Raw genomic sequence first — 230,686 nt, forward strand, 5'->3', positions numbered from 1 at the left:
TGTACTAACCCCCTAATAGACTGGACTAAATTTTAAAAAGAGTTTAGAACCAATTAAATTAGGGAAAATGAAAAGAGAAAGAAGAGTATTCAGTCCAGAAGACCGTCTAGCTATTATTCAAGAAGGTCAAAGAGAGGGAAGTACGGTTACTTGCCGGAAGTATAATTTAGCACCTAGTCTGTATGCTAAGTGGAAGAATAAATACCTTTCCAAAGGAGTAGAAGGGCTAAAGCCTGCTTACAAGCGAGTAGATCCTGAGCTGAGAGCTTTAGAAGAAGAAAATGAACGCTTAAAAAGAATCATCGCCAGACAAGCTTTGGAAATTGAATTTAAATCAGAGCTTCTAAAAAAAAGCCCTGTGCTAATCAAGACAAGAAGATGATTGTTTTACAATACAATCAGCAGGCTCCCACACGGATGCTTTTATCTTGGTCGAATCTTCCTTCCAGCGTCTACTATTACAAGTCTACAGGCGGAAAACCGGGCGTTAAAGCGAGTTCTCACACTTGGAAACAAGATGGAGATTTGGTCGAAAACCAAGTCGTTATCGAGCAAATAAAAGACATTCTCTCCCAAGAGTTTTGTTGCTATGGTTATGAAAACATAACAGGGGAATTACGCAAACTTGACTATTACATTAACAAGAAGAAAGTTTACCGTTTAATGGATGAACACAACCTTCTTTTAGGGAAAGTGATACGAACGAGCGGCAGACGTAAATTTGTCCAACATCGTAAAATTAAGGCTTACTACCCGATGGAATACTTATGCTTGGACATCAAGTATGTCTATGTACACGGTGAAAAAAGGAATTTTTACCTCTTGACCATCATCGATGTTTTTTCTCGCAAAATCGTAGATCAGATTTTTCAAAAAAGCATCAAACAAATGGATGTAATCAATGCCTTTAGACGAATAAACAACGAATACGGAATCAAAGGAGTAACCATTAGAAATGATAATGGGTCACAATTTATAGCAAATAACGTCAAGCAATTTCTCCGTACAGCTGAAGCCAATCAAGAGTTTACACACATTGCAACGCCTGAAGAAAATTCCTACATCGAAGCCTTTCACTCCATCATTCAACGAGAAGTAATCGACCGTTACGAGTTCACGGGATACTATGATGCCAAACAAACTATATTCGCTCACACGATCTGGTACAACACCCGCAGGTTCCATAAAGCAATCAAAATGACCCCGAGCGAAAAATGGGATCAGCATATCCACATCACAAACCAAAAACGTGTCGAACAAAATTTGTACAAAAACCAACACGAAACTAGTGATGTTTTAAACCAAGATTATCAATACCTTAAACAAAATTTGAACGAAAAAACAAGCAATTATTACACAACTGTTTCTACAAATGTGTCCAAGTAATAAGGGGTTTGTACAAACGGAATCAATACTATTTATATATCTCCATCAGGGTTATCTCATCAAATTAATTTTGCCGCATTGCCTATTGAGGGTAATTTACTGTTAGGTGAAAAATACAAAGTACATATTATAAGTTCTCCTGCAGAAATTGTTGATTTTAAACCAGCAAAATTGGAACAAAACACTAAGCTAGAACTACTATTATATGGGGGTATTAATTATGATAAAACAAATATAACCTCCCTGACAGACACATCGAAAACTCAGCAAATGAATGAATTAATAGACATTCAAACGAGAAGTGGAATTAATTCATTTGGCTATTTAATAGGTTCGCAAAAGGAAGTGACCGCTATCCAATCAAAGGGTACCAAAAATGGTTTTAAAACAAGCATTTTAGACGATAGAAATGCTACAGAAGAAAGCATCAAAAAATTAGATGGGAGAACTGCCCCTTTTTTATTGCACTTAGCAACACATGGTTTCTTTTTTCCTGATCCAGTGAAAGAAAATGATTTGGATATATTTGGATTAGAAGGGAAGTCAAAAATTTATAAGGCCTCAGATGATCCAATGATGCGTTCAGGGTTATTATTTTCGGGGGCAAATAAATATTGGGGAAAAGTAAATGAAAATATAGCATCAGAAGACGGTATTTTAACTGCCAGTGAAATTTCTAACTTAGATTTAAGCGCATGCCAATTGGTAGTTTTAAGTGCATGTGAAACTGGACTTGGTGAGATTAAAGGAAGTGAAGGCGTTTTTGGTCTTCAACGAGCATTCAAAATGGCGGGAGTAAAAAATATCATTATGAGTTTGTGGAAAGTTCCAGATACTCAAACTGCGGAACTTTTTGAAATATTTTATGAAGAATGCTTTGCCGGTAAAACCATTCATGAGGCTTTCCAATCCGCACAGGCTAAAATGAGACTAAAATACACCCCATATTATTGGGCAGGGTTTGTATTGTTGGAGTAAACAACTCTAAAACTACATCTTATTAAACAGTAAACTATTCCATACAGTAAATTCAAAATTTACGTCCTTTATCTCATTTCCTGATATCTTATAATCATAAACAACGAAATTTCTAATTTCCAATTTATTTTTATCAACAATTTCTGAATTAATATGAAAATTGAATTGTTTAATATTTTCAAAATGTTTAACTGATTTGGGGTTCTTCAATTTAACCACATAAATTATTCTAGGGAATTCATTTGAAAGTATTTGTACATTTATTTCCGTGGGTTGTTCATTATAAATAATGGTAAGATTAAAATTAGATTTCATAAAAGTCAATTTAATTGTTCGAAGCCAAATATATGGTTTTCATAAGCACTTACAAATACTAATTTAGCCCTCAAGGATCTTTTTTAACATAATATAGCATTAAGTTTTTCTTAGCATCGATCACCCTCTATTGCTATTGGAACCAGCTTCCGCTAATCCCCCAATTTTCTATTTCGATAGGAGTTTAAATCAAATCCACCTTCAGAATAAGCCTTTTTCTAAAAAAATAACCCACTCAAGGGTTACCTTTTCCATGTTTCGCTATTAACTATTAAACAACGATTAATAGTTCCGTTAATTACTGATTTTGTTTGATTGTGTATGTACTAAATAGCTCTTAAACTCTGTTTAAGAGCTATTTCCTAAAATTTAAACAATAAAATTATGGCTTATATAACAAATGCAAACTCAAAAAAAATGATCGGTTTAATCAACCTGAAAGAAGTTGGAGAAATTGAAGGAGAGGTTTATAAAAAACCGATTTACTTTTTAAATAAAAATGAAATAACCTACTTGAAATCCATGCAAACCTTGTTGAAAGATCCTGAAAAATTTGCCTTTGAAATCTATAAACCCATTGTTAAAAAGGATACTTTTCAATACGTATATGAAAGTTTACAACCTCCATGTTATCATGATAAGGACAATTGTCCACGCTTGCAATCCAGTTATAAAAATTTTGAAATACCTTCAGAAATCAAAGAGAGAGTAAGACAAAAAGCCGAGGAAGAAGGTAAAAGTGAAGCTGAAATTCTTATTCTCATAGAAAAACAAGTTGCTATTTTCAGAAAGTGGTTCAAGGAACATTATAATTTGTTCCTATTGGACACAAAGGAGTTTTTAAGACAACTTGACATTAGGTGGAACATTCAAAGAAATCTAAAGGAAGTAGAAAAAGAAAATACTGGAATTGATTCTGTGAAAAACTTAGATCTAGCAAAATTAGAAAATGAAATAGACAAAATTATAAGTGCGGCTGGCCAATATTTTAATCAACATAAAGATCGTCAACATATCATCAGGAGATTCCAAAAACTAACCTTCCTCGCCTATAAAAAAAGCAGTTTAGAAATAATGAATGACACTGAATTATCAGATGATGAATTAAGAGCATTTCTGATTGAATATGAACTTAAATTCAAAAAACCAATCAAAGAATTGCTCATTCACTATTATCGTGTAAAATACAATTCAGAGCTTTCTTTTGATGGCAAGCTTTTAGAGCGATTAAACTTTAAACCTTGTTCTGTTTGCTATGAAGACTATTTAGAGGTTGGAATATAAAAAATAAAAACTAGGGTTACCTTTTCAAGATTTAAGTATTAACCAGTATAGAAAGAAAATTTATTCAACCTCACAACTAAAAAATAGAATATCAAAACACCGCTGCAGACGAAAGATTCTTAGCTAGATTAGAAAAAGAAGAAAAGGAAATGCTTTTGAAATTTTATGATCTAAAAAAATCAGACGCCAATTGCCCAAGAAATCCATATTTACTTCAACCAGCTAATTTACATTTAACTTCATACGAAATATTACCAAACAACATCGTAAAACTGAGCATTGGATATTCCAAAACATGGAGTGGTTATGTTACCAATACATTTCGGATAAATTATAATCAATATGTATTTGGCACCCTTTTTTATAAAGACGTTGAATATGTAAAAGAAGTAGAATTTAACAAAAAAGGATCTATTGCAATTCCATTCTTCTCAAGTGCTAAAATAGTAAATCTGCCTATCCTGAATCAAAAAAATGTACAACTAAAATGCAAAAAGATTTATGTAGAAGATGTAGATATCTACGTAAAAGATTCCGAGGGCAATTTTATTCTAAATGAAACTTACCTAGAAACTGTTAGAAAAAACCTTGAAAATATGTAATACAATAATATGAAAAAGCTATTAATTATACTGTTATTCCTTTCATTTAACAGTTATTCTCAAACAAAGTTCGTAAGTAATAAATATAATTATTCCTTCGTAATCCCTGATGGGTGGTACATAAAAGAAAAAATTTATACTCCTGAAGTGGACGCTAAGATTGTAGACGATCAGGGGAACTCCTTTATAGTTTCGATCAAAACTTTCCATACTGCCACTAAATTGACCGCGAAACAACAAATGGAGGACTTTTCTAATTATGAATTTGAAGAACAATTAAATGCAATATATGGCACGACTAAAATTCTAAAAAGGGGGTCTTTTCCCTTAGATTCAAAAGAGTTTTATTTCATCCACTTACTTACTCCATTTCAAAATGGATTGCAATTGTATCATAAACAATTTATCTATAGCTATGGTAATAAGGTTTTAACTATTGATGCATGTTCTATTGAAACCTATCTAGACGAGACTAGTCCAGCATATGCAATTATGTTAAATACTTTCAAATTATTGAATTTAAAAAATAAGTAAGACCCCATGGTTACTTTTGAGGTTCTTCTATATTAACTATTATACTATCATTTAAATTTTAAAAACATGAAAACATTCATTGGATTTGGATTAATTATCCTTGGACTTGTATCACTAAGCCGCTATCCCAATTTGGGAAGAGATTTTGCAGAAACAATGGGAGCACTATTTGGGGTTAGTTTATTGACTTTTTTACCTGGTTACTTATTAATAAGAAGTGATAGCAAAAATAAAACAAATTCATATGAGAGATAGAACCCGATTAATGATCTTGGCCCTATTCGTGACCTTTACATCCTATTCCCAGAAATTTTATTTAGGAGATCAATTCAATGGAAATTCTAAAGAATTTAAATTATTGGGGATTTCTTCAAAAACGAATGTATCAACTTATAAATATGTTGGCATTATTTCAGATACGTATTATTTCAATCGAAAAATAGGTGACATCGTGATTGGTGTAAAAAACGGAATGATTGTAATGACCATTTATAACTTGATTCCAGAATCTAACGACATTGATGTCCCTAAATCAACTCTTGATTTAGTAAACGCTTCTCTCCCCTTCCCTTTAGCCAAAAGAGATAGGATTTATGGTGCCAATATTGATAATATGACCATAACAATAAGTAGAACTAAAAATGAATTAACATTTTTCAAGGACCGAATCATGATGTTCACATCTGTTAAGAATAGTATTCTAAAAGCCAATTAAATGAAAAATATAATCGGTGCTTTGATTGGTATATTAGTTATTATTCTTTTTATCCCTGTAGCTTATTTTATAATCAAGTTTATTTTAACATTGATTGTCCATGGAATTTTGTATGTGTTTTTCATGTCAATAGCGGCTTTTGTGGTGATTTTCATTTTTAGTCTATTTAGTAAAAAATAATAGTTTTCATTTACAAAATTAAAATCGGCATCTTATTTCATGGAATTTAGAATTCATTCATTAAAACCCCAGGAATTTAAAATTGAATTTACTATTACTCAAATAATTCGAAATGAATGAAAAAGAATTTAATCGATTGGAAGATCCATTTGAACCCCTGCCTGGTTTGGATACAAAAAAGGATTTTATCCCCTCAGAAGAATATACCCAACTGTTGAATCGCTGCAATGATGCTTGTGCTGAAATTCTTACCGGGGATGTTTTAAACTATCGAAAAAATGAGTTGAAATTGATTCTGGAAAAATACGATGAGCTATTCAATGAGGTTGACAAACACATAACCCAATTTGAGGGATATGATGAGTTCATGTACCTATTTGATGCATTGATAACTGCTTATCAGTTTTTAGACAAAAACCACAGAGATGCTTTTTTTGCCTTGGATGACTACAGTAAGTTTGACATGAGTATCGAACGAAATTTAACCAATTGGTTATTTGCCTATCAAGATCTGAATGAGACTATTGCCTATCATCTTAATTTCAATACTGATTGTGATTGCAACAACCCAGATTACTACCGAATTAGCCACTTAGGCATTCATATTCATAATGATGATATGGCTAAAATCTTTGAGTTTTCGAAATTATATGGTGAGCAATATGCCTATCTATTAAAACAATACATGGATATAAGCTGGGATGAATTCCTATCATTTAAAGAAGAAGAATCAATGTACCACCTAAGGGATAATTTGTTTTATTATATTCTAAGATCACGTTACGAGGATTACTTCCCTACTCTAGAATAATTTAAATCCATTTAAAAGCCCTTTATGAAATACACCTTTCTATTTATTTTCCTAGTTGTAGGATTTAACACTTTATCTCAATCCTATAATCTCCAATCAGGAATCAACCATTACCATGAGAATAAGTACGACGAAGCCTTAGAATTCCTCGAAAAGGAAATTATCAAACACCCTAAAGAAGGGAAAGCTTATTATTACTTATCATTAGCACATGTTAAGAAGGAGAACTACATTCAAGCATTATCACAAGTTAATTTGGCAATAAACAATTTATTTACAGAAGATAGTTTATTAGCATTATCATGGAAGCTTAAGGGAGATATTCACTACCATAATAAAGAATTTAGTCAATTCGAATCCTCCTATGCCAATGCACTTTCAATTAAACCTTTTGACATTGATATTTTTTATGAAAGAGCCATTAAATATGAGGAACGAAAACAATATGATTTGGCAATTTCTGATATATTGAAAATCACTGAAATTGATGAGGCAAATTCTCCAGCTCGAATATTATTAGCTAGTATTTACTTCAAACAAAATAAGTTAAACGACGCATTAACCATTTTAAATCATGTGTTGGGAATTGAGTCCACAGCACAAGCTTATTTAGAAAGATCAAAAGTGTACTCCAAGCTTGAAAATTTCGATTTAGCCATCATAGATGCATTTGAGGCATTTAGTTTGGAGGAAGACAATTCTACATTTCAAGAAAATTTCATTCAACTAGGCGGGAAAAATTATCCCCTAGCGATTTCAAAAATTTCAACCTTAATCAAAGAATATCCTCGTAAAGACGATTTAAGGTATGTTCGTTCCAAGCTATTCCAAAACAAAAAAGATTTTAAAAATGCCCTGGGAGATTTGGATGTCATATTTGAAAATACACCTGATAATTACGTCAATTTTTATTTACAAGACCGAGCCATTTTATTTGGTCATATGGGATTGCTGGATAAATCAATTAAGGATTTGACTAAATTGATATCCATGGATTCAAGCTATTCAAATGATTATAGTAACAGAAGTTATGCTTATCAACTCACTGGGCAATATTCCAAAGCTTTGGCAGATTTAAACAGAGCAATAGAAATTAACCCAGAGGAAGCTTCCTACTATGACCAAAGAGGGCTTTTAAAATATAAATTTTTAAACAATCCAACAGAAGCTTTACAGGATTTTAATTCAGGGCTTAAAATTGATAGTAATTGTATATCGTGTTATCTACATCGAGGAAGATATTATTTATCACATCAAAAAGACGCTAAAAAAGCACAATTAGATTTCCAAAAAGTAATTGAACTAGATTCACTAATAGAAACTAATAGTAGTATCAAGCATTATGGATATTTCGAGCTTGGGATGTTTGATAAGGCTGAGGATTGGATGAAGAAAATAATTCAACAATTTCCTGAAGATGAAAATTATTATGATGCAGCGTGTCTTTATTCCTTAATGAACAAACAAAATTTGGCCTTAGCCTTTTTAGATACGGCCTTTCAAAAAGGATTTAGACAATTTGAACTTATTTCAACTGATTCTGATCTTGTTAATATCCGCAGACTTCCATTATTTATTTCTCTCATTAAAAGGTGGAAATCAAAAATTGAAATAGCTAAAATTCAGGAGTCAAAGTATATTGATTTTAAAAAAAGAAGCAAAAAAGTCGTAGGTACGTATCGGATACCATTTAAATCTACTGGTGGAGGACTAATGAAAGTTATCATTAAAATCAATGGAATGACATTAGAGATGATACTTGATACTGGAGCAAGTAATATATCACTATCTCAAACGGAGTTCGATTTCATGATTAAAAACAAATACATTAGTAACCAAGATATTATAGGGAAAGATATATACAGTTTGGCAACAGGCGATAGCCATACTTCTCGCACCATACTATTTAAAAAGGTAGAAATTGGTGGATTAACCTTGGAAAATGTAAAAGGGTCCTTTTCTGAAAATCCGAATGCAAGTTTACTTTTAGGTCAAAATTTCCTAAGTCGATTTGGAAAGGTAATTATTGACAATGAAAAGAAGCAATTGATATTAATTAACAACTAAATAAATGATATAAATTTCATTTAGAATAAAACAAACAGAATAAAAAATATCATCCAACTCGAAGTGGAAGTGTCCCTAATTAACTGACTATTTAGGGTTAAAGAAAAAATCTGACCAAATAATTCCTACTCGTAGTAAGGCAATACATATTGAATAAACCAGCTAGGTAAATGATCCGTCTTTATCTCTAGATCCCCTTTATAAAACTCAGCAATTAGCTCGAATTCTTTCCCAGAATTGTCAAACAAATAGGCTCGATAACATAATGGCAATATTTTGTGAAGTAATTCCAGACTTCTTTGATAGCGTTGAATTACTTTATCTTTCGGAACATCATGTTCACCTAATACAACTCGATTGGATATCCTTGATATATTGACTTCTGGTTTATCTATGCAAACAAAATAAAGGTATGGGTTATATCCATTTCGCTTCATTTCAACAATCTCTGAAATTTTTGAGGGATGGCTCATCACCGTTTCAAAGCTGAATGATTTATTTTGTTTTACCAAAAGATGACGAATGAACGATGCTATGAACGAACCTTCATAACTATGTGAGCCTTTCGAATAATCAACTAAACAATTTTCCTTGATTTGTAAATCGATATTGTGGCCCGAAGCCGTGGCTTTTGCAACCAAAGATTGAGCATCGTGAGAAGAGGTAAATTCTTCTAATGTCTCTTGAGTTGCATTTAACCCTAGTAATTGTAAATCGATAAGTGATGATTGATTTAACCTAGATTCAATTTCGTCCGCATTTATGAAAATGCCTGCCTTTTCCTTAATTTCTTGTTGAATTCCTCGGAATAAGCTACTCTTCCCTGATCCATTAGGACCCGCAAAAATCCGAACTCTCTTTTTACTTGCCATGTAAAACCATCCCCTTTTTCAAGGAAAGTTTAGTAGGATTTCTATCTACCAAACCAATCTTAATTTTTGATCCATTCGGCAGTTCTTCATAAACTACACCCTTTTCAATATAGGTAACTACTAAATCCATTGCCTTGGAACGTCGAACAGCATTTTTTCCACATGTTTTCCCAACCTTAACCAAGAGATTTGTTTGGGCTACATCTTTTCTAAATATTCTATTTTTCATGACGAACAAATTTAACAATTCAACCAAATATAATAATTATTTGTTCAACCAACGGTATTTGACCTAGGTTTCCACTATTTATAATAGTTAACAAAAAATCATTTAAAAATAAACAAAGTCAGTTTCACCATTAAGATACATTAGCAAATAAACTAGCACAACATTCATTTTTAAACAAACGTAGATTGCATCAAAATTCTCAAAATGTTTGTTTAACTAAATCCTTGATAATTTTATTCTATTGACATTCGATCAAAAACCAATGGACTTTAAACTAGGGCCAGAAAATATTTGAAATAGCCAAAAACGAATGCAATGACAATCGTGGGTTATTATCTTTTCAAGGTAGGTCAGGCTTGCTCCATTTTTTCCCTTAAAAACCATAAAACCACCCTTTAGAGGCGGTTTTATGGTTGAAATTATAAAATGTGATTTGTCTTTTATACCTCCGATAGAACTAAGGAAAAATTAGCTTGCGTCTACCCTGGAGCGAAGGCTTATTTAAATATCATTTGCGCAAATTCCGATAAATAAACACGCCAATTAGTCCATGTATGGCCACCGCCGCTTTCACGGTACACGTATTTAAATTGGTGCTTATCCAATGTATTGCGCATCGTAACCACACTCTCTATCAAAAAGTCTTCTTTACCGCAGGCAATCCAGTATAATTTTGGGTTGGCCTTTTTTAAATCCTCAATTTGTTGATCTCTTTTAGACACATCTACCTTCACGCCAAATCTACTCATATCCGCAAATCCCATACTCATTACCCCGATATAATTAAATAAATTAGGGTTCTCGAAAGTGGTATTGATGGTTTGTAAACCTCCCATACTAAGCCCAGTCAATGCTCTACTTTCCTTGTTTTTCTTTACCCGAAAATGATTTTCTATGTAAGGAATTACATCAGCCACTAAACTTTTTTCAAACAACATACTTCCCATTCCTCCTACAGGCAAATCTGAAGTCGGAATCACTGGACTAACTACATTAGCTGCTGCCTGGTTAGGATTACCGTTGGTAATCACCACAATCATTGGCTTGGCTTTTCCGGAATTAATTAAATTATCTAAAATATTGGGAGCTACACCCAAGGTCGGCCAAGCCTCCTCATCTCCCCCACCACCATGCAATAAATACAGTACAGGGTAAGTGTCTTTGGTATCATCATACCCTGGAGGAGTATATACCTGCATTCTACGTGTCAAATTCAAGGACTTAGATTCATACCAAATTTGGCGAACACTTCCCTTAGGACCTGTTTTTGCCCAATACAAATCAGATGCTTTTCCTGGAATGTATAATAAACTTTCTGTACGGAAGGTGCCATCTCTAGCTACCTTTAAATTGGCCGGGTCTAAGGTTGTTACTCCATCCACAATAAACGTATACCCATATAACTCTGGCTCTAAGGCCTGAACCTTTGTGGTCCAAATTCCATTGCTGCCTTTTTCCATTTCAACTAATTTTCTGCTAGCTCCTTGTCCATTGGCATTTGGTACCATGGGCATCCAGTTTCCAGATAATTTAACAGATGTTGCCAAAGGCGCCTTTAAACGGAAAATAACATCGTTCGTGGAAGATATTTCAGGTGAAACCAATCGCTCCACTTGCCCAACCTCTTGAGCAAAAGTTTGAATTGAAATAATTACCAAAAATGCGGTAATCATGGATAATAAGGATTTTTTCATTGACAATGGTTTTAAATTGAACAGATTTTATTGAAATATAATGAGAACATATGGCAATAGAATGAAATTGAGATTGACTACCTCATTTCCATGACAAAGGGGCTTAAAATGATGATTAAATGGTCATCTTTCTCTTAAAATGAAATCCTATTTCCAGCGGCTAAATCTTGAGAATAATGCGGGTCTCCCAATAAAATTTTGGAAATATTTTGTCCATTTTGCCTTCCATATATACCTTTAGGTGGCAATAACTATGCCCTCATTTTACTCCTATATTAGGCCAATTTTTAGATAAAAATCTTACATTTATACATCTTAAAATCCTGTTACTTTGAACTTATAAAATTTGATTTCAAAGTCCAATCTCCTCTAACTAGATAATGCTCCTAAATCATCCGAAATCAAAAAAATACCCAATAATCCTTTTCCCCATTTTTATTCTAATTACCCTGTTATATACTTGTCAAAAGCCAAGCAGTCATCAAATAACCGAACTATTTTCCCCCAATAAACAATTAAAATTCCAGCTCTTTGACGAAAAAAATCAGCATTCTCTTCAATACAATATAAGCTTTCGTGATACCACGCTACTAGATAAATCAAGCTTCTCAATGGATCTGGAAGGGCAATCCTTTGATCAATTAACTATCAAGAATATCAAAGCTTTTAAAGTAGATACGCTCTTTTCACCTGTTATTGCCGCGAAACGTAAAATCTTCAGAGACCATTATAATGGCATTCTTATCAACTTTGAACAAGCATTGGCATTAGAAATTAGGATGTATGACGAAGGATTGGCTTTTAGGTGGATAAGCAAGGCCAATCATGACTTAAAGGTGCTCAACGAAACTTTTGAAGTAAACCCTGTTAGTGATGTAAGCCTTTTTTATGCCGCATATGAACAAGATGCCAGTGATTCTCCAGGATTTATCAATTTTATAAAAAGAAATATTTTACTTGTCAGCAACTATTTCAAAGGGAAAAAAGCACCCTCTGAAAGTGCTTTTGAAACTCAATATCAAAACAAAAAGCTCTCAGAAATCAAAAATAAATCTTTTCTATTTGCCCCTGCCCTTATCCAGACTGCCAACGAAAAATACATCGCCATAGGTGAATCGGATGTGACAGATTATCCGGGTATGATTTTGCAAAATACATCTCAAAATAAAATCTCAACAACCTTTTCAGCCTATCCACTTAAGGAGGAATTTCCAAAAGATTCCACCAATTATATGAAACAAGTTCATGTCAGTGAATTTGCCGATTACATAGCCATCACCCAAGGAAAAAGAACCTTTCCATGGCGTGTACTCCTGGTTACAGATAACCCGGCCAAGATACCTGCCTCAGACCTTATTCAAAAGCTGGCCCGTCCTTCAGCATTAATAGGCGATTTATCCTGGATTAAACCAGGGCAAATCACAGATGAATGGCTAGTGAATATAAATCTTTTTAATGTAGACTTTAAAGCAGGAAAGAACACAGCATCCTACAAATATTACGTTGATTTCGCTAAGACGTTTGGATTGGAATACATCATGATTGATGAAGGCTGGTACCTGTATGGCTCCCTCAAAAATTTAAATAAAGACATCCAAATTGATTCCATTGCAGCCTATGCTAAAGAAAATGGCGTTGGACTTGGTTTATGGTTTAATGCCATGGTGCTCAATGAAAATCTGGAAGAAACACTGAAAAAATATTCCTCAATGGGTGTCAAAATTATACTCATCGACTTTATCAATCGAAATGATCAAAAAGCCATGAACTATTATGTTAAAATTGCTGAGGCCTGTGCTAAATATAAGCTGATGTTGAATATACATTCTGCCCCAGCGCCAGCAGGATTTGAAATCACCTATCCCAATGCCATCACAAGAGAGGGCGTTATGGGTTCTGAATGGAATGGTTGGAGTCCATTGGTCACCCCCAATCATGACCTCACGATACCCTTTACCAGGATGTTTTCTGGTTCATTGGATTATGAACCAGGATTACTTGAAAATTCTGCTGAAAATGGTTTCCAAAGCATTCCCGACAGACCCATGTCGCAGGGAACGCGTGCACACCAAATGGCTATGTACCTGATTTATGATAGTCCACTTCAATACTTCGTTGGTAATCCTTCGCAAGGATTTAAAGAGCCCGAATTAATGAAATTTATTGGCAATATCCCCACCACTTGGGATGAAACAATTGTCCTGGAAGGTAAACCCTCCGAATATATTGTAACAGCAAGATTAAAAGACGGAATTTGGTATATAGGAGCATTAAACAATTGGAAGGAACGAGAATTATCCATTGATTTATCTCAATTAAAACTCAAAAAATACCGATTGTCAAGTATCAGCGATGGGATCAATAGCCATCGATATGCCTCCGATTATGTCCTGACAAAAGGTATTGGCAATGGAGATGATAAATTGAAAATCAGACTAGCCAAAGGGGGAGGTGGATTATGGCGACTTGAACCTGAAAGACCCCAAATGTAGTATTTAAAAAGGAATGATAAATCTGCTCAAATCTCCCATTCATCCTAAGACAAGACATGAAGAATAAACAAAGGGGCAAACAATTCTTCTAAATCATGCTGATATAAACGACAATCACATTGCAAGTCAGATTCTTGAATTAGTCATGGAAGAAAATCTAATTAGAGGAGTTGATTTTCTACCAGAAAATTTTGTTAAGCCTAAGGGCATTGCCGCTTTCACAGCATGGCGGGGTGACTTAGCAAATCAATACACTAAATAATTCTTGTAAATCAATTCTGCCCATTTTCCATAAGCTAAACCAGAAGGATGTAATCCGTCTTTAGCAATCCATGCTGGATCATTTTTGGCAGTCCTGCCTAATTCAGTGATATCTAAATAGACGCATTTATTTTGAAGAGCAATTTGCTTATTGATGGCATTGAACCAATCAAGCTCTCGGCTAATCTTCATGGTATCTAAAAGTCTACCAATCGGTGTAAAACTATAATCAGGTATGGAAAGGACAAAAACCCGACTTTGGTCACCACTGGCTAATTCAATGGAACGCTTTAAAATAATGCTAAAATTTTTCCGATAGGTGCTCGTATCTATTCCCTGGTATTGATCATTTACTCCTACCAAAAGCGAAACAAAATTGTGTCCATCCAAATTTTGTTCAGCCATGGATGAAAGCAAATCGGCGCTTGTCCAACCCGTTTTTGCTAGGTAAGTCAAACGCTTGGTTTGAATAAATTTGAATTTCAATAATTCAAGTGCTTGTTTAGGAAAACGTTCCGAAGGATTGACACCTTGCCCTATGGTATAGGAATCTCCCAAGGCCAACCATGAAATAGCCACCGAATCTTTATTGGCCGTAATGGTCTTCGGCAAAACCATTTCAGATTCTACGATTTTCTGACAAGAAAAGCTGGAAAAGATCAAGAAAAGAATGAACCAAAACTTCATTTGAATAAAACCCATGCCAAGGTTTTTTGTTTAATTCAAATATAAACTGACACAATGCTATTTATAAAAGAGCTTTCTTTTGGCAAAAACACCTTGCGTACTGTTTATGAAACATAAAAATTTTAAGGCTAAAAATTAATTTACACTCAAACTAAGTTTATGTTTACACCATCAAAATAAAAATTACCTACACTAAATCTATCAACTCATGCTTAAATATCTATCCTGCATCTTCTTATTGGGGTCCCTAATTTCTTGTTCCAAATCATCTGAAAACCTTTCTAATTACTTTAGCTATCCAGATAGTTTAGAAGCAGCTGGAGTAAAAATGATTCCCATTTCAACCCCCAAAGGCACATTCAAGGTCTGGACAAAACGATTTGGAAATAATCCTAAGATCAAAATTCTCCTATTACACGGTGGTCCTGCCATGACGCATGAATACATGGAATGTTTTGAGACCTTTTTCCAGAGAGAAGGATTTGAGTTTTATGAATATGACCAATTAGGCTCCTATTACAGTGATCAACCTGCCGATTCTACTCTTTGGAAAACAGAGCGTTTCGTGGAGGAAGTGGAGCAAGTTCGAAAGGCGATTGGGGCAGATGAGTCAAACTTCTATATTTTAGGTAATTCTTGGGGTGGTATTTTAGGGATGGAATATGCATTGAAATACCAAAAGCATTTGAAAGGTCTTCTAATTTCCAATATGGTGGCCAGCGCCCCAGAATATGGAAAATATGCAGAGACCGTTTTGGCCAAACAAATGGACCCCAAGGTTTTAACAGAAATAAGGGCGATAGAGGCAAAGAAGGATTTTAATAATCCACGCTACATGGAATTACTTATACCCAACTTCTACCATGAACATATTTGTCGCCTTGTGGAATGGCCTGATGCATTAAATCGTTCATTAAAACATACCAACAGCTCTATCTATATCCAAATGCAAGGGCCAAGTGAATTTGGAATAAGCGGACTATTGGCTACTTGGGATATCAAAAATCGCTTAAAAGAAATAAATGTTCCGACCTTGATGATTGGTGCAAAATACGACACCATGGACCCCAAGGCGATGGAAGAACAAAGTAAACTCGTCCAAAATGGCTCTTATTTATACTGTCCAAACGGTAGCCACTTAGCCATGTGGGATGACCAAAAAATCTATATGAATGGGGTCATTTCATTCATTAAAAAGGTGAACGGGGAATAACATGCTTCCCATAACAAAGAAAACCACCTCCAAGGGGGTGGTTTTCTTATTTAAGCTCAGGCCAAGATTATAAAAATGAAGCTGGCGATAAATAAATGCATTGTTTTTCAAAAATGCATGGTAAATAATTACCATTTAGGGCTAAGGCAAATATTGACCTAAATGTTAAAGCTTATCTAACCAAATTAAATCACTGGTTTTATAACCAATCTTCTCAGCTATCTGAAGGTATTCTTTTTTGATATGTTCGGGGATTGTTTTCTTCCTGGATAAAATCCATAAATAGGAAAGTTTTTCACCAGCCACCATGGCATATTGGTAATTGGAGTCGAGAGCTACTACATTATATCCCCCGTAAAATGGACCGAAAAAAGAGACTTTCAACATGCCTATATTTTCTTTGCCAACGAACTTAGCTTTCCCAACCGACTCTTTCCATATTTTTTTATAGGGTTCATATCCCCTGTTGACCACCTTGATACTTCCATCTTCGTTCAAGGAATAATTAGCTGTGGTATTGATAAGGTTTTTCTCAAAATAAAAATCCAATCGAGCCACTTCATACCATGTACCCAGGTATTTGGACTTATCAAAATTCTCGATGGCTTTGGCTCCTTCCGGTATAGTAGAAGCAGAACAAGAGCCTAAAAGGACTGCTATGATCAAGCATAAAAGCGGATTGAATTGCTTCATTTTAAAGGGATGTTAGGGTTTAATAGAATAAACTAGTAACCAGTAGATTCTTATAAATGATATCAAATATTAGGAGTATTAGCTATTTGACTTACTGTGTTTAAAATCAGACTTATACGCTAAACTATCATCAAATTTCCTCCTCTAAAAAAGGACTAATTCTTCTTATCTTTTATTTTTTGCAACATGTCTGATAACTCTTTCACCAAGTCAGGATGCTGACTAGCCACATTATTTTTTTCACTCAGGTCGCTTGTCAAGTGGTAAAGTTGGGGCAAAGGATTATTGCCCAATTCAATATTGACTAGTTTATTTAGGGCGGGACCGGCATTGGGTTCAATATATTTCCACTCTCCCCGAACGATGGCTAGGGAATTCATCCCTTGTTTCACGAGTACTTTTCTACCTTGATTACTTTTTCCCAAAAAGGCATTCAGCATATTCTCACTATCAGTAGCTTCGTTCAAAGGCAATTTTTTATTAAAAAATTGTGCAAAAGAAGCTATGAAATCAATCTGACTAAGCATGGCATCTGAAACCTGAGGTTTAATTTTTCCTGGCCAGTGGATCAGCATAGGCACTCTTGTGCCTGCTTCATAGGTACTGTATTTCCCACCACGAAGGACGCCCCAAGGTGTATGTCCATTAAGTTGCGTAACTGCACCATCTTGATATCCATCATCCAAGACGGGTCCATTATCACTGGTAAAAACAATAAGAGTATTTTTGGCAATACCCAGCTGCTGCAATTGATTCATGATTTCACCCACAGTCCAGTCTAGTTGCAAAATAGCATCTCCCCTCAATCCTAGGCCACTTTTCCCTTTAAATATAGTGGAAGGCATACGGGGTACGTGTGGTTCAGTTAGGGCATAAAACAAAAAGAAAGGATTTGACTTATTTGATTCAATAAATTCCTTGGCTTTACTTAAAAAAGTAAGCGGCATTTCTTCATCTGTCCAGCGGGCCAGTTGCCCCCCTTTCATATAACCAATTCGACCAATCCCATTCACAATGGTATTATTATGGCCGTGATTAGGAGAAGATTTCAATTTGAGTAATTCCGGATTTTCTAAACCAGTAGGTTCGTTGCCAATTTTAGTTTGGTAGTTGACCTCAATGAGATCATTGGGATCCTGGGCCACCACGTAATTATTTTCTACAAATACAGTGGGCACACGATCAGCGGTAGCCGGAAAAATAAAGGAATAATTAAAACCGACTTCATTGGGCCCTGGAGTTATTTTTTGGTTCCAGTTTTTTTGAACGGTATTCCCCAGACCAAGATGCCATTTACCGACTAATCCGGTTTTATAGCCCTTTTGTTGAAATAAGGCAGGTAAAGTGATTTTATCCGTTGGAATGATTAATGCCGCATCTCCTGGCAATACACCTGTTCCGGATTTTCGCCAAGGGTACTGCCCGGTCATGAGAGCATATCGGGAGGGAGTGCAGGTAGCGGAGGTAGCATGTGCATTGGTAAAACGAATACCACCTTTGGCTAGCATATCTAGGTGCGGCGTTTTGATTTTTGTAGCTCCATAACTACCTAAATCTCCATAACCTAAATCATCGACATAGATAAAGATGACATTGGGTTGCTCTGCTAATTTTTGAGAAAAGCCCTTGAAGGAAAAAAACACCATCAGGGAAATCAATAAACCGTATCTAACACTCATACTTTCAACAATTTTAAAATTAGACATCAATACACAGTTTGGTAAAAATGAAAAAATAGCGGGTATTTTTCATTATAGGGTATATACATTTAAAAATAAATAGGTAAGAAAAAGCATTACTTCCAAACCCTATTTTACATTGGGAAGATATAAAAATCAAAGGAATAGATTAGCTAGGGATGAGGGAATAATATAAATATATCACCTTGGAGCGAACATTGAAGGAATGATTTTCGCACTTATATTTTGATTTAATTCATGTTCCTTTGAATGGAGTAATGTGAAAACCCATTGAACTAAAAATATCGCTAGGACAAGTAAATCTATATTTTAAAAAAGATGTTATTCTGGTTTTAGGTATTTTCCATTGATTGAGTATTTCATTCGAAAAAAAACTAAAATCTAATTTGAATAAGAAATATTGATAATATTTTGACCTCAACCATTATTTAATAATTACTCTATCCTTAAAAGTTAAAAACGGCATTTCCAGCACGTATAATAAATTTTCCAATGATTTCATGATGGGAATTTCAGATGTTTAAAAACTAAAAATCACCTTAATGCCTTAAATAATTATATTTTTTAAAAATAAAATGTAAAAGTATTTAGGGATTATTGCTTCTTTAGGAACCTTAGGTCAAATATGCTAGCTAGCTAACCCATGAATTTGAATCATTTATCAGATAATGAATTATTAAACCTGTTAAAGCAGGGTGATAATACTGCGTTTGAGACAATTTATAGAAGACATTGGAAATATATATACGGCTTTGTTTATCAAAATTTGGGTTCTAAGGAAGATGCAGAGGAAATCCTTCATGATTTGATGCTTAGTTTATGGAAAAATAGAGAGGAAAGCAATATTGAGAATTTGAAAGTTTACTTGTTTATAGCTTGCCGAAATTTGATCAATAGATCCATTCGTAATCAAATGAATGTGAGGAAATTCAGAGAGTTCCAATTGTTAAATCAATTACATGAGACAAGTTCAACCGATGAGTTCATGTATTCCAAAGAGTTTGAAATAAGACTTCATGAATTGTTATTGAAAATGCCGGAAAAAACTGCCTTAATTTTTAGAATGAGTAAAATAGAGGAAATGCCGATTAAAAAGATTGCAACTCAATTGGATTTATCTGAAAAAGCAGTTGAATATCATCTTACCAAATCATTGAAATTTCTAAGAGAGAATTTTAAGGATTTTTACTCCGCCAATTAAATCATAAAAAATGACTAAGCAAGAATTTGACACCTTATTGAATAAGTTTGAAAAAGGACAATGTTCCCCCGAAGAAGTTCATTTTTTAGAGGAAATTGCTACATCAAATTTTGAAAAAAATTCAGATATAGGTTCCATTTTCAATAAAAAGGAATTACAATCTGAAGAAAATAGAATGTGGAATAAGCTTAATGAAGAGCTATTCTCAATACCTAAAAAAAGAATTTTCATTATTTCAAAAACTGCCATCCAAACACTCGTTGCTGCATGTCTATTTCTGATTACTTGCATTTCCTTTTATTTATACAACCCTCGAATATTCAATCCACAAATTGTTGAAAATAGGGCCTTAGAGACTCGAAATACCACAAATTTAAGTCAAAATATCACATTGCCCGATGGTAGCAGGGTGGTGTTAGAAAAAAACTCGAGCATCATTGTTCAGGAAGATTTTGGTCAAAATAACCGCACTGTCATTTTAAAAGGTAAAGGTTTTTTCCAGGTTGTTCGCAATGAGAAAAAACCATTTTTAGTACGCATGGGTAATTTAGTAACGGAGGTTTTAGGCACAAGCTTTAGAGTTGCTTCTGATAACCAAAATAAATCCATAGAAGTAGCCGTAGTCAGTGGAAAGGTTTCAGTATATGAAAATTCAAAAAAGGGAGTAACAAAAAAAATGAATGGAGTTGTTTTAACTCCAAACCTAAAAGCTATCTACAATACTGAAAACCAAACTATACAAGAATCGATTGTCGAAAATCCAATCTTAATACACTCCAATATCCAAAAATCCGATTTCATGTTTGATGAGATTAGATTTGGAATTTTACGAGATCGCTTCAAATATTTTTATGGGCTTGATATCATTTTTGTCAACCGAGATATTGAAAAATGCCTTTTCACTGGTGATTTAAGTGGTTTGAATTTATACAAACAATTGGACGTTGCTTGTTCCTCCATCAATGCCAAATATGAGATAAGAGGTTCAACCATTTTTATTGATGGAAAATCATGTAACTAAACATCAAATTAATTTATGAATAGCTCCTGAATTGTAAATAAAAAAAGCCGAAGATGTTGGCGCATCTCCGGCCTAAAGGTTCTACCAAAAAAATTGGTAAAACTTAGTTAATGATCGTAAAACCTTAACTACGTAAAAGTATGAACAAATCCCACCTGTTTCCAAAATTGTTTTGGATTACTATGAAAATCACAATACAACAACTAGTACTCTGTCTGGTTTTTTGCACCTTTTCTTATGCTCACTCTGCATATAGTCAATTTGAGCTAAACCAACCTGTTTCCCTACAAATGGAAAAAACAGAGATAAAAAAAGTGCTCTTAACTATTGAAAAGCAAGCAAATGTCAAGTTTGTTTATAGTTCAAGCAATATTAATATGTCTCAAAAGGTCAATATCAATGTGACTAAAAAAAGACTCGACCAAGTATTACAAGAATTATTGCTTCCCATCTCAGTTGAATATTTAGTTAAAGAAAATCGAATAATTCTTAGAAATAGCAATGAAGGTGGTTCTCACCTTTCATCCCAAAATTCTGTACAAGTTGATGAGAGAACCATATCTGGAAAGGTCAAAGATGAAACAGGCCTAGGAATGCCCGGCGTAAACATTAGCCTAAAAGGTACTACTAAAGGTACTCAAACGGATGGAAATGGAAATTTTAGCATTTCGGTTCCTAATGAAAATGCTGTTCTCTTGATTTCATTTGTAGGCTATGCTAGTCAAGAAATAGGCGTTAGGGATAAAAATCAAATTGAGATTTCGCTCAAGCCTGATGTGACAGCCCTAGATGAAGTAGTAGTGGTAGGCTATGGAAGTACCCAAAAGGTTAACTTAACCGGCTCTATTTCAACTATAAAATTTGATGAAAAAATCAATAACAGACCTTTAACCAATTCTTCGCAAGCATTGGGAGGAACTGCTTCGGGGGTTTGGGTAAGTCAAAATTCAGGAAAACCAGGAAGTGATGGTTCTCAAATTAGAGTTCGCGGTTGGGGAACACTAAATAACGCCAATCCTTTAATCATTGTGGATGGCGTGGAAGGCACATTTGAACAATTGAACCCTTCGGATATTGAATCAATTTCTGTATTGAAAGATGCAGCTAGTGCTGCAATTTTTGGTTCAAAAGCTGCTAATGGTGTTGTTTTGATTACTACCAAAATGGGCAAAAATAATGAGAAAATGCAAGTCAATGTCAATTCTTATGTGGGTGTCCAGACTTTAGGTATGCGATATAAGACTATCAATAATAGTGCTGATAACATGGAATTGAGCAATAGAGCATTAGTTAATGACGGAGCAAGCCCATTATATTCAACTGATTTAATCAATGCGTTCAGGACTGGGACAGATAACTTTAAATATCCTAACACCAATTGGTTTTCAGAATTATTCAAACCTGCGAAAATTCAAGAACACAATGTGTCCGTTCGCGGTGGTTCGGCACAAACATCCACTTTTTTATCATTCAACTATTTAAATCAAGAGGGAATGGTTGCCAATACCAACTCTCAGCGATTTAGTTTGAGAGCAAACCTCGATTCTAAAATTAATAATTGGTTGAAAATTAGTGGCCGAGTTAGTTACATAAACCGTCTATCCAAAGAGCCTTATGCGGATATCACCTATGGCTCATTGGGACGTGTTTTTGATATGTTGAGTGGAGCTGCCCCCTTTATTGCTCCCTATACTAGAGATGGACGTTTTGGTTCTGTTCAAGCGACGGATAAGAATGGAGCTTTATTATATGACAATAGAAATCCTTTAATTGATGCAGCAAACGGACAAACATCGACTCAGGAGAATTTATTGTCAATCAATGCTACTGCCGAAGTGAATTTCACAAAACATTTATCTGTGAAAACAACCTTCGCGGCAAATGGCACCTGGAATTTAGTGGATCGCTACAATAAGAGTGTTTTTGGATACACAGATGCTGGAATAGAAACAATCACCAAAAATTTTAATAGAGAGGGATTAGAAATCAATCGAGGAACAATTTCTGGATTCAATACGAATCTTTTTACGACTATAAATTATAGTAATACTTTCAATAAAGTTCATGAAGTTTCAGCTATTGCAGGTACACAAATAGAATCAAATAAAATTCAAACTCTATATGCTAGAAGAAGCAGTCCACCCAAGGAGGGTTTAACCCAAGTAGATGCTGGGACCTCAGGTATTCAAGGATCAGGAAATATGAATGCATTACGAATTTTATCATACTTCGGTAGGGTAAACTATGCATTTAACCAAAAATATTTGTTTGAAGCTAATTTTAGAGCAGATGCTTCTTCTCGTTTCAAAGAAGGAAATCGCTGGGGATATTTTCCAGGTTTTTCAGCAGGTTGGAGGGTTTCTGACGAAGACTTCTTGAAAAATTCAGATGTCATTTCCAATTTAAAACTTAGGGCTTCTTGGGGAAGATTGGGTAACCAAAACATATCAGATTATTGGCCCTATCTAACCATCATCAACCAAAATAACGCTTTGAGTTATAATTATGGGGGCAAGTTGGCACCAGGTGCTGCAATCACCAATTTAATTGATGAAAACATTACTTGGGAAAAAACTGCTACGACAGATTTTGGTATTGAGATGTCATTTTTTAGAAATAAAATTTCGATTGAAGCAGATTATTTCAGAAAGAAAACAGATGACATCTTAGTTCAATTACCCATTCCGTTGGTATTAGGGGGATTGAATTCGCCATTTGAAAATAAAGGTGAAATGACTAATAATGGAGTTGAAGTTATCTTGAATTATAACAATCAAGTTTCTGACCCCAATAAACTAGGTTTTAGCATTGGATTAAATGCGACCTACATAGATAATATGGTTACTAAATTCGGCACCTCTAGGTCTCCCGATCAATTATACCTTATAAGAGAAGGATATTCTTTTAGAGAATTGTACGGATATAAAGTGGTTGGTATTTACCAATCTGATCGAGAAGCAACGGAGCATATGTTTGCTAATGGATTTAAACCTAAAGCGGGTAATTTGAAATTTGAGGATGTGAATAACGATGGCAAATTGGGCTTTGAAGATAAGCAGTCAATTGGAAATACCATTCCTAAGGTGACTTTCGGCATATCCCCTTCCTTTAAGTTTAAAGGATTTGATTTGAATATTTTGATGCAGGGAATTCTAGGCGTCAATATGTTTAATCAAAATAACTTCACCAATCTAACTTATGAAAATAGAGTAATTGGGGAAAGGTGGTTAAACTCATGGACTCCAACCAATACCAATACGAATATTCCTATGGCTAGATTTGATAACTCGTGGAATAGTTCTCAATCATCTTTTTGGGTAAATAAAGTAGATTTTGTCAAGCTGAAAAATATTCAGTTAGGATATAGTGTACCCGAAAAAATTTCAACTAAATATGGTTTGAAAAAAGCATATATATACGTCAATGCCCAAAACATGTATACCCTTGTGAACAATGATTTTGACGGCTATGATCCAGAAAAGAACACCTTTGATTCCAGTACCAATCAATATCCAGTTCCAAGAATTGTGACATTAGGCATTAATTTAAACTTCTAAGATCATGAAAAAAATATATAACTACCTATTCATATTTTTATTAAGCTTTTGTATTAGTTGTTCTGACCAGTATTTGGAGATTTTTCCGGAGGATAAAATTACTACTGCAAATTTTCCACAAAATGAAGCTGACATTAAGCTTGCATTAAATGGGGTATATTCTTTGCTAAGAGAGTCCTCTATTTACAATGAGGGTTTATTTGGCTTTGGGGTATTGGATGGAGCGACTCCCAATGCTTTTAATTGGGGAAATTTCCCCATCACTAAAATGGGTAACGGGCAACTGTCATCCACAGATGCCGACATTATTACTTTCCGATGGACTAGATGCTATGCCATTATTTTTAGAGCTAATTATTTATTGAAAGCTTTGGATCAAGTTAAATTATCGGATGCAGCTAAAAATACATATAAAGGAGAAGCTCATTTTTTAAGGGGCTTAGCTTATTCATTATTAGCTGATGCATATGGTGGAGTACCTATCGCGAACAGTGCTCTGACTACGGATGAGGCACGTGTTATTGCTAGAGCCTCCAAAGAAGCCACTTGGAACCAGGTGATTGCCGATTATGATGTAGCCATTCAAAATTTGGGCATAAAAGCTCCAGAGGTGGGCAGAGCAGATAAGGGTGCTGCTTTGGGGTTGAAGATGAGAGCTTATTTGTATCAAAATATGTATGATAAAGTTCTTGAAGTAGCACAGCAAATTGAAGCACTAAATAAGTACTCTTTATTTCCAAGCTATGAAGGACTTTTTAAGCAGGAAAATGAAAATAACTCGGAGGTAATATTTGATGTACAATATATTTCTGGTGAAAATTCTCAAGGTTCATTTCATGATCAATTTTGCGGAACAGGAACAGGTAGTTTTACCCGTGGTTCTCGATATGTTCCAACAGATAATTTAGTTGATGCTTATGAGACTATTGACGGAAGTCCGGTTAATCCAAATGATAAATTCAAAAATCGTGATCCTCGTTTGGAGTTTACAATCGTAATTCCTGGTTCATATATTTTAGGTTTTCGCTTCCCTAATTACATTTACCCGGGTGGGGCATTTAATCATCCAGGAAATAGATTAAAACACCTTAGCGCGCGTAAATACAGAGAAGGCCAAATGGCCAACCTACCTACTTCAGGTCAATCTGCTATTAATAATATTGTCATGCGATATGCAGATGTCCTGTTAGCCAAGGCTGAGGCAATGATTGAATTAAATAAAAATATTGATGAAGCAATAGCAATCATAAACAGAATCAGAACGGAAAGAAAAGATGTTAAAATCTCACTAATCCCAACAGGATTATCCCAACAAGAAGCCAGAATTAGATTAAGAAAAGAACGTAGAATTGAATTTGCTTTGGAGGGTCTGTATTGGTCCGATATTAGACGCTGGAATATTGGTAAAGATATTTATCCAGTAGTAGTTAAAGATCATTTGGGCGGTGTAATTGAAACTAAATTCCCAACGGGTTATTTAGATTATTACAACTTATTGCCTATACCTGTAAATGAGTTGTCTCTAAATCCGAACTTAGTTCAAAATCCCAAATGGTAAAACATCAATCAGAAAAAATCTTATTATAAGTACAAGTTGATGGTTAAATTTATCGGGAGGAGTCAATCTGACCCTCCCGATTTTTGTTCAAATTTCTATGGTTTGCTTTGAAGTACCATTAGAAACTATTTGATACAATCTGTTTTGTTTATTTAAATTTAAAACAAATGAAAAAGAGCGTTTTTACTGTTTTGGTTTGGTGTTTGAGTGGATGTTTGTTACTGGCACAAAATAAAAAGCCTAATATATTAATTATACTAACTGATGACCTCGGTTATCATGATGTTTCTTATTACGACAATAAAGACGTAAAAACACCCAATATTGACAACTTAAGGAAAGACGGAATGAAGTTTGATTATTTCTATTCAAATTCTCCCGTTTGCGCTCCTACTAGAGCCTCACTTATGTCTGGTCGTTATCCAGATTTTGTTGGAGTGCCTGGCTTAATAAGATATAATAAAGAGAATAATTGGGGCTATTTGAATCCAAGTACGATATTACTACCTAAGGTTTTAAAAAAAGCAGGGTATCAGACCGCACACATTGGTAAATGGAATTTAGGTTTAGAATCACCCAATCTACCCAATGAAAAAGGCTTTGATTATTTCCATGGCTGGTTAGAAGATATGATGGAAGATTATTGGACTCACCTTCGCCACGGTATAAACTTCATGCGTTTAAACAATAAAAAAATTGAACCTGAAGGACATGCAACAGATTTATTTACCCAATGGTCTATAGAATATATTCAAAAACAAAGTCAAAGTAAAAATCCATTTTTCCTCTATCTTGCTTATAATGCTCCTCATTTTCCGGTACAACCACCTCAAGCATGGTTAGATAAAGTTATTGCAAGAAACCCTGGTATAAATGAAAAGAGAGCTAAGTTGGTTGCATTAATTGAACATTTGGATGATGGAATTGGCCAAGTAATTGATGCGCTTAAGAAATCTGGTCAATATGAAAACACCATCATTATTTTCACTTCTGACAATGGAGGACATCTACCAGATTTGGCCAATAACGGAGAATTAAGAGATGGAAAGCAGAGTATGTATGAAGGTGGAATCCGAGTACCGACAGTCATAACTTGGCCTAAAAAAATTGAAAAAGCTTCCAGTTCTGTTCAAGTAAATTTGACGATGGATATTTTTCCAACAATGTTAGAATTAGTAGGCATACCTATGCCCCATAAAGTCGAAGGAAGGAGTTTTGCTTCAGTTCTTTTAAATAAAGATGTAAAACAAACTGAGCGACCTTTATATTTCACGCGCAGAGAAGGTGGTATTCAATACGGTGGAAAAGCCTATCATGCTGTCAGATTGGGTGATTGGAAACTTTTACAAAATTCTCCTTTTCAACCTTATGAACTTTACCATCTAAAAAATGACCCACTGGAGAAAAACAATCTGGTTAATTCGAATCCAGAAATGGTCAAAAAATTAAACAATTTATTAATGACTTTCATTCAAGAAGGTGGAAGAGTCCCTTGGCAAAAACCTTAAAAATAACGTTTTATGAAACTTAAACTATTTTTTATACCCCTTGTTCTTTTGTTCACTTTTTTTCAATTGAACGCGCAGTCGTCAAAGAAAAGAAAACCCAACTTCATCGTTATTTATACGGATGATTTAGGTTATGGAGATTTAGGCACCTACGGAAATCCGGTAATTAAGACCCCAAATTTAGATAAAATGGCTTATGAAGGCCAAAAATGGACCAATTTTTACGTGGCTTCTAATGTTTGTACTCCGTCTAGAGCTGCATTGATGACAGGTAAACTACCTGTACGGATAGGGATGGAAAGTTATAAACGAAGGGTTTTATTTCCGGATTCAAAAGGTGGACTACCAGAGGCAGAATTAACCATTGCCGAAATTCTAAAAATGAATAATTACCAAACTGCATTAGTGGGTAAATGGCACTTGGGGCATCTAAAACAATTTGCTCCCAATAATAATGGATTTGATTACTATTTTGGGATACCTTATTCCAATGATATGGATCGAAAAGCTGGATCTACATTTGAAAAATTATTTACACCAGAAATTGAGGATTTCAATGTTCCTCTTATGCGTAATAATGAAATTATAGAAAGACCTGCAAACCAAAATACCATTACACAAAGATATACCGAGGAGTCTGTTGACTTCATTAAAAGAAATAAGGATAAATCTTTCTTTTTGTATTTAGCGCATTCAATGCCTCATATTCCTCTTTTTGCTGGAAAAAATTTCAAAGACAAAAGCATCAGAGGATTATATGGAGATGTTATTGAAGAATTAGATTGGAGCGTTGGACAAGTAATGAAAACGTTAAAAGAATTACACCTAGATGAAAATACCTATGTCATCTTTACTTCTGACAATGGCCCATGGAAATTATTCAAAGAGCAAGGAGGTTCTTCGGGTTTATTGTTCGGAGCTAAAGGTACCAGCTATGAAGGAGGTATGCGTGTGCCATTTATTGTTTGGGCTCCTAGCAATATTAAACCTAAAGTTGAAATGAAGATGGGAAGTACATTAGATATTTTACCTACTCTATGCAGTTTAGCGAAAATTGAAATACCTAATCAAGTTAAAACAGATGGCTACGACCTAAGTCCCTTAATGGTTCAGAATAAAGATGTCAATCCAAGAAATGAAATGTTTTTTTACCATGCTACTGATTTATTTGCGGCAAGATTGGGAAACTACAAATTATACTATTTAAAGAATAATCCCATCGGATATCCTGAAAAGATAGAAAAACTAGAAAAACCTCAATTATTCAATTTATCGATAGATCCCTCTGAGCAATATGACATTGCAAGTAAAAATGAGAAAAAAGTAGAGGAGATAAATGAATTAGTAAGAAAACATAAAGCAGGCATGATTCCTGTTAAGAGTAATTTAGAAGACTAATTATGAAGCAGTATAGCCAAATTTTGTTTTTGATAGCCTCACTTAATACTTATCATGTTAGGTCGTTCGGGGTTCAGCTTTGTCCAGATACTTCTAAAATAACATCGTGTAAGGTAACTATACCCAATAGACGATCGGGATTCATTCAAAAATCCAAAGAAGTTGAAGTTTCAAAAATAAATAAACACCTAAATATTGTGGCCCAATCTAAAAATTCAATGAAACTTAAATAATTTTCCCATTACAAAAAGTTTAATTAAAGGTTGTTCAGTATTCAAATCTGACCCCTAAACCTATCCCCATAAAAGTATAAGCCTGCAAAATAATTTTTGTAGGCTTATTATTTATTAAAAACATGAAAATTTCCTTAACAAGTCTTTTCCCTTGAGAATTCCATTATATACAGTCTACCTGTGCTAAATAGTTTATTTTCAAATATCCGCATGGTTAAATCAACCCACACAAAGCATTTCTTCAATACCCTCTAGGTATAAACTGCTGGTACAAGCTATCTAAATACGCAGCTAAATCCCAATCCTTTTGCGTTACTACATGACCTGCATCATGGCTATTCAATGAAATCTGAATTTTGTTATAGGTGTTTGTCCAAGTTGGGTGATGATCTATTTGACCAATATACCCAGAAGCTAATTGCATGAAACGCAAGGCCTCCTCAAATGAATCAAACACAAAGGTTTTGATTAAAGCTTGATTTTCTTCTTGCCACGTAGACATACTGGTAGATTTTATAAGTTCAATAGACTTTAGCGCAAAGATCACTTCATCCAAGCAGCTAAATCATATTTTCAGATTGGTTAATGCTTTGCAAATATTCACTTGGCGACTGCCCTGTTACCCGCTTAAAGGATCTATTAAAAGCAGTTTTGGAATTAAATCCAGCCTCAAAGGCCACCGCTAAAAAGGTGTAATTTTGAAACTTCGGATCATCTAATTTCTCCTTAAAAGCCTCTGTCCTATACGTATTAATGAAGTCAAAAAAGTTTTTCTGAAAGGAATCATTCAAGGTTTTTGACATCACATGTGGCGAAACATTCAACTGATTTGCCAAATCATTTAAGGTCAATTTGGGATTCAAATAAGGTTTTGATTGCACCATTATTTCAACAATTCTCTCGGCCAGTTCATCTTTAACAACTTCCTTATTACCCGGCACATAGGTATTTTCTCTTTGAATGGGTGTATTTAGGTCTATTTCACTTTCAGATCCTAAAATATTATGCTTCTGCGAAATTTTGAAAATCTCCGGCTGGTGTATGGCATAATAGCCCAAGAAGAAAGGTAAAGAAGCAAATACCACCCAAATTAGATCCACAATCTGGCTACTTAATAAGGTTAAGTCCTCATCGATGACAAAGCCTAGCAAATATAAAATCAAGGCTAAAAAGCCTAAAATGATGCAGGCTAAATAAATGATTTGGGTGATACTTAAATAACTCAAATTCTCCTCAAAGGATGAACTTATTTTACTTTTTTCGAGGTAAATATCTAAGATCTTTCTGAATTTATTCCACTGAATCAAATTCCAAATAATCCCCGCTGACCCAATTAACAAAAATAGAATTTGGAAAGAGGGCTCATGGTTTAGTTGAGCATATCGGAACGTATTATAATCTAAATTAAAATAGGGTAAATAAATTAAAGCCTGAACTAAACTTGGCAGGTAAATCCACCGCCATTTAATTTTAAAATCGCTCGATTTAAACAATAACTTTTCAATGTATAAATGATATAAAGGAGCAAATGCAAAAACGATAAAATCGGGCAAAAGCAATAACTTGGGAAATTCCTGAGCTATATTTCGATCAGCCGACACAATTTTCAATAAGAGGGTAAGGGAAATGACGCCTATTAATGAAATCAACCAACGGTTAGCTAACCAGTTGGAATTTTGAATGGTTGGAATAGCAATCATCAATAAAATTCCACTAAAACTGGCAAACAATAAAAAAAGACTGTATAAGTCGAAAAAATTGAAGATACCTGTGAGGTCTTCCCAGTTTTCCACCTCGATATTTATTTTATGCTCAATATCCCTAGGATTCCATTTTAACTTTTCTGCCCTTTCTATTTTCCTATTGGGCCGGGCTTTACCATTGCTATAACATTCCACAGAAGCCCAATTTCCCCGGGTAATTTTGTATTGAATTTCAGTCAACTCAGAAAGAACGGTAGTTCTATACGAACCATCCGCATGTTGAATTAATAAGTAGTTTTCATCTTTAGGATTCCAATTATTGAAATTTCCCGTGACATACAATTTGGCATCAAACGGAGTAGCCGCTGGAATTTTATTTACGATAATGCGGTAGGTAGCTTTCTTCTCCCACCCTAATAATTGAATGATGTGAATTTTGGAGGTATCTTGAGACTTGATTTCAAACTTCCTATTGCCACTGACATTTCCGTCTTTGGTTCCTTCTACCAGATGCCAAGTGCCTTGGGTAATTTTATATTCAAAAGTACGTACACTATCAGGTATGCTTACTTCATAGTTTCCATTTGATTTTTTTTTGAATTGAAACCTAGGGTCTCCCGGGTCCCAATTATTAAAATCAGCCGCTAGGTAAAAGTCTCCTTTTGGTAATAATTTTTGTGTAGGTGCTATTAACTCCAACTTATGCTGGGCCAAGGTCATGTGACATAGGACCATCAGTAAAGGAAGCAAGGTTAACCTAAGCAAAGCGTATTTAAATGGAGAGCCTATCATGGCAAATTTATTATCGGGTACCTTTTTATTGTTGTTCCACTTTATAAAATGATTCGTACAATTAATTGTAATTTATTCATTTACAGACAATTGTACTAATTCATTATTTTTTATTAGGAATTAAAGTGGGGCGAATCTAATGCTTTAGTCCTTTAATTTTGAGTTTTTAAAAAAATATTTTTTAACAAATTTTAATCATGTCTATGAAAGCTAAATTTACTAGCTGGATCGAGGGATTTAACCAAGGGAAAGGAAAGAGTATTTTCTTGACTTTATCATTGGTTATTTTTTCCGTTTTTTCGGTCATTGCTCAGCAGACCATTAGTGGTACTGTTAATTCCAAGGAAGGCCCCATACCCGGAGCTTCAGTTGCGGTTAAAGGCACCAGCAAAGGTGTTTCAGCTGATGCAAAGGGTCAGTTCACCCTAGCAAATGTTTCCTCCAACAATGTGTTGATTATCTCCTCCATAGGATACATCACTAAAGAGGTAAGCGTTGGAAACCAAACTTCTTTTAGCATCCAGTTGGAATCTGATTCACAATCCCTGAACGAGGTGGTGGTGATTGGTTATGGATCTCAGAAAAAGAAAGATTTGACGGGTTCTGTGGTTTCAATCTCCTCCGTTGATTTTCAAAAAGGAAATATTGTTTCCCCTGACCAATTAGTAGCTGGTAAAGTAGCCGGAGTTCAAATTACCTCCAATGGCGGTGCACCGGGTGCAGGTTCAACCATCCGAATTCGTGGTGGTTCTTCTTTAAATGCCAATAATGACCCTTTAATTGTTATCGATGGTGTACCTCTTGACAATAACGGTATTTCTGGAGCAGCTAATGCCTTATCATTCATCAACCCGAATGACATTGAGTCTTTCAACGTACTGAAAGATGCTTCTGCCACCGCTATCTATGGATCAAGAGCCTCCAATGGTGTCATTTTAATCACGACCAAAAAAGGTAAAAAAGGAGATGACATTAAGGTTTCAGTAAGCTCAGTAGCCTCATCAGCACAAGTTCGTTCTTACCTAGATGTGTTATCTGCCGCTGATTTCACCTCGATGATTTCGGCAAAAGGAAGCGCTGCTCAAAAGGCTTTGTTAGGCAAGTCATCTACGGATTGGCAAAAAGAAATTTACCGCAATGCCATCTCGATCGATAATAATGTGAGCATTACTGGTTCCATTAAAAATATGCCGGTTCGTGCATCGGTGGGTTATTTGAACCAAAACGGTATCTTAAAAACATCCAACATGGACCGTATTTCTACGGCCATTGGTTTAAGTCCTAGCTTTTTTAATAACTCGTTGAAGGTTGATTTAAATCTAAAATCATCTGTCATCAATAATATTTTTGCTAATCAAGGAGCCATCGGAACGGCTGTAGGATTTGATCCTACCCAATCCATTCAAGGCTCAGAATTTGGTGGATATTTTGAATGGTTAGATCCTGCCACCAAGAAACCTAACTCTTTGGCTCCGAAAAACCCGGTAGCTCTATTAGAACTACAAAATGACAAATCGACCGTTAAGAGAACGATTGCCAATGCCGTTTTTGATTATAAAATGCCTTTTCTACCTGAATTAAGAGCCAATGCCAACCTGGCAATTGATAAGTCTTCTTCAGAAGGAAGCATTTTTGTTCCTGCTGGAATCGCTAATTCCTATGACCGTGGTGGAAAAAATGGCACCTATTCTCAAACCAAGGATAATAAAACCTTTGAGTTTTATTTAAACTATGTGAAAAGTATTGGTATGCATAAAATAGATGTCATGGGTGGTTATTCTTACCAAGATTTCTTACGAGACAATACGGATTTGGATAAGAATATTGCTGGAACGGTTTATAATAATACCTACTATAAAACACAAAATACCCTAGTTTCATTTTATGGTAGAGCTAACTATTCATTAAACGACAAGTATTTATTAACCTTTACCTTGCGTAATGATGGTTCATCAAGATTCTCTCCAGAAAATCGTTGGGGTGTTTTCCCAAGTGCAGCCGCTGCCTGGAAAATCTCAGAAGAATTTAAAAATTCAGAGCTTATTTCCGATTTAAAATTACGTTTGGGTTGGGGGGTAACGGGTCAGCAAGATGTATTTAGTGATTATCCTTATTTGGCTCGCTATACTATTTCTGAACCTAATGCTCAGTACCAATTAGGAAGCACATTTTCAAATACCTTGAGACCCGAGGGATATGATGCCAATATTAAATGGGAACAAACTACCACCAAAAACATTGGCTTGGATTTTGGATTCAAAAAGATTGGAATCACTGGTTCGATCGATGTATATCAGAAAGACACCAAAGATTTATTGTCTGTCATCCCAGTACCTGCTGGCTCTAACTTAACCAACCAAATCTTAACCAATGTGGGTAATTTAGAAAATAAGGGAGTTGAAGTGACCTTAAATTTCAACCCAATTCATACAGCTACGGTAAATTGGGATTTTGGTGTTAATGCCACCTACAATCAGAGTAACATCACCAATTTAACGAAAGTTCCAGATCCTAGCTACCAAGGTATATTAGTTGGTGGAATTTCAGGCGGGGTTGGTAACACCATTCAGATTCACTCCTTGGGATATGCACCTTATACATTTTATGTGTACCAGCAGGTGTATGATCCTAGTGGAAAGCCCCTTGAAGGACTTTATGTAGACCGTAATAATGATGGCAAAATCTCTTCAGATGACCGTTATCGCTTTGAATCCCCTAATTCCAAGTATTTCTTAGGAGCTTCGTCCAATCTACAAATTAAGGACTTTTCATTTGGCTTTGTATTGAGAGCCAATATTGGAAATTACATGTACAACAACATTAATTCCAATAATGGTATTTATCGTGCGGCTACAGGTGGTAATAACTTTTTATCGAACCTAGTACCCAATGTTTATGAAACAAACTTCAATAACACGCAATACTTCTCCGATTATTACATTCAAAATGCTTCATTTTTACGTGTAGATAATATCAACTTTGGTTATAATTTGAACAGACTTTTACAGGCTAAAAAATTCAACGCAAATTTGTCATTGAATATTCAAAATGCGTTTATCCTGACAAAATATAAAGGCCTAGACCCTGAAGTTGGAGGTGGAATCGATAACAACATGTATCCAAGACCACGCACTGTTTCATTGGGCTTACAAGTGAATTTTTAATCGTTAAATCGTACAAAAATGAAATCAACATACATCACATTTGCTAAAGGCTTGGGCTTAAGTATCATCTTAAGTATCATGGCCTCTTGTACGGGAGATCTCAACAGAGTCCCATTCATTGAGGTAACCTCAGCTACAGTATTCAAAGATCCAGCTAATTACAAACCTTTATTGGCCAAATTATATGCAGGATTGGCTGTTTCGGGTCAACAAGGTCCCGCTGGAAAACCAGATATTTCTGGAATTGACGAAGGTTTTTCAACCTATTTACGTCAATATTTTAAGGCTCAAGAATTACCAACTGACGAAGCAGTTATTGGTTGGAATGACGGAAGTTTACCGAGTTACCATACCATGACCTGGACTTCTGGAAATGAGTTTATCACCGCGATGTACAACCGTATTTATTACCAAATTGGAATTTGCAATGAATACATCCGCGAAACTTCAGATGAGAAATTAGCTTCAAGAGGAATTACTTCTCCAGAAATTAAAATGTACCGTGCAGAAGCTCGTTTTTTAAGAGCCTTAAGCTATTATCATGCATTAGACATGTTTGGTTCTGTACCATTTGTAACGGAGAAAGATGCCGTAGGTTCATTTTTACCAAAACAAATTTCAAAAGCTGATTTGTTTGCTTACATCGAATCAGAACTGAAGGCCATCGAAGGCGATTTGGCAGAACCAAGAAAGAATGAATATGCCCGTGCTGATAAAGCAGCTGCTTGGACCTTATTAACCAAGCTATATTTAAATGCCGAAGTATACATCAATTCAGGAAAATATACGGAGGCCATTACTTCAGCGAAAAAGGTAATTAGCGCAGGTTATGCTTTAGAATCAAAATACCAAAATTTGTTTTTAGCAGACAATCATAAATCGGCAGAAATCATTTTCCCGATTGCTTTTGATGGAACAAAGACAAAAACTTGGGGTGGTATGACCTTCATCGTGCATGCTCCCGTAGGTGGTAAAATGAACCCTGCCGAATTTGGTATCAATGGTGGCTGGGGTGGTTTAAGAACGACGCAGCAATTTGTGGATCATTTTGATGACAAAACGGGAAAAACAGATACTAGAGCTATGTTTTTTACCGATGGACAAAACAAGGAGGTAGCGGATATTTCATCATTCAATGATGGATATGCCATCACAAAATACAAAAATGTGACTTCTTCAGGTGTTAAAGGTTCTGATTCAGAAGGAAACTTCCCGGATACCGACTTCCCAATGTTCCGTTTGGCAGATGTCTATTTGATGTATGCTGAAGCCGTTTTACGTGGTGGATCGGGTGGAGATTTGACAAGCGCTTTACAATATGTGAATGCTTTACGAAATCGTGCCTACAATGGTACTGGTGGCAATGTAAGCACCTTAAACTTAGATTTAATCATCAAGGAAAGAGGAAGAGAATTGTATTGGGAATGTCACAGAAGAACGGATTTAATTCGCTTTAAAATGTTTACTGGCTCAAGTTACCTTTGGGCATGGAAAGGTGGATCTAAATCGGGTGCAGGAGTTTCAGATAATTTGAAATTGTTCCCTATTCCATCTTCTGATATCGTGGCGAATCCGAATTTAGTTCAAAATGCAGGCTATTAATTAGGGCTTTACTCATAAAAAAATACGATTATGAAAAAATCATTGTTCAAACTATTTTCACTTCTAGTCTTCAGCTTAGGCTTGTTGTCTTGTGAAAAAGAATTCATTCAACCTATTTTGACCGCTACTGCCGGTCCAAATATCACCTTGTCTAAATCATCCATTGTTTTGATTAAAGAGCAAGTTGCGAATGAGGCAGTAACCATCAGCTGGCCAAAGCCAGACTACGGTTTTAATGCCGCAGCTACTTACACCATTTTAATTGATAAAAAAGGTGGCGATTTTTCTAAATCTGTGGCGATTGCCGTAGGTGGTGATTTGAAAAAAACGTTCAAAGTGGGCGAATTAAACCCCATTTTATTACAGCTAGGACTTAAAGCGGGTGTTGCGTCAGGAGTTGATTTTAAACTTCAATCGGTAATTGGACCAACAACTTCATTTATCTCTCCGGTAGCTAGTATTACCATTACTCCGTTTTTGGATAAGTTAGACCTAACTACCAATTGGGGCGTTGTGGGAAGTGCCACACCAGGCGGCTGGAATGGCCCAGATTTGCCATTTTACAAGACCGACATAGCGAATGTATTTGTGGCTTATGTGGACCTAGCGGTTGGTGAAATTAAATTCAGAACTGATAATAAATGGGACTATAATATTGGAGATGGTGGTTCAGGTACATTGAAAGTTAATGGCGACAATATTAAAGTTAATGCCGCTGGCACTTACAAAGTAACCATAGATTTGACTAAGAACACCTTCACCATGGTTCCATATACTTGGGGTATTGTAGGTTCAGGAACTCCAAATGGCTGGGGTGGTCCAGATGTACCTTTCTGGTATGATCCTGCCACTGACCAATGGAGAGCCATTGCCAAATTAGTGAAGGGTGAAATCAAAATTCGATTTAATAATGACTGGGGGCTAAATTATGGAGATGATGGAGCGAATGGTTCATTAGAATCAGGTGGTGCTAACATAGCCATTGCAGCAGATGGATTTTATTTGGTGACTTTCAACCAAAAAGAGTTGAAGGTAAAAATTGAAACCTTCAAAGTTTGGGGTATTGTTGGAAGTGCCACAGCCAGCGGCTGGGGTGGACCAGACATGAAATTTAGACCTGATTTTGGTACAGAAGGCCTTTGGTATCTAAATAACATCTCATTAAGCGCCGGTGAAGTTAAATTCAGATTGAATGATGACTGGGGTGTGAATTATGGAGATGATGGCGCCAATGGATCATTAGAGTCGGGCGGAGCCAACATAGCTGTAGGTTCAGCGGGTGTGTACAATGTTAAGTTGGACTTCAGAAATCCAGCCGCCCCTACCTATACGTTGATTAAAAACTAAAATGGTTTTCAAAAAATCAAATGTATTTCATAAGTAAAAACCAATAAACATTTGGGCCTGTGGCATTTCACAGGCCTAAATGCTGGTTTTCTCTTCCTTCGTTAAAAAATGCATTTCAAAACTTCAACTCAATTAGCGGCTAATTGACTAGTATTTTATTGAAAAAAAATAGCTGAAATCCTAGGTAATCCTTCTTATTTGAAAACGATTTAACCCATGAAAAATTTCTTATATCTACTATTACTTACACTTCATTTTACTTCGTTTTCCCAAGAGAAATCGATACAAATAGAACCAATGAATTGGTGGGTAGGAATGAAAAATCCTAATCTTCAATTGGTTTTAAGAGGAACTCAAATTAAGGGGGCTCAGGTGAAATCCTTACGACCTGGTTTTAAAGTAGTAAAAACCCATGCGGCAGATAGCGACAATTACCTGTTTGTGGATTTTCTGATAGAAAAATCAGCCAAGCCAGGTGAGTATCCGCTTCAAATCATGAAAGAGGGTAAAGTACTTGCTACTATTCCCTATTCCCTACAATCTCGTGTGGCTGGTAGCCAAAACCGAGAAAGTTTTAGTTCCAAAGATGTTATATACCTGATTACCCCAGACCGCTTTGCCAATGGAGATCAAACTAATGATACCCATCCTACCCTGCTGGAGAAGGAGGTGGACCGTTCCAAATTATTTACTCGACATGGTGGCGATATACAGGGGATTATTGACCGTTTGGACTACATCAAAAAGATGGGATATACCGCTATTTGGAATATGCCCTTACTGGAAAATGATCAACAAGTTCAAAGCTATCATGGGTATTCCATTACCAACCATTATAAAATAGATCCTCGATTTGGAAGTAATGAGAAATTCAAAGAATTATGTACCGAGGCAAATAAGCGTGGAATCAAAATCATATCTGATATCGTATTGAATCATATTGGAAGTGGACATTATTGGATGAAGGATTTACCGTACAAAGATTGGATTAATCATGGTGCTACATTTACCTCAACGAATCATCACCGTGAGGCACAACAAGACCCTCACCGTTCTTTAGCAGATACAAAAGGTTTAGTGGATGGTTGGTTTGTACCCACGATGCCTGACATGAATCAAAATAACCCATTCTTAGCCAAATATATCATTCAGAACACCATTTGGTGGATTGAGTACGCAGGCTTAGGAGGATTACGAATAGACACCTATCCCTATTCAGAAAAGAGCTTTTCGAATGCTTGGACTTTAGCTATTTCCAATGAATACCCTAAGTTTAATATGGTGGGTGAAGAATGGTCCCTAAACCCCATCATCCCATCCTATTGGCAAAAAGGTAAAATCAATCCAGATGGCTACCGTTCTGGCTTACCTAGTTTAATGGATTTCCCGCTACAGAACGCCATTTTCGAGGCATTAACAGAACCTGAATCATGGAATCAAGGCTTATTAAAACTATATTCTGTGTTATCTTATGACCTGATTTATGCCAACCCATATAACCTAGTTATCTTCTTGGATAACCATGATATGAGTCGTTTTTATACGCAAGTCAAAGAAGATGCCGATTTATATAAAATAGGCCTTTCTTTAATTAGTACCTTAAGAGGTATTCCACAGATTTATTACGGGGCAGAAATCAATTTCGCCAATCCAAAGAGTAATGAACATGGTGAAATAAGAGGAGATTTTTTAGGTGGCTGGCCGGGGGACACTCGCGATGCCGTATCGGGAAATCAACTCAATTCCAAGGAAAAGAACACGCAAGAATTTCTGGCTAAATTACTGAATTGGAGAAAAGGCAATGAGGCAGTAACCCAAGGTAAAATGTTGCATTTTGCGCCTAAAAATGGCATTTACACCTATTTTCGATATACCGAAAAATCAAAAGTCATGGTTATTGTCAATAAAAATGCACAGGAGAGTCAGGTTGATCCAGGATTGTATAAAGAAATCTTACCAGCCAATGCTCAGCTTAAGAATGTAATTAATGGACAAATTTCTAAATTAGGGAATTACATCAAGGTAGATCCTAAATCAGCCCTCATTGTGGAGGTCCTATAATGATGCCATTCAAAAAGCAATTCTTCTTTTTATTTCTTTTTTTAGTGCAGCTAAAAGCTCTTGGTCAAGTTTCGACCCAAGAGCTTTTTCCTAGTTCAGAGAGTGAAATCAACATCCTGGTAGACCTAAAAAAAGCCAAAGATGCCAGAGCTAGTGGACTATTAGGAAAAACATCTGATGTGTATTTATGGTCTGGTGCAGGATCTAGCGAAACAGGAAGTGCTTTCCAATTTCAACCCAATGGTCAAAGTAATTTCTCTCTACCCTATGAAAAGGGGAAAATGACCCCACTAGGAAACGATGTGTGGTCGATTAAACTCACTCCTAGAAGCTATTATGCGGTACCTGTGGGTACCCCCATTGTAAAATTAGGACTCCTTTTAAAAAGTGGTGACGGCAAAAGTCAAACCGAAGATTTTGTCTTAAACCTCTATACTGGTTCATTAGCCGTTAAATGGTTAAGTCCAGCTGAAAAATTCACGCTGAGTGAAGCCAACAAAACTGTCCAAATTCGGGCTCAATTTTCTGCGAAATCAAAAGCTGAATTGAAGGTAGGCTCCACGCTTATTTGGAGCCAGAGCGCTGCTGATTCCGTCAATATTAGCTATACCTTGAGTGCAGAACAGGGGAAATCGTATCAATTTGTCCTTAGTCTAGAGGCGGGAAATAGCAGTACCAAGGACTCCATTCAAGTATTAACAAAGCCCCAAGTGACCATTAAGGATCGTCCAGCCGGACTTAAAGATGGTATCACCGTGGTCAACGATCATGTTTTTTTAAGCTTATATGCTCCTTTGAAAAGTTTTGTATATGCCATCGGAGAATTTTCCAATTGGAAGGTAGATCCTAGCTATTTGATGTATCGAACAAGCGATGGAAACCGCTATTGGATGGATTTGGGTAGCATTCCTCCTAACCAAGAAATTGCCTACCAATATTACATTGATGGAAATTTAACGGTAGCCGATCCTTTAGCTGACAAGATTTTAGATCCGAATAACGATGGGTATATTTCGGCAAAGACGTACCCAAACCTAAAAAAATATCCGAGTGGTAGCAGTGGCATCGTATCGGTGTTATCCAGAGAACAAAGCGAGTATCCATGGAAAGTAAAGAACTTTGTTAGACCTGATCAACGAAATTTACATATTTATGAATTGTTAGTTCGCGATTTTATCGCGGACAAACGATATGTGACAGTAGCAGATTCCCTACCCTACCTAAAGAAATTAGGTATTAATGCCTTGGAATTAATGCCCATCATGGAGTTTACAGGAAATGATTCTTGGGGTTATAATCCCATTTTTTACTTAGCTCCTGACAAAGCCTATGGCACCAAAAATGATTTAAAATATTTAATTGACAAATGCCATGAAAATGGGATTGCCGTGATTTTAGATATGGTGTTAAATCAAGCAGACTTAGAAAATCCTTACGTCAAAATGTATTGGGATGGATCTAAACCTTCGGCCAATAGCCCCTTTTTTAATGTAACAGCCACGCATCCATTTAGCGTATTTTTTGATTTTAATCATGAGAGCCCACATACCCAATGGTTGGTCGATACGGTCTGTCAGTATTGGTTGACAGAATTCAAAATGGATGGCTTTCGATTTGATTTATCCAAAGGATTTACCCAAACCAACTCAGGTACGAATGTTGATTTATGGGGCAAATATGACGCCAGCCGAGTTAAAATATGGAAAAGAATATTTAATAAAATTCGGTCTTATGATAGCAATGCCTATGTCATATTAGAACATTTTGCGGAAAATGCAGAAGAGAAAGAATTGAGTGATGATGGAATGATGCTTTGGGCCAATTCGAAATTTGATATGGCTAAAATTTTACAGGCCTACCCTACCAATTACGATTGGATATCGTACAAGAAAAGGGGATTTGCTAAGCCACATTTAGTGAATTATATCGAAAGCCATGATGAAGAGCGTTTGATGGTTGAAATGGCCAGTACTGCCGCTAGGAAGGTATTCACAAACAGTGAAAAACTGGAACGAATGAAAATGGCTGCTGCTTTGTTTTATACCATTCCAGGCCCTAAAATGATCTGGCAATTTGGCGAATTGGCTTATGATGTGTCTATCAATACCAATGGCCGAACAGGAGCAAAACCCCTTCTTTGGAATTATTTACAAGATACTGAGCGGGTGAAATTATTGGGTGTATACCAACAATTTGGGAATTTAAAGTTGACTAAACCCATTTTCCAAACAACAGATTTCACCTTAGATGTAGCCAATGAAGTCAAGCAAATCCAGTTGAGCCAAGGAAACTCTCAAGTCGCCCTGGTAGCAAATTCGGGTCCCGATACCCAAACAGTCTTATTTACTTTTCCCGTGACAGGTAAGTGGTATGATTACTTCAGTGGTAAATCATTTGACGTCACCAATAAAACACTACCCATTAAATTAGCCAGTGGGGAGTTTCACCTATTTGTGAACGAGGCTTGGAATAATAAAAATCTACAACTAGTTCCGTGGGATGTTCCAAGTTTTCAAATTTTAGCCATAGAAAAGGAAAAGACGAAGTCATTACACCTATACCCAAATCCAACTCAAGACAGGGTTCACTTAACATGGGAGGCTGGGGCAGCCTCGGAAGTTGAACTGAAAATCATGGATAATTTAGGCAGATTAATCCTGAGCAAGACCATCCAACAAATACCCAATAGCGAAAACGTGTATGAATTCTCCAAAATGAATGTATTGATTACGGGCATTTACTTGATTCAACTTGGAAATTCTATGGCCAAGTTAATCGTTGAATAAGGAGGATTAGGGATACTGAACTAACAACTGAGCCGGTACCATAGTAAATGTTGGCTACTTATTTTTATATTTCAGGATAAATTATTTAAACTTATCATACCCTGCCCAGGGACAAAGCCATAAGGCAAGAAAACTGAGGCAGCTGTCATGTTGAAATATGAGATTAAAAATAGGGCTATCATTTTTACTTCTTTCGATAATAACCCAAAGCTTTTCCCAAGGTAAAAACCAATTCATCACCACCGATGTCTTGGTGGTAGGTGGTACTGCCAGTGGAATATGCGCCGGCATTCAATCTGCTCGCTTGGGTGTCACAACTTTAGTGGTGGAAAATACGAGCTGGTTAGGCGGTATGTTAACTTCTGCTGGGGTCTCAGCTTTTGACGGGAACCAACATTTACCTTCTGGACTATTTGGGGAATTTAGACAAAAAATCTATGAGCACTATGGAGGGACTAAGGCCGTATCCACTGGTTGGGTAAGTAATGTGCTGTTTGAACCCCATGTAGGAGATGCTATTTTCAAACAAATGGCAAATAAGGAAAGGCATTTAAGCATTCTGTATCACTACGAATTTAAAGAAGTTCTGAAAAAAGGAAACAAGATTATAGGCGCTCTATTCTACCATAAAAAAAATCATGGTTTATTACGTGTACAGGCAAAGCGGGTCATTGATGCCACAGAACTTGGAGATGTACTATACTCAGCCAAGCTACCTTATGATGTGGGAATGGAATCCAATGACAAGACGGGAGAACAAGTCAATTTTTCAGGCCAAAGCGATATCATCCAAGATCTCACCTATGTTGGTATTCTAAAAGATTATGGAAAACCTCAAAAACTTATTCCAAGACCAATCCATTATGACTCAACGGAATTTGATGGTAGTAATACCGATTTTTACCATGATTTAAGTAGAAAAAAGCCCAGTGTCAATGCAAAGAAAATGCTCGATTACGGGAAATTGCCCAATAATAAATACATGTTGAATTGGCCTATTTATGGAAATGACATTTACCTTCAAATCATTGATAAATCTCCAGAAGAACGAGCTAAGATGATAGAACAAGCCAAACAACAAACCTTGCGGTTTATTTATTTCATCCAAAAGGACCTAGGCTTTACTCATCTATCTCTAGCAGATGATGAATTCCCAACAGATGATAAGTTGGCTTTATATCCTTATTACCGCGAATCTAGGAGAGTACATGGGATGGTAAGAATGTTGGTTCAACACATCTCCAAGCCTTTCGATACACCTCAACCTTTATATACGACTGGAATTGCCGTGGGAGATTATCCCGTGGACCATCACCATAAAAAGAATTTAGCGGCTCCACAGCACCTGGAATTTTTCCCTGTCCCTTCATTTAATATTCCTCTGGGGACTTTGATACCCAAAAACAACGACCAAGTCATCATTGCGGAAAAATCCATCAGTGTGTCCAATATAGTCAATGGAACCACTCGCTTACAACCTTGCGTCATGCAAATAGGACAAGCGGCAGGCGTTTTAGCTGCTTTAAGCATACAGCAAGGAATAGCGCCTAAAGACATATCCATACGGAAATTGCAACAAACACTCCTTGATGCCCAAGCCTATATCATGCCTTACAAAGACGTGAGCCTTCAAGAAAAGTATTTTAAATCGGTTCAAAAAATCGGGGCGATAGGATTAATTAGAGGAACTGGCGTATCAGAAGGTTGGAGTAATGCTACCTATTTTAAACCAAATGAACCCGTAGATTTGGCTATCTTTTTACAAAAATGGACAGAAAAATTTGCCAACCCGATATCGGAAAAAAATCCACACATGAAAGTGGAAGATGCCTTGAAATTAGCAAGCCTCCTTAAAAATGTTAGCCATCAAAAAATGATGGACGACTTTCAGAGCAATTGGAAAAGAAAAGGACTGGCTAATTTCGAATTGAATCGACCAATTTTGAGGTATGAATTAGCCGAAATTTTAGACTGCTACGATGTCTTTCAACGATTTGAAGTGGACCTGTATGGCTTTACCAAAAAATGATGGAAGGTTTGACAAAGCGATTATTAATTGCTTTTTATGCCAAAGCACCTTTACTGCCATCACTTTCAAATAAGTTGCCACTTAGCTCATGTTGAAATACCCCGAATGAATTTACTTATAGGTCAACCATGAGGTAGCTACACAATCCTTATTGGCACTAAATCGAATCCACCGAGCTTGAAAATCAGGGGAGAAGGTATAGGTAAAGGTTTCCTTGGGTTTCAGCGCCACTTCTTTAAAAAGTAGCCAAGGTCCATGGCCAATTGGTTCTATTTCAATTTTAAAGTGTACTGTCTCATTGGATTCATGTGAAATCACCAATTCTTTCTTATCATAAAAACCAATCAGGTATGGATCTGAGACAATATTGGCCTTGACAGATGTATTTTTCCATGGTCCTCCTTGACCGCTAGGCTTACCTAATTTCCAAAGATCATCTATCGTTCCAGCCCACACTCTAGCCTTACCATCCTTCGAAGTGATGATATGTTCATTCCCTTCAGTTTGTTTATCAATTCCAGTCATCACTAACAAGCCACGGTAGGACGTATAATCATGTATCGAAAAGGAATGAGAAGCCACAGGTCTGATTTTGGCATATCCATCTGCATTTTCTGCTGGGAGTTCATAAAATGTACCATGGGCATTCATTAAGTCACGCTCCGTAGCTACTTCCCTGCAAATACGCATCGAAGCAGCATGAGTTTTAGCCGTAAAGGCCTCTTGGCCCTTGGGCAAACGCCATCTTCTACCTGCATCATCAATTACTAACACAGAGGCCTCATCGACAGTAATGGCATCCTTTGAAATAACGAATTTAGATCGAATGAAATCAGCTGTTTTAAGGTCTTCTTTTCTGCTTAAATTCATGGCACTATCCAATTCATAATAACCTGATTCACTGAAGTTCCCATTGGAAAAATCACCAGCTAAAAGACCTAATTTTCGGCGTTTATCCCCTAGGGAATACAATAGTCCACCCTGGTAATCCGGTTTACCAACAGGACTCAGTCCTTTGAAAATTGGCTTAGTTCCTGCCACCCAACGAGTAGCATCGGTATAATTGAAATTAACTGTTGCTGTGGTGTTTTTATTGGTTTTTACCCGAATCCATTCACCTTTTTCTGTGGGTAGAAATGAAATATGGCTTGACATACCTGCTTTCACCAGAACTGAACGGAAAGTTTTCCAATTTCCTTTCCCGTTTACATCCAACTCAAAACTAAAGGTTACATCTTCCTGACCTGCATTTTGGATCCATGCCATGCGTTTTTCCCAACCAGCAAATAGGAAAGGCTCCGAGCTGACATTGGCCTCTATTTTTTCAGAAAGCCAAACTGCACCCTGTGCTGTATTGGGACCTAATTGGTCGGGCATTTGCACCGAAGTGAACCATAAATTTGAATTAGATTCGCCGGGACCTTCTATATTTCCCTTGGCTTTTCTTTTGTTTAAAAATTCTTTTTGAGCCGAATCATCGCATCCAAAAACCAGGACATCCTGCCAACGGGTAAAATCACCGATGACCTTTAAATAAGCTGATCGGGGACGAAGTCCTGCCGTATTCAGAGAGCTGAATGTGGATGGGAAATGCCAAAACATCCCATGCATTGTCATCAAATAATCTGGCTTTTCTGGAGTACCCACATCCCGAATTCTAGGCCATTCTGTATTCCAACCATGTGCTCCATCATAACTATGGCTAGCTTTGGGAAGTCTAAAAAATGTCCAAGTTGAATGATCTCTGACACCCAATATGACCGATTTATGGTCCCAGCCTGTTACCCAAATAGGGTCTGTTTCTGGGTGCTTATTACCATGAATTCCGCCAGGGCCTGTAACTTCAACAAATTGATTTCGACGGATAATCTTCCAATCTCGACCGTTCCATTCAGCTAATACGCCAGATTCTATATCAAATTGTTTTAAGGCTTTTTCACCAGACTCTCCGTTATTGGAATAAACCATGACACCTTGACCAGAATAAAGTCCTTTTCCATGGGCGCCAGGCAATAACGAACTACTCGAGTTATTCGCAGTGTTCGATTTTTTGACTTTCAAGTTGCCATCCTCATAGTGCATTTGAGTACTCAGATTTTTAACATCCAATTCATAAAACCCTTCCTCCATAGTACCCAAAAGCAATTTATTTTGAGGGTCTACCAGCGACCGGGCTAAGCCCGTATACCTTCCAGGTGCTTGGGTATAAGGAATGGTTCGTACACCACCTTGGGCATTGATGGCATATGGGCCTATGAATAATTGATTGCTTTCCCGGTGAATCATCCGATTAGCCGGGGTTCCCCCAATACTCTCAGGTCTTATTTTCCGATGAAGTTGGGGACTGATTTCATATAATTTATCCGTTGAACCAAAAGGTAAATGCGGCCCATAAGTTACCACCCAAAGACGACCTGCCCAAGGCACCACTGCACCAGTACCGCATTCGCCTTCACCATTGTAATAAGCCAAATGCGGGTAAATTCCACTGAATTGACGGTAATCTGATTTAATTTGAGCAGTAAGATCACAGCATAAAAAGACCCAACATGTGATCAAAGCTGAATTAACTATTTTCATTGGGGTTGTAATTATTTCTTATGGACAAGCCTCTTGAACCTGGTTTATTGGAATATGCTAGCCTGTTAAGCTCGCTCGGTTCCTGGTTTTCTCATTAAATCATGTAATTGACTTAAATAATGGGTATACACACCCCTTGGGTCAGTCGATTTTTTTATGCAAATGGAGGCTGCCTTTCCAACAATTTCACCCATCATACCACAGGTTTTCATAACACGTACAGGACCAAGGCCAGATTTTGATACACTGATACAGCGACCAGCCATGAATAGATTTTTGATGTTTCTACTGTATAGAGTTCGATACGGAGCCCAGTAAACTTCTCCATATTGGTATTCTACTCCGCGGGTATAATCAGCCACAAATTCATTGTTTTCAAAACCGGATTGAAATTCCTTTTTAGGAGAATGCAAATCCACATGCCAAGAGCAAGGGAAAGCGGGATCTTCAAATTTTCTTTGTTTTTTGAAGTCCTCGGCATCTAAAATTATATCTCCCATCAATCGCCTAGACTCTCTTTTTCCAGCGATAAAAGCCGACCAACCCAGTCGGTGTTTGGGATACATTTTATCCACATTTTTGATCACATCCCAGGCACCGTACATGGCTCTAAAATTATGATCACGTATCAATTCGATTTGATTTACCTGATCTTTATTGAAGCCACTCTCCCAATACCACATATTGGCAAAAGACTGCAATCCTTCCTTACCGAAAGTCTTCACTCCTTTTCTACCTGGAAATGGTTTGTCGGATAAATCAAGTGCCCAAGGGCAACGAGGAAATGGTTGATTATAATCTCCTACATCACATTTTAGCGCTAGAGCACTTTTATCTTTACATTCACAAGCCAGTACTTCCTCCTTGTTGGTGGCATCTAATACATTGAATAAATTAGTGCTTCCCATCAAGTTTTCCACCTTGTACTCATAGTCCGCACCTGCCTTAAAACCGATGGAGGCATCACCCGTACAATCGGCAAATAGCTTACCTGTCAAACGATATTGTCGAGATGTAAGCGTACTTTGAATAAGCAATGATCGAATAGCATCAGCCTCTGTTTCTACTTTAATAACCCGATGATTCAGCAATAAAGTTATGTTAGGCTCTGATTTGACAACCTTCAGTTTACGAGCGTCATCATAATAATTGGCTGCCACCCCATTAAAAACTTGTCCATTCCCTTTGACAATAGGAGGTAAAATTTCATTAACGATATCACCTACATGAGGGAATAAATCTTTGTTGGTATGCCCCTCTGGCCAAACCCGCACTTCTGAACTTCCATTGCCACCCAGGACAGGTCTATCTTGCACCAAAGCCACCTTTACTCCATTTCTAGCCGCTGCAATGGCCGCACAGGTTCCAGCCAATCCTCCTCCAGATACGATTAAATCAAATTGACCCCCATCTTCTGGATTTTCAGGTAAACCCAATAATTGGCGACGAAATTTCGTCAAAGCCTCTACGTCATTACTTGGTTTAAACTGAGAATCTTTACAAAACAAAATGGCCTCACAGCGGCCTTCAAAACCTGTTAAATCATGCAAGGCAAGATTGGCTTTGGTTCCCACATTCACGATTCCTCCATCATGCCAATGCCAAGTGGCACTTTTCGTACCAAAAGTTTCTTTGAGCGCCTTTCCGTTAATCTTTAATTGGAACTTTCCGGGAGCTCCGGGTGCATTCCATGGCGCAACCCAGTCCCTAGTTCTAACCCAAACCCGGTACCTACCCGCACTTGGAAATGTAATATCCGTAGTAGCATCTTGAACTGGAATTCCAAGGCCATGAGCTAATAAATAGGGGGATCCCATTTGCTCCATGGATTGCTGATCTAATTCCCAGCCACCATGATGAGCAAATTGCTCTGCCTCCACAAATACAAATTCTTGAGAAACAGATTTAGATTTATTGGGGGCAGCTAATGACCAATGACTAGCCAATAAGGCAAGGCTTGTATTGCCCATATAGCCCATAAACTCTCTCCTTTTCATATTTTCAAATTCAATAAAACCGATGCTAAATGATTTAAAGTAAAATTATTTCAAAATATACTTGGAAAGATGATATAATAAAAGAGGTCTAGGCACTTATCTTAGTTTTTAGCAGGTGGACAGCAGGGTATTTTCATTTTGCTCCGGCACGTTCAAAACGGTCATTGATGGTCCTACCAAGTCCATGATTGGGCAATCTTTCCACGATGATCAAATCAACCCCTTCTTTTTCCAATTGATGTAAACTATCATACATATTGGCCGCTGCTTCTTTAAATGTTCCTGAAGGAGCAAGTACTTTATTGACACTCACTTTGGGGCTATCAATTTTCACTTGATTAAACCAGAGCATTCCTACCTTTTTATGTTGAACAGCGCTCAGCACAAATAATGGTTCGTAACTGATGATTAAATCACATAAAGGGGAATAATGTTTCTTACTTCTACCGGGTGATATGTGCGTGGAATCAAAGGCCGTACGATCCGAAATCCTTCCTACAACCGCTTCAATCTCCTCAATGGAAATTGCACCATGTCTTAACAAGAGCACATTATCCCCTTCAAAAGATAGTATGGTAGATTCTACTCCAGCAGTACAATGACCTCCTTCCAATATGGCCATTTGTGGAAAATAATTCTCCACATGTGACGAGCGAGTTGGACTTATACGATTATAAGGATTGGCACTTGGGGCAGCTATTGGAAAATCAAGCATATTCAAAAGCTCCAAGGCTTTTTCATGGTTTGGTATCCTTATTGCTACGGTGGGTTGATTTGAACTTACTTTATCAGAAACTAGCTTATTTTTGGGCAAAATAAGTGTCAAAGGTCCTGGCCAAAAACGACTTGCTAAGAGCTCCGCTTTTTTAGGAAAATCCAACACCAGGCTCTTGGCTAGTTCGATGGACTTCACATGAACAATTAATGGATTCGAATTGGGTCTTTTTTTAGTCGAAAAAATTTTATCGATAGCTTGTTCATCAAAAATGTTGGCGGCTATTCCGTACACGGTTTCAGTGGGAATTCCTACGACCTCTCCTTGCTCTAGCTGCTGTTTAATTAATGTTAAATCTGTTGTAATCATTCCTATTTAAATAACAATTGCGCAAAGTTAAACAGATTATTTCTCCAAACCGGCCATGTATGCCCACCAGGATATTCGCTATAGCTATATTTTATTTTTAGTTCGTCAAAATGCCCCATCATTAACTGGCAGTTTTTAAAGGCAATATCTTCCTTTCCGCCCATTGAAATCCAAAATTGTTTTAGATTATTATTGACCAAAAGCGCATTGTTTTTTAAAAACTCATATTGATTATTCGCTAATTCGTTTTGCGTAGGATTAATCCATCCTGAGCTGAAAACGCCCAGATATGAAAACTTATCGGTATGCTTTATGCCCGAATACAAGGTATGAATGCCCCCCATGGATAAACCAGCCAATGCCCGATGAGAGGATGCAGTATTTATTCGATAATTTTTCTCAACAAAGGGAATGATGGCATGCTGTAATTCCAATTCAAATTTTTTCAATCCTGACTCATCCATGGCATTGGCTCCCACATTGGCGTCAGGCATTACCACCAACATAGGTTTTGCTTGTTGGGACGCTATTAAATTATCCAAAATCAAATCTGTTTTACCTTGCATACTCCAGCCTGATTCATCTTCACCGCCTCCATGAAGTAAGTACAATACAGGATATGTCTCCTGCAGGTTGACATCATATCCCGGAGGGGTATAAATGTACATTTGCCTCCAAGAATTAGTCACTTTAGAAAAATATTTTTTTATGCGGATTTCCCCATGTGGGACATCTCTCAGGGCATAATAAGCTCCTCCCGAGAAAGGAATTTCTATGCCACTGGCCATTCGACCCATGCCATAAAAGGTTTTGCTTCCTGGATCGGAAATGGATAAGCCGTCCATGATGAGTGAATAATAATGAAAACCCGGGCCAATCGAATCGGTGGTCGCTGTCCAGAAACCTTCATCGTCTTTCAGCATGTCATATTTCTTTCCCAAATTCACTTGAAGTTTTTTAGCTTCCGGGACTTTAACTTTAAAAATCACTTGATGATTTGGAAGTATTTGAGGGTAATTCGCATTGCGGACATTACTTGTAGCGGTAGCACCTACTACAGGATATTTGGAAAAAGAGGTTTCATCCACTGGTTTAAAAAGTAGTTGGGAAAACATAAATAAGCCATTCTTCCAAACCTTAAAATCATGGACTCCTGGCTCAATGAAGTAAATATGAGGTAGGGATTTTTTATTCAAATAATCATGTAAACGATAAGTAAATGAAATCAATCCATCGTTTGCCCCGCAGGAAAGAAACAAAAGTTTAACCTTATTTTTGAAATCAGCAGGATTCGGAACTAATACCTCCGGGCTTTTGGTATTTGGGGCAGAAGAAAAACCTCCGATCCAGGAAAATCGATCTAAATTTCCCAACCCAAAATTCAAAGATTGCCCCCCGCCCATCGATAAACCAGCAATAGCCCGGTGCTCTCTATCCTTTAAAACGGAATAGGATTTTTCAATAAATGGGATCAAATCATTCAGTAAATCTTGTTCAAAATGAGCAAATGCTTGGACTTTATCTGGCGCCATGATATTCCCCACAGCTCGATCGTCCTTCATGGCTCTTCCATTCGGCATTACCACAATCATGGGCTCAATTTTACCCTCAGCGTATAAATTATCCAAAATATGCTGTGGGCTAGCCCCATTTAACCATTCTTTTTCATCTCCTCCTATGCCATGCAATAAATACAAAACTGGGTATTTCTTATTTTTTACATAACCCGGTGGAGTGTAGATGATGGCCTTCCTAGGATTACCAACTGTTTTAGAAGGATATGAAATAGAATCCAATTTCCCATGGGGGATATTTTCACGAAAAACATCAAATCCGGCATGGGCGGGCTTGATTATCTCCTGTGCATGGGCAGAGAAAGCCAAAAGCAAAAAGCTCAAAAAAGATATGAATGTTTTTTTCATGATCGTACAAGGAAAAAATTAACGATGGGTATTTTTAATATGCCATCTGTAAATATATCCATTTTCTGAAATTCAAAGTGACAAATAAATTGGATTATAATCGATTTGAAATTCGTTTAAAGGAAGGACCCATTCCTAACAAAGTATGAATAAGGTAATGCCAAACTTCGACCAAAAAATATTATATCATAGTTGATTCAAAGAATGATTTTAAGGAAAGAATCAAAAGGTCAGTTAATTCCAAGACTTTCATAGATCCATAATTTCTATTTAAATTTCAGCCTTGAACCTAAAAAACCTATGAAAAAATATTACCTAAATTTCCTCTTAATCTTTGGGTTTCAGTTCCTTCTAATCGCTCAAAAATCGCGCCCTAATGTCATCATTATTTTGGTCGATGACATGGGATACAGTGATATTGGAATCTTTGGGTCGGAAATCAAAACACCCAACATTGATTTACTAGGAAAAAAAGGGGCTGTTTTTACGCATTTTTACAATGCAGGTAGATGCTGCCCGAGTAGAGCTTCCTTACTGACTGGCATGTATCCACATCAAGCTGGTATGGGTGGTATGGTGATTACGGGTGATTATGATCGAAATAAAACAGGGTCATATCAAGGATTTTTGAATGTCAATACACCCACTATAGCCGAAGAATTAAAAAAGAATGGATATGCCACTTACATGGCTGGGAAATGGCATGTTGGGGAGAAAAAACCTGACTGGCCTAATCAACGAGGTTTTGATCATTTTTATGGTTTAATTTCTGGAGCCAATAGTTATTACGAATTATTACCCAAACGCCAGCTTATTGAAGACAATGAGGCTTTTGCTCCACAAGGCAATTACTATTTTACCGATGCTATTTCAGACAAATCAGTATCCTACCTTCAAAAAAACAAGTCTACTGGAAAACCCTTCTTTCTTTACGTTGCCTATACCGCGCCACACTGGCCCATTCATGCCCCTCAAGACTTGATAGATTCGTATAAATCGCTCTATACCCGTGGATGGGAAGCTCTACGTCAACAACGTTTTGAGAAACAAAAAAAACTTGGGCTCAACTTTAGCCAAGGAGAATTACCCGCCTCTGACCCGACTCTGGTATCCTTTGAGAAGGAAGCCGATAAAAATAGTTGGATAGAAAAAATGGCGACCTATGCTGCCATGGTCGATAAAATGGATCAAGGAATTGGTAAAATTATTCAGGAGTTAAAAGCTAGCGGCACTTTTGACAATACCCTTATCTTTTTCTTATCAGATAATGGTGCTTGTCATGAAACATTGGATGATCGCTCATCTAAAGACCTTGGCACAGCAAAATACAATGCCTCATTGACAGCAAAAATTGGTGCACCCGGTAGTTATACCACCTACGGAAAAGAATGGGCTTATGCAAGTAATACTCCTTTTCGCATGTATAAACATTGGATGCACGAAGGTGGAATAGCTACTCCTCTCCTAGTTTCTTACCCCAAGGAAATTAAAAAAAGCCTCCAAACCGACCAAGTAGGCCATATCATGGATATTTTTCCTACCATCATGGATATTACCAAAACCAAAACCTCCCTAAACGTAGAGGGGAAAAGTTTAGCCCCCATTTTTAGACATCAGAAACGAGATGCTCAACCCTACCTAGCATGGGAACATTTTGGAAATAGGGCCATTAGAGAAGGTGATTGGAAGTTAGTTTGGGACAATGAAATTAAAGAATGGGAATTGTATAATATCCGTAAAGATCGAATAGAAACGAAGAATTTGGCTAAGTCAAATCCAGAAAAATACCAACACCTCCTAAGCAAATATGCGGAATGGGCTAGTAAAATGCAGGTGAAATAACCTGTAAATCATAGTTGTTTTGATATTGGATTCTCACATATTGATTCAATTTCTTATAGAATTAACATAATGCCCAAGCATGTTAATAGCCTAAAAATAATGCTAAGTGGCCTCGAAAATTTATGTAAAATTCAAATGGCCAAGTAGGAAAATCTCAAAAAATTCATAAGAAAATCGCGTTGATTGAAATAATACGCCTAAACCATCCTGTTTTCAATCCGAATCTTCAAACTAAAGTATAAAAAATTTGATATACCTACTTATTTATATACTATTGTGAACTTTAAATTAATTGCCTCAACATGAACAACTTACGATGATTTAGCATTTTAAAAACCTTCGCAACATGGGACTCAAACTGAAACTTGAAAAATCACTCTATCAAAAGAGTTACCTCTACTTCATTGTATTTTTTATGTTTATGATCTGGGGCTTTTGGTTCACCTATTTTTCTAAAATGGGTGAGCAGGCGAATTACCGTTTACACTTCCATGGAATAACCTTAATTTTATGGTGTTTGATGCTGATTATTCAACCATGGCTAATACGATTAAAAAAAGTTAACCTTCATAAAAAAATTGGCCTAATTTCTTACATTCTCGTACCTCTACTCCTGTATTCTACTATCGATCTATTAAAATTCCGATTATTAGGAATAAAGCAAGTAAGTCCCTATATAAACTTTGCCATAGCACTTATACTTAATGCCCTTCTTGTTTTTGTTATAATATATGGACTAGCTATTTATCATAAAAATAAAGGAACCATTCATGCCAGGTACATGCTTTGTACGGTTTTCCCAATGATCCCACCCGTAACTGACCGCATTATAGGTAATCATTTACCATCCTTACTAAAATACCTTCCTACCTTGGAGGGATATCCATTAGTACCGATTTATAGCTTTGCAATAGTCGATATTTTACTGCTATTAGTATGTATTTGGGACTACAGATCGCATAAACGTTGGAACGTTTTTCCTTTTGTTCTATTACTTTTAATCGGATATCATCTTTCTGTTTTAAACTTTTACAAATTTACTTTTTGGTCTAAATTTGGAGAATGGTTCTTAGCTCTTTGAGATAAGTCTCATGAAAATTGCAGATTAAATCATACAATATATTCCAAAAACTGGGTAACAAGTAACCGCTTTGAGCATAAAATATCAGGTAAAATTAGCTCTCGTTAAATAGAAAAGCTTATAAATCTGAAGAAACAGATTAGCTACTCTACTGAAAGTTACATCATTTAAAAAGGGATACTTTTTTTGTATTACTATGCCCCAAAAACCCAATTCCTCAGCTAGGTTCCTTTAAAACCAACGATTCTTTTTTCATTTTAATAGGATTCCCCTAGGTATAAAACATGTAGCATCAATTTTGGTTAATTAAGTAAAAGCCAAACTTTGGGTAAAGAGCGCATTAATGTTTTATGGTTTAAAAGGGATTTAAGGTTCACCGACCATGAACCACTATACCGTGCATTAGACCAAAAATATCCTGTCTTACTCGTATATTTTTTTGAACCCTCCCTGATTCAATATCCCGATAGCGATTTACGACATTGGCGATTTATCCATGAATCCTTAGTGGAAATGCAAGGCCGATTGGAGGACAGAAATGGACAATTATATATTTTTCATCAAGAGGTGATCCCTGTTTTTCAAGAATTACTTCAGCATTACTCCATTGAAAACCTTTATTCACATGAGGAGAGCGGAAACGCCTTAAGTTACCAGCGCGACAAAGAAATAAAGGTATTTTGTCAGTCAGCAGGTATAAATTGGCAAGAAACGCCAAACAATGGGGTAATTCGCCGATTAAAATCAAGAAAAAATTGGCAAGCTCGCTGGGAGAAAAGTATGACTCAAAGGCCTTTTTTGGTACGAGAAGATCATTGGAACTTGGTAAAATTACCCTCCGAACTTTATGAAAGTCTCCGAGGAGAGGACCTTCCACAAGAATTTAAAATAAGAAATACCCATTTTCAAGAAGGGGGAGAATATTGGGCTTGGAAATATTTAAAGAGTTTTGTGCAATCTAGACATTATGGGTACAGTCAATCCATCAGTAAACCTGAGGCCAGCAGGCGTGCATGTAGTCGAATATCTCCCTACCTCAGTTACGGCAATTTAAGTATGCGCATGGTTTATACCTTTACTAGGCAACATAGCAAAGACCCAAGTAGCAACAAACGATCCCTACAAAATTTCATTTCTAGATTACACTGGCACTGCCATTTTATTCAAAAATTCGAAGATGAATGTCGCATGGAATTTGAGGCCATCAATTTGGCCTATAATCAAATAGACAAACCCATCCGCTTAGATTATATACAGGCTTGGCAAGAAGGGAAGACGGGAATTCCTTTAATAGATGCTTGCATGCGCTGTGTGGTAGCGACAGGCTATTTAAATTTTCGCATGCGCGCCATGGTAGTTTCCTTTTTCGTATTTAACCTTTGGCAAGACTGGCTTCATTTAGCGCACTTTTTGGCAAGGCAATTTCTAGATTACGAACCTGGCATTCATTATCCCCAAATTCAAATGCAAGCCGGGATTACAGGAATTAATACGGTTAGAATTTACAACCCCATTAAAAACTCATATCAGCATGACCCAGAGGGTATATTTATAAAAAAATGGCTTCCTGAATTAAAAAATATCCCGAACGAATTCATTCATGAACCTTGGAAACTCAGTGAACTGGATCAAGCTTTGTATCAGGTTAAGATTGGGGTTGATTATCCATATCCCATAGTTGATGTAGAAAGTTCAAGGAAATTAGCCGCAGATAAAATTTGGGGAATACGAAAGACAAAACTTTCCAAAGAGGAAGGTAGCAGAATACTCAGAAAACATGTCAATAAGTCCTCAAAAGACAGTTAATTCACACGAATTATCATTATACATTTCATTTATCAGGAAATAAGAGAAAGCAAAGCCCCTATCCAAATCAAATTCATCTTCTTTAACTCGCTAATAGCGAATTGGGCGGCTCTGGCGGTCAAGGCCATGAAGGTCAAGGAAGGATTTTGGCTACCCACACTAGTCATGGATGCACCATCGGTGACAAAAACATTCTTACAAGCGTGCAATTGATTGTGCTTATTCAATAAGGAAGTCTTGGGGTCCAATCCCATTCTAACCCCGCCCATTTCATGAATGTCTAAACCGGGATTTTGATGGGTATCCCAAGTTCTAATATTTTTAGCTCCTGCAAGTTCTAAGATTTCATGGGCCTGCTTTTGAAAATCTAATTGCATTTTCTCATCATTATCCGTGTAAGCTACTGAAGTTATTAATTGAGGGATACCCCACGCGTCTTTCTTTTCAGGATGCAAACGTACATGGTTCTCCCAGATAGGTATATTTTCACCTTGCATCATCATGAAAATATGCCAAGGACCAGGTTGTGCAACTGAATTTTTATAATCTTCTCCAAAGGATAAGCTAGAAACTCCACGATTCCAGCCTCCTCGCGATGCAGAAAAAGCCATCATATATCCACCCAAAAAATCCGAATCTCTTTTCTCTACATTTCGGAAAGAAGGAATAAATGCCGAAGTAGGTCTTCTTCCACGATAATAACTTTCTTCAAATCCTTCTATGCTGGCACTGGCATTTCCCCGGTAATTATGAAAGGAAATATAATGACCTAACATGCCCGAATCATTACCCAAACCAGTGGGGAATCGATTGGATTTAGAATTCAACAGAATTAAATTGGTATTTAGACAGGAGGCATTGACAAAAATAATTTTTGCTTTAAACTCAATCACTTCCTGGCTAATAGCATCAATAACCCGAACACCGATAGCTTTTTGCTTCTTCTCATCGTAAAGGATGGATTCTACTACTGAGTTGGGACGTAGGGTTAATTTTCCTGTTTTAGCAGCCCAAGGTAAGGTAGAGGAGTTGGAACTAAAATATGCTCCATAAGGACAACCTCGATAGCATAAATGGCGGGCTTGACATTGGGCCCTGCCCTGTTCAAGATGTATTTTTTTAGGTTCTGTCAAATGAGCACATCGACCAATAATGACATGGCGGTCTTGGTATTTTTCTTTGACTTTTCTTTGAATTTCTTTCTCCACACAATTCAATTCCCAAGGAGGCAAAAATTCCCCATCGGGAAGTCCTTTCAGTCCATCTTTGTTGCCACTAATACCTACAAACTTTTCAACGTGCGAATAATAGGGCTCTATATCTTGATAATTGATTGGCCATTCAACGGCATAGTCATCTCGTTTTGGGCTTGAAAATTCAAATGAAGACCAACGCTGCGTTTGCCTCGCCCAAATTAATGATTTGCCACCTACTTGATAGCCTCGAATCCAATCAAATGGCTTTTCTTGTACGTAGGGATGTTCTTTATCCTTGATAAAAAAATGTGAAGTAGATTCATCAAAAGCATAACATTTCTTAACAATGGAATTTTCTGATGGATCTGGATTTTTGCCGTGATGAGGAAAATCCCAAGGATTTTTCATAGCCGTGGGGTAATCTTCTTGGTGTTTTACGTCCCTACCCCGCTCCAAAACCAAGGTTCGGAGGCCACCCTCACATAATTCTTTAGCTGCCCAGCCCCCAGAGATTCCAGAGCCGATAACGATGGCATCAAATGTATTTTTATTCATAAGCTAAAATTAATCCCTTCAGGATTTGATTAGGTTCAAAGTACACAAAAACGATTGTATCTCGTAAATACCATTCAAGGAAGGCACAGATTAAACATAATTCTTATGCTTTAAAGTACCTCCACCAGCTTTCCCGTTTTCTTATCCACGGGCATAGGTGCTTGGTGTTGAAGTAAATAATCCTTTAAAAGCTTCGTAAGTTCATTTGTTTTGTTGGGCTCTTTTTCAGCTAAATCCATTTGTTCGCCCAGGTCATTGGACAAATGGTATAATTCTTTTTTACCTGTCCTTAGGTCATAAATTAATTTATAGTTTCCCTTCCGTATAGCTGATTTATAATTAATACCAGGTCCATCTTGATCAATCCATTTGTTGGGATAATGCCAAACTAACACACGCGATGAATCCAATAAATTAGGTTCTTTAACAAAGGGAACAAAGCTCTTGCCATCTATGGATTGGGATATTTTACTATTCGACAAATTAGCCATGCTCAGTATACTTGGAAATAAATCTTCTGCGATAATATATTGCGCTGATACCTGATTGGCCTTTCCTATTCCAGGCCATTTGACAATCATGGGAATTCGAATACCCCCTTCATAAACAGAACCCTTACCTGCCCTAAGAGGCAAGTTTTGTATATGCGCTTTCTTTCCTCGAGCAGGGGCTGTCGACAAGCCTCCATTATCACTTAAAAATAGAATTATGGTTTGATCGGCCACCTTCTTTTCTTCTAAATATTTCATGATATCACCCAAACTCTTGTCTACCCCTTCGACCAAGCTAGCGTATTTAGCCTCAGCAGAATCTAGACCAGCAGTTAAATACTTCTGGAAAAATCGGGGATCGGGTTGAATGGGCGTATGTACACCGTAATGAGATAAATTCAAATAAAATGCTTGTCGGTTCCGTATGGGCGCATCCAAGGTTTTAATGGCCTCTAAGGATAAAGCCTCAGTTAAAAAAATGGAGGAACCGTGGTATTCCTGCAAATCAGGAACAGCTTGAGGGCTAAGTTTTCCGAGTATGTTACCATAATTCTCCTTCCCATAATAACTCTGAGGATGCCCTGCAGCATGGCCAGAAATATTTACTTGAAAACCTAAATTATATGGATTAGCCTGTGGAGTTCCGGCGGCACCCCAATGTGCCTTCCCAACATGGATGGTAAAGTATCCCGCCTCCTTCAACAATTGAGGATAAGCGATATATGAACGAGGATCCAAGCCATTCATTTTCCAAGCACTAGGACTGAACTGTTGATCTTCTGCATCGCTATTTTTATCCTTCATGGGGGATGTCCAATTGGTCACACCATGATGGGCAGCATTCATACCCGATATAAAACTTGTTCGGGATGGAGTACAAACCGGCGTGGCATAGGCGTTGGTAAATCTTAGGCCTTGCTTCATCAATAGGGCAATATTAGGTGTATGATATTTAGGATTAATAATATCTGTCCAACCCATGTCATCTACCATGAATGTGATGATATTGGGCTTTTTTTGTTTTTGCGCAAAAGCATTGATACTGATTATTATTAGAAATAAAACTGAAATTTTCTTCATCCCTGACTTATTGAATTGAATGGATAATTTAGGCAAAAAATTTATTTTTTTACCGCTTCTTTATAGGATAACAGATTTTGAATCCTTGGCGATGAGAATTTGTATTGACAAATATTTCACCCAGACCGAGATTTTAATCTCGGGATACATAAATAATGAAATAAAATCCCAGACCGAGATTTTAATCTCGGTATACATAAATAATGAAATAAAACCCAGACCGAGATTTTAATCTCGGGATACATAAATAATGAAATAAAACCTAGACCGAGATTTTAATCTCGGGATTCATTAATAATGAAATAAAACCCAGACCGAGATTTTAATCTCGGGCAAGAATTATCTTAATTGCTATCCTTCAAAACACGGTTCTATAAATTTTCACAAAAAAGGAAAGCCATTTTACTAAAATTATTACCTTGTAAAAAAACCAATACCCATGAAAAAGTTAATTACCCTAATTTTTTTAGGCCTTCACACTTTCATTCAAGCGCAATCAAATGCGCAAAATGAATATATAAAGCAGTTTCTTCGTTTCCCATTGGGTGCCGCGGTAAATCCAAAATATTTGTCAGAAAAACCCCTTTACCGAAGCCTAGTAGCTTCTGAATTTTCCAGCATTACGGCCGAAAATCACATGAAAATGGTCAATATCCATCCCGAAAAGGATAGATTTGATTTTTCTAAAGGAGACGAAATTATTGGCTTTGCTCAATCCACAAAAAGCCGAGTGCACGGACACACCTTGGTTTGGCATAATCAAACCGCCACCTGGATGAAGGAATTTCAAGGTGATCAACAGGCTTGGGAAAATATGTTGAAAAACCATATTCAAACCGTAGTTAAACATTATCAAGGACAAATTGCCGGGTGGGATGTTGTGAACGAGGCCTTTTTAGATGATGGTACCCTAAGACCCAGTATATGGTCCGAGCACATTCCAGATTATATCGCCAAAAGTTTCGTTTGGGCACATGAGGCTGATCCCCGTGCTTTGCTATTTTATAATGACTATGGACAAGACGGAAAACCTAAAAAAATGGAGGCTATTTTAAACATGGTTCAGGAATTTAAGAAACGACAAATCCCTATTCACGGTTTAGGTTTGCAAATGCACATTTCCATCCAATCAAAAAATGAAGAAATCAAGGAAGTCATTCAGCAATCAGCCGCTACGGGCCTAAGCATACATTTTTCAGAAGTAGATGTGGCTGTAAATACAAAAAACAATCCCGATTTTGTCTTGGATGACCAAGTTAATTTAAAGCAAATTGAAAAATTTAAATTACTTTTTTCCTCCTTTACCCAATTACCAGCCTCCCAACAATATGGCATCACTTTTTGGAATGTAGGTGATCAGGATTCATGGCTTAGAGGTTTTTTCAAAAGACCCAAGGAATATCCCTTACTGTTTAATGAAGCCTACCAAAGAAAAGCTGCATATCAAGAAGTAATGGATTTGTTAAAAAAGAAATAAGACCTATGAACAATAAATCAACCAAAAGATGGCTGATTCAATCGGTAAGCGGACTATTACTTACAGGATCTGGATTATCCATGGCCATAGATGCCGGAATTAGTAAAATGCAAGGAAATGATTGGTTTTGGTATGGGACTGCATCCTTAATCGTTTTTCAAGCAGGTTTATGCCTCTTGATAGATTCACTTAGGTTTAAATAGCCTATTTCTGTAAACCAAGCATTTTTTTATTTCCGTTTATTTCCTTGATATAAAAACTGGGATTTACTCCTACGTATTTCTTAAATGCCACATAAAACGTAGAGCGATTAGTGAAACCACTTTGATATATATACGTTTCCAAAGTAAACTGATCAAAATGATCAAAATGGACCAAAAAATAATGAATCTTCAAGCGATTCAACAACTCGACAAAACTAATCCCATAATAGTTTTTAATAAGTTTTGAGAACTTTTGTGGCGACTGTTCTACTTTTTGGGCCACTTGACTTAGGTCACAAGATGGCTCTAAATAAAAATAAGATTCTTTTATAATTCTATCCAATTCATTTGCATATTTATCCGTCAAAAATTCGGGCAATAAGGAAGGACAAATTTCTTCAACCGAAGGTAAATTAGGCCCCTGATCTTCATAGCTTGGTATAATACAACCATCCATATTTTCTTGAATGTTAGGACTAGTCATAAAATAAGCAAACAGGGAAATCGCTACTGCACATTTAAACAATTGAGAAGGAGGATCAAAAGAATAACCTAGAAGAAGGGTTGAATATTGATAAAATTGAAGTAAAAAATAACAGCTTACCGCCCCAGAAAGCAATTGAAGCCAGATCAATGTTTGCCTATTTATAAAGTTAAATGTAGCGCCCAAGTGCTTTTTTGCCTGATAAATTAACCTCAGACATAAAAAACTGTAACATATCCCCACTACTATTGAAACGGGCTGAACAACACCTGGTGGTATCCAACCTGCAGGTTTCACCAAGAGGTAATTATTCTTTTGGTAATACCCATCTAATGTAGCCACCTTTTCACTGGCAGATAATAAAACATCAGGCATAACACCTATCGTAATGACACAAGGAAATAAAAAATGCCAATACTGATACTTTCTAATAGGATGCTTGGGATTCAGCATGGTCCAAACATAAAAATAAAGCAGAATAGGTATAAATGCCCTAACTATATTGGGTATACGTAACAAGAAAAGCATTTGATAAATATGCTTAGAAGTCAGTGCAAATATGTAAAACTCTAAAAATACCAAGGAAAAAATAATACAAATCAGCCAATAGACCTTGGGATAGGACCTGAAACGGGCGAATAAATAACACATAAATAATACCCCTATACCACTTGTCAAAAACGACAAATAGGGCACGAAATCAAACATATTTTTTAGCTAAAAAAGGATATGAATAAAAATATGGACAATAAACAGGAAAAACAAGACAAAATAGACTGAAATTTTATGGCTTAATGAAGGTCGGTCCCATAATTTTACTTCCTCATCAAAAATCAAAAAATGACTATAAAGATATAGCCATCATGCGCAATTACGTGGTAGAGAATGAAACGGTCTTCATGACCTTTCATTCTGATTTATCATCCAAATAATCAAACCTTTGTTCTACTCTAAACCTCATCGAAAGATGAGGTTTTTGTGTTTATTTGACACAAAATAAATGCTGACTAATTAACCTTGCTTTCAAAACATCTTGATTGAAACATAAGTTAAGTAATCACATCATGTTGATTCCAAATTATGAAAGCTTTTCTACTTTTTCCGCATCAACTTTTTGAAGAAGTCTGGAAGCAGCCAAAAGATCAACTATTTTTTCTCATAGAATCAGACCTCTATTTCAAACAGTATAACTTCCACCAACAGAAACTACTATTCCATCGGGCTTCCCTTCGTTATTTTGCTGACTCCTTAAGGGAAAAGGGATTTCAGGTCAAGTATGTTGAGGCCAATGATTCAAATTCAGATATTTCCAAACTAATAACTTACTTACAATCAGAGGGATTTCAAACATTCACTTATTACAATACCCATGATTATTTACTTGAAAGACGTATTGCCCGCTCCTGTAAGGTAGAAATTCATCAACTTGCCAGCCCCAATTTCTTAAATCAAGACATTAGCCTATTAGGTAAAAGAAAGCCCTATTTTCAAACGGCCTTTTACATTCAACAAAGAAAAAGCCGACAAATCTTATTGGACGATGAACAAAATCCTTTGGGTGGGCAATGGTCATTTGATGCAGATAATCGGAAAAAAATACCTAAAAACACCCCGATTCCCAGGCCATTTCCCAAGCTTGAAATAAACCCATACATACAAGAGGCTATCAATTACGTAGCTACTCATTTCCCTAATAATATAGGAAGTTCAGACGCTCCTTGGCAGGGAATATATTATCCTTGTACACATGAAGATGCTAAAAGGGCTTTGCAACTTTTCATTGAAGAGCGCCTATCCCAGTTTGGAGCCTATGAAGATGCCATGCTGGCCCAAGAATCTACCCTATTTCACAGTGTACTGAGTCCACTTATCAATGTAGGCTTGTTGAATCCCAAGCAAATAGTCCATCAAATTGCTCTTTCAAATGCCCCATTAAATAGCTTGGAAGGCTTTATTAGGCAAATCATGGGTTGGAGAGAATTTGTTCAATTACTCTATCAAAAAATCGGAACTCAACAAAGAACCACGAATTACTGGCAATTTACCCATGACATGCCAGCGGCCTTTTATACCGCCAGCACAGGAATCGAGCCCGTGGATAGCTGCATTCAAAAACTTTTAAAAACAGGTTATTCACACCACATAGAGCGACTCATGGTCTTGGGTAATTTCATGCTCCTATGTGAAATTAAACCAGATGCGGTGTATCAATGGTTTATGGAAATGTACATCGATGCCTACGACTGGGTGATGGTACCAAACGTGTATGGCATGTCACAATTTAGCGACGGAGGCCTCATGACCACCAAACCTTATATCTGTGGGTCCAATTACATTTTAAAAATGAGTGATTATAAAAAAGGGCCCTGGCAAGCCATTTGGGATGGACTATTTTGGCGTTTTTTAGACAAACAAAGAGCTACCTTTTCCAAGAATCCCAGATGGGCAATGCTTATTAGCACTTGGGATAAAATGCCTGCCGAAAAAAAAGAGGCTCATTTACTTCAAGCCGAAACCTTCCTAGCTAAGCTTTTTCCAAAAACTTCTTCAAGCGATTCCAATAGGAAAAAAAACTAGGGAAATCTCCCTTTAAATCGGGATTTAAAAATGGATATGGCTCCCTAATTCCTTGAAAATGAGCATTGATTGGGTGATCCCTAAAAATTCCTTCGATACCTAAATCGCTATACTCGCCCCAATAAACTTGAATTCCCGGAATTTGAGCAGCTAAATCCAAGATAAATTGTATGGATTTGGGCGACATCGGGAATTGATCAAAATGAGAAGGTTCAAGTACCAATATCCGATTTCCTTGCTCCCCTGCATGAAACTGAGGATCGAGGGTATAATGCGTGTAAACGAAAGTAGGAATATCCGTATTTATTGACAGATTTGGTGAGACTCTTTGGAAGAACTGCGGAATGAATGCTGCCTCTTCCTTCAATACCTCAGGTACTGGCAAATTGGGCAATTCTTCATAACTATAATCCAGCGGGGTATTCCTTTGAACACTTTTAGTGTAATGATTGATGTTCTCTTGATTGGCATAATAGGGCTTATTGCTAAATGTAGCTGCGCACCATTGCCAACTCAGTGCATTACTGGCTAAATCCCCATCCAACAAATGGTAATACATCCAAGTAGCTGGCGACGACCAATGGTAATGACCCACATTACAGGTCAATGATGCTAGGTACATACGGATGTGATTATGTAAATAACCGGTTTTAGGGAATTGGGCTAGCTGTAAATCCAGGGCTTGTATGCCTGTTTGTGCTTTCAAAAGACTTGCAGGTATACGATTAGACAAAACATCCGCTTGTGGGTGGCGAATATCTTGAAAGATGCCATCCCCTAATTTGAACCATGTTCTGGTGTAAAACTCCCTCCAGGCTAATTCCTGAACAAATTTTTCAAGTTCAGGAAAACTAAAACCTCTATTTTTCAATCGAAAATACACTTCAGGAACACTGATAAATCCTCGAGATAAATAGGGTGACAGGTAGGAAACTCCCCCATCAATAAAATTCCTGCTGCGCGCATAATGAACAGGATCAAAATGATCTAGGCGCTGGTATACTGCAGCTAGATTGGTTGGGAAGTCAATCAACGTTTACTGATTTTATTGAGGCTAATACTCCGTTGAAGGGAGCATTTAAACCTAGGATCTACACTCACTCTTTTTTGAATGTGCTTGGTAATACGACCAGTCATCCTTTTTCTCCACATTTGAAAGCTTGATTTCTTACTATTCAAACGCATGAATTCAATCACCTCTTTTTCTTTGAGTCCAAACTGAAATTCAATAGCTTCAAATGGCGTTCGGTCTTCCCAAGCCATTTGAATGATTCGATCAATATCTTCTTCTGAAAAACTATTTACTTCTTCTACACCTTTCACTACAATAAACGATTTGGTCCCAATCACGCTCCCACTTTTTACGCCAAGAAAAAGGCCTTGTACAAATTGGGCATATTTTGAAAGGGAGATGTTGTTTTTTTACGCCTTGCATTCAAATGATATAACAAGAGATAAACTAAAGGCTGGTAAAAAAGTTTTCGTTCTACTTAGCGCATCGGAGTAGAATGCATCATCCTAATTTTCCATCTTCCAGCCTGTCGGACTAAAACCACACTTTCTAGCCAACGAACATTCCTGACTTTATCTTCCCTTCGGATAATAGCTTGATTCCAATATGAAACCCATGCCATATCTCCCTTTTGCTCCGTTTTCAAAAATGTAAAAGTATTTTTTCGCTCAAAATTGGCACTAGGATTCCCTTTAATTTTTAGTGCTAAGGTATCGTTGGTCCAAATCATGCCCGCTTCATACAGCACAAAATCTGGGGTGGTATTCTCTCGGAACAAACTTTCCTTTACTTGAGAAAACCCATCAAAAAATCGAATGATCGGTTGATGAAGGCTATCTAATGAAGCCTGGGCTTGAACATTCCTTGTTCCTGTAAGTACTGTGACCAAAATAATGCCGGTAATAAGTAGTCGATGATTCATGTGTGAAAGCCTATTTTTTTTCAAATGTAGAAGTAAATCTTTCATAATGGAATGACATTTTTAGGTTTTACTATTAATTCATCCCCCTTAAAATCAATCGATACTTGTACCTCATACCTATTTAGGATGATTTAAAGGTGAAGAAATTTCCAAATTTTAGCTACATTGATAAAAAAATACCTAAAATAATGAAGAAAACACTTTACCTAATAGCACTTTTAGTAACGACTTTAACCTGTAATCTGACTGCCAAACCCACTGGATCCTACAAACTGGTAGTAGAAGGTTTTGACTGGGGAGCAGGTGTTAACAAGGTTATTTTATCCTTATCCGATACCACGTCTCAAGTTCGCGCGGCAGATTATACGGTTTTCGCATCGAGAAAATCGGCCGCAGGACTTATTGCTGATGAACAATCCTCTGGAAAAAGAGAGGTGATTGGAGCTTATGTCTCCGATGAGAAAGGGAACCGAGTGAAAACGGGCAAAAACATTACTTTGGTTTTATCCGTGGGCCCACAATTAGCCATTAGCTCTCCCATTCAATATTTTCGTAGCAAAGGAAATGTGTGGGTTGATTACCAATTGACCATCATTGACTCAAAATCTCAACAAGTTTGGGATACTAATTTGGGAAAAATCATGCCTTTGATTGATCAATTTGATTTAAATGGGAAATTTAAGTTCAATGATCAATTAACTATGTCCTATGCGACCTTTAGTCCGACAGTCAAAAAGGATAAAGCCCCACTGATTATATGGTTACATGGAGGTGGAGAAGGAGGTTTTGACCCCACCATACCTTTATTGGGCAATAAAGCAGCCAATTATGCCTCAGAATCCATTCAATCCATCTTTGAAGGTGCCTATGTTTTATCGCCACAATGTCCAGGTGCTTGGATGCATAATGCTCAAAAAGTAAGTACACAGGGTAAGGAAAATGATGTGTATAATGAAGGTTTAATGGCCTTGATTAAGGATTATGTTAAGTCCAACCCCAACATAGACCCTAGTAGAATCTATGTAGGAGGATGTTCCAATGGAGGATATATGGCATTGAAACTGATATTACTTTATCCAGATTATTTTGCGGCAGGCTACATTAGTGCCTTAGCCTATCGTTCAGAATACATCAGCGATGCTGATATTCAAAAAATCAAGCAAGTACCCATTTGGTTTGTTCATTCCAAAGACGATGCCACCACGCAACCGGATTTAACCGTCGTACCTGTATTTAAGAGATTACAAGCGGCAGGAGCTAAAAATGTACATTTCACCTATTATGACCATGTACATGATATTACCAATTTTTATGGTGGAAAAGGATTTACCTACAATGGCCATTGGTCATGGGTGTATTTACATGAGAATTTACCGAGAACAGATTTTGATGGATCATTGGTCAAATGGAATGGTAAACCCGTCAGCATCATGGAATGGATGGCGGCCCAGAAAAAAGGTAAATAAAATAAGCTAATTTGTAAAAAACAGAGCCTCCTGTGACATGCATGGGAGGCTTTTTTTATTCTTCAGTAGGATTAAAAAAAATACGGAATTTGTGAAAGCTTTATTATTAGATAATCGTATAAATATAAAACGATTTTGTTTAGATAATTAGATATAAATCTAAATTTATTTGAAAAAAAATACCTAAAAAACCATTTAATTTTTGAACAAAATTGATGGTATATATCAAAAAAATGGCTTTTTAAGCAAAAAAATGGTAAAAATTTAAGATAATTTAGATTTAAATATGAAAATAATTCAATCTAATTATTACATTTACCACGTGTTCGAAATTTTTTAAGAAGTGTTCTAGATAAAAATATGAAACTTAAAACCTTTAAAAAATCGAATAATGAAATCGAAAATTGCTCTTGTGCTTTTGGCTGCAGTTACTTTTTCCTGCCAAATGCAAATGGATGATTTAGCTTTATCTCCTAATGGAAATAACGGTAATTCATTTGCTCTAGGATTAACACAAAATTCAAATGTTGGAAAAATCAGTTCCAACGAAGTTCTAATTAAATTCAAAAGTGGAACCTCCGAAGCAGGAAAACTTAATGCTTTGAAGGCAATCACTGGTACCATCAAAGAACAAATCGTCACCCAAGAAATGAAAAATGAAGGGGACGAAGGATTCTATGTAGTCAAAACGAATATCAATGCCATTGAGGCCATTAACCGCGCTGCTGGAAATTCTTTGATTGAGATAGCTGAACCCAATCAATTATATACCCACCAACAAACCACTACTACTCCTAATGACTTATATTATGGAACTGGACAATTGTGGGGATTAAATGGTACCTATGGAAGTAATGCAAACGTAGCTTGGGCCAATAATAATACAGGACGTTCAACCGTATACATCGGCGTAATTGACGAAGGTGTCATGTTCAATCACCCCGATTTAATAGACAATATGTGGATCAATCCTAATGAGATTGTTGATGGTCTTGACAATGACAGAAACGGGTTTATCGATGATGTTCGTGGATGGGATTTTGCCAATAATGACGCTAGCGTTTATGACGGACTCTCCACCAACGATATAGATTCTCATGGGACTCACGTTTCTGGAACCATCGGAGGATTAGGTAATAATTCAATCGGAGTAGTAGGTATGAATTGGAACGTAAAAATTATACCTTCTAAATTTCTAGGAGCAACAGGAGGGTCTACATCTAATGCCATTAAAGCCATTGATTATTTGACAAACTTGAAAAAAAGTAAAGGTATCAATATAGTTGCCAGTAATAATTCCTGGGGTGGCGGTGGCTATTCCAAGTTATTATTATCTGCCATCCAGCGTGCTGATAAAGCAGGAATCTTATTTATTGCAGCAGCTGGAAATGCCGGATCAAATATTGATAATGTTAAATCATACCCTGCCAGCTATGCTTCACCCAACGTGATTGCTGTTTCAGCCATTGATGCAAATGGACTAGTACCTTCTTGGTCAAATTTTGGTGTAAAAACAGTAGCTTTAGGTGCTCCCGGTGCCAATATAATCTCAACTGTGCCTGGACCAAATGGAGTTGGTTATGCAGCATACAATGGTACATCTATGGCAACGCCACATGTTAGTGCCGCAGTAGCACTATATGCAGCTAAAAATTTCCCTTCTAGCACCACACAAATAAACTCTCAGGCCATTAAAAAAGCCATTCTAAATAATACCATTCCTACCCCTTCTTTAAGTGGTAAAACCATTACTGGTGGTCGATTAAATGTGGGAGTAGTAGGATTTTATTAATTTCTGATTGTTACCCATTAACCCGTGTTTTAAAAGCCTCTCCATTCATGAGAGGCTTTTTTTATAACAATTTTAAGGTAAGGCAGTTAATTTAAAATGGCTTGATTTAAAATCCTCGCCGTTAAATTACCTAGTAGCTTATTTCTCTGAAATTGAGGGATAGGTATCATACCTTATAAACAACCAACATACATGAAAAAATTACAACTAAAATTGCTTGTAGCGGCCATGTTATTGAGTCAAACTCCCTCAGCATTCGCACAAAGCAATAAAAAAGTAGAACCACTAAAGGCTCCCGTAGCCGCCACTCCAAAAGCAGAAGCCCCCAAAGCTGATGCCAAAAAAGGACCTAAACCCTATAATAAAGTAGTTGACAGCACCGCGGTCACCCAAAAAGGATTAATAGACGTCCATAAAATGGATCAAAAATACCTTTTTGAAATACCTGCCACTTTAATTGAACAGGAAATCATGACCATCACGCGCTTTTCCAAAACACCGGCTGGCGGTGGTATTTTTGGGGGCGAAGAAGTAAACCGACAAGTCATTCAATTTGAAAAAGGTAATAACCAAAATTTATTACTTCGTTCCATTAGTTATGTCATTATGTCGCCCGATGAAGGAAAGCCCTTAGCTCAAGCCGTTAAAAACTCCTCTGCTAACCCAATCATTGGCATATATGACATTCTTGCTATCAAGAAAGATTCTAGCGGCAAAAAGGATTTATCCTACGTCATCGACATGACGAGCACCTTTGATTCCGACATTCAGACATTTTCCTTAGATCCAGTTAGAAAACAAACACTGAGCTTACAGGCATTTCAAAAGGACAAGTCATTCATTCAAAAAATAAGCACTTATCCTATTAATACCGAAATCAGGTCGGTAAAAACCTATTCTACGGTCCCTGCTTTGATTTCCTTAAGTCCGGTACCTAGAATTGGCACCAATTTACCCGCTGGATTGGATGCAGGTTTAGTGACTTTGGAATTAAACACTTCCATGATAGCTCTTCCTAAAAAACCCATGCGAAAAAGAAGCTTTGATGCGCGTGTAGGATATTTTGCCAATCAATATGGGGTATTTGAAGAGGAATCACAAAAAGCAGAAACCGATGTATTTGCGGTTAGATGGCGACTGGAGCCTAAATCAAAAGAGGATGCTGAAAAGCAGAAAAAAGGTGAATTGATTGAACCAGCTAAACCCATTGTTTATTACATCGACCCAGCTACTCCTGATAAATGGAAAAAATACATTAAAGCGGGTATAGATGACTGGAAAGTGGCATTCGAACATGCTGGTTGGAAAAATGCCATTCGCGGAGAATATTGGCCTGAAAATGACCCTAGCATGAGTTTAGAGGATGCTCGCTTCTCGGTTGTACGTTATTTTGCTGCCGATATTCAAAATGCGTACGGCCCCAATGTTCATGATCCAAGAACCGGCGAAATCCTAGAAAGCCATATCGGTTGGTACCATAACATTATGTCGCTTTTACGTAATTGGTATATGGTTCAAACCGGAGCTGTAGACCCTAATGCCCGCAAAAAACAATTTGATGATGCCCTGATGGGCGAGTTAATCCGTTTTGTGTCTTCTCATGAAGTGGGTCATACCTTAGGTTTACGTCATAACATGGGAGCAAGCTCAGCCACACCCGTGGAAAAATTAAGGGATAAAGATTTTCAAGAAAAAAATGGCCATACTTCCTCCATCATGGATTATGCCCGTTTTAACTATGTAGCTCAACCCGAAGATGGAGTAAAACATCTATTCCCAAAAATTGGTGATTATGATAAATGGGCCATCAAATGGGGATATTCCTATTTTGAAGATGCCAAGAGCGAAAAAGAAGAAAAAGCCATCCTGAATGAATTAACCAAAGAGGCTTATAAAAACCGTAGACTTTGGTTTGGAACTGAAGTTAGTCCTTATGACCCTCGTTACCAAACAGAAGATATAGGAGACAATGCCATGCTTGCCTCTACTTACGGAATTAAAAACCTACAGCGAATCCTGCCAAACTTGATAGATTGGACCAAAGAAAATGGAGAAAGTTATTCAGAGCTAGATGAATTATATAGCAATGTTACTGGTCAATTTAGAAGGTACCTAGGTCATGTTACCAAAAATGTAGGAGGTATTTATGATACTCCTAAAACATATGATATGGCTGGGAATCAATTTGAAATAGTTCCCAAAAACCTACAAAAAGATGCTGTAGCTTTCTTAAATAAACAATTGTTTGCTACACCAACTTGGTTACTGGATCAAAATATTTTAGCAAAAATCAATCCGGAAAATGGACTTGAATCCATAAAATCCATGCAAGATGCGACCTTGACAAATTTATTGATGGGCGATCGCATGGTTCGTTTAATGGAAGCTTCTTCCATCAACAAAAACAATTATTCTGTTGATGAACTAATGACCGATTTACGCTTAGGTATTTTTGCCGAATTAAAGAGCCAAGCTTCGATCGATATTTTCAGAAGAAATCTTCAGAAATTATTCATTGATAAAGTAGCCACTTTATTGAATCCAGGTTCCGCTCAAGTTAGATCCGTTCCTGTGGGTGTCACCTACGGCTACAAGACAAGAGTCGTTAATCTAAACCAAACCGATTTGCCTTCCATCGCCAGAGGTCAATTACTTAGTTTAAAAGATAGCTTAAAAGCCGCATCTGCTGGCTCAGCTGACCGCTTAAGTAAATTGCATCTTTTAGATTTAATGGCTCGAATCGACAAAGCTTTAGATCCAAAGAAATAATAGAAATGGTTTTAAATAAAAAGCCTCCTGATTTTTCAGGAGGCTTTTTTATGAGCAATGAAGATTATTTAGGTAGATTATGGATTAAATTAGATGATGAGCTAATCATTGAATTAGAACCTAAAGCAGCGTTGCGCTGATCTTCTAAAGCCATTAATCGACGAATACGAATATGTTGCTGGTAGTCTACCACCTTCTCGTAATCATTTTCATGGTGATTACTTTTAATAATTAAGACCAAAGATTCTATGAGCAAGAAAAAGAAGAACCAAATCAAATAAAAGATTAATGCGGTAGGATATGGATCAAACTCCAACAAGTAATTAATCAAGGCATTTAATTCATCCAAAAATCCGGGTTTTCGGCTTAAAATTTCCTTTGCTTTATTTTTAACTTCCGCGGCATATTGTTGCCCTTTCTGCATCTTCTCATTTTCCAACACACTTATTTTGGAGGCAATGGCTGCCTGAAAGGTTCGCAAATTAGATATCTCCGGATTAGGAATCCGACTACTTTGCTGCTCACTGATCAAATTACCTGCAGAATCATATTTCTTTCCGCCTCCGCCCCCAGCCAAGGTAGCAGGTAATCGCAAAATCTGGCTTTGTAATTTTTGAAAGTTCAATTTCTCCACCAGAATCGTGCTGTCCAACTGCGCTACCGATGTTTGATAGGAATTCCTGGCTATATTGCTTTCCTTTAAGGCCTTGGCCTCCACAGAAGCCTGAGCAATTTTCTCTATATCATTGGCAAAAAGGTATTGGTCAATGATACTGGCACCAATCACAGCGACGATAATCCCCAACAAGACACGGAAAAACTTAGCCCAATGATTCAGTTTGGCCGAAAGAATGATTTGTCGCTCAATTTGTACAATCAACACCGCCATAAAAAGCGAACCAAAAAGAGAAAACCAAGGACCAAAATTGAGGTACTTATTGGAAAAAATATATCCAATTATGGACCAGATTAAGGTGATGATAACCAAGGCGGAAGTGATTTTCTTTTGATCACGTTTACTAGCTTCAGAGCATTCCGACAGTATCTGGTAATTATGTCCTGAAAGGAAACAACCAAAACGAAGCCATAATTCGGAAGGCTTATTTTTCTTTTCCATAGTATTATACATGACGGTTGATGATATTGGCCATAGAAAGAGCGGCTAAACCCTTGTTGAAGCCTCTCTTGTAGGCTAAAATAATCCGAAAAGAGGTCCCTGTATTATTGGCAACATCGCTCTTAATTTCTTCCATGACTTTAAGTCGATCCAAACAAATTTCTCGCCTGGATTCGAGCTCTTCCACTAAATCATGTAAATCAGCTTTTCTGCGAGAATTAATATGAAATTCTATTTCTTTTAGGTATTCTTTGATGGCAATTTCAGCCTCATGTATATCCGCTTGTAAGTCTAATTGAATGATTGAAATATTATCATCGCGGTATTTATTATCGGCAGTAGTTAAGGCATCTTGATAGCCCTCCATTTCATAATCATGCCGAATTCGATCAAAAATCCGTTGCCAAGTAGATTCTGACCTACCGCCAAATTGAGGCTTTCTCTCAGCAAAATTAGGGTGTAAACGATGATCCAATTCATTGGCCTTTTCCTCCAATGAATCAGGATGAATAAGCCTTTCCTCAGGTTTATTCCTTCCAAATAAATTATTCCAAATTCCCATTATGATGTGTTTTAAAGCTTCTGGTTGATTTTCCCACCCTTCTTAGATTTCTATCTAGTTAGGCTGATTGAGTTGGTAGAAAAATAATACCATAGGCATGAAGCACATCAAATTCAGATATTTTTTTTGAATTCCTCAAAAATTAGTACCAACGGCATTTTCAATAGCTAAACCTGAATTTTTTTGGTTTTGCCAGAAAGAAATTAGCAGCGGAATACAATGCATGAGCTTGTATGCAAACGAAGGCTTTGGCCAATGGATTATGTGCTATGGCCTATTTTTTTTCAAGAAAGGAATTCAAAAAATTAATGGGGTGCAGCAAAGCCACTATTGGCTAATTGCTTGAATAGACTTTGCACTTGGGGGATACCCTGGGAATCATTGATATCAAAATAGCGATAATGCTCAAAATCCGTTTTGTGGATACCATTTTCTTGAATGGCCCCTTGCGATTTATAGGCTGCTATGACCCAATCGGCCACAATCTTATAACTCACTTTGTCATTCTCTTTAAAACGAAATACCCGATTTAGTGTAAATGTAGGCGCATTGGCTTTAATCTTAGTTTCAGGAAAGCCCTCTAACATGGTAAATTCAATCGGTTTGGCATTTGCTGACAAAGGACTTCCCGCGATAATAATTGGCTTATGAGCTCCTTTAAAACGTTGCACTGCTCGCAGTGCCATTAAAACTGCTGTTTTATGGTGACCATGCTGACCCGCATGCGGCAACATCGTAATAATAAAATCGTATTGCCGCTCTGCCAATATCAAATCCAATCGCTTTTCAATGAAAGGAATATCCCAATTTTTACCTGAAATATAAGGTGTTGGATCTAGTGTATACCAGTCATCCGGCTGCTCCATGAAATAGATATTTCTCAAACCCATGATTTTAGCGGCATCTAAAATCTCTTGTTTTCTAATCATGGGCAAATGAGTACGGGCTACCAGAGAATCTGTAAGATTCAAACCATAATACATGGCACCTAATTGAGAATCGGCAAAACCACCTCCCCCATCGGTCATAACTGCCATATCTACTATACCTTTTAACTCATGCGTAATTTTGAATAAACTCACTGAAAATCCAGTTTCATCATCAGGATGCGCCGTAACCACCAATACTTTGGGGCCTTGGGCTGTTACTGCATGGCAGAAACTAAATAAACTAAGCAGTAGAAGACAAGAAATAGTTTTCATGAGTAAATAGGTAGCGTGTATAAAAATAAAGGAAGGGGTAATTTTTCAATAATTTAGTTAATTTTATTTGAATGAATCAAAAATTAATCTTGCAATTTTTTCAAGCATTTTGATATGAAACCAAGCCTAACCATTTCCTATTGCCCTAAATGCCATTGGCTACTTCGAGCAGCCTATGTGGCCCAAGAAATGTTAAGTACATTCGAAGCCGAATTAGGAGCCGTGACCTTGAAGCCTAGTGAAATTTCCGGTGAGTTTTCCCTATACGTTAATGATGAACTTTTGTTTGACCGAAAAAGCCATGGAGGATTTGCGGAAATCAAAGAATTAAAACAATCCTTGAGGGATAAAATTTGCCCTGAAAAGTCGTTAGGGCATATCGACCGCTAAACCAATATAAAAGCTCTGATTTACCACTTTTTGAAAATCTTGACCAATTCTTTCGTAATCATTTCATAGCCTTTATCCGCAGGGTGTAATCCATCATAAGTCACTTCAGATGCCTCCACGGGATAGGGGTATTCATCGGTGGCGGGATTAAAAGGTACATCGATAAAATCTGGGTATGCAAACTTTTTATAGTTTCCCGTGGCAGGATCTTTCAAGTACTTAAAACGAACCAAATGGGCATGACCCATTCCTTTTTTATGGTATAAATCTACCACTGGAATTCCTTCTAGTTTACCTATCTCAACAAGCGCATTGGCAAATTGCTCCAATCGCTGTCCATTTTTCTCCTTATAAGAACCAAATGCATTATTCTTAAAATTATTAATGTAGACAAAATCCACCCGCTGCATGGGTGTAATTAAAACGATTTTGGCCTGAGGATTCAGACTTTTTAATTTGTTTATAATTACCCGAAAAGAGCCTTGAACCGTGGCCACACCGGTATTATTCTGATAATCCGCCAAGGTCCCCAATGGCTTGGAACCCCACCAATCGTTGGTACCTAAAAATATAGAATAGACATCTGCTGAAGGAATATTCAGCTTCTCTATTTCAGTAGCAATTTTTACGGCTGTCCAACCATTATACCCTTTATTGATGTAACGGAATTGGGGAAGCTTTTCCACCACACCTGTCATATATCCCTTGCTAATGCGATTGCCCGTTTCATCTGGATGCTCGTTTAAATAGGTAATGGAATCACCCAAAGCCACCCAGGTTAACTCTTTAGGAGTAAACGAGCTGTGTAATAAGACAAACAAACAGAGGAATAAAATCTTTTTCATGGTTCTTTCATCAATAGGTTTTAAAGGAAAGGACAAAACAAAGGCCTTTCCACTTCAAGGAAATTGGTAAAAATTAGGAACAAAACCAATATTCACTTTTGAAATAATTAATAGGTTTGAGTAGACTTTCTTGATTACACATATAGAATTGTTTGAATTTTATAATTTTCTATTTGATTCTTATGGGGTTTAAACGTAAAATTTAAAAGAAATTTGCATCTAAATAACTATTCTATGTTTGATATGAAACATCCGCCCAACAACTATTCTAGCTATAACACTATCATAACCATTGGGATTACCTTCCTAATATTTACTTGTACCCGACCACTCCAAGCAGCAGAAAATACAAGTGATAGTAGTAAAACCATATACCATATTGCTGGAAGTGCATTGATTACTAATTCCGGAATTTCGGTAATTCCTACGTTCACTTTGGGAAAACCTGCCACTATATTTGACCTATCCGTGGGAACCGAAAAATTTGCTTTTGAACCTCAATTGCGTTTTTCAATGGAAGGTAAGCCCTGGTCATTCTTATTTTGGTTTCGATACAAGGCAATTGCTAAACCAAAATTCCGATTTACCATGGGTATGCACCCCTCAGTAGCATTTAGAAATTATATAAGCTATGACCGCTTGGGAAATTCAAAGGAATTATTAACTCCTCATCAATATGTAGCTAGTGAATTTGCACCCAATTGGATCTTATCTAAAAAACTTAGCCTAGGAGCCTATTATTTATATTCACATGGTATGACTGAAGGGGCCACAAACAATACACATTTTGTAACAATCAATAGTAACATATCCTCCATTCCTATAATAAAAAATACGTACTTGCGCCTAAACCCACAAGTGTTTTACCTTATCATGGATAATCAGGCTGGTTCTTATGCTACACTAACCATGAGCCTAACAAACAGCCATTTACCCTTTTCCATTAGTTCTATTTTAAATCAGAAAATTAAATCCATAATTCCAGGAAATGACTTTGTTTGGAACATTGCCTTGACATATCAATTTCAAAAGAAATTTAAGGCATTTTAAGAAACTTGAAAATGGAAAAACTCAACAACTTAGAAGAATTTTATCGAGATAAATTCAATTGGATACCCGAAAACCTAAAAAAAGAATGGGGCCATTTTAATGTATTTAAACTAGATCCATATATCGGAATCCAAGCCAAACCAACACCCTATCGAAGAAGAGATTTTTATAAGATTACATTGGTTAAAGGACATGGCAGACTATTTTACGCCAACAAAATGGTGGATGTAAAAAAACAAGCCATCGTTTTTTCAAATCCATTGATTCCATATAAATGGGAAAGTATAGAGCACCTAAACAGTGGTTATTTCTGCATTTTTAATCAAGATTTTTTTCAACAGTTCGGGCAAATAAATTCCTATTCCATCTACCACCCTACCGGAAATCCGGTATTTGAATTAAGTGATGATTCCTATGCACTATTTGCAAGTTTATACGAAAGAATGTTGGTGGAAATCAGTTCTAATTACATCCACAAATACGATGTTCTAAGAAATTTAGCCTTTGAAATAATGCATTCGGCTATAAAATTAGAACCAGCCAACACAAGTAAACATAGTCCGCATAGTGCCAATCAACGAATATCCACCTTATTTTTAGAATTATTAGAACGTCAATTTCCTATCGAGGAAACGCATCCTGTTATTCAATTAAAAAATGCATCCGACTTTGCTAATCAATTATCGGTTCATGTGAATCACCTCAATCGTGCCATCAAAGAGACCACACAAAAAACAACCTCACAAATCATTGCTGAGCGTTTGATTCAAGAAGCCAAAGTCATGCTAAAATTTAGTGATTGGAATATTACGGAAATTGCCTTTGCACTAGGTTTCAATGAAGTAAGTTATTTCAACAATTTTTTCAAAAAAAATTCGGGCCTAAGTCCATTAAAATTCAGAAATACTCTACAATAAATTAAATTTCATGAAAAAAAGAATCCTCGGAAAAAATCTAGAAGTCTCTGAATTGGGACTTGGTTGCATGGGAATGAGTTTCGGCTATGGAGAAAAAGCGGACGATCAGAAAATGATTCAACTCATGCACAATGCATTCGAACAGGGTATCACTTTTTTTGATACCGCCGAAGTATATGGCCCTTATATCAATGAAGAATTGGTGGGAAAAGCTTTAGCACCATTTAAAAACCAAGTTGTAATTGCTACTAAATTTGGCTTTAAAATAGATCCGAATGATGGCAAAATGCTTGGTTTGGATAGTAGTCCGAAAAATATTCGACGCGTAGCAGAATCTTCCTTAAAACGACTAAAAGTAGAAGCCATTGATTTATTTTATCAACATCGAGTAGACCCTGAAATACCGATCGAAGAGGTTGCTGGTACAGTAAAAGAACTAATTCAAGAAGGGAAAGTCAAACATTTTGGTTTGTCCGAAGCGGGTGCTAATACCATTAGAAAAGCGCATCAGGAGCAGGCTGTAACTGCCCTCCAAAGTGAATATTCCCTTTGGACTAGAGAGCCAGAACTAGAAATCATTCCTCTTTTGGAAGAATTGGGGATTGGTTTTGTTCCATTTAGTCCATTAGGAAAAGGCTTTTTAACTGGAAAAATTGATGTCAATACGGAATTGAAGGAAAACGACTTTCGCCTTACCTTACCTAGGTTTACAAGAGAAGCTCGGAACAACAATCTAGCTTTGGTTCATTTACTTCAGCAAATAGGTCAAGAAAAAAATGCTACACCTGCACAAATTTGCTTGTCTTGGCTTTTAGCAAAAAAACCTTGGATTACACCAATTCCAGGTACCACAAAACTTGACCGATTACATGAAAATATACAATCGGTCAATTTAAATCTCCTTCCCGAGGAAATGGAAGAAATAGAAAACGCATCCGCCAAGATTCAAATCCAAGGGGCTAGGTACTCAGATGCAGCCATGAAAATGGTTGGAAGGTAATATCTAGTTTTAAATTAGTTTGTAGACAGGCAACATATGCTGCCTGTCTACAAGGAATTATTTCAATATTACAGCTCGTAAATCCAGCACAGCGCCTGATTTGAATTGAGTTTTGGACTTACATACGATTTTCTGAATTCCCTGTTTCAAATGTATTTTCCCGGGTTTTAGGGTTTTATAGGTTTCCCAACTCCCACTTGGCAACACTTTACTGACTAATTGTGCATGAGGGCTCGACAAAACAAATTCTTTTCCAGCCTCTGCATTATCGACAGAATATTCAATTTCTACCTGGTAATCACCCTCTTTCTGAATATCCACCTCCCATTCTACACGGTCCTTAGCGGTAAACCAACCGAAAGCCTGGTATTCGGGCATGAACTTAATATCAGGTCCAATGGCCTTACCCTTGGCAGCGCTAAGTAAGTATATACCTTGGCCATTCTTTTGTACTCGAGCTGGCCGATTTACAGGAAAATTATTTTTAGCTTGATTGGCTTGAGCCGAAAAGTCAAAAAAGGTAGAAGAAGTTCCACCAAAGAACAAGGTGAAAGTAAGTAAGACAAGAAACATATGGTATGAATTAGGTTTAGAAATTGAATTAAAATTAGCCAATAATCTGAAAAGTCCATACCAAGGACGAGCTAAACCTTGGCAATTCATCATATTTTACCTTCCTTGCAGTCATTATGAAACCATCAAACCTACACTGATATGGCCAAGGGAATGAATTCCAAAAAAACGGAGAAAAAAGAAGCAACCAAAACTCCAAAGGAGAAAAAGGAAGCAAAAAAAGAGAAGAAAAATAAGTCGAGCTATTGATTTTGATACTCAGGTAATGGGTGATCATTTTCTTTTAAGATTTTAATCACCTTTTACCTTTTCCTGTTTTTTCCCTTCATCTTAGGACACAATGGACTTACAATTTTTCTACCTTTGCCTACCTACTCATCAACAAGCATATGTCAGAAAAAATTTTGGTTCTGGGTTCCAATGGTCAAATTGGTACTGAACTAGTCAACTCCCTACGAAAGGCTTATCATAACGACAACGTCGTAGCTTGTGATATTCGCCGCCCGGATTACGAAACCTTACATGCTGGCCCTTTTGAATTTGTCAATGTCTTGGACAAAGACATGCTGAAAGATATATATCAAAAATACCAGCCAACTCAAGTTTATTTATTAGCTGCATTGCTCTCTGCCACGGGTGAACAAAACCCAAAATTGGCTTGGGATTTAAATATGAACGGCCTTTTGAATGTACTTGATTTCTCTTTAGCCTATAAAACAGCTAAAGTGTATTGGCCTAGTTCCATTGCGGTCTTTGGTCCGAATTCACCCAAACAGCAAACCCCTCAATACTGCACCATGGACCCGAATACGGTTTATGGCATCAGTAAGTTGGCCGGAGAGCGCTGGTGTGAATATTACCACCAGAAGTACCAATTAGACGTGCGCAGTATACGCTATCCAGGTTTAATTTCTTGGAAAGCAGCCCCAGGGGGCGGTACTACCGACTATGCCATCCATATTTTTCATGAAGCCTTAAAAAAGGGATCTTATTCATCCTTTTTATCTGAAGGTACAGAACTACCCATGATGTACATGGATGATGCCATCCGAGGAACTATCGAACTCATGGATGCTCCAGCAGATAAAATACAAATACGCTCCAGTTATAATTTTGCTGGATTAAGTTTTACACCCGAAATCTTAGCCGAGGAAATCAAAAAGCATATACCACATTTTCAATTAAAATATGCTTCACACGACCCAAGACAAGCCATAGCAGATTCATGGCCAGCCTCTATCGATGACCAAATGGCACAACGTGATTGGGCTTGGAAACCTGAATTTGACCTGAGCAAATTAACCCAAGATATGATCAGTAACCTTCGAAAATAATACTTCAACAACTATGTACCAGACATTACAAGGACCTTTACAAGAAGAATTACAATCCATCAAAGACGCTGGATTATTCAAACAAGAACGCATCATCACTAGCCCACAAGGCGCTGATATACAATTAAATACTGGACAAGAAGTTATTAATTTTTGCGCCAATAATTATTTGGGATTATCCTCCCATCCTCGGGTGATAGAGGCTGGTAAAAAGGGTATTGATACGCATGGATTTGGCTTATCCTCAGTTCGTTTTATTTGCGGAACGCAGGACATACACAAAGCTTTAGAACAAAAAATCTCCGAATTTTTGGGGACAGAAGACACTATTTTATATGCGGCAGCATTTGATGCCAATGGGGGTGTTTTTGAACCCTTGTTTTCGGCAGAAGATGCCATTATTTCGGATGAACTTAACCATGCTTCCATCATAGACGGAGTTCGATTGTGCAAGGCTCAACGTTTCCGTTATAAGAACATCGACATGGAGGACCTAGAAAAGCAATTAATAGCTGCTAAGGATTGTCGCCACCGCATCATTGTGAGCGATGGGGCATTCTCCATGGATGGCTCTGTAGCACCATTGGATAAAATTTGTGATTTGGCTGATAAATACCAAGCCTTAGTCATGATAGACGAATGCCATGCTAGCGGATTTATCGGTAAAACAGGAAGAGGAACGCATGAGCATTTTAATGTAATGAGTAGAATTGATATCATCACTGGAACCTTGGGAAAAGCCTTGGGTGGGGCATCTGGAGGATTTACCTCCGGTAGAAAAGAGATTATTGAGCTATTACGTCAACGCTCAAGACCTTATTTATTTTCTAATACCTTAGCTCCTGCCATTACTGCTGCCTCAATAGAGGTCTTGGATCTATTGACCGAATCCACTTCCCTACGGGATAAATTAGCCGAAAACACCGCCTATTTCAGGGAGAAAATGACTGCAGCAGGCTTTGATATTAAACCAGGCTTTCATCCGATTGTCCCTGTGATGTTGTATGATGCTAAAATAGCTCAGACTTTTGCAGCACGTATGTTGGAAGAGGGTATCTATGTGGTTGGTTTCTTCTATCCAGTAGTGGCTCAAGGGAAAGCGAGAATTCGGGTACAACTATCCGCCGCACATGACAAATCGCATTTAGACAAAGCCATCGCTGCTTTTACCAAGGTTGGAAAAGAACTTAAGGTGATTTAAAGGCAAAAGCTAGCTATTTAAATGAGGAATTAATCAACTCCTGTACCGTCCTGAAAAAATAAATAGTTTTAACTATCTACTTTTTCAGGACGGAACACAAACCCCAATCCCTAATCACTAAAAACTAATCACTAATCCCTCATCTATATTTCCCTTGGCTTTTTAAGTATTCCTTTAATTTAGCTGGTTGATCTGTTTGAATCATGTTGGCACCCAATTTCAATACTTCCTCAAATGCCTGAGGCTGTTGGGATGCCTTAAAATCTACTGCTCCCAAGGAATTAATCCAGACGCGTGCAGGAATTTTTTTGATGGCATTAACTACCTCCATTGTATAATGACTGGGATCAATGTGAACGGCCTGCGGCTTGGCACCTGAGGCTACTAGTTTTTTAACCGCCTCCTCATTTTCAGTGCGAATCATGATTTGAAAGTTCTTATTCAGCTTTTGTAACATGAAAATCTCCTCCGGTTCATAGACAAAAAAGAAGCAATTCTTCTCCATTTTCATTCGATTCACGAGTACAATGATGGAATCCAAGGTAGCGTCATCTTTGATATCCAAATCAATTAATACTTTTCCTTTGGCTAATTGAAAAGCCTCCTCCAAGGTCGGGATTTGCTCATTGCTTAAATTTTCCCGATGCTTCAAACGTAATTTTCTGATTTCCTCAAAGGTGAAATCCGATACCAAACCCTTGGCATTGGTAGTTCTATCCACTTTTTTATCATGCATTAAGACCATTTTCTTATCCTTGGTAAAGCGCACATCCAATTCCATGATGTCTACACCTAATTCTATGGTTTTTCGCAAAGCAGCCAAGGAGTTTTCTGGTTCATCCAAATGAGCTCCTCGATGAGCAGCAATCATCACCAAAGGCTCCTGTGTATTAAGGTAAGATTTTTGAATTTTCTTAAAATACGCTGTACTTTTTTGAGCTTGTATTGGCGTAATTATCAGGCACAAGAATAGGCCCAAGTAATGGCAAATTTTCATCATTTTTATCTAGGTTTAGTCAAATAGTAAAAACAAAAATAGCGCATATTGCTCACAAAGCCCATTTGAGAAGGATAAATAAAATTTACATCCATTTTATCTTTAAATTCTTTAGTTTTAAGGCATTAATCATCACCTATTTAAATTTTGAATCAACGATGAGTTCTCGTAGAAATTTCATTCAAATGGTCTCTGCTCCATTATTAGCCATACCATTTATCTCTCCCAGTGAATCCAAGGCAGAAAGTCTCAATACCCTTGAAGATGGACCTGTGTTAAAAGTGGCCTTATTAGGTCTAGGGGGCTATGCCAATATCGTAGCGAAAGCTATGCAAAATTGTAAAAGGGCCAAGATAACAGCATTAATCAGTGGTACTCCGAGCAAATTAGATCAATGGGGTGATAAATACAATGTCCCAAAATCCCATCGCTTTTCGTATGAAGAGTTAAATAAAATCAAGAATAATCCGGACATCGATGCCGTGTACATCATGACTCCAAATAGTCGACATCCAGAGTTTGCCATTCAAGTCGCCAATCTAGGAAAACATGTCATTAGTGAAAAACCAATGGCCACGAATGTGAAAGATGCTCAACGCATGATTGATGCTTGCAAAAAAGCAAGTGTCAAATTACTGATTGGCTATCGCATGCACTTTGAGCCTAATACCTTAGAAATCATCAAGAAAAGAGAAGCAGGTGAATTTGGTAAAATTTTATTCTTCCAAGGCCTATCAGGTTTTATCATTGGTGACCCTAAACAATGGCGACTAAACAAACAATTAGCAGGGGGAGGATCCATGATGGACATTGGTATTTATTCCATCAACGGCGCACGGTACATGGTAGGTGAAGAACCTAGCTGGGTTACTGCCCAAGAAACCAAAACCGATCCAGAGAAATTCAAGGAAGGAGTGGATGAAACCATACAATTCCAAATGGGATTCCCGAGTGGGGCGGTGGCTTCATGTTTATCGACCTACGCTCTCAACAATTTGGACAAATTTTATTTGAATGGCACCAAAGGATTTGCTGAAATGATGCCATCGACAGGCTATGGGCCTATCAAAGCGAAAACCAATAAAGGGGAATTGAGCTTTCCACACATAACACATCAAACCACACAAATGGATGAATTTGCCGGGATCATACACGATGGCCGCGTTCCCAAAATACCTGTGGATGGAGAAGAAGGCTTAAAAGATATGAAAATCATTGAAGCCATCTTTGAAGCGGTAAAAACTGGCAAAAAAGTATCCATCAAATACTAAATATTGAAACCTCAATCAACCATTTACATGAAAAGAAAATGCATTTTTTTACTAGGCTGTTTGTTCTTGGGCATTGCTCCATTTTGGAGTATAGCCCAATCCAACAGTCCGGGAGTACAGAAAGCCATGGCTTTTATCCAATCCCTGAGCGACGCACAAAAAAGTAGGGCATTGTATCCCTTTGATGCCGTGACCCGTTTCAACTGGCACTTCCTGCCTCCTACCATGGTAGCTCGACATGGCACCGTGGTGAAGGATATGGATGCCAACCAGAAACAATTGCTCTATGATTTCATGCAAGTTTATTTAAGTGAAAAAGGCTTTAAGAAAACACGCGACATCATGGATTTTGAATATTATTTGAAAGAAATTCAACCCAAAAACCCGAGTAGAATTCCTGAAAATCAATTCGTAGCTTTTTACGGTGACCCCAGTAAGGATAATGTTTGGGGATGGAAATTTGGAGGACATCACATAGCGCTCAACTTTACCATCGTGGATGATAAATTATCCTATGCTCCTTTCTTCTTTGGGGTATACCCTGCTGAAGCCGAATCAGGCGAAAGAAAAGGAACTCGATTAATGAAGGATGAAGAAGATATGGCCTTGGAATTAATTAACTCCATGTCGGATAAACAAAAAGCCAAAGCCATTTTTAGTTTAAGCACTTTCAATGAAGTGGTGACTACCAATTCGGTACATGTAGGACCACTACCCGATGAAGGTATTTCTGTGAAAGAAATGAGCGTCCAACAAAAAGCTAGCTTGAACCAATTAATCATGCATTATTTGTCGGCAATGCCTCCGAAAATAGCGGAGATGCGCTTAAAGCATATTGCCAATGAAGATTTCAATGCCGTCAAATTTGCTTGGGCGGGTAATACAGAACGTAAAAAAGCCCATTATTACCGAATTCAAGGAAAGTCATTTTTGGTAGAATTTGACAATACCCAAGATAATGCCAACCACATCCATACCGTTTGGAGAGATTTCCGAGGGGATTTTGGGACTGATTTACTCAAAGAACATTACAGAACCGCAGAGCATCACCAGCATTAAAAAAATAGGCCAGCATTACCTGCTGGCCTATTTTTATGACTTAAATATACGATCCATCAAAATCCACTTTTGACCGGGCTTAGCCCAAGGGAGTGGCTTTTGAAACTTCCACATTAATTCTTCCCAAGCGGCTATTTTTGGATTAGTCGCATCAAAGATTGCTTTTTTCTCAAAGGTAAAAGCATCGTCTGTTTCCAATATCATAAACATTCGATTCCCAGTGCGAAATATCTCAATGTTCGTAATGCCGGCATCTATATCATGCTGCGTAACTTCTGGCCAAGCACTTCCAGGGGCATGGTATTGTTCATATTCTTGAATTAGCATGGGATCATCCACAAGGTCTAAGGCTAAACAAAATCGCTGCATAGGTAAAAGTTTAATTTTTAAAATATTGACGATAGGTTTTCATGGTTTGTTTCCCAGCCTCTAAAGGATTTGGCCAAGGGAAAGCCTCCGCTGAAATGGCACCCTGGTAATTAATTTGCTTCAAGGCTTCTGCAATTTCTTGCATCGAGGTATGTCCCATTCCCATAGGTCTACGATTAGAATCGGCTAAATGTACATGACCTATCCAAGGCCCATTATCCAAGATACTTTGGGCTATATCTACTTCCTCAATGTTCATATGGAATAAATCTGCCAGCAAAAGGATATGTCGGGTAGATAGTCCCTCTAAAAATGCCCTACCTGCACCCAAGGTGTTAAAAAGATTAGTCTCATATCGATTCAGAGGTTCATAAATCAAAGGAACTCCTAGTTGTCCGGCATGCGTCCCCAAATATTCCAAGGCCTCTTGTAAATAAGCTAACGATTCCTCCCTACGATCTGGCAATGCATTTCCCTGCATAGAACCAATGATGCATACGGCACCGAATTTAGATCCAAAATCCATCATGGATTCAACAAAAGAAATCGCTTGCTGACGGATGGCGGGATTAGGGTCACTGAGTGTTAAACCATGTATGACTTTTCCAGCTCCACTACCTACAGCCGCTAATTTTAATTGATAGCTACTTAATAATTCTTGAAGTCGGCCTTGATCAATACTTTGGGCATCTGCCGTAAAAAGCTCGATGGCATCAAAACCCAAGCTGGCAGCCTGGGCCATACTGGCGTCTAAATCTTCCCAAAATATCCAAGGCCCTGCCTTTATTTGAGGTACTAATGCTATGGTGGCACAAGACTGCATCATATATTATTCTCCAAAATTCACCATAATTTTTACTATGCCCTGCGCATCTTTTGCCCAGTCGGCTAAAGCCTTTCCTGCTTCTTCTATTGGAACCACCTGACTGATAACCGCATCTATCGGGAATTTTCCAGATTCTAAATATGCGATCACCTCAGGGAATTCATTCGTACAATTGCGAGATCCTACAATTTCAATTTCCTTTCTCACAAATACCCCAGTATTAAATTCTACTGGCTTTTTGGCATATCCAATACACACGACCCTACCGGTGTAAGCTACCTCTTCTACGGCAGCCCGGTAAGTAATATGGCTACCCACCGCTTCAATGATTACATCCGGACCATCGCCTTGTGTCACCTTGACTAAAGCCTCGTGCAAATCATCCTTAGCAGGGTTGATGGTGTATTGAACACCTATTTTTTTAGCAATTTCTAATTTTGAATCATCCAAATCAATCGCTATCACCTTCGCTCCTCGATGAACAGCTGATGCAATAGCGCCCATACCCACAATACCACAACCCATAACAGCTACGGTATCAGTTCCGGTCACTTGCCCCCTTGCCGCCGCATGGAAACCTACGGTCAAAGGCTCTACCAAAGCCAACTCTTGCAGGGACAAAGTTGAAGATGTATATAAATCCTGCCATGAAATGGTAATATAGCGTGTCATAGCTCCTGGCCTCCGAACCCCCATCGTTTTGTTATCTTGACAGGCATTTCTGCGGCCTTTTCGACATGAAACACAGGTGCCGCAGTTTAAATATGGGTATATGGTTACCCGCTGACCTACCTGCCATGCTGCTGGAACCTCGGGTCCAATCTCTTCAATGGTGGCACCCACTTCATGACCTAGGACATTGGGGTATTCTTGTAATTCAAAAAGCCCTTTAAAGCCATTTAAATCTCCCCCACAAAAACCCACCATACCAATTCGAAGTAATACTTCTCCTGCTTTGGGTACGGGTTTTTCTATTTCTCTTACTTCTGTTTTACCTATTTCGGTCAAAAACAATGCTTTCATTGAATTCTAGGTTTAGTGCTTTCTAGCGATATTATTTTCTGGTCTCCCTTCAAACCACATCCGGTTTTTTACAGGAGCAATAACTTGTTCTAATTCAAATAATAAACCATCAGGAATGATAAAATCCACAGCTGACACATTTTCACGGATGGTTTTCATGTCACACATGCCCACAATGGTGGTCGCAATATCAGGGTGATCCATGGCAAACCTCAAAGCAACATCACTTAGGCGAACCTGATACTTTTGACAAATAGCTAATAGATGAGGTTGAAGAGATTTTACTTCTTCAGGCGCATTATGCCAAACAGGCAAAGCGGCATCCGAGAGAATTCTTTGCATCAAAGGAGCTGCATTCATTAAACCAAAATCTAACTCCTTAGATAGTGGGACTAATTCTGCATTAATTTCATCTTGCAATAAATTATAATGGGCCCAGGAAAGAACGGTATCTATTTCTACTTCACGGGCTATTGCCGCTAAATAATTGACAGGCAATCCTGTAATTCCCACAAACCTAGCTTTACCAGATTTTTTTACCGCCTCTATGGCTGGTATTGCCTCATTAAGTACTTGTTCTTTAGAACCAAACTCTATATCATGCAATTGGTATAAATCTACATAATCAGTTTGTAGCCTTCGTAATGAATCATCTATGCTGCTGAGAATTTTTTGATAAGAAAAATCAAATTCCCGCAAATCATAACGCCCCGCTTTGGTGGCCAAATACACATCCTGTCTTTTTCCTTTTAAGGCTTTTCCTAAGCGTGTTTCTGCAAGGGTAATCCCGTAAAAAGGAGCCACATCCACAAAATTAACCCCATGATCTAGGGCATAATGAACCGCAGCAATACCTTCTTTTTCATCACATTCCTCAAAAACATTTCCCAAGGGAGAGGCTCCAAAACCGAGAATGGATACTTGCAAATTCGTTTTGCCTAGACGACGGTAGTGCATATTTCAATGAAATTATTGATTGGTCAATTAAGAAATTAAGCTACATGAAAAATTAGTAATTTCTATCCTTTCCCAAAGAAAATTATTCAAAATAGGGTATAAATTTTGAAACATAATCCAGGAAGCGCCAGCTAGGATTCAAAATACACCGCCCTCAAAAACCAGGAATGATTTATAATTTCCGGATGTATTCCATCGGAGTAGTACCTTCCTCTTCTTGAAAAGCACTAATAAAACGATATAAGGTTCCAAAGCCTGAAGCCATAGCAATAGCTTCCATTTCCTCTTGGCTAAGATTAACCGACTTGTTTTCCTCCAAAAGAGCCTTTGCATGCGCAATTCGCAACTGCGCCCTTAATTTGGTAAACTTCGACTTGATGATATAATTGAAACAATAATAAATATGGTGTTTGGGAATATCCAATTTCAAGGCTAAGAAATCAACATTAAAATCAGGATCTAAATACCATTTTTCTTGATGAATTTGATCTAAAATATAAATGGCATCCTGTTGGAATGAATCATCTGTTTTACCCACAAAAGAATAGACATCACTTGCATTGACTTTATGTTCAAAACTTCTTCTTCTACCCTTTTTGTGGATAGGAATTCCATAAAGGATGGGAGGAAATGCTAAAATCAATAAAGGAATGGTCAAGAAAAATATGCCTGTCAAATAACCCAGAGGGGATGAATTGACCATTTCTTTGTTGACCACATCTGAGAATATAAACATGAGAGCCCCTATCAGATAGCTTGCACAGGCTAGGGTAGATAAAGAAATCAACCAAATCAACCACCGTTTTATTAATGTCTTTTGAGCAGATACCGGACCATATTTACCTAAAGTGCGATTATACCTGAGAAATAAGGCAAGGGTCGCAATTAAATAAATCATGAAAAAGAAAGGCCGACCTAATACATTAAAATAACTTGGATAGAGCACCCCTTCATTCCAAACTTTAAGCACCTCCGGATTATCAATTATCTTTCGAGCAACAACAAGTTTATAGTCCCAATCTTTAAAATAGAATGGCAAAATCGATAAAAAGGAAAATACAGCCGGTATGAAATGTAAATAGTCTTTTTGAGAAAGCTTGTTTCGGTCTGTCAGGGTTCCTCGAACATAAAAGAACAAAAATGGGCCAAACAGATAATAGGTTGGGGTAATATGGTAATTAAATACCGCCATCAAGGACTCATTGTCCCCCATAAAAGCAAAGTAATGCAAAAGACCAGATAAGGCAATGGTTACTAAAAATCCTGTTAGATAAATGGTGTTTTTGTTTACTCGAAAGTTAAACACCGCCAATACCAGTGAAATAATGAGTTTGAAAGCGACTATGTAAATTAACATTTTCTAATTCAATTATTTCGGTTTGACATTAGCATGGCTGGAAAAAAATACGCTCCAATGTCGGTAGGGACAACAGCAAAAGACTCTGTAGCTTCGTTGGTGAAATAACCGGAGGGATACTTATTATAGAACAGCTCAAACTTTATTATAGAATGGTAAATGCAAAGGTAATTTGATTTTTAAATTAGCCTAATTTTTTTCAGAAATTTTTGTCTTCCTGGACAAATTAAAAATAGGTCAAAAATCCTTTTATTGGCCAAATAAGTGTAAAATATTCATTTTTATCCTGCTGATTAGCTATTTTTTTGTATCAAAAAATCGATAAAATATAATTATTACTTACACAAAATAGGTTGGTAAAAATGGAAATGAGGAGAGAGTCCATTTCATTTTTACCTTTTGAATTAGCCAAAAAATCAAATCCCTCCGTAAAATAAAAACTTTATATACCCGGTAAGCACCTGAATGTTTTTTGAGGAAAAATCTTATTTTTGCCTTCCATTGTCCAAAAAACACTCAACCTATCCAATATGTTAAAATTGTCACTGAGTTTAATTTATTCATTTCTGATTTTCTGGGGTTTCCAATTCCTTCCAACTTCAGTTTCAAATAAAAAAACCAATACTCACTTTGTAGCAGATACCCTATCCAATGCCTCAGCTTGGCCTACTCAGGATATTCAGGTAAGTAATTTTGCTTCGGCAGATCTTACTCCAAGTCCAGCTTGTATTGCTGTAGCCGCCACGGGAGAGGTTTTTGTAGGAATTGACCAAATCGGCTCTTTGGGTAAAACACCCGGTAAAGGTTATATCTTAAAATTAATTGATTCCAATAATGATGGCCGAGTAGACCAGCAAAGTAAATTTGCCATGGTTGATAACCCACGAGGAATCATTTCATTGGGGGATAAACTATATGTCCTTCACACTGTTTTCTCGCCAGAAACCAAGAAAGCAACTGGTATGGATTTAGTGGTTTTTGAAGATAAAAACAAAGACGGCGTGGCCGATGGACCTTCAAGTCCCTTGATTCAGCACATCAGTTCCCCTAAATTTTTACAGAGTAGAGGAACTGACCATGCCACCAATGGCATCAGAATGGGTATAGATGGCTGGATATACATTGCCGCAGGCGATTTTGGATTTCATAATGCCACAGATCGCAGTGGAAAGAAAATCACCATGCTTGGCGGAGGAATTGTCCGAGTAAGACCTGATGGTACTGAAATGGAAGTATATACGCATGGAACAAGAAATATCTATGATGTGGCAATTGACCCCTACATGAATATTTTCACCCGTGATAATACCAATGATGGCGCTGGATGGAATATCCGTTTCAGTCACCACATTCAATCTGGAGAATACGGTTATCCTTTGTTATTTAAACATTTTACTGAAGAAATCCTACCTGCTTTGGTGGATGTTGGGGGTGGTTCAGGAACGGGTTCTCTGTTCATGGATGAACCTACTTGGCCAGCTAAATATAACCAAGTACCCATGATGGCAGATTGGGGAAACAGTATGCTATACATTCATCGAGTAAGTCCGGACGGTGCTAGCTATACGCAGAAAGATGAGACTTTTATAAAGTTAAAGCAAATCACGGATTTAGATGTCGATGGTTCAGGCCGACTGTACTTAGCGGCTTGGGATGGTGCCGGATATTCGGGTAATCCCAATAAAGGTTTCGTTGTGCGTGCTGTCCCTAAAGGCTGGACCTACAAAGCATTCCCACAGCTTAGTAAATTATCGACGAATGAATTAGCCCAATTATTACAGTCGAATAGTGCAGTAGCTCGATTAAACGCTCAACAAGAACTTTTAAACAGGGATTTAAAAGTAACCTCTTCCCTAGCATGGAAATTGGCAACAGATAAAAAGGCCCCACTTTATGCACGTTCAGCCGGTATATTCACCTATGCTCAAGCAACTAATGAACAGGGTATATTGCAATTAGTAAAATTATTGACTGACAAGGATGTCAAAGAATTGGCTATTAGAGCTATGGCAGACCGCAAAACCAAAAATAAGTTAGTACCTACCCAAGCAATCATCGCTGCTTTAAAGGATGCCTCACCTAGAGTTCGTGTGAGTGCCGCCATCGCACTGGGTCGTTTAGGCAAAGCGGAAGCTATTCCAGCTCTTTTACAAGTTAAAGTACCCAATTCATTTGTAGCTCCTCCCAAAGATCAAGAGGGCCCTCACGCTACACCCAATTCAGCCATCATTCCTGCCCACGTTGCCGTTCAAGCCCTAGTAAAGCTAAATGCGGTGGATGCTTGTGTGAAGGCCATCGCTGGTCCGAATTCGACCATCGCCTTATGGGCATTGCGTTATATGCACCAACCAAAAGCGGTGAATGGTTTAATCGCCGCCTACAAAAAATCGACTGACCCTGGCTTAAAAAAACAGTTATTGGCTAATATAGCCCGCTTGTACAAAAAAGAAGCAGACTATGAGGGAGAGTATTGGTGGAGCACTAAGCCTAATGGACATGGTCCATATTATAAGACGGTCGACTGGGAGTCTAGCCCTATTATCAAGAGTTTTTTATTGAATGAATTCCAACAAGCAAAAGAGTCAGATAAAGCTTATTTCGTTGATTTAAATGAAAAGAATCAAATGGAAATTGCTGTATTAGGTAGTAATACCAATATCCTTGCTAAAGATGAACCGAAAATCGACTTGGCCTCAATCCGTAATAAAAAAGGACAAATCGGAAATGCATCCATAGAAGACGTCATGTTAGCTATGGCTCAAATCAAAGGCAATCCCGCAACAGGAAGAGCCCTATTTACGAAACAAGGTTGCGTAGTTTGTCATAGTTTGAAAAGTGGTGAAACCTTAAAGGGGCCATTCATGGGTCAAATTGGAGCAATCATGAGTCGGGAGCAAATTGCCGAATCCATTTTAAAACCAAATGCATCCATTTCCCAAGGTTTTGTTACCGTATTAATCACAACTAAGGATAAAAAAGAGCACATGGGATTTGTGACAGCTGAATCTCCAGAGCGAATTGTCATGAGAGATATAAGCGGACAAATCACTAGCATTCGCACAGCCGATATACGTTCTAGAAAAGAAATGGAAACATCCATGATGCCCGATGGATTAACCAATGAACTATCCTATGAGGAGTTTGCTTCCCTAATTACCTTCCTTTCGGAACAGAAAAAATAAATCAAAAAGGCCAATGTCACATTGGCCTTTTTTGTTTCTTAAAAAATTTCAATAGGGTAAATTAAACCCTTAAAAAATCACCATGCCATTCCACAATGGACTTCTTGATTTCTTTAGGTTTTAAATCCTCAAGGATGGTCTTGTCAATTAAACCCAACAACTCGTTATCGCCGGCAAATCGAAGGGCAACAATTTGTTTGATACTCAATAAATTTTCCTTTTCTGTGAAAGGCAAATTGGTCAATTGAAAGTAACGCAAGCGCATTTCTAAGCGAATGATACGATCTTGGTTTTTGTTCGCATAAATGCGAGTAATGAATGAAATTAAAATAAATAAAACGCCTACCACTAAATAAAGCCAATTGTCGACAGGATCTTCCAAAGTCAATTCAATCGTCCAAATAAATAAGAAAAAGGCAAGTGGTAATACAATAAAATGATGCAAATGATAATACCGGGTGTGGTTTTCGTAATCTTGATTCATAAGGTTAAATTTTAATAAATATTATTATTAAAGAGTAGAATATGCTGCAATATTGGCAAAATTTTATCAAAATGATACTATAACCTATGTACCGTTTAATAAAATATTTAAAAATGAGTACTTTTTAAATGTTTTGGGACAAATATGCCTCAAGAAAGCATAGAGCAAGAATTTTTATGTTTAAACGGAATTTAAAATTATTCCCAGTAAAGAACATTGACCCCATCCCTATTCCATTTTAAATCCTTAAAGCTTGAAACAAACATGGCTAAAAATCCAACAAATTGAGTTAAATTCCGTTTGTATTGAAAATTTAATTTCTCATGTATATCGACCTAGAACGAATTTTACTTTCTATCCTGATAGGGGCCATCATAGGCCTTGAAAGGGAATATCGTTCCAAATCAGCCGGTTTAAGAACCATGATTTTGGTATGTGTGGGATCATGTATTTTCACCATACTTTCCTACAAAATAGGCATAGGAAGCCAAGATAGAATTGCGGCTAACGTATTGACAGGTATAGGTTTCCTGGGAGCTGGAGTGATATTTAGAGAAAAAGATCGGGTTACAGGTATAACCACAGCCACTACCATTTGGGTGGTTTCAGCCTTGGGGATGACCATTGGAGCAGGATTTGAATTATTAGCTTGTTTCACCTCGGCCATCGTCATTATCATATTGAGCGCTTTTATTTTGGTTCAAAATTTTATCAGTAAACTAAATCACGTACGTGTATATACGTTGATATTTGAATATTCTGAAAGCTTTGATTACAAACATGTGGAGCTGCTTTTCAAAAAGCTAAAAATGAAAATTCTATATTCTCAAAAAATAAAATCTGGCAAAGATTTCACCTTCAATCTTACAGTTCAAGGTTCAGAAAAAGCACATCATTTGATTGCCAGCCAATTGCTGAAAAATGATAAAATCAAGCACTTGGAATTTTAGAAAATAGAGATTAGGGGATAGGGATTAGAGATAAGGGATTAGGGATTAGGGATTAGGTTTTAGGGATTAGTGATAAGGGATTAGGGATTTTGCACGGTAGAAAATAATGTCAAAGGATTTACGAATTAGTGTTATCGGGGGTGGTGCAGCAGGTTTTTTTGCCGCCTTATCGGCAAAATATCACCATCCACAAGCCCATGTGCAAATCTTGGAAAAGACCTCGCACTTTTTGGCTAAAGTGAAAATTTCGGGTGGCGGCAGATGTAATGTCTGTCATGCTGAATTCAACAACAGAAAATTAGCTGAACATTATCCCAGAGGAGAGAAATTCCTGAAAAAAGCCTTTGAACAATTCAATGCAGCCAATACCATGGAGTGGTTTGAGCAAAGAAATGTGGTTTTAAAAACCTACCCAGATGGCTGCGTATTCCCTCTATCAAATAGCTCGCAAAGCATCATGGATTGTTTTTTAAGAGAATCAAAAAAACTCGATATCGAATTATTGTTGCACCATAGTATAGAGGCTATGGAAAAACATGAAGACGGAAGTTTCACTTTACGCAGCAAAGACAAAATCATCACCGCAGACCGGGTGATTGTCACCACCGGTGGACAACCTAAATTAAGTGGATTAGCTTGGCTGTCGGCACTAGGACATACTGTTATTCCTCCAGTTCCTTCCCTTTTCACTTTCAATATGCCAAATGAAGCCATTAAGGAATTCATGGGACTTGTGGTGGAGAAAGCAACAGTCCGCATTGAAGGTCAAAAATTATTGGGTAAGGGCCCTTTGCTGATAACACACTGGGGTATGAGCGGTCCGGCTATTTTGCAATTATCCGCCTGGGGAGCTAGAATCCTAGCTGAATTAAATTACCAATTTTCCATTTTAGTAAATTGGTTAGATGAGATGAAAGAATCAGAACTTCGGCTCATCTTAGATCAGACAAGGAAAATCCATGGTGGCAAAATGATGAGCAATCATTGTCCATTTCCTATACCAACTCGTCTTTGGAACTTCTTACTCACCAAAAACGAAATTTTACCCGCTTCCCGTTGGAATGAGGTCAACCCAAAACAAGTAAACAAATTAGTTAATACCTTACTGAATGATCGCTATCAGGTCATGGGCAAAACAACATTTAAAGAAGAATTCGTGACAGCCGGAGGAATTGACCTGGCTGAAATAGATGTACAAAGCATGGTAAGCAAAGTAATTCCAGGCTTATACTTTGCTGGAGAATTACTCGATATTGACGGAATAACGGGAGGATTTAATTTCCAAGCCGCCTGGACAACAGGATATATTGCGGGAAAACATGCTGGTCTATAAGCCTGTAAATCAGGTTGACAAATGGCTTTTATTTCAATATTTTTGTTTAGCTAATTTGAAAAGAATTTCATCACTCTACCTATTCTCATGAACAGAAGAAGCGCATTAAAAAACCTAAGTTTAGTCTTGGGAACTTCCGCTTTACCCAATTGGGCTTACCAGTGGAATACCCAATCTTTTACCGCTTTACATGGCCCCAACACTGATTTATTAGGCTCCATTGTCAATGCCATTATTCCAGAAACAGATAGCCCAGGAGCTAAAACCATTGGTGCTCATTTCTATATCGAACGCATGGTGAAAGACTGTATGAGCCTAGAGGAGCAAAAAGCCTTTCAAAACGGTTTGCAAAAGGTTAGTAATACGGCAAAGCAAAGCTATCAAAAAACATTTCCTCAGCTGAGCACTCAGGAACAAATCAGTCTTTTGACCAGCCTACAAAATTCTTCCATACCCGAGGAAAGCCAGTTTTTCAAGCGTTTAAAAGGATTAACCCTGGCCTCCTACATGAGTTCTGAGTACTTCCTAACTCAGCATAGAAATTATACCATGGCTCCAGGTTTTTTTCATGGTTGTGTTCCAGTTCAATAAGTTTTATTCTCTCAAGACATGTCTAATTTCAATATAGATTCAAAAAAACAAAGAACCTTTGACGCCATTGTAGTGGGTTCAGGAATAAGCGGTGGCTGGGCTGCCAAAGAATTGTGCGACAATGGATTAAAAACGCTCGTATTAGAACGCGGTCGCGATGTTAAGCATATAGTAGATTACCCGACTACCTTAAAGGAACCCTGGGAATTTGATCATTTAGGTGCTTTAACCAAAGAAATGAAGGATGCCAATCCCATCGCCACCAAATGCTATGCTTTTAATGAAGATTCATCTCATTTTTTTGTTAAGGATAAGGAACACCCATACATTCAAGAGAAACCATTTGACTGGATACGAGGCTACCAAGTAGGCGGAAAATCCCTTCTGTGGGCTCGCGGTACCCAGCGCTGGTCTAAATATGATTTTGAAGGACCCGCGCGTGATGGATTCGATAATCACTGGCCCATCACTTATCAAGACCTAGCCCCCTGGTATAGCCATGTGGAAATATTTGCAGGTATCAGTGGGAACAAAGATGGCTTGGAGCAATTGCCCGACGGCGAGTTTTTACGGCCGCACGAACAATCTTGCGTAGAAAAACATTTTTCTGCCGAGATGAAAAAACATTATAAAGGAACTCGTCCCGTTATTATCGGTCGATGCGCCCACTTAACTGACCCTCAGCCTATCCACTTTCAACAAGGTAGAGCACAATGCCAGCAACGTGATTTATGCCAAAGGGGCTGTCCTTATGGGGGCTATTTTTCCAGTAACTCTTCTACCCTACCATGGGCCGAAAAAACAGGTAATTTAACACTTAGACCTAATTCAGTTGTTCACTCCATCATCTACGATGAAAAATCGGGAAAGGCCTCTGGAGTGAAAGTCATTGATAGCAAAACCAAAGAAGAAATACATTTTTATGCTAAAATTATCTTCTTAAATGCCGCTACCATCAACACCAACCTGATTTTACTAAATTCTAAGTCGCACCGTTTCCCTAATGGATTAGGCAATGACAATGGGCTTATGGGGCATTACATCCATTTCCATAATTTCCACACTGGGATGTCGGCCGAATATGAAGGTATGCTTGAAAGTAAAACAGAAGGTATTCGTCCAAACGGAAGTTATATTCCTCGCTTCCGAAATGTATTTAAGCAGGAGACCGACTTCCTGCGTGGTTATGCAGCGGGCTTCAGTGCCCGCCGACCTATCTTAAGCAATCAAGATGGTTTAGGCCAAGAATTAAAAGATAATTTATTCAAAAAGAAATATGGCAATTGGGTCGTTGGCTCTCATTTCATGGGTGAAACCATTCCTAAGCATGCTAATTATGTCAAATTAGATGCCACACAAAAAGACGACTGGGGAGTACCGTTGGCACGCCTACATGTAGATTTTGATGATAATGACCGCAAAATGGAGCAAGATTATCAAGACCAAATGACGGAAATGTTGACTTTGGCAGGCTTTAAAAACATCAAAGCCAACCCTAAGAAAACTTGGAATCCGGGATTGGATATTCATGAAATGGGCGGTGTCATTATGGGAAATGACCCTAAAACCTCCCAATTAAATAAATGGAATCAGTTACATCATTGTAAAAATGTATTTGTTACGGATGGGGCTAGTATGACATCGAATTCCACTCAGAACCCATCATTAACCTACATGGCTTTAACGGCACGTGCAGCAAATTATGCGGTAGCTGAGTTAAAAAAGAAAAACCTGTAATAAGGGAAGGCTGTAACAAAACTCATGGGCACATGGTAAAAGGTAACTCGTTGATATGATAAAAAAATGCTTGCTTCGTACCTGTGGTATTTACCTTTTACCACTGTTTCTTTTCCTCTCTTTTTCATCCATAGAAAAAACAGGAGCCGATTCCGCTGCATATAAATCCATACTAAATGTAGCCTATGGAAGCGCAGAGGATGGTAGAAATTTATTGGATATATTTTTACCCAATCAAGTAAATGCCCATACCAAAATGCTGGTATTCATCCATGGAGGATATTGGACCAAAGGAAGTAAAAACCAATTACCAAAACCTTTGATTGAATTACTAACAGGTAAAAAGGGTTATGCCCTGGCATCCATCAATTACCGATTAGTAAAAAATGATCAAAACCGCTTTCCAGCCCAATTAGAAGATATTCAACAAGCCATCAATTTCCTGAATTCAAAAGCAGACAGCCTGGGATATAAAAAAGGGGAATTTGGGCTTTTAGGTGCTAGTGCAGGGGCCTATTTAGCTTTGATGTATGCTTACACGGCCGACAAAAACAAGGAAATTAAAACCGTAATCGATATCGTTGGGCCAACTGACTTTACCGACCCTATGGTTAGAGGCAAAAATATAGAAGCAGACAAAACCATTACCAACTTTTTGGGGGTAGCTGACCCCAATGCTCCCCTAGCGAAAGAATCTAGTCCTCTGCTACGTGTGACGGCATCCAGCGGAGTGCCAACCATCATTTTTCATGGTGAAAATGATGAGGTTGTCCATGTTCAACAAGCCAAAAACTTGTATACCAAACTAAGTCAATTGGGCGTCAAAACACAATTAGAATTGTACCCCAATGAAACGCATGAAATGAGAAAAAGCCTCTTTAGCGTTTTCATGAAAATGGGTATCTGGTTAGATCAAGTTTACCCAAGCGGACATAAAAACTAGTTTTGGGGTTCTAATACCACTTGATATTTCAAATTTTGACCTGTTTGTGTGGCTATTTTAAAACCTACAAATCGGGTACCAGGATTGGGAGCATCATAATCGTGATTGGGCTGTGTAGACCAAGTAATCCATTTTCCTTTTAAGCCTGTCAACTTCAGATTCAAGCGCTTTCCATGTTGAGTCAAATAAGCTTTTCCGCCTCCATTTTCATGAAACTCAGCTGTAGTTAGCATGGTCCAAACTAATTCTCCCCCTTGTTTTATGGAGGAAACCTCATCACTTATTTCAACCTGTTTTTGTTGGACAATAGCTATTTCTCGATGTACCGCAGTGGCTTGCTCGGGATATAGGGAACTTAGATCTAGATTAAATGCCATTCGATTATTGGAATTTTGTTTTGTCACTACCTCAGCCTTGCCTTTAACAGCTTGTAATTGATTGTTCAAGGTTATGCTATTGTGCGACATATTATGATACCGAAAAACATCCCAACGCTGGGAATTCTGTTCTTTTCCCCAAATGCCCACGCCTTTGGATTCTAAAGACTCATAATTTTGCATACCAAAATCCATCGCCCAACGCTCTCCCAATGCATCAAAAACAAAAGAACCAACATCCATGTGCCCGTGATTGACGGATGGAGATCCACCTTTTATACCCACATACAGCGCATTTTTATCTGTCCAAGAAGTCCGCATCATGGCCACCGGATTAGGGCCACCACCTACATAAGTTAATTGCTGGGGTATTTCTTGATTGACCAAGGATAAGTCTTTACCCCAAATCATTACCAAGGGTAAAAGCCTATCCGACACCAAATTCTGGCTTGTTTTAAGGGTGTTGATTTCTGTAAATAATAAACTAGTGTTTTTTGTTTTGGAGGCGAACCAAAACATGGCAGGATGAAAATCAATCCCATCTCCAGAATCGGAGTAATTGAAATTTTTCTGTGAAGGTCCGGTCATGTGCAACAAATAATTGGCACTGGCATAAAAACCGGGTAATTGATTTAGTCCAAAATCTGAGCCGTAAACCTTTTCAATGGCATCATTGTATAATACTTGAAAGGAAGTTCCATATCCCCAATAGGCATAGCCCTCTGGATAAGCCCCGTCGGGAGCATAATCTTTCATGGGTAATACGATGGATTTTTGGGCACGCTGAATTAATTCTTTGGCTTTATCAGGATAATCCTCTTGAATGGCCAAAATACCTAAACTTATTCCGGCATTACATACCTGATTCCAATTATGGCTAGCTTTTAACCAGGAGGTATAACGCTCATCATAGGAAGGTTCAATTCCTTTGGTCAGAATAGCCGACTGTATTACTTTTTTTGATTCAGCAGATAATACCTCAAATAACCAATCATAGCCAATAGCCACTGCCGTCGTCATTTCAGCCACATCTAAAAAATGGGATGGATTCCAATCAGAAAATTGACAAATTTGAAGCAATTCCCTTTCGGCCCTCTGAGCATATTTAGCCTGCTTTGTCAAGCGGTAAGCATAGGACCAAAACAAGGTTCTTCGTAGCATTTCACGGGAAACGCCCAAGAGTCTACGACCAATTTGCTTACGAATCAAAGGCTCCTTTAAGAGCAAAGCATCAGCCTCTTGCAAAATTTGTCTATGTAAATTTGCCCAAAGCGTATCCCGCTGAATGTTCTTAAGAATAACAGCTTCATCTTCCTTGAAAAACAATAAGCGCGGATGTCCTTGCGCAGCGGGAATCAAAGTTTTAAATTCCTGTGCCCAAGCAGTTTGAGCTAGTAAAACGCAACAAAATAAAAATACTTTTTTCATGTAGGTTCCATAGGTTTTGAGGAACCAAACTTATGGAAAAATTATGGAACATAAGGTAATAAAACCGGCTAATCATGAAATCTAAATAACCATATATCTTTGGTGGGTTTAGATAAATTAGCATTTAAGAATAGTAATGGCCAAAATTGAGCCTATTCAAGGTGTTCACTTTAAAGCTATCATTGAAATGAATGGGTATAAAAAAACACCCGACTGATTGGCAATCGGGTGTTTGGAAAAAATTTGAATTACAATACTTTGTCGGTATCCGTAGTGAATATCCTTGTACTAATGGTATAGCTTCCACCATTAGGATCTTTGTACTTTAAGTCCATATAAAATGCTTGATAGCCCTTTTTAACATAAGGAATCACGTATTTAACCGTATTTCCCACAGGCTTAACCCGCTGAGTTAGCCATAAATTATTCCTAAAATCACGGTCTGCGGAAGTTGTACCCCAAATAGCCGCATCTTCTAAATCGGTAGGATTAGCATTTACAGTTAATTCAAAACCATCTTTACCTTTCACCACATTCCAAGTAGGTACAGGCACTTCTTTATTTTGAAGACTTAATCCAAAGAAAGCACTTAATGCTTCAATGGCCTGTTTGCCTCCAGCCAAATCATGGCCTGCATTGGGTACATAATGGATAAGGTTTTTACCAGGAATTTGATCAAAATAATGTTTGATAGCATCAGCTGTCCAATATGGGTCATTAGTACCTATAAAAATAATTTTCGGAATGGTCATGGAAGCTCGATACGAGTAGGGATCAATCATGGAAGTAATAGCCTTACCAGTAGGTGTACCAGTGCCCTGCGGAATTCCCAATTTTACATAGTCTTCAATTTGGTCACTGTATTCACCATAGGTATCTTTTTGATAATTCAAAGTAGCGGGCATATTTAACATATCAATCACCATAGGCCCAATGGCCTTCACTCGCTTATCCCCAATAGCAGATGATAACCACGTAGTCCATCCCCTTTTTGATGCTCCTGAAATGACAAAGTCCTTAATTTGAATTCCTGCTTTTTTATTAGCAAATTCTTGAATGGCATCCATTCCCCTCACCGCTGATTTTACCATCGGAAACAATAATGGCCAAGAATGATCTCCTGTTTCTCTAAATTGATGTAAAGTATAAGAGATTAACTCATCCTCTGTTTTTCCACCATAAAGAGGTTGATTAGGCACTTGCTTAATTAAGGCTACCACCGCATGGTTTTTTGCGGCCACCATCGACAAGTAATTCCACATTTTATCTTCTTTGCTCCAATTTGGTTGTTCATCCTTATTGCTACCACCCGTAATAAAGAGCATAGCTCCTTCATAATTTACTTTGGCAGGTATGATGATGGTCAATTGGTGCTTCCAAGTGATATTTTGCCACTTTTGTGAAGTTAATAAGACATTATACCCTTTGGATGTTCCTAAAGAAACTGAATCCTTTAATTCCCACTGATAAGTCTTATCTCCATTGGCCATATAACTTTTTAAGGCCGTTTCAGGATTTACTTTCTGTCCAAAGCTGGTAAAGGCTAGTAGGCAAAGGGTAGCGATACTTAATACTACTTTTTTAATTGATGTGTACATGTTAAATTTTGAAGGTTTAGAATTGATTCTCAATATACTCTATTAATTTATTTTTACCCAAAAATCCAATAGTTTGGATGTAATAAAGCAGGTAACTACTACTTTGATAGATAAATAGGAATCAACTTAGTAAGTCATGTAACAATTTTACCGAAAACCTAAACTCGAACTTAGGCACGAAAACATGAATTTTTCTAAGTCCGATTTTAATGATTTGGAATCAAGATAATTCATACATAGAACATAGTTATTTAAAATGGTAGCTACTTTCAGGAGGATAAAAACGGAGGAAGGCAATTTAGGCTAAGTTGTAACTTTAGCGATGGATATTTCTATTTCTATTAAATAATTGAGATTAACAGGCATAAACGGGGGATGAATATTTACTGAATATGAACAAACATAAATTGTAAAAAAATATTCAAAAAAATCAAATCTACATTTTTAAAAATATACGCACAAATAATTCATTATCAATTACTTATGTAATTTAAAGAAAAAATGTAAAGTTAAATCAATTTTAAACTATTATTTACATCAATTAAACTTAGCTTGTTTTTACGGCCAAATCAGCTTAGTAAACATTTTCAAATTTCGACCCGAAAAATTATCGATCAGGTCAATTTTCGGACCTTGGCTTTAAAAACACCCAGCGCACTTTTTTTGTCCTTAATTTGTAATTGGAAACTTTATTAGTAGGTAACAATTATAATTTGGCAACAATTTGAAGTTATTTCGCATCGAAGAAAACCCCAATTAGGATTTCTTTTGATTAAAAACAGATTACTCCTTGTTCTAATAAACTTAAATTAAACCAGACGTTCATCGTTCTAGAACGTTTTGTTTTGACATTTTTGTCTATTTAGCCTTCTGGCGCAATCTAATTTTTCTCAATAAGTCTTCCCGATGGTAATAAAGTCCATGCGCAAGCAAGGCCTGGGTTTTGTTCTCTAACCCTACTATTTCATTAACCAAATAGTTACCTAAATTATATTGTATGCCAAAACATTACACCTTAAACCGAGAGGCTAAAAAACGACCCTTCCTTTTGAAGATTTTATTTTTAGCCACCTTATTTATTTCCCTTTCTGCTGCAACGCCTGCCTTAGCTGGTTTTGTATCTGTTTCTTTCAATGAAGGATTTATTGGTGACAAAAATGGTAACAACAAAGCAAATAATGCTTTTGCTGTTTCTACCAGTGGAATCACCCGTCTTTCTTTTGGTCAAAATTCTAGCACTTCAGGATTTGAATTGCAAGGAAATGATTTACCTGGGTTTGTAACATTTTACGATAAAAATAACGTAAAATATAGTATTGCAGGTGTCATGAACTGGCGAGAAACCAGTGGATCTACCATAAGAACGATGGTATTTTATCCAAATCCTGGTACAAATCAGACCATAGTAACTAATTCAGGGAATTATACCATTACAGATTTAAAGGCCATTGGTTTAACATTCAATGGACAAATATTGAATATGTCGGGTGGAATTATCACAGGCAATGCTGCCTCAGTGTCCCAAATGTTAGATGATTTGAATGCATATTTAAATTTGCAACCCAAATTAAACATTACTTCGACTCTTAGTGTAACAGAAGCAATTGGTGGCGTTAATGCAGTTGCAACAGTTACATTAAGCGCAGCGGCGACGGTATCTACTACCGTAAATTATACAACATCAGGTGGAACAGCTACCAACGGAACAGATTATACCAATACTAGCGGTACACTAACCTTTGCAATTGGAGAGTCATCTAAGACAATTACTGTACCTGTTTTAGATGATTTAACAGGAGAAGTGACAGAAACTTTCAACCTTGTCTTAGCAGATGCTATCAATGCTGCTATTGTAACGAATACTACATTAGTTTCCATTGTAGATAACGATGCAGCTCCATCTGCTTTAAGTTATCCAACTCCGAACGTTTACACTGTCGGAACAGCCATTACTTCCTTGGACCCAACAGTTACAGGAACTGTTGTTTCTTATGCCTTAACATCAGGTACCCTACCAGCAGGTCTATCTTTCAGCACTGTAAACGGTAAAATCACGGGTACTCCCACTGCCACAACTGCTCAAACTAGCTTTACTGTTACTGCTACAAATGGAACAGGTAGCACAGTTTCTAATACATTTACCATCACTGTTAATCCTGCAGCTCCTACAGGTTTGACCTATCCAACTCCGAATGTCTACACCGTTGGAACGGCCATTATTTCATTGGACCCATCAGTAACAGGAACTGTTTCTTCGTATGCCTTAACATCAGGTACGCTTCCTGCCGGCTTATCATTTAGTACTGTAAATGGTAAAATTACGGGGACACCTTCTGCAGTAACTGCTTTAACCAACTTTACTGTAACAGCCACTAACGTAACTGGAAGTACGGTTTCCAATACATTTACCATTACAGTCAATGATCCTGCCCCAACAGGATTAACTTATAATACGCCCAATGTATATACTGTAGGCTCAGCCATTACTTCATTGAATCCTTCAGTTACAGGTAATGTGGTTTCTTATGCATTAACCTCGGGAACTTTACCTGCTGGATTATCATTTAGCACAGTAGATGGTAAAATTACAGGAACTCCAACAACAGTTACTGCATTAAGAAGCTTTACTGTAACTGCCACTAATACAGGAGGTAATACGGTATCAAATACATTCACGATTACAGTAAATGATGTTCCTCCAACTGGACTATCTTACTCTACACCTAAAATATATGTAGTAGGAACGCCAATTGCTTCACTAAATCCAGTAGTTACTGGTAATGTGGTTTCTTATGCCTTAACATCAGGTACATTGCCTGACGGATTATCATTCAACACGGTAGACGGAAAAATTACTGGTACTCCAACCACATTAACTGCCCTAAGAAGCTTTACGGTTACTGCAACCAATTCAGGCGGTAGTACTGTTTCAAATACATTTACCATTACCGTAAATGCAACAGCTCCTCCTGCCCCTTCCGATTTAACCTACAACACACCTAATGTTTATACGGTCGGAACAGCGATTCCCTCGCTTAACCCTGCTGTAACAGGTACGGTTGACTCTTATGCATTAACATCAGGTACTTTACCAAGTGGTTTAAGCTTCAATACCGCTGATGGTAAAATTACAGGAACTCCAACGGCAGTTACTGCTTTAAGAAACTTTACTGTAACAGCTACTAATGCAGGTGGTAATGCAGTATCTAATACTTTTAGTATCACCGTTAATGACCCTGCACCTACGGGATTAAGCTATAATTCTCCTAATGTATATACAGTGGGCACTGCGATTCCTTCGCTGAATCCTTCAGTCACAGGGAATGTAGTATCTTATGCGTTAACCAGTGGCACACTTCCAGCAGGTTTATCCTTCAGCACAGTTGATGGGAAAATCACTGGTACTCCAACTGCCGTAACTGGATCAAGCAACTTCATAGTAACTGCTACCAATACAGGAGGTAATACGGTTTCTAACACCTTTACCATTACGGTTAATGACCCTGCACCTACAGGATTAAGCTACAATACTCCGAATGTATATACAGTAGGAACGGCGATTCCTTCGTTGAATCCTTCGATTACAGGTAATGTAGTATCTTATGCCTTAACAAGTGGCACACTTCCAGCAGGTTTATCTTTCAGCACCGTTGATGGAAAAATCACTGGTACTCCAACTGCCGTAACTGGATCAAGCAACTTCACAGTAACTGCTACCAATACAGGAGGTAATACGGTTTCTAACACCTTTACCATTACGGTTAATGACCCTGCACCTACAGGATTAAGCTACAATACTCCGAATGTATATACAGTAGGAACGGCGATTCCTTCGTTGAATCCTTCGATTACAGGTAATGTGGTATCTTATGCTTTAACAAGTGGTACTCTTCCAGCAGGTTTATCTTTCAGCACAGTTGACGGAAAAATAACTGGTACTCCAACCGCAGTAACGGCATTAACTAGTTTCACGGTAACCGCAACCAATTCTGGTGGCAACGTGGTTTCTAATACCTTTACAATGGTAGTCAATTCTGGTCTTCCACCAGATGCGGATGGTGATGGAGTTTCAGATGCCCAAGAAGCCCTTGACGGAACTAATCCAAATGATGGATGTTCTTATAATCCTGCAAGTCAAATTTTTGCGAATACGACCTTGACTTGGAAAAATACGGACTGCGATGGTGACGGAACTAATAATGGTACTGATCCGCAACCGCTTAACTATTGTGTGGGTGGTGCAGGTGGAAATCCACCAGCTATTGGATCTCCAAGTTATGTAATTTTCGGAGCCAATGACTGTGATAATGACGGTCTTCCAAACAGCGTAGAATGTGCTTCTGGCGGTCCTAACTGTCAAGATTACGATTCTGACGGTCTACCAAACTTCCAAGATCCCGATTCAGATAATGATGGTATCCCAGATAGCATCGAGAAAAACATTGACTCTGATGGCGACGGTATTCCAAACTACTTAGATTTAGATTCTGATAATGATGGTATCTTAGATAGTACAGAAAAAAATACTGACCGCGATGGCGATGGTATTCCAAACTACCTAGATCTTGATTCTGATGGTGATTCTATCTTAGATGCATGGGAAGCAACCGATTCAAGACGTGGTGTAATTGACCCGAATTACAATGGTCGCGTAGATGTGAATGGCGCGTTCATAGATGCTAACAAAAACGGTTTAGCCGATTTCTTAGAGGCTAATCCTGCTCCAATTCCAGATACAGATAAAGACGGTACGCCTGATTATTTAGATTTAGATTCAGACGGTGATTCTTTATTAGATAGCAAAGAGTTAACCGCAGATCCAGATGGAGATGGTCGTCCTAATTACCGCGATTTAGATTCTGATGGTGATTGGTTAGGTGATAGCGATGAAAGAGACGGAGATAATGATGGAGATAAAATCCCTAATTACCTAGATCTAGATTCTGATGGTGATACCATTCCAGATGCTTGGGAAGGTAAGAACAAATGTGCTACATGTACCAACTTAAATGATGGTAATGGAGATGGTTGGGATGATCGCGGACAATATGTTGCCGTGATTGACACAGACAAAGACGGTTCTCCAGACTTCTTAGATTTAGATTCTGACAATGATTGTATTCCTGATCGAGTTGAATTAGGCGGTGACATCGACGGTGATGACAAACCTAACTTCCGTGATCTTGATTCAGATAATGATGGTATCCCAGATGCCTTAGAAGCTGTTTCATGTAACTCACCAGTAGATACAGATAATGACGGAGCTAAAGACTTTGAGGATTTAGATTCTGATAATGATGGCATCCCTGACAAGATCGAAGCCGGTGCTGATCCTACTAATCCAGTAGATACAGATAAAGATGGTACACCTGACTTCCGTGATTTAGATTCAGACAATGACGGTATCCCTGATAAAGTAGAAGCGGGTGCTGATCCAACTAATCCAGTTGATACGGATAAAGATGGTACACCTGATTTCAGAGATATAGATTCTGATAACGATGGTATCCCGGATAAAATAGAAGCTGGTGCAGATCCAAATAATCCAGTGGATACAGATAAAGATGGTACGCCTGATTACCGCGATTTAGATTCAGATAATGACGGTATTCCGGATAAAATTGAAGCCGGTGCTGATCCAAATAACCCTGTTGACACAGATAAAGATGGTACACCTGATTTCAGGGATTTAGATTCTGACAACGATGGTATCCCAGATAAAATTGAAGCTGGTGCTGATCCAAATAATCCAGTAGATACAGATAATGATGGTACACCTGATTTCCGTGATCTTGATTCAGATAATGATGGTATCCCGGATAAAATAGAGGCAGGTAATGATCCTAATAATCCAGTAGATACGGACAAAGATGGTACGCCAGATTTCCGTGATACCGATTCGGACAATGATGGTATCCCAGATTTATTTGAGGCAGGTGTAGATCCAAACAACCCTGTAGATACCGATAAAGATGGTACACCTGATTACCGCGATTTAGACTCGGATAATGATGGTATCCCAGATAGCATTGAGGCAGGTAAAGACCCAATCAATCCTGTAGATACAGATAAGGACGGTACACCTGATTTCCGTGACTTAGATTCGGATAATGATGGTATCCCGGATAAAGTGGAAGCAGGTAAAAACCCAAGCAATCCAACTGATACCGACAAAGATGGTATTCCAGATTTCCGTGAATTGGATTCGGATAACGACAGCATTCCTGATAAAGTAGAAGCTGGTAATAACCCGAATAACCCAATTGATACAGATTCTGACGGCAATCCAGATTTCCAAGATACTGATACAGATAATGACGGTATCCCAGATAAAATAGAAGCCGGTTCAAATCCATCTGTACCAGTTGACACGGATAAAGATGGTACACCAGACTTCCGTGATTTGGATTCAGATAATGATGGCGTGATGGACAAAGTAGAAGCTGGTGCTAACCCTTCTACCCCATTAGACACAGACAAAGACGGTAAACCAGATTTCCAAGATACAGATGATGATAACGATGGTATCCTAGATATCATGGAAGACAATCTAGATTACGGCGGATTACCTGACTGTGATAATGATGGAATTCCAAATCGTTTAGATCCAGATGTATGTCCTTCGTTTATTCCACAAGGTATTTCACCAAATGGTGACGGTAAAAATGACAAATTGATTATTCCAGGAATCTTAGGATTAAAGAATACATTGACCATTTTCAACCGTTGGGGTGAGATTGTGTACGAAACCAAAGACTACAAAAATGATTGGGGTGGCGAAAGCTCTAACGTGTTTATTTTAAAAGATGGTTTACTTCCTGATGGGGTTTACTACTACATCGTTGATTTCTATGGTGTTAAACCAAATATATCAACTTACATCTTCATTAATAGACTAAAAGTTAAATAAGAACCACCACTGAAAACTGAAAGGAAAAATGAATACGAAACAATATAGTATCTCAAACATCTCTAAGCTCATCAACATACCTGTAAAGGGTATGTTGATGACTACCCTAGTAGCGATGTTATTAGGCGTTTGTTCATACGAATCTAAAGGGCAAATTGAAACGATGTACAGTTTATATCGCTTTAACCCTCAAATCGTTACTCCTGCTCATGTGGGATCATCAGAAGTATCTGACATCACGGTTATAAATAGACGTCAGTGGGTAGGCTTCGAAGGAGCACCAACTACCTTTGCCGCAAGTCTAAACCAAAAATGGGGAGAGAATAAAGGTATTGGTGTAATTGCATTAATGGACCAAGCAGGCCCAATTAAAATGACGAACATCAGTGCTGATTTTGCTTACCATGTGGCCTTAAATGACAAGTGGACGATGTCTGGTGGTATCCGCGGAGGATTCGCCAATTTAGCCATTGAATGGTCTGCCATCCGTTTAACACACGGCGGTGATGATAATTTCCAAGAAGACATTTCAAGCGGTTTAAAATTCAATACCGGTTGGGGACTACGCTTCTCTAAAGGAGACGGATTATTTTTAAGTGTTTCTCAACCAAGGGTACTTAAATATGATTTTGGAACAGCTTCTGGAGCTTATAAAGATGTAGATTACTACTATACCATGGTGGGCACAAAAGTGCGTCTAGGATCACAAGTTACCTTATATCCAAGTGCACTATTTCGCATAGCTACCGATGTACCTTTAAGTTATGATATCAACATCAATAGCCGTATCCGCGAGAGGTTTGATTTAGGGCTTAGTTACAGAAAAAGTGATAGTTATGGAATTCGTTTAGGATTTCAGGCAACAAAAAACCTTTATGCTGGATACGTATATGAACTACCTATATCAGCCATTAGTAAAGTAACTACACAAACACATGAAATCGCATTACGATTCACGTTTAATAAGAAAGAAAGCGTTGAAACGAAATAGATATTTAAGACAGTAGATTAGAGAACGAAAAGTGGAAAGCTAGGTTAATTTTTGATCTAGCTTTTTTTTATGCCCTTTTCCTATTTAAATTTTAATTTCACAAACTATTTTAACTTGATTTTATAAAATCATTAGATAGAGCAGCTTTGTAAACTATTTTTCAATTAAAAAATGGGGTATTTTTATGCTGAATAGAAACAATCCATATGGCCATTTTAAATTAACTTTACATACTTGATTCACGGTATTTCACAAAAATACTTGTACTTTTTATCAGTTTAAATGCCTAAATTGGTGCAAAATGAATGATTCCTGGTCACTTTTGTAAAGAAAAGCTTAAATTTCTGGCAAAAAATCAAGTAAAAATCGCAGTACAGAATTCGATACATAGTACAGAATTTTTATAAATCAACCTGCCGAAAAATCAACGAAAGGCCATTCCGAAAGACTGAGCAACAACTTTGTTTTGAATTTAAAATTAAGAACAAATATTAGCAATGTTCTATTTTTTAAATTAATGCTTTAGAGTACCTTTGTAGAGTAAATCAGAGAAAAAAAATAGGATTTGACTCTGGCTTAGTGTTCTACAATGTTCTAAATTAATATGAAAAAATCTATCTCTCAGCTTAACTCACGGTTCAGCTACTCTGTACTAAAACTACAGGAAACTTTAATTCCGCTAAAATCTAGTGCGCTTGCTTTAAAACATTTTTAAAACAGCCCAACCAAACAAACCATCCTTGTAGGTGTGATTGTTCGTTTGCTTGTGAAACCTAGCTTTTGAAATATTAAAACGTGTTCTAATAAAGATTAAATGAATTCTAAATTCAACCTCAAGTCGATTTCATCTTACAGTTCAGCGATCAAAACGTTCTCGTTTGTATGTGTAGCTGCGTGTGTAACGATTACCGCTGAGGCTCTAACTAGTCAACGTACATCTCAAAGCTATTCATTGGCAAAAACCAGTATCCTAGCAGATTCTACCTTAAAAGGGCAATTTGTTATTCCTACTGGTGACAAAAACAAGTTCCGCACAGAAAACATGGAAGCTACAGGTATTATTCCTCAAGGAATTACTCCAAATGGCGATGGTAAGAATGATAAACTAGTTATTGACGGAATAGCGGGGCTCAAAAATAAGCTGAGCATTTTTAATCGCTGGGGAAATTTAGTTTTTGAAAAAGAAAACTACAGCAATGATTGGGGCGGAGAATATCTTAGTTCCAATTCAAACAGCGATGCGAAACTACTTCCAGACGGAATCTATTATTACGTAGTAGATTTTTATGGACAAAGGGAAAACATATCAACATACGTACTTATAAATAGGTTAGCAGTAAAGTAAAACAATGTTCTATAATTATATACATATTAAACTGAGAGTAGATCAAAAAAGGCAAAGTTGGGGCCGCTTGGCCCTAACTTACCTCCTTCTTGGATTCATACTTTCATGGAGTTATTCATCACATGCTCAAATCGAAAGCATGTACAATTTGTACCGATTCAACCCTCAAATCATTACCCCTGCGCATTCTGGATCCACCGAGAACTCCGAAGTAGTGTTTATCAATAGACAACAATGGATTGGCGTAGAAGGTGCCCCTAAAACGATAGCTGCTACAGCCAATATCAAATGGGGTGAAAAGAAAGGCTTAGGTTTTTTAGCCATGGTCGACCAAGCTGGTCCTGTTAAAACAACAAACATCGGTGCTGATTTTGCTTACCACGTATCATTAAACGATAAATGGAGAATGTCAGGTGGTATTCGTGGTGGATTTTCGAATTTAGCCTTAAACTGGTCATCCATTCGCTTAGTGAATCAAAATGATGCACTTTTTGCCCAAGATATTTCGACAGGTTTAAAATTCAATACGGGTTGGGGCTTACGCTTCAGCAAAGGAGATGGTCTATTTTTTAGTATCTCACAACCGCGTGTGTTTAAATACGATTTTGGCGCCGCTAGCGGAGCATATAAAGACGTGGATTATTTCTACACTATGGTAGGTACCAAGATTAAGATGGGAAATAACATCAACTTATATCCTAGTACATTATTAAGATTGGCTTCTGACGTACCTTTAAGTTGGGACATTAATTTAAATGCGCAAATCAAGGATAAATTAGATATTGGATTAAGCTACCGCCATAAAGACAGTTACGGTTTACGTTTAGGTATGCAAGCCAGTAAAAAAATCTATTTGGGATACGTGTATGAGTTACCTATCTCTAATATCAGTAAAGTAAGTACACAAACGCATGAAATCGCCTTGAGATTCTCCTTCTTCAAAAAAGAAGTAGTAGCTCCAGCTAGCGATGAAGCCGCGAAATAAGAACAACCTCATCAATAAACAAAAAAGCGATCTCTCTAGAAATCGCTTTTTTTATGCTTAAAAACACCTCAAAAAACCTAGGCTCACTCTTTAAATTTCATGAAGCTATGCATCCTAGAATATCATCCATTAGGTAAGCAACTTAGAATCAAAATATAGCCCCAAGAAGCTTATTCCACCTGATTAAATAAAAACCTATTTTCTAAATCGTTTGATGCGGTAAAAAGTCAAATAATTGGCATCATGACTGCGATGTGCTCCACCTTCCTCATCGTCATAAGCGGTCCTACTAGCTAAAACGATGTGTTTACCTTGAAACTGCCAGTCGACATACTGAAAACCATGTTTAATCTCGTCTGGGTGGTGAAATATGATTTTTTTGACTTCCCAAATTTGTAAATCCTTCGAACAAATCAGGGCCAAGGTATTTCTAAATGAAGCTGGATTCTTACCCTGATTTTTAGCCTTAATTTCCTCTGGAATGACATTAGAAATAGTCCAATATAGCTTTGACTTGGCATCATAACGGATCGAAAACTTTTTCGATCCACCTGGAAAACGGATAAATCCCCTTGTCGTATCAAAACTAGCCTCTTTCCCATCCGCACTAATCTTGACCATAGCCGCATATTCATCCATAGTCGATTTATTATCCACGCGCAAGATATTCCAAACTTGCCCCTGGGGATCTGCGACTGCGTTACCTTCAATCCAAGCACCAAATTGATGATTCAAATACGTTGAATCATAGCGAAGTACATTCGTTTTAGTCCAACTAGCGGCTTTCATGGGATCTGCATCTAAGGGCATCGACATCATAAAAGTACCATATCGTTTGCCCCATGTCTTGATTGGCCCCATGGCATCCTCCATGGCTCTCCATAAACGGCCATTGTGCTCTAAAAAGGGCATAGGAGCACAATGATACTCCCCTGCTAACAAGAGGCCATGTTCTGCATCAATAGGCTCGGTCCAGGTATAACCCCCATCCTGCGAATTTCGAATGATGGTATTACCATGGTGTTTGTTGGTGCCCATGATATATAATTTTCCTTGAATCTCGACTAATTTAGACCAAAATTGACCTTGAATTTGACTTATCTTCACCCAAGTTTTACCCTTATTCTTCGATAAATAGACCTCTGAGACGGCTGAGGTGTGCTCCGTAGATTTTGGACCAAAAAAATCATGCGATGCTAAATAATTTCCATTGGAGAGAATGCAAATACTTGGAGATCCAATGTATTGTCCACTAGAAGCAGGACTATGGGCAATGACAACACCAGGAACTTGGGCTGCCAAGGAAGTACTAAGGAAAAGTAGGCAGACGTAAAAAATTACATAACAGCGTAAAGGTTTCATGAGTTAAATAGATAAAATTATACCGAAATAATACCTAAAAATACTCTAATTCCTTTAGCTTTCTATCAAAACTTAAAGCCCAAATTAAGTCCTAAGCCTCTTAGTCCTAACCACGGTCCTTCTGTATTAATTTGAGCTGAATTAGCGGTAACTTTTCCTACGGATTTAAAGGGAGCTGTATCCAAATTATCTACTTCCCTTTGTAAAATAGCTTGTTCATCAGCATTCAAGGATGGTTGAAATTCCGCCGTTAAAATACCCTTGCTGGTTCCAAAATGAGCTCCTACAATCCAAAAGTCAACTACCAAACGATTCTTCCAAAGTGGATATTGTACACCAAACATCACCCCCCCATTCATGGAAGTGATTTTTCCTTTAAAATCACGATCCACCTGCATGAATTGACCACTGGTTTTATCTTCCACGGTAATAGGGGCTGTCAAATCATAAACCAAATATCTGGCATAAGGAGCGGCATAAAATCCTTGGTTACCCTTACTGCTAAAATAGTATCTAATTTCAGGTGTAATAGCGAAATTACCCAGCTTCAATCGAGATAAATTGATCGACTGATCATTTATTTGATCCGAAATAAAACCTTCCATTGGAACATTCCCATAAGGCATTGATCTAAATCCTAATGAAAAGGAAAGGTGCTTGCTTAGGCTTCGCTCATAAGTAAAATTATAATTTCTTAGGACCAAAGAGCTCAGATTTACCTTGATACTATTTTTAGGCGATTTTTGGGCCCAAATTAAGCCGGGAATCAAAAGTAAAAGCAATAAAATTTTCTTCATGAAGGTTGATTGTTGGCAAGCTAATAACTTAAAATTTCAATGGAATTTCTCTTTTCGTTTCCAGAGGAAACTCCCCTTTACTTTTTATAATATTTCATTGCCTCTGGCAAATATTCCTTAATCTTTTGAATTCTAGTGGCATCAGATGGGTGAGTACTTAAAAATTCAGGTTGAGCCTCTCCTGATTTTGATTGATGCATGCGTTCCCAAAAAGCCATGGCCTCGGTCGGGTCATACCCTGCTTTGGCAGCCCACATTAATCCGAATTTATCGGCTTCTAATTCCTGCTCACGAGAAAAAGGTAACATGATTCCTACCGTGGTACCTATTCCATAGGCTCGCATAAATAAATCTTGGGTTTCTTTCGGCTTACTAGAAATAGCTGCAGATAAAACTGACCCACCTAATTCTTGTATCATGGACTCGCTCATCCGCTTATTTCCATGCTGCAATAAAGCGTGAGATACCTCATGTCCCATGACAAAAGCCAAGGCAGTTTCATTTTTAGTCACCGGCAAAATGCCTGTATAAACCACAATTTTACCTCCAGGCATACACCAGGCATTGATGGTTGTATCATTTTTAACCAAATTATATTCCCACTGATACCCTTTTAAAAAATCCTTATTATTTTTCTCAACAAAATAAGCCTCCACAGAAGCCGTGATTTTCTTTCCTAAACGCTGCACCATTTGAGCACGCGCATCTTTAGCAGGGGAAATTACTTGGCTCGTTTTTAAAAACTCTTGATACTGCGTTAAAGAAAGTGCCTGTATTTCCTGCTCTGAGACAAGGGATAATTGACTCTTTCCTGTTAAGGCATTTTGCGCGCAGGAAATCACAATCAATGAAATTAAAAGAATCAGGAGGCTACTAATACCGTATACTTGTGTAGAACGTTTTATCATAATCAAACTAATGTTGAGCTTGGACACAGAAATAAAATGTAAATTTAATCTATGCCACCTGATTTACCCAATTAAATAACTTGTTGTTCTTATTTTTGTAATAAACCGCCTCAAAAAACCATTCCATGTTGAAAAAAATTCTTTATTCCTTTTTGGGAATCTTTTTATTCTTTGTGCTAGCCGCCATTGGGATATCTAGGCTCTATAAAAATGATATCAAGGAGCTAATCATGCGAACAGCCAATGAAAAGCTAAAAGCAAACTTTCAATTTCAAGATGCCTCCATAAGTATATTAAGTCATTTCCCTAGCTTAAGTATCGAGGTGGAAAACAGCAGCATAATCGGTAAAGATGAATTTAAAAACGACACCCTTTCACAAATACCCAAACTTAGCATTCAAATAGCCCCATTGGCTTATATTTTGAATAAAAAAATAGAAATTCAAGATATCATCATTGAACAAGCTCAGTTTAATTTAATCATTCTTCCCAATGGTCAAATGAATTGGGATATCTATCAAGCTGGTCCACAGGAAGCTCCTAAAAAAGAATCAGAACCCAGCATGAGTATTTCCTTGAATCATTATCAATTGATTGATTCAAAAATTCTTTATAAGGATGAGATGCGGGGCTTTTCAAGCCAATTAATTCAGTTAAATCATGAAGGTTCTGGAGATTTTTCAGAGGAAATTTTCACCTTAACCACCAGCACCCAGGTTGAAAAGCTAAGTGTAGAGTTCCTCGGTAAAACCTATCTATCAGAAGTACAAGCCAAACTAGAAGCTCCTATTGAGATGAATTTCGCTAACATGGAATTTGCCTTTAAAAACAATGACTTGTATTTAAATGAATTACCTATTCATTTTGATGCTAGAGTGGCTATGCCCGATACCACCATGGACATGGACATCAAATTTCATGCCTTAAAATCACCTTTGAAAGATTTCTTATCTCTTGTTCCTGTTTTATACCAAAACTCATTTAAAAACCTGCAGGCATCAGGGGATTTTGCCTTATCAGGCTATGTCAAAGGTAAAATAAATGGTAGCTCTATGCCTGGCTTTGGAATGGATTTACGAATCTCAAAGGGTGCATTTAGCTATGCCAACGTTCCTGTTGGGGTTAAAAAAATGGAAATGGACTTACAAGTTGATAATCCAGATGGAATACCTGATCACACGGTAATAGACCTAAAAAACTTTCATGTGTGGCTAAATAATCAACCAATAAAGGCCCATTTGCTCTTAAAAACGCCTATTTCAAATCCCTACCTCAAAGCAGGCCTCACAGGGGTTCTAAATTTGGGGGAAATTGCAAAAATTATTCCTCAGAAAAATACTCAAATGAGTGGTAGCATTCAAAGTGATATTCAATTAGATGGCTATGTTCAAGCGTTTAAGCAAGCTAAAGGAAAAGCCAATGGCTATTTTAAAGCCAATCAAATTCAATATAGCCAAAGCGAAACGCAACAGCATATTAGCATCAAGACTGCTTCTGCCTCTATAAACCCCAAGGCATTAATTATCAGCTCACTGGAGGGAAAGGTAGCTAATACCGAATTCTCGGCTAGCGGTAGTTTACAAAATTACGTCATGTATTTCCTGAAAAATGACCTAATCACGGGGAGTTTGACCATAAATTCGCCTTTGCTGGATTTAAACCCATGGATACCTAAGGGCAACTCTACACAAGCAAAATCAGCGAAAGCTAGTAACACTTTCGAGATCCCTAAAAACATCGATTTTACTCTTCAATCGAGCATTGATAGATTACTTTTTAAAGACCTTCAGATTACAGAAGCACAAGGAAAAATTCGAGTAGCAGATCAAGTTATTTCCATGGATGGTTTATCCTTTCAATTGGCTAAGGCCTACTGGAAATCAACAGGGACCTTTAATAAAAAAGAGAATCAAAACCCATCCCTTAAGTTCGCCTTCAATATTCATGATTTAAATATCCAAGAAGCACATAAATACTTTAGCTTGGTTCAAAAATTTGCTCCTATTGCTGCGGCTGCGCAAGGCAAGGTCAACGTAGACTTTAGCTATTCAGGAGATTTAACTAGTGATTTATCCCCCAATTTGATGAGCACCAACGCGGAAGGGAACATGGACTTAATTGATTTCAATGTAAAAAACTCGACCAGCTTCAACCAATTAGTGAGCTTAACCCAATGGAATCAATTGAAGAATTTGGAATTAAAACCTAGCCATGTAAATTTTAAGATAAGTCAAGGTAGATTGCAATTCAAACCATTCGAAATCAATTCCAATTTGACCAAATTTCAAGTAACTGGTTTCAATGGATTAGACCAAAGTTTGGAATACAATATCCTGACGGACATCCCAGCTAAAACTTTACAATCAGGCCTAGCGGTTAGTTTGAATCAACAATTAGCCAAATTAAATCCCAACTTAAATTTGGAAAACATTCAGCAAGCCTTAAAAATGCAAATTACTGTTCGAGGTTCCATGCTTAATCCTCAATTTAAGGTGAATGTCATCAATACGCAGGGAAATCCAACTAGTACTGTGAGCACACAAGCAAAAGAATTAGTGAAGCAAGAAGCTAAACAGCAGATAAACAAGCAGTTAGATGAGGCAAAAAGTAAAGCAGAAACCATCAAACAAGAAGCTGCGGCTCTCTCACAAAAAGTAAGGCAAGAGGCTTATGCAAATGCTGACCGAATGGTAGAAGAGGCCAAGAATCCATTGATGAAAATAGCTGCTCAGAAGATTGCTGAAAAACTAAAAAAGGAGGCCGACAGAAAAGCAGATGCTTTGTTAGATGAAGCGGATAAAAAGGCGCAAGAACTAATCGAAAAGGCTCGTCAAAATTAACGAGCCTTTCCAATTCCAAATTGATCACTCGCTCGGACCGCTTTTGAACCTTGGAAATCAATCTCAACTAGTTTTTCACTAGATACATAGTTATGCTCTTCGTCTTCTAAGTGATATAAAACCTTTCTGCTAACTGGGTCAATAACCTCCCCGCTAGAGGGGTAGGCATATTTCCCATCTAAGGAGAAACTAATCCACCCGGGCATATCTTTTAAAGGAATACTGGTCAACTGCTGATAAGGCGCCTTTCCCTGAAACACATGCAAGCGCATATTATAGCCATCGCATAACCAAATTTCTTTTTCATCGGGAGTTAAAGCTATGCCGTGACTAGGATTACCATGCCGACGAACGGGTCCTTTATTCCAACCTTCCACCACAACACTGGCTAATTTCTTTCCCGTTTTTAAATCACCCACTTCAAAGCCCAATAAACTATCTACGGTAACTAATCCTAAACTTTCTTTGCCATTGACGGTAAATGGACGAACAAAATTGCTGAATGGCCCTATTTTCTGCACCAAACTGTGCTTTTGGGCATCCACTTGGTATAACCATGGATTACCAATATCAGCCAAATAAACGTATTGACCAGATAAACCATATAAGGTATTATGTGCTCTTTTGAATCCTTTTAAAGTCTGCATAATTGCCCCTGTTTCGCAATTAACTACATTCCAGAAATCCTTTTCTAGGGAAGGCAAATACATGGTTTTCCCATCAGGAGAAATCGACATGCGGTCACATCCTCCCACAAAGGGGATTTCCCAAACAACTTTTTCTGTGCTTAAATCAATGCGTTGCAAAGATTCCAATGTACTTACATACAGGCTATTTAATGGAATGCTCACTGCAATTCCTTTCACATTGGAAGGCTTTCCATTGGGATGTAATCCTTGGGTTTTTATTCGTTTGACAAATCGATGATTGTTGTTGACATCAAACACCAAAATCCCGTGTCCCCCATAACCTAAATAATCCCGTATACCTGGAGTAGCTACATACAAATATCGCTTGAGGCTCGCTTGATTTTGCGCCATGGATGGCGATACAAATAATAAGCAAATCAAACTAAAGAAGAAATAACGAATGATTTTCATGGCATTGGGGCTTAAAAAAATGAGATGAACAATAATGCTCATCTCATCTTTTGGGATCTTATTTAAACAAGTTCATTATTTTTTATAAGTAATCTTAAAAATGGTTCCACCCAGATCATCCGCTACATACAAAGAACCATCCGGACCTTGGGCTAAGCCACATGGACGATGTTGAACTGGGCCAGTTGGTTTTGCTAAATCAATACCTGAAAAATTATCTGCAAAGATTTCCCATTTACCCGATGGCTTATTATTTACAAAAGGCACAAAAGCAACAAAATAGCCCTTTTTCAATTCCGAGTTTTGACCATGAAAGGCTACAAATGCACCGTTTTTATATTTGGCAGGAAATTGATTTCCTGTGTAAAACAATACGTCATTAGGTCCTAGATGTGCTGGAAATGCCACCTTAGGATCAATCGCTTTTTCTCCTGCTGTTTTCTTACCATCTCCACCGTATTCTGGTGCTAAAATCTTCTTATTTTGAAATTGATCATAATAGATGATTGGCCAACCACCATCGTCTCCTTCATGAATCTCATACAAACACTCGGCAGGTATTTCAGCACTTTGCTTGGGTGTATAGTATTGAGGATAAAAATCATGAAAAAATCCACGGCCATGTGAGGTAGCAAATAAGCTGTTCGTTTTACTATTCCATGTGATACCCACCGCATTTTTTAATCCGGTAACATAGCGTTTCCCATCTTGAAATTTCTGACCTAATTGATCAGCCTTAAATTTCCAAATACCGCCAGCTGAATCCAAAACAGTACAAGGAACCATGCCTTGACCAGTTCCAGGCACCCGACATGCATCGTTCCAGGAACCAATGGTCACATACATATTGGACTGTTTATCAAAAACAAAAGGTTTGGCATTATCGCGACCTTTATCGATTAATCCACTCACAATATTTTCGTAGTGCTCCTTATCTACTACTTCCAACTTATCATTCATTTTAAAGCGATTTACGCCCGAATTTGAAGAAGCATATAAATAACCATTTTGAATTTGAATACCCGTTCCTACAAAATCTCCGAAATAATTTGTCTCATCCGCCACGCCGTCCTTATTGGTATCTCTTAAATGGACAATCCCTTTACCATCCTTAAATTTGGATAATTTGGCATAAATATCTCCATTGTTAGCTACAGTTAAGTGACGCGTAGCACCCAAATTTGAGCCCACAATCGTGGTCTTAAATCCTGCTGGTACTTTGACTGCAGATTCTTCTGCCACTGATTTAGTTAGAGGTTTATTGGACATTAAAATGCCCAAAGAAAGCGTTGCCAATGCCCATTGGCCTATACTCGTTTTAATTTTTTTCATGTTAAAGGATGAGGGTAAAAAAAAAATTCATTCAATCAAGTTCAAGTTACCAAAATCAGTTAAAAAACCTACCAGTAACTGCACGTATATGCATTTAATTCTTAATTCTACATTCTTAATTCTACATTCTACATTCTTAATTCTACATTCTTAATTCTACATTCTACATTCCTTACACCCGAAGAAATACTTTTTTCTGGTACATAAAATACAGGAAATACCATTTGATACCCGTATAACATATAGCCATGGCAACGGCATTGTAGGGATTCCCCAACAATTGACCCAACCAATGGAATACACTATCCGTACTATATTCCCAATTGATAAATACGCCTGACATATAAATCAAGATGGAATTCATACCAATTATTCGGAAGAAAAAAGACCATTTTTGATAGCCTTTTACATCAATGATGTAATAAAACAGGGACAATAACAACAAGCTAATCCCCCCCACTAGTAAGACAAAGGAACTCGACCATAGGTTTTTATTGATGGGGAAATCCAAATTCCAAATCAAAGCTAATATGATAAAAAATGCTCCAAACATGGCCATGCGCTTGGTCTTTTGAATACCATTACTTGGGTCATTTTTCAAGTAATTACCTGTTAAAATCCCTAATAATCCAGTAGAAATAGCCGGAATGGTCGAGGTTAAGCCTTCAGGATCATGATTCCCTTTGTACAATCTACCTGGCATGACCAGTCGATCCAAATAAGATGCGAAATTACCTTCTTGACTTAAATCTCCGGCAGGGAATCCTGGAGCGGCGTTAAACTTCAACATGAGGTAATAGAAGGCCAAAATACCACCAAACCAGATGGCTTGAATGCTAGGCTTTTTGGTATATAAATAAATAATATTGGCAAACATATAGCCTAAACCGATACGGCCTAATACGCTTCCGAAGCGAATTTCCTCTAATGGCTTAATCTCCAATCCATTGTTGTAAACCACACCCAGTAAAGCCAATACGATACCTCTTCTGATAACTTTAATTAAAAGCTGCTCTCGGTTTTTCCCTTTCTCTATTTCTTTACCTAAGGAAAATGGAGTGGCTACACCTGCCATAAATAAGAAAAGAGGGAAAATTAAATCGTAAAAGCGGAATCCATGCCAAGAAGGATGCGAGAATTGATGCGCAAAGAATCCCCAAATAGGAGAATCAGTAGCCTTGAACATGGTATGAAATATTTCATCAGCTCCCATGATCCAAAACATGTCGAAACCGCGTAAGGCATCGAGTGAATAGAGGCGATTAGCACTCAAACTGTTTTGATCCAAATTGGGTAAAGTAGTCATTTAATGAGGTTTAGATATCAAAAATTTATTTCTATGGATTAGCATGAATCATAAAAGAATCAATTCTAGCTATATTAATTATAATTTCTTGGCTTTTGCTTGTGCAGCTAGTTCTTTGATAGCATGCACCATTTTGTCTAAGTCTTTTAAACGGGTATAGACATGAGGAGTCACACGAACGCAAGAAATATTCTCCCACACAATTCCCACTGTATGTATTTTATATTTCGTAAATAAGGCACTATCCAGTTCAGGAATGGTCATTCCATCAATACTTACCCCAGCAATAGCACAAGAATATGCCGCCTTAAAAGAAGTATGAATTTTGACACCGGGAACATCTTTTACCTGGCTAGTCCAATAATTTTTAAGGAATCGAATGCGCTCTTCCTTTCTTTTAGAACCTATCGCATTATGGAAATTAATGGCCTCTCCTATTCCCTGTTCAATCGGAAAGCTTCGGGTTCCCAAGGTTTCAAACTTACGGATGTCTGTACCTCGCGGTTTATCATTGCATACCAAAGGCCATACTTTTTCAATTTTATCTTTCTTAATCCAAAGCATGCCTGAGCCTATGGGAGCAGATAAAAACTTATGTAATGAAGTCCCAAAATAATCACATCCCAAATCAGGAATCTTAAAGTCCAATAGTCCAAAGGTATGGGCGCCATCGACCAACACTTCGATACCATGCTTTTTTGCCATAGCACATATTTTGGCTACTGGCATGATTTGTCCAACCCAGTTGATGAGGTGGGTGACATGCAACAATTTAGTCTTGGGTGTAATGGCCTTTTCAAAAGCATCCACAATTTGAGCATCATTCTCTATGGGAAAATCAAAACTCAACTGCGTGTACACAATTCCATCTCGCTGGGCTCTTTGTCGCCAGGCATTTATCATATTAGGATAATCTTGCTTGGTACCTATAATCTCATCTCCGGCTTTAAAATCCAATCCAAAAATGACCGTATTTAGGGCTTCTGTTGCATTTCGATTGATGGCAATTTCCTCCCGGTCACAACCTGCCAATTCAGCTAATTTATCCCTCAAGGGTTCTCTTCCTTGATCTAATACCCGCCACATAAAATAGGAAGGACCCTCATTGGATAACTTATTGTAGCGTTCCACCGCTTCTTGAACAATCCTAGGACTAGGACTTACACCTCCATTATTTAAGTTAATGATATTAGGGCTCGTGGTATATCCTTGCTGTACAAATGCCCAAAAATCTTCATCTTCGGCAATTTGAGCGGGCGACAAATGCTGCTTGGAATCTAACATTTGTTTGAAGTCGGCCGCATGAGCCTGCTGAAATAAACTAGAGGCTGAAAAGGCACTGGTCATCAGGCCTAAAGATTGTACAAATTTTCTTCGGTTAGTCATAGGTTTAGCTTATAATGCCTATTAATAAAACAAGACCTCATCCATTTTTATAATGGCTGGATTGGTTTTGTCTTTCACATAGGCTGGAAATCTTTTAATACGTTTAGCCAGTATTCGGAAATGCGTATAATTTCCCGAAGGTAAAGGAATATTGATAGCTTGTGGCGAATATCCTCCATTCTCTTCGGGTTGCTCTGGCTTAGCAGTTGCTAATTTCTTTAAGGTTTTCGGTGAATTACCCGCCCATAATTCTATTTCAAGGGGTGGGAAAATATTGGAATCTTGCTTGCGCAAATAACTAACAGTTACTCCCTTAACAGCCTTAGCTTGTTTAAATTCAAATAAGGCATCCGCATCTTGCTTTTGAAACCCTATCCAAGTATCATTAGCTATTCCACGAATATCCCGCTTTCCTTGAATCAAATCCTTCAGTGTACTAGCTCCTTTCGCTTGCCATTTAGGTTCGGGCTGAGTAAACAAATAAACAGAATCCGGCACAAAGCGATACTTATAAAAGGTGTTTTTTACCACCTTACTCGCCAACCATCCTGGTTTAGTAGCCAAAACTTTTACCACAGTAAATGCTGGAATATCAATAGGTCCAAGGGTAACTAAGGTACCCAAGGAATCTGGTTCTTGTTCTTTGTCTAGGGTATAATGAATGCTTGTCCCTTTAATGGTATGTTTAAAATTCACCTTGTCTTGTGGTCCCAAAAAGAAATTTTCATTGACCAAAATAGGAGGATTAATCATCAATTTTTCCCCGGTAGGCACAAAGCCCTCCTCCCAATGAATTTTAGGATAGGTCTTTTTCCAGCTTTCGATTTGCTCCAATGGTATTGGGGTGTTCCAAAGAAATACCTCTTTCAACTGAGGTAATTGGCTAATCAAAGGTTGCAATTGACTAGTGGTAATTTTAGTCCCCGATAAGGATAAAGAAACCAATTTCTTATTGGCTAATAAGGCTTTCAAATTAGCTCCTAGGATTTCTGTAAAATTCAAATTCAGTTTTTCCAGATTGACAAATTGAGACAGAATACTCAAATTTTCATCTTTTACAGGCATTTTTGCCAAATTGATTCCAAGCAATTGATCCGAAACTTTGGATAAGTTCTCTAAGCTTTTTAGCTCAAATCGTTTGGCTACATAAAAATCAGCTTGCAGAGCAGGTGCGTCACTGGAAATAGGATAAACGGAACAAAATGGAGTATTGACTGCTTGGATGTCAGCATCACTAGCCGCCGAAAATGGATATGCTCTTTTCGGTATTTCCAAAGTGGAAGGTCGAGCAAAAAGTTTAGAAACCAATGTAGCCACTTGCGATGCCGGTGCATAGGCCTTGATTTTTTTATCTAAAGAGGCTCCATCTTTTACCCAAGCTTCCAACAGCAATATCTCATCGGCGCTTAGCTGGCTTTTACCTTTGGGCGGCATATGTTCCTTATTGTCTAAGGGTAAATGGGCTCGTTTTAAAAATAAGCTGTTGCTAACATCGCCCGCTTTCAAAAAGTCGCCATGCTTTCCGCCTTGTAGTAACTTAGCTACTGAGCTCATATTCAATTGACCCTTGGTTTTTTGGTCATTATGGCAAGAGACACATTTTTTCTCAAAAATAGGCTGAATGGCCGATTCAAATAATGGAGAATCACCAGTGGGAGCTTTTAGCTCACTTTCTTCTTGCCATAATTCCGTCAAGTAATTCTCCCCATGGGTAATATTTGCCCCACCATGACCAGCTAAACTCAACAAAAGGACTCCTGTAATTGATGCTATTAGTGCCTGTGAAGCAGTAAGCAATAATCGGTCAAAAAGCACCAGTTGTAACAAATAAAACCAAGATACGGCTAAACCAGCCCATTGATGAAAGACCAAAAGCGTAGGATCAAAGCCGGGCTCTTGCGACAAAAAGAAACCGAATAAGGCAGTAAGTGCCGATCCAAAAGCGGTAAGGTAAAGCACAAAACGGAACGAAAGGTAAAAGGCATGCTCACCTAATGGTCTTCGTAAAAGATGAACAAAGGGTAATAAAACGCCCATGCCAATAGGTAAATGTAGAATCAATGGATGAAGGCGACCTGTGGCTTGAAAGGCCCAAGGTAAATTCACTTGATCTTGCCAAAAAAGAAGAAAAATCAATAAGGCATGTAGAAAGATTAAGCCACTCAACAATACACTGTACCAAGAAGATAATTGTTCTTTATTCATCCCATTTATGCCAAAAGTCCAGGGATAACATTACCCGAAACGTCGGTTAATCGGTATCTTCTTCCCAAATGTTTATAGGTTAATTGCTCATGGTTGATCCCCATGAGGTGTAAAACTGTGGCATGAAAATCATGAATATTCACAGGGTCTTTAGCCACATTGTATCCAAATTCATCTGTTTCACCATAAACGGTACCCGGCTTCGTGCCTCCACCTGCCATAAAAATACTGTAAGCCCTTGGATGGTGATCTCGGCCATAATTATCGGGCGTAAAGTTTCCTTGGCAATAATTGGTTCGACCAAACTCCCCACCCCAGATCACTAAGGTCTCATCCAACAATCCTCTTTGCTTTAAATCCGTAATCAATGCTGCCGACGCACGATCTACATCTTGGGCTTGCATGGCCATTTCATTGGGAAGATTTCCATGGGAATCCCAACCCTGATGGTATAATTGAACAAAACGAACTCCTGATTCAGATAATTTTCTAGCCAATAAAGCATTGGCCGCATAGGTGCCTGGTACTAGGCATTCAGGACCATACATTTTTATGATATGATCAGGCTCCTTAGATAAGTCCGTCAATTCTGGTACAGCCGTTTGCATTCGATAGGCCATTTCATACTGCTGCACTTTGGCCTGAATTTCGGGATCTCCACTTTCATCAAATCCTAATTGATTTAATTCCGCTAAATGATCTAACATTCTCCGACGGTCTTTTTTGTCAATTCCTTCGGCGTCATTGAGGTATAAAATAGGGTCTTCGCTAGAACTAAACACGACCCCTTGATGGGTCGAGTCTAAGAATCCATTCGTCCATAATTTAGAATAAACCCCTTGCCCATTTCCTCTACCGCGCGATAATAACACGCAAAATGCAGGAAGATTTTTGTTCTCACTACCTAAACCATAACTCATCCAAGCACCCATGCTTGGTCTATTCCCAACTTGAGCACCTGTTTGTAAAAAAGTCAAGGCCGGATCATGGTTAATGGCATCAGTATTCATCGTTCGAACGATACAAATATCATCCGCTATTTTGGCAATGTTGGGTAACAAATCACTAATGTATGCCCCTGACTGTCCATGCTGCCTAAAATTATAATAGGAGCCCATCAAGGGAAACTTGGTTTGACTGGCTGTCATTCCTGTTAAACGCTGCCCCCCTCGGATGGATTCAGGTAAATCCTGCCCCATCATTTTATTCAATAAGGGTTTATAATCAAAGGTTTCATACTGGGAAGGCGCTCCATTTTGACATAAATAAATAATCCTTTTGGCCTTTGGAGCGTATTGGGCAATTCCCAATGGACTGCTGGATGGATCTGTTCCATCACCTTTCCAAATCTTGGGAATTAATAAAGAACCTAAGGCTAAGCCGCCTATACCCGCCGCCGCCTTTCCAAAGAAATGCCTTCTGGTGATATTCAGTCTATTCTTAAAAAACTCATTTTCCATAGCTGAAAAGGTTTAAACCCGCATTAATGTTTCTTCCATATTATAAATCATCTGAATCGTTTGCATCAACGCCGCAGTAAATGGATTAGCCAATGCTTGATTTTTTTGATATTCTCCAATCTTCATTAATTGATTGATTTTTTTAGGCTTCTGTTGAAATTCGACCTGCTCAGCCTCTAAATACTTTTTCAAAATAGCTAATTCTTTAGCTTGAGGGGTTCGACAAACTATTTTTCGAAAAACCTGACTTAAAACCTCATCCACAGGTAATTTCAGTTTAGCCATATTCTCTGCCAATACCCGAGCGCTTTCAGATACATGTGGGTCATTCATCATGACCAAAGCCTGTAATGGGGTATTTGTTCTACCTCGCTGAACTTCGCATTGATCCCGGTTACTGGCATCAAAAATCAACATGGATGGAGGAGGAACCGTACGTTTGATGAACACATACATACCTCTACGGTATAAGTCTTGCTTATGATCTTGTACATACGTCATCAAAGAACCACGTCCAGAAGATGCCACTTCCCAAATCCCTTTCGGTTGATAAGGTTTGATACTTGGCCCACCAATTTCGGTATTCAATATATCTGCACTTGCCAAGACATGATCCCGCACATTTTCTGCCGGTATGCGCAAGCGGGGAGCATGCGATAAATAAACATTATCAGGATCTACTTTCAAATGTTCCGATTTAATGGTCGAAGATTGACGGTAGGTAGCTGATGTCACAATTTGCTTCACCAAACGTTTGATATTCCAGTGGTGCGACTTAAAATCAACTGCCAACCAATCCAATAATTCAGGATGGGTAGGTAATTCTCCTTGCATACCAAAGTCGCCCAGTGTTTTTACAATTCCCCGACCAAAAAACTGAAACCATACCCGGTTAACAAATACACGGGCTGTAAGCGGATTTTGATCATCTATCAACCATTTGGCTAATCCTAAACGGTTTTTGCCATATTTTTGAGGAGAAAAAGGTAAAATGCTTTTGGGTATTCCTACACCTACTGGCTCACCATGAGCATCGTAATTTCCCCGGTTCAGCACATAGGTAGGTCGCCAGTTACTTGAATCCTTCATCACCATGACTTCTACTGCTGCTGTATCCCTTTTATTGATAAATTTCAAAATAGAAGCAACCTCTTGGCTTGTAATTTTGATATTGGGAGGATCGGCAAAAGAGGCATCAATGGTTCCAAAAAGACCTTTTTCTGGAACTTGGTTAAAAAATGCATAGGTACTATAATAGTCCTTTTGAGAAATAGGATCATATTTATGATCATGGCATTTAGAACATTCAAAGGTGAGCGCCAAAAATGCTTTCCCAAAAGTACTGGTCCGGTCATTGACATATTCCACGCGATATTCTTCATCTATAACCCCACCCTCTTGGGTGATTTTATGATTACGATTAAAACCTGTGGCTAAAATCATTTCTTTGGTGGCATGAGGAATCAGATCACCAGCCAGCTGCCAAGTTAAGAATTTGGAATAGGAATAATTCGAATTAAACGCATGAATGACCCAATCCCGCCAAGGCCACATGGTTCTTAAGCCATCGTCTTGATAGCCATGTGAATCCGCATATCTGGCAACGTCTAACCAGTAAGTGGCCATTTTTTCACCGTAATGCTTATTGGCCAACAATTCATCCACTATTTTTTCATAAGCCTGGGGACTTGTATCTTTTAAGAAATGGTCTTGCATTTTCAAGCTGGGAGGTAATCCAGTCAAATCAAAACAAACTCGCTTTAAAAGTCGCTCTTTATCGGCCTCCTCATTGGGACTTAGCCCTTTTTCTTTCATTTTAGCATAGGTAAAATGATCGATGGGATTCCGAGCCCATGCGGCATCAGCCTCAGGTATTTCAGGAGATTTAGGGGCAATAAAGGCCCAGTGAGGTTTGTATTTTGCCCCTTGTTCAATCCACTTTTCCAGTAATTCTATTTCATGTGGACTTAAAGTCAAATTGGATTTCATAGGGGGCATACGCAGAGAGGTATCCTTGGCTGTGATTCTTGCCATTAATTCCGATGCATCCGGATTCCCAGGAACGATAGCATGCGCTTTGGCATTATCCTTGAAGGCAGCATAAGCTCCCTCAGGAGTATCTAATCTAAGGTTGGCTTCTCGTTTGTTGGCATCTGGCCCATGGCATTTGAAGCATCGATCAGATAAAATAGGTCTGATATGGTAGTTGTAGTCAACTACATCGGGCATGGCCGTATCATCTGCTTGGGCACTGGTACATCTCCAACTGGTATAGGCTAAAATACCCAAAGCAGCCAAAAATAATATAGAACGTAGGGAGTTAATTTTCATGGTGATTTTCATTCATTCAATTTTTATTTCCATGATAAACATTCCATTTCATTGAGTTCTGGTCCACCACCTCGGTTAGCGCTGCCAGCCACTACATATATTTTTCCTTTCCAATAGACAACCCCTGTTCCATGCCTTCCTTGTATTAAATTAGGTAAACTAGACCAGGTTCCTGTACGGGTATCCAAAACCTCCACTTCGGAGTGGGCAGGTACTTGCTTCACACTTTCTCCATTCATGACCACCAGGTATGGACCATGGGCAATCGAAGAGGTTCCCGCTCGTAAAGTAGGAAGACCTTCCGCCAAGGTTGACCATTGATTACTTTTAAAATCAAAGACATCCACTTCTTTCATGCACAAATCCAAGACTTTACCAATCTTCGCATGAGAAGTTCTGCCTCCAGCTACATAAGCTTTATCTTTACCCACCATCACGGCTTGGAAATGATCCCTTGCCCTAGGGGCATCAGGTAATATTTTCCAAGTATTTGTTTGGGTATCATATTCATCAAACCACTTGACATGTCCATCATAATGCCCGTCAATAATGCCCGCAACCAAATAAATTTTATTACCCCGAGTAAATACACCCACAGATCCTCTCAAACGATCTGCAGGAATAGTAGCGCCTTCTCTCCAGGTTTTTGTTTTTGGATTGAATATTAAGAATTGAGGAATAGGTTTTTCATGTGGGTAATTGCCCGTTAAAGCACCTATTACATAAATTTCATGCTTAAAAGATATGGCTTGAAAATGATGAAATTCCATAGGAGCATCAGCTAAAACCGTCCAATTGGATGTTTTTGGATCAAATTCTTCAATAGGTCTTTTCCCTCTACCTCCTAGGGCATAAAATTTCCCGTCGCATTCCACCATGGAGCTTTCATGCCTTTTTTGAGCAGGTTGCTGGGATGTGATGATGTTCCAAGTGGAGGAAGAATCTTGACCAGATGCCCCCCAAGTGATTAGCCCAAGGCAAATCAGGAGAAACTTTTTCATGGTTTAATAGGTTTAAAAATCTAATGTAAAAAAAATATAGAAATGTTCCACTTTTTTATGCCGATAGACCTAGATAAAATTTCGACAAATTATTTTTAGCTTAGTGCTGTAATTCAAATACCCATAGACCCTTAAATCTTACCAATATGTATAAAAGACTCTGTATTTTAGGCGTAATTGCGGTGGCCTCCACCAGCATCATGTCCTTAACCAATGCACCCAAAAAGGCATTGGTGGACGAATCCACAGAAAAAACCTATACCCAATATTGCTCCAGTTGCCATGGTGAAAAAGTAGATGCTTTCGTAGACCGCAATTGGAAACATGGAAAAAGTAAACCCGAATTAATTGCTTCCATCACCAATGGCTATGCTGATTTAGGCATGCCATCTTGGAAAGCTGCACTAAGCGCTAAAGAAATTGAAAATTTAGCTGATTTAATTACTGAAAAATTAGCCAGTGTAGATCAATATAAATTTGCAACTAAGCCTAGCTCCAATGTATTCAAATCAGAAGGTATGACGGTGGTTTTGGATACCATCGTTACCGGCTTGGAAAGCCCTTGGGGATTTGCCCAATTACCTAACAAAGATTATTTGGTAACAGACCGTGCCGGAACTTTGTATTTGGTAGATCAGCAAAAGCATAAAACAGCTATAAAAGGTACTCCTGCGGTTATGGCCAAAGGACAGGGAGGTTTATTGGATGTGGTTTTACATCCTAACTATGCTTCCAATGGATGGATTTATATGTCCTATTCTAAATTCAAAACAGAGGGTGGACAAATATTGACTGCCACTGGAATTGTGAGAGGAAAAATCAAGAATAACGAATGGGTTGAATCTCAAGATATTTTTGAATCCCTACCCTATACCAAAACTTTCCATCACTTTGGTTCACGAATCGCCTTTGACAAAAAAGGATATTTATTCTTTAGTGTCGGAGAACGTGGTATGGAAAAAGTATTCCCTCAAGAAACAGACAATGATAATGGAAAAATTCATCGTTTGAATGATGATGGAAGTATTCCAAAAGACAATCCATTTGTAGGAAAAGATAAGGATAAATTTCACCATAGCATTTATTCGTATGGACAAAGAAATCCACAAGGTTTGACCTTGAATCCATATACTGGAGCCATTTGGGAAACAGAACATGGTCCTCGTGGTGGTGATGAAATCAATATTATTCAAGCCGGTAAAAATTATGGCTGGCCAACCATCTCTTACGGTATCAATTATGATGGCAAACCAATAACCAACATTTCAAAGAAAGAAGGCATGGAACAACCTATTACCTATTATCTTCCATCCATTGCTCCTTCAGGTTTAGCCTTTGTAGATAGTGATAAATACCCAGCTTGGAAAGGGAATTTGATGATCGGATCATTACGTTTCAATTACATGAATCGGGTGGTAGTAAAAAATAACAAAGTCGTATCGCAAGAAAAAGTACTTGTTAATCTAGGCCGTATGCGCAATGTAAAAATGGGTGTGGATGGATATTTGTATGTGGGCGTTGAAAATCCAGGTATGGTATTCCGCGTGAGACCGCAATAAATTCAACAATTTTAAGGTGTTTTGAACAACGCTGTCAAGGTTTGGAACCTTGACAGCGTTGTTTTTTTTAGCCCATTTACAGGTCAAACGAATGAGAATTCATTTCTATTGTCCAAATTATTGATATTCAATTTCTGAATAGTAAGGCAGGCATTTTTCAATTTGCCCTTTCTATTAACCATTCATCCAACTCATTTTATTGTTTGTCATATAGTACTATGTATAACAAAGTACCGGATTTAGTTTTGCATTGTCAAAGAGAGACATGCAACCCTTTTAAACTTGCATGCATCTACGACTCGTTCTCTGTTAACAACTAAAAAATAATTCAATCCGCCTAATGAAAACTTTTATTTTATCAAGCTTTTTAAGCATCATTGCCCCCCTCATTGCCTTTGCTGACAACGGACTTTCAGCAAAAATCCGAGATGAAAAAAACCAGCCTGTTCCATTTGCCTCAGTCCTATTAAGAAAAGCAAGTGACTCTACCTTAGTAAAAGGATTCATCACCGATGAAAATGGTGAATTGAAAGTTTCTGCACTTCCACAAGGCAATTTCACGCTAAAAATCCAATTCACGGGTTACAAAGCTTTTTCCAAAAAAATAGGAGAAGTAAATGCCAATACCCAATTGGATTTAGGAGTTATCACCTTAGAACCAATTTCAACGCAACTAAATGAAGTTGTGGTGAAAGCCACCAAACCCTTCATAGAAAGACAATTAGACAAGACCGTGGTCAATGTAGAAAACTCTGTGATGGCCGCAGGAAATTCAGCCATGGAAGTTTTAGAACGCTCGCCTGGAGTAATTGTTGACAAAGACGGAAATATCAGCTTAAGAGGTAAGCAGGGTGTTAAGGTGATGATCGACGGTAAAATATCCTATTTATCTGGAAATGACTTAAGTAATTTTTTACGTAACCTTTCAGCGGATCAAATTTCCCAATTAGAGATAATGACCAATCCTTCATCTAAATATGATGCTGCCGGAACGGCGGGAATTATCAATATCAAAATGAAAAAAAATGTGAATATGGGTATGAATGGGTCGGTAAATGGGACCATTGGTCAAGGTGTTTATACTCGTTCAAGTGCCGGTCTAAACTTAAACTACCGAAATAAAGGTTGGAATATCTTTGGGAATGCCTCGTATTTTGGCCGTAATAATTTGCAGCAAAACAATATCACCCGTTATTTCCGAGCACAAAATGAAGTCTGGAACTCTACAACCGATTTCCCTTTCAAAGGAACATATACTTCCATGAAGGTAGGTGCAGACTGGACAGTCAACAAAAAAACGACACTTGGTATACTATTTTCTGGAGGTTTAAATCAGACTAGCTTAAACAATGGATTAAATCAATCCATTCAACGAAATCTGACAACGAATGCCGTCATGAGTAGATTAGATACTTACAATACGATGGATAATCCCTTTCATAATTTTGCCAATAACATCAACTTCAAGCATACGTTTGATAGTACTGGCAAAGAATTAACCATCGATTTGGATTATGCCCGTTATGTAGATAAAAACCAGAATGATTACTTGACACAGTGGTATGGTTCTGAGTTTAAAAAAATCAAAAATGATTCCCTTCTGCGTACAGGTGCATTTTCTAATATTGATCAATACTCATTCAAATCAGATTATGTATTACCCATCAGCAAAACCAGCAAGTGGGGAATGGGGCTAAAATCCAGTTATGTAAAAACAGATAATGACCTTCAGTTTAGAGGTAAAACAGCCAGTCATGTTGATTATACCTTTCTTAACAAGCAAAGTAACCGCTTTATGTACGAAGAACAAATCCATGCATTGTATCTAAATACAGAACGTAAATTAGGCAAATGGAGCTATCAAATTGGTTTGAGAGGAGAATGGACAATAGCTGATGGAAAATCCATGGCTTATGGAAATACGGCACCTGATTCTTCTTTCCACCGCGATTACAAACAATTGTTTCCAAGTGCTTTTGTCCAATACGAAGCCAGCAAAGATCACACCTTGGGTTTAAATTATAGCCGTAGAATTAATCGCCCTGGATATTCTGACTTAAATCCATTCGTATTCTTTCTTGACAATTATACTTACCAAGTGGGAAATCCAATGTTGATGCCACAATTAACCAATTCATTTGAATTAACGCATACATTCAAAGGAGCATTCAATACCACCTTGGGATATAGCCATACGGATGATGTCATTACACAATTATTAAGACAAGATACTGAAGCTCGAAAGACATACCAGACATCTGCGAATTTGGCTCAAAGAACATCTTATAGTGTAAGCTTCTCCTTACCAATCCCAGTAACCAAATGGTGGACCAGCAATACAGATATTCAACTTAATCGCAATGAATTATCTGGCAAAGTAGATCAAGCCCAAATTAATCCTATTGGGAATATGTTTTACATCAATACCAACCACACATTTAGCTTAAAGAATGATATTAAATTAGAGTTAGGAGGACAATACTTCTCAGGTGGATTGGAGCAAGCATTTAATTTTGGCCCAGGAGGTTCATTAAACATAGGTATTCAAAAATCAGTTTTGAATAAAAAAGGAACCATCCGTATTAATGCAAGTGATCTTCTATATACTCAAAACCCTATGGCTACCATTAAGTATAGTGATATAGATATAACGGTCAAAAATAGAAATGATACGCGCGTAGTTCGATTCAATTTCACTTATCGCTTTGGTAACTCGCAGGTTAAAGGAGCACGCAACAGAAATACGGGTTTAGATGATGAAAAAGGCCGTGTTAAAGGTGCCAACTGATAGTCAAAATATACGCTAATCAACTAATAATCAATTTTTAAAATTTGTTAATGCTTAACAGCTTTTAACTCTTCAACCAGGATGAATCTAGATTTGTCCTGGTTTTTTTGTGTCCAGTTCCGTCAAGAATAAAGTGAAAAATGGCTAGCCCAGTATAATAAGCTCCCATTCATTTTCACCACCAAGTATTTATAGATGGAGAACCAGAAATTCTGAAATACGGGAATATCATGTATCACTTAATACAATCCACCTAATGAAAAACCTATTATTAAGCACCCTCTATCTTTTCCTTTTCCAATATTTGATGTTAAGCCTGATAAGTATAATTCCAAAGACGATAGCCTATTAAAATCTATGGAATATCTTTTACGCAGCGAAAGCCCGTGTGCATAAGTCCTGAATCGGGGCTGGATTTCATGCGGGCAGAACTGCGATAAGAAGCACAATAGGAATCATTACATAAAAAGGACCCTCCTCTCATTACTTTTTTGGGAATACCTGGTTCATCAGGATCATAACTATTCAATGGTCCTTTGGGATTTTGTGCCAAGCTTCCCTTCTTTTTTAATGCGGCATAATAATCATGACGGTAATTGTCAAAACACCATTCCCAGACATTTCCAGCTACATCGTATAAACCAAAACCATTGGGAGCAAATTGCTTCACAGGAGCTGTGGTATGTTGGTAACCATCTTTAGCTTCATCTTTGTAAGGAAATTTCCCTTGCCAGGTGTTGGCTTTAAATGGCCCAGATTCTACCGGCTCAGAACCCCAAGGAAACTCCATGCGTTGAAGACCGCCACGAGCAGCCCATTCCCACTCAGCTTCTGTAGGCAGGCGTTTCCCTGCCCATCGGGCATAGGCTTGGGCATCATCCCAGGAAACCTGCACCACAGGGTGATTCTCCTTTCCTTCAATGGATGAATGTGGTCCCGCTGGATGTCTCCAATCGGCACCCCGAACAAATTGCCACCATTGACTGTAATCCGCCAAATTTACTGGACCAGTCGTGGGTACAAATACCAAAGAACTTGGAGCTAATAATGAATCAGGTGGCCTGGGTGTCCCTGCTGGCACTTGCTTTTTTAATTCCTCCCATGAAACAGCTTTTTCGGCAGTAGTGACATAACCTGTGGCAGCGACAAAAGCGGCAAATTGAGCGTTCGTTACTTCTGTTTCATCCATCCAAAATGCTTTGACTGAAACTCGATGAACAGGATATTCATCGCTTCGACCTTTTTCATCGTGGGCTCCCATTTCAAATATTCCAGCAGGAATTTTCTTCATCCCCAACCATGCAGATGGCTTTACCTCTTTTTTTTGAATCATTTGAACTTTCACTATTCCCTTTTTAGAGGGCATAGGCACATGACAAGCTGCCAAGGAATCCTTTTGGCGCTGAGTTAATTGCGCCAAACTCATCGTAGTGGAAAAAAGTATCACCAGAATAAGTATGGGATATTTCAAACTTGGTTTAAATGCGTTTAGATCAAATAACATTTTGATGGATATGAAAGGGGGAATTTAACAGAAAGGAAAGACAATTGCCAATTAAATAACTAGATAAGCTTTCACAAAACCACATTTTTAATCCTTTGCCCTCAAAGAAGAAAAATAAATAATCTCCACAAATGGCCTAATCCTAGCCATGAAGCGTTCGTTAATCGAAATCTTTTTTGATGTTGATTTTTATCAGGAAAAACATTCATTAGTTTCATTAGTTTTGAGATAATTAAACCCCTTAAAAGTATATGACTGATAAAATTAAACGTCATGAGTTCTTAAAATCCTTAGGATTTAAAGGCGCTTCTTTAGTAGCTGTTTATTGCGGAGCTTCTGCTATGAGTTCATGTAAAAATGAAACAAGTATTACACCCACTTCTTCGGTTGATTTTACATTAGATTTAAGTCAAGCTGCCTATGCTAAACTTAATACAGTAGGCTCGTATGTAGTCAATCAAAACGTGGTGGTGGCTCGGGTTTCTAGTACGACTTTTGCTGCTGTAACTCAAATTTGTTCACATGAAGGAAGAGCAGCCGTCATTTTTAGTAGTGGAGGCTTTTATTGCCCTGAGCATGGTGCGACTTTTGACACGGGTGGTAAAGGTTTAAACGCCAATGGAAGCAGAGGTTTAACTACTTATAAAACAGCATTATCGGGAAATTCTCTGAGAGTTTACTCCTAAATCTATCTTTTTACTAGGATATATTATTATAATTCAAAAAGATTATTTAACATTAACCGTTTAATAACCCTTAATGTTCTATAATAATATGAAAAACAACCTTAGTAGAAATGAATTTTTGAAGTCATTGGGCTTCAAAGGAGCCTCGCTGATGGCAGTCTACTGTGCTGCATCAGGCCTAAGTTCTTGTTCAAAAGAAGAAAATGTAAGTCCAAGTTCTTCTTCCACGACCAAACCAGGGACCCCAGCAACGGGTGTAGATTTTACCCTGGATTTAACAAAAACCGATTATTCAAAACTGAATAATCCCGAAGGATTTGTCATTGCCAACCAAATCGTGATTGTTCGAGTAAACACAACCACATTTGCTGCTGTGACCCAAGTTTGTTCCCATGAGGGAAATGCTGCCATCAGTTATGCCAATGGTGGATTCAGTTGCTCCGTGCATGGTGCCAAATTTGACATTAATGGTAAAGGCTTAAATGCTGAAGGAGCCAGAGGTTTAACTACTTATAAAACAGCCCTCACCGGCACTAACCTAAGAGTATACTCTTAAAAAACAGACACATATGAAGAAATTTACCTTCCTGCTACTCTTCTTAAGTGGTATGGCTACTACCTCTATGGCTCAAGATGATTTGATGGCCATGCTTGATAAGGAAGCCTCTAAAGAAAAAGTATATACCCAAGCAACTTTCAAAGGGTCGCGCTTAATCAATGGTCAAACCATTGAAACAATTGCCAAAAAGCACCTAAATTTTTGGATTTCACACCGATTTGGTGCGGTAAATTCTGGATTTTTAGAAAACTTTTTTGGTTTAGATGAAGCTAGAATCAGACTAGGGGTAGAATATGGCATTACGGATCAATGGTTATTAGGTGCAGGTCGCTCATCCATTGAAAAAAGTTATGATTTCTATACCAAATACAAAATTTTGAGGCAATCTAACCAAATGCCCATCAGTGTTGCAGCTTATGGAAGTTTAACGATTAATACCATGCCAACAGGTTATACGATGCCTTCAGGCACGCTAATGCGGTTCTTCAATGATCAACAGCGACAAAGCTATGTGGGTCAAGTATTTATTGCTCGTAAAATGAATGAGAAGCTTTCCCTACAAGTGATGCCTACTATGTTGCATAATAACCTAAGCGAGTCTCCATTTCATGAAAATGACATGGCCTCCATTGGATTTGGTGGGCGTTATAAATTGAGTAATCGATTGAGTATATCAGCTGAATATTACAAGAACTTGGTAGACAAAAATGCTTATTTAGCTAAATCAGGACAAGTTTACCCCTATCAAGATTTATTTGCCTTAGGTTTTGATATTGAAACGGGAGGACACGTATTTCAATTGCATTTTTCTAACTCACGAGGAATGATTGAAAAACATTTTATTGGTCAAACAACCGGAACCTGGGGAAATGGAGATATTTTTTATGGATTCAATATTGCCCGAACTTTCAGTTTTGACCCAGAAGCTAAAAAAACACACAAATAATAGCATATGAAACGTCTAATTATGGCAACTTTGATCGGTTGCATCGTAGCTTTATCCTTTAGTGCTCAGGCTCAATTGTACCAAGCTCAAAACGGAGAGGTTTCCTTCTTTTCTAAAACACCTTTGGAAAATATCGACGCCGTGTCTAAAAATGTCAACAGCATCATCAATTCTGCCACGAATGAAATTGCTGTTCAAATGCGCATTAGCTCCTTTGTCTTTCCTAATAAGCTCATGCAAGAACACTTTAATGAGAATTATTTGGAAAGTGAGAAATACCCAATGGCCAGTTTTAAAGGAAAAATCAAAGAAGCGGTAGATCTGAAAAAAGCTGGCACCTACCCGGTGACAGCCTCTGGAACGGCAACCATTCATGGGGTAACGAAAGCCATTGAGATTAAAGGAACCATTATTTCTGATGGAAATCAATTGCAATTAACGAGTCAATTTGATGTTCAATTACAAGATTACCAAATAAAGATTCCCAAGATAGTATTCGCAAAAATTGCTGAAGTAATTGAAGTGAAAAGTAAAATTCTGTTTAGCCAAAAAAAATAAATGAATAGTAAAATCTTCTTAATTACCCTAGCTGCCTTATTTATGGTAGCTTGCCTAAGTGATAAAAATAGTCCATTACCTGTAACTGAAACTAACACAGGTACTAATACGGGGGTGCAATTGCCCAATTCCAATGCTTCCTGTGATACAACAAGCATCACATTTGACAAATCCGTTTGGCCTATACTTCAATACAATTGCACCTCCTGCCATAGTGGTGCCACCCTTTCGGGTGGAGTGGACCTAGGTAGTTATGACAAAATTGTACCCTACATTAAAAATGGCAAACTGTATGGTTCCCTAACCCATGCTAGTGGCTATTCTCCCATGCCCAATGCCACTACAACCTTGTCTAAATGTGACATCACTACCGTCAAAAAATGGATTGTTGGCTCCTATCCGTCTGGAAATTTATTAGTGGATTTAAATCCTGTTAACCCTGTAAATCCGATTATTGCAGTAAATCCAAGCCAACCCGTCAATCCTCCAGCTGTTACCTGCGACCCAAGTTTAGTGTATTTTCAGCAAAAGATTTTACCGGTCATCATATCCAATTGTGCCATGAGCGGTTGTCATGATGCCATCAGTAAAAAGGATGGCGTGCAATTAACAGATTATACCAACATCATGAAAGTGGTACGGGCAGGCGATCCAACCAACAGTAAATTGTATAAAAGCATCATTCGAACAGACAATGAACGTATGCCAGTGCCCCCGATGGCACCCCTAAGTACTGATGTTAAAACATCCATTTTCAATTGGATTAAACAAGGTGCTCTCAATAATTCTTGTGAACCAAGTGGAAGTGCCTGCATCACCAACAATGTTAGTTTCTCCATCACGGTTACATCCATCTTGAAAACCAATTGCATCGGTTGTCACAGCGGAACTGCTCCATCAGGTGGCATTGATTTAAGCACCCATGCGAATGTTCTGAAAGTAGTAAGCAACGGTAAACTATACGGATCCATCAACCATTCCGCTGGATTTAAAGCTATGCCAAATGCTAGTACAAAAATCTCAAGTTGTGAAATCAGTCAAATCAAGTCTTGGATCGATGCGGGTGCATTAAACAACTAAATGATTGATGATAAAATCGTTATTGCTGAATGATAACTATTTTACTATCAATTATTTATCTTTTATAAACTCAAAAACTATAACAGATAAACAAGCATTTCGAACTTCTTACTTTATCAAATAGATTGAGTAAATTCGGGCACTAAACCTGGTTTATGAAAAAATATTTGATTTTAGCTTTCCTTACATTATCCTCTACCCTATGGGGTATTTCCAAACCACTTAAATCCCAAAGACCTAATGTCATTCTAATTTTAATGGATGATTTAGGCTATGGTGATTTAAGTTGTTATGGGGCCTTACAATACGAGACGCCCAACATCGACCGATTGGCACATCAAGGAATACGGTTCACCAATTACTTATCTGCCCAAGCGGTATGTAGTGCCTCACGAGCAGGAATTCTAACCGGTTGCTACCCCAATCGCATAGGAATTTCAGGAGCTCTGTTTCCTAATTCCCCGGTAGGCCTGAATCCTGAGGAAGAAACAATTGCCGAGCTATTGAAAGACCAAGGTTATGCGACTGGAATGTTTGGCAAATGGCATCTAGGTGATAAGAAAGAATTTTTACCCTTACAGCATGGTTTTGATGAGTACGTGGGGATTCCTTATTCCAATGATATGTGGCCAGTTGATTTGGAGGGTAAACCCATCACTAAGCCAGGGGCCTACAAACAAGATTTACCCATTCTTTCCATTTTTGATGGCAATGAACCTAGTATCTATTTGAGAAATCTCAAAGATCAAGAACAAATTACGCGGGTCTTAACCCAGCGTTCCATACAATTCATTGAAAAGAATAAAAACAAACCATTTTTTGTTTACTTACCGCATTCAATGCCCCATGTGCCCATTGCTGCTTCTCCAGAATTTCAGGGAAAAAGTAAACAAGGGCTTTATGGAGACATGATGTTGGAAATAGATTGGTCAATTGGGGAAATCATCAAGACCTTGAAGAAAAATCACTTGGAAGAAAATACCTTGGTCATCTTTACAAGTGATAATGGCCCTTGGTTAAATTATGGAAATCATGCAGGTTCTACCCAAGGCTTAAGAGAAGGAAAAGGGACAACCTATGAAGGAGGCCAGCGTGTTCCCTTTATTGCCTATTGGAAGGGGAAAATTCAAGCGGGACAAATATCCAATCAATTGGCTGCGGCCATGGATGTACTTCCTACCATAGCTCAAGTAACCCAATCCAAATTACCCAAAAAGAAAATAGATGGGGTGAGTCTTTGGCCCATTTTACAAGGCATTAAGCAAGCTGAGCCTAGGAAAAATTTCCTGTATTATTACCGCAAAAATAATTTAGAAGCTGTTAGAAAAGGGGATTGGAAATTAGTTTTGCCTCACCCAGGCAGAACCTATGAAGGGTTTTTACCTGGAAATAATGGCTTAGCGGGACAAGTCAATGAAAATGCTCCCATCCAGCAAGGATTATTTGACTTAAGAAGAGATCCAGGAGAACGCTATGATGTTCAAGCGCAATATCCCGAAAAAGTAAAAGAACTCTTACAACTTGCCGATGAGGCTAGATCGGAATTGGGAGATGATATAAAACAAATAAAAGGAAAAGAGAACCGAGAAATTGGACATATTAAAAAACCGAATGTAGTGTACATTTATGCCGATGATTTAGGATATGGCGAACTGGGTGCCTATGGACAAAAAATCATCAAAACACCTTATTTGGATGCGCTAGCCAAACAAGGAATTAAGTTTACCCAACATTACACTTCGGCTCCAGTCTACGCTCCAGCACGCTGTATGCTATTAACCGGGAAACATGCTGGCCATGCCCAAATCCGAGGGAACCATGAGTTGGGTGGATTTACAGATGAAACAGAAAGGGGTCAAATGCCGCTGGAGGCCCAGACTTTTACCTTGGGAAATTTGATGAAAAATGCCGGATATAAAACGGCAGCAATCGGTAAATGGGGTTTAGGTATGGCTAATGGAACAGGGAATCCCAATGCCCATGGCTTCGACTATTTTTATGGATTATTAGATCAAAAACAAGCTCATAATTACTATCCAACTCATTTATGGGAAAATGGAAAATGGGACACATTAAAGAATAAATACCTAAATGTGCATGAATTCCAAGGTAAGGGAGCAGCTGCAGACGTTGATTTTCAACAATTTCAGGGCAAAGAGTACGTGGTAGACAAAATGATGGATAAAGCATTAAACTTTGTTGAGAAAAATAAAAGCAATCCATTTTTCTTATACCTGCCTTTACCCCTACCCCATTTATCATTGCAAGCACCTGAAGAAGCCGTCAAGCCCTATTTAGGGGCATTTCCAGATAGTGCTTACCTGGGAAAAAAGGGATATACCCCTAATGCACATCCTCGAGCGACCTATGCTGGGATGATCAGTTATTTAGATAAGCAAGTAGGACGCTTAGTAGCATCATTGAAAAACCATAAAATTGATACTCAAACGATTATCTTCTTTTCTTCTGACAATGGAGCCACCTTTGATGTAGGCGGAGTGGATACTGAATTTTTCAACAGCACGGCAGGTTTGAGAGGCAGAAAGCAAGATGTATATGAAGGAGGAATTCGAGAGCCACTCATTGTTTCTTGGCCAGGGGTAATTCCAGGAGGACAAGTAAGCCATTTACCTTCTGTCCAATATGACATGATGGCCACCTTAGCCGAATTAACCGGTCAAAAAGTGGCCGATACAGATGGGGTCTCCTTTTTGCCAACCATTCTAAAAAAAGGCGAACAAAAACAGCGCCCATTTATCTATTTTGAGTTCCCAGAAAAAACAGGACAGGTAGCCATTAGAATTCAACAATGGAAGGGAGTTAAGTCCAATCTGAAGAAAAACAGACAGGCCCCATGGGAAATATATGATTTAGAAAAGGACCCATTGGAAACGAAAAATGTGGCCGACCTACATCCTGAATTAATTCCACAATTGGATGCGATCCTTAAACGAGAACACAACGCAGCCAAAATACCTGCTTGGGAAATTATCAATTAGTTGAGAAATAAATGTCACATTTCATTCGTTGGTTTTGCAACGCTGGCAAGGTTTGGAACCTTGACAGCGTTAAGCAAAAAACCAAGCTTTAGTTAGGACATTATTTCAACCCAACTGGACAATAATTGATTTTTAAAGCATCCATGCCCGGCAAAATCCCTTTAACCCTGCGTAGGAAATCATCATAATCTTTTGCTTGCTTGGTTGACCAAGAGATTTCTGATAAGGCCAATGCACGCGGAAAGGTCATGTATTCTGCATAAGCTGGTGTGCTGATGTATTCAGTCCAAACATTTGCCTGAATACCTACAATATGTTTAGCTTCTTCTGCACTCAATTCAGGAAGATCTGGTTCAAATGAATAGCATTTTGACAAAGGTAAATTTCCGCCAATGGCTAAAGGCTGAGTTTTAGGATCAGCTTGGTAATAATCCAAATAGAAATAATTATTAGGAGACATCACCACATCATGGTTTTGTTTGGCAGCTTCTATTCCACCTTTTGTACCTCTCCATGACATCACCATGGCATTGGGAGATAAACCTCCCTCTAAAATCTCATCCCAACCCAATAATTTCTTCCCTTTGGAAGTAACAAATTTATCTATCCGTCGAATAAAATAACTTTGTAACTCATGCTCATCTTTCAAGCCTAATTTTTTAATTAAATCTTGACAAAAACGGCTTTCCTTCCACTGTTTTTTAGGACATTCATCTCCTCCGATGTGGATATATTGGCCTGGAAATAATGCCATTACCTCCGTCAAGACGTTCTCCATAAAAGTAAAAGTCTCCTCCCTCGGGCATAAAACATCTTCAGTAATGCCCCATTTGGTTGCTACTTGATAAATTTTATCTGGATTACAACCCAATTCAGGATATGCTGCCAAAACAGCTTGAGAGTGCCCAGGCATTTCTATCTCAGGTATGATGTTGATGAACTTCTTAGATGCATAGGCAATCACCTCCTTAATTTCTTCCTGCGTGTAAAATCCTCCGTAGGGTTTATTATCATATTTTTGATCACGGTAATGCCCAACCATGGTCTCCTTGCGGATGGAGCTAACACTGGTCAACTTAGGATATTGTTTAATTTCAATTCTCCAACCTTGGTCTTCTGTTAAATGCCAATGAAAAGTGTTCAATTTATAAACAGCCATCAAATCCAAAAAACGCTTGATAAAACTGACTGGAAAATAATAGCGACCCACGTCTAGCATCATACCCCGATAGGCAAATCTGGGCGCGTCTTCAATCTGGCAAGCCAAAGCTGTCATTTCCTGATTAGAAGTGATATTGGAATAAATTTGAGCAGGCATTAATTGGAAAAGTGTTTGCAAAGCATAAAACGCTCCTCTGCCTGATTTCGCTTGAATCTCAATCTTTTTGGTTGAAACGTTTAATCGATAAGCTTCGTCTCCCAAGGTTGAATTTTGAACAAAAACAATGCCCTTGGTACTAGAAGCGCCTGATTTAATAGTAAGATTCAATCCGGAGGACAAGTAGATTTGGTCTTTCAGCATGCTTGCCACCGCATTAAAACTTTCATCCTGAGTACTCAAGGTTATTGGTGTATTTTTTTGAAAAATAAATTTCCCCGGTATAGCAGTTAATTTAGCGGGTTTGGGAATCAAATTGTATGTTTCCTGTGCGGTTAGTTGGAAACAAAGTAAAAAGGCGCAAAGGCCCCAAAAAAATCTTTTCATATAGATAGGTTGTTTGGAAGGAAGCAAAGATAACTTTTCATTTTAAAATGAAAAGTGTTTGACTATATTTTAGATTTTCACAGCCTGGGTGAATATTTTGGAATTAATTTTTCTCCGAATAAAAATCAAGTACTTGATTATATAACTGGTAGTTAAAATAATAAATAAATCTCATTCGTTCTAACGCTGGCAAGGTTTGGAACCTTGACAGCGTTGAAAAAAATGCCACTTTTATTCATTCGAGGAAATCGTATATTTGCCGAGGTAATTAACCTACTATGAAAAAATTTATCAGTGGCATATCCTTTTCTTTTTGGATAATCATAGCTGTCATCATCACCTTAATTTATCCCACTCCATTCCTAGGTGCGGGTGGAATTCAATTCAAAATCTTCATTATTCCCTTACTCCAGCTGATCATGTTTGGTATGGGTTCTACCATGGGCATTCACGATTTTCAAGAAATATTGAAGTCGCCAAAAGCTGTATTTCTTGGTATATTTTTTCAATTTAGCATTATGCCTTTGGTCGGCTGGGGACTGACTAAAGTTTTTGATTTCCCAACAGAAATTGCTGCAGGGATCATTTTAGTGGGTTGTATGCCCTGCGGACTGGCCTCCAATGTCATGTCATATTTGGCTAAAGCCAACGTTGCTTTATCTTTAACCTTAACATCCATTGCTACCTTTCTAGCTCCCATTCTTACACCACTTCTCATGAAAAACCTGGCGGGTCAATTAATCGAAATAGATTTTTGGGATATGGTGTGGGAAATTTCTAAACTCATTTTAATTCCCATCCTATTGGGGGTTATCTATAATAAAATCATAGGACAAAGGTGGCCTTGGTTTCAAAAGCAATTACCGCTTATTTCCATGCTTAGCATTGCCTTTATCATTATCATCATCACAGCAAACGGAAGGAATTCTTTAATTTCTGTAGGCCCCTTGTTGGTACTGGCTTGCTTCCTGCATAATATCCTTGGTTTTATTTTAGGGTATTGGGGTGGTCGAGCAACAGGTTTACCGGAAAAAGATTGCCGTACCATCGCCATCGAAGTAGGTTTACAAAATGCAGGTTTGGCCTCAGGTTTAGCTATGGCCATGGGTAAAGTGGCTACCGTAGGATTACCTGCCGCAATATTCGGGCCTTTAATGAATATCAATGGGTCCACTTTAGCCAATTATTGGAAAAATAAATAAGCATGAAATACTTTTTCACTTTACTATTTGCTCTCCTAAATTTTCCATCTTGGAGTCAATCATCTCCTGATCCCAATTTCCATATTTATATCCTTATGGGGCAATCCAATATGGCCGGACGTGGAGAAATGCTTGAACCCTATCTGTCCCAACAACACGAAAGGGTATTTATGTTGAATGCTCAAAATGAATTTGTTCCGGCGAAACATCCCATGCATTTCGATAAACCCAGTATCGTGGGTGTAGGTCCAGGTTTAAGCTTTGGCATCGAAATGGCAAAAAATTCCCCCAACATAAAAATTGGCTTAGTCCCATGTGCTGTGGGAGGCTCTTCTATCCTTGCCTGGCAAACAAACGCTTTAGATGAAGCTACCAAAACCCACCCTTGGGATGATGCAAAAAAAAGAATTTTGGCAGCACAACAAAAAGGTGTGATCAAAGGCGTTCTTTGGCATCAAGGTGAAAGTGATTCCGAGCCAAGCAAACGGGTAGTTTATATGGAAAAACTACAAGGACTTATTGCAGAGGTACGGGCGATTAGCCAACAGGCTCATTTGCCTTTTGTAGTAGGGGAATTAGGCTATTTCAATCAAAATTACCAGGATTTCAACCAGATTTTACGTTCCTTACATGCCCCAAATGAAGGGACTACCTGTGTTTCTGCTGAGGGATTAACGCCCAAAAGCGATAATATACATTTTGATAGTAAATCCGCTACCGAATTAGGTAAACGGTATGCACAGGTTTTACAACAAATGAGCCCTAAAAAATAAACTACACAAAAACACATATGCCCTCACTTATTGAAGATCAGGACATTCCATGGGTAAACATTGAGCCTGGAATACAACGAAAAGTCATGGCTCATAATGAACACATGATGCTGGTCAAGGTACAATTTTCTCAAGGGGCTGTTGGCACCTTACACCATCATCCCCATACACAAGCATCTTACGTATCTAAAGGTAAATTTGAAGTCAGTATATCTGATTCAAAAAAAATTCTTCAAGCAGGTGATGTATATTTTGTACCAAGTCATGAAGTTCATGGAGTAATCTGCTTAGAAGATGGAGAACTTATCGATGTTTTCAATCCAGCTAGAGAGGATTTCCTTTAAAATAATTCATTTATAACTACCTTTATCATTCTATTTTTAAGCCAACATTTTACTATGAAACAAAACACTTTTTTCTCAAGGCTCTTGGGAATAGGCAGCATATTCATCCACTTTGGAATGCTTGCTCAAAAAGAACCCATTTCTTTTCAAGATTTAAGTTTTTGGAAAGCCAATGGAAAAGCCAATTGGCAAATTGCAGGTCAAGTAGCTGCCGATTTGACCAAGAAAGAATTCATGAGTACCCAGCCTGGTCAGGGGATTTTAGTTAATTTACCCGAACCTCAAAACCGAGCCAATTTAATTTCAGTCAAAGAATATGGAGACATGGATGTGGAGTTTGACTTCATGATGGCTACTCACTCGAACTCAGGATTCTATTTACAAGGTCGATATGAAGTCCAATTAATGGATAGCTGGGGCGTACAAAACCCAAGTACGGGCGATTGCGGAGGAATTTACAAAAGAAGAAAATTCATTCCTCAAGAATACCTGTACGAAGGCCATGCACCCCGCGTCAATGCTTGCTTAGCTCCTGGCTTATGGCAACACATGGAAATATCTTTCCAAGCTCCAAGATTTGATGCTCAGGGTAACAAGATCAGTCCTGCCAAAGTCTTATTTATCAAGTTAAATGGATATACTTTACATGAAAATGTAGAGCTGGGAGGCCCAACCGGTGGACCTATTTCTGAAAAAGAAGTAGCCCGTGGCCCCATCATGATTCAAGGAGATCATGGTGCCGTGGCATTCAAAAACTTAAAGATTAAGGATTTTGATGGCCAAGCAGCTAGTCTAAGTCCTGTTAATTACCAAGTGTATTATGGCAAATTCAAGTCGCCCAAGGACTTTATTTCTAAAAAACCCATTGCCAGCGGTAGTCAGGCTTTATTAGCTTGGAATGCCAGCAAAATCAACGATGAATTTGCGGGCATTTTTACGGCCAATTTGAACGTCCCTAAAGCAGGTAAGCACCAGTTAGAATTAACGTATGCAGGAAATTACACCCTCCATGTGAACGGTCAAATGGTCGCATCGGACACCGTCAATTCCAATAGAAGAAAGAAAAATGTAGAAGTGGATTTACCTGCTGGAAATTCTGCCGTCAAAATCACTTACTATAAAAACGATGCAGATATGAGTCCGATGTTAGGTTTTGGCATAGAAGGACCTAATTTTCGAATGGTCAATTTTCAGCATCCTTCCTCAACCCTACTCCTAGGTAATGGTCCTTCGGATATCATCTTATTGGATGCCCCTAAGCCTACCATGTTACGTTCCTTTGTGGATATCCAACAAAATGGAACTCGTAAACGACTAGTGCATTCGGTGAATGTAGGCAATCCAGCTCATTTGCATTATACCTATGATTTGGATAACGGAGCCATCGCCCAAATTTGGAAAGGAGACTTTTTAGACACGACACCCATGTGGGACAATCGTGGAGATGGGTCATCTAGACCAAGAGGTCCGGTTTTGAATTTAGGTAGCAGCCCGCTATTGGTTAAGAATGTCGATCTAGAAAAAGGGAATGATAGTATGCCTGAAACAGCAGGATTTAAAATACTTGGTTACGAAATAGATGAGCAGGAATTACCAACGTTCCAATATGAAATTTTCGGTTCGCAAGTTCAGGATGAAATCAGGGTTATGGATAATAAATACCTTCAACGAGTAATAAAAATTAAAAACCCAAGCTCTGATGCTTCTTTAAAACTGGTTTCAGCTAAATCAATCCAATCATTAGGAAATGATTTATATGGCATTAATGGACAAAGCTATTATATCCAAGCGCCACAGGCAAGCATTAAGAACATGGCAGATGGACAAGTTTTAATAATTCCTACTGCTGAAAAAATCACTTATTCCATTCTTTGGTAATCATTCTGAATATACGTCATGAATATACATAACATCACCTTAAACATTAAAGCCAGCATTGTCCTATTAGGACTTTGTTGTCAAACGGTACTGGCCCAGAAAGCTCCTACCGAAAATGATTATTATAAAATAGTTCGAATGGCAATTCCTGAAGGAATTACCTTGGAAGTTGGCGGATTAGTTAGCCTTCCTAATGGAGACGTAGCCGTTTCAACGCGCCGCGGAGATGTCTACATCATTGAAAATTATTTATCTCCTAGACCCACTTATCGGAAATTTGCGAGCGGATTGCATGAAATTCTAGGTCTTGCCTACAAGGATGGCTATTTATATTGTGCTCAACGGGGAGAACTGACCAAATTGATAGATAAAAATGGAGATGGGAAAGCAGATAAATATCAAACCGTTTACTCTTGGCCTATCTCTGGACATTACCATGAATATTCCTTTGGACCTAAAATTGGACCAGATGGATCATTCTATGTTACGGGAAACGTAGGCTTCGGAAATAGCGACTGGTGGGCAGGAAAATCATTGGTGCCTTGGAGAGGATGGACGATGAAAATTTCGCCCGATGGCAAAATGGAGCCTTTTGCGGCTGGAATGCGTTCCCCATGTGGTATTGGAATGGTAGATGGTGAATTTTTTTATGGGGATAACCAAGGAGATTGGCAAGGCTCAGGCTTTATTTCACATGTAGAGAAAGGCGATTTCTTAGGTCATCCAGCCTCGCTAAAATGGGCTGACCGTCCGGAATCTCCTGTAAAAATGAGAAAGGAATTAGTCTTTGCTCAGGTAGACCCCAAAGATAATCCATTTGTAAAACCGGAATATGTCAAGGATGAGGCCATGACCACCATTTATGAATTGGGGAAAAAGACATATCCTAATATGGGTATCAAGTCTCCTGCAGTATGGTTACCGCATGGAATCATGGGTGTTTCAACCTCCGAAATCATCACTGATGATACCAAAGGTGAATTTGGACCATTTGCTGGTCAAGTTTTTGTAGGTGATCAAGGTATGTCCAAAATCGCGCGTGTGTTTTTAGAAAAGATCAATGGGAAATACCAAGGTGCAAGTTTTGAATTCCGCTCAGGTTTCCGTTCAGGTGTATTACGTATGGCTTGGGGAAAGGACAATCAACTGTTAGTCGGTGGAACTAACAGGGGTTGGGGTTCTGTTGGCTCAGAAGACTTTGGTTTAGAACGTTTGGTATATACAGGTAAAATACCTTTTGAGATGAAAGCCATTCGTGCGATGGTTGATGGTTTTGAAATTGAATTTACACAAGCAGCCAATAAAAAATTGGCAGAAGATGTAAACAATTATGAAGTCTTTAATTATACCTATAAATATCATCCTGTTTATGGTAGCCCCATGGTAAACCGCAAGGACAATGCCGTGAGAGGTGCCAAATTAAGCGAAGATGGATTACGTGTTAGACTTGTGGTAGATGGAATGCGGGAAGGATATGTACATGCCATTAAGCCTGATGGAGTATTGTCTGCTCAAGAAAATATTCCCTTATTGCATGTAAGCGGATATTATACGTTGAACCAAATTCCAGCTGGGGAAAAGGCGCAAATTCCATTGGTAACACCAAAGCGTAAGCCTTCTAAAGATGTAATTGATGCGGGAGATAAAGCCAATACTCCTGATAACCAAACAAAAGAAGCAGGACCTAAGAAAAGCGCAGCTAAACAAATCGTTACGGATAAAGAAGCAATGGCCCTATTAACTAAAAATACTTGCTTGGCTTGTCATAAGGTCAATGAAAGGGCCGTTGGACCAGCCTACACGGAAATTGCTAAAAGAAAATACAGTGTAGCTCAAATAATCGCTTTGATCAAGGAACCAAAACCGCAGAATTGGCCAGACTTTGCCACACCCATGGCACCCATGAGTCATGTCCCTCAGAAAGATTTGGAAAAAATAGCCACTTGGATACAGGCTTTGGGAAATAAATAGTTTATAAAAAAGAGGTGCTCGAGCACCTCTTTTTTTATGCCATTGCCCAAAGACCCAATAATCCCAATAAATAAGTAAGGAGTACACATAGTGAATCTATGCCCATTTGGAAGACTTGTCGCCTCGAGTGCAATACCATTCCCACCATATAAATACAAGTCAAAAGAATCCCTAAACCTGTTAAATACATATCAGACTGACTCAAGGTAGTGATGACCGCTTCACCACTGATCAAGGAAGCTATCAAAAATAAAACAGGCAAAAACGCATTTCCCCCAAAAATATCACTTACTGCCATATTGTAATCCCGTAGTTTGGCCGAGGCAATGCCCGTTGAAATTTCAGGTAAAGCCGTGGCAAGGGCCAATATGGTACCTCCAAAAAGTACACCGCTTATGTTCCAACGTTTAGACAATATTTCTCCTGAATATTCCAATGCCCAACCTGCTAATAAGGTTAATATAGCCCCAATAGCCAGCACCCAAATGGCTGATTGAATGCCCCCACGAAAAGGAGATTTAGGATGCCTCAAAGTAGACAATTTAGTTCCATCATCCACGGGGCGTCCTTCCATTTTGGCCAACCTAGAAATGGAAAAAACGGAGCCTAACCAAATTAACAAAATGAGCCATTCCAAAGGAGTAGATCTAAAAAATACCATTTGAGAAGGAAATTGCTTGGCCATCATGACCAATGTCAAAATCATGATCAATGCTACACCTTCTAAAATTAACACCCGGGAATGACCTTTTAATGTCAAGGGGGCTGATCTTCCTACCCCAAAAACATCTATCAAAACCAAAACTACTGTTTGAATAGCTACCCCACCCAATAAATTACTGATGGCGATATCATAGTCCTTATGATACGCTGCGACCGAGGTTATCGCGATTTCTGGCAAATTGGTAACGATGGCCAAAAATACCATACCTCCAAACGCTTCTCCCAAATTAAAATAGGTAGTTATGGCATCCACAGCCCGGGTAATTTTGACGCCTGCCACCCAAATAATTAGGGTACAGGCTAAAAAAATTACGACCAATGTTATGGAGGAAAATATACTAAAGTCCATGAAATCCTAGATAAATTTTAGCTAAAGTATTCATTGTTTTGTTAAAAAACATTTAGTTTTGAATAATACACAAACCTATACAGGTGATTGTTCAAAGAATCACCTATTAAATTGTTACTATGAAATTCAACCTTCGCCTCGGGCTACTTGTATTGCTACAAATAGGCCTTTTTTCTATGTATAGCTGGGGAATCGCCCCTAACCTAAAAGAAAAATCAAAAGCTAAAAAACCGCTGATTGTATTTGTGGCAGGAGACCATGAATATAGCGGAGAAAGCACTTTGCCTTTGTTGGCCGATATTTTAGAAAAAAATTATGGATTTCGCACGAAAGTTCTAAAATCATATCCAGATCAAAATGCAGAGAAAAATATTCCGGGACTAGAAGCTCTGGCTGAAGCTGACTTAGCTGTATTTTTTCTTCGTTGGAGATTATTACCAGCAGATCAAATAGCGATGATTGATGCCTATGTGAAATCTGGAAAACCCGTGATGGGCTTTAGAACCACAACGCACTCCTTCAATTATCCCAAAGGAGATCCTCTAGAATCCTACAATGCATGGGCTGAATCTACCTTTGGAGCGCCTCCAGGATGGGGAGGAAAATCCAAGCATACGCACTACGGACACAATGCTAGTACAGATGCTACCGTAATTCCTTCGGCCAGTAAACATCCCATTTTAACGGGTGTAGCGCCTAGCTTCCATGTCCGCTCTTGGTTATACCGTGTTCTACCTGATTATCCTGTCAAAGGAAGCGAATGGTTAGTTATGGGTAAGGCCGTTAACCCAGATAAAGCAGCTGAAGACCAACCTATCGCTTGGACATGGGTAAACCCATATAAGGGCCGCGTATTCTTTACCACCATGGGGCACCCAGAAGACTTTTCCGTAGAGCCTTTTCAACGATTAATTGTCAATGCAATCCATTGGGAATTAGGCAAAAAAGTACCGAAAAATTGGGCAGGTAAACTTGACATTAACGTTCCATACCGAGGAATGAAATAATAATTTAACGCATAAAATCACTCATTATTTATGAAATATCCCGTTGCGATGAACATGTTGGTTTATGGACCAGACATGAATGAATCACTAATACCTCATTTATCATACATCAAAGAAGTGGGTTATACAGGCGTTGAAATCCCCATATTTGAGACGGATTTAGCCTATTGGAAACCTTGGAAGGAAGAAATAGACCGACTAGGATTGGAAGTATTTACTGTTACCTTTTTAGGGGCTGATCGTAATACTATTTCATCTGACCCTGCTGTTCGAAAAAATGGTATTGACTTCCTTAAAAAAGCAGTTGATGTTACCGCTTATTTAGGCGCAACCTGGTTATCAGGTCCATATCATTCAGCGCTTGGTGTATTTTCAGGAGCTGCTCCTACCCAACAGGAATTAGATTGGTCCAAGGAAAGTATGTTGGATGTAGCGGAGCATGCTCAAAAAATGAAGGTCATCCTAGGTTTAGAATACCTAAACCGATTTGAAAACTATGTCGTGAGCTCGGCAGATCAATTATACAGTTTGGTCAAGGCTATCAATCACCCGAATGTCAAAATCATGTTTGACACTTTTCATGCGCATATTGAGGAGTTCAATACGGGAGAAGCGATGATTCGGATTGCTGATGAGATAGGCCATTTCCAATTATCAGAAAATACCCGTGCTACCTTAGGTGAAGGACAAGTACATTGGGCCAATGTATTTGAGAGTTTGGATAAAATGAACTACAAAGGTTGGTTGGTAGTGGAAGCCTTTACACCGCTACTTCCAGCTGCCTGCATCTGGCGTAAAAATTATAGCACCGAAGAAGAGTTGATACTGAAAAGCTATCAACATATTCAAAAATTCATTGGCTAATATGAATAGCTACGCAAAATCAGTGCAACAAGGGGGCATCATGACAGCGATTGTCTTTGCCATTTTTTTATATTTAAACCAAGATGTCCCCGGCCAAGAATTACTGATTTCTAGTGGCTATTTCTTTATTTTGTACGCCCTATTGTTTACTATAGGTAGGCCGGCAGTCATTGATAAACTACAAGATATCATTCAGGATAAAAAAGAGAGGGCGCTGTTAGTTCCTCTCTTTTTATTTTTTGTACTTATCAGCCATTACCTATTTCATGGCATTAATCCATTTATTGGAAGCTCAGGCCTGTACTTCTTTTTATGCCTTTTCCCTACCCTGGCTTTTCTAGCTTTTCCTCGAGTAGAAGCCTCATGGTCCGATTTAATTATTCTTTTATTGGTATTAATACCTTCTACCATCATTCACTTTCCAGGCAATAGCGATATACCCTGGGATACTGACGGTTTTAGTTCCGTTCAAAAAATCACCTTGATTTTAGGAGCTGCCTATTCATTTACTGTGGTAAGAAAATTGCCCGATGTAGGCTTCTATCCAAGTTGGAATTGGGCCAATCTAAGCGTGGCCTTAGGTTCTTGGTTATCATTCCTTGGATTTGTGTACATCATGGGAATAATATGGAACTTCAATATCTCTCAACCTTTTGAAAATTTTGCTTGGATATTGATTCCGGCAGCCATTCGTGAACTCATTCGAGTTTATATTGGAACAGCCCTTTTTGAGGAATTATTTTTTAGAGGCTTAATTCAAAATATTTTGGCTAAGAAAATTGGCCTAAAATCCAATTGGAAGGCTTATTGGACTTGGTCTGCTATACTTTTTGCCATATTAAGTTGCATCACAGGATTTGCCATGTACAAAGATTTGTTCTGGTTTCCTGGACTAATCAGTATTGCGCTTTTTGCTGGAGCTTATTTCTTAGAAAAAAATCAGGTGGCCAAAACAGGGACATACACTTCCTTAGCCATTACAAGTATGTTTTTTGGTTTAGTACACTTCCATGCTGGATCCGTCATTTTTGTAGGCTTAGCAAGCGTGGCAGGTTGGGCCTATGGCTATACCTACATCAAAACCAAGAATGTTTTTTATGCCGCATTAGTACATTGCCTAGTCAATTGTTCTGAGTTCTTATTTTCTTTGCATAGTATCAAATAAGCCAAAAAAATCAGGGCGAACATCTTTCGACATCCGCCCTGACTAGTTTTCATAGGTTAGAGGTTTATTATAAAATCGTAAAGGTGGTTATCATTTTATTCCTCCAATTTAATAGGAAGACAATCCATAAATAAGCTGTGCTGAACCCAAGTAGGAAGAATCAAAAACCTACAATAAGACACATGCACATGTTGAACACAAGAACTTTATGTAATCTCTAGCGAAATTTTCGATTTTTGAGCAGAAATAAATTTCATATCGAATAGTTCGGTGAAACACGATACAAAATAAGAGCATAAATCAACTGAAGAAGTTAATTATACTTTCCAAAAAGTAAACTATTCTAGCAAAATCAAGGAAAATTACGCTTCTTTTCTGCCAATATTGACCAGATATCCAAATATTGCCGCGGTAAAAAACATCAAAAGACTGTAAATCACCGGCGGGATACTCATGGTACTATTTCCTATCACGGTCAGGGCTATGAAAATGGCTAATGTGCCATTATGAATCCCAATTTCCATTCCAATAGCAATGGCTTGTTTTTTACCTAACTGAAAAAACAAAGGCACATAATAACCAATGGCCATGCTAGCTATATTTAAGGTCAAGGTAGCAAAACCCACCGCTTTAAAATCATCCATGATGTGGCTTTTTTCCTTTAGAATGGTCAATACTATAACCAAGATTAAAAAGATAGCTGAAGCTATTTTAACAGGCTTATCGAGCGCTGCGGCTACTTTGGAAAACTTGGATCGAACAAGCATGCCAATAGAAACGGGTAAAAGTACGATCATGACCACTTCCATCACCTTGGAAAATTGGAGTGGCACATATTGATCCGACTTCATGAATTGCTTCATGGCAAAATTCACTATAAGGGTGATGGAAAATACTGAAATTAAACTATTTAGGGCTGTCAAGGTCACATTCAACGCAACATCACCCTTAGAAATATGCGAATATAAATTAGCTGTTGGTCCACCCGGAGAGGCCGACAATAACATTAATCCCACCGCCAGTTCGGGTGAAAGCCCAAAGCCCAAGGCAATAAAATAACAGATTATAGGAAGTAAAATCATTTGACAGAACAAACCAAGCACAACTGCTTTAGGGAAAGTAACTACTCGTTTAAAATCCTCTATTTGTAAGGAAAGTCCTAATCCCATCATAATGATGGCAAGGGCGAGAGGAAGAAGAACTGTGGATAAAAAATTGGCTTGCATGGCTTTATAGGTTTAGAATATTGAACTAATATAATAAATTTTTGCATTGAATTAATATGACTTAGCTTATAGCATCTCAAGATTAAGCAAAATTTAACCTTGACATCATCTCACTTGGATATAAATCGGTAATATTGTGTATACAAAAACCTATTACATAACATGAAAAAACAAGTTTTTTATTTATTGCCTCTGCTTTTTTCCTTGATTTTTTGTTCCGCCTCCGCACAAATTGTCCGAGGCCCCTACCTTCAAAGTATTAGCCCTAATCAAGGTATAATCCGATGGAGAACAGAGCAAGCCACAGACAGTAAGGTCATCTATGGCGAGAACCCTCAAGAACTGAATAAAGTGGTGGCCGATAAGCAAGCCGTAGTGGACCATGAAGTCATCATTAAAGGCTTGAAGCCCAATAAAAAATACTATTATACCATTGGAGATTCTAAAAACATGGAACCAGGATCAGCTAAAAGGTTTATCCTGACTGCTCCAAAATTAGGTTCTACCCAAGCGGTAAGAATTTGGGCTCTGGGTGATTTTGGTTCTGGTTCAAAAAACCAATTGGAAGTAAAAAATGCGGTAATCAATTATACCAAAAACCACCGTCCTGAGGCTTGGATTTGGTTGGGAGATAATGCCTATAGCAAAGGATTGGATGAAGAATACCAAAAGAAAGTATTTCCTATTTATCAAGAGGACTTTTTTCAAAATTTAAATTTATATCCAGCACCGGGTAATCATGATTATGCGGGAAAGCATGATCCTTCAGAGCCGCCATATTTCAAGATATTCAATATGCCCGTACAGGGTGAATTGGGAGGAGTCCCATCCGGAAATGAGTCCTACTATTCGGTCAATTATGGACAAGTGCATTTGGTGTCTATTGATTCTGAATTAATGGAGCCATCTGGTTTACAGGTCATGGATGGAAAAGGTGCTCAATTTGAGTGGCTGGAAAAGGATTTGGCAGCGAATAAATTACCTTGGACTATTGTCTACTTCCATAAACCACCCTATTCTAAAGGTTCCCATGATTCAGATACAGAAAAAGACATGGTGAAAATGAGAGAACATGTAAACCCTCTATTTGAAAAATACAAGGTGGATATCGTGATGGCAGGACACAGCCATGTCTATGAACGTACTTATCCTATGCGAGGACATTATGGCATCAATGCTACTTTTGACCCCGCCAAGCATATTGTGGAAAAAACCATAGCTCCTAACCAGTATGTGGTAGGTAAAGAAGGCCAAGGCGTTATATACATCGTGAATGGCTCCGGCGGACAGTTAGGCGGTCAAAGAGATGGTTATCCTTTAAAATCGGCCATTTACTCCAACAATAAGATAGGTGGCTCGATGATTTTAGATATCACGAAGACCAAATTAGAGGCTGTTTGGTTGGGTGCAGATGGGGAAATTCATGATCAATTTTCCATTACAAAAAAATAATGTGAAACGGGGATAAATTAAATGATTACCTCCTTGCCAATTTATCCCCGTTTAATAAAAACACCAGAAATACTCACAGAAAAGTATAAATTATTCCTCTTTTTTTTCTATTATTAGAGATATGAAAATTTCTTAAGAAAGGAATTAAAATCTCTAAACGAATGAAAAACAAAAATCAATTAGATTCTAGAAGACGCTTTCTTCTAAAGGCCGCCACGGCCGCTATGGCAGCTCCTGTTTTATTAGGACAGCCCCTAAGAGCCGCTTCTGCTAGCGGTCGTTTGCAGCATGCTTGTATTGGAGTTGGTGGAATGGGTTGGGGCGATCTCCAAAATTTTAAAAAACATGGCAATGTCGATATTGTAGCGATATGTGATGTGGATGAACGAAATTTGAAAAAGGCGGCCGATTTATTACCCAATGCACGAACGTATACAGATTGGCGTGAAATGTTCAAACAAGAAAGTGACAAAATAGATTCGGTCAATGTCTCTGTTCCCGACCATAACCATTTTGTTATTGCGATTGAAGCCATTCGTAGACGCAAGCATGTTTATTGCCAAAAACCCATGTGTCATGATGTAGCTGAAGTTAGAATATTAACATTAGAAGCCACAAAAGCAGGTGTAGTGACACAATTGGGTACCCAGGTGGCATCCACCTCTGGAGATCGTACAGGAGTGGAAATTTTAAAATCAGGAATTATTGGTAAAGTAAAGCATGCTTATTTATGCTCCAATAGACCAGGAGCGGTGGCCAAATACCGGCATGTAGGTCCACGCCCAACTGAAGGAATTGAAAACCCACCAAGCCACTTGCATTGGGATAATTGGATAGGCACAGCACCGATGCGTCCTTACGTGCCAAACATCTACCACCAAGCGATTTGGAGAACCTGGCAAGACTTTGGTACTGGCTGGTCGGGAGATATTGGTTGTCACATTTTTGATGCTGTTTGGAAAGGTTTAGGGATGAAAAATCCTATTTCTGTGGTGGCTGAAGTACAAAAATCTTGGCAGGAATCACCTGCAAGAAGAGCAGATACGTGGCCACAGGGAAATCACATCACTTGGACGTTTCCTGGAAATGAGAAAACAGAATCAGATACATTAACCGTAGAATGGTTTGATGGTGAATTTTATCCTCCAAAGGAAATTAGAGCATTATTTTCAGAGACTGATTATCCAGCTGAATCGGCTATGATTATAGGAACTGAAGGGGCTTTATTAATTCCGCATCAAAAAATGCCGGTATTGTTACCAGAAGCAAAATTCAAATCCTATACCCCACCTATCAAACCAGATAGAAACCATTACCATCATTTTGTAGATGCTTGCCTAGGAGGAGAAAAAACAGAATCTCATTTTGCTCAATCTGGCCCTATGACAGAAGCCGTTTTATTAGGAACTGTAGCTATCCGTGTACCTGATCAATTATTGGTTTGGGACGCCAAAAAAATGAAATTTCCTAATTACCCAGAGGCCAACAAATACATTCAAAGAAAGTACAGAAAAGGCTGGTAAAACTGAGTAAACTGTTCAAATTAAAAGCGTAATGCCACCCGGTATTGCGCTTTTTTTATTCTATGAATACAGGCTATACATCCCATTAAATAAAAAAAAGAGGGCAATGTTGCCCTCTTTTTAATGACTCAAATCTAAATTAACTATTGTGGATAGCCCGGGTTTTGAGGTTTCAAATTCGGGTTATTCAACATTTCTTGCTTTCCTAAAGGAAGCAATAAGTGTTTTTCTTGTAAAGGTTGGTTTGAGCTCAAGTTAATATGACCAACAAAATTGTCAAATTTATTTGTTTTCTCATTGTATACTTTACGTAAACGAACCATGTCAAACCAAGTAATTTGCTCATAACATAATTCATGCCAACGCTCAATCCATACAGCCTCTCTAAAACTAGAGGTAGTATAACTTCCTAAACCAGGAGTTTCTAAAGTCGCACGATCACGGATTCTCTTGAAAGCGTCATAAGCAGCTTGAGTTGGACCACCAACTTCATTTTGCGCCTCTGCATAATTCAATAAAACTTCTGCGTAACGAATTTGAGGAACATTTAGGTTATCTAAACGAGTACCTGCTACACCAGCAGAACCATTCGCTTTCTGATTAAAATGTTTGAAAACATAAGGAGCTCCTAATTCAAATGGTGCACCATTACCATTGGTGAAATAGCTGGTGTAGAAATAACCATCTTGATTCTTAGCTCTTAAATCTCCTTTTTCATATGAGTTATAAAAAGCAATGGTAGGAACTGAACTACCCGTTCCTCCAGGACCAGCAAAGGTTACTGGCTTAAAGTTAGGGAAGAAATTACCCATGAAATTACCTGCAACTAAGGTATTGCATTGAATCATGAATAAATGCTCTACTCTGTTTTTCAAACCTTCGGTGTGAACATCCTTGTAGGTTGGAAACAAATTAATTACTGATGGATTTGCGTTGGCATAAGTGATTACTTCCAAAGACTTATCAGCAGACAATTTGTAATAAGCCGCTCCTTTGTTCAATGGAAAACCAGCCATAGTTAAGTACACTTTTCCTAACTGGGCTTTAACCGCAGCCATACATACTCTTCCACTGACATCCATCCAAGGCAAACCAGATTTCTCTGCTTCTAATAAGTCATCTACGATCAACTTATATACGCTTTCTGTGGAAGCTCTTGAAGGTAAGAAATCTTCTGAACCAGCCGTTTGTGGTTTGGTGATTAAAGGAATATCTCCCCATAATCTCACCGCTTGGAAATAGGCCCAAGATCTTAAAAAACGTGCTTCACCTAAGATTTTCTTCTTTTGGTTTTCATCCATCGGAGTGATCGGTGGCACTTTCTCTAAAACTTGGTTTGCTTGAGCAATCACCTTGTATAAACCATTCCAGTAGTTCACTACGTGAATCGTGTTAGGGTCATGAACCAATCCGTACAAGTTATTTAAGTCAGAGTTTTGAGCTGTCTCCGTAGTAGAAGTACCTGTCAAAGCCTCTAATAACTGCCAGTTAGATGAAAATATACCTGCACCACCACCCATGAATCGAGTATCGGCATACACAGAAGCTAAGGCAGCTTCAGCATGATCAGGAATTTGATAAAAAGCATCTGGTGTTAGATTGGATGGTGCTTTTTCCACCAAGAAATCTGAACAACCAAACTGCCCCAATAAAAGCACCCCACCTAGGGCTACCTTCTTTATTTTGGAATTTATTTTGAATTTCATAATACGTTTCATTTTTAAATTTTCCTTCATTAAAATGCTACCTGTAATCCTAACATGTAAATCGTAGGCTTAGGATAGTTGTGCCAAATCATACCTTGTGAGAATGCTGAGTTTCCACCACCTTGGTTGGTAGGAGTAACCTCAGGATCGCCAACAATCGGATCTTTTACTAAAAGGAAGAAGTTTTGAGCAGTTGCATATACTCTCAAACGACTCAAATTCAATTTGCTTGCTACATTACTTGGTACGTTATAACCTAACATTAAGTTTCTACCACGTAAGAATGAACCATCTTTGATCCACCAAGTATCTACGTTAGTCACATAACCAGCACGTGTATCGCGAATCTCAGCAATCATGGTATTTTGGTTCGTTGGAGTCCAAGCATTTAATACAGAAGTGTAACTATTGGCTAATGCTTGACGGTCTTCACTTGGGTGAAGGTTCATCAACATAACTTCATTTCCATAGTTAAACTGCATCTCAAGGGTTAAATCAAAGCTCTTATATTTGAAAGAGTTTGAAATAGCTCCCCAGAAATCAGGACTACCATTTCCAATAATCGAACGGTCAGCATCTGTAATAGCACGGTCTCCGTTGAAGTCCTTGTACTTGATATCACCAGGTAAAATTTTCAAACCATTTCTATAAGAAGTCCATTTTGCGGCTTCTTCAGCTTCTGCTGTACCCCAAATACCCAAACGAGTTAAACCCCAGAAAGAACCTACTGGCTCACCAATACGAATGATGTTCGTTGGGTTAGTAAAGTTAGGTCCACCCACGTTGAAGATATCAGATGGAGTCGCTAAGGTTAACACTTTGTTGCGGTTGAAAGAAATATTAAACTGGGTATTCCACTGGAAATCTTTGGACTTGATGTTTGTTGAATTGATCGAGAATTCAAATCCACGGTTCTCCATAGAACCCACATTTCTACGGATAGTAGCATAACCTGATGTTTGAGGCACTGGAGCATCTAACAACATGTCGGTCGTCAAACGGTAATAGTAGTCCGCCTCGATATTAACTCGTCCACCCCATAAACCCAACTCGATACCGAAGTCAGTCTGTGCCGTTTTCTCCCATTTTAAGTCTGGGTTAGCTAATCTAGAAATACCTGTTCCAGATACACGACCATCATTGTAAACAGCAGAGTAGTTGGAACTCAATAAAGAAAGAGATGAGTAAGCTGGGATTTCAGAGTTACCTGTTAAACCGTAACTAGTTCTGATTTTCAAATTTGAAATGGTTGAATTTCCTTTTAAGAAATCTTCCTCAGATACTCTCCATGCTAATGCTCCTGATGGGAAAATAGCAAATTTGTAGTTCTCTCCAAATTTAGACGAACCATCCGCACGAGCAGTACCAGTTACTAAATACTTATTCTTAAATGTGTAATTAACACGTCCGAAATAAGAGTTAAATGCAAATCTAGAAGCACCTGATCCTACTGTTGGATTCACAGCTCCGGCACCTAAGTTATTGAAACCAAAATAATCCGTAGCAAATCCATTCACACTTGCTCCAATGTTGAAGAAGTCTGTTTGCTGCCATGAAAGACCCAATAAAGCGTTCAATGAATGATTTTCGTTGAAATCTTTGGTATAAGTCAAATAGTTCTCTAAAGACCAAAACGTTTCTGTTTGGTTAGTAGCTGAAGCATTTCCTTGTCCACCGATATTCAAGGTTCTTGTTTGAGATTGATTATTTTCTTGAGTCATGATGTTGGCTCCTAAAATAGTTTTCATCTCCAAACCTTTCATGAAGGTAATGTTAGAATAAACACTTCCTGTAGTTGTTTGCGTATTTAAGATATACTTACGTCCCATTAAACGGTGAACTGAACTCATCGTTCCTTCCGCAAAAGGGAAATCACGGTTGTTAGCATAAGTACCATCCGCATATTTTACAGGAAGGAAAGGGAAATCTTCCACAATCTGTCTTGAAACCGCATCATTTACGTCAGATAGGTTTTCCGTTTGGTTATTGTATGACAAGGTTCCTCCTACTTTCAACCATCTTTTGATTTGATCATCAATGGTAAATCGACCAGAATAACGCTTCAAATAGGTTGTTTTTATTAAACCTTGATCATCACGATATCCCAATGAAAAGGAATATTGAGTACGGTCATTACCACCGCTAAATCCTAATTGATGATTTTGAGATAATTTGTTTTGAGTTGATTCCTCAAACCAATCTGTATCAAATAATGGGTTACCACTCGCATCAAATACACGTGGATCTGTTCTTCTCAATCTTGGATTTAAATAAGCCCAACGACCTGCAGCCCAACCAGCTGGGTCATATTTAGCCATATTTGCCCACGCTAAATCCTCCACTGCCATGTATTGTTTTGCATTCAATACCTGTGGCTTGTTAGGACCTGCTACATTGACACTGAAGTCAGCATTATAAGTAACGCTTCCTTCACCTGATTTACCTTTTTTAGTTGTTACTAAAATTACACCATTGGCTCCTCTAGCTCCATAAATCGCTGTTGAAGAAGCATCTTTCAATACCTCCACGGAAACGATATCGTTTGGATTCAAGTAATCAATCGCCGAAGTAAACTGGTTCATGTTACCTTGTGGCAACATCACACCATCAACCACATACAATGGGTTATTGGATGAGTTGATGGAACTAAATCCACGTACACGAACCGTGGTACGACCACCAGGACGACCTGAATTAGTACTAACTTGAACACCCGCCATTCTACCAGAAAGTGCTTGGTTTAAGGAAGTAGCTGGGCGCTCCATCAATTGATCTGTTTTGATAGAACTTACAGAACCCGTTAAATCCGATTTTTTCTGAGTACCATATCCAATCACGACAATCTCGTCCAAATATTTGTTATCCGGCTTCAAATTAACGTTAATAGATGACTGGTTTCCAACAGTTATTTCTTGTTGGGTATATCCAATCGCGGAGAATATCAACACCGATCTGGAATCACTTACAACAATCTTAAAATTACCACTGGCGTCGGTCATGACTCCTTTGGTAGTTCCTTTGACAACTACGTTAACTCCTGGAATTCCAGAGTTAGTTTCGTCTGTCACTTTACCCGTAACAGTGATATCTGCTACCTTAACATTTTTAATTTCGCTTAGCCTTCCTACCCTCTCTGATAGGGCCGCCTTCGCTGGCAACATACTGAAGCAAGTCAGTGCAATACCCAACATGGGCAAAGCGCTTTTCATGCTCAATTGTCGATACGACATGAGTATTTTTTTTTGCATAGTTAGACCATTTTACTGGTTATTTAGGATTAGTTAATCTGCAATGTTATTAACCAAATACAATTTTTCCTAAAAAAAATGATTAAACGAATGTTAATTTTGTGATGAAAAATTTAAATTACCTGTCAAGTAAAATTCAATAACGAGCTTCTATTTCAAATTTTATTTACTTAACGGCTTGGCATATACGTAAGGTGTAAAAAATCCCCTCTTAAGAATTTTCCATTTTTTTGGTATTTTATTAAAAAAACTTGTCAAAAATCAAAAATTCATACATCCCGTATCGTCAAATTTTGAAAGAAAAATGAGTAGATTCTCTCGCTAAATTGCTTGAAAAGATAATTACCTAAAATAGCCTGTTAACTCGGCCAGGGTATTACATAATAAATAATATATTTGGACAAAAAAGCCATTATGAAAGCCAACCAAGACCGTCGAACCTTCCTGAAAAATACAGGACTACTTACCGCTGCTTCTGCATTTCCGTATATCTGGACTAACTCAGAAAAGCATTCTTCTTTTATACCCAGCAAAAAAGTGGGTGATAAAGTTAATTTAGCCTGTATCGGTATAGGAAACCAAGGTGGCTCGGATGTAATGTCTTTCCATAAAACTGGTTTGGCCAATTTTGTGGCCTTTTGTGACGTCGACATGGGTGCTCCTCAAACTTTAGAAGTACTTAAGAAATTCCCTGATGTTCCTAGATTTCAGGATTTCCGTACTATGTTCGACAAAATGGGAAACCAAATTGATGCTGTAGCCATTGGTGTACCTGACCATGCCCACTTTGCTATCACCATGATGGCCTTGGGTTTAGGTAAACATGTCTATGTAGAAAAACCAATGGCCAGAACTTTCAACGAGGTGGAGTTGATGATGAAAGCCGCCAAGAAACATTCCAAATTGGTAACCCAAATGGGGAACCAAGGACATTCAGAGGCCAATTATTTTCAGTTCAAAGCCTACAAGGAAGCTGGAATTATTAAAGATGTTACAGCCATCACAGCGCACATGAACTCAGCCCGTAGATGGCATGGATGGGATACTAAAATCAAAAGCTTCCCTCCTGCTGAAGCTGTTCCAAGTACCTTGGATTGGGATATTTGGATGGGAGTAACCCAGCCACATGATTACAATAAAGATTATGTAAACGGACAGTGGCGCTGTTGGTTTGATTATGGTTTAGGTGCTTTGGGCGACTGGGGTGCACATATCATTGATACGGCCCACCAATTCTTAGATTTAGGTTTGCCAACTGAAATTAATATGCTGAGAGCAGATGGACATAATCCATATTTCTATCCGCAATCCTCTACCATCTTATTTAAGTTCCCAGAAAGAGCTAACATGCCGGCTGTGGATATTACCTGGTATGATGGTGTCAACAACCTTCCTCCAGTACCACAAGGTTATGGGGTAACCGAGTTAGATCCTAACATTCCACCAGCAAGTAATGGAAAGATTCAACCAGCCAAATTGAATCCAGGTAAAATCATTTATTCCAAGGATCTGACCTTCAAAGGTGGTTCACATGGAAGTACCTTATCCATCATCCCGCCTGAACAAGCTAAAGATATGGCATCTAAATTACCCGAAGTGCCAAAAAGCCCTTCCAATCACTATGCCAACTTCTTGAAAGCTTGTATGGGACAAGAGGAAACTCGTTCTCCTTTTGCCATTGCTGGTCCTTTAAGTCAAGTATTCTCCCTAGGCTGTATGGCTCAGAAATTGAATACAAAATTGATTTTTGATCCTAAAACCAAGCAAATCACCAATAATAAATTAGCCAATTCTTTACTGAAAGGTGCCGCTCCAAGAAAAGGTTGGGAACAGTATTATAAGGTTTAGTTATTAGGGATTAGGGATTAGTGTTTAGGGTTTAGTGATTAGGGTTTAGTGAGAATATATTAGTGAGAATATATTAGTGATTAGGGAATAGGCAGAATTGTCTTGTCCTGAAAAAGGTTGACAGTTAGGTATATTAATAATAAAAAACACTAATTACTAAAACACTAAACACTAATCACTAAACCCTAAACACTAATCCCTAATCCCTAATCCCTAATCCCTAATCCCTAATCCCTAAATCCTAATCAATAAACACTAATCCCTAATCACTAAACCCTAAACCCTAATCCCTATTTATATATATTTTCCAAAAACACCACCTCTCCTTTTTCGTCAAAATCAATAAGGTTGTACCATATAATCAAAGGGGCAATTTTATTGACTTTAATCCACTTGGAGGGAATGTTGTAATAAGGGCCTTCCAACTTCAAAGTATCCATGGCCTTGGAATTGGTTCCCAAGAGTAATTTTCCATATCGAATGGGGTCTTCTAAACGGATGCAACCATGGCTATAAAATCGCTTGGAAGAAGCAAAAAGCTTTTTTTCTGAGGTATCATGAAGATATAATCGATAAGGATTTTCAAAGGGTATTTTCAGTATGCCCAAGGTATTCCAAACACCCGTTTTTTGTCGGAAGGAATAAGGGAAATAATTCTTACTTAAAGCTTTCCAATTAACTGTTTTAGCATCTACAAGCTGATTATTTTTATCCAAAAGGTCCAAATGACTCGCATAGAAATAACGTATGTTCTTTTGTATCTCTGGCAATAACTCCTCCGTGGCAATACTTCGGGGTACATACCAATTGGGATTAATAATCAGGTTTTTAATTTGAGCCGTCAAAACCCTGGTTGGTCTAGCAGGCCTACCTAACACCACTTTCATCTTTAATACCGTCTGGTTTCCCTGATACACCTTCATCTGAGCTGCTGGTATATTCACAACAGTCAGCAAAAGGTTTTTTCTAACATGGTGCAGCCAGCGATAATGATTGGCTGAAAGCGTTAATTGGGCTATTTTGTTTCGATCAGGCACTAGGCTATCCTGTTCAGCTTGTAGCCTAGTCAAAATAGTCTTCACCTCTAAAGATGAATTATTTAGATAGTTAACTAAATTTGCAATTGATTGTTTTTTCAAATAAGCATCAAGCAAAATGCTCACCTCATTTTTCCTTAATTCGAATACATAACCCTGAAACTTAAAATTAGGTCTAGGATTACCAAAACTGAGGTCTTCAAAGAAGGATTGAGCCAAATTTTGAATTTTAATCTCAAGCAGCAAGGAATCTTCAGCACTTCTCCAGCCATGTGGCTGCTGGGCCAAGGTATCTAAGAATCCGTGGGCATAGAATTCTGTTTTTAGGGCGAATTGAGGTGAAAGATGTACTAAACTATCCAAACTTTTAATCGCATGGGGTCTACTTAACCAAGGATAGGGTCTTTGTGCATGAAGTCCCAGGGCAATGAACATCAATGTCCCAAAGGAAAAAATACATGATCGACTTAAATGCATAAATAAGAATTATTAGCCCACAAAAGGCAAGCAATTTACGTGTTTCTGAATTGGAAAAACCGTTTATTCAGCAAGGGAGTAAAAGCTATTGATTCTACCCTTCAGCACAAGCTTTAGGTGAATATTAGCTTGGCACTGGCTATCACAAGACCTATGGCTAGCAAATAGCGTAAAGTAGGTACATTAAACTTTTGACTACCATAATATGATCCTAAAAGTCCTCCAACTATGGTAGCAGCTACTGACCATTGAAAATCATCACTCACTTGAATTCCTCCCTTTTGGATTTGACCATATAAACCTGAAAGGGAATTAACAAAGATAAACAGAGCAGAAACTGCGGCTGTTTGCTTTAAGCTAGCCCAACGCATTAGTAACATCAAAGGGCTCAATATGATACCACCCCCAATACCAATCATGCCCGACAACAAGCCAATAGATCCACCAGAAAGAATACCTGCGAAACTTGAAATAGGCCTTATTTCCTCTTCCTTTTGTCGAAATTGAAAGACTAGGCGGGCAATGGAAATAAGAATGCATAATGCCAAAATCTTCTTGTAAATCGAATCCGACAGCGTCATAGTTCCACCCAAATAAGCCATAGGAACCGAGGCTAGTGCAAATGGCAAAAACAATTTTAGCTTAAAATGCCCAGCCCGATAAAAGCCAATGAATGAAAATAGTGATACCGCCAAATTCATCACCAAAGCAGAGGGCTTCATGATAGCTGGGGCAACCCCCATGATAGCCATGACCGCCAAATAACCACTTGCCCCTCCATGTCCGACCGATGAATAAAGAAATGCGATTATTGCTAAGAATAGGAGTAAAACGACTAAAGAACTCATCATGACTTTGACTACGACAAATTAGGTGATTAAAGAGGCTTATGTGTCTTCAAAAGAGCCTTTAAAAGGACAATTTAGCATTTTTTTAATGAAATTTAACAGGCCATTTTGCGTTACAGAACAAATTTTAAACATATAAAAAAATGAAACTCTCTAATCAACTCTCAACACTTTTAATCATTTCTGCCTTATTTGTTTCCTGCAAAAGCGACGAACTCTCTGATGGTACGGGGAAGCTTGCCCTCTCTGTGACCGATGCACCCATTGATGCCAGCAATGTCAAGGCGGTTTATGTCACATTTACAGGCCTAGAATACCAAAACAGCGGCGGCTCATGGGAAACAGCCACCGACTTCACTAGTCCCCAAGTGGTAAATATCCTAGACCTGCAAAATGGAAAAACGTCTTTATTAGGTAATTATACCTTGAAGGCTGGAAACTACACAGGTTTACGTTTCAAACTGGATGCTCCTACTAAAGGCAGCAATAATCCCAGTAATCCTGGATGTTATGTTGAACTTAGCACAGGAGAAAAAATGCCCTTATTTGTACCAAGTGGTTCACAGTCGGGTTACAAAGCCAATGGAAACTTTTCTGTTCCTATCAATGGAGTCGTGGAGGTAACGGCTGACTTTGACCTAAGAAAATCCATTGTTGTTACGGGATCAGGGAGTACCTATATTTTAAATCCAACCATCAAAATTGCCGTAAATAATCAATCTGGAACAATTTCAGGCTTGGTAAGTAATTTGACTAGCGACAAAAAATATGTCATTTATGCCTACGAAAAGGACAAATACAGCCCAAGTGAGAGTAATGAACCCACAGGTGAAAATGCGCGCTTTGCCAATGCCATTTCAAGTACCAAGTTAAGTGCTTCTGGCGCTTATACTTTGGCTTTCCTAGCTGCTGGAAGCTATGATTTAATCGTGGTTTCAGAGACCTCAGCTGGATTGGTGACGATCGAGAAACAAGTGAGCGCCATCGTAGTCCAAAGTCAAAAGACCACTTCCTTGAATATCGCCCTGTAAAGGAATTTTTTAGCAAAAAAAATCCCCGGTATTTCCGGGGATTTTTAAGCAATCGTTTATCATTTTATTTGTAAATCAATACTTTAACTGGTCCTAACAAACCAGATTCTTCCGTCTGACTGTTGGGCCGTATTAAAGGAAAAGAGGTAAATGTAATCTTATTAGCTCCTGGCTGAGCATCCCCTACTAAGCGATTAACCCAGGAATTAATTACTTTTATTTCGATGGTATTTTTACCCATTTTTAATGGCGATGTAATATCAACTACATAAGGTTTTTTCCAAAGAGTACTAACTTTGGTTCCGTTGACATATACTTCTGCCAAATTTTTCACATCCCCCAGGTCTAGCTTAATACTTTCTCCTCGAGCAATACTCAACAATTCATACTTATTACTGTAGGTTGCCACTCCAGAAAAATACTTAACACCTTCATTCTCATGCTTATTCCATGAGATTAGAGAATTCAACGTAATTTCAGCAGGAGCGCTTCTGTCTTTTTGGAATTGAACCTTCCAAGGACCCTCTATCCCTTGCGTTTTGACAACTTGAGGCTTAGGGTAGCCAAGTTTTAAGGCCTTAGCTTTTTCATCAAAAACAACAAAATAAGCATCCCAAGGACTAAACTCTAAGTTCAATAGGGTTCTTCCTCCTTTGATTTCATATCCAACCTTACTTATTTCTCCCGTTTCAGGGTTCCAAATAGTGGGCACTTTACCCGATACTCGAAATGAAACTTGTGCTGAATTTCCCTGGTCCGAACGACTATTCAACCAATAAATCTCCTTATCCGCCAATGAGCGATGTACATACAATATCTCTGCTTTTTGATTCGAAATTTGGACATCCTCAGCCACTTGTATTTGTTCTAAAATCTGCTTCAAATTCTTCCCAAAATGTACATTTGGCAATTTTTTCAATTGGGCCAATAGACTTGTAAATTCTTGTTCATTATCCGCTAAACTAGGACTGTAGGCTGGAGCTTGTCCAGCAATAGGCACTCCAGCTTGGGCAAATTCCAAGATACTCTTCAAAACAGATAAGGTCATTTGCTGAGCTGTAGGATCTAATACCAATATCGAATATTGACCGCCTTGTGGATTGACCAATTTCCTATTACTGGATGAAATGACACTTTTTAGTGCCGTAGCATTCACAAAATCATATTCATAACCGGCCGGAATCTCTGGCAATGATTTGGTGAAATTGGAGGTAATGTTGGTATTCTCTCCATAGTAATACAAGATATCAGCCACAAACTTCCCTTGCTGTAACATATACGAACTTCGTCCCAAATATTCACCCCAAACATGTGCTTGATCAGCCCAAGTTTCTTGACGGGTGAACCATTGACCAAATGGCCCTAAGGTGAATCCAGGAAATAAATTATCCAAAGGCTGATGCACCGAAGTATGTATGACAAATCGGTTTAAGCCAGAAGCCATTTCAACATCAGCCGTTCTTTTCAAAGTCCCTGGGTGTGGTTTAAATGGATTTCCTACCGTAGTCATGGATTCTGCAGCCACAATATTCTGCCCATAGATATGAGCCACTGAGGCAGATTCTCGAATGTCCGCTCTACTTCTAATCTCCTCGTCAGCTCCTGGCACTAAAGCCCCCGGCTGCCACATAGCAGACATGGGAATATCTGATTTCCTCTTCACATCCATACCATCCGCTAAAAAGATACGTCCCGTTTCATGGGATTCTGTGTAACGTTTCATACCTCTTTGTGCCAAAACTTCTCCAATCAGCTCGTAATGATTTTCAACGATCATTTCACCAATGGTCTTGCGAAAATCCCAAAGAAATTTTTCACTTGATGTTAAATCCTGTACGATTTGACCAACTAAAACAGGTAACCAGGGCTTCATGTCATATCCACGCTTGGATTTAAAAACCTCCATCATAGCGGGTGTCCATGTCATATGACCTGCCTCATAACTATCCAATACCATGTGTGTCAAACCTTGCTTCCCCATCAAATCAGCACCTGTTGCATCTTTATATTGATCCAAGTAATTATTCAAATACCTACTTACCGCATCTTTATCTATTTTATCCACTTCTAAGCCCGTAGCTTCTGGAGAAGCGGGATGGTTTTTCTTACCTGTCAAAGAATATCCAAATCGATAAATAAGCCACTCACCGGCTGGTGCATTCCAACTAAGGCTTCCATCTGACTTCATTTGGCTTGTCAAATCAATGACCTGCTGGGTAGTAGGTCCGCTGGGATTATAGGACATAGGTCCAGGGCTTTCCACCCAAGCTTGAAAACCAGCTTTACCTTCAAATAAATGCACTTTAGGGCTAACATGTACCCTAAATTCAGAGACTTTCGTGCCCTTAGGAGTCATATCAGGACTAGCACCGAATGCGGCCATAAAACCAGGTTCAGGCGCTAATACCTGATACACTAAACGTATAAACTTAGCCTTGATTGGACTGAAAGACAAGGTGGTTTGTGCCGTAATGGTGCCAGGAATGGCTAGTATTTGTTTAAAATTAATGCCATCCATGCTGTATTGAAGAAACCTATTTTCTGGTCCACCCCTAAAAACAGCCAGTTCTCCGTATCCTTCATTGGCAATGGTAACCGCCGCAATTTCCTGAGCCTCTGGAAATTCGTATTGAATCCAAGTTTCCTCCCCCACCTTTTTAGGAGGTAGTAGACTGAAATTATGCAAATCTCCATCATTCAATTGTGCCAATGAAAAATTGCCTCCACTACTCGTTATGGTGGCATTCATACTTTCCCAAGCTTTATCCTTGGAGGGCACAGGATAAGCAATTACCGCATAATCTTGATAATATTCAGGTACTGCAGGCGCTGGTTCAGGAGCCGGACCACCAAATCCTCCGGTTTCCACGGGTGTATTTTGCATAGGGCCTGTGACAGAAGAAGGGGCTGGAATTTTTCCTGAAAAGAGTTTTCCTCCACTGATTCGAGTCTCTGACCATACGTACTTTTTCATAGCATCCGAAGGCTTTACCCAAGGCCCACCCGTGACACTCCATCCAGGAGAACCCGCTATGGCCATTTCCAAATTCTTCTTCTTTGCTAAATCAGCCGTAAACTTGAAGGCATCCTTCCAAGCGGGATTCATGAAGCTTAATTTTTCTTTCACCATAACTGGGGTCATTAAACTAGCATCAAAATTCTGAAACCCACCAATTCCCGTTTTCTCCATCCATTCTAAATCCTTTTGAATTCCTTCCTTACTGATATTCCCATTCATCCAATGCCACCAAACTCGCGGTTTAGCTGAATTAGGCGGGGTCATAAATTCTGACTTCATCGCGTCCTGGGCGATGCTTCCCCAACTCAACAAGAATAATGAAAGTAGGAGTAAAAAATTTCTAGGCTTTACCATGAATAATTCAGTTTTATAGAGGCAAAATACCAAAGTATGTTAGACTAACTATCATTATCCGTCCTAGGGATAAATCCACAAAATCAATCATTTTATTCAAATTGACAATTTACACGATTAATTTCATCGAAAAAATCATCGATTTCACCCTATTTTTGAATACTAAATTCATCATGAACTTTTCCATCAGAGCCTATCCACTTTCCCACCAATAAATTAGCCTCGATATCCAAGATCAAAGACCCCCCCAAAGCTACAGTGGAAAATGCGGAGGATTTCAAAGGAAAGTCTACTTGGCTTTTTCCTAATTGTCCACCTGAACCAGCTACTATATATATTGTCCCTAATGGTGAAGTTTTATTCACCACATACCGATTAGGTTTTATTTCTTTGGCCAACACATGTTTCAAGGGGTCAAAGCTTGCGTTGGGGCCCAAATGACCTCGAATTGGCATAGTTCTTTCATAAGAATGGCTATGACCTGCCAAAACCAAATCCACCTGATATCGATCAAAAATTGGAACAATCTGTTGACGCACTTTAGTCATTTCCTCATCGGAATCTGTATTATGCGAACCTTTGGAATAAGGCGGCTCATGAAAATAAACAATAGTCCAAGGTAATTTATTCGCTGCCAAATCGCGTTTTAGCCATTGAGCTTGTTGACCCGTGCTATCTGTTATGCTCGTTCCATCTTCAGAGGTCTCTTCGGAATTTATGGAAACGAAATGCACGTTTCCATAATTAAATGAATAATAAGCTTCCGTTCCCGACTTTAATCCTCCGGCCTCTCCTTGTGTTGGCATAGTGAAGTTCTGAAAATAGGCTAGTTTTTTAGATTCAGGATGGTCCTTATAATCATGATTACCTGGGTTAGGCCATAATTTGGTATTTGGAAAAAAATCTTTTTGATAAACCTCAAACACATTTTTTTGATACTCTACATCTTTTCCACTGCCATAGGCATTGTCACCCAACCAAATCCATGCATCAATTGGCTTACCTTTAACAAAATTTTTGATGGCATCTCGTACAAGTAGTTGATTCCTCGAACCCGTTCCAAAGTCTCCCAATGCCCAAATTCTTATGGCTTGCTTACTTCCTTTTTTCGGTAAAGTTTTAAACTTTTGTTTCCTCGTTGGTTGAACGGGTGAAATTGTATAAAAATACTCCTGATTGGGAGCTAATCCACTTATTTTCAACTCATGTTCAGTACTTAAAACAGGATCATACGTTGATTTTATCTGTTTAGTGAATTCTTTCCCATAGATAACCCGACTATCAGTTGGGATATCCGTCCTCCAACGAATCACACCTGAAGTGCTAGTAAAGTTTTGTAAATAAGGCCCTCGAACAATTTTGGCATTTTGCGCCCATGAAGGAATGAACCCTAGTATAAACAGGATGAATAGGTTTTTCATAAAATAGGTTTAAAAACCTAGGCCAAGGCATTACTGGCTTTGGCATAGGTAAAATCATTAAAAGACAATGATGCTTAATCTACAATGGCCTGATGGATTAATTGACGCATTTTAGTATGGTAATAAATAGTATGAGGATCCTTTTGAGTCAACATAATCGCAATTAATTTCTCTTTAGGGTTAATAAAAAAGTGGGTATTGTTGGCCCCAGACCAAAAATACAAGCCTTTATCTCCCAAAACTTGACTATCGGATACACTTTCTAAAACCGCAAAACCTAAACCAAATCCCTCTCCCTTACGATCTGGAATTCTTTTTTCGTACATATCTCCTACGTGATTAGAAACCATCAATTCTAAGGTCTTTTTACTTAGGAATTGTTTCCCTTTCCATTGACCGTCATTCAATAACATTTGGCAAAACTCCATATAATCTTTGGCTGTAGAAAACAGGCTATGGGTACCAAACCAAATGACATTTCCGGATGTCTTAGGTTGATTGGAGGTCAAAATTAAAGAGCCATCGGGCGAATTACGATGAACTTTCACGACGCGGGCAGCCTGCGCATCTGTTAAATTATAGCCCGTATTCGTCATCCCGAGTGGCTTAAACAACCTTTCCTGTAAAAAATCATGGGTACTCATGCCAGAAAACTTCTCAATCAAAGCCGATAAAACATCCGGACTTGCACTATAATTCCACTGTTTTCCAGGCTGACCAACCAAGGGGATTTTGGTGGCTTTGATGACTAATTCTTGGATATTTTTAGGAAAAGGCATTCCATAATATTTCATTCTAAAATCCCTATCAAGGGCAGTTGTTGCCAAACCGTGCGTCATACCCGAAGTATGACTCAAAATTTGAGCGATGGTAATTTGACTCATCAATGAGTCCGTTTCTCCATTGGCTCCCTTATTCACATCTTTCGCTACCCGCATATTTTTAAATTCTGGGATGTATTTAGATACGGGGTCTGTCAAAAGAAAATGACCTTCTTCATAAAGCATCATAAATGCCACGGTAATGATAGGCTTTGTCATGGATTGCATATAGAAAACATCATCCGTTTTCATGGCTACCTTTTCAACCGCATTGCTATAGCCAAATGCCCGATGTTCGACAAGCTTTCCATCTTTTACGATCATACTCACGGCTCCAGGGAGAATATGGTCATCAACTTCTTTTTGCAAAAAGGCATGGTATCGTTGTAATCGTTCCAGCGACATTCCCGCCACCAATTTGTCGGAGGACTGAGCTAAATTGAGGGAATTAAAGCTTATGCTAAGAATAAAAAGTAAAAGAATTTTAATTGCTTTCATGCTAGGTATAAATATGGAAGTGGAATAAGGTATGAAACTAATAAATATTTGGGGGAAATTCGATAAACGCCACTCATCAAAATAAGGGAATGAAGTCCTAATTAATGAAATGAAATTGATACATTTAGTCTTCAGATCACCTTCACAGCATTATTATGAAAAATAAATTACTATTAATTTGGACTTTAGCCCTAGTAAATTCTTTTGGATTGATGGCTCAATCGTCCCCATTATATCCCACAGATTATTTAAGTCCGGAATTCCATGCCAACAGAAGAATGGCCTTGAAGGAGAAACTTTCAGATAAAGGGATGGCCGTATTTTTTGCTGCTCAGGTACGAGTTCGTAATAATGACATCACCTATCAATATGCTCAAAATAAAAACTTTTATTACCTGACTGGTTTAGATGAGCCCAATGCCGTTTTATTCCTTTTCAAAAACCCGGTAACTGTATTAGGTAAAACAGGAACTGAATTTATCTTCCTTCAAAACCGTGATCCATTCAAAGAATTATGGACAGGGAAAATTTTAGGCGTGGAAGGCTACAAAGAAAAAAGTAAGATGGAGCATGTTTTCACAAATGATAAACTTAGCCCTACTACCTTACCTCTTGCGCAAGTTGACTCTGTTTATTCACTTTACAGAACTGAGGGAATTTTTGGGAAATATGAAAGAAGAGAAGAGCCATTAACGCGCATGGCAAATATGTTGGACAGTTTGGTGCTAGCTCAAAACAAAGCCATTGCTCAGCGATCTACCATGGCCATCATGAGCCAGTTAAGAGGAATAAAACAAGCCGAGGAGATTGCTTTGATTAAAAAAGCAGCGGAAATCAGTGTTTTGGGACATAATGATGTGATGCGCGCCATCAGGCCAGGCATGAAGGAGTTTCAAGCACAAGCCATTATGGAATACCATTTCAAAAACCAAGGTTCTGAATATACGGGATATCCAAGTATCAATGGCGCCGCAGGTAATGCCTGTGTCTTGCATTATATTACGAATTTGAAAGAGATTCAATCAGGCGAATTATTACTTAGTGATTGTGCAGCCGAATACCATGGGTATAGTGCCGATGTCACCCGAACGGTACCTGCCAATGGAAAATTCTCTGAGGCTCAAAAACAGATTTATGAAATTGTATTGCAAGCTCAAGATGCAGGAATAGCAGCCTGCAAAGCTGGGTTACCATTCTCTGGAGTGGATGCTGCTTCAAGAGCCGTAGTCAATGCGGGCTTAATCAAATTAGGTATTGCTGCCAATGAAAAAGAGGCTAGGAAATATTTTCCTCATGGAACATCCCATCATTTAGGATTGGATGTACATGATTTAGGCCCTAGAGTGCTAGCAGCTGGGGTGGTATTAACGGTAGAACCCGGTATTTATATTCCTGCGGGAAGTAATTGTGATAAAAAATGGTGGGATATCGGAGTGCGCATAGAGGATGATATTTTAGTGACTCAAGATGCACCTATCAATCTTTCTGCTGGCTCTCCAAGATCCGTAGTAGAGATTGAAAAAATGACGAAAGGAAAAAGTATTTTTAAATAAGATCCCATGGAAATCGTCGCCAAAATATTGATTGGATTGGTAGCCGTAGAGCACCTGTACATCTTATATTTAGAAATGTTTGCTTGGGAAACCTTAGGCAAAAAAACATTTAAAGGGGCATTAGCTCCAGAATTATTTAAACCTACCAAAGGACTAGCCGCCAACCAGGGACTATACAATGGCTTTTTAGCCGCAGGTTTACTTTGGTCTTTTTGCATTTCAGACCCCATTTGGTCGAAAAACATTGCCTTGTTTTTCTTAGGCTGCGTGTCGGTAGCTGGACTTTTCGGAGCGATGTATAGTAAGGCGATTTTTTTCAAACAAGCATTACCAGCTATTATTAGCCTAGTTTGTGTGTATTTTTTTCTTTAGGATATAGCACACCAAAGTCAAAGCATATTCAATTAAAAAGGGGGCATTGCCCCCTTTTTACTAATAAGATATTAACGTAAATTATTCTTTGATGCGTTTGGCTTTCGCTTCAAACATCCCACTCAAAATATCTCCTTTTAAATTATCTTCATCCACTTTGTTCAAAGTCATGGTAATATCCATTCCTTGCGCCTGGAAATAAACTTGAATCTGATTTTCTTTTTCCTCTACACTGGCATTCATATCCGGATTTTGACCTTTAGGATCTTTCAATACCGCTGTCAATTTACCCTCTACACGCTTAATTTCACTGATCATTTTTGCATCTCCATTGGGAGTTCCAATGATGACCAATTCCCACTTCCCAGCAAAAAAATCTGGGGCTAGTGTCGACTTAGAAAAACTTTGAAAGCTTAGCAATAAAGCGATCATGGCAAACAACATACTTACTTTTTTCATGGTTTGGATTATTTAGATGTACTATTTGGTGACTGTTAATTTCATTGACCCATCCTATTTGAATTAATTCTTATCTGCCTTTATAGCATCAAAATCTAAAATAATCCCATCCTGAACAAGATCAATAGTTGTATTTAGCGTTCAAATATAGAAACAAAATATATATTGTCTATTTTTTAGACAATATATTTCTACTTTTGGGAAATAAAATCTAAACCTATGTCGGAAAGTTATAAAGGAATCAGTACTCAGAATTACATAGCTCAATTATCCATTGATTGTGTCATTTTTGGATATCAGCACGGTACCTTGAAGGTTTTGGTTCCCAAATTGAATTTTCAAGGCGATTACTGGGGACTTCCTAGTGGATTTATTTACCAACATGAGGACGTGGACCAGGCGGCTAAGAGAATTTTGGAAGAAAGAACCCAAATCAAAGATATTTATTTAGAGCAATTTCATGTGTTTGGTAAAGCCGACAGAAACAATGCCGATTTCATGACTTCCCTATTGGCCCAAAACCCGCAACTTCAAGATGCCCAAGAAGAATATGACTGGTTTATTCGTCGATTTATTTCCATAGGCTACTATGCATTAGTCGATATTAAAAAAGTAAAACCGCAAGCGACCGCCATTGATGAAAAAATGGAATGGGTGGACATCAAGCAGCTTCCTAACCTGATTTTAGACGGAAAGGAGATCATAGCTAAAGCACTTCAAGCCTTGCGAATGAATTTTGATGATCACTTGGTTGGGTATCAGCTGCTACCAGAAACCTTCACCATGAAGGAGCTTCAACAATTATATGAAACCATATTTGATAAGCCTTATCGAAGAAATAATTTCCAAAAAATGATGTTGGATTTAAACATCTTAGACCGACTAGAAAAACAATTTACGGGTGCCGCCCATAAGGCTCCCTATTTATATAAGTTTAAGGAGATTTGATTAGGTGAATAAGAATAATAGTTGCTAACGTGGAATTTGTGCTGAATAACTAAATCCAGCAAGTCACCATTCTAAAACACACAAAAACAATACCCTTCAAACAATAAAATGAATATTATACTATACAAATAATAAAATATAGCACAAAATGAATATTATAATATGCAAATTTTGACTATTAAAACAGATTTAACTCATCCAATTAATCAAAAAAAATACATCCTTGAGAAAGATTGGCACAACATATGAAATTCTCATCTGAACGGAATTGGGAAATGCGGAAAATGTTAAGACCCATAACAACAAAAAAAGCTTCAGAGAAATCTGAAGCTTTTTAATTGTTGGAGAATTTGATGATAGAAGTAAAAGAGTATTTTGAATATGAAAAATAGACAAATAGTTAGATTCAAGTATAAAAAGGAATTAATGATAACTCGTATAAAACATTAAAATTTATGTAATTATACATATATAACACGAATACAAAATTCAAAGTTAGTAGTTCTGTAATTGATAAGCATACTTTTGAAGCCATCAACGACAACCTATTAATAATGAAAAAATTATGTATAACATTTGTGTATATACTAGTTTATACACAACTTTCTGCCCGAACGCTATATTTAGAATGGTTCAACTTAGATGAAAAGCAATTTGAACGAATTAACTTAAGTACCTTTTTTTTAGATAAGCAAAATAATAATGGAGAATGGATCCCAATCCATAAATTAACATTTTCAAACATCCTTCTTAGTGATTTTCCGACAAATCTAAATCCCATTACATTTAATTACAGGGGCAAATTATTAATTTCTATTCCAGGAACGGGTCAAGTATATATTTTCGACAAAATACATAAACAATTTACACGCATTGATGAAACCTATTACCGAGGTTATAATTTTAATGCTCTCCAATTCATTCGAAATGACACCTTGTTTAGTTTGGGAGGTACTGGATTTTGGAGATCAAATAGCATTTTAACCTATTTCGATTTTTCAAATCAAGAATGGGAAATCATGGATAATGGCCAAAATCATCCTTCATTTGGTATTACATCAGAGCGTTCAGGTTTGATGAGTAATCAAAACCAGATATTAGCTATTGCCAACAAGGAAGGCCAAGAAATAAATGATCATAAAACAAACAGCTTATATCTATTTAGCATTCTGCATCAAAGTTGGAATAAATTAGGAAACATTGACTTTGAAACATTTCATAGCTTGGGGATTACCAGTACAAAATTCAAATTATTGGGAGATTTTTTGTTTTTCAGCGAACCATATAAGGGATATCTGGGTAATCCAAAGACAAATGAAATATTAAAATATGTAGGTAAAAAAAAGTTGTTTTTTAATTCTAACGCAACTTTGTATTACAAGAATGGAATGGTCTATTCTGTCACAAAAAAATTCAGTAAATCTTTTGAATCTATCAAAGTCGATTCATTACCTATCAAAGAGATTTTATCCAATTCTAAATTGGTTAGTGAACTATACAGCCCCCCTAAAAATAAGGTAGCAAGCATCCTATTATACCTTGTTGGGGGCATATTACTGGTCATATTAGTCATCAAATTATTTTCAAGAATTACCCTTTTAAAGGAAAAATTCAAAGGCTATTTCTTTCCTAAAAAACAACTACAATTGCCCAAAGGGGCATATCGATTCCTATTATTTTTTAAAGAAAATGGTGCTGATACTTTCATCACCACAGATGAGTTTTCGGACTTACTTCAATTAAGCAAAAAAGCCTATGATACACAAAGGCAATATAGAAGTCAATTTATATGTATACTAAATAATTTTTTTTGCGAATTTGCTGAAATTAATGAGGCGATTTACCGAATAAACATGGAAGATGATAAACGTTTTATCAAATATGGAATTAAAAAAGAGGCGCTGGATTTTGCCATCAAAAACAAACTCGTATAATGCACTCCGTTCAAAAACCTACTGAACAATTACTGAACAACAAACAGAAAGCCATTTCATAAATACATTCAACCTTGGCCATTCTGCAAATACATTCCAAGTAAAATACTACTACCAAAACATGAAGACCTGTCATTCAATGCTTATTTACCTAAGCATGTTTAGGCATAAATGCACCTAGACTTTGAATTCTGGAAGTGAGAAAAAGTACATATATGTATAAAATATGTATAATACACAATTAGGCTTCCTTCTGAATCAAAAAAGCAAGTGTTTTGTATCACTAAGTCGCAAACAATATTGTTTACAATTTTGATTAAGAATTAGAGAGAGAGTAGTAATAGTAGAATTGAAGACTATATATATATATAATTTAGAACACAGTAATCTGGACAGACCCTACTCATAGTGGGGTCTCTGTTTTTTAAAGCAATTTCCATTTTATTGATTATGCATACAAAATTGTTTAAACTTCATACTGACAACTACCTAAGCTCTATACTTGAACAAAGTAGGTATTTTAGTGCCGATATAAATAAGAATGAAGCCCTTTTAATTATATTTTTATCTATTCTGTTCTTGTTTTACCTGCTTGTCTATAAGCCTTACAGTGACAAGAAACAAGGCTCAAAAATCATGCCGCTTATTTACCTTGGAATCCCTTTCATCCTTTCCATATCACTACTTGCCATAGATCAAGATAGGACCCTACTAATCAAATCAATAAAAAAGTCAGAAATAAACAATTTAGAATTATTGGATTGTGCTAGGCTCACCATAGGTCATGATAATAACATGGAAAACGAAGGTGCTATATCAATTTTATTCGATCTCGATAAGTTGGTGAACGAAAACATGGATATCGAATCCATCAACTATGAATTGACTAATATATTCATTTCTATCAATGACGAGTTTCAAATCATTATTCCCAGTATTACTATTGATTCATCCATAATAAGAAATGGTCTTTTCGTTAAGATAAATGATGATTTTAAAAATAAAAGACATGTAACTTTTAATACCCAAATGGAAAAAATATCAAAAATTAAATTTGTTTGTGACCAGGGTATTTTAGAGTTCAATAGTAGTGACAGTTCCAAGGCTTTTATTTTCCCTTAATTTGCCCCAAACTATTTCACTGCCCCTAAAAACAAAAAAAGCTTCAGATTTCTCTGAAGCTTTTTCTTTGTTGGCGGTCCGGACGGGACTCGAACCCGCGACCCCATGCGTGACAGGCATGTATTCTAACCAACTGAACTACCGGACCGTCTTGTAATGTGGCACAAAATTAGCTAATTTATCCTTTCAAACAAATGCCCAAGCAAAAAAAACCTAAAAAATATGTTCCCTCCCGCCTCCTATGAATATCCGAAAACCAGCTACTTCGCTGAATATCTGAATTTTGAGTCGTCCGAAAACCTATTTGAAGTTCTCGAGAACCAATCAAAAATAATTCAATCCACCTACCAAAAGCTAAGTCCCCAGCAATGGACCTTTGCTTATGCACCGGGAAAGTGGACTTTACAACAATTACTAGGGCACATGATCGATACAGAACGTATATTTTCTTACCGGGCTTTGTCCATCAGTCGGGGTGAACAACAGTCCCTACCCGGTTTTGATGAAAATAGCTATTTGGAACATGCCCAATATGAAAATCAAAACCCTGAACTAGTCCTCCAACAATATTTGACTACCCGCCAAGCTACTTTAAGCCTACTTCAATCCTTCTCAGAAAACCAATGGAATCAACTCGGAAACGCTAATGGCAACTCCGTTTCCGTCCGCGCCCTTTCTTGGATGATTGCTGGGCATGAAAAGCATCATTTGGGAGTTATAAAGGAGCGATATTCAATGTAGAATGTAGAATGAAGAATGTAGAATTGTTGTGTCAACCAGTTAATCAATGAAGTATGTATGATAATTGACTATTTTTTATTTTGCGAGTGACAATATAAAAGCAATAATTCTACATTCTTCATTCTTCATTCTACATTCTTCATTCTACATTCTTCATTCTACATTCTTCATTCTACATTCTTCATTTTTCATTCTACATTCTTCATAGATTTCTACTTTTCTCTATCTTTGCCCCATGAAATTCTACAAATACCAAGGCACCGGAAATGATTTTGTGATCATCGATGACCGAGCTGGAACTTTCCAACTTGGCCAGAAAGAGATTGCTCATTTATGTCACCGTCGATTTGGTATAGGTGCTGACGGTTTAATGCTTTTGCAAAAGGCGGAGGGTTATGATTTCCGAATGGTCTATTATAATTCAGACGGAACCGAAGGTAGTATGTGTGGAAATGGAGGAAGATGCCTTGTGCGATTTGCTTCAGACCTTGGCATTGTTCAAGATTTCACCACTTTTATTGCCATTGATGGGGAACATCAAGCCCACATTGACCCAGATAAAATTTCTTTGCACATGCAAAACGTGGCAGAGATTGAAACGGTATCCAACGACTATTTCGCTCAAACAGGATCTCCGCATCTTGTACGTTTTTGCTCAGCTGTGCAGTCTGAAGACGTTAAAAATACCGGTGCTCAAATCCGTTATTCTGATACATTTAAAAGTCGAGGTGGTACCAATGTCAATTTTGTTGAATTGACCCAAAAAGGCCTTTTTGTACGAACGTACGAGCGGGGCGTAGAGGATGAAACTTATTCCTGCGGAACAGGCGTTACAGCAGCAGCTTTAGTAGCCCACACCATACATGGCTTAAGCAGTCCAGTTGCCATTCAGACCCTGGGTGGAAACCTTTCCATTGAATTTAAAGGAAATGCTCAAACAGGTTTTTACGATGTATTTTTAATAGGACCTGCCGTACGCGTTTTTGAAGGAGAAATCACATCCCTCTAACGGGAATATGAGGCAATAAGCCTACCAAGCTCGTTTGATTACCTTCTACCCGAAATACCTTAACCCGATAATCCCCATCAGGTAGGTAAATAAAAGGCAAAAATCCAGCTGCTTTTCTGACATAAATAGCATCATGATTCTTAATTTGTCGGGCACGATCTAATTCCATAAAATACAAACTGAATACCCAATGTTCTTTTTGTGCATTTTCAAAAACAACATACATGCCATCTGAGCCATGGGACATTTTTACTCGCGTCTTTTCGCCGAAATAACGTAATCCATTCTTTTCTAATGTAAACTGCAATAAATCACTCCCTTTAGGTGCCTTTGTTAGGCTAGGTATGTCGGCTTGAAAGTCCTTTTCCAACTTAGCTTCTCGTGTATCCAAAGCAAAAAATCCTTTTTTGAAAGTCAAAGAAACTACATCATTGGCATATTGTACAGATGCCGGTAATTCTGCTGTAAAGTCGACAATTGGACCTCCTAACTGAGCAAGTTCTTGTAGATTTGGCGCTCCCAAATCAGCCTTTCTGCCTAAAGAATCTTTGAAATAATAATGCTCTCGATGCTGAATACTATGCTTAATGATGGCCGCTGATTCGGCACTGGTAAAATTCACCACGGCTAATAAATTATTCCAATAAGACATGCCAAAATACAACATGGAAAAGGTGACAAAAGCCCCAGCTTTCCAAGATTTAATGTTGGGAAATACATGCCAAATCATCAAGCATAAACTCATTAAAAACAAGGTACTATTGATTGCATATCTACTCTCAAACACAAATTCAATGGGTAAATTAGCTCGGCCAATGGAGTAAATAAAGGCCGTAGCCAGGATAAACAATTGAATGGACAGGATAAAATCCAATGAAGATTTTTGACGAATTAATTGATAGATATGTCGGAATACAAACAAAACCCATGCTCCAAAAACAAGCATACCCACGACTAAACTTAACTGAACTCGAAGCTCTGATGAAGTTGAAAAAAACACCCCGATAAAAGAGCCTAAATACACAAAGAATGTTTGCGTGATGGCTCCAAACAAATGTAAATTATCCGTCAAATGTCCCCGTTGATATGGATGCTGATAACCCCACATGTACAAACTAAAAAAGGCTATTCCGCCAATTATCCAAAATAACCAATAGGAAGGAGAATAATTTTTTAAAATTGGAAATGCGGCAACAAACAATAAAAAACCATTTCCACTGGTAAATACAGCGATGAAAGCCAATATAATCGCCAAAGTAAATTGTGTTTTTAGTTGACCTTTTCCATCTAACACAAAAAATACTGCTAGAATGAAAAACACAATACTATTGTGTTGCAAGGCGCAAACTGGCCAAAAAACATTGTGAAAATAGGCAGCATTATACCAAATAAATGCTAGGGGAAGAATCCACCAATGAGGTAATTGATAGCGCTTTAGATAGGCATTTAGAATAACATGAACACCCAATGTAGCCCCTGCTCCAATAATATTTAAGGTCATGTAATCAATTTTACCCGTAATGGAATATTGAATTAAACTAACGATGGACAGATAACCTTCACGGTGTTCATTGCACTGCGAGGCCAACAAGGCTATTTTATCAATGAAACTATCTTGACCATGAAAAAAGCGAATGATAAAGCCATTGATGGCACTCCAATCATCGGCAAAGGGAGCATTAATGCCATATTTCTGAAGAAAGAAATAAAAGAAAATGGCAGGAGCCAGAGAAAGAAAAAAATAAAAATACCGCTGGCTAAACAAGTTCATCAAACCAATTATTATTCTTGCGAAAATTTTCTAATTTAGAGGCAATGTGTTCGTATACCCACAAAAGTAAGCAAATAATTTGACAGCCCTCTTTGAAAATTAACCCTATGGCATTACACCTTGACAATACTACTCAGCAAAATGTAAATCAATGGCTTTCTGGAGCCTATGATGCGGAAACAAAATCTCAAATTCAACAATTAATAGACCAAGAAGATCAAATCACCTTAACCGATTCCTTTTACAAATCGTTGGAGTTTGGTACGGGAGGTATGAGAGGTGAAATGGGCGTTGGATGCAACCGTATGAACCGTTATACGGTAGGTGCAGCTACACAAGGCTTCGCTAATTATTTATTAACGGTTTTGGGTAATCAAAAAATTAAAGTGGCCATAGCCCACGATTCAAGAAATAATTCCCCAGAATTTTGTCGGATTGCGGCTGATATTTTTACGGCCAACGGCATAGAAGTATATTTATTTCCTGCGCTTCGTCCTACACCTCAATTATCTTTTGCGGTGCGTCATCTGGGCTGTCATGCCGGATTGGTAATTACGGCATCGCACAACCCGAAAGAATACAATGGATATAAAGCTTATTGGTCGGACGGTTCTCAAGTAGTAGCCCCACATGATAAAAATATCGTGGCGGAAGTGAATGCCATCCTTTCGGTAGATGATATTAAGTTCCAAGGTAATGATGCATTATTACACTTGTTAGATGATCAAATCGATCAAGAATATTTAAAAACCATTCAAACAAACTGCCGTCAGCCAGAAGTAATTCAGCGTCAAAAAGACTTAAAAATCGTTTTCTCACCGATACATGGTACGGGCATAACGCTGGTGCCAAAAGCATTAGCACTTTTGGGATTTACTTCAGTTCATGTGGTGAAAGAACAGGCTGAACCCAATGGGAATTTTCCCACGGTAATTTATCCAAATCCAGAAGAAAAAGAAGCCATGACATTGGCATTAGATCAAGCAAAAGCCTTGGATGCGGATTTAGTGATTGCCACAGACCCAGATGCGGATCGCGTGGGTGCCGCAGTCAAAAGCCCTAGTGGAGAATGGCAATTATTGAATGGTAATCAAATGGCCAGTTTGATATTGTATTACTTATTGAAAGTAGACAAAAAATTAGGCCGTTTAACGGGTAAAGAATTTGTAGCAAAAACGATTGTTACCACGGATTTAATTGATAAGATGTGTGCTCAACAAGGGGTACCTTGCTACAATACTTTAACTGGTTTCAAATACATCGCTCAGGTGATTCGGGAATTAGAGGGCAAGGAGAAGTTTATTGGAGGAGGAGAAGAGTCTTATGGCTATTTAATTGGTGATGCTGTCCGTGATAAAGACGCGGTGGCCTCTTGTGCCATGATTGCCGAATTAACTGCTTATGCGAAGGATCAGGGGAAATCCCTTTTCGATTTTCTAGCAGAAATGTACATGGAGAATAATTTCTATTATGAGGGATTAATTTCCTTAACCAAAAAAGGAAAAGCAGGGGCGGAGGAAATCAAACAAATGATGATTAACCTACGGTCTAATGTTCCTGCAAGTGTGGCAGGCAGTAAACCGGTAAAGGTGTTGGATTACGAAGGCTTACAATCAACCGATTTAACCACCGGTCAGGTTAGTCCCATCGTGGAAGGAAGAGGTATAGAGGCTTCTAATGTGATTCAATTAATCTTAGCTGATGGCTCAAAAGTTTCGGCAAGACCTTCAGGAACGGAACCCAAAATCAAGTTTTATGTCTCAGTAAATGCTCCTTTAGCCTCGGCTGCTGATTTTGATGCCACGTTTCATTCATTACAAGCAAAAGTAAAGACCATTCAAGAAGATTTAGGCCTCAAATAGTATACTTTGCCAATGAGTCGATTGCGATGTTATCTAAACAATAAAACCTAGGTATTTTGCCTAGGTTTTATTGTTTTAAGGCATTTTCAACGCTCTTTTTCCTAACGCTGTCAAGGTTTAAAACCTTGCCAGCGTTGAGCGTTGTAACGTTTTTCAAACAAATTATATTGTCCAATAAATTGATAATGAATGAACAGTCGATTTGACTATAGAATTTGATCTTTGGCTTTTAATAGTTTACGCTAACTTAAACTCCGAGGTAAAATGGAATTCAATTTCTGGATTATTGGTTTGGTTCATTCGTAAAATCCAATCGGACTCTGCCAAAAACACATAATTACCATCTTTATCCTGGGCGATATTCTGACCTTTTAAACGAACGAATTCTTGCAACTTCTTCGGATCTTCAGAAGTAATCCAACAAGCTTTACTTACTTGCATGCCATCAAATCGGCATTTAGCTCCATACTCATGCTCTAAGCGGTATTGAATTACTTCGTATTGCAAATCCCCTACTGTACCAACAATTTTACGGTTACCTAATTGGGGTTGCAGAAATAATTGAGCAACTCCTTCATCAGTCAATTGATCAATACCTTTTTCCAATTGCTTGGCCTTCATTGGATCTAAATTGATTAGTTCCTTAAAAATCTCAGGCGAGAAATTAGGTATCCCTTGGTAGTTCAATACTTCCCCCTCTGTCAAAGTATCTCCAATTTTAAAATTACCTGTATCATATAAACCAATCACGTCACCGGGGAAGCCTTCTTCAATCACCTCTTTCTCTTGAGCCATAAAATTATATGGGTTCGCGAAGCGCACATTTTTCTTTAAACGGATATGTTGGTAAAAGGTATTACGCTGAAAAACTCCCGAACATATACGCAAAAAGGCAATTCTATCTCGATGTTTTGGATCTAAATTGGCATGTATTTTGAACACAAATCCTGTGAATTTCTTTTCTGATGGATCCACCACACGCACATCTGTTCCACGCGCTTGGGTAGGAGGAGCTATTTTGGTAAATGTGTCTAACAATTCTTGTATACCAAAATTATTAACAGCTGAACCAAAAAACACAGGTGCAATATCCCCTGATAAATATTCAGCCCGATCAAAAGGCTCATAAACGCCTTCAATCAACTCCACATCCTCCCGCAATTGAGCCGCATCTTTGTCCCCTACCCTTGCTTCCAATTCTGGGGTATGTATGTCGACAGCCACCACATTTTTTTCAATCTTGGTTTTATTAGCTGAGAACAAGTTTAATGAACGATCCAATAAATGATATACCCCTTTGAAATTAGAACCCATATTGATTGGCCAAGTTAAGGGGCGCACTCGAATGGATAATTTTTGTTCCAATTCATCCAACAAATCAAAGGGATTTTGACCTTCACGGTCCATCTTATTGATAAAAATAATCACGGGTGTTTTTCTCATCCGACAAACCTCCATCAATCGTTCGGTTTGTTCCTCTACCCCTTTCACGCAGTCGATCACCAATATTACTGAGTCTACCGCCGTGAGGGTCCGATAAGTATCTTCTGCAAAATCCTTGTGACCAGGAGTATCCAAAATATTAATTTTCACACCTTGGTAATCGAATGTCATAACGGATGTTGCTACCGAAATACCTCTTTGGCGTTCAATTTCCATGAAGTCAGAAGTAGCCCCTTTCTTGATTTTATTCGACTTTACTGCGCCGGCTGTTTGAATAGCCCCTCCAAAAAGAAGTAATTTCTCCGTTAAAGTTGTCTTTCCTGCATCGGGGTGGGAGATAATTCCAAAGGTTCTTCTTTTGGCAATTTCGGCTGCGAGCTTACTCATTCAATGAATATTTTAATTAGTTTGCAAAAATACAGCAAAAAAAAATGGCACCCAATTTGGGTGCCAAATATTACTTTCTTGTTGACTTAGTTGTTTTGGTTCAAGTTGCTATGCTTTTTACTATAAAGGAAGTAAACAAGAACACCTAAACTACCCCAAATCAAGAAGGATATTTTTGTCTCTGTACGTAAACCCCACATTAAATAAAGATTACACAAGATACCTGCAGTAGCTACGAATGGTAACCAAGGAGCACGGAATGGGCGCTCGATATTTGGTTCACGAACACGAAGTAACCAAACTGCACCACAAATCATGGCAAAGGCTAATAAGGTACCCGAACTACACATTTCAGATACTTTGTCGATTGGAGTTAATGCAGAAACAACGGAAACAATACCTCCTACGAAAATGGTACTTTTCCATGGTGTTTTGAATTTCGGGTGAATCGCGCCAAACAAACCTTTGGGTAATAATCCGTCTTTGGCCATACCCAAAAAGATACGGGTTTGAGATAACATCATTACTAACATGACGGAAGTTAAACCTGCTGTTGCAGCAATAGTCACAATGTACATGGCAATAGGTAAACCTGCCCCTTCGAAAGCTGAAGCAACTGGTGCTTTCAAATCCAAAGTATCGTATTTTACCATACCAGTTAAAACCAAGGAAACTAAAATGTACAACAAGGTACAAATCAATAAAGAGGCAATAATGGCGAATGGAATATCTTTCGTTGGATTGATCGCTTCACCTGCTTGAGTAGAAACGGCATCAAAACCTATGTAGGCAAAGAAGATGATACTAGCTGCTGTCACTACACCATTAAATCCATAGTGCTGTGCCCCCGATTCATCAATCACCGCTTCCGGTATAAAAGGATGCCAATTTGCGGTGTCTACATAAAAAGCACCGACTACAATAACAAAAATTACCGCAGCCACCTTCAAAATAACAATTAAGTTGTTGGTACTAGCTGCTTCTTTAATTCCTTTAACCAAAACCCAAGTTACTCCCCAAACAATCAAGAAGGCAGGTAAATTGAAAGCAAAGGCAAAATCGGGTACCGTTTCACCTGCTGCTCGTAGCTTTTCAGCTTTTTCAGCTGCTGTAACAGGATCATTCGTGAGATAAATCGGTAAGTTAATGTTGAAGAGATGTAATAGTTTTTCAAAATACCCAGACCAAGCCACGGCTACCGTGGTAGCTCCCATCATGTATTCCAAAATTAGGTTCCAACCAATGAACCAGGCAAAAAACTCACCTACTGTACCATATGAATAGGCATAAGCTGAGCCTTCCACAGGCAAAATCGAGGCAAATTCAGCATAACATAATGCTGCAAACGTACACGCTACACCCGCCATCACAAAAGATAAGGCCAAAGCAGGACCCGCCCAATCATGTGCAGCAATTCCTGTCAAGGTAAAAATACCCCCGCCAATCACCGCACCGATACCCAAGGAGGTCAAAGCCCATTTTCCAAGAACACGTTTTAATTGATTGTTTTTAACGTCAGCTGCATAGGCTTCCAACGGTTTTTTTCTCCAAATACTGTTGCTCATAGCATCAAATTTTTAAATGGAAATCATTAAAAAGCCGGTGCAAATATTGCACCGGCCTAATGAATTTATTTCTTTTCTTTTTTCGACGTACCAAAGTCGATTACAATAGGTGCAGCTACAAATATAGAAGAATATGCACCAAATACAACACCAATAAACATGGCGAAAGAGAAACCTCTTAATACATCTCCACCGAATAATAATAAGACAGTTACTACTAAAAACACGGTTGTTGCTGTCATCACCGTACGAGACATGGTATGGTTAATAGACTCGTTGATGGTTTTAATCATCAATGGCTTATTTCCCATGTCAGGATCTACACCAATTTCCTCACGAATACGGTCAAAAACAACCACTGTATCATTGATGGAATAACCAATTACTGTCAAGATCGCTGCAATGAAAACCTGGTCAACTTCCAATTCAAATCCGAATAAACGAACGATTCCTACCATACCTAGTACCACCAATGTATCGTGCAATAGAGCGATGATACCTCCTAATGAATACTGCCATTTACGGAAACGAATTAAGATATAAATAAAGATGGCAATCAAGGCATAGAATATCGACACAAAAGATTGGGTCAAAATATCATCCGCTACTGTAGCACCAACTTTGGATTCAGATAAAATCTTAGGATTGCTTGCAGAAAATTCTGATAAACCTTTCTCTAAAGCTGTTCTAACTGTTTGGTTAGCTTGAATCGATTCATCTTCTACCAAATAAGAAGTTGTTACCTTTAATTTAGTTTGACCATTATAGGTCTTTACCTCAGAACCAACACCATTGAAATCATCTTTCAAAGCTTCCTTCACTAATCCTGCTTCTACTGGCTTAGAGAACTCCACCACATATGAACGACCTCCTTTGAAGTCAACACCTAAGTTAAATCCACCTTGCATGAATAAAACAATACCACCTAATAAAATTAATCCCCAAGAGAACCAATATGAATATTTACGCTTTCCAATGAAATCGAAATTCATGCCTTTGAATAAGTCTCTAGAAATAAAGGTTTCAAAAGTCATTTCTTTCTCTTTTCCAGCTTTAATGGCACGTTTAGCCATCCAATCAATGAAGATATGTGATAGGTATACCGCAGTAAATACAGAGGTAATTAAACCAATACAAAGGGTCACACCAAATCCTTTTACTGAACCTGATCCAAAAATAATCAAGATTACACCGACCAAAACTGTGGTGATATTACCATCCAAAATAGCACTTAGTGCCTTCTCATAACCTAAGTTAATGGCTTCCAATAAGCCTTTCCCTTTATGTAATTCTTCTCGAATACGTTCATTAATCAATACGTTGGCATCCACCGCCATACCCAGCGTCAATACAACACCTGCAATACCCGGTAGAGTCAAAGAAGCTTGGATCTGTACCAATACTCCAGCAATGAAGAATAAGTTAAAGAATAAGGATAAGTTAGCCATCCAACCTGGAGTACCGTAGTAACCAACCATGAAGATGATAACCAATAACAAACCTAATACCATGGATAAATATCCTTGGTTAATAGCTTCATTTCCTAGGGATGGACCAATGAAAGCATCTTCTACAATTCGCGTAGGAGCTGGTAACTTACCCGCTTTCAATACATTGGCTAAGTCTTTTGCTTCTTCTACGGTAAAGTTTCCAGAGATGGAAGAACGACCACCAGGAATCTCACCATTGATAACTGGAGCAGAGTATACATAACCATCTAAAACAATCGCAATACGACGACCTACATTAGCACCAGTCAAGTTTTTCCAGATACGAGCACCTGTTCCATTCATGGACATGGTTACTTCTGCACGACCAGTCTGATCGAAATCTTGTGCGGCATCTGTAATCACATCACCTTCTAAAGGAGCAGATTGTCCTTCTCCTTTTTTCAAGGCTTCAAGACTCAAAATCTCATCTCCGTTGGTAGCTGGTGTTCCTTTAGCTGACCAAGCAAACGTTAAATTAGCAGGGAAAAAGCCTTTCACTTCTGGGCGACGGAATAAAGCATTAACGCGGGCCGTATCTTTACGATACACTCCGATACCATTTCCCATCTGTACAAATAACTTAGTCAATGCATTGCCAGCCGCTGTATCAGCCTTAGCTTTTCCAGAATCAGTTTTAGAAGCCGAAGTCAATTGAGAAGCTAAAGCATTAGCTGAAGTATCTTTAGACGCTGCAGCAGGTGCTGTAGCAGCCACTGGTGCTTTTGTCTCTTGTTCTAATAATGCACCTAAAGCATTTAATCCAGCGCCATATTCATTCAATTCATAACACTCAATAAATTCTAATTTGGCAGCCCCAGATAACAATTTACGAGCACGCTCAGGATTGTCTACACCCGGCAGCTCCACCTGGATACGGTTAGAACCTGGTAAACGCTGAATGTTCGGGTTGGCTACTCCAAATTTGTCGATACGCGCTTGAATAATTTTGTAAACGCGGTCTACAGCACCATCAATTTCCGCATTAATAACTTTCTTAACTTGAGAATCTGAAGAAGTAGAACTGATTTTACCACGGTTCACTGAATTAGCAAACACCGAAGCTAAACTTTGGTTGGGAGCTATTTTAGCAAAAGCTGCGTAGAATAACTCATTGAATGGCAAAGTAGAATTGATTTGCTGTTTTCTAGCCTCTTCTAATGCTTTCTCAAAAGTTGGATCATTACTTTTACCAGAAAGTGCACGTAAAATTTCATCTGGTGAAACCTCTAATACGGCATGTAAACCTCCTTCTAAGTCAAGACCTTTTTGTAGGGCATATTGAGTTACTTCCTGGAAAGTATATCCCAAATAAACAGGTTGTTTCCAAAGGGAATCGATAAAGCGTAAACGCTTCGCAGGATCATACTTACCGTCTTTGCTTGTAGCATAAGTAACGGCTTGATCACGTAATTGATTCGCTTTCCAAGTAAAGGAAAGGAAAAAGATACAAAGGGCTGAAATAATCGTAGACAGCCATATAATGGCACTTTTGTAACGCATAATAGTAAATTAAAATTGAAATAAAATAAGTGTAAAATTGTCCAACAAATTAGACAATTCTCAAGGGGCCAGAGTGGCTATAAATTGGGTAAATAGAATACTCAGTATCTGAGCACGCGGCAATGCAATAGGTAATTTAAATGCATGCAACGTTTCTTGGAAACTAGGAATCGACAATTGCTGAAAAGCCCAATCCGTTGGAAAATCCAACTGAAGATTGCTACTCACCTGATATACAGGCTGTTCAGCCTTTACAATCGTTTCTGGATTAGTTTCTTTCTTACTAGATGGTATTTTTTTCTCTGTTTGTACTACCTTTTTCTCTGCGGAAAACAGGAAAATAGGATTTGCTACCAGCCAGAATAGGACTGGTAGAAATAAAAACAATTGAAAAAAGTTAGCCTTCTTTTGCATGATGGGGAGCAAAAATAGGATATTTTTTTTACAATTCCATTTCCCACTCAAGTAAGATTAAAATTTGTAAATTTGCGAAACAAAAACCGTGAGCATGTTGGCATACCTGGATCCTATTCACATCAAGTCCTTTATTCAATCAGCCTTAAAGGAGGATGTTGGACCAGGAGATTACACTTCCTTGGCCACCGTGGACCATGATGCTCATGGAAAAGCTCAGTTATTAGTAAAGGACGTGGGTATTTTGGCTGGTGTTGAAATGGCCCTTCATATATTCCAAGAGGTAGATGCTGACTTACAAGTGCAGACCTTTATGATGGATGGAGCAAGTATTCAACCTGGGCAAATCGTTTTAGAGGTCCAAGGTAAGGCTCAATCCATTTTAAAAGCAGAGCGGCTAGTGTTAAACTGCATGCAGCGAATGTCAGGAATTGCTACCTACACCAAACGGATGGTAAACCTGCTGGAAGGAACCCGTAGTCAATTATTAGACACTAGAAAAACAACACCCAACTTCAGGATTGCAGAAAAATGGGCCTGTAAAATTGGAGGAGCAGTGAATCATCGTTTTGCTTTATATGACATGATTTTAATAAAAGATAATCATGTCGATTACGCAGGTGGTATCAAAGCTGCCCTTGAAAAAGCCTTTGCCTTTAATCAAACAAACCAATTGGGCTTAGCGATTGAAATTGAAGTCAGGAACGAGTCGGAATTAGATGAAGTCCTAGCTTTTGGGGGGGTGCAACGAATTATGTTGGATAATTTTAGTCCGGATCGACTTAGAGATGCCATTAGAAAAATCAATGGAAGATTTATTACCGAAGCATCCGGGGGAATTAATGAAAATACCTTAAGAGCCTATGGCGAAACGGGGGTAGATTATATATCCATGGGTGCATTAACCCATCAAATTAAGAGTTTAGATCTGAGCTTAAAAGCAAAAAAAGCATGAATTTAACGGAAGAAGCAGCAGAAGTAGGTTATATCAGTAGATCTGCACCCAAAGGGGCAGAATTAATTGAAGCCATAAAAAGATTAAAAGCCGAAAAAAATGCGGTGATTTTGGCACACTATTATGTAGATGGTGAAATCCAAGAATTGGCTGATTTTGTGGGAGACAGTTTAGGACTTTCACAAGCGGCAGAAAGAACTACCGCCGACCTAATCGTTTTTTGTGGCGTTCATTTTATGGGTGAAACGGCCAAAATATTAAATCCGCAAAAAAAGGTTGTTGTTCCTGATTTCAATGCCGGTTGTTCTTTAGCTGACTCAGTTCCTGTAGAGGAATTTGCGGCTTTAAAAGCGAAACATCCTGAGGCCGTGGTGGTAAGTTACATCAATTGCTCAGCTGAAATTAAGGCCATGACGGATATCATTTGTACCTCTTCCAATGCGGTGCAGGTGGTGGAGTCCATACCTAAAGACAAAGAAATCATCTTTGCTCCAGACGCTAATTTAGGCAGGTATGTGGCTCATAAAACAGGACGCGATCTCATTTTATGGGAGGGTGCCTGCATGGTTCATATTGATATCTCACTTGATAAATTAAAGCAATTGCGCGTTGAATTCCCTGATGCATTGTTGATTGCCCATCCCGAATGTAAGGAAATGATATTACGTGAGGCAGATTATGTAGGAAGTACAACGGCATTGTTGAACTATGTGGAAAAATCAGAGCGACAAACCTTCATTGTAGCTACGGAAGCCGGCATTTTGCATAAAATGAAAATGGCTGTTCCTCAAAAACATTTGATCCCCGCCCCTGCCAATGAGCAAAACTCCTGTGCTTGCAGTGAATGTCCCTATATGAAGATGAATACTTTGGAGAAATTATATAACGCGCTATATTACGAGCTTCCAGAAATTCATTTGAGCGAAGAAATCAGAATCCCTGCTTACAAAGCCTTGAAAGCCATGCTGGAAATCTCCAAATAAGGATTAATAAATGAGCTTGGGGGCCACTTAGATTTGTCAACTTTCAAAAAGTTGACAAATCTGAATGACACAATTGAATGAAAAACCAATTCGTCGATCCAGATTGACAAACCTGAACAACATACCTGATCATCAAACCAAGCGGAGGGAAGCTCAAATCTAAGCTCGAAACCCCAGATAATCCGAGAAAAAACTGATAAAGAATATCAGCTTATTGATGTAATTCAAACAAGGCTTCAATCTCTACAGGAATATTGTCAGGTAAAGTCCCCATACCCACAGCACTGCGAACACCGATTCCCATTTCCTCCCCCCAAACCTGCGCAAATAACTCACTACAGCCATTGATGATATAAGGATGTCGCTCAAAATCAGAGGTACAATTCACCATTCCCAATACTTTTACCACCCTTTTCACCCGGTCTAAACTACCCAGCTGTGCCTTTAAAGTAGCCAGAATAGTCAATCCAACTTGTTGGGCTGCTTGCTTTCCTTCTTCCATCGTTAAGCTATCCCCAATACGGCCAATGATTAATTTTCCATTAGTTTGCACAGGTCCATGACCTGAAACGTAATACAATTCCCCCATTTGAAGACCAGGCTTATAAACACCTAGTGGACTAGGTGCCGGTGGTAATGCCAAATTCAAGGCTGCAAAATTTTCTTCTGGTGTACGCTTATCCATATAATTGATGTATAATTTCTGAAATTAATCCTGTCCATCCTGTTTGATGACTGGCTCCTAAACCTTTACCCGTGTCTCCATCGAAATATTCAAAAAACAACATAGAATCCCTGAAATGCTCATCTTCTTGCATTTTTTCATAGGTTCCATACATGGGAATCTTTCCTTCTTTATTCGGGATAAACAAATCTAATAATCGCTTTGAAACTCCTTCGGCTGCATCTTTGATATTAACCATAACACCCGAATTAGTCGGAAATTCAACCTCATAATCCGTTCCATAATAATCAGAGAATTTCCTTAATGAATCTATAATTAAGAAATTCATTGGAAACCAAATAGGTCCTCGCCAATTGGAATTCCCTCCAAACATATCACCCGTAGATTCCGCAGGATCATAATTGACCTGAATGGTACCTCCATCATAGATGAATTTATATGGATGCTGTTGATGGTATTTTGACAAAGTTCGTATACCAAAATCCGATAAAAATTCCGTTTCATCAAACATCCGCTTCATGATCATTTTCATACGATGACCCCGCAAAATGGATAATAAGCGGCTTTCTCCCTTACCTGGCTCATACCAACGAGAGATCAAATTGGCCAAATCCGGTCGGTTATTCAAAACCCACTCTACCCTTCTTTTAAATTGAGGTAATTTTTCCAACATTTCTGAAGTCAATACCTCTACCGCAAACAATGGAATTAAGCCAACCATTGAACGTAATTTCAATAACATCAAGCTACCATCTTCCTTATGTAACATATCATAATAGAATTGGTCATCCTCATCCCACAAATTCAATTTATCCCCTCCAATGGCCTGCATCGCTCCTGCTATGTGCAAAAAGTGCTCAAAAAACTTGGAAGCCATATCTTGATACACTGGCTTCTCAATCGAAATCTCACAGGCAATTCGTAGCATGTTCAAACTGTACATGGCCATCCAACCTGTTCCATCCGCTTGTTCTAAATGCCCGCCCGTAGGCAAGGTGGCCGATCGATCAAATACACCGATATTGTCCATCCCCAGAAAGCCTCCACCGAAAATATTATTTCCTCCCTCATCTTTCAGGTTGACCCACCAAGTAAAATTCAACAAGAGTTTATGGAAAATCCTTTCTAAGAAAGTAACATCTCCCACTCCCCCGTTCATTTGCTTATCTATCTCATAGACCTTCCAAGTCGCCCACGCATGTACAGGTGGATTTACATCCGAGAAAGACCATTCATATGCGGGAATCTGGCCGTTAGGATGCATGTAATATTCACGAAGAATTACTGCTAATTGCCGCTTAGCAAAATCTGGATCCAACCTAGCCAATGGCAAGGTATGAAAAGCTAAATCCCATGCCGCAAACCAAGGATATTCCCATTTATCAGGCATGGATAAAATATTTGCCGCATACATATGGCGCCAAGTATTATTTCTACCCACCTTTCTACTCGGATGCGGTGGCGGCATAGAAGGATCTCCTTTGATCCACTCAAAAACGTTATAATAATACCATTGCTTTGTCCAAAGCATACCCGCATAAGATTGACGCTGTATGTGGCGCAACTTCTCCTCTTTTACATTTCCATGCAAATCATCATAAAATTCATTGGCTTCCTTGATTCTTGCGGAATATATTTGATCAAAATCCTCAAAAGGATGTTGCATGGAGTGATTCGTCAACCGCAAACGAAATACCTTTTTACCCCCAGCAGGAATTTTAGCTGAAAAACGAACCGCCGCCTTACTTCCGATATTATTGGGATTAATGGTATTCTTCGCCTTGTTAACGATGTAGTCATTGATACCATCCTTAACAAAATGACTTAAATTAGGTGAATCATGTAGGCGACGAAAGTTGGTTTCGTTATCGCAAAATAAAAATTCATCTGCATTTTCGGCATAAAGCTTGAAACGCCCCACTACCCGGTGATCTACCTCAATAAAGGAATGACCCACCCCAGTAAGCAATGGTTTATATTTATAATTTTCATATCCCCAACACCAAGTATTTCGATACCAAATGGTGGGTAATACGGTGATTGGGGCCGCTACTTTGGCTCGATTCTCTACCGTTACTTGTATTAAAATATCCTGCTCATCGGCTTTGGCATATTCCATTTTGATGTCAAAATATTCATTTCGATCAAATATGCCAGTATCTAACAATTCATATTCAGGCTCTAAACGAGTCCTTTTTTTACTTTCATCAATCAGTTTTTGATAAGGGAAAGCTTGGTGCGGATATTTATAACTCATCCGCATATAAGAATGAGTCGGGGTAGAATCCTCATAATAATACAATTCCTTAACGTCCTCTCCGTGATTGGATTCCCCACCAGTTAATCCGAAAAACCGCTCTTTTAAGATATGATCTTTGTGATTCCAAAAGGAAAAAGCGAAACAGACATGCTGCTTATTATCTGAAATTCCGCCAATGCCTTCCTCGCCCCAACGGTAAGTTTTGGACCGAGCCATGTCGTGAGTAATCGAATCCCAAGCATTTCCATGAGCCGAATAATCCTCTCGTACCGTACCCCACTGCCTTTCTGTTAAGTATGGGCCCCACTTTTTCCAGCCTTTATTATCATTACGAGTTTTTAATCGTGCACGCTCCGCTCCTAGTTCCGACATAGCTTATAATTTGTATGAATAAATGCAAATCGCAAAGTTATTGATTTCAATCAGATTCGAAATAGAATCCAGGACGAATTCAAAACTACCGCTGAATAATACCATTCCATGTCATTTTGTGATATAATCCACTGGTTTGAGCTAATAACAATCCACTAAAATTGAATAAATTGCCCTTGAAATATCGCATATTTTGAAAATTCATGCGTTTAAACCAGTAAAAATAAAATGCAATTTTCCACTCCCATTCCAATACCCGAATCCACCCAGAAAATAATTCCCTCCTCCTCAGTAATTAGCCTAGGTTCTTGCTTTGCTGAAAATATGGGAAAAAGAATGGAAAGTTTGCCTATTAACATCCTGAACCAACCTTTTGGAACGCTATTTCACCCCAATGCTATCCTGAAAGCACTTCAAACAGAAAAACTTTCTCCTATAGAATTAATCAATCAACAAGGTATTTGGCTGCACCCAGATTACCACTCTAGTCTATGTGCCGCAGACCCATCTGACCTCATGGAGCTGATACAACAGCGTCAACAAATCGTCAAAAAAAGTTTGGCACAAAGCCAATTTTTGCTGATAACCTGGGGTACGGCTTATTATTATTGGGATAAAAAATTAAAAAGACCTATTGCAAACTGCCATAAACAAGCAGCTAATGCCTTTGAAAAACGATTATCTACTTTGGATGAAATCATTGTTCCTTATCAGGAATTCATTCAAAAAATAATCAAGAAAAATCCCGATTTACGCATTATTTTAACGGTTTCTCCAGTCAGACATACCAAAGACGGCATGCCAGAGAACGCGGTTTCCAAGGCATTGCTTCGCTTGGCCGCAGAAACATTAAAAAACAATCACGAGCAAGTCGACTATTTTCCTGCCTTTGAAATCATGATGGATGAATTACGCGATTATCGGTTTTATGCTGCTGATATGATTCATCCTAATGAAACTGCTGAAGAATACATTTGGGAAAAATTCAGCACCTGTTATTGCAGCCCAGCATTACTCCAAATTGAAAAAAAATGGAAATCGGTATTTCAAACCTTAGGACATCAATTTCATCCAGCCAAAAAAGCCCTTTATTTGCAAAGCTTGGAACAATGTAAATCTGAGTTTTCCAAGAGTAATTTGGGCTATGATACCCATAAAATTTTGCAAGCCATACAAGCTCGAATTTTATCAATAAGTTAATTCCAAGAGGCAATTAAAGGTGAAAAAACCTTATATTTGAGGTTTGATAGAGACAAAGCATTCATGGGAGAATTAAGCGTAAGTAAAGAAATCATATTAGGTGCCTTAAGCACCGTTCAAGAACCTGATCTTAAAAAAGATTTGGTGACCTTGAACATGATAAAAGATGTGGAATTAGGTATTGGTGAAGTTCGTTTCACCGTGGTATTAACCACTCCTGCCTGCCCATTAAAAGAAAAAATTAGACAAGATTGCGAGGAGGCCATTCATCGTTTGGTGCATCCCGACTTAAAAATTATCATCAACATGACGGCGGAGGTTACCAGCCTAACTTCCTCTGATCCATTAATTCCTGGTGTCAAAAATGTGATTGCCGTAGCCTCCGGTAAAGGTGGTGTAGGTAAATCAACCGTAACGGCTAACCTAGCCATGGCTTTAAAGCAAAGCGGGGCTAAGGTAGGTATTTTGGATGCTGATATCTCAGGACCATCCATCCCAGTGATGTTTGGGGCAGAGGAATTACAGCCCTTGGTACAGGAAGTCAACGGTAAAAACCGCATTCAGCCCATCATGCAATATGGCATTAAGATGATTTCAATGGGCTTTTTAGCTCCTAGTGAAAGTCCAGTGCCTTGGAGAGGTCCCATGATGACCCAAGCTTTACGTCAATTCTTCGGAGATACCAATTGGGATGAATTAGATTATTTGCTGATTGACCTGCCTCCTGGAACTTCAGATATTCATTTAACATTGGTTCAATTAATTAAATTGACTGGAGCTGTTATCGTGACTACTCCTCAAAAAGTAGCTCTGTCTGATGCGACTAAAGGATTGCAATTTTTTAACCAGGCTGGAATCAATGTTCCAATTTTAGGTTTAGTAGAAAATATGGCCTACTTTACTCCAGCGGAATTACCAGACAATAAATATTATTTATTTGGTAAAGACGGCGGCAAAAACTTAGCAGAAAAATACAAAGTACCTTTCTTGGGCGAAGTTCCCCTGATTCAAGCCATCCGCGAAGCCGGAGATGAGGGAAAGCCCATCGCTGCTACGGAAGGACCAAGTGCCAGCGCTTTCGCTAGTATTGCTGCTAATTTAGCCCAACAAATTGCTATTAGAAACGCTTCTACTCCACGTCAATAATTATGGAAAACCACCCTCTATATTCGAAAGTACAAGCAGCCCTTGATTCCATACGCCCCTACCTCATTGCCGATGGTGGAAATGTGGAGATCGTTGAAATTACAGATGATAATCGCCTAAAGCTTAATTTATTAGGTGCTTGTAAGTCATGCAATATGTCTGCCATGACCTTTAAAGCAGGTGTTGAAGAAGCCATTCGTCGCGAAGTGCCCGAAATTATATCGGTAGAAGAGTTAAGTCAAACCCTACAATCTTAAGTTTCATGATGCGAATTGGAATATTTTTTGGGGGACCGGCTCGTGAACGTGAAATTAGTTTTGCTGGCGGTAAGACTGCCATGGCTCATATCAATAAAGCCCTATTTCAACCTGTCCCTGTATTTGTGGATAGCTTAGGTAATTTTATTTTGATCCACGAAGATTTGATACATTCAAGTTCTATTCGTGATTTTTTCCCTCCAAAAAGATTTCAAGACGACATATTCTCTGTTTACATCGAATCCATTAAGGATTTATCGACGGAAGATTACCAACAGATCATTGCTGAAATTGGGCAAGTAATTCAGCCACATGAATTTTCCCAATACTTTGATTTTGTTTTCTTGGCCATGCATGGACCCGCTGCAGAAGATGGTAGCATTCAAGGTTTATTAGAATGGTTTGGCATCCCCTATTCGGGACCAGGTTTACTAGGCTCCTCCATTGGTATCGATAAAGCCAAACAAAATGACTGGCTAAAAAAGAGTGTTGGTTTAGATAAAAAGTATTTTGTACTTCAACGAGAAGATTACGAAAAATACGGAAGAGAGACCCTTTTTGAACAAGTGAAAAAGGAAATCGGAATTCCATTTGTTGCCAAAGCGCCACATCAAGGCTCTTCCATTGGCTTGGCTTTTGTGAAAAAAGATTCCTTAGAAGACTTCGACAAGGCGATCAAAAAATGCTTATTTATTCAAGAAATTTACCGCGAGGACTGGTTGAATTATACGGAAGAAGATAAATTAGTTTTATTACAAAAAATGGTGAATTTGGACGAAGGAATTGGTTTTCCTGTCCGATTTAATCACCAAAACTACCAACACCCGGCCGACTTACTTCCCAGTTTACAAGAATATTTCAAATTAAGTGTTACCAAGGCTAGTATTCATTCCATCCATTCGGAAGATGCTATCTTGTTGGAATCTTTTGTCCAAGGCAACGAATTTAGTTGTGGCGTGATTCAAAGTCCCAAAGGACAAACGGTTGCCTTACCTCCTACCGAAATCGTTATCGATGAATCAGTCGAAGTTTTTGATTTCAATGCTAAATATAAATCTAAGGCTACTCGGAAACGCATACCCATGGATGCCAGTTTAGTGGATTTGCAACAAATCCAAAAAAAGGTCTGTCAGGCATTTGATGATTTAGGCTTTGGTGTTTGTACTCGAATCGATGGATTTTTATCAGAGGGTGGCCAGGTGGTTTTACATGATCCCAATACCATCCCAGGTATGTCGCCTAGTTCCTTAATTTTTAAACAAATGGCAGAAATTGGATTGACCATTACGGATTCAATTACCTATTTCATCCGCCAGTCTTTAAGAGAAAGGATGCGTACAGGTAAAAACTACCATGCCATTCGTAAACAATTAGAAGCACTTGATTTGGCCATTAAGGAAGAATTAGCTGCCCAAAATCAGCAAGAGAAGATTGTCCTTGAAATTAGAGGCAATCATGCGCTTGAATTAGAAGAAAGTTTTGAAGCTGTAAAAAAACAAGCTCATGCTTTATCTGCTGCAGGAAAACAGTCCTTTATTGTTCAAACTCCCATATTATTAGAGGAAGGTGAAATAATGGTTACTGTCAATACCGCTCAGTGGAACAAAGATTCCGCCGCTGAAATGCTTGAGGCTATCTCCAAAGGGGTGCATCCTTTGATAGCCCAAACACGTCAACTAGCCCAAGAAATTACTGGTTTTTACACCCAATCTAAAACAGTTTAACCATATGGAAATCAACTCATTGCAATACCCGATAGGTAGGTTTTCAGCTCCTGAAAACATCACTCCAGAAATTAGAACAGCATGGATTAAAACCTTAGTTGAATTTCCAGAAAAATTGCAACAAGCAGTAGCTGGAATGTCGCAAGAGACTTTAGCCAAGCATTATAGACCGGGTGGTTGGACGGCTCGTCAAGTAATTCACCATGTCAATGATAGCCATATGAATTCTTTTATTCGTTTTAAAATGGCTTTGACAGAGGAAAACCCCATCATTAAACCCTATTCGGAAGCTGATTGGGCTAATTTACCCGATGGCAACGAAGCACCCATAGAATGGTCAATAGAAGGGATAAAATATATTCACTTACGTTGGGTATTTTTATTACATGCGATGCAGGAAAGTGATTGGAAAAAATCCTACGTGAACCCAGAAAGAGGAATTACCTACCCATTAGATCGCGCATTAGGAATTTATGCCTGGCATTGTGACCATCATTTGGCACACGTGTTATCGGTAAAATAAAGAAAGAGAGCCTTAGCTCTCTTTCTTTTTAGTCTGCTTAATGGTTTGAAGCTGGTTGACACTCATCATTTGCTGCATGGTTCTTTGCATATTATCAGCAGAGCCATCTAAGAAAATAACGTTTCCGTTCGACTGCTCTCCAAATTGCTTAATGGCTTCCGTCCACATAGAGAATAAAATCACGGAGGTATCTAAGTTGGCTTGTTGCATTTCTCTAGCTGCATCCGACATCCCTTTGGCTACTTCTTGTCGGAATAAAGCCACACCCTGTCCGCGCAGTTGAGCAGCCTCCCGCTCGGCATTCGCCGAAATTTTGATCGCATTACCTTCCGCTTCAGCAGCTTTGGTTTTGGTGATTAATAAAGCTTGACCTTCATTTTCAGCAGCTGCTTTTAGGTTATTAGAAGCCACAACTTGACTCATGGATTTCAGAATCACTTCATCAAACGTGATGTCATTTAATTGTAAATCTTGTAGGTGATAACCCCATTCCTCCATCACTTGATCGATTTGATCTTTCACATAAGAAACAATTTCCTTGCGCAAACTCAAGATTTCGCTTTGGCGCTTGGTAGCCACAAAAGAACGAATTGAACCTTCCACTGTCCTAACCAATGTTTGCATCAAACTTTGAGCATCAATGAATTTATAGGCTACATTTTTGATGGTTTCTTCCTCTTGATTGATCACTGAATAAAGTAACATGGATTTAAAATACACATTGGCTTGGTCAATAGTAATCGCTTGAAACTCTAATTCAATGGAGCGATTTTGAATGGAAATAACCTTATATACACTTTCAATCAGAGGTATTTTAAAGTTCAAACCTGGGTGAAGAATACGTTGGTATTTACCAAACATAGAAATAACCGCAATATTTCCTTGCTGAACCGTAACCAAACTGAAGAAAATTAATAAAATGGCAATGATTCCAAAAACGAGTAAAGTAGTCATGTTTTTTAGGGGATTATGTAAATAAACAACTCAAACTAAGGATTTTCCAAAAGGATTAGATGAAATAAATGATGAGCGGTTTTGTAAGATAGGAAATGAGTAAATCCCTCCTAGCTCTAAAATAATATATCAAAATATCCGCTATTGAATAAATGCATCATATAAGGCATTGGCTGTTTTTTTCAAGATCAAATTGAAACCATCCACACTTTCGGGGTGGCAGCCATTGCTTATCACAACTAATCCAAATTTTTCTTTGGGCTGAAAAAACATCAAACTCTCTAATCCATAGGCAGAACCTGTATGACCAGTCATGGTCTTCCCTGCTATCAATCGGTCTGTTTTTAATAATGCTAATCCATAATGTTCTTCTTCTGAAAGGGGCGTTTGCATCACCTTAGAACTACGTTTTGAAATAATTCTCATCCCTTCAAATTTACCCTCTTGACTATGCATAATCATATATCGTGCTAAATCACGCGTGGATATTTTCATCCCTCCCGTTGGGGAAAATATAGGTGTTGAGTATCCCATTTGATAATTAGCAATCTCCTGTGTTCTTGGGGCATAGGCTGCTAGTGATGCCTTAAACTTGGCTGAGTCAATGGAGTACTCATAAATTGTTGCGAATCGAGATTTATCCAATGAATCCACGCAATATCCACCATCAATCTTCAATGGCATAAGTATATGACGTTTTATGTACTGATCAAACCTTTCTCCAGAAACCTTTTCTATGATTGTTCCGGCCATATTAAAGTTTAGGTTACAATACATATAACCCTTACCTGGCTCCACCGGGTTGTAACATTGTGTCCAATTAGAATTCTTGGCTGGATTCAGGACATCCAAGCTAAAGTAACCCTGACTATCATTTAATGAGGACCGATGCGAAAGCAACATTCCCAGGGTAATCACTTGATTTGGAAATTGGGGATTACGAATTGGAAAACCGACTAGCTTACTGACATCATCTTCTAAGGATATTTTCTTGGCTTCTACCAATTGCATGATGGCTGTTGCTGAAAATGATTTGGAGATAGATGCAATCCTAAATAAGCAATCATCTGTCAAAGGAGTATTCTTGGATTGGTCTTTTAAACCAAATGAATGTGAATAGACCAATTTATTATTTTTCACCACAGCTACAGAGATTCCCATGACCGGACTTGATTTCATGATCGAATCAATGGCCAATTCTGCCTTTTGCGCTTGAGAAAAAGCAGATAATGGTACGGTAAAAAGAAAAATGCTGACTAATAACTTCATTTGAGGTAGGTATACAGGCATTTCGAAAATTCAAGCAAGCAAAATTTGCCAAATCCTAAATAGCACAATCAAATTAGCGGGCTTTTTCCACCTTTTTCTTATTCCAAGGAGCCGTGGTATTTTTGGCCATATCAATGGCAAGGGCTACCATCAGTAGTGTAAATAAGATGAGTACCCAACGGAATATTTTTTGATTTTTGCTCATTATACAACTTGTGGATTAAAATTAAATACTAAATCTCCCGCACCTTTACTTAATTCCGCAGCAGAGTCAGCATATTGAAACCGTAAATAGCAACATCCACCAGTTTCCATTTGAATTAATGTTCCTGAATAATAGGAAGCCACATAGGAAATGGATGGATTATGGGCTACCAAATAGATCACGGGTCTATTTTGCTTTTCAATTAAATTAACGTAATCTGGTCCGGATGCTTGATACCAACAAGCATCTAAATTAATAGGACCTACGATACCTAATTCACTTCTCAGTGCTGTGGCTGTTTCCACCGTTCTTTTGGCATCTGAACATAACCATAAACCCGTTGGCAGATGAACCGATTTAAGTTTTTGAGCCAACAAACTCACCTCTTCCATTCCCTGCAGTGATAATTGCCGCTCTTTATCGGGCTGATCGTAAGGCCCTGAGTGCGCATGTCGAATTAAAATTAGATCAATCATGATTCAAAATCGGCTTGAGTAATCAATGGGTATTCTCCTTTGGCATGTTTTTCTCCCATTTTAATGTAATGGGGCGGCCCAAATTTCAAACGCTCAATTTGCGATTCATTTAAGGTTTTGACCACCTTGGCAGGCGTTCCCAATACCAAGGAATAATCAGGTATTTCCATTCCTTCTGTCACTAAGGCATGTGCTCCAATTAAACAATACTTACCTATTTTAGCCCGATTCAGAACCGTGGCATGCATACCAATCAAACTGCCTTCGCCGACTTCCGCTCCATGTACAATGGCAGCATGTCCGATCGTAACAAATTTTCCAATGATGGTTTTATCCCCCTCATCTGCATGTAACACCGCGTTGTCCTGCACATTACATCCCTCGCCCAAATGAATTTCTTCCACATCTGCCCGAATGACCGCTCCATACCAAATAGAAACATTAGGAGAGATAAAAACTCGGCCCATGACAGAGGCGGTGGGTGCAATGAATATGGCCATAACTAGGTTAATAAAATTTTGCTTACTCCGAAAATTACTGATTAATTTCAGTCTTTCCATTTCCTTTTCATATTTCTTGTTTGAAATAAGCACTCCATAAACTTCAAATGGATGCTCCAAAATTTCTTAATTCACAGTGCTACCTCCCCAATTCTACATTCTACATTCTACATTCTTAATTCTACATTCCCAATTCTACCTCCCCAATTCTACATTCTACATTCTACATTCTACATTCTTAATTCTACATTCCCAATTCTACCTCCCCAATTCTACATTCTACATTCTACATTCTTAATTCTACATTCTACATTTCCCCTTAACAATTAGCCATATTTTCCCTTTCTTTGAGCCATGAAACAATTAATGGATCATTTTACTTGGAATCCATCGGATACCCTAATATCCATAGGATGTGGCTCAGCCTGGTGGGAAGTGAATTTATTGATACACCGACCTTGTGGGAAAATCATTTTAGTAGATACTCAAGTAGATGTTTTGAATGAAGAGGCGGTAGAAGATAGTATTCAGTATTTTAAAGAGAAAACAGCTTTACCTTTTTACCCTAAATTTGAGGTTCATAACCTGCCTTTAAACCAATTAGCTTTAGACCCTCAGAGTATCGATGGCATATTTATTTTCAATGCTTGGCATGAATTTGACCAAATAGAAGAGTTAATCCAAGCCATGAAACAGCTAATAAAACCCAGCGGCTGGATTATTTTGGAAGAGGAATTATCTATCCAAAAACGAGAAATACATGAGGGATGTGGGAAAAAGCTATATTTTCAGGAGGAAATTGATCAGCAAATGGCAAGTAAGCAATTTCAACTTCGACAAAAAGTGCCAAAAGAAAAACATAGTTTTTATTTAGAATACCGAAACCTTTGAAAACATGCTTTTTTTTGAGGGATAATAAAATGCTTTTCGCAAATTTGCATTCGAATTCAAACATCAATGACCCCAACTATCGAAAGACCATATATCATCGGAATTACCGGTGGAAGCGCCTCAGGTAAAACATTGTTTTTACAAAGACTGATGGCTCAATTTCCTTCCGAAGAAATCTGTTTATTATCTCAAGACAATTATTATCGTCCGAAGCATGAACAATCGAAGGACGAAAATGGGATTGAGAATTTTGATTTACCTGGCGCCATCGATGATGAGGCATTTGCGAAAGATGTAGAAAAATTACGTTCGGGTGAAATCGTAACCAGGGAAGAATACACCTTTAATAATTCAAGTAAAGTTCCAGATATCCTACATTTTTATCCGCGCAAAATTTTGGTTGTTGAAGGTATTTTTGTTTTCCACTTTCCAGAGGTTGCCAAACTTTTGGATTTGAAAATATTCATAGATGCGCAAAACAAAATCAAATTGAAACGCCGCATTAAACGGGATAACGAAGAAAGAGGTTATGATTTACAGGATGTAATGTACCGCTGGAAATACCACGTTAAACCTACTTACGAAGAATACATTCGTCCTCACAAAAAAAGTTGCGACATTGTCATCCCTAATAATGTCCATTTTGAGAAAGGACTCGAGGTGATTGTTCATTACCTTAAATCACGCATTAAGTAAATCTAGGTTGTAATGTAACCCCTTGTTTTCTTTTTGAGCACGGGCATGCTTAATAATTAAATAAGCCACATTAATCATATTTCTAAGTTCACAAAGTGGAACCGTGATTTTGGATTGCTTATACAATTCCTCATGCTCCAAATAGATAAGTTCCAATCGATCATAAGCCCGCTTTAAACGGCGATCAGTACGAACAATCCCTACATAATTACTCATAATAGACTCCAATTCGCGGGTCATTTCCGTTACTAGGACCATTTCCTCTGGATTCCGAGTTCCTTCATCATTCCATTGCGGGATGCCTTCAGGTATCATTTGTGTGCCAAATTCTGTGATGGATTTTTCAAAGGCACGATGAGCAAAAACAATCGCTTCCAAAAGTGAATTGGATGCTAGACGATTGGCCCCATGTAAGCCTGTATGTGAACATTCCCCCGCGGCGTATAGGTGCTCAATATTGGTTTGACTGTATTCATTAACGATGATGCCTCCACATAAATAATGCTGGCAAGGCACAACGGGGATCATTTCTTTTGACATATCAATGCCCAAATGATCCAAGCAATAATGATAAATCATCGGAAAATGAGCGATGATATCTTCTTTAGGAATATGTCGGGTATCCAAATACACATGCTCGGTACCATTTTTCTTCATCTCAGAGTCTATGGCACGAGCAACAACATCTCTGGGAGCCAAAGAAAGTCGAGCGTCATACTTTTCCATGAAAGTAGATCCATCTAAATTTTTCAAAATTCCACCGTGTCCGCGAACTGCTTCAGAAATCAAAAAATTAGGTTTCTTTCCAGGTTGGTAAAGGGCTGTAGGATGAAACTGGATGTATTGCATCCCTTTGACAAATCCTTTGGCACGGTAAGCCATCGCTATTCCATCTCCAGTGGCAATGGTAGGATTAGTGGTCGATTGATACACTTGACCTATACCACCCGTAGCTAATAGCGTAGTTTTTCCAATAAAAGTCTCTACCTTTTTGGTTTTTTTATTCAATACATATACGCCAAAACATTTTTTGTGAGGCGTATCTTTGGTCACTTTTTCACCCAAATGATGTTGGGTTATCAAGTCAACCGCAAAGTAATGAGTGAAGAAATCAACCGATGAAAAAGACTTCACCTTTTCTAATAAAGCCCTTTCAATCTCATTCCCTGTAGAATCTTTATAATGCAAGATACGTTTATCGGAATGCCCTCCTTCTTTGACTAGGTCAAAACTTCCATCAGATTTACGATCAAAATCTGTCCCATAAGAAATTAACTCTTTCAACCTCTCGGGAGCTTCTTTCACTACCAATTCTACCACGGCTGGATCACTTTCAAAATCTCCAGCTACCAAGGTATCTTGTATATGTTTTTCAAAAGAATCTTGATTATCCCAAACGGCCGCAATACCGCCCTGAGCATATTTGGTATTGGTTTCCTCAGCAACCGTTTTAGTTATTAGCGCAATCTTGATGGGGATTTGTTTATCCTGGAAGTATTGGGCTACCTTAACCGTATATGATAAGCCAGCGATTCCAGAACCCACCACAATAAAATCATACGTAGGCATATTCATGTCTTTCAGAGGCGCAAATTAACCAAAAGCCTATTTAAAACGAAATATTGAATATTAATGTTAAATTTGCATTGAATTAAACCCTTAAATAAACATTTGAAGCAAATGGAAACATCCAACAACACCTCAAAGATTGCCTTGATTGTATTGGCTGTATTAACAGCAGTATTAGGCGTCTTGTATTTTCGTTCCAACCAATTGACAAAAGAACAAGCTGTCAATATTGAAGAAAAAGCCACTGAATTAGCGAATACTCGCATGAAATTGGATTCCATTTCGACCCAACTAGATGCTAAGATTGAGGAAATCAAAGCATTAGGTGGCCAAGTTAGTGACTTAGAAGCATTGAAAGTTCAATTAGAGCAAGACAAAAGCTCTTTGAAAAAAGCCAACCACGCAACCATTGCCTCCTACGAGGCCAAAATCAAGGAATATGATCTAGTTTTGACCCAAAAAGATGCAGACATTGTTGAACTGAAAAAACAAAACGGCATCTTAACCGAGAATAACCAAGTCTTGACTACGCAAAATCAAACCTTGAATTCTGAAAATACTGGCTTAAAAACGGAGAACAAAACCTTAGCAGACACCCTATCGGAAGTAACTGCTAAAAACAAAGAATTGGCTAGAAAGGTAAGTATTGCTGCTGCTTTGAAAGCTCAAGGATTGCGCGTACTTTCTGTGAGTAACAAAGGGAAGGAAGCTGAAAAATCGCGTTTTAATGGTAAGAAAATTGAGAAGTTGAAAATTACCTTCAACTTAGCCAGCAACCCAATTACTAAATTAGAGAACAAAACCATTTTTGTTCGTGTCTTGGATGCTGATGGGGCCATTATTTCTGACGAAGCAGCCGGTTCTGGTAAGTTTACTCAAGACGGAAAAGAAATGGTTTATACGGCTAAGCAAGTAGTAACCTATACGAACAATAACCAAGCGGTAGATGTATTCTATTCTCGCGGTGGTGTAGCTTACAAACCTGGTAAATATACCATCGAATTATATTCGGAAGGTTTTGCCATTGGTACGGGTGGATTTGAAGTAAAATAAGAATTTCAGTGATTAGTTATTAAGAATTAAGAAAGGAACTGCGCGAGTGGTTCCTTTTTTAATGTAGAATGAAGAATGTAGAATGAGGAATTATGAGGCTCTCATTCTACATTCTTCATTCTACATTCTACATTCTACATTCTACATTAATTTCACTTTCCAAACAACTTATTGAAACTACGATTATAGAGTAAACTAGCCCCAAGTGTTTGGTTGATTTGATAGGAGTTTAATGACCCCAATAGGGTAGTTTGAACGTTTCGATTATAGGTTTTTAAACGGAGTGAACCATCCCGTTTTACAAAATATTCCAAGGCCCAGTCGCCTAATAAAATCAAAGGACTCGTTTGATTTCGGGCATCAGTGAAACCTCCGCTTCGAGTAATTCGTAAGCGATCATTCACATTGTATGAGGCCCTTAATTGTAAATTGGATAAAATATCTTGGTTCAAATTCCCTCCTCCTAAGTATACATCGATGTTCAAATCTTTATTGATTTGTGAAGCCAGATTACTCAATTGATTCGATAACATCTCCGTAAAATTTCCTACCAAATTACCCAAAGCGATACCACTTCCTCCAAATGGAGAAACCAATTGCCCAAACAATAAGACATTGGAGACTTGTCGGGTTAGCTCTTGTTCATCCGTTTTTATTCGGTTCGTAAATGCCGTAACAGCTCCGTTCAAATGAACATCTTTGGGGTAATCACGAATACCTATATCAAAGGAAATATTGGGCGATAAAAGTCTATTTTGCAAGTTGATTGTCACATCCACGGGATAACGTCTTTTAAACTCAGGCAAGTTCGATTTATTCGTGGTGTCTAATAAGATAGGGAATAATGAAGCATATTGCGTATAAATTGCTTTAATATTCACATTTGCTTCCAAAGGATCTCCTGTCCAAGAAATCTTTGATCCTCGCTGGATAGCAAATCGCTTATTGATTAAATTTTGTAAGGTAAAAGTATAGTCTCCCTGATCAATGGCATAATCTCCCACCATCCTAAACTGACCTTTTTTATCTAAGGTCATATTGATATTTCCCGTACCATAAATTCGCATCAAATCTCCCTTCTTTTTATCAATTTGAACTTCGCCATAGGCTTCTGGGGTAAAGGCCAAATCCAAGTCCAAACTAATGCCACCCTCTTTTAATTTAGATGTTATTTGCTGCGTGTTGGCATTCAAATCTACTTGCAAAGACTTACTAAAAAACTCATAGTCTTCATCATTTTCGGTACTACTTTCTCTATCCAAAGGTATGTATAAACGAGTTCCTCTTTCGCTTTTTAAGTCGGCAGTAATCAACAAATCATGCAAGGCTCCTCGAATGGATATCGGGCCAGAGGTATACCCCGTTCCATAATAAAATGAGGTAGGGTCACGCTGTGTATTCAATAATTTAAAGCGATTCAAATTGGCTTCAATGTTCATTTCAAAAGGACTTCCTACTGGAAAAACAAAGTTTGCATTTAACTTAGCTGTATTACCTTCTGGGTCTGAAATCTTCCAATTTCGGCCTATGATTTGACGGGTCTTAAACTCAACCGTATCTGAAAAAGCCATGCTAGTTTTCAAGTAATCAAAAAATAATTTGGCTTTTTGAAGCACGATCTTTCCTTGGATATCTGGGTCTTCGATGGTGCCTCTAACCTTTAATTTACCTGAGGCGTCCCCAGCCAAACCAGAAAATACCCCTTGGGTAAAGGGTTCCAGAATACTCAAATTTGTCTTATTTAACTCGGCAGAAATATCTAGTTTGTTCCTAGTTTCAAAAGGCTTATAAGTACCATTAACCTCCACAACTGACTCCCCCAATCGATTTAAATGATAGTTTAAATCCATGGTTTTCAAGTCGGCATTATAGCTTCCTACACCTTGCAAATTTCCAATGTAAAACTTATTCAAATGCAAAGAATCTACCAACAACCAGGTATCTAAACGCGTGTGTTGGTACCAATCTTGGATATTAATTTCGGCATTCAATTCACCTTGTACTTTCAGTGAAAATAGGGGTGCCAATGTCCCCAGTTGAAACTTATTGGCTCGAAGCCTTAATGTTTCTGTGGAGTCCATGGACAAGCTTCCTTGCAAGGCAATTGATTGCTTTTGATTCGAAATCAAAAAGTGTTCAGCATGCAATTCCTTACCTTGTATGGATATTTTATTTTCTGGATCTACAGCCCAATCCTGCCCTAAAATCCTAAGATACGTATCTTTAAAACGGAGCGATAAACCATCCTTTTCAAAGCGCCAAACACCACCTAAATGTGCTAAATTCTCGTCACCTTGTTGCTTAAAATCCAATTCGAAATTGATTCGATCTTGATCCCAAAGACCATCCAATTTTAAGTTTTCCGTAGGGGTTAGGAAGTTCAGATGCTGCCTTCTCGACTGGAATACCAAGCTACTAGAAACCTCTGGGCCTCCTAAGAACTTCGAACTTTGGAAGGAAAAAATGGATTGATAAAACTTATATCCACCCAATACCAAGGTGTCAGGATAAGATTCTAAACTCAAGGAAACAGATCGTCCTTTATTGACGCTTCCTGAGAAAACTGTATTTTTAGCTAGGTCTATGGTAGGAAACCATCGGGTCAAAATGGGTTTAGCATCATGGCAAATTACCGTAAAGTCGGACACATATTTCCGATTCGTTTCATGGGATTTGGCGGCATAATAAGCAGCTCTTTCCGCCTCGTTTTTAGTGAAATACAAGGTGTATTCCTCCCACAACTGGCTCAAATCTTTTTGCAATTGAGAAGGAACAAAATCCCCCTCAGCCTCCACTGAAATCAGGTCTGAATTCAAACGATAATGTCTTTTAGGCCCTTTCAAATCAGAACTAAAAGTCAGTAGGTGAATGGGTAAATCCAACTTCTTAGGTGTTCCTAAAATCGCTTCGGAGAATGTGGCCCTACCTTCCAAATCATCCAAATCATTCATGGCAATATTTACCTGAAAATCACTCACCAACTGCATGGGAGTATCCGTAATTCGCAACCTTCCTAAATCCACATGGTCAATACGACCTTCCAAATTATAGACTGGTTTTTCCTGACGCAAATTAATTTCACCTGTCATTTGGGCCAATAAATTACTGTCCTTAACAGATACCAATCCCTTAAATAATTGCCTTTGTAAATTCCCTTTTAAACTTACTCTTCGGTAAGCATAGCGTTTAATATTGATTTCCGAAACTTGCCCATCAAAATCAACTTTAGCCGAATTACTAGAAAATCCAGAACCTTTTACCTGCGCTTCTAAATCAATCGTTCCCAAATATTCTTCCAAACTGAACAATTTACCCAGTTTAAATTTCTTCAATTTTAACTTCCCTTGGTACTTAGAAAAAGCCATGGAATCACTTAAATTCATCATGACATCTCCTTCCATATAGCCTAAACCTGTATTTAATTTACCCGAGGTGGAGAAATCCTTATTTGTTCCTGAAAACTTCCCTCCAAAGGAAACAGGCCCCAAAATATTCATTTTTTCCACGGCAGATTTGGACAAAAAGACTTGTAGGTCTTGCGGGTGAAAAAGGGAATTCACCATGTCAAAATTCATCACCGTTTTATCAATTTCTGGCAATCCCTGGAAACTAAAATCGCCCCGGAGTACACTTTTACTACCGAAGGCCATTTCAAAATTCTTCAAATTTAAACGGGCAACAGGGCCATCTAAATTGCCTTTCAATTTATACATGCCTTTGTATTGGTACATATCAGAGACAAATCGACCTAAGTCTTCGCCGCGAATTTGACTATTATCAAAATAGGCTTTCATTCTGACTTTCTTGTTCCATGACTTAAAGTCCTGGGTACTTGAATAGTCAAAAACAATCTGATTTTTTATTTGAGAATCATTGAAAAATAAATTCAATTGATCAAAGCGCATTTGCTTATCAGCATACATGAATTTGGTATCCAATGACTTAATATTCAGACCACTAATAGGATCCAAAGCCTTCAGACCTATGGTTTGTAAACCTAGGGTATCTCCTTGTACAAAAAAGTCCTTTACCTTGGCATTGATGTGGGTAAAAATGAGGTGATTTAGATCAAAATGTCGGGAAGTAGCTTCACTTTTAATTTGTTGATCATCCAACATAAATGAGCCATCCACCACTTCGGCATCTAAAATTTCAAATTTAGAGCTGGGGCCAGCTACGCTAGGACCTGGATTTAACCAATGGTCAATCCGTACAATAAATTCATCCAAATTCATTTTTCCGGATTTTTTTTCGAAAATCAGGTGTACTTTGGGTTGATACAAACGGGCATAATCCAAATGTGGATTACTTCCTTGGAAGAGTATATCAGAAAGATTAAAATTGATATCCAATCGCTCAATATGGATCATTTCTTTGCCCCAAGGGTCTTTGACACGCAAACCCCAAAAACTTATTTCATCAAAAAACTTGAGTTGAATGGCTCGAACTGTGAGTGGATAGCCGATTGCCTTCTCTATTTTGGGAGCAAAATATTGGGCTAATAGCGTTTGATTCGCAGGGACACGCAGTAATAAGACTAGCAAAAAAAACAACAAAAAAATCCCCACCAAACCGTAAAGAATGGATTTAGCGAAGATTTTGGTTGCTTTAATCATATTTTCTTTTTCAGAAAAACCACCGATTACGGCATATTTTGCCTTATTTTTGCAGAGTTTTAAATCCCTATGAAACTACTGGCCATTGAATCTTCCTGCGACGAAACATCCGCTGCCATTATGGTAAACGGAGAACTTCGTTCGAACATTGTATCCACTCAACTAATCCATACCCAATGGGGAGGAGTAGTTCCGGAATTAGCCAGCAGAGCTCATCAAAAATCCATCATACCTGTTGTACAGGAGGCTCTGCAAAAAGCAAATATAAACAAAAATGAACTGAATGCCATTGCCTTTACGCGTGGCCCTGGTTTATTGGGCGCCCTCTTAATTGGTACCTCATTTGCTAAAGCCCTAGCACTAAGTTTACAAATTCCATTGATCGAAGTGAACCACATGGAAGCCCATGTGTTGGCCCACTTTATTGAAGAGCCTAAACCCCAATTTCCCTTCCTTTGCTTAACCGTGAGCGGTGGTCATACGCAGCTGGTTTGGGTTAAAAGTGCTTTGGACATGGAAGTCATTGGTGAGACCCAGGATGATGCCGTGGGGGAAGCTTTTGATAAAACAGCTAAGCTCCTAGGTCTACCCTATCCAGGTGGCCCCATGATTGATAAATTAGCTAGGGAAGGAGACCCCAATAGATTCTCATTTCCTTTAGGGGAAATGCCGGGACTAGATTTTTCTTTTTCAGGTATTAAAACGGCTATTCTCTATTTTTTACAAAAAGAACAAAAGAATAATCCACAGTTCATTGAAGAAAATAAGGCGGACATTTGTGCTTCGGTTCAAAAAACATTGATCGACATGTTACTGCGCAAGGTCAAAAAAGCCATGAAGGAAAAAAACTGTCAGCAAATTGCCATTGCTGGTGGAGTAGCTGCAAATTCCGGACTTAGGAATGGTATTCAAGCATTAGGGACTCAACAGCATTGGGATGTCTTTATTCCAGCATTTTCCTATTGCACTGATAACGCTGGTATGATTGCCATGGCGGGACATTTTAAAGCAGAAGCAGGTATTTTCTGTGGTCAAGATGTAAGTCCGCTGCCAAGAATGGCGATGTAATGTAAACGGTTAATGATCTATTGGACGAAATATTCAATCTGGCTAGAAATGCCAATATGTAAGCTTAACCATTGACAATTTCTTTCATAGCATTCCAAAATGCTAATTTCAATGGTTTTTCGGAGTCTTTTAAGCTGGATATTAGTCGAGGGAAATGATACACCTTTTTGTTCACCCGACTGATGATTTTTCCTTCTGATAATTGTTCCTTCCAAGCGGGGATTTGATCACCTAAAAACACGTACCATTGAGCGTGGGTACCATCCACGAATTCGTCCAATGTGAAGGTTTCCATGGGTTCTAGAATTTGCCAATCATTCGCTTGAAGGGAAACCGGAGAAGCCGATAAAACTAATTGCAAACGCTCTTTTTCTGTGGCATTGATTTTCCCTACTACGACCAAACGGCAATTGACAGTCGGCAAAGTTGTTGAAACCTCATGAGGGGCTGTCGGCTCAGTAACGATTTTTTCTACAAAGCTTGCTTGAAGACCTGGACCAGATGGAATACTGGCTTTATCTTGAGTGGAATTAGTCTCCTTTTCAACCTGAGGAGCAAAGGTGGCAACCGGGAGCTCTACTTCTTGACTTGCTAGAGGCTCAGGCTCAGATAAAACAGAAGCTTCGGATGGAATGCTAGGCCGATCTGCTGGAATCCAGTAAATCTCATCGAACTTATACAATTCTGCCAAATCAATTCGATCCGAAGCCATGTTCTTTTTATGCCAATGATCCTCTTAAAACACAAGCCTCACGATCTGGGCCTGTAGAAATGAAGTTGATCGGTAAGTTCAAGTGTTTCTCTAAGAAAGCAATGTAATTTGTCAATTCAGCAGGTAATTCATTAAAATCACGCATTCCTTCTAAACTGCAATGCCACCCTGGAAGGGTTTCATAAATAGGTTTTACCTTGATATCGGTTATCTCAAATGGAATTTGATCTGTCACGGTGCCATCGGGCATTTCATAGGCAGTACAAACCAAAATTTCTTCAAAAATATTTAGGACGTCCGCCTTCATCATGATCAATTGCGTAACGCCATTAATCATCATGGCATATTTCAATGCTGGTAAATCAATCCAACCGCATCGACGAGGACGACCGGTCGTAGAACCAAATTCACGACCTTCTTGACGCATCGCTTCTCCCACTTCATCTTCTAATTCGGTTGGGAATGGACCTGATCCCACACGTGTAGCATAGGCCTTAAAAATACCAAACACTTCTCCGATGTTTTTAGGAGCTACCCCTAAACCGGTACAAGCTCCCGCCGTAATGGTATTGGAAGAAGTAACAAATGGGTAAGAACCAAAGTCAACGTCCAATAATGAACCTTGAGCTCCTTCCGCTAAAATGGTCTTGCCTAAATTAATGGCGTTGTTAACCGAATATTCGGAATCAACTAAAGCAAATTGCTTCATGAAATCCACGGCCTCAAAAAATGCCGCCTCAGCTTCCGCCAAATCATATTCAAATTTATACACATCCAAAATCGCTTTATGGCGATCCACTAGGGCCTTATATTTCTCGGAGAAATTAGGCGAAATCATATCACCTACACGCAATCCCTGACGAGAAATTTTGTCTGTATAAGTAGGTCCAATTCCTTTTAGGGTAGAACCAATTTTTTCTTTTCCTTTGGCTAATTCATAAGCAGCATCCAACAAACGGTGCGTAGGCAAAATGATGGACGCTTTCTTGGAGATTTCCAGGTTTTTCTTCAAATCAAGGTTAAAATGCGCTAATCCTTCGATTTCCTTCTTAAAAATGATGGGATCTAAAACCACGCCATTTCCGATAATATTCTGTACTTCCTGACGGAAAATACCCGATGGAATCTGATGCAACACATGCTTAAAACCATCAAACTCCAAGGTATGGCCCGCATTGGGTCCTCCTTGAAATCTCGCCACAACCTGATAACGAGGTGCTAAAACATCTACAATTTTCCCTTTCCCTTCATCACCCCACTGTAAGCCTAATAATACATCAACTGCCATAAAAACTATTTTTAAAATCTTCTATTCTTGAGACCTCGCTTGGAAATTAGCGCGGTGTTCACAATTCTTGTTGGTACATGATCCGTAGAATATCAAGGAATGGTGCATTACATTAAAGTGCAACATCTCTCCCACTAAACTCTGGATGGTTTGAACTCGAGGATCACAAAACTCCGTCACCTTATGACAATCTGTACAAATTAAATGATCATGCTGCCTGCGTCCATAAGACTTCTCAAACTGAGCTTGATTACGTCCAAATTGGTGCTTTACCACCAAATCACATTCTACCAAGACGTCCAAGGTATTATACACCGTGGCCCGAGAAACTTGGTATTTCTTATTTTTCATGGAGATGTATAACTCTTCCACATCGAAATGGTCGTCGCGTAAATAAATCTCCTCCAGGATGGCAAATCGCTCGGGTGTCTTGCGCAGACCCTTGTTTTCCAAGTAGGCTGTGAAAATTTTCTTAACCGAATCGAACTTATCTATTTCTGTGGACATTTAGCGAAAAAAACGACGTAAAATAAGCTATAAAAACTGAAAAAAGCTATTATTCTTCCCTAGCTACCTCAATTACTCCTGCCACTCGTTCTAATTCTCCTACGAGGGCAACTAAGTGGTCAGTATCTTGAATCATTAAGGAAATTCGCCCCTCAAAAAGCCCATCTTTGACTCCAATATTGAGGGCTGTAATATTCACTTTTAGTTCATCGGATATCACCCGAGTCACATCATTCACCAATCCCACCCGATCAATTCCACGAATCACCAAGTCCACCACAAATGACATGGCTATTTGACTGGCCCACTGCGCTTTAATCACTCGATCACCATGTCTTGATAGCAATTCGGGAGAATTAGGGCAATTGGTACGGTGAATTTTAATCCCCTCATTGATGGTCACAAAACCGAATACATCATCTCCGGAGATAGGATTACAGCATTTGGCTAAGGTATAATCCACCTTATCCATATCTTCACCAATCAACAAAATATCAGCATCTTTACGATCATGCTGCACGCGTTTCATCTCCTTGGTGAAGCTCTTATTATCAACAATGGGCACCTGGATAGCCTTCTCTGCTTGCTTCCGCTCGTGCATTTCCTTGTCGGACTTCCAATGTTTTAATTGCTCAATAGCGATGTAGCCTTTCCCAAATCGATAAAAAAGGTCATTGGCATCTTTGGCATTGTAATATGCTCGTAGCTGATTGGTGATTTCCAAAGTCAAACTAGGATATCCCAAAATCTTCAATCGATGCTCAATTAAATCACGCCCTTTAATAACGTGCGATTTATTCTCCTCCTTGATGAAATCCTTAATCCGGGCTTTTGCCTTCGTGGTAGTCACGATGCGCAACCAATCTTCAGAAGGTTTTTGCTTGGAAGAAGTTAATATTTCAATTTGGTCTCCATTGCTCAGTTTATGCGACAAGGGCACCAATTTTCCTCCTACTTTAGCCCCAATACATTTGGCCCCCACCTCCGAGTGAATTTCAAAAGCAAAATCCAAGGCAGTAGAACCCACTTGCAAAACCACTAATTTCCCTTTCGGTGTAAACACAAAAACTTCCTCATGATACAAGGAGTTTTTGATATCATCTACTAGTTCCACGGCCGACTGGCTCTTGTCATTAGTTTCTAAAGCCTCTCGAACTTGACTTAACCAGGATTCAAAAGCTTGACTGGTGCGCGTATCTGTTCCTTTGTATTTAAAGTGTGCAGCAACCCCCTTCTCGGCTATCTCATCCATCCTTTTGGTACGAATCTGTACTTCCACCCAACGGCCCTCCTTATCGTTGCCATAAGGCAAACTCATCACCGTGGTATGTAAGGACTCATATCCATTGGATTTTGGGGTTGACACCCAGTCCTTCAATCGACTAGGATTGGGACGATAATGATCCGTTACAATGGAATAGACTTCCCAGCAGTCTGCTTTTTCTCTCTCCAAGGGTACGTCAATCACCACCCTTACAGCAAATAAATCATAGATTTTATCAAAAGGAGTATTACTGCTTTTGATCTTATTGTAAATCGAATAAATGGATTTAGGCCTTCCTTTGATGGTGTAATTCAAATGCAATTCATCCAGTGATTTTTTAATAGGACGGATGAAATGATCGACAAAACTTTCCCGGTTCCGTTTGTTTTCTGTCAATTTATTGGCAATCTCCTTAAACGCTTCGGGTTCGGTATATTTCAAACCTAAATCCTCCAATTCTGTCTTAATAGCATTTAAACCCAAACGGTGGGCCAAAGGAGCATATAAATAAATGGTTTCAGAAGCTATCTTTAATTGCTTCTCCTTGGCCATGCTGGAAAGAGTCCGCATGTTGTGTAGACGATCCGCCAACTTAATCAAGATCACTCGAATATCGTCAGATAAGGTCAATAACATCTTGCGGAAATTTTCCGCTTGTTGGGAAGTCCCATACTCAAAAGTCCCTGAGATCTTGGTCAAGCCATCAATGATGGAGGCGATTTTCGGCCCAAAATCCTTCTCAATATCGGCCAAGGTTGTATCGGTATCTTCAACTACGTCATGCAACAAAGCAGAGATGATGGATGTGGTTCCCAATCCAATCTCTTCCACACAAATTTGAGCTACAGCCAAAGGGTGATAAATATAAGGTTCTCCGGATTTTCTCCTCATTTCCTTATGTGCCTCCGCCGAAATTAAGAAGGCCTTTTTTATTTGTTTGGCATCATCATCCTTTAAAAAAGGCTTGGCTGTTCGCAGCAATTTGCGATACCTTTTTAAAATCTCTAATCTTTCTTTTTCTAAATTGATAGGCATAGCTTACTCAGCAGTAATTAGAGCCACTGCCATGGCCGATATTCCCTCTCCTCTTCCAACAAAACCCATTCCTTCAGAGGTGGTTGCTTTCAAGGTTATCTGGTCCAATTCCACTGCCATTACTTGAGCTAAATTAGCTTGCATAGCAGGTATATGGGGATTTAACTTTGGCTGATCTAAAATGATGGTCACATCTACATTGCCTACTTGCCATCCTTTTTCACGAATCATTTCAAGCACACGGGTTAACAAGGCAATGGAGGAAACCCCTTTCCATTGCGGATCTTTATCTGAAAAATGGAAACCGATATTTCGTAGATTAGCTGCCCCTAAAAGAGCATCACAAATCACATGACAAACTAAGTCGGCGTCTGAATGACCCAAGGGCCCTTTCGTAGATTCAATTTCAATACCTCCTAAAATACAAGGTCTACCTTCGACCCAGCGGTGTACATCATAACCTTGTCCTACACGTATCTTCATTATGAATTCTTTTCTTTCTTATACCATAAGGTATTCGATTTCCCGTCAATAAACAAGCGTTTTGCCCAAGATTGCACTTCAGCTAAAGAAACGGCTTGAATTTTTTCAGCTTCCGTATTTACCCAGTTGGGATCTCCGGCATTGGCCGCCATGGCTAAATTCATGGCTCGGTTTAAAACCTCCACCTCCATAAACACTAAACTCGCCTCCGCTTGATTTTTCACTTTTTGCAAAGCCTGCTCCACTATTCCGGACTGAACAAATCCTTGAATTACCTTTTCCAAGGCTTGATCAGCTTCTTCTATAGCTACTCCATCACTTACTTGACCCTGAATAATCATGATTCCGGGGTCAATAGATCCCATTTGGTAAGCATTAATTGAATCAAAAATGCGATTATTTTGAACCAAATGCTCATACAAATAGGATGACTCCCCTCTACCCATCAAATCTGCCAACATATCTATGGCATGAAAACCTGGCTGATAACGCCCTACCATGGGATAAGCCTTGTAGATTCGATCAGAAGGAACTTGGGCTGTAATTTCCATGTGGCGATTTTCTAATTGAGGATCCTCTTGAACCAGTTGGCGTAAAGGCTTCACTCCACCCGGAATAGGACCAAACCACTTTTCTGCTAAATTTTTAACCTCTTCCAACTGAACTTTCCCTGCCACCACCAATACTGCATTAGCTGGTACATAATGTTTATAAAAGAAGGCCTTAACATCTTCTAAACTAGCATCTTCAATATGCTGAATATCTGCCCCAATGGTGGCCCAGCGATAGGGGTGCTTTTGGTAAATTAATGGCCTAAACTTTAACCATAAATCACCATAAGGTTGATTCAAATAGCGTTGTTTAAACTCTTCAATCACAACTTTTCTTTGAACCTCTAAAGAATTAGGGTTAAAGGCCAGCTGCTTCATACGATCAGACTCCAACCAAAAGGCTGTTTCCAAGTTTTGATATGGCAAACTGATGTAATAGTTAGTCAAATCTGGCGTAGTAAAAGCATTATTCTCGCCTCCAACTCGCTGCAAAGGACTATCGTAATTTGGTATATTTTCCGAACCTCCAAACATCAAATGCTCAAACAAATGAGCAAAACCTGTCCGGCTGGGATCTTCATCTCGGGAGCCCACATCGTAAATCACATCCATCACAGCTAGGGTTGTGCTGGGGTCTTCATGTACGATAACTCGTAAGCCATTGTCTAAGGTAAATTCTTGAAATGAAATCATTCGGGAAGTTTAATTATAAAATAGAAACAAAAGTAAAAAATTAGGCCCAAAAACCACAGTACTTACGTATTTTTGCAATTCAACCGTGTATTTATGTGGCGAATATTTTTGGTCCTTTTTTGGCTTATATCTTGGAATATTTCTGGACAAATTTTATCCGATAATCAAGCAAAAGAATGGATTTCAAATGGATTGAACCACATGTATAACCATGAGTTCAAAGAATCCACGGACGACTTCAATGCCCTAAAATCTAAATACCCCAAGCACCCAAGTAGTTATTTATTATTGGCCATGCAATGGGAAAAACAATATTTCCCCTTAAAAGATCATCCAAATCAGAGCAAAGCCTATTTGGCTTATTTGGAAAGAAGTTTTGAATTAGCGGAAGCTGCATTTGAAAAAAATGAAAATGATTTAGAAGCCGTCTTTTTTTGCATTTCTTCTACGGGTTTTTTGGCGGCCTATGAAGCAGATAACCAGAACTTCATGAAGGCCGTTTCTCACACGCGGAAATCATATTCCTTCTTAAAGATTGCCCTAAAAAATACGGATAAGCAACCTGAATTTTTATATTCAGCAGGTATATACAATTATTACCGCATCGTTTACCCGGAATTGCACCCTGTCATTAAACCCTTAATGGTCTTTTTTGAAGAAGGGAATAAACGGGTTGGCTTAAATTTCTTAGAACAAAGTACCCGCAAAACCATCTTTGTGAAGAATGAAGGGCGCTTCTATTTAGGTTATGTATACAATAAATACGAGGGTACGCCGGCCAAAGCTCTTCCACTTAACCAAGCCCTTTTAGAAGATTTTCCAAGCAATCATCTTTTCATCCTTCAAAGAGCAGAACTATTGGCCTTGACTCATAATTTTGAGGAAGGAGAAATTTACCTTGATAAATTAGAGAAATTAAAGATCCCTTATTTTACCGGTGCAGCATGGGTATTTAGAGGTATCGCAGATGAATTTGGCAAACGAAAAATGGCTCAAGCTGAAGCACATTACCTCAAGGCATTACAATATCCCTTTGAGGAAAGATTCACCAAAGATATCCGAGGTTTGGCCTATTTAGGATTATGCCGTATCGCTCATAAGTCGGGCCAAAAGGCTAAAGCAAAAAAATACTTACACCTCTCGAAGGAGTATATTGAATATAAAAACTCGCAGGATGAGTACCATCGCTTATCCAAACTATTGTAATTATGGAAAGTAGAGAAGCTGGAGTTGAACGTTTATATCCCAAAATTTGGGGAAGGATGTCAGCCCGATATTATTACCTGATTCAACTTAGGAAGCAGTTAGAAAGGGTCATCGAACTATTCGTGAAAAATGCCCCTCATCAGCTTTTGGCCGACTACGGTTGTGGTAACAAACCTTATGAGCCACTTTTTGGACCTTTTGTAGAGCAATACATCGGTTTAGATTTAGCCATCAATACCAAGGCTGATGTGGTGGTAGACCCCAAAGGTATCATCGACATGCCGGATGAAAGTGTAGGCTTTGTCTTATCCACCCAAGTTTTGGAGCATGTGGAAGATCCCAAGTCCTATTTAATGGAGGCTTGTCGCATTTTACAAAAGGATGGCAAATTAATACTTTCTACTCATGGCTATTGGATGTTTCATCCAGATCCTACGGACTTTTGGCGCTGGACTTCCACAGGTTTGCAGAAGATTGTAAAAGAGGCTGGCTTTGAAATCGTATATTTTGAAGGAATCTTATCCCGCTCATCCATGGGACTTCAATTATTCCAGGATGGACTTTTATTTAAATTCCCCAAAGCCATTCGTCCACTTTGGTCCATGCTCTTACAACCTTTCATTATCTTTTTTGACAAAATTGCAGGTAATAAATCCAGAAGAGAAGATGCCTGTACCTTTATATTAGTAGCAAAGAAATTATAATCTCATTTTTAGGTATTTGTTGGAATCACCAATTGAAAGATAGAAATATAGTGATTAGGGATTAGGGGTTAGTGATTAAGGTTTAGGGTTTAGGGGTTAGGGGTTAGTGATTGGGTTTAGGGTTTAGTGATTGGGTTTTAGTGATTAGGGGTAGGAAGCTCAAAATCTCGTCGGACAGCCCAGCGAAAGGGAATGAACGAAAGCTTATAAATTACTTTTTTCCCATTTCCAAGTTCTCTCCAAAGCCTCATCAAAAGGAGTTCTTTCAAAAAAAATGAGGGATTCCAATTTCTGTACATCTAGATAAACATGGGGAACATCAGTAGGTTTAGCCTCTTTAAAAGCAACCTGAAAGCTTGGGATTAAGCTTTTGATTTTTTCTAAAATACTTAATAAGGATATGGCTGAACCATAGCCAATATTGATGGTGTCATTTTTATGACCCGCCTGCCATAATTGAAATATGGCTTTGGCTATATCCTCAGCAAAAATATAATCTTTGGTCTGGCTACCATCTCCCCAAACCGTGAAGGTCTCTCCACGCAATGCTTTTCTTAAGGCAATATTGATAACGCCTTGTTGATCCGAATGATGAAAATATCCAAATGGGTTAGACAAGCGTAGTATGAGGTAATCAATTTGATGGATTTTGGAATAAAGCTGAATAAAATGCTCAACAGCCAATTTAATGATGCCGTAAGAAGAAATAGGCCGACAAGCATGATTTTCATGAAGAGCTTCCAAACCTGCATTCCCGTAAACAGCCCCACCAGAAGATAAATAAAGTAAAAAGCGACAATCAAACTGCTTCATCACTTCTAACAATTGTATGGTCGGTTTGAGATTAGCCTCTAAATCTTCCGATACATTTTGGGTTGATGTAGCTGGTACGATGGTACTAGCAAAATGAAATACCTGCGTAAATTTTTCTTTTTGAAATAGGCTTTCCAACAACCCTCTATCGCCATAATCTCCTTTCACCCAAGTTATCTCCGGAAATCGCTTCAAATCAGGATGGTGGTGCCGAGACAATACGGTCAAGGAAACTTCATTCTTGGGTGCTTGTTTCTCTAAAAATTGAATCCAATTCAATCCTAAAAAACCAGCTCCACCAATGAGTAATATTTTTTCCATACCTTTCAAATGCCTTGCAAAAATAGAGCTAAGATTTGATTAACCTAGTCGGGATGGCTTTAAAATAATTTCGTATTTTCGTTAATTCATTCACCTCGAACCCCATTCGATGAAGCTATTAATTGCTCGATCAAATTACTTTTCTTATTCCGAAACATTCATTGATGAGCAAATCAAACAGCTTCAACCACACTCGGTTCTTTATGAAGGTTGGCAACCCTCTAGACTTTATAAAGGTGGCTCTATTTATCCTTTTCCTCTGAATCAACTACTAGTACGGGGTAGTTTACGTCGACTTTTTCCTGATTTATACCAAAAAATCTACACCTATTTTTTACGTAAATACCTGCGAAATAATCAAATAGAAGCTCTTTTGGCTAATTATGGTCCTCTTGGGACACATATTTCCGAGGCTTGTGAATCGGAAAAAATACCATTCGGAATCGTCTTTTTAGGCTTTGATGCCAATGAAACCAAAACCTTGGAAAATTATGGACCCCAATATGCCAAGGTCTTACCCAAGGCCAAGGCCGTCATTGTTGTGGCTTCTGCCATGAAACCTACCTTAGAGAAAATCTGTGGTCCATTGCCCAATTTACATGTGATACCATGCGGCGTAGACCTCAATCAGTTTTATCCAGACAAACAAAAGAAACAAAATACGTCATTTCAACTTATTTCAGTGGCACGTTTTGCCGCCAAAAAAGGCTCTTTACTCAGCATTAAATCCTTTGAAATACTACTAAAGCAATTTCCTGATGCTCAATTCAACATGGTGGGTGATGGACCCTTGTGGCAGGAAGCTAAGGACTATGTAAAAGCGCATCAATTAGAAAATAACATCCACTTTTTAGGGGCTAAGTCGCCAGAAGAATATTTACCTCTATTACAAGCGGCAGATGCCTTTATTCAACATTCGGTGGTGACTCCATCGGGTGACTCAGAAGGGACTCCCGTAGCCATTTTAGAAGCCTCCGCCACAGGTTTGGCCATTGTTTCCACTCGACATGCCGGTATTCCAGAAGCAGTAATAGAGGAAGAAACAGGCATCTTAGTAGATGAGCATGATGTAAGTTCCATGGGAAATGCCTTGATTCGATTGGCTTCTCAAAGAGATTTATGCCAACAAATGGGCATGGCTGCCAGAAAACATATGCTGGAACATTATGAAGTAGGCAAATTAAGCCAAAAGATTAAACAATTATTGTCTTAACAATTGAATTCATTCAATGAAGGCAAATGTGTAAATTTGTTGATTATTCAAAAAAAATCGCATGGGGATCGTCATCCGACAAAGTTTAAAAGGCTCTATTGTTACCTATTTGGGTACGGCCATCGGGACGTTCAATGTCATTTTCTTGTATAATAAGTTTCTAAGCCAAGCTGAAGTGGGTTTAATCGCTGGGGCTTTGGTCAGTATTCCTCTGATATTTTCTTCCTTTACGCACTTTGGTATACCTCATATAGCTGTTCGGTTTTTTCCCCATTTTGATAATCCGGAAAATAAGCATGGAGGCTTTTTTACTTTTCTCTTACTTTCTCCTCTCCTAGGACTTGGCTTATTCAGTCTGGGCTATGTGGCCTTGAGGGGCCTATTCAACCAGTTTTACGCTGAAAACTCGCCCCTTTTGCCTACCTATTTTTATTACATCATCCCGTTAACGGCAAGTTTTCTCTACATGAGTGTATTGGAATCCTATGCTAGGGTACATTTAAGGATAGTCGTTCCGGCCATCATTCGAGAGTTATATTTAAGAATCGCCAATGCCTTATTAATTGTCGCATATGGATGGGGCATATTAAATTTCCATCAATTGGTTCAAGGAATCACGGTTTCGTATATTCTAGCCGTTGTGACACTTTTACTCTACATCAAACAATTAAAAAGATTTTATACCAAAATGGACTTTTCATTTTTGAGAAAGCCCATTTTTAAAGAAATGGTAGGATACGGTGCCTGGGTTATTTTAGCGGGGGCCAGTTTCACACTGATACAACATGTAGAAAAAATCATGTTGCCAGCTTAC

At 38.2% G+C, this 230,686-nt stretch carries 172 protein-coding genes and 1 tRNA gene (1 of these 173 cut by a window edge); 95 read left to right on the forward strand and 78 right to left on the reverse strand.

Translation table 11 applies throughout. The annotated features are described in order from the left end of the window. Positions 1-67: 67 nt before the first annotated feature. From SKC36_RS03970 to SKC36_RS04020, 11 genes are all read left to right on the forward strand, one after another. Positions 68-382: a transposase gene (locus SKC36_RS03970; protein ID WP_166373554.1), complete on the forward strand. Its 315-nt coding sequence runs from the start codon at positions 68-70 to the stop codon at positions 380-382. Between the two features lie 35 nt (positions 383-417). Beyond that, positions 418-1,386 carry a transposase gene (locus tag SKC36_RS03975; protein ID WP_459464749.1) on the forward strand — a complete coding sequence of 323 codons (969 nt, stop codon included), beginning with the start codon at positions 418-420 and terminating at the stop codon, positions 1,384-1,386. A 30-nt stretch (positions 1,387-1,416) separates the two neighbouring features. After that, the gene (locus tag SKC36_RS03980; protein ID WP_459465261.1) at positions 1,417-2,364 is read left to right on the forward strand and encodes a CHAT domain-containing protein; all 948 of its coding nucleotides are present in this window, start codon (positions 1,417-1,419) and stop codon (positions 2,362-2,364) included. A 699-nt stretch (positions 2,365-3,063) separates the two neighbouring features. Continuing rightward, on the forward strand, positions 3,064-3,963 hold the full coding sequence (locus SKC36_RS03985; RefSeq protein WP_459464751.1) for a hypothetical protein: 900 nt from the start codon (positions 3,064-3,066) through the stop codon (positions 3,961-3,963). Positions 3,964-4,112: 149 nt separating this feature from the next. Then, entirely contained in the window at positions 4,113-4,565 is a 453-nt protein-coding gene (locus SKC36_RS03990; RefSeq protein WP_459464753.1) for a hypothetical protein, read from the forward strand. 9 nt (positions 4,566-4,574) lie between these two features. Next, positions 4,575-5,099: a hypothetical protein gene (locus tag SKC36_RS03995; RefSeq protein ID WP_459464755.1), complete on the forward strand. Its 525-nt coding sequence runs from the start codon at positions 4,575-4,577 to the stop codon at positions 5,097-5,099. Between the two features lie 66 nt (positions 5,100-5,165). Then, a complete protein-coding gene (locus SKC36_RS04000) occupies positions 5,166-5,354 on the forward strand; it encodes a hypothetical protein (RefSeq protein WP_459464757.1) in 189 nt (62 codons plus the stop codon). Further along, a complete protein-coding gene (locus SKC36_RS04005; protein ID WP_459464759.1) occupies positions 5,344-5,814 on the forward strand; it encodes a hypothetical protein in 471 nt (156 codons plus the stop codon). Before SKC36_RS04000 ends, SKC36_RS04005 begins: the two co-directional genes overlap by 11 nt. Next, positions 5,815-5,994: a hypothetical protein gene (locus tag SKC36_RS04010; protein ID WP_459464761.1), complete on the forward strand. Its 180-nt coding sequence runs from the start codon at positions 5,815-5,817 to the stop codon at positions 5,992-5,994. A 112-nt stretch (positions 5,995-6,106) separates the two neighbouring features. Then, on the forward strand, positions 6,107-6,805 hold the full coding sequence (locus SKC36_RS04015) for a hypothetical protein (RefSeq protein WP_459464763.1): 699 nt from the start codon (positions 6,107-6,109) through the stop codon (positions 6,803-6,805). Positions 6,806-6,829: 24 nt separating this feature from the next. Beyond that, positions 6,830-8,872 (forward strand): tetratricopeptide repeat protein, encoded by a 2,043-nt coding sequence (locus tag SKC36_RS04020; RefSeq protein ID WP_459464765.1) that lies wholly within the window; start codon positions 6,830-6,832, stop codon positions 8,870-8,872. Positions 8,873-8,997: 125 nt separating this feature from the next. Here SKC36_RS04020 and SKC36_RS04025 read toward each other — a convergent pair whose 3' ends face one another. From SKC36_RS04025 to SKC36_RS04035, 3 genes are all read right to left on the reverse strand, one after another. Next, positions 8,998-9,744, reverse strand: coding sequence for a hypothetical protein (locus tag SKC36_RS04025; RefSeq protein ID WP_459454495.1), 747 nt, complete (start codon positions 9,742-9,744; stop codon positions 8,998-9,000). Next, positions 9,734-9,973 (reverse strand): hypothetical protein, encoded by a 240-nt coding sequence (locus SKC36_RS04030; RefSeq protein ID WP_459454494.1) that lies wholly within the window; start codon positions 9,971-9,973, stop codon positions 9,734-9,736. The genes SKC36_RS04025 and SKC36_RS04030 overlap by 11 nt, the downstream gene beginning before the upstream one ends. Before the next feature lie 497 nt (positions 9,974-10,470). Then, the gene (locus SKC36_RS04035; RefSeq protein WP_459464767.1) at positions 10,471-11,667 is read right to left on the reverse strand and encodes an esterase; all 1,197 of its coding nucleotides are present in this window, start codon (positions 11,665-11,667) and stop codon (positions 10,471-10,473) included. 380 nt (positions 11,668-12,047) lie between these two features. On the opposite strand from SKC36_RS04035, the gene SKC36_RS04040 reads away from it, so the two are divergent. Further along, positions 12,048-14,159: a glycoside hydrolase family 97 protein gene (locus tag SKC36_RS04040; protein ID WP_459464769.1), complete on the forward strand. Its 2,112-nt coding sequence runs from the start codon at positions 12,048-12,050 to the stop codon at positions 14,157-14,159. Positions 14,160-14,405: 246 nt separating this feature from the next. Here the strand turns inward: SKC36_RS04040 and SKC36_RS04045 are convergent, their stop codons facing one another. Continuing rightward, positions 14,406-15,122, reverse strand: a complete 717-nt coding sequence (locus SKC36_RS04045; protein WP_459464771.1) for an SGNH/GDSL hydrolase family protein — start codon at positions 15,120-15,122, stop codon at positions 14,406-14,408. Between the two features lie 193 nt (positions 15,123-15,315). Between SKC36_RS04045 and SKC36_RS04050 the strand changes: the two genes are divergently transcribed. Beyond that, a complete protein-coding gene (locus SKC36_RS04050) occupies positions 15,316-16,320 on the forward strand; it encodes a proline iminopeptidase-family hydrolase (RefSeq protein WP_459464773.1) in 1,005 nt (334 codons plus the stop codon). A gap of 165 nt (positions 16,321-16,485) precedes the next feature. On the opposite strand, the gene SKC36_RS04055 is transcribed toward SKC36_RS04050, so the two are convergent. Together SKC36_RS04055 and SKC36_RS04060 are read right to left on the reverse strand one after the other, a co-directional pair. Further along, the gene (locus SKC36_RS04055) at positions 16,486-17,013 is read right to left on the reverse strand and encodes a lipocalin family protein (RefSeq protein ID WP_459464775.1); all 528 of its coding nucleotides are present in this window, start codon (positions 17,011-17,013) and stop codon (positions 16,486-16,488) included. A gap of 155 nt (positions 17,014-17,168) precedes the next feature. Further along, entirely contained in the window at positions 17,169-18,692 is a 1,524-nt protein-coding gene (locus SKC36_RS04060) for a sulfatase family protein (protein ID WP_459464777.1), read from the reverse strand. A 664-nt stretch (positions 18,693-19,356) separates the two neighbouring features. Between SKC36_RS04060 and SKC36_RS04065 the strand changes: the two genes are divergently transcribed. From SKC36_RS04065 to SKC36_RS04090, 6 genes are all read left to right on the forward strand, one after another. Then, the gene (locus SKC36_RS04065) at positions 19,357-19,914 is read left to right on the forward strand and encodes an RNA polymerase sigma factor (protein ID WP_459454487.1); all 558 of its coding nucleotides are present in this window, start codon (positions 19,357-19,359) and stop codon (positions 19,912-19,914) included. Between the two features lie 10 nt (positions 19,915-19,924). Next, positions 19,925-20,935 (forward strand): FecR family protein, encoded by a 1,011-nt coding sequence (locus SKC36_RS04070; protein WP_459464779.1) that lies wholly within the window; start codon positions 19,925-19,927, stop codon positions 20,933-20,935. 290 nt (positions 20,936-21,225) lie between these two features. Continuing rightward, complete coding sequence (locus SKC36_RS04075) at positions 21,226-24,492, forward strand: TonB-dependent receptor (RefSeq protein ID WP_459464781.1); 3,267 nt, start codon at positions 21,226-21,228, stop codon at positions 24,490-24,492. Positions 24,493-24,496: 4 nt separating this feature from the next. Further along, entirely contained in the window at positions 24,497-26,050 is a 1,554-nt protein-coding gene (locus SKC36_RS04080; protein ID WP_459464783.1) for a RagB/SusD family nutrient uptake outer membrane protein, read from the forward strand. A 167-nt stretch (positions 26,051-26,217) separates the two neighbouring features. After that, a complete protein-coding gene (locus SKC36_RS04085; RefSeq protein WP_459464785.1) occupies positions 26,218-27,558 on the forward strand; it encodes a sulfatase family protein in 1,341 nt (446 codons plus the stop codon). Between the two features lie 12 nt (positions 27,559-27,570). Next, the gene (locus SKC36_RS04090) at positions 27,571-28,956 is read left to right on the forward strand and encodes a sulfatase family protein (RefSeq protein WP_459464787.1); all 1,386 of its coding nucleotides are present in this window, start codon (positions 27,571-27,573) and stop codon (positions 28,954-28,956) included. Between the two features lie 474 nt (positions 28,957-29,430). On the opposite strand, the gene SKC36_RS04095 is transcribed toward SKC36_RS04090, so the two are convergent. Next, the gene (locus tag SKC36_RS04095; protein WP_459464789.1) at positions 29,431-29,691 is read right to left on the reverse strand and encodes a 4a-hydroxytetrahydrobiopterin dehydratase; all 261 of its coding nucleotides are present in this window, start codon (positions 29,689-29,691) and stop codon (positions 29,431-29,433) included. Positions 29,692-29,749: 58 nt separating this feature from the next. Next, entirely contained in the window at positions 29,750-31,642 is a 1,893-nt protein-coding gene (locus tag SKC36_RS04100) for a helix-turn-helix domain-containing protein (RefSeq protein ID WP_459464792.1), read from the reverse strand. Positions 31,643-31,887: 245 nt separating this feature from the next. Here SKC36_RS04100 and SKC36_RS04105 point away from each other — a divergent pair, with 245 nt between their 5' ends. From SKC36_RS04105 to SKC36_RS04130, 6 genes are all read left to right on the forward strand, one after another. Continuing rightward, complete coding sequence (locus tag SKC36_RS04105; RefSeq protein WP_459464794.1) at positions 31,888-34,848, forward strand: SusC/RagA family TonB-linked outer membrane protein; 2,961 nt, start codon at positions 31,888-31,890, stop codon at positions 34,846-34,848. 18 nt (positions 34,849-34,866) lie between these two features. Continuing rightward, on the forward strand, positions 34,867-36,450 hold the full coding sequence (locus tag SKC36_RS04110; protein ID WP_459464796.1) for a RagB/SusD family nutrient uptake outer membrane protein: 1,584 nt from the start codon (positions 34,867-34,869) through the stop codon (positions 36,448-36,450). A gap of 30 nt (positions 36,451-36,480) precedes the next feature. Continuing rightward, positions 36,481-37,797 (forward strand): SusE domain-containing protein, encoded by a 1,317-nt coding sequence (locus SKC36_RS04115; RefSeq protein ID WP_459464798.1) that lies wholly within the window; start codon positions 36,481-36,483, stop codon positions 37,795-37,797. A 216-nt stretch (positions 37,798-38,013) separates the two neighbouring features. Then, positions 38,014-39,858 (forward strand): glycoside hydrolase family 13 protein, encoded by a 1,845-nt coding sequence (locus SKC36_RS04120; protein WP_459464800.1) that lies wholly within the window; start codon positions 38,014-38,016, stop codon positions 39,856-39,858. Continuing rightward, positions 39,858-42,644: an alpha-amylase family glycosyl hydrolase gene (locus SKC36_RS04125; protein ID WP_459464802.1), complete on the forward strand. Its 2,787-nt coding sequence runs from the start codon at positions 39,858-39,860 to the stop codon at positions 42,642-42,644. The genes SKC36_RS04120 and SKC36_RS04125 overlap by 1 nt, the downstream gene beginning before the upstream one ends. Before the next feature lie 157 nt (positions 42,645-42,801). Further along, the gene (locus SKC36_RS04130) at positions 42,802-44,673 is read left to right on the forward strand and encodes an FAD-dependent oxidoreductase (RefSeq protein WP_459464804.1); all 1,872 of its coding nucleotides are present in this window, start codon (positions 42,802-42,804) and stop codon (positions 44,671-44,673) included. A gap of 111 nt (positions 44,674-44,784) precedes the next feature. Here SKC36_RS04130 and SKC36_RS04135 read toward each other — a convergent pair whose 3' ends face one another. The 4 genes from SKC36_RS04135 to SKC36_RS04150 form a co-directional block, all read right to left on the reverse strand. Further along, complete coding sequence (locus tag SKC36_RS04135; RefSeq protein ID WP_459464806.1) at positions 44,785-47,253, reverse strand: hypothetical protein; 2,469 nt, start codon at positions 47,251-47,253, stop codon at positions 44,785-44,787. A gap of 65 nt (positions 47,254-47,318) precedes the next feature. Further along, a complete protein-coding gene (locus SKC36_RS04140) occupies positions 47,319-49,250 on the reverse strand; it encodes an FAD-dependent oxidoreductase (RefSeq protein WP_459464808.1) in 1,932 nt (643 codons plus the stop codon). Between the two features lie 133 nt (positions 49,251-49,383). Continuing rightward, positions 49,384-50,334 (reverse strand): L-threonylcarbamoyladenylate synthase, encoded by a 951-nt coding sequence (locus SKC36_RS04145; RefSeq protein WP_459464810.1) that lies wholly within the window; start codon positions 50,332-50,334, stop codon positions 49,384-49,386. A gap of 2 nt (positions 50,335-50,336) precedes the next feature. Next, positions 50,337-52,256 carry an alpha/beta hydrolase-fold protein gene (locus SKC36_RS04150; RefSeq protein ID WP_459464812.1) on the reverse strand — a complete coding sequence of 640 codons (1,920 nt, stop codon included), beginning with the start codon at positions 52,254-52,256 and terminating at the stop codon, positions 50,337-50,339. Between the two features lie 300 nt (positions 52,257-52,556). On the opposite strand from SKC36_RS04150, the gene SKC36_RS04155 reads away from it, so the two are divergent. Both SKC36_RS04155 and SKC36_RS04160 read left to right on the forward strand, forming a co-directional pair. Then, on the forward strand, positions 52,557-54,098 hold the full coding sequence (locus SKC36_RS04155; protein WP_459464814.1) for an arylsulfatase: 1,542 nt from the start codon (positions 52,557-52,559) through the stop codon (positions 54,096-54,098). Positions 54,099-55,503: 1,405 nt separating this feature from the next. Beyond that, on the forward strand, positions 55,504-56,985 hold the full coding sequence (locus tag SKC36_RS04160) for a cryptochrome/deoxyribodipyrimidine photo-lyase family protein (protein ID WP_459464816.1): 1,482 nt from the start codon (positions 55,504-55,506) through the stop codon (positions 56,983-56,985). Positions 56,986-57,017: 32 nt separating this feature from the next. Here the strand turns inward: SKC36_RS04160 and SKC36_RS04165 are convergent, their stop codons facing one another. Continuing rightward, positions 57,018-58,736, reverse strand: coding sequence for a GMC oxidoreductase (locus SKC36_RS04165; protein WP_459464818.1), 1,719 nt, complete (start codon positions 58,734-58,736; stop codon positions 57,018-57,020). A 110-nt stretch (positions 58,737-58,846) separates the two neighbouring features. Beyond that, positions 58,847-60,307 (reverse strand): sulfatase, encoded by a 1,461-nt coding sequence (locus tag SKC36_RS04170; protein WP_459464820.1) that lies wholly within the window; start codon positions 60,305-60,307, stop codon positions 58,847-58,849. A 439-nt stretch (positions 60,308-60,746) separates the two neighbouring features. Here SKC36_RS04170 and SKC36_RS04175 point away from each other — a divergent pair, with 439 nt between their 5' ends. Both SKC36_RS04175 and SKC36_RS04180 read left to right on the forward strand, forming a co-directional pair. Beyond that, positions 60,747-61,784 (forward strand): endo-1,4-beta-xylanase, encoded by a 1,038-nt coding sequence (locus tag SKC36_RS04175; protein WP_459464822.1) that lies wholly within the window; start codon positions 60,747-60,749, stop codon positions 61,782-61,784. Positions 61,785-61,789: 5 nt separating this feature from the next. Beyond that, a complete protein-coding gene (locus SKC36_RS04180; protein ID WP_459454460.1) occupies positions 61,790-61,987 on the forward strand; it encodes a hypothetical protein in 198 nt (65 codons plus the stop codon). A gap of 1 nt (position 61,988) precedes the next feature. Here the strand turns inward: SKC36_RS04180 and SKC36_RS04185 are convergent, their stop codons facing one another. Next, positions 61,989-63,179 carry a helix-turn-helix domain-containing protein gene (locus SKC36_RS04185; protein WP_459464824.1) on the reverse strand — a complete coding sequence of 397 codons (1,191 nt, stop codon included), beginning with the start codon at positions 63,177-63,179 and terminating at the stop codon, positions 61,989-61,991. Positions 63,180-63,551: 372 nt separating this feature from the next. Between SKC36_RS04185 and SKC36_RS04190 the strand changes: the two genes are divergently transcribed. Next, on the forward strand, positions 63,552-65,048 hold the full coding sequence (locus SKC36_RS04190; RefSeq protein ID WP_459464826.1) for a cryptochrome/photolyase family protein: 1,497 nt from the start codon (positions 63,552-63,554) through the stop codon (positions 65,046-65,048). On the opposite strand, the gene SKC36_RS04195 is transcribed toward SKC36_RS04190, so the two are convergent. The 4 genes from SKC36_RS04195 to SKC36_RS04210 are packed head-to-tail and all read right to left on the reverse strand — an operon-like array spanning position 64,996 to position 66,982. Beyond that, positions 64,996-66,081, reverse strand: a complete 1,086-nt coding sequence (locus SKC36_RS04195) for an FAD-binding domain-containing protein (RefSeq protein WP_459464828.1) — start codon at positions 66,079-66,081, stop codon at positions 64,996-64,998. The genes SKC36_RS04190 and SKC36_RS04195 overlap by 53 nt on opposite strands. After that, a complete protein-coding gene (locus tag SKC36_RS04200) occupies positions 66,078-66,395 on the reverse strand; it encodes a TIGR03643 family protein (RefSeq protein WP_459465263.1) in 318 nt (105 codons plus the stop codon). The genes SKC36_RS04195 and SKC36_RS04200 overlap by 4 nt, the downstream gene beginning before the upstream one ends. Further along, the gene (locus SKC36_RS04205; protein ID WP_459464830.1) at positions 66,346-66,483 is read right to left on the reverse strand and encodes a DUF2256 domain-containing protein; all 138 of its coding nucleotides are present in this window, start codon (positions 66,481-66,483) and stop codon (positions 66,346-66,348) included. Before SKC36_RS04205 ends, SKC36_RS04200 begins: the two co-directional genes overlap by 50 nt. 55 nt (positions 66,484-66,538) lie before the next feature. Further along, complete coding sequence (locus tag SKC36_RS04210; protein WP_459454453.1) at positions 66,539-66,982, reverse strand: nuclear transport factor 2 family protein; 444 nt, start codon at positions 66,980-66,982, stop codon at positions 66,539-66,541. 188 nt (positions 66,983-67,170) lie between these two features. On the opposite strand from SKC36_RS04210, the gene SKC36_RS04215 reads away from it, so the two are divergent. The 3 genes from SKC36_RS04215 to SKC36_RS04225 all read left to right on the forward strand — a co-directional run bounded on the left by SKC36_RS04215 (position 67,171) and on the right by SKC36_RS04225 (position 73,009). Next, positions 67,171-68,448 carry an alpha/beta hydrolase-fold protein gene (locus SKC36_RS04215; protein WP_459464832.1) on the forward strand — a complete coding sequence of 426 codons (1,278 nt, stop codon included), beginning with the start codon at positions 67,171-67,173 and terminating at the stop codon, positions 68,446-68,448. 391 nt (positions 68,449-68,839) lie between these two features. Then, the gene (locus tag SKC36_RS04220) at positions 68,840-70,240 is read left to right on the forward strand and encodes a S8 family peptidase (RefSeq protein WP_459464834.1); all 1,401 of its coding nucleotides are present in this window, start codon (positions 68,840-68,842) and stop codon (positions 70,238-70,240) included. Positions 70,241-70,432: 192 nt separating this feature from the next. Next, positions 70,433-73,009 carry a zinc-dependent metalloprotease gene (locus SKC36_RS04225; RefSeq protein ID WP_459464836.1) on the forward strand — a complete coding sequence of 859 codons (2,577 nt, stop codon included), beginning with the start codon at positions 70,433-70,435 and terminating at the stop codon, positions 73,007-73,009. A 64-nt stretch (positions 73,010-73,073) separates the two neighbouring features. Here SKC36_RS04225 and SKC36_RS04230 read toward each other — a convergent pair whose 3' ends face one another. From SKC36_RS04230 to SKC36_RS04240, 3 genes are all read right to left on the reverse strand, one after another. Next, entirely contained in the window at positions 73,074-74,126 is a 1,053-nt protein-coding gene (locus SKC36_RS04230) for a DUF4407 domain-containing protein (protein ID WP_459464838.1), read from the reverse strand. A gap of 4 nt (positions 74,127-74,130) precedes the next feature. Beyond that, the gene (locus SKC36_RS04235; RefSeq protein ID WP_459464840.1) at positions 74,131-74,688 is read right to left on the reverse strand and encodes a hypothetical protein; all 558 of its coding nucleotides are present in this window, start codon (positions 74,686-74,688) and stop codon (positions 74,131-74,133) included. Positions 74,689-74,993: 305 nt separating this feature from the next. Continuing rightward, entirely contained in the window at positions 74,994-75,890 is an 897-nt protein-coding gene (locus SKC36_RS04240; protein ID WP_459464842.1) for a PIG-L family deacetylase, read from the reverse strand. Positions 75,891-76,004: 114 nt separating this feature from the next. On the opposite strand from SKC36_RS04240, the gene SKC36_RS04245 reads away from it, so the two are divergent. After that, complete coding sequence (locus SKC36_RS04245) at positions 76,005-76,280, forward strand: Rdx family protein (protein ID WP_459454446.1); 276 nt, start codon at positions 76,005-76,007, stop codon at positions 76,278-76,280. Positions 76,281-76,300: 20 nt separating this feature from the next. Here SKC36_RS04245 and SKC36_RS04250 read toward each other — a convergent pair whose 3' ends face one another. Beyond that, positions 76,301-77,125, reverse strand: a complete 825-nt coding sequence (locus SKC36_RS04250) for an SGNH/GDSL hydrolase family protein (RefSeq protein ID WP_459464844.1) — start codon at positions 77,123-77,125, stop codon at positions 76,301-76,303. Between the two features lie 234 nt (positions 77,126-77,359). Between SKC36_RS04250 and SKC36_RS04255 the strand changes: the two genes are divergently transcribed. The 3 genes from SKC36_RS04255 to SKC36_RS04265 are packed head-to-tail and all read left to right on the forward strand — an operon-like array spanning position 77,360 to position 80,092. Further along, complete coding sequence (locus SKC36_RS04255) at positions 77,360-78,175, forward strand: hypothetical protein (protein WP_459464846.1); 816 nt, start codon at positions 77,360-77,362, stop codon at positions 78,173-78,175. Positions 78,176-78,186: 11 nt separating this feature from the next. After that, positions 78,187-79,092, forward strand: a complete 906-nt coding sequence (locus SKC36_RS04260; protein WP_459464848.1) for a helix-turn-helix domain-containing protein — start codon at positions 78,187-78,189, stop codon at positions 79,090-79,092. 10 nt (positions 79,093-79,102) lie between these two features. Then, positions 79,103-80,092: an aldo/keto reductase gene (locus tag SKC36_RS04265; RefSeq protein WP_459464850.1), complete on the forward strand. Its 990-nt coding sequence runs from the start codon at positions 79,103-79,105 to the stop codon at positions 80,090-80,092. A gap of 57 nt (positions 80,093-80,149) precedes the next feature. Here the strand turns inward: SKC36_RS04265 and SKC36_RS04270 are convergent, their stop codons facing one another. Next, positions 80,150-80,758 carry a carbohydrate-binding protein gene (locus SKC36_RS04270; protein WP_459464852.1) on the reverse strand — a complete coding sequence of 203 codons (609 nt, stop codon included), beginning with the start codon at positions 80,756-80,758 and terminating at the stop codon, positions 80,150-80,152. A gap of 296 nt (positions 80,759-81,054) precedes the next feature. Here SKC36_RS04270 and SKC36_RS04275 point away from each other — a divergent pair, with 296 nt between their 5' ends. Together SKC36_RS04275 and kbl are read left to right on the forward strand one after the other, a co-directional pair. Continuing rightward, positions 81,055-81,999: an NAD-dependent epimerase/dehydratase family protein gene (locus SKC36_RS04275; protein ID WP_459464854.1), complete on the forward strand. Its 945-nt coding sequence runs from the start codon at positions 81,055-81,057 to the stop codon at positions 81,997-81,999. A gap of 13 nt (positions 82,000-82,012) precedes the next feature. Beyond that, positions 82,013-83,200: a glycine C-acetyltransferase gene (gene kbl, locus SKC36_RS04280; RefSeq protein ID WP_459464856.1), complete on the forward strand. Its 1,188-nt coding sequence runs from the start codon at positions 82,013-82,015 to the stop codon at positions 83,198-83,200. A 139-nt stretch (positions 83,201-83,339) separates the two neighbouring features. Here the strand turns inward: kbl and SKC36_RS04285 are convergent, their stop codons facing one another. After that, a complete protein-coding gene (locus tag SKC36_RS04285) occupies positions 83,340-84,200 on the reverse strand; it encodes a glycerophosphodiester phosphodiesterase family protein (RefSeq protein ID WP_459464858.1) in 861 nt (286 codons plus the stop codon). 155 nt (positions 84,201-84,355) lie between these two features. Here SKC36_RS04285 and SKC36_RS04290 point away from each other — a divergent pair, with 155 nt between their 5' ends. After that, positions 84,356-85,468, forward strand: a complete 1,113-nt coding sequence (locus SKC36_RS04290; protein WP_459464860.1) for a Gfo/Idh/MocA family protein — start codon at positions 84,356-84,358, stop codon at positions 85,466-85,468. Between the two features lie 27 nt (positions 85,469-85,495). Further along, positions 85,496-86,527, forward strand: coding sequence for a DUF3500 domain-containing protein (locus tag SKC36_RS04295; protein WP_459464862.1), 1,032 nt, complete (start codon positions 85,496-85,498; stop codon positions 86,525-86,527). 33 nt (positions 86,528-86,560) lie between these two features. On the opposite strand, the gene SKC36_RS04300 is transcribed toward SKC36_RS04295, so the two are convergent. The 5 genes from SKC36_RS04300 to SKC36_RS04320 all read right to left on the reverse strand — a co-directional run bounded on the left by SKC36_RS04300 (position 86,561) and on the right by SKC36_RS04320 (position 91,059). Further along, entirely contained in the window at positions 86,561-86,896 is a 336-nt protein-coding gene (locus SKC36_RS04300; RefSeq protein ID WP_459454435.1) for an L-rhamnose mutarotase, read from the reverse strand. Positions 86,897-86,906: 10 nt separating this feature from the next. Beyond that, on the reverse strand, positions 86,907-87,722 hold the full coding sequence (locus SKC36_RS04305; protein WP_459464864.1) for a TIM barrel protein: 816 nt from the start codon (positions 87,720-87,722) through the stop codon (positions 86,907-86,909). 3 nt (positions 87,723-87,725) lie between these two features. After that, complete coding sequence (locus tag SKC36_RS04310) at positions 87,726-88,745, reverse strand: zinc-binding alcohol dehydrogenase family protein (RefSeq protein WP_459464866.1); 1,020 nt, start codon at positions 88,743-88,745, stop codon at positions 87,726-87,728. A 12-nt stretch (positions 88,746-88,757) separates the two neighbouring features. Next, positions 88,758-89,702, reverse strand: coding sequence for an aldo/keto reductase (locus tag SKC36_RS04315; RefSeq protein WP_459464868.1), 945 nt, complete (start codon positions 89,700-89,702; stop codon positions 88,758-88,760). Positions 89,703-89,874: 172 nt separating this feature from the next. Next, on the reverse strand, positions 89,875-91,059 hold the full coding sequence (locus SKC36_RS04320) for an AraC family transcriptional regulator (protein ID WP_459454431.1): 1,185 nt from the start codon (positions 91,057-91,059) through the stop codon (positions 89,875-89,877). A gap of 530 nt (positions 91,060-91,589) precedes the next feature. Here SKC36_RS04320 and SKC36_RS04325 point away from each other — a divergent pair. Continuing rightward, the gene (locus SKC36_RS04325; protein ID WP_459464870.1) at positions 91,590-94,241 is read left to right on the forward strand and encodes a DUF7133 domain-containing protein; all 2,652 of its coding nucleotides are present in this window, start codon (positions 91,590-91,592) and stop codon (positions 94,239-94,241) included. Positions 94,242-94,302: 61 nt separating this feature from the next. Here SKC36_RS04325 and SKC36_RS04330 read toward each other — a convergent pair whose 3' ends face one another. After that, positions 94,303-94,725 carry a DUF6526 family protein gene (locus SKC36_RS04330; RefSeq protein WP_459464872.1) on the reverse strand — a complete coding sequence of 141 codons (423 nt, stop codon included), beginning with the start codon at positions 94,723-94,725 and terminating at the stop codon, positions 94,303-94,305. Positions 94,726-95,048: 323 nt separating this feature from the next. On the opposite strand from SKC36_RS04330, the gene SKC36_RS04335 reads away from it, so the two are divergent. The 5 genes from SKC36_RS04335 to SKC36_RS04355 all read left to right on the forward strand — a co-directional run bounded on the left by SKC36_RS04335 (position 95,049) and on the right by SKC36_RS04355 (position 100,279). Further along, positions 95,049-95,675 carry an MgtC/SapB family protein gene (locus SKC36_RS04335; RefSeq protein ID WP_459454428.1) on the forward strand — a complete coding sequence of 209 codons (627 nt, stop codon included), beginning with the start codon at positions 95,049-95,051 and terminating at the stop codon, positions 95,673-95,675. A gap of 106 nt (positions 95,676-95,781) precedes the next feature. Next, entirely contained in the window at positions 95,782-97,008 is a 1,227-nt protein-coding gene (locus SKC36_RS04340) for a BaiN/RdsA family NAD(P)/FAD-dependent oxidoreductase (RefSeq protein WP_459464874.1), read from the forward strand. Positions 97,009-97,095: 87 nt separating this feature from the next. After that, positions 97,096-97,599, forward strand: a complete 504-nt coding sequence (locus tag SKC36_RS04345) for a gluconate 2-dehydrogenase subunit 3 family protein (RefSeq protein ID WP_459464876.1) — start codon at positions 97,096-97,098, stop codon at positions 97,597-97,599. An 18-nt stretch (positions 97,600-97,617) separates the two neighbouring features. Next, positions 97,618-99,336: a GMC oxidoreductase gene (locus SKC36_RS04350; protein WP_459454425.1), complete on the forward strand. Its 1,719-nt coding sequence runs from the start codon at positions 97,618-97,620 to the stop codon at positions 99,334-99,336. Between the two features lie 55 nt (positions 99,337-99,391). Further along, a complete protein-coding gene (locus tag SKC36_RS04355) occupies positions 99,392-100,279 on the forward strand; it encodes an alpha/beta hydrolase fold domain-containing protein (protein WP_459464878.1) in 888 nt (295 codons plus the stop codon). On the opposite strand, the gene SKC36_RS04360 is transcribed toward SKC36_RS04355, so the two are convergent. Next, entirely contained in the window at positions 100,276-102,084 is a 1,809-nt protein-coding gene (locus SKC36_RS04360) for a heparinase II/III domain-containing protein (RefSeq protein ID WP_459464880.1), read from the reverse strand. The genes SKC36_RS04355 and SKC36_RS04360 overlap by 4 nt on opposite strands. A gap of 248 nt (positions 102,085-102,332) precedes the next feature. Then, positions 102,333-103,682 (reverse strand): PhoPQ-activated pathogenicity-related family protein, encoded by a 1,350-nt coding sequence (locus SKC36_RS04365; RefSeq protein WP_459454422.1) that lies wholly within the window; start codon positions 103,680-103,682, stop codon positions 102,333-102,335. Positions 103,683-104,679: 997 nt separating this feature from the next. Between SKC36_RS04365 and SKC36_RS04370 the strand changes: the two genes are divergently transcribed. From SKC36_RS04370 to SKC36_RS04385, 4 genes are all read left to right on the forward strand, one after another. Continuing rightward, positions 104,680-110,592 carry a putative Ig domain-containing protein gene (locus tag SKC36_RS04370; RefSeq protein ID WP_459464882.1) on the forward strand — a complete coding sequence of 1,971 codons (5,913 nt, stop codon included), beginning with the start codon at positions 104,680-104,682 and terminating at the stop codon, positions 110,590-110,592. A gap of 28 nt (positions 110,593-110,620) precedes the next feature. Next, positions 110,621-111,583 carry a PorP/SprF family type IX secretion system membrane protein gene (locus tag SKC36_RS04375; protein WP_459464884.1) on the forward strand — a complete coding sequence of 321 codons (963 nt, stop codon included), beginning with the start codon at positions 110,621-110,623 and terminating at the stop codon, positions 111,581-111,583. 814 nt (positions 111,584-112,397) lie between these two features. Then, positions 112,398-112,928, forward strand: coding sequence for a gliding motility-associated C-terminal domain-containing protein (locus SKC36_RS04380; protein ID WP_459464886.1), 531 nt, complete (start codon positions 112,398-112,400; stop codon positions 112,926-112,928). A 4-nt stretch (positions 112,929-112,932) separates the two neighbouring features. Beyond that, positions 112,933-113,913: a PorP/SprF family type IX secretion system membrane protein gene (locus SKC36_RS04385; RefSeq protein WP_459464888.1), complete on the forward strand. Its 981-nt coding sequence runs from the start codon at positions 112,933-112,935 to the stop codon at positions 113,911-113,913. Between the two features lie 195 nt (positions 113,914-114,108). On the opposite strand, the gene SKC36_RS04390 is transcribed toward SKC36_RS04385, so the two are convergent. The 3 genes from SKC36_RS04390 to SKC36_RS04400 all read right to left on the reverse strand — a co-directional run bounded on the left by SKC36_RS04390 (position 114,109) and on the right by SKC36_RS04400 (position 116,980). Next, entirely contained in the window at positions 114,109-115,275 is a 1,167-nt protein-coding gene (locus SKC36_RS04390; protein WP_459464890.1) for a sialidase family protein, read from the reverse strand. A gap of 65 nt (positions 115,276-115,340) precedes the next feature. Further along, positions 115,341-116,072, reverse strand: a complete 732-nt coding sequence (locus SKC36_RS04395) for a DUF3575 domain-containing protein (RefSeq protein ID WP_459464892.1) — start codon at positions 116,070-116,072, stop codon at positions 115,341-115,343. Between the two features lie 77 nt (positions 116,073-116,149). Then, a complete protein-coding gene (locus tag SKC36_RS04400; protein WP_459454415.1) occupies positions 116,150-116,980 on the reverse strand; it encodes a M48 family metallopeptidase in 831 nt (276 codons plus the stop codon). 125 nt (positions 116,981-117,105) lie between these two features. Here SKC36_RS04400 and SKC36_RS04405 point away from each other — a divergent pair, with 125 nt between their 5' ends. After that, the gene (locus tag SKC36_RS04405) at positions 117,106-119,820 is read left to right on the forward strand and encodes a hypothetical protein (protein WP_459464894.1); all 2,715 of its coding nucleotides are present in this window, start codon (positions 117,106-117,108) and stop codon (positions 119,818-119,820) included. Here the strand turns inward: SKC36_RS04405 and SKC36_RS04410 are convergent. The 8 genes from SKC36_RS04410 to SKC36_RS04445 all read right to left on the reverse strand — a co-directional run bounded on the left by SKC36_RS04410 (position 119,817) and on the right by SKC36_RS04445 (position 131,941). Then, positions 119,817-120,962, reverse strand: coding sequence for a YncE family protein (locus tag SKC36_RS04410; RefSeq protein WP_459464896.1), 1,146 nt, complete (start codon positions 120,960-120,962; stop codon positions 119,817-119,819). The genes SKC36_RS04405 and SKC36_RS04410 overlap by 4 nt on opposite strands. 33 nt (positions 120,963-120,995) lie before the next feature. Next, complete coding sequence (locus SKC36_RS04415) at positions 120,996-122,252, reverse strand: PQQ-dependent sugar dehydrogenase (protein ID WP_459464898.1); 1,257 nt, start codon at positions 122,250-122,252, stop codon at positions 120,996-120,998. Between the two features lie 172 nt (positions 122,253-122,424). Continuing rightward, complete coding sequence (locus SKC36_RS04420) at positions 122,425-123,558, reverse strand: acyltransferase family protein (RefSeq protein WP_459464900.1); 1,134 nt, start codon at positions 123,556-123,558, stop codon at positions 122,425-122,427. Between the two features lie 78 nt (positions 123,559-123,636). Next, a complete protein-coding gene (locus SKC36_RS04425; protein WP_459454410.1) occupies positions 123,637-124,944 on the reverse strand; it encodes an aminotransferase class V-fold PLP-dependent enzyme in 1,308 nt (435 codons plus the stop codon). Between the two features lie 21 nt (positions 124,945-124,965). Beyond that, positions 124,966-127,149 carry a c-type cytochrome domain-containing protein gene (locus SKC36_RS04430; protein WP_459464902.1) on the reverse strand — a complete coding sequence of 728 codons (2,184 nt, stop codon included), beginning with the start codon at positions 127,147-127,149 and terminating at the stop codon, positions 124,966-124,968. 5 nt (positions 127,150-127,154) lie between these two features. Then, positions 127,155-128,609: a DUF1501 domain-containing protein gene (locus SKC36_RS04435; RefSeq protein WP_459454408.1), complete on the reverse strand. Its 1,455-nt coding sequence runs from the start codon at positions 128,607-128,609 to the stop codon at positions 127,155-127,157. A 12-nt stretch (positions 128,610-128,621) separates the two neighbouring features. Further along, a complete protein-coding gene (locus SKC36_RS04440) occupies positions 128,622-130,952 on the reverse strand; it encodes a PSD1 and planctomycete cytochrome C domain-containing protein (RefSeq protein ID WP_459464903.1) in 2,331 nt (776 codons plus the stop codon). 11 nt (positions 130,953-130,963) lie between these two features. Beyond that, positions 130,964-131,941, reverse strand: coding sequence for a Kelch repeat-containing protein (locus tag SKC36_RS04445; RefSeq protein ID WP_459464905.1), 978 nt, complete (start codon positions 131,939-131,941; stop codon positions 130,964-130,966). Positions 131,942-132,087: 146 nt separating this feature from the next. On the opposite strand from SKC36_RS04445, the gene SKC36_RS04450 reads away from it, so the two are divergent. Together SKC36_RS04450 and SKC36_RS04455 are read left to right on the forward strand one after the other, a co-directional pair. After that, positions 132,088-133,500 (forward strand): PQQ-dependent sugar dehydrogenase, encoded by a 1,413-nt coding sequence (locus SKC36_RS04450; RefSeq protein WP_459464907.1) that lies wholly within the window; start codon positions 132,088-132,090, stop codon positions 133,498-133,500. Between the two features lie 340 nt (positions 133,501-133,840). Continuing rightward, entirely contained in the window at positions 133,841-136,288 is a 2,448-nt protein-coding gene (locus tag SKC36_RS04455) for a TonB-dependent receptor (RefSeq protein ID WP_459464909.1), read from the forward strand. A 355-nt stretch (positions 136,289-136,643) separates the two neighbouring features. Here the strand turns inward: SKC36_RS04455 and SKC36_RS04460 are convergent, their stop codons facing one another. Further along, positions 136,644-137,792, reverse strand: a complete 1,149-nt coding sequence (locus SKC36_RS04460) for a formylglycine-generating enzyme family protein (protein ID WP_459464911.1) — start codon at positions 137,790-137,792, stop codon at positions 136,644-136,646. 251 nt (positions 137,793-138,043) lie between these two features. Between SKC36_RS04460 and SKC36_RS04465 the strand changes: the two genes are divergently transcribed. The 6 genes from SKC36_RS04465 to SKC36_RS04490 all read left to right on the forward strand — a co-directional run bounded on the left by SKC36_RS04465 (position 138,044) and on the right by SKC36_RS04490 (position 144,620). Then, complete coding sequence (locus SKC36_RS04465) at positions 138,044-138,478, forward strand: QcrA and Rieske domain-containing protein (protein WP_459464913.1); 435 nt, start codon at positions 138,044-138,046, stop codon at positions 138,476-138,478. An 88-nt stretch (positions 138,479-138,566) separates the two neighbouring features. Next, positions 138,567-139,034: a QcrA and Rieske domain-containing protein gene (locus SKC36_RS04470; RefSeq protein WP_459454401.1), complete on the forward strand. Its 468-nt coding sequence runs from the start codon at positions 138,567-138,569 to the stop codon at positions 139,032-139,034. Positions 139,035-139,047: 13 nt separating this feature from the next. After that, complete coding sequence (locus tag SKC36_RS04475) at positions 139,048-139,983, forward strand: DUF5777 family beta-barrel protein (RefSeq protein ID WP_459464915.1); 936 nt, start codon at positions 139,048-139,050, stop codon at positions 139,981-139,983. Between the two features lie 21 nt (positions 139,984-140,004). Beyond that, positions 140,005-140,541: a YceI family protein gene (locus SKC36_RS04480; RefSeq protein WP_459454399.1), complete on the forward strand. Its 537-nt coding sequence runs from the start codon at positions 140,005-140,007 to the stop codon at positions 140,539-140,541. After that, positions 140,542-141,621, forward strand: a complete 1,080-nt coding sequence (locus SKC36_RS04485; protein WP_459464917.1) for a hypothetical protein — start codon at positions 140,542-140,544, stop codon at positions 141,619-141,621. 155 nt (positions 141,622-141,776) lie between these two features. Beyond that, positions 141,777-144,620 (forward strand): sulfatase-like hydrolase/transferase, encoded by a 2,844-nt coding sequence (locus SKC36_RS04490; protein WP_459464919.1) that lies wholly within the window; start codon positions 141,777-141,779, stop codon positions 144,618-144,620. Between the two features lie 100 nt (positions 144,621-144,720). Here SKC36_RS04490 and SKC36_RS04495 read toward each other — a convergent pair whose 3' ends face one another. Further along, positions 144,721-146,325, reverse strand: a complete 1,605-nt coding sequence (locus tag SKC36_RS04495) for a beta-N-acetylhexosaminidase (protein ID WP_459464921.1) — start codon at positions 146,323-146,325, stop codon at positions 144,721-144,723. A 278-nt stretch (positions 146,326-146,603) separates the two neighbouring features. Here SKC36_RS04495 and SKC36_RS04500 point away from each other — a divergent pair, with 278 nt between their 5' ends. Genes SKC36_RS04500 through SKC36_RS04520 form a run of 5 tightly spaced genes read left to right on the forward strand, consistent with a single transcriptional unit; the run spans position 146,604 to position 152,493 of the window. Continuing rightward, complete coding sequence (locus SKC36_RS04500) at positions 146,604-147,527, forward strand: bile acid:sodium symporter family protein (protein WP_459464923.1); 924 nt, start codon at positions 146,604-146,606, stop codon at positions 147,525-147,527. A 2-nt stretch (positions 147,528-147,529) separates the two neighbouring features. Then, a complete protein-coding gene (locus SKC36_RS04505) occupies positions 147,530-148,300 on the forward strand; it encodes a sialate O-acetylesterase (RefSeq protein WP_459464925.1) in 771 nt (256 codons plus the stop codon). 17 nt (positions 148,301-148,317) lie between these two features. Next, positions 148,318-148,644, forward strand: coding sequence for a cupin domain-containing protein (locus SKC36_RS04510; RefSeq protein WP_459454393.1), 327 nt, complete (start codon positions 148,318-148,320; stop codon positions 148,642-148,644). Positions 148,645-148,698: 54 nt separating this feature from the next. Beyond that, positions 148,699-150,522, forward strand: coding sequence for a family 16 glycoside hydrolase (locus tag SKC36_RS04515; protein WP_459454392.1), 1,824 nt, complete (start codon positions 148,699-148,701; stop codon positions 150,520-150,522). Positions 150,523-150,540: 18 nt separating this feature from the next. Continuing rightward, the gene (locus SKC36_RS04520; protein WP_459454391.1) at positions 150,541-152,493 is read left to right on the forward strand and encodes a c-type cytochrome; all 1,953 of its coding nucleotides are present in this window, start codon (positions 150,541-150,543) and stop codon (positions 152,491-152,493) included. Positions 152,494-152,527: 34 nt separating this feature from the next. Here the strand turns inward: SKC36_RS04520 and SKC36_RS04525 are convergent, their stop codons facing one another. Beyond that, positions 152,528-153,565, reverse strand: coding sequence for a sodium:calcium antiporter (locus SKC36_RS04525; RefSeq protein ID WP_459454390.1), 1,038 nt, complete (start codon positions 153,563-153,565; stop codon positions 152,528-152,530). 176 nt (positions 153,566-153,741) lie between these two features. On the opposite strand from SKC36_RS04525, the gene SKC36_RS04530 reads away from it, so the two are divergent. Genes SKC36_RS04530 through SKC36_RS04540 form a run of 3 tightly spaced genes read left to right on the forward strand, consistent with a single transcriptional unit; the run spans position 153,742 to position 156,601 of the window. After that, positions 153,742-154,572, forward strand: coding sequence for a ThuA domain-containing protein (locus SKC36_RS04530; protein WP_459454497.1), 831 nt, complete (start codon positions 153,742-153,744; stop codon positions 154,570-154,572). A gap of 30 nt (positions 154,573-154,602) precedes the next feature. Further along, positions 154,603-155,436, forward strand: a complete 834-nt coding sequence (locus SKC36_RS04535; RefSeq protein ID WP_459454389.1) for a sugar phosphate isomerase/epimerase family protein — start codon at positions 154,603-154,605, stop codon at positions 155,434-155,436. A gap of 1 nt (position 155,437) precedes the next feature. Next, positions 155,438-156,601 (forward strand): CPBP family glutamic-type intramembrane protease, encoded by a 1,164-nt coding sequence (locus SKC36_RS04540; RefSeq protein WP_459464927.1) that lies wholly within the window; start codon positions 155,438-155,440, stop codon positions 156,599-156,601. Positions 156,602-156,963: 362 nt separating this feature from the next. Here SKC36_RS04540 and SKC36_RS04545 read toward each other — a convergent pair whose 3' ends face one another. Beyond that, positions 156,964-157,827, reverse strand: a complete 864-nt coding sequence (locus tag SKC36_RS04545; RefSeq protein WP_459454387.1) for a bile acid:sodium symporter family protein — start codon at positions 157,825-157,827, stop codon at positions 156,964-156,966. Between the two features lie 162 nt (positions 157,828-157,989). Here SKC36_RS04545 and SKC36_RS04550 point away from each other — a divergent pair, with 162 nt between their 5' ends. Both SKC36_RS04550 and SKC36_RS04555 read left to right on the forward strand, forming a co-directional pair. Then, positions 157,990-159,279: a purple acid phosphatase family protein gene (locus SKC36_RS04550; protein ID WP_459454386.1), complete on the forward strand. Its 1,290-nt coding sequence runs from the start codon at positions 157,990-157,992 to the stop codon at positions 159,277-159,279. Between the two features lie 161 nt (positions 159,280-159,440). Continuing rightward, positions 159,441-160,802, forward strand: a complete 1,362-nt coding sequence (locus SKC36_RS04555) for a Gfo/Idh/MocA family protein (RefSeq protein WP_459464929.1) — start codon at positions 159,441-159,443, stop codon at positions 160,800-160,802. Between the two features lie 143 nt (positions 160,803-160,945). Here the strand turns inward: SKC36_RS04555 and SKC36_RS04560 are convergent, their stop codons facing one another. Beyond that, positions 160,946-162,508, reverse strand: coding sequence for a RagB/SusD family nutrient uptake outer membrane protein (locus SKC36_RS04560; RefSeq protein WP_459464930.1), 1,563 nt, complete (start codon positions 162,506-162,508; stop codon positions 160,946-160,948). Positions 162,509-162,537: 29 nt separating this feature from the next. Then, on the reverse strand, positions 162,538-165,669 hold the full coding sequence (locus tag SKC36_RS04565) for a SusC/RagA family TonB-linked outer membrane protein (RefSeq protein ID WP_459454496.1): 3,132 nt from the start codon (positions 165,667-165,669) through the stop codon (positions 162,538-162,540). 501 nt (positions 165,670-166,170) lie between these two features. Here SKC36_RS04565 and SKC36_RS04570 point away from each other — a divergent pair. Further along, positions 166,171-167,604 carry a Gfo/Idh/MocA family oxidoreductase gene (locus tag SKC36_RS04570; RefSeq protein WP_459464932.1) on the forward strand — a complete coding sequence of 478 codons (1,434 nt, stop codon included), beginning with the start codon at positions 166,171-166,173 and terminating at the stop codon, positions 167,602-167,604. 290 nt (positions 167,605-167,894) lie between these two features. Here SKC36_RS04570 and SKC36_RS04575 read toward each other — a convergent pair whose 3' ends face one another. Both SKC36_RS04575 and SKC36_RS04580 read right to left on the reverse strand, forming a co-directional pair. Next, complete coding sequence (locus SKC36_RS04575; RefSeq protein ID WP_459464934.1) at positions 167,895-169,118, reverse strand: L,D-transpeptidase family protein; 1,224 nt, start codon at positions 169,116-169,118, stop codon at positions 167,895-167,897. Between the two features lie 113 nt (positions 169,119-169,231). Continuing rightward, positions 169,232-169,969 (reverse strand): sulfite exporter TauE/SafE family protein, encoded by a 738-nt coding sequence (locus SKC36_RS04580; RefSeq protein WP_459464936.1) that lies wholly within the window; start codon positions 169,967-169,969, stop codon positions 169,232-169,234. 140 nt (positions 169,970-170,109) lie between these two features. On the opposite strand from SKC36_RS04580, the gene SKC36_RS04585 reads away from it, so the two are divergent. Then, positions 170,110-170,997 (forward strand): DUF4382 domain-containing protein, encoded by an 888-nt coding sequence (locus SKC36_RS04585; RefSeq protein WP_459464938.1) that lies wholly within the window; start codon positions 170,110-170,112, stop codon positions 170,995-170,997. A gap of 64 nt (positions 170,998-171,061) precedes the next feature. Here the strand turns inward: SKC36_RS04585 and SKC36_RS04590 are convergent, their stop codons facing one another. From SKC36_RS04590 to SKC36_RS04600, 3 genes are all read right to left on the reverse strand, one after another. Next, positions 171,062-174,370 carry a glycosyl hydrolase gene (locus SKC36_RS04590; protein WP_459464940.1) on the reverse strand — a complete coding sequence of 1,103 codons (3,309 nt, stop codon included), beginning with the start codon at positions 174,368-174,370 and terminating at the stop codon, positions 171,062-171,064. Between the two features lie 149 nt (positions 174,371-174,519). Continuing rightward, positions 174,520-175,791, reverse strand: coding sequence for a purple acid phosphatase family protein (locus SKC36_RS04595; RefSeq protein ID WP_459464942.1), 1,272 nt, complete (start codon positions 175,789-175,791; stop codon positions 174,520-174,522). 74 nt (positions 175,792-175,865) lie between these two features. Continuing rightward, positions 175,866-177,110: a serine hydrolase domain-containing protein gene (locus tag SKC36_RS04600; protein ID WP_459464944.1), complete on the reverse strand. Its 1,245-nt coding sequence runs from the start codon at positions 177,108-177,110 to the stop codon at positions 175,866-175,868. A gap of 155 nt (positions 177,111-177,265) precedes the next feature. Between SKC36_RS04600 and SKC36_RS04605 the strand changes: the two genes are divergently transcribed. Continuing rightward, positions 177,266-178,663, forward strand: coding sequence for an aminopeptidase P family protein (locus SKC36_RS04605; RefSeq protein WP_459464946.1), 1,398 nt, complete (start codon positions 177,266-177,268; stop codon positions 178,661-178,663). Between the two features lie 6 nt (positions 178,664-178,669). After that, the gene (locus tag SKC36_RS04610) at positions 178,670-179,035 is read left to right on the forward strand and encodes a DUF1304 domain-containing protein (RefSeq protein ID WP_459464948.1); all 366 of its coding nucleotides are present in this window, start codon (positions 178,670-178,672) and stop codon (positions 179,033-179,035) included. 81 nt (positions 179,036-179,116) lie between these two features. Here SKC36_RS04610 and SKC36_RS04615 read toward each other — a convergent pair whose 3' ends face one another. Then, positions 179,117-179,494, reverse strand: coding sequence for a hypothetical protein (locus SKC36_RS04615; protein WP_459464950.1), 378 nt, complete (start codon positions 179,492-179,494; stop codon positions 179,117-179,119). A 219-nt stretch (positions 179,495-179,713) separates the two neighbouring features. Between SKC36_RS04615 and SKC36_RS04620 the strand changes: the two genes are divergently transcribed. From SKC36_RS04620 to SKC36_RS04630, 3 genes are all read left to right on the forward strand, one after another. Then, on the forward strand, positions 179,714-180,442 hold the full coding sequence (locus SKC36_RS04620; RefSeq protein WP_459464952.1) for an NUDIX hydrolase: 729 nt from the start codon (positions 179,714-179,716) through the stop codon (positions 180,440-180,442). A 554-nt stretch (positions 180,443-180,996) separates the two neighbouring features. After that, positions 180,997-182,376, forward strand: coding sequence for a hypothetical protein (locus tag SKC36_RS04625; protein WP_459464953.1), 1,380 nt, complete (start codon positions 180,997-180,999; stop codon positions 182,374-182,376). A gap of 450 nt (positions 182,377-182,826) precedes the next feature. Next, positions 182,827-183,498: a hypothetical protein gene (locus SKC36_RS04630; protein ID WP_459464955.1), complete on the forward strand. Its 672-nt coding sequence runs from the start codon at positions 182,827-182,829 to the stop codon at positions 183,496-183,498. A gap of 71 nt (positions 183,499-183,569) precedes the next feature. Here SKC36_RS04630 and SKC36_RS04635 read toward each other — a convergent pair. Then, positions 183,570-183,646: transfer RNA gene (locus tag SKC36_RS04635), tRNA-Asp, on the reverse strand. A 74-nt stretch (positions 183,647-183,720) separates the two neighbouring features. On the opposite strand from SKC36_RS04635, the gene SKC36_RS04640 reads away from it, so the two are divergent. Together SKC36_RS04640 and dapF are read left to right on the forward strand one after the other, a co-directional pair. Further along, positions 183,721-184,239 carry a DinB family protein gene (locus tag SKC36_RS04640; protein ID WP_459464957.1) on the forward strand — a complete coding sequence of 173 codons (519 nt, stop codon included), beginning with the start codon at positions 183,721-183,723 and terminating at the stop codon, positions 184,237-184,239. 235 nt (positions 184,240-184,474) lie between these two features. Then, positions 184,475-185,248 carry a diaminopimelate epimerase gene (gene dapF, locus SKC36_RS04645; protein ID WP_459464959.1) on the forward strand — a complete coding sequence of 258 codons (774 nt, stop codon included), beginning with the start codon at positions 184,475-184,477 and terminating at the stop codon, positions 185,246-185,248. On the opposite strand, the gene SKC36_RS04650 is transcribed toward dapF, so the two are convergent. Continuing rightward, positions 185,235-187,019, reverse strand: coding sequence for a hypothetical protein (locus SKC36_RS04650; RefSeq protein ID WP_459464961.1), 1,785 nt, complete (start codon positions 187,017-187,019; stop codon positions 185,235-185,237). The genes dapF and SKC36_RS04650 overlap by 14 nt on opposite strands. A 107-nt stretch (positions 187,020-187,126) precedes the next feature. Here SKC36_RS04650 and SKC36_RS04655 point away from each other — a divergent pair, with 107 nt between their 5' ends. Continuing rightward, positions 187,127-188,881: a phospho-sugar mutase gene (locus SKC36_RS04655; protein WP_459464963.1), complete on the forward strand. Its 1,755-nt coding sequence runs from the start codon at positions 187,127-187,129 to the stop codon at positions 188,879-188,881. Positions 188,882-189,118: 237 nt separating this feature from the next. On the opposite strand, the gene SKC36_RS04660 is transcribed toward SKC36_RS04655, so the two are convergent. From SKC36_RS04660 to SKC36_RS04675, 4 genes are all read right to left on the reverse strand, one after another. Then, entirely contained in the window at positions 189,119-190,711 is a 1,593-nt protein-coding gene (locus tag SKC36_RS04660; protein WP_459454345.1) for a peptide chain release factor 3, read from the reverse strand. An 86-nt stretch (positions 190,712-190,797) separates the two neighbouring features. Then, a complete protein-coding gene (locus SKC36_RS04665; RefSeq protein ID WP_459454344.1) occupies positions 190,798-192,276 on the reverse strand; it encodes an APC family permease in 1,479 nt (492 codons plus the stop codon). A 65-nt stretch (positions 192,277-192,341) separates the two neighbouring features. Further along, positions 192,342-195,266, reverse strand: a complete 2,925-nt coding sequence (secDF, locus tag SKC36_RS04670) for a protein translocase subunit SecDF (RefSeq protein ID WP_459454343.1) — start codon at positions 195,264-195,266, stop codon at positions 192,342-192,344. A 60-nt stretch (positions 195,267-195,326) separates the two neighbouring features. Beyond that, positions 195,327-195,680, reverse strand: coding sequence for a hypothetical protein (locus SKC36_RS04675; RefSeq protein ID WP_459464965.1), 354 nt, complete (start codon positions 195,678-195,680; stop codon positions 195,327-195,329). 115 nt (positions 195,681-195,795) lie between these two features. Between SKC36_RS04675 and nadC the strand changes: the two genes are divergently transcribed. Both nadC and nadA read left to right on the forward strand, forming a co-directional pair. Beyond that, the gene (nadC, locus tag SKC36_RS04680) at positions 195,796-196,635 is read left to right on the forward strand and encodes a carboxylating nicotinate-nucleotide diphosphorylase (protein WP_459465265.1); all 840 of its coding nucleotides are present in this window, start codon (positions 195,796-195,798) and stop codon (positions 196,633-196,635) included. Next, positions 196,632-197,618, forward strand: coding sequence for a quinolinate synthase NadA (gene nadA, locus SKC36_RS04685; RefSeq protein ID WP_459454341.1), 987 nt, complete (start codon positions 196,632-196,634; stop codon positions 197,616-197,618). The genes nadC and nadA overlap by 4 nt, the downstream gene beginning before the upstream one ends. Before the next feature lie 211 nt (positions 197,619-197,829). Here the strand turns inward: nadA and SKC36_RS04690 are convergent, their stop codons facing one another. Together SKC36_RS04690 and SKC36_RS04695 are read right to left on the reverse strand one after the other, a co-directional pair. Further along, entirely contained in the window at positions 197,830-198,303 is a 474-nt protein-coding gene (locus tag SKC36_RS04690; RefSeq protein WP_459454340.1) for a RidA family protein, read from the reverse strand. Continuing rightward, on the reverse strand, positions 198,296-200,935 hold the full coding sequence (locus SKC36_RS04695; protein ID WP_459464967.1) for an MGH1-like glycoside hydrolase domain-containing protein: 2,640 nt from the start codon (positions 200,933-200,935) through the stop codon (positions 198,296-198,298). Before SKC36_RS04695 ends, SKC36_RS04690 begins: the two co-directional genes overlap by 8 nt. 228 nt (positions 200,936-201,163) lie before the next feature. Between SKC36_RS04695 and SKC36_RS04700 the strand changes: the two genes are divergently transcribed. The 5 genes from SKC36_RS04700 (at position 201,164) to SKC36_RS04720 (ending at position 205,785) form a co-directional block, all read left to right on the forward strand. Further along, positions 201,164-202,135 (forward strand): GSCFA domain-containing protein, encoded by a 972-nt coding sequence (locus tag SKC36_RS04700; RefSeq protein ID WP_459464969.1) that lies wholly within the window; start codon positions 201,164-201,166, stop codon positions 202,133-202,135. A gap of 63 nt (positions 202,136-202,198) precedes the next feature. After that, positions 202,199-203,281: an Mrp/NBP35 family ATP-binding protein gene (locus tag SKC36_RS04705; protein WP_459464971.1), complete on the forward strand. Its 1,083-nt coding sequence runs from the start codon at positions 202,199-202,201 to the stop codon at positions 203,279-203,281. A gap of 2 nt (positions 203,282-203,283) precedes the next feature. Next, entirely contained in the window at positions 203,284-203,538 is a 255-nt protein-coding gene (locus SKC36_RS04710) for a NifU family protein (protein ID WP_459454336.1), read from the forward strand. 5 nt (positions 203,539-203,543) lie between these two features. Then, the gene (locus SKC36_RS04715; RefSeq protein WP_459464973.1) at positions 203,544-205,262 is read left to right on the forward strand and encodes a D-alanine--D-alanine ligase family protein; all 1,719 of its coding nucleotides are present in this window, start codon (positions 203,544-203,546) and stop codon (positions 205,260-205,262) included. Between the two features lie 4 nt (positions 205,263-205,266). Continuing rightward, the gene (locus tag SKC36_RS04720) at positions 205,267-205,785 is read left to right on the forward strand and encodes a YfiT family bacillithiol transferase (RefSeq protein ID WP_459464975.1); all 519 of its coding nucleotides are present in this window, start codon (positions 205,267-205,269) and stop codon (positions 205,783-205,785) included. A gap of 12 nt (positions 205,786-205,797) precedes the next feature. Here SKC36_RS04720 and SKC36_RS04725 read toward each other — a convergent pair whose 3' ends face one another. From SKC36_RS04725 to SKC36_RS04745, 5 genes are all read right to left on the reverse strand, one after another. After that, positions 205,798-206,739 (reverse strand): SPFH domain-containing protein, encoded by a 942-nt coding sequence (locus tag SKC36_RS04725; protein WP_459454333.1) that lies wholly within the window; start codon positions 206,737-206,739, stop codon positions 205,798-205,800. Positions 206,740-206,880: 141 nt separating this feature from the next. Beyond that, positions 206,881-208,029, reverse strand: a complete 1,149-nt coding sequence (locus SKC36_RS04730; RefSeq protein ID WP_459464977.1) for a serine hydrolase domain-containing protein — start codon at positions 208,027-208,029, stop codon at positions 206,881-206,883. Positions 208,030-208,081: 52 nt separating this feature from the next. After that, positions 208,082-208,213 (reverse strand): hypothetical protein, encoded by a 132-nt coding sequence (locus SKC36_RS04735; RefSeq protein WP_459454331.1) that lies wholly within the window; start codon positions 208,211-208,213, stop codon positions 208,082-208,084. Continuing rightward, positions 208,213-208,689: a SixA phosphatase family protein gene (locus tag SKC36_RS04740; protein ID WP_459454330.1), complete on the reverse strand. Its 477-nt coding sequence runs from the start codon at positions 208,687-208,689 to the stop codon at positions 208,213-208,215. Before SKC36_RS04740 ends, SKC36_RS04735 begins: the two co-directional genes overlap by 1 nt. Continuing rightward, positions 208,686-209,309, reverse strand: a complete 624-nt coding sequence (locus SKC36_RS04745; RefSeq protein WP_459454329.1) for a gamma carbonic anhydrase family protein — start codon at positions 209,307-209,309, stop codon at positions 208,686-208,688. Before SKC36_RS04745 ends, SKC36_RS04740 begins: the two co-directional genes overlap by 4 nt. Positions 209,310-209,543: 234 nt before the next feature. Between SKC36_RS04745 and SKC36_RS04750 the strand changes: the two genes are divergently transcribed. After that, on the forward strand, positions 209,544-210,080 hold the full coding sequence (locus SKC36_RS04750; protein WP_459464979.1) for a class I SAM-dependent methyltransferase: 537 nt from the start codon (positions 209,544-209,546) through the stop codon (positions 210,078-210,080). A gap of 66 nt (positions 210,081-210,146) precedes the next feature. After that, complete coding sequence (gene udk / locus SKC36_RS04755) at positions 210,147-210,776, forward strand: uridine kinase (RefSeq protein ID WP_459454327.1); 630 nt, start codon at positions 210,147-210,149, stop codon at positions 210,774-210,776. Here udk and nadB read toward each other — a convergent pair. Continuing rightward, on the reverse strand, positions 210,762-212,345 hold the full coding sequence (gene nadB, locus SKC36_RS04760; RefSeq protein ID WP_459454326.1) for an L-aspartate oxidase: 1,584 nt from the start codon (positions 212,343-212,345) through the stop codon (positions 210,762-210,764). The two genes, udk and nadB, sit on opposite strands and share 15 nt — an antisense overlap. Before the next feature lie 111 nt (positions 212,346-212,456). Between nadB and SKC36_RS04765 the strand changes: the two genes are divergently transcribed. Continuing rightward, a complete protein-coding gene (locus tag SKC36_RS04765) occupies positions 212,457-213,398 on the forward strand; it encodes a hypothetical protein (protein WP_459454325.1) in 942 nt (313 codons plus the stop codon). Between the two features lie 152 nt (positions 213,399-213,550). Here the strand turns inward: SKC36_RS04765 and SKC36_RS04770 are convergent, their stop codons facing one another. Further along, the gene (locus SKC36_RS04770) at positions 213,551-218,014 is read right to left on the reverse strand and encodes a translocation/assembly module TamB domain-containing protein (protein WP_459454324.1); all 4,464 of its coding nucleotides are present in this window, start codon (positions 218,012-218,014) and stop codon (positions 213,551-213,553) included. Between the two features lie 69 nt (positions 218,015-218,083). Here SKC36_RS04770 and tsaD point away from each other — a divergent pair, with 69 nt between their 5' ends. Then, positions 218,084-219,082 (forward strand): tRNA (adenosine(37)-N6)-threonylcarbamoyltransferase complex transferase subunit TsaD, encoded by a 999-nt coding sequence (gene tsaD, locus SKC36_RS04775; RefSeq protein WP_459454323.1) that lies wholly within the window; start codon positions 218,084-218,086, stop codon positions 219,080-219,082. Between the two features lie 64 nt (positions 219,083-219,146). On the opposite strand, the gene SKC36_RS04780 is transcribed toward tsaD, so the two are convergent. From SKC36_RS04780 to SKC36_RS04805, 6 genes are read right to left on the reverse strand one after another with little or no spacing between them, the layout of a single operon-like run. Next, entirely contained in the window at positions 219,147-219,794 is a 648-nt protein-coding gene (locus tag SKC36_RS04780; protein ID WP_459464981.1) for a hypothetical protein, read from the reverse strand. A gap of 7 nt (positions 219,795-219,801) precedes the next feature. Beyond that, positions 219,802-221,082 (reverse strand): adenylosuccinate synthase, encoded by a 1,281-nt coding sequence (locus SKC36_RS04785; RefSeq protein ID WP_459454321.1) that lies wholly within the window; start codon positions 221,080-221,082, stop codon positions 219,802-219,804. A gap of 21 nt (positions 221,083-221,103) precedes the next feature. Further along, positions 221,104-221,589: a Fur family transcriptional regulator gene (locus SKC36_RS04790; protein WP_109322291.1), complete on the reverse strand. Its 486-nt coding sequence runs from the start codon at positions 221,587-221,589 to the stop codon at positions 221,104-221,106. Positions 221,590-221,638: 49 nt separating this feature from the next. Then, complete coding sequence (locus SKC36_RS04795; protein WP_459454320.1) at positions 221,639-223,888, reverse strand: RelA/SpoT family protein; 2,250 nt, start codon at positions 223,886-223,888, stop codon at positions 221,639-221,641. A gap of 3 nt (positions 223,889-223,891) precedes the next feature. Further along, positions 223,892-224,371: a 2-C-methyl-D-erythritol 2,4-cyclodiphosphate synthase gene (gene ispF, locus SKC36_RS04800; protein ID WP_459454319.1), complete on the reverse strand. Its 480-nt coding sequence runs from the start codon at positions 224,369-224,371 to the stop codon at positions 223,892-223,894. After that, the gene (locus SKC36_RS04805; protein ID WP_459464983.1) at positions 224,371-225,615 is read right to left on the reverse strand and encodes a M16 family metallopeptidase; all 1,245 of its coding nucleotides are present in this window, start codon (positions 225,613-225,615) and stop codon (positions 224,371-224,373) included. The genes ispF and SKC36_RS04805 overlap by 1 nt, the downstream gene beginning before the upstream one ends. Before the next feature lie 93 nt (positions 225,616-225,708). On the opposite strand from SKC36_RS04805, the gene SKC36_RS04810 reads away from it, so the two are divergent. Together SKC36_RS04810 and SKC36_RS04815 are read left to right on the forward strand one after the other, a co-directional pair. After that, positions 225,709-226,821, forward strand: coding sequence for a tetratricopeptide repeat protein (locus SKC36_RS04810; protein WP_459464985.1), 1,113 nt, complete (start codon positions 225,709-225,711; stop codon positions 226,819-226,821). A gap of 2 nt (positions 226,822-226,823) precedes the next feature. Continuing rightward, on the forward strand, positions 226,824-227,525 hold the full coding sequence (locus SKC36_RS04815; RefSeq protein ID WP_459454316.1) for a class I SAM-dependent methyltransferase: 702 nt from the start codon (positions 226,824-226,826) through the stop codon (positions 227,523-227,525). 204 nt (positions 227,526-227,729) lie between these two features. Here the strand turns inward: SKC36_RS04815 and SKC36_RS04820 are convergent, their stop codons facing one another. After that, positions 227,730-228,659: an NAD-dependent epimerase/dehydratase family protein gene (locus SKC36_RS04820; RefSeq protein ID WP_459464987.1), complete on the reverse strand. Its 930-nt coding sequence runs from the start codon at positions 228,657-228,659 to the stop codon at positions 227,730-227,732. Between the two features lie 109 nt (positions 228,660-228,768). On the opposite strand from SKC36_RS04820, the gene SKC36_RS04825 reads away from it, so the two are divergent. Then, positions 228,769-229,872 carry a glycosyltransferase gene (locus tag SKC36_RS04825; protein WP_459464989.1) on the forward strand — a complete coding sequence of 368 codons (1,104 nt, stop codon included), beginning with the start codon at positions 228,769-228,771 and terminating at the stop codon, positions 229,870-229,872. A gap of 61 nt (positions 229,873-229,933) precedes the next feature. Continuing rightward, on the forward strand, positions 229,934-230,686 hold the 5' portion of the coding sequence (locus SKC36_RS04830) for a lipopolysaccharide biosynthesis protein (protein WP_459464991.1). The gene runs 744 nt beyond the window's last position; only the first 753 of its 1,497 coding nucleotides appear in the window; the start codon lies at positions 229,934-229,936; its stop codon lies off the right edge, out of view.

The organism is Aquirufa sp. OSTEICH-129A, assembly GCF_054558355.1.

Bases quoted from the DNA above. Each gene is read 5' to 3' on its own strand.
- SKC36_RS03970 (WP_166373554.1), top strand. From the start codon at position 68: ATGAAAAGAGAAAGAAGAGTATTCAGTCCAGAAGACCGTCTAGCTATT.
- SKC36_RS03975 (WP_459464749.1), top strand. From the start codon at position 418: ATGCTTTTATCTTGGTCGAATCTTCCTTCCAGCGTCTACTATTACAAG.
- SKC36_RS03985 (WP_459464751.1), top strand. From the start codon at position 3,064: ATGGCTTATATAACAAATGCAAACTCAAAAAAAATGATCGGTTTAATC.
- SKC36_RS03990 (WP_459464753.1), top strand. From the start codon at position 4,113: ATGCTTTTGAAATTTTATGATCTAAAAAAATCAGACGCCAATTGCCCA.
- SKC36_RS03995 (WP_459464755.1), top strand. From the start codon at position 4,575: ATGAAAAAGCTATTAATTATACTGTTATTCCTTTCATTTAACAGTTAT.
- SKC36_RS04000 (WP_459464757.1), top strand. From the start codon at position 5,166: ATGAAAACATTCATTGGATTTGGATTAATTATCCTTGGACTTGTATCA.
- SKC36_RS04005 (WP_459464759.1), top strand. From the start codon at position 5,344: ATGAGAGATAGAACCCGATTAATGATCTTGGCCCTATTCGTGACCTTT.
- SKC36_RS04010 (WP_459464761.1), top strand. From the start codon at position 5,815: ATGAAAAATATAATCGGTGCTTTGATTGGTATATTAGTTATTATTCTT.
- SKC36_RS04015 (WP_459464763.1), top strand. From the start codon at position 6,107: ATGAATGAAAAAGAATTTAATCGATTGGAAGATCCATTTGAACCCCTG.
- SKC36_RS04020 (WP_459464765.1), top strand. From the start codon at position 6,830: ATGAAATACACCTTTCTATTTATTTTCCTAGTTGTAGGATTTAACACT.
- SKC36_RS04025 (WP_459454495.1), bottom strand. From the start codon at position 9,744: ATGGCAAGTAAAAAGAGAGTTCGGATTTTTGCGGGTCCTAATGGATCA.
- SKC36_RS04030 (WP_459454494.1), bottom strand. From the start codon at position 9,973: ATGAAAAATAGAATATTTAGAAAAGATGTAGCCCAAACAAATCTCTTG.
- SKC36_RS04035 (WP_459464767.1), bottom strand. From the start codon at position 11,667: ATGAAAAAATCCTTATTATCCATGATTACCGCATTTTTGGTAATTATT.
- SKC36_RS04040 (WP_459464769.1), top strand. From the start codon at position 12,048: ATGCTCCTAAATCATCCGAAATCAAAAAAATACCCAATAATCCTTTTC.
- SKC36_RS04045 (WP_459464771.1), bottom strand. From the start codon at position 15,122: ATGGGTTTTATTCAAATGAAGTTTTGGTTCATTCTTTTCTTGATCTTT.
- SKC36_RS04050 (WP_459464773.1), top strand. From the start codon at position 15,316: ATGCTTAAATATCTATCCTGCATCTTCTTATTGGGGTCCCTAATTTCT.
- SKC36_RS04055 (WP_459464775.1), bottom strand. From the start codon at position 17,013: ATGAAGCAATTCAATCCGCTTTTATGCTTGATCATAGCAGTCCTTTTA.
- SKC36_RS04060 (WP_459464777.1), bottom strand. From the start codon at position 18,692: ATGAGTGTTAGATACGGTTTATTGATTTCCCTGATGGTGTTTTTTTCC.
- SKC36_RS04065 (WP_459454487.1), top strand. From the start codon at position 19,357: ATGAATTTGAATCATTTATCAGATAATGAATTATTAAACCTGTTAAAG.
- SKC36_RS04070 (WP_459464779.1), top strand. From the start codon at position 19,925: ATGACTAAGCAAGAATTTGACACCTTATTGAATAAGTTTGAAAAAGGA.
- SKC36_RS04075 (WP_459464781.1), top strand. From the start codon at position 21,226: ATGGAAAAAACAGAGATAAAAAAAGTGCTCTTAACTATTGAAAAGCAA.
- SKC36_RS04080 (WP_459464783.1), top strand. From the start codon at position 24,497: ATGAAAAAAATATATAACTACCTATTCATATTTTTATTAAGCTTTTGT.
- SKC36_RS04085 (WP_459464785.1), top strand. From the start codon at position 26,218: ATGAAAAAGAGCGTTTTTACTGTTTTGGTTTGGTGTTTGAGTGGATGT.
- SKC36_RS04090 (WP_459464787.1), top strand. From the start codon at position 27,571: ATGAAACTTAAACTATTTTTTATACCCCTTGTTCTTTTGTTCACTTTT.
- SKC36_RS04095 (WP_459464789.1), bottom strand. From the start codon at position 29,691: ATGTCTACGTGGCAAGAAGAAAATCAAGCTTTAATCAAAACCTTTGTG.
- SKC36_RS04105 (WP_459464794.1), top strand. From the start codon at position 31,888: ATGAAAGCTAAATTTACTAGCTGGATCGAGGGATTTAACCAAGGGAAA.
- SKC36_RS04110 (WP_459464796.1), top strand. From the start codon at position 34,867: ATGAAATCAACATACATCACATTTGCTAAAGGCTTGGGCTTAAGTATC.
- SKC36_RS04115 (WP_459464798.1), top strand. From the start codon at position 36,481: ATGAAAAAATCATTGTTCAAACTATTTTCACTTCTAGTCTTCAGCTTA.
- SKC36_RS04120 (WP_459464800.1), top strand. From the start codon at position 38,014: ATGAAAAATTTCTTATATCTACTATTACTTACACTTCATTTTACTTCG.
- SKC36_RS04125 (WP_459464802.1), top strand. From the start codon at position 39,858: ATGATGCCATTCAAAAAGCAATTCTTCTTTTTATTTCTTTTTTTAGTG.
- SKC36_RS04130 (WP_459464804.1), top strand. From the start codon at position 42,802: ATGAGATTAAAAATAGGGCTATCATTTTTACTTCTTTCGATAATAACC.
- SKC36_RS04135 (WP_459464806.1), bottom strand. From the start codon at position 47,253: ATGAAAATAGTTAATTCAGCTTTGATCACATGTTGGGTCTTTTTATGC.
- SKC36_RS04140 (WP_459464808.1), bottom strand. From the start codon at position 49,250: ATGAAAAGGAGAGAGTTTATGGGCTATATGGGCAATACAAGCCTTGCC.
- SKC36_RS04145 (WP_459464810.1), bottom strand. From the start codon at position 50,334: ATGATTACAACAGATTTAACATTAATTAAACAGCAGCTAGAGCAAGGA.
- SKC36_RS04150 (WP_459464812.1), bottom strand. From the start codon at position 52,256: ATGAAAAAAACATTCATATCTTTTTTGAGCTTTTTGCTTTTGGCTTTC.
- SKC36_RS04155 (WP_459464814.1), top strand. From the start codon at position 52,557: ATGAAAAAATATTACCTAAATTTCCTCTTAATCTTTGGGTTTCAGTTC.
- SKC36_RS04165 (WP_459464818.1), bottom strand. From the start codon at position 58,736: ATGAATAAAAATACATTTGATGCCATCGTTATCGGCTCTGGAATCTCT.
- SKC36_RS04170 (WP_459464820.1), bottom strand. From the start codon at position 60,307: ATGAAGAAAATTTCAGTTTTATTTCTAATAATAATCAGTATCAATGCT.
- SKC36_RS04175 (WP_459464822.1), top strand. From the start codon at position 60,747: ATGAAAAAGTTAATTACCCTAATTTTTTTAGGCCTTCACACTTTCATT.
- SKC36_RS04180 (WP_459454460.1), top strand. From the start codon at position 61,790: ATGAACAATAAATCAACCAAAAGATGGCTGATTCAATCGGTAAGCGGA.
- SKC36_RS04185 (WP_459464824.1), bottom strand. From the start codon at position 63,179: ATGTTTGATTTCGTGCCCTATTTGTCGTTTTTGACAAGTGGTATAGGG.
- SKC36_RS04190 (WP_459464826.1), top strand. From the start codon at position 63,552: ATGAAAGCTTTTCTACTTTTTCCGCATCAACTTTTTGAAGAAGTCTGG.
- SKC36_RS04205 (WP_459464830.1), bottom strand. From the start codon at position 66,483: ATGCAAGGCGTAAAAAAACAACATCTCCCTTTCAAAATATGCCCAATT.
- SKC36_RS04210 (WP_459454453.1), bottom strand. From the start codon at position 66,982: ATGAATCATCGACTACTTATTACCGGCATTATTTTGGTCACAGTACTT.
- SKC36_RS04215 (WP_459464832.1), top strand. From the start codon at position 67,171: ATGAAGAAAACACTTTACCTAATAGCACTTTTAGTAACGACTTTAACC.
- SKC36_RS04220 (WP_459464834.1), top strand. From the start codon at position 68,840: ATGAAATCGAAAATTGCTCTTGTGCTTTTGGCTGCAGTTACTTTTTCC.
- SKC36_RS04225 (WP_459464836.1), top strand. From the start codon at position 70,433: ATGAAAAAATTACAACTAAAATTGCTTGTAGCGGCCATGTTATTGAGT.
- SKC36_RS04230 (WP_459464838.1), bottom strand. From the start codon at position 74,126: ATGGAAAAGAAAAATAAGCCTTCCGAATTATGGCTTCGTTTTGGTTGT.
- SKC36_RS04235 (WP_459464840.1), bottom strand. From the start codon at position 74,688: ATGGGAATTTGGAATAATTTATTTGGAAGGAATAAACCTGAGGAAAGG.
- SKC36_RS04240 (WP_459464842.1), bottom strand. From the start codon at position 75,890: ATGAAAACTATTTCTTGTCTTCTACTGCTTAGTTTATTTAGTTTCTGC.
- SKC36_RS04245 (WP_459454446.1), top strand. From the start codon at position 76,005: ATGAAACCAAGCCTAACCATTTCCTATTGCCCTAAATGCCATTGGCTA.
- SKC36_RS04250 (WP_459464844.1), bottom strand. From the start codon at position 77,125: ATGAAAAAGATTTTATTCCTCTGTTTGTTTGTCTTATTACACAGCTCG.
- SKC36_RS04255 (WP_459464846.1), top strand. From the start codon at position 77,360: ATGTTTGATATGAAACATCCGCCCAACAACTATTCTAGCTATAACACT.
- SKC36_RS04260 (WP_459464848.1), top strand. From the start codon at position 78,187: ATGGAAAAACTCAACAACTTAGAAGAATTTTATCGAGATAAATTCAAT.
- SKC36_RS04265 (WP_459464850.1), top strand. From the start codon at position 79,103: ATGAAAAAAAGAATCCTCGGAAAAAATCTAGAAGTCTCTGAATTGGGA.
- SKC36_RS04270 (WP_459464852.1), bottom strand. From the start codon at position 80,758: ATGATGAATTGCCAAGGTTTAGCTCGTCCTTGGTATGGACTTTTCAGA.
- SKC36_RS04275 (WP_459464854.1), top strand. From the start codon at position 81,055: ATGTCAGAAAAAATTTTGGTTCTGGGTTCCAATGGTCAAATTGGTACT.
- kbl (WP_459464856.1), top strand. From the start codon at position 82,013: ATGTACCAGACATTACAAGGACCTTTACAAGAAGAATTACAATCCATC.
- SKC36_RS04285 (WP_459464858.1), bottom strand. From the start codon at position 84,200: ATGATGAAAATTTGCCATTACTTGGGCCTATTCTTGTGCCTGATAATT.
- SKC36_RS04290 (WP_459464860.1), top strand. From the start codon at position 84,356: ATGAGTTCTCGTAGAAATTTCATTCAAATGGTCTCTGCTCCATTATTA.
- SKC36_RS04295 (WP_459464862.1), top strand. From the start codon at position 85,496: ATGAAAAGAAAATGCATTTTTTTACTAGGCTGTTTGTTCTTGGGCATT.
- SKC36_RS04300 (WP_459454435.1), bottom strand. From the start codon at position 86,896: ATGCAGCGATTTTGTTTAGCCTTAGACCTTGTGGATGATCCCATGCTA.
- SKC36_RS04305 (WP_459464864.1), bottom strand. From the start codon at position 87,722: ATGATGCAGTCTTGTGCCACCATAGCATTAGTACCTCAAATAAAGGCA.
- SKC36_RS04310 (WP_459464866.1), bottom strand. From the start codon at position 88,745: ATGAAAGCATTGTTTTTGACCGAAATAGGTAAAACAGAAGTAAGAGAA.
- SKC36_RS04315 (WP_459464868.1), bottom strand. From the start codon at position 89,702: ATGCACTACCGTCGTCTAGGCAAAACGAATTTGCAAGTATCCATTCTC.
- SKC36_RS04320 (WP_459454431.1), bottom strand. From the start codon at position 91,059: ATGTTAATTTACATAGTCGCTTTCAAACTCATTATTTCACTGGTATTG.
- SKC36_RS04325 (WP_459464870.1), top strand. From the start codon at position 91,590: ATGTTAAAATTGTCACTGAGTTTAATTTATTCATTTCTGATTTTCTGG.
- SKC36_RS04330 (WP_459464872.1), bottom strand. From the start codon at position 94,725: ATGAATCAAGATTACGAAAACCACACCCGGTATTATCATTTGCATCAT.
- SKC36_RS04335 (WP_459454428.1), top strand. From the start codon at position 95,049: ATGTATATCGACCTAGAACGAATTTTACTTTCTATCCTGATAGGGGCC.
- SKC36_RS04340 (WP_459464874.1), top strand. From the start codon at position 95,782: ATGTCAAAGGATTTACGAATTAGTGTTATCGGGGGTGGTGCAGCAGGT.
- SKC36_RS04345 (WP_459464876.1), top strand. From the start codon at position 97,096: ATGAACAGAAGAAGCGCATTAAAAAACCTAAGTTTAGTCTTGGGAACT.
- SKC36_RS04350 (WP_459454425.1), top strand. From the start codon at position 97,618: ATGTCTAATTTCAATATAGATTCAAAAAAACAAAGAACCTTTGACGCC.
- SKC36_RS04355 (WP_459464878.1), top strand. From the start codon at position 99,392: ATGATAAAAAAATGCTTGCTTCGTACCTGTGGTATTTACCTTTTACCA.
- SKC36_RS04360 (WP_459464880.1), bottom strand. From the start codon at position 102,084: ATGAAAAAAGTATTTTTATTTTGTTGCGTTTTACTAGCTCAAACTGCT.
- SKC36_RS04365 (WP_459454422.1), bottom strand. From the start codon at position 103,682: ATGTACACATCAATTAAAAAAGTAGTATTAAGTATCGCTACCCTTTGC.
- SKC36_RS04370 (WP_459464882.1), top strand. From the start codon at position 104,680: ATGCCAAAACATTACACCTTAAACCGAGAGGCTAAAAAACGACCCTTC.
- SKC36_RS04375 (WP_459464884.1), top strand. From the start codon at position 110,621: ATGAATACGAAACAATATAGTATCTCAAACATCTCTAAGCTCATCAAC.
- SKC36_RS04380 (WP_459464886.1), top strand. From the start codon at position 112,398: ATGAATTCTAAATTCAACCTCAAGTCGATTTCATCTTACAGTTCAGCG.
- SKC36_RS04385 (WP_459464888.1), top strand. From the start codon at position 112,933: ATGTTCTATAATTATATACATATTAAACTGAGAGTAGATCAAAAAAGG.
- SKC36_RS04390 (WP_459464890.1), bottom strand. From the start codon at position 115,275: ATGAAACCTTTACGCTGTTATGTAATTTTTTACGTCTGCCTACTTTTC.
- SKC36_RS04395 (WP_459464892.1), bottom strand. From the start codon at position 116,072: ATGAAGAAAATTTTATTGCTTTTACTTTTGATTCCCGGCTTAATTTGG.
- SKC36_RS04400 (WP_459454415.1), bottom strand. From the start codon at position 116,980: ATGATAAAACGTTCTACACAAGTATACGGTATTAGTAGCCTCCTGATT.
- SKC36_RS04405 (WP_459464894.1), top strand. From the start codon at position 117,106: ATGTTGAAAAAAATTCTTTATTCCTTTTTGGGAATCTTTTTATTCTTT.
- SKC36_RS04410 (WP_459464896.1), bottom strand. From the start codon at position 120,962: ATGAGCATTATTGTTCATCTCATTTTTTTAAGCCCCAATGCCATGAAA.
- SKC36_RS04415 (WP_459464898.1), bottom strand. From the start codon at position 122,252: ATGAAAAAAATTAAAACGAGTATAGGCCAATGGGCATTGGCAACGCTT.
- SKC36_RS04420 (WP_459464900.1), bottom strand. From the start codon at position 123,558: ATGACTACTTTACCCAATTTGGATCAAAACAGTTTGAGTGCTAATCGC.
- SKC36_RS04425 (WP_459454410.1), bottom strand. From the start codon at position 124,944: ATGACTAACCGAAGAAAATTTGTACAATCTTTAGGCCTGATGACCAGT.
- SKC36_RS04430 (WP_459464902.1), bottom strand. From the start codon at position 127,149: ATGAATAAAGAACAATTATCTTCTTGGTACAGTGTATTGTTGAGTGGC.
- SKC36_RS04435 (WP_459454408.1), bottom strand. From the start codon at position 128,609: ATGGAAAATGAGTTTTTTAAGAATAGACTGAATATCACCAGAAGGCAT.
- SKC36_RS04440 (WP_459464903.1), bottom strand. From the start codon at position 130,952: ATGAAAATCACCATGAAAATTAACTCCCTACGTTCTATATTATTTTTG.
- SKC36_RS04445 (WP_459464905.1), bottom strand. From the start codon at position 131,941: ATGAAAAAGTTTCTCCTGATTTGCCTTGGGCTAATCACTTGGGGGGCA.
- SKC36_RS04450 (WP_459464907.1), top strand. From the start codon at position 132,088: ATGTATAAAAGACTCTGTATTTTAGGCGTAATTGCGGTGGCCTCCACC.
- SKC36_RS04455 (WP_459464909.1), top strand. From the start codon at position 133,841: ATGAAAACTTTTATTTTATCAAGCTTTTTAAGCATCATTGCCCCCCTC.
- SKC36_RS04460 (WP_459464911.1), bottom strand. From the start codon at position 137,792: ATGTTATTTGATCTAAACGCATTTAAACCAAGTTTGAAATATCCCATA.
- SKC36_RS04465 (WP_459464913.1), top strand. From the start codon at position 138,044: ATGACTGATAAAATTAAACGTCATGAGTTCTTAAAATCCTTAGGATTT.
- SKC36_RS04470 (WP_459454401.1), top strand. From the start codon at position 138,567: ATGAAAAACAACCTTAGTAGAAATGAATTTTTGAAGTCATTGGGCTTC.
- SKC36_RS04475 (WP_459464915.1), top strand. From the start codon at position 139,048: ATGAAGAAATTTACCTTCCTGCTACTCTTCTTAAGTGGTATGGCTACT.
- SKC36_RS04480 (WP_459454399.1), top strand. From the start codon at position 140,005: ATGGCAACTTTGATCGGTTGCATCGTAGCTTTATCCTTTAGTGCTCAG.
- SKC36_RS04485 (WP_459464917.1), top strand. From the start codon at position 140,542: ATGAATAGTAAAATCTTCTTAATTACCCTAGCTGCCTTATTTATGGTA.
- SKC36_RS04490 (WP_459464919.1), top strand. From the start codon at position 141,777: ATGAAAAAATATTTGATTTTAGCTTTCCTTACATTATCCTCTACCCTA.
- SKC36_RS04495 (WP_459464921.1), bottom strand. From the start codon at position 146,325: ATGAAAAGATTTTTTTGGGGCCTTTGCGCCTTTTTACTTTGTTTCCAA.
- SKC36_RS04500 (WP_459464923.1), top strand. From the start codon at position 146,604: ATGAAAAAATTTATCAGTGGCATATCCTTTTCTTTTTGGATAATCATA.
- SKC36_RS04505 (WP_459464925.1), top strand. From the start codon at position 147,530: ATGAAATACTTTTTCACTTTACTATTTGCTCTCCTAAATTTTCCATCT.
- SKC36_RS04510 (WP_459454393.1), top strand. From the start codon at position 148,318: ATGCCCTCACTTATTGAAGATCAGGACATTCCATGGGTAAACATTGAG.
- SKC36_RS04515 (WP_459454392.1), top strand. From the start codon at position 148,699: ATGAAACAAAACACTTTTTTCTCAAGGCTCTTGGGAATAGGCAGCATA.
- SKC36_RS04520 (WP_459454391.1), top strand. From the start codon at position 150,541: ATGAATATACATAACATCACCTTAAACATTAAAGCCAGCATTGTCCTA.
- SKC36_RS04525 (WP_459454390.1), bottom strand. From the start codon at position 153,565: ATGGACTTTAGTATATTTTCCTCCATAACATTGGTCGTAATTTTTTTA.
- SKC36_RS04530 (WP_459454497.1), top strand. From the start codon at position 153,742: ATGTATAGCTGGGGAATCGCCCCTAACCTAAAAGAAAAATCAAAAGCT.
- SKC36_RS04535 (WP_459454389.1), top strand. From the start codon at position 154,603: ATGAAATATCCCGTTGCGATGAACATGTTGGTTTATGGACCAGACATG.
- SKC36_RS04540 (WP_459464927.1), top strand. From the start codon at position 155,438: ATGAATAGCTACGCAAAATCAGTGCAACAAGGGGGCATCATGACAGCG.
- SKC36_RS04545 (WP_459454387.1), bottom strand. From the start codon at position 157,827: ATGCAAGCCAATTTTTTATCCACAGTTCTTCTTCCTCTCGCCCTTGCC.
- SKC36_RS04550 (WP_459454386.1), top strand. From the start codon at position 157,990: ATGAAAAAACAAGTTTTTTATTTATTGCCTCTGCTTTTTTCCTTGATT.
- SKC36_RS04555 (WP_459464929.1), top strand. From the start codon at position 159,441: ATGAAAAACAAAAATCAATTAGATTCTAGAAGACGCTTTCTTCTAAAG.
- SKC36_RS04560 (WP_459464930.1), bottom strand. From the start codon at position 162,508: ATGAAATTCAAAATAAATTCCAAAATAAAGAAGGTAGCCCTAGGTGGG.
- SKC36_RS04565 (WP_459454496.1), bottom strand. From the start codon at position 165,669: ATGTTGCCAGCGAAGGCGGCCCTATCAGAGAGGGTAGGAAGGCTAAGC.
- SKC36_RS04570 (WP_459464932.1), top strand. From the start codon at position 166,171: ATGAAAGCCAACCAAGACCGTCGAACCTTCCTGAAAAATACAGGACTA.
- SKC36_RS04575 (WP_459464934.1), bottom strand. From the start codon at position 169,118: ATGCATTTAAGTCGATCATGTATTTTTTCCTTTGGGACATTGATGTTC.
- SKC36_RS04580 (WP_459464936.1), bottom strand. From the start codon at position 169,969: ATGATGAGTTCTTTAGTCGTTTTACTCCTATTCTTAGCAATAATCGCA.
- SKC36_RS04585 (WP_459464938.1), top strand. From the start codon at position 170,110: ATGAAACTCTCTAATCAACTCTCAACACTTTTAATCATTTCTGCCTTA.
- SKC36_RS04590 (WP_459464940.1), bottom strand. From the start codon at position 174,370: ATGGTAAAGCCTAGAAATTTTTTACTCCTACTTTCATTATTCTTGTTG.
- SKC36_RS04595 (WP_459464942.1), bottom strand. From the start codon at position 175,791: ATGAAAAACCTATTCATCCTGTTTATACTAGGGTTCATTCCTTCATGG.
- SKC36_RS04600 (WP_459464944.1), bottom strand. From the start codon at position 177,110: ATGAAAGCAATTAAAATTCTTTTACTTTTTATTCTTAGCATAAGCTTT.
- SKC36_RS04605 (WP_459464946.1), top strand. From the start codon at position 177,266: ATGAAAAATAAATTACTATTAATTTGGACTTTAGCCCTAGTAAATTCT.
- SKC36_RS04610 (WP_459464948.1), top strand. From the start codon at position 178,670: ATGGAAATCGTCGCCAAAATATTGATTGGATTGGTAGCCGTAGAGCAC.
- SKC36_RS04615 (WP_459464950.1), bottom strand. From the start codon at position 179,494: ATGAAAAAAGTAAGTATGTTGTTTGCCATGATCGCTTTATTGCTAAGC.
- SKC36_RS04620 (WP_459464952.1), top strand. From the start codon at position 179,714: ATGTCGGAAAGTTATAAAGGAATCAGTACTCAGAATTACATAGCTCAA.
- SKC36_RS04625 (WP_459464953.1), top strand. From the start codon at position 180,997: ATGAAAAAATTATGTATAACATTTGTGTATATACTAGTTTATACACAA.
- SKC36_RS04630 (WP_459464955.1), top strand. From the start codon at position 182,827: ATGCATACAAAATTGTTTAAACTTCATACTGACAACTACCTAAGCTCT.
- SKC36_RS04640 (WP_459464957.1), top strand. From the start codon at position 183,721: ATGTTCCCTCCCGCCTCCTATGAATATCCGAAAACCAGCTACTTCGCT.
- dapF (WP_459464959.1), top strand. From the start codon at position 184,475: ATGAAATTCTACAAATACCAAGGCACCGGAAATGATTTTGTGATCATC.
- SKC36_RS04650 (WP_459464961.1), bottom strand. From the start codon at position 187,019: ATGAACTTGTTTAGCCAGCGGTATTTTTATTTTTTTCTTTCTCTGGCT.
- SKC36_RS04655 (WP_459464963.1), top strand. From the start codon at position 187,127: ATGGCATTACACCTTGACAATACTACTCAGCAAAATGTAAATCAATGG.
- SKC36_RS04660 (WP_459454345.1), bottom strand. From the start codon at position 190,711: ATGAGTAAGCTCGCAGCCGAAATTGCCAAAAGAAGAACCTTTGGAATT.
- SKC36_RS04665 (WP_459454344.1), bottom strand. From the start codon at position 192,276: ATGAGCAACAGTATTTGGAGAAAAAAACCGTTGGAAGCCTATGCAGCT.
- secDF (WP_459454343.1), bottom strand. From the start codon at position 195,266: ATGCGTTACAAAAGTGCCATTATATGGCTGTCTACGATTATTTCAGCC.
- SKC36_RS04675 (WP_459464965.1), bottom strand. From the start codon at position 195,680: ATGCAAAAGAAGGCTAACTTTTTTCAATTGTTTTTATTTCTACCAGTC.
- nadA (WP_459454341.1), top strand. From the start codon at position 196,632: ATGAATTTAACGGAAGAAGCAGCAGAAGTAGGTTATATCAGTAGATCT.
- SKC36_RS04690 (WP_459454340.1), bottom strand. From the start codon at position 198,303: ATGGATAAGCGTACACCAGAAGAAAATTTTGCAGCCTTGAATTTGGCA.
- SKC36_RS04695 (WP_459464967.1), bottom strand. From the start codon at position 200,935: ATGTCGGAACTAGGAGCGGAGCGTGCACGATTAAAAACTCGTAATGAT.
- SKC36_RS04700 (WP_459464969.1), top strand. From the start codon at position 201,164: ATGCAATTTTCCACTCCCATTCCAATACCCGAATCCACCCAGAAAATA.
- SKC36_RS04705 (WP_459464971.1), top strand. From the start codon at position 202,199: ATGGGAGAATTAAGCGTAAGTAAAGAAATCATATTAGGTGCCTTAAGC.
- SKC36_RS04710 (WP_459454336.1), top strand. From the start codon at position 203,284: ATGGAAAACCACCCTCTATATTCGAAAGTACAAGCAGCCCTTGATTCC.
- SKC36_RS04715 (WP_459464973.1), top strand. From the start codon at position 203,544: ATGATGCGAATTGGAATATTTTTTGGGGGACCGGCTCGTGAACGTGAA.
- SKC36_RS04720 (WP_459464975.1), top strand. From the start codon at position 205,267: ATGGAAATCAACTCATTGCAATACCCGATAGGTAGGTTTTCAGCTCCT.
- SKC36_RS04725 (WP_459454333.1), bottom strand. From the start codon at position 206,739: ATGACTACTTTACTCGTTTTTGGAATCATTGCCATTTTATTAATTTTC.
- SKC36_RS04730 (WP_459464977.1), bottom strand. From the start codon at position 208,029: ATGCCTGTATACCTACCTCAAATGAAGTTATTAGTCAGCATTTTTCTT.
- SKC36_RS04735 (WP_459454331.1), bottom strand. From the start codon at position 208,213: ATGAGCAAAAATCAAAAAATATTCCGTTGGGTACTCATCTTATTTACA.
- SKC36_RS04740 (WP_459454330.1), bottom strand. From the start codon at position 208,689: ATGATTGATCTAATTTTAATTCGACATGCGCACTCAGGGCCTTACGAT.
- SKC36_RS04750 (WP_459464979.1), top strand. From the start codon at position 209,544: ATGAAACAATTAATGGATCATTTTACTTGGAATCCATCGGATACCCTA.
- udk (WP_459454327.1), top strand. From the start codon at position 210,147: ATGACCCCAACTATCGAAAGACCATATATCATCGGAATTACCGGTGGA.
- nadB (WP_459454326.1), bottom strand. From the start codon at position 212,345: ATGCCTACGTATGATTTTATTGTGGTGGGTTCTGGAATCGCTGGCTTA.
- SKC36_RS04765 (WP_459454325.1), top strand. From the start codon at position 212,457: ATGGAAACATCCAACAACACCTCAAAGATTGCCTTGATTGTATTGGCT.
- SKC36_RS04770 (WP_459454324.1), bottom strand. From the start codon at position 218,014: ATGATTAAAGCAACCAAAATCTTCGCTAAATCCATTCTTTACGGTTTG.
- tsaD (WP_459454323.1), top strand. From the start codon at position 218,084: ATGAAACTACTGGCCATTGAATCTTCCTGCGACGAAACATCCGCTGCC.
- SKC36_RS04780 (WP_459464981.1), bottom strand. From the start codon at position 219,794: ATGGCTTCGGATCGAATTGATTTGGCAGAATTGTATAAGTTCGATGAG.
- SKC36_RS04785 (WP_459454321.1), bottom strand. From the start codon at position 221,082: ATGGCAGTTGATGTATTATTAGGCTTACAGTGGGGTGATGAAGGGAAA.
- SKC36_RS04790 (WP_109322291.1), bottom strand. From the start codon at position 221,589: ATGTCCACAGAAATAGATAAGTTCGATTCGGTTAAGAAAATTTTCACA.
- SKC36_RS04795 (WP_459454320.1), bottom strand. From the start codon at position 223,888: ATGCCTATCAATTTAGAAAAAGAAAGATTAGAGATTTTAAAAAGGTAT.
- ispF (WP_459454319.1), bottom strand. From the start codon at position 224,371: ATGAAGATACGTGTAGGACAAGGTTATGATGTACACCGCTGGGTCGAA.
- SKC36_RS04805 (WP_459464983.1), bottom strand. From the start codon at position 225,615: ATGATTTCATTTCAAGAATTTACCTTAGACAATGGCTTACGAGTTATC.
- SKC36_RS04810 (WP_459464985.1), top strand. From the start codon at position 225,709: ATGTGGCGAATATTTTTGGTCCTTTTTTGGCTTATATCTTGGAATATT.
- SKC36_RS04815 (WP_459454316.1), top strand. From the start codon at position 226,824: ATGGAAAGTAGAGAAGCTGGAGTTGAACGTTTATATCCCAAAATTTGG.
- SKC36_RS04820 (WP_459464987.1), bottom strand. From the start codon at position 228,659: ATGGAAAAAATATTACTCATTGGTGGAGCTGGTTTTTTAGGATTGAAT.
- SKC36_RS04825 (WP_459464989.1), top strand. From the start codon at position 228,769: ATGAAGCTATTAATTGCTCGATCAAATTACTTTTCTTATTCCGAAACA.